This is a genomic window from Acinetobacter sp. ANC 5054 (assembly GCF_002135295.1).
GTDB lineage: Bacteria > Pseudomonadota > Gammaproteobacteria > Pseudomonadales > Moraxellaceae > Acinetobacter.
In genome coordinates this window covers 230,687-461,372 of record NZ_NEGG01000001.1, presented here as the reverse complement: position 1 = coordinate 461,372, position 230,686 = coordinate 230,687, and the positions used below count along the sequence as shown (strand labels likewise).

The window sequence follows — 230,686 nt, the reverse complement described above, 5'->3', positions numbered from 1 at the left end:
CTCGTTGGGATTGATAAAATCAGTCATTTTTCGCTTCCGCTCGCTGAATTCGGTGTTTTTCTAAGAAAAACGTATCGATAAGAAGCAAGATCGTACCCAGAGTAATGGCACTATCTGCAATATTGAATGCAGGGAAGTGACTGTTGTTGTAATACACGTGAATAAAATCGACCACATAGCCAAGGCTGACACGGTCGATCAAGTTACCAATTGCGCCACCCAAAATCAGGGCGATGGCAATCGGTAAAATTTTCACGTTTTTTGGCATACGCATGAGCCAAAATACAAAGATCACAGACACTAAACCTGCCAGTGAAGTAAAGAAGTAACGTTGCCATCCACCGGCATCGGACAAGAAACTAAAGGCTGCGCCATAGTTATGTAGTAATGTCCAATTTAAAAAGGGCAGTACAGGTACAGGGTCTGCATAGTTCAGATGTGTACTTGCAATCCATTTGGTCCATTGGTCGAGAATAATCGCGACAATGGATAAACCCACCCACACCAAATTGTGTGGGTAGAATTGGAATAAGCCCTTTTTTTCTTGTGGATTAGGCATATTTTCTCTCTTCGCCTTGACCTGTAGGAAGGTTAATAATACAACGAGAACAAAGACCTGGATGTTCGTGATGTGTATTTACATCAGGAAGCACATGCCAGCAACGTGCACATTTTTCACCATCTGCTGCCGATACTTTTACACGTAAACCGTCGAGGTCAGATGCTTCACCTTGAGCTTCATCAAAGGCATGCACGATCACTTGAGAAGTGATCAAGACGAAACGCAGTTCGTCACCTAAGGTATCCAATACAGCTTTCAACTCATCATTGGCCCAAAGTTCAACTTTGGCAGATAGGTTAGAACCCACCAATTTCGCATTACGTGCAGCTTCAATGTGCTTATTCACCGCAGATTTAACGGCGATTAAAGTTTGCCATTGTTCTTCAGAAATGATGTTCGCAGTTGATGCTACTGGAATGTCGTACCATTCAGCCGTGAATACATATTTCTCAGATTGTTCTGGGATCAGTGGCCAAGCTTCTTGCGCAGTGAAGGTCAAGATAGGTGCCATCCAACGCACAAAGGCTTGTACCAAGTGATACAACGCAGTTTGTGCAGAATGACGCGCTGCTGAGTCCGCTTTCGTGGTGTACTGACGGTCTTTGATGATGTCGAGGTAGAAACCACCCAAGTCGTTAATACAGAAGTTTGTCAAAGCGCTAGTGACAATGTGGAAGTTCATCTCTTCATAGGCTTGTTGAATAGTTTTCTGTACGTCAGCAGCACGTTGCAAGATGTATTGATCAAGCGCGATCAATTGATCCACTGGCAATGCATCTGTTGATGGTTTGAAGCCATTCAAGTTGGCCAGCAAGAAACGTAAAGTATTACGGATACGACGGTAACCATCAGATGCACGGCTAAAGATTTCTTTACCCGCAGTCATTTCATAACGGTAATCCGCAGAAGCAATCCAGAAACGTAGACCATCCGCACCCATGTCTTTAATGATGTCTTGTGGTGTGATCACGTTACCAATTGACTTCGACATTTTGCGGCCTTTTTCGTCTACAACGAAGCCATGCGTCAATAAACCTTTGTACGGTGCACGGTTGTTAATCGCCATAGACGTTAACAATGAAGACTGGAACCAACCACGGTGTTGGTCTGAACCTTCAAGGTACAAGTCTGCTGGATCTGTTAACTCTTCACGCTCACGAAGCACTGCGTAGTGTGTTGTTCCAGAGTCGAACCAAACGTCTAGCGTATCGCGAACAGCATTATATTGTTCCGCATCTGCACCGATGAACTCGCTTGCATCGCGGTTATACCAACCATCAATACCTTCTTGCTCGATCAGTTTAGCCACTTCTTCAATCAATTCAGGCGTACGTGGGTGCAATTCATTGGTATCTTTGTGTACAAAGAATGGAATTGGCACGCCCCAAGTACGTTGACGTGAAATACACCAGTCCGGACGACCTTCAATCATCGATTGGATACGGTTTTTACCCCAATCGGGTACGAAGCTGATGTCATTTTCAATCGCGTTCAATGCACCTTGACGTAAACCTTTCGCATCCATGCTGATGAACCATTGCGGTGTTGCACGGAAGATAATCGGTGTTTTATGGCGCCAGCAATGTGGATAGCTATGTTTAATCACCACATGTGCCCAAAGTTTGTTCGCTTCAGTTAAAGCCGCAATGATTTTTGGATTGGCTTTATAAATGTGCTCGCCCGCAAAAATCGGTGCAGTCGGTAAATACACACCGTTACCGCCGACTGGGTTATCCACTTTTAAGTTGTACTGTAAGCCAACTTTATAATCGTCCACACCATGGCCTGGCGCGGTATGTACTGCACCTGTACCACTGGTTGCAATGACGTGTTCACCTAAAATCACAGGGACTTGACGATCTGTAATCAGTGGATGTTGTAACTGTAGATTTTCAAGTTTTGCGCCGACAAAATCAGCCAATACGGTAAATGCTTCAAAACCGTAGCGTTCAGTTGCAGATTCAACCAAGTCTTTAGCTAAAATCAGGTTTTGTGCAACTTTGTTTTCGCCAGTCGCTTGAACCAATTGGTATTCAATCTCTGCATGCAGTGCAACCGCTTGGTTGGCAGGCAAAGTCCAAGGCGTTGTGGTCCAGATCACGATATCTGTTGAATCACTAACAGTGACACCTAAACGGGCAGATAAATCGGCAAGATCTACAACAGTAAAGCCGACATCAATCGCATCTGATTTTTTATCTTCATATTCAACTTCAGCTTCTGCAAGTGCAGAACCACAGTCCAAACACCAGTTCACTGGTTTTAGACCAGGTTCGATATGACCTGCTTTGGCAATTGCACCTAGCGAGCGCACGATGTCCGCTTCTTGTTTGAAGTTCATGGTCAGGTAAGGATGATCCCAATCACCAAACACACCCATACGTACGAAGTCTTTCTTTTGTAATTCGACTTGTGTGTAAGCATATTCACGACATGCTTTACGGAAAGTAGAGGCATCTACTTTCACGCCTACTTTGCCGACTTTTTCTTCAACTTTCAGCTCAATTGGAAGACCGTGACAGTCCCAACCCGGTACATACGGTGCATCAAAACCATCCATCACACGGCTTTTGATGATGATGTCTTTGAGGACTTTATTGACCGCATGACCTAAATGGATTTGACCATTGGCATACGGAGGGCCATCGTGAAGTACATATTTTTTCTTGCCAATACGCGATGCACGAATCTGCTGATAAATGTTGTCGGCATACCACTCTTCTAACCATTTCGCTTCACGTACTGCGAGATTTGCTTTCATCGCAAATTCAGTACCTGGGAGGTTTAGCGTGGCTTTATAATCCACTGCATTTTCAGGAGTTTGCTTATCGCTCATGCAAGTTATCTTCCAAATTTATCAGCCGATCGACTGACGCGTTTTACATTAAATAAATAGGGGATTAAAACGGAAAATGAGGGTTACTGTGTCGAAACTCAAGGAGTTTTTCTACATCATCATCAATTCCTGCTTTCAGTGCTTCAAGCGAAGGGTAGTCCTTTTCGCCATGTAAAAAGTTCAAGAACGTCACCCGCATTAACAGGCCATACAGATTAGCAGAAACATTTGGAAAATGTACTTCTAATCGCCACTCTGGATGGACCTGTTTAATGGCTGGACGTGTGCCCACATGACCTGCACCAAACAGCGCAGTAGGGGCATAACCGGCAATCCCGATTTTTTCAGAATGCTCGGACTTTACTTTATCTTGGAGGGAGGTGGTCTCGCAGACCACATCGACCGCATAAATACCGTTTAAACACGGTTTATGGCGGTTTAAACGCACATTAATGGTCGGGAAATTAATGGTACGACCAATTTGGTCGCCATATTGCACACGACCTGTGATGCTGTAGGGGCGGCCTAATAATTTTGCCGCCAGTGCCAAATCACCGGCTTGCAGGGTTTGACGAATACGGGTCGAACTGACGCGTTCGCCCTCAGATTCAATGGTCTTTAAATTGGTGACCTGAAAACCATAATTGGCTAAAAACTCACTATTGCCCTGACGGTTTTTACCAAAGTGGAAATCATCGCCAAGGACTAAGGCAGACGCATTGAGTTTTTCTTTTAAGATTTGCGCGAAATCTTCTGCACTCAAACTACGAAAAGCATTGTCAAATTTGGCAACGGCAATGTAGTCCACACCGAGTTCTGTTAAATATTCAACTTTTTCACGTAAGGATGAAATACGTGGAGGTGCTTCATACGCTTTAAAAAATTCAAGCGGTTGCGGCTCAAAAATCATCACCACAGTCTTAAGATTCTGCTGTGCTGCAACGGATTTGAGCTGCTGAATCATGGCTTGATGACCCAAATGCACACCGTCAAAATTACCGATGGTGACGGCAGTTTTGTCAGGTAGCGTATTCGACGCTAAAGCATTCAGGCGGAGCAGTTTCATGGGCGAATCAAATCGTTGAAAATGTTTAAGGGCTATATATTGCCATAATCTTCTGCGTTCGTCTTGTTGTTGTGTTTTTACTCAAGTTTTTTTATGCAGGGATGAATTTATTATCAATAAAAATGATTTTAAAAATAAATATTAATCAATTTTTCTTATTTATATTGTTGTTTAAACTCTAAGCATTCCATTTTGATGAGCATCATGCGATGAAAATGCCTTTTTATCAACTGCAGCACAAACAAGACCTGATTCGTCATTTTACCCCTAACTGGTTCACCGTGGTCATGGGTACCGGTGTGGTGGCACTGATTTTACCAGAATTGCCGTTTGGCGCAGTATGGATGTGGTCATTGGGCGCATCGCTTTGGCAAGTCAATGTGGCGGTTTTCATCTTATTTAGTGTGTTGTACATCTGCCGTTGGATTCTTTTTCCAAAGGAAGCTAAGCAAATTTTTCAGCATCCGGTGATGTGTTTATTTTTGGGTGCAATTCCAATGGCCTTGGCAACGCTGTTAAATGGCGCATTAAAATTTGGAAGTGACCTATACGGGGTAAGTTATCAAGCGGATATTCTGCGTTGGGTGGAATACTTGTGGTACGTCGATGTCGGGATGGCAGTGGCTATTGCATGGTTGGTGCCATTTTTCATGTTTAGTCGTCAGCAACATGCACTCGAGGGAATGACGGCGGTCTGGTTATTGCCTATTGTGGCTTGTGAAGTCGCGGCCAGTTCAGCTGCATTGTTATTGGTGCATTTACCCACAGATGCCCACGCCGTGAACATACTCTTGGGCAGTTATGTACTGTGGGGTATGTCTGTACTTCCAGCCTTTGCCATCTTGACGATTTTGTTGCTGCGCTTAGCTTTGCATCAACTACCGAGCAAAGATATGGCGATCAGCAGTTGGTTAGCGCTCGGCCCGATTGGGACAGGCGCATTGGCCCTATTGCTGCTCGGCGAACAAGCTCCTCGAATTTTAGGCGCTATCGATATGGCAAGTTTAGGAACTATTCTAGAACAGGGTGGGCTAGTCGTTGCATTGATCCTACTGGGTTTTGGACTCTGGTGGTTGGGCATTGCGATACTGACCACATTAAAACATTTACGTGATTTACCATTTAATTTGGGTTGGTGGGCGATGACTTTTCCTTTGGGCGTATTTACCCTCGCAGTCATGAAACTTGCTGCGCAAACGCAGTTAGAGAGCATTGCGATGTGTGGCAATGTGTTTGCATTGTTGCTGTGTGCACTTTGGTTCATGGTGATCAGTAAAACGCTACTAGGCTGTTACCGCGGCAGTTTATTTTTCTCTCCATGTTTAAAGGCATATCGAGAAACACTGAGAACTCAGCCATAAATGAGCAGCGACATGAAAATACACTTGGTTTACAGCAGGCTATTCAGGGTTTGCTGTGAATCATGGCAGCAAACAGAGCTAAGCAAACAAAGCTAAGCAAGCAAAGGTATGAAAAAAATTACTGTAGTTAAGAGATCAAGTTACGTTATTTTGCTATTCAAGTGATTTTGAGGCGTATAAAATTTGCGCGACATTTCGGCTCAAGCGTATGGGTTGAAAAAATGAAAACAAAAATGAAAAAAATAAGGACTGAATATGTGTGCTCAAACTGAATTTTGGGACAACGCCAAAGGACTATTAGAAGAATGGTATGTTGCCTGCACCTCTAAAGAACTGAAAAAGGATCACCCTTTTGCCGCAACGCTATATGGCAAAAAAATTGTGCTATTTCGTCAAAAGAATGGTCAAGCGGCAGCACTGCTGGATCAGTGTGTGCATCGCGGTGTGCCGTTGTCCAAAGGTAAGATGACCGATGGCTGTGTAACCTGTCCTTATCATGGTTGGTCTTATCAAGCCGATGGTCAGGTGGCACATATTCCAAGTATCAACGGTAAATTCTTTCCTGAAAAACCGCATCTATTTAAACAGCGTAGCTTTGATGTCTGTGAGCAAGATGGCGTGGTGTGGATTTATTTAGGGGAGAAGCCTGCTGCAGAGCGTCCAGCCATTTTTAAACTGCCCTTTTACGACCAAGCGGGTTGGGTCAGTTATTACATGGTGGGCAAATATGATGGTGAAATGGGCGCAGTTGCGCAAAATATTATGGATGTGACCCACACCATTTTTGTACATGACGGTTGGTTCCGCTCTGAATCGGGCAAAGCTGTCGATGCCACCATTGAAGTTGAACCACGTAAAGTGGTGGTGGAATATCAAGACCATGAAGCCGATGTGGGTATGATGCCATGGTTAACCAATCCGCATGGTGCAGAGCAGTTACATCGGGATAGTTTTATCGCACCGAATATCACCTTGGTGGAATATCATTGGGGCGAGCCCTCAGGCATGGTGTTCAATAGTTTAATTAGCCCAGTCGGCCCTTTTGAGTCACGGGTTTATACTTGTGTCAGTTATAAATTCCCCATCCCGAAGTTAGCAGCATTGGCCTTAAAGCCTGCAGTAAATGCCTATACGTGGATTGTGAATAACCAAGATATCAAAATCTTATCGGCACGCCGAGAAGGGGTAGAACAGATGCCCATGACCCATTCACATAGCGTGCGTGGCGATATGGCGCATATCGCCTTGGAAAAAATCTTAGAGGCGCTGCGCCATAATCAGCAATTAGCGCCGTCCTTTATCGGCAAGCGCCCGATGCAATTTCAGATTTAATCCTAGCACTGGCTTTCCTACCAAAATTAGCCTGAGCTGATGCTGTGAAATAGCTGGATTTAGCTTTGATTCACTTATTTCAATCGGCTTAACGCTAAATTTATGCTATATCAGTGCTGAAATTTTGAGGAGAGCACTGTGAGTCAGAATATTGCGTTGATGATGGCTTTGCCGAATGAGTCGAAAGGGCTGTTTGAGGCAGCGGGTATTGAAGTACATTACAGCGGGATTGGTAAGGTCAATGCTGCCTTTAAAGCCTATGATGTGATTCAAAAAACTGGCTGCACCACTTTGCTCAATTTAGGCACGGCAGGCAGTTCACATTTTGATGCACATGCCTTGGTTGAAGTCACCCAATTTGTACAACGTGATATGGATGTATCTCCGCTTGGCTTTAGCGTTGGCGTGACTCCTATGGACTTAGAGCATCCTGCTGAGATTGGCATTGAAGGAATGTTTAGCCATTTACCCAAAGGCATTTGTGGTACAGGCGACAGCTTTGAAACCGGCCTGCCGAAAGTACCATGCAATCTTGTGGATATGGAAGGCTACGCAATCGCAAAAGTGTGCAAGAAATTGGGCGTCCGCTGCGTTTCGGTGAAATATATCACCGATGGCGCGAATGAAACCGCTCATTTAGATTGGGAAGAAAATTTATTATTAGGTGCAAGGAAGTTATTAGAATTATATCAAACAGTAAAATAATAGCTTTAGGAAATCTCGGTCGGCGACCATAGAATGCTATGGTCGTATGCCAATGTGACCTACTTTTGTCCCATTATTTTTCAGGACGTGGGATCACACCATAAAGCATCATGTGTACCGTATGCTGGATAATACGTTGCTGCATGCTTCGGTTACGTAGGGTCTTACCTGTCACCATTTCCATTTGTGTTGCAAAATCGGCATAGTTTTGGGTAATCGCCCAGATGTTTAAAATCAACAATTCAGGGTCAATATCTTTCGAAATTTTACCTTGTTCTTGCCAGTTGCTAATCACTTTGGCTTTGCGTTTCACCAATTTTTTTAGCGGACCTTTTAAGATTTCAAGAATGTGTGGTGCGCCCTGAATGACTTCAAGTGCGAACAAACGAGAGGCTTTTGGCTGTGTACGAGACACTTCAATTTTCTGCAATAAATAGTTGGTAATTGCTTCTTCAGGCTCAAGTTCAGCTTCAAGCATTTGAAGAGGGGCAAGCCACTTTTGCAGGACCGTTGTCAGAACTTCAACATAAAGCGCTTCTTTATTTTCATAATAATAGAAAATATTCGATTTATGCATTTCTGCAATTTGGGCAATCTCATCCAAACTGGCACCGTTAAAGCCATATAAGGAAAAGACATCCAGTGCAGCATTCAGCAACTGGTGGCGTTTCTGGGTACTCTTTTTTTGTTCCATCAGCTCTATTAGAAAAGTGAAAAGGGAATATTGAATTGTACGGCAAATCATCAGATTTGTGCACAACGAACGTTCGTAATTTTATGAATCTTTATAGTTTATTTTGTTTTACCAGTCTTAAACTACGCTTAAAGCTATAAAATTTCAATAGCTCATTTTAAGACAAAAAAGACTTAAATGATTATTTTTATTCATGGATTTAAGGTTTTTAGTATATTTTTTGTGATAGGTTTATCAGATGGTCAATATTGGAATTTTTTTTAGATTTAAAATGAGCTAGTTAATTAACTCGTCTAATTTTTTATGAAAAATAGGATACATTGACCAAGGTCTATATGTATCCCCAAAATCATTTAGGTAGCCAGAACGGCATGTAGTACTTGTTGTTCAAGCTCAGTGAAAGCGATGCCTTTTTGACGCGGGCGAGGCAAGTCTACTTTGAACTCTTTGGCAATATGTCCTTTATCGAGCAAGATAATGCGATCCGCCAGTTGGACTGCCTCAGAAACATCATGTGTGACCAAAATGGCAGTGAAGCCTTGCTCTGACCAGAGTTTTTCAATCAAGTTCTGCATGTCTAAACGGGTCAAAGCATCGAGTGCACCCAAAGGTTCATCGAGTAGCAAAATCCGTGGTTTATGCGACAGTGCTCGTGCCAAGGCAGCACGTTGGCGTTGCCCACCTGAAAGCTGGGTCGGCCAAAGGTCCGCTTTTTCTTTTAAGCCAACTTTTTCCAGTAATTCAGTTGCATTGGCATGCTGATCTTTGGCTAACCCCAATTGCACATTTTTCTCAATGTTGCGCCATGGCAGTAGGCGAGGGTCTTGGAACATGACCCGAATATCATCTGTGGTGATACCTTCACGAATATGTCGAGCCGATTTAAATTTAATTTCGCCATAACTGGGCTGTTCCAAATCGGCAATCAAACGCAGTAGGGTACTTTTACCACAACCACTGCGACCGACAATCGCCAAAAATTCACCCGGTTGAATATGTAGGTCTAGGTCTTCAAGTACTTTTACATTGCCATAAAATTTGTGTAATTGTTCAATCAGAATTTCTGCACCCAATACTGCATGCGGGTTGATATCTTTGCCTATTTTATCATTTGAAACTTTTACGTCATCGGCATGACGGCTTATGCTTAAATCAGTCATCTTTCAAGCTCCTGAATTATTTCTGGTAACCCGCGTGCCAGCGCAGTAAATATTTTTCTAATGACACTGCCAACACATCGGCTAATTTGCCGAGCAGGGCATAAAGTAAGATCCCCACGAGGACGATATCCGTTTGTAAGAATTCACGTGCATTCATGGTCATGTAGCCAATGCCAGCTTGTGCAGAAATGGTTTCAGCAACAATCAATAGCACCCAAACCAAACCGAGCGAGAAACGTAAGCCAACTAAAATGGAGGGCATTGCACCCGGTAAAATAATTTCTTTATACAGCTGCCAACCGGTCAACCCATAACTTTTGCCCATCTCGATCAGCTGTGGATCCACTGAGCGAATACCGTGATAGGTATTGATGTAGATCGGGAAGAACACGCCAATTGCCACTAAGAAAAGTTTGGCAGATTCATCAATCCCGAACCATAAAATCACCAAAGGAATTAAGGCTAATGCAGGGATGTTTCGTATCATTTGCAAGGTGGTATCGAGTAGGGTAGATGCAGTTTTCGATGACCCATTGAGTAAACCTAAAAATAGGCCCAGTCCGCCCCCCACCAGTAAGCCCATCAGAGCACGTCCCGCGCTGATTTTGACATGCTTCCAGAGTTCACCGCTGACGAGTAAATCCCAAAATGCACTCACCACCGCAGTTGGAGCAGGAAGAATGCGACTTTCAAGCACACCGGTTATAGACGCAATTTGCCAAATCAAGATTAATACAATTGGAACCAGCCAAGGCAGCAAGCGCTGCCCAAGCTGCGTTCCACGTGAAACCTTTGGTATTTTAAAGGTTTCGACGGAAACAGTTTTAGACATTAGGCCGGCTCCTGAACTTTTTCAGTTTTCTTATTTTCATCTGGCGTGTAATTGTTTGCGACAATCTCACCAAATGGGCCAGTTAAATTCGGTTGAACCAGTTTTTGACGTGTTTCTAAAGGAAGGAGTGGAAACACCAATTCCGCAAAACGAATCGACTCTTCAAGATGTGGATAGCCTGAGAAAATAAAGGTACTAATACCAAGGTCAGCATATTCTTGAATACGTGCAGCCACGGTTTCAGGGTCGCCGACTAAGGCTGTACCTGCACCGCCACGCACAAGGCCGACACCCGCCCAAAGATTTGGGGATACTTCAAGCTTCGTCCTGTCGCCATTATGTAGTTCAGCCATACGACGCTGACCTACGGAGTCCATGGTTTTGAATTTCGCTTGCGCCGCTGCAATGGTCGCATCATCCACATATTGAATAAGCTCTTCTGCTGCTTTCCATGCCTCTTCATTGGTTTCACGTACAATCACATGTAAGCGGATACCGTAGTTCAGTTCACGACCTTTGGCTTTAGCTTTTTCACGAACAACTGCAATTTTTTCTTTCACTGCTGCTGGCGGTTCACCCCATGTTAAATACGTGTCAACTTGCTCTGTTGCCAATTCAATAGCGTCATCTGAAGAGCCGCCAAACCAAAGTGGTGGATAAGGCTTTTGTACAGGTGGATAAAGTAATTTTGCATCGTCAACACTGAGGCGTTCACCGTGAAATGTAAAGCTTTCCCCCGTATGTGAACGGCTTAAAATTTCACGCCAAATGGTGGTGTACTCTGCTGCGGTTTTGTAGCGAGTTTTATGGTCCTCATAGACCCCATCGCCTTTTAACTCTTGTTCATCACCGCCTGTTACCAAGTTCAACAAGATACGACCGCTAGATAATCGGTCAAAGGTTGCGGCCATACGTGCAGTCAAGGCAGGTGTGGTCACACCGGGACGTAAAGCCACCAGAAATTTTAGATTTTTGGTTGCATCAATGAGGCTTGCAGCGGTTAACCAAGGATCTTCACATGAGCGGCCAGTCGGAATCAGTACACCTTCATAGCCTAGATTATCCACCGCAACAGCAATCTGCTTCATATAGGCATGGTCAACCTGACGTGCACCTTTGCTTGTACCTAGGTAGCGACTGTCACCGTGTGTTGGGATAAACCAGAAAATTTTCATGTTCGTTTCCTTATATTCTTGATGGCTCGGATATCAATGTGATGAAGGTGTCCACACTTGCTGTTGGACTTGAATGGTGTTGGGAATGAGTTGAACGTGTTTAAACAGATCGGCAATTTGTTGCTGTGCTTGTACAACTTCAGGTGTTAGAGGCAAGACAGGCGACGGCTTTAAACGACGCCCAAAAGCTTGTGCTGCAATTGTGGGTGCGAGTCCTGTGCTTTGTTGATAGATTTTTTCTGCCTCAGGTTGATGGCCCACAATCCATTGGTCAGCAGCATTCACTGCGCTTAAAAATTTCTCGCCCGCATCTGGATAGGTCTGGATAACTTTAGGATTGGCGATATAAAACGAATAACTTTTTGGAAAATCACCTGATTCGATGAGGACTTTGGCATGACCATCAATCTGCGCAGCAGACAAGAACGGATCCCAAATGACCCAAGCATCAATGGATTTTTTATCGAAGGCCGCACGCGCATCGGCAGGTGGTAACCAAATCGGTTGAATATCAGTCCAAGTTAGACCCGCTTTTTGCAGGGTTTTAGCCAGCAGTTCGTGCGCACTTGAGCCTTTTTGTACCGCGACACGCTTGCCACGAAGTTCTTGAATGGTCTTAATACTGCTGTTTGCAGGTAGAACCACTGCTAATGAATCAGCTGGCACGACTTCATAGCCGAGGTAATTTAAGTCCTTATTGGCTGCTTGTGCAAAGATTGGCGGCGTATTGCCGACATAACCATAGTCAACTGCACCGACGGCCAATGCTTCTAACATTTGAGGGCCAGCGGGAAATTCTTTCCATTCGATTTTGGCATGAGGAAATTGCTGTTCAAATAACTTTTGATCACGTGCAACCAGTAAGTTTAAAGCGGATTTTTGAAAACCAATGGACACGGTTTTAACATCAGCACTCTTTTGAGTACTGGGTGCTTGTGCTGTTTCAGCATCGGGTTTTTGACATGCACTGAGACCTAGGCCCAGTGTGGTTAAACCAACAATTGAAAATGTTTTTAAAATGCGCATGGCAGTGCCCTTATGATTTTTTTCGGCTTATTGAATAATGGCCGATTCAATGTTTAATTTATTTGGAATCAATTTTTCGTTATAAAACGCATCAGCGACTTGCTGTTGTTCTTTGGCCACATCGGGTGTAATCAAAGTGACGTTGTCACCTAAGCGTGAAATTGATGTTTTTAAAACATCGAGCCCCAGCCCTGTTTTAGCTTCGAGCAATTTGGCTGCATCGTCTTGGTTTTTAGAGACCCACTGCGTGGTCAAATTCAATTCGTTCACGACGGCTTGCACCACTTTAGGGTGTGCTTGGGCAAACTTACGATCGGCCAAATAGAACTGATAGTTCTTCACCAAGTTCTCACCGTTAGCAAGCGTACGCGCATGAAGTTGATGTTCTGCCGCAGACAGGAAAGGATCCCAAATTACCCATGCATCTACAGCGCCTTTTTCAAAGGCAGCACGGGCATCGGCAGGGGGTAAATACACCACTTGAATATCGTTGAAGCTCAAATGATTGGCTTCAAGTAATTTCAAGAGTAAGTAATGCACATTGGAACCTTTGTTCAGTGCAACACGTTTACCTTTGAGGTCTTGAATGGTTTGAATGGCTGAATCTTTTTGTACGATTAACGCCTCTGCTTTAGGTACAGCAGGTTGATTGGCAATGTAAACCAAATCGGTTTTTGCTGCTTGAGCAAAGATCGGTGGTGCTTCACCTACTTCACCAAAAGACACGCTACCGACATTTAGCCCTTCAAGCAGTTGTGGACCAGCTGGGAACTCTACCCATTTCACATCTACACCTTGGTCTTTCAATGCAGCTTCCAATGAACCGCGTTCTTTTAAGATTGGCAGTAAACCGTATTTTTGAAAGCCAATATTTAAGGTGATATTTTCTGCTTCTTTTTTGCCACAACCAGAGAGCATCATTGCGCCAGCAACCGCTGAAGACAATACGAGTGTTTTGGCCCAGAGTTTTGCTTTTTGTGTGCTCATTGATGTGCTCCTTATGTGACAGTAAAGGTCAAACTGTTGATTGATGAACAGATACGCTAAAGACTTTTCTTTTTCGAAAAAAATAATAAAATTTAAATTTTAAATCAGGAAAAAAGATAAAGATAAAACAGCAAAACTTATGAAAAATAATGATTTAATGAAATATAGAATATGAAAATAAAGAGTTTTAAGTGTTTGAATTTATGATTGAATTTTTTATTATCAGAATAAAATATAAGGATTTTAGTGTACAGGGAAAGAGTAGCGCCTAAATTACGGCGCTATTTTAGATATAGATATGCAAAATTCAGATAAATCCTATAAAAAGTTAGCCTTCAAGTGACTTTTTGCAGACCAATGAATTACGTTGATAGTTATATAGTGCTTGTCGTGCATTGGGCAGATCATCGACACTCACTTGTTCAAAACCTTGTTCTAAGAACCAATGTGCGGTGCGTGTGGTTAAAATGAACAACTGTTCAATGCCCAAGGTACGCGCTTTTTCTTCAAGGTAATGTAGGATTTGGCTACCTCGATTGGATTTTCGATAGCTCGGATGAACTGCTACACAGGCAATCTCAGCAGAGCGCTTTTCATCCCCTGTCACAGGGATTGGATACAGTGCGGCACAGGCCAAAATGGTGCCGTCACGTTCAATCACGGCAAAATGTTCAATTTCATTTTCCAAACGTTCGCGAGAGCGATAGACCAAAATGCCTTCTTGTTCGAGTGGGCGGAGTAAACTGATTAAACCCACAACATCTTGAATATTGGCAGTACGCACATCTTCATAATGCGCATCGGTGATCATGGTGCCAGAACCATCACGAGTGAAAAGCTCTTCGACCAAAGCACCATCGTAGGCATACGAAATCAAATGAACGCGATGTACGCCTTGTAGTGAAGCCGTTTGGGCACCACGCAAATGCAGGGCAATATCTGGATTCGAGTCTTGGTATTTAAAAATATGTTGATCCAATTGATGCGGGGTAATTTCGCGCATCAATTGTCCATGTTCGTTATTTAAGCCATGTTGTTTGCCTAGGAAAATTAATTTATCTGCTTTTAAGCTAATCGCGGTTTTGGTCGCCACTTCTTCTGCCAATAAATTAAACACTTCACCAGTAGTGGAATAGCCCGTTGGCCCCAAGATGACGATGTTGTGACTGTCTAGATGGCGTTGAATGGCATCGATGTCGACCGAGCGAACTTCACCGGATAATTGAAAATCCACGCCATTTCGAATGCCATAAGGTTTTGCAGTGACTAGATTGCCCGAAACAACATCAATGCGTGCCCCATACATGGGAGAGTTGGCCAATCCCATAGATAACATGGCTTCAATTTGCAAACGAATGGAACCGACTGCATTCATTACTGCGGGCAATGCTTCACGTGTCGTGATACGACGGTGTTGATGAAATGGCGTTTGGATGTTGCTATTTTGCAGATTTAAACTAATTTGCGGACGAGCACCATGCACTAAAATTAAACGAATGCCAAGAGAGTGTAATAGAGCAACATCATGAATAATGTGTTGAAAGTTTTCATGTTGTAGGGCTTCACCGTCAAACATAATGACAAATGTTTTGTTACGGTGGGCATTGATATAAGGCGCAGAATGTCGGAACCAATGCACATATTGTAAGGTTGTGCTTGAAGAAGGTTCAGCGGAATTCGATTGCATGCCTATACTCGTTTAATCGCGGAGGATGTTCTGATTCTAAACAAAAAAATATCACTGCGGAAAACAAATATAAAAAAACACCTGAACGATGTTCAGGTGCTGGGAAAGGGACTTATTGAGACTGGGTTTAGATTAGCCGTTTTTAATTCGGATAATACGGTCAGTACGATCATTCACAAGGACATAGTCGCCATTAATTTTGTACCACTGTTGGTAACGACCTGTGTTAGGTAAACGGCGTGCTTCACGATCGCTGACTTTGTAACGACTTGAGTCGTAAGCACGTGGTAAAGATTGACCTACACGCCAATCACGGCTTGGGTTAACACGACGTGAGTCATTGCGGTCATAACGGTTGTTATTGTTCCAATTACTTGGACGATGGTTATTGTCCCAACGGTTGTCTTGGTAACGGTTATCCTGATGTTGATATGATGGGTGGTAGCGACGGTCATCTTGACGATGATCAGGGGCAGCCATCACTGCAGATGTTGCCATCAACGCTGAAATTGATAGAACCAAAGTCGATACGATTTTGTTCATGGGACACCTCTATACTTTTCTAATCTGTTTTGGATGATTCCAAATTAGCGAGAAAGTTCAGAGAAAGCGTGGGGGCAATATAGTTGAATTGTGAAATGTATGGAGGAAAATTGTAGATGTGTAAGTAGCTTGAAACCTACTGGGTGAAAGGCTTTGAGCTTAAGTGTTGAATTAACATCATAAAAAAAGCCCAGTAAAAAAACTGAGCTTTTAAATCTGTTCAAATTGAGTTCAATTTAACTTACATACCTAAAATTTTAAGAATGCTATTGCTGTCAGAGTTGACTAAAATATAGTCGTTATTAATCTTGTACCATTGCTGATTACGTGAAGGTTTCGGCAAATTGTGGTCTTTATAATCGACTTTGTAGCCATTACCACGATAATGTTGTGGCATCACATAGCCTGTTTGCCATTTGTGTTGTTGCAAACGTTTGACTCCGCGTTCTTCACGCATACGGCGTCGATCTTCAATATCGCCATCGTCCTGATTGCCACGGAAGTCACGATCTTTTTTCATATGACCATAAGCATTACCGCGTGGGCCATCAAAGCCACGTTCATCGTTATTGAAGTGAGGAGCCGCAGATAGCATGCTGCTAGTCATCAAAGCACTGAAAGAAAGAGCCAATATTGGCAAAATCTTTTTCATGTTCAACCCTCATTAGTTATTGATCTTCAATACAACTACTGTACGCATTAAATGCAGAGAAACTGTGAAGAAAGATGAATATTTTTTTAAATAAAACGAAGAGATTGCGAATATTATGCGACAAATTTGGACGCAAGAACAATCCTCTACATGCTATAGCCTAAAAAATCACACCGGCTGCTGTCAAATGAAAATGACGGTGTCTATTCAGAAAATGGACGAGCATTGAAAATAAATATGAAATAAACATACCCATCTGGTCGAGATGGGTAAAAACAAAAAAATTGGAATTAAAATAGGTATTGAAGCCAAGGTTAAGACGCTTCTTAATACCACTGCTCATTGAGCTGTTGCAATGAGTAAATGGCTTGTGCAACCGATTCAGCCTGAACAGCATCATCTAAGGCAAGAATTAAGTTTTCAGTGAGTTGTAAATGTTCAATACAACGGATCGTTTCAGTTTTACGAATGAGGTCTGTCATGTTTCATGTCCTTGTACCTGACGCTAGATGCAAGACATGTTAGGTGAGAATGATTAAACTGGAAAACCGAATATAATGATTAAAATAATTTAAAATTACGATTAACGTGGCGGGCGATATCAACAATATTTTTAACATTGTTCGGTTCAAATTAAAAAAATTGAGATAAATAAGGCGATTGAATTCGCCTTATTTTTTAGATTTACATCGCACTGATTGAGCTTTTAGTACGCATATTTTAGATCGGTGTAATCAGAAATTGATTTTTGAACATGCGCTTGAATAAATTCATTGACATCTTCTGGGGTCATGGCTTGACCTTGTTTGGTGATGACATGCTCAAAGGGTGCTTGTTCTTGTGCAGTAATGCGGTAAACAAAGTTGGTGATCACTTGATAAGCTGCTTCTTGTTTTTGAATGCAGGTTACGTAGAAATAAGCATGTTCAAAGTTTAAATCGGTGTGTGAGAAAATAAATTGTTCAAAGAGTTTGGCATTTTGTCCAACTTCGAGTGCTTGTAAATCATCGACAATGCTTGGATCGAATTTCATGCCATATTTTGCAGAAATTGGCTGACCTTCAACCAATAAGTTGACCATGCCGTCTTCTGTAGGCGTAACCGTAATATTGCTAAAATCTGACATGCGAGGGTCCACTGTATTTAAAAATTGCCCTCAAGTATCGGCAAATTTAGTAAAAACTCAAGTCAACTTTCGAGTATCACACAATGAAGTGGCGTCTTTCATCACAATTGATGCGCTTCAACGCATAAAAAAGGAAGCCGAAGCTTCCTTTAATTAAAATCCGTCAAAGGGATTAATCTTGAGCATCAATACTTTCACCGTTCAGATGTAAGCTGTCATTCCCCATCAAATAAAGATAGGCAGGCATGATGTTTTCAGGGGTAGGCAAGGTTTTTGGATCTTCATCTGGATAAGCTTTAGCTCGCATCGCAGTACGTGTTGCACCAGGGTTGATGCAATTAAAACGGATATTCGGATGCGCATTTTCTTTGGCAAAGAGTGTGCTGACGGCTTCAATCGCAATTTTGGACACCGAATAAGCACCCCAACGTTCACGCGCTTCACGTCCAACCCCTGAACTGGCAAAAACCACAGAAGCATGTTCAGATTTTTGCAGTAAAGGCATTAATTCTTGAGTCAAAACAAAGGGTGCACGTAGGTTAACCGCCATGACATCATCCCAAACATCGACAGGATAATGCGCAAGTTCGGTACGTTCACCTAAAATGCCGGCATTATGCAAAATGCCATCCAGTCGACCGAATTGCTTTTCAAGGGTATCGACCAGAAGTTCGTAATCACGAGGAGAAGCACTCGAAAGTTGTAGCGGTAAAATAGCTGGTTGAGGTGCACCTAAACCTTCAATTTCATCGTAAATCACTTCGAGCTTATTCAGTGTACGACCATGTAGAACGACAGTTGCCCCATGTAAGGCATAACTGATGGCAGCTGCACGGCCAATTCCATCGCCCGCACCTGTAATCAGGATAATTCGATCTTTGAGTAGATCGGGGCGAGGTTGATATTCTGAATATTTCATCTGCACCTCCTCGTTTTATTGTGTTGTTTCTATCGTTATAAAGTAGCTGAAGAACGCGTTTGGGGTTGAATGACTAAGTGTTGAAGCACCTGTTGTAATTCAGCAACAGTATTCACTATACAATTAGCTTGCCACGCTGTTAAGTCATCTTTGTGCTGTAACGGTAAATATCCGTAAGCAGCTAATATTGTGTACATGTCCGCATGACGACCCGCATCGATGTCACGTGGATGATCACCGACATAGATACAGTCTTCAGGTGCAATCTGAATTTGTTTGGCTGCCAAATACATTGGTTCAGGATCAGGCTTGGTCTTGCTGACATCTTCTGGGCAAACCAAAACCGCACAGCGCTCCGTTAAATTGAGCGCTTTGAGTAAAGCTTCACTCAGCCAACGAGGTTTATTGGTGACAATACCCCATGGAATTTGATGTTGTTCAAGTTCCGCCAAAAGCGGATACATGCCTTCAAACAGGTCTGTATCCACGGCAATATCTGCACCATACAGGTCTAAAAAGCGTTGACGATGCGCCAGAAAAACTGGGTCTGTAACGTCTAACTCAGGATAGACTAATTTCACCATAGCGCGTGCGCCTTCAGACACTTGGGTGCGAATGTCTTCAGCTGCGACCACTGCACAGCCTTTATCACGGCACATGTCTTGAATGATGCGAATAAAGTCGGCAGCAGTGTCAATTAAAGTACCATCAAGGTCAAACAATACGGCTTTCATTTATTTCGCTTCTTCTTTGACGGTGTGCACCATGTAATTCACATCGACATTTGGCGCAAGCCAATAACGCTTGGTGATTGGGTTGTAATGTAAGCCGGTCATGTCTTTGAGTTTAAGCTCGGCGCTACGAATATCGTGAGCCAACTCAGAAGGTTTAATAAATTTAGAATAATCGTGTGTGCCTTTCGCCAGCATACGTAAAATATATTCTGCGCCAATAATCGCAAATAAATAGGCTTTAGGATTGCGGTTAATAGTCGAGAAGAACACATGACCACCCGGCTTAACCAGTTTTTGACAGGCTAAAATAATCGATGCAGGATCGGGTACATGTTCGAGCATTTCCATACACGTCACGACGTCATATTGTCCAGCTTGTTCTTCTGCCAGTTGCTCTACAGGCACTTGGCGATATTCAATATTTTGCACATTTTCTTGTTCTGCATGTAGACGTGCAACATTCAACGGCGCTTCACCCATATCGATACCCAAAACTTGAGCACCACGGCGAGCCATGCTTTCTGCCAAAATACCGCCGCCACAACCGACATCTAACACTTTTTTGCCAGTGATGCCGCCAGCATGTTCATCAATCCAGTTTAAACGTAGGGGATTGATCATATGCAACGGGCGGAACTCAGAATGCTGATCCCACCATATGGCTGCGAAAGCTTCAAATTTGGCAATTTCTTGTGGATCAACATTCAATTGCGACATCGGTGTCACCTCAATCAAGTCTTTATAATTTAGAAAAAAGTTTAATGCGAGTTAGTGTAGCGTGTCTTGCAAAAAAAGCGATAAAAGCCGTAAAAAAGTTCACAGAATGAAAACGAAATCGACAGATTTGATTTATAGTGTTGCCATAAACTAATCATAATGATTTTGAGGACAATAAGTTCAATGAAAAAATTTCTTCTAGGCACGATTACAACGGCTATTTTGGCTTTTTCTGGCAGTGCGATGGCAACGCAGTTTGTCGCGGGGACTGATTACACGGTTATTCCAAAACCAATCAAAGTGGAACGTCCGGGTAAAATCGAAGTACGTGAATTCTTTTGGTATGGTTGCCCACACTGTTTCAAACTTGAACCACATATGCAGGCTTGGTTAAAACAGTTGCCTAAAGATGTTCGTTTTGTGCGTACACCAGCAGCGATGAACCCACTTTGGGAACAAGGTGCACGTGCTTACTATGCTTCTGAAGCTTTAGGTGTACGTCAACAAGCGCATTTACAATTATTCCATGACATTCATGCGGGTCAGAAAAATATTTTAGAACAAGGTGCATTTGCGAAGTTCTATACCCGTTATGGCGTACCTGAAGCGAAGTTTAACAGTACATTTAAGTCATTTGCTGTGTCATCTAAAATCGCTCAAGCGAAAAACTTAGCGGCTCAGTACCAATTAAGTGGTGTGCCAGCAATTACGGTGAATGGTAAATACATCGTACAAGGTGAAGATGCGCGTACCGTTGAAATCGTGAAGTTCCTTGTCGACAAAGAACGTAAAGCTAAATAAGATTGATATTGGAAAAGCCGCATTCATTTGCGGCTTTTTTTATGCCATTTTAAAATTCAATGGTGCTTAGATATTATCTCAAAATATCCCCAATTATGGTTCTGAGGACGTTTGATTGGCCAAAGAGCGATCCCAATGCAAAATACCTCGGAACATGAGCTGTACTTGAGTCTGTGCTTGACGACGAAATTGTTGCAACGCTTCATGTTGCTGTGGCGTAGTTGGTTGACGTTGTAGATCAATCCATTGCATGGCCCAGCTTAGGGTCAATTCAAACAGAATTTGTGCAAGAACCTTGAGGTCCTGCTCAGACTGAATATGTTGTGTCGCTTCGATCTTTGAAAGCGCTTGTGCGAGATCTGAACTGAGGAATTTGAATTCACGTGCAATCGCGTGACGCAGCGCTTGTGAACCACCCCAACGCTCTGCAATGAGGAACATCCAAGCTTCTGGAAAATCTTCAACAGCATGAAATAAATAATCAAGGCTGGTGCGGGTATGTATTTCGGTGGGCTGAAAATATTGCTGACTGAGTTGGTTGAGCACATTTTTGAGATAGAGGGACATTTGATCGACCAGCTCAAGGCCGAGCTCATCCATGTCTTGAAAATGTCGATAAAATGCCGCTGGCACTAAGCCCACATGGCGGGAAATTTCACGCAAACTTAAGCTACTAAACGAACGCCCTGTCGTACTCAGTGACAATGCGGCATCGAGTATGGCTTTTCGACTTTGTTGTTTGCGTTCTTCCCGTATCGACATGCAATTCTTCCTGAAATTTGCGAATGCTCAGTTTAGCAAATTTCCAATATTCACACGACGATAAAACGCAGCTGCACAAGCGCAACAGATGAAGGGATTTTGTAAATGCAGTACATGATCACCGAATCTTATGCTGCCTTCTGTTATAATACGTCGCAATCAATTTTGTCAGATTAAGGACTCATTATGCGTATCGACCAACGAGCATTAGATCAATTACGTGAAGTAAAAATTACCCGTAACTACACACGTTATGCGGAAGGTTCAGTATTGGTTGAATTTGGTCATACAAAAGTTCTTTGTACTGCAAGTGTTGACAACTCAGTACCTCGTTTCTTGAAAGGTAAGGGCCAAGGTTGGGTAACGGCTGAATATGGTATGTTGCCACGTTCTACACACACACGTAGTGATCGTGAAGCCGCTCGTGGTAAACAAAGTGGTCGTACACAAGAAATTCAACGTTTGATTGGTCGTAGCTTACGTGCCATGGTGGATTTGAAAAAACTCGGTGAAAACACCGTTAGCATCGACTGTGATGTGATCCAAGCCGATGGCGGTACACGTACAGCATCGATTACAGGCGCTGCGGTTGCTTTAATTGATGCCATGAATGTGTTGCTTGAAAATAAAAAAATCAAACAAGATCCACTAAAAGGCTTAGTAGCAGCAGTATCTGTAGGCATGTACCAAGACGAAGCTTTGCTTGATCTATGCTATGAAGAAGATTCAAACTGTCAAACAGACTTAAATGTAGTCATGACGCAAGCAGGTGAGTTCATTGAGCTACAAGGAACTGCCGAAGACAAACCATTTACGCGCGTACAATGTAACGAAATGCTTGAATTGGCTGAAAAAGGTATTCAAGAACTGATTAAAAAACAACAAGAAGCTTTAGGCTGGTAAGTTATTTACCGACACTTTGGTTATCGTTGTAAAAAACGCACCATTTGGTGCGTTTTTTCGTTTTGTATCGGATTTAAAGACTAAATTTTAATTCTTCTGCTTAAAAAATAAACGCAAAAAACCAAAATTTAAAAATTTGTGCTTCGCACAAGCCATAACCCATACATCTTAGCCATTAAAACGCATCGACAAATCAACCGCTTTAACATCTTTGGTGAGTACACCCATCGAAATATAATCCACACCAGTGGTTGCGACTTCGCGCAAATTAGCAAGGGTAATATTTCCCGATGCTTCAAGTTTACAGCGTCCAGCCACATGTTTAACCGCATCAATCATTTGCTGTTGGCTAAAGTTATCGAGCATGACAATGTCCGCACCAGCCTCTAAAGCTTGGTTGAGTTCATCCCAAGTTTCCACTTCCACTTCAACGGGTTTACCCGGTGCAATGGCATGTGCTTTGGCAATGGCTTGCTTAATCCCACCAGCAGCCATAATGTGGTTTTCTTTAATCAAAAAGGCATCAAACAAACCCAAACGGTGGTTTTGACCACCACCAACAGCGACTGCATACTTTTGAGCGATACGCAGACCCGGTAGGGTTTTACGGGTGTCTAGTAACTTGGTATTTAAACCTTCGAGTTGTTGCACATATTCAGCTGTTTTAGTGGCAACCGCAGATAATGTTTGCACAAAATTGAGCGCAGGGCGTTCAACCGTCAGTAAGCTACGTGCTGAACCTGCCAATTTAAAAAAAGCATCGCCAGCGGCAACACGCTCACCTTCATTTTTTAGCCAAGTGACCTGTACGGTTGGATCAAAGGTTTGAATGAGAGCATTGACCCAAGGTTGACCTGCCAGCACCATATCTTCACGGCTAATAATCGTTGCAGTGGCTTGTTCATCTTCTGGAGTTAAAAGGGCAGTGATATCGCCAGAACCAATATCTTCTTGTAGTGCTTGTTGAATATTGATTTGGATAGATTGTTCAAGCAAAGATTGCGATATGCTCATAAGAAATTCCGTATCTTTTTTAACCCGAGAAAATGTGCGCGCTATATTAGCATTGTTCATGAAAAATGAGCGATTTTTAACAGTAATCACAAACTAGATTTGAGAAATATCAATGAAAGTTTTAGCATGAAAGCCTTTAGGCTCTGATCTAAAATTCACGAGCAATGCAGACTCAGGATCACTTTATGTCACAGGCAACAACATTTCAGGTTCAGGATGGGCAGCTCATCGGTGCACGGCAAATCCCTTCACCGAATTTTAATCAACGCCCCGCAGACACCGAAATTCAGCTTGTGGTGATTCATAATATTAGTTTGCCACCTTCCCAATTTGGTGGTGGTTATATTGAAAAATTTTTTCAAAATCAATTAGATTGGTCAGTACATCCATATTTTCAAAGCATTGAAGGGATGGAAGTTTCTACGCATTTATTGATCTTGCGTACAGGTGAAGTGCTGCAATTTGTGAATTTTAATGATCGTGCTTGGCATGCAGGGCGCTCAACCTATTTAGCTCATAAAGAATGCAATGATTATTCGATTGGTATTGAACTAGAAGGCAGTGACGACCTCCCATTTGAACAAGCTCAATATGATGTATTGACGGAGGTTGTGGCATGTTTACAAGAAACTTATCCAAAAATTCAACAACATATTGCAGGACATTCTGATATTGCACCGGGTCGTAAAACGGATCCGGGCCCATTTTTTCAATGGACTGAATTTCGCCAACAGTTACGTGATTTTAAAAACAAATAAACAACACACTCTGCGTTCAATAAACCAATGAAATTTATGATCGAGTTTCATTACAATAGGCGCACTTTCAAAAGCGAGTAAAAGCGATGGCGCTTTGGCGTTCGACTGTCATTGTCAGTGCAATGACGATGCTGTCCCGAGTCTTGGGACTGGTACGGGATATTGTCCTGTTAAATGTATTTGGGGCAGGTAAAGACTTCGATACCTTTGTCGTGGCTTTTCGTATTCCTAACTTTTTTAGGCGATTGTTTGCAGAAGGGGCATTTTCACAGGCCTTTATTCCTGTTCTAACTGAATATAAAACCGGTCGAACCCATGCAGAAGTTCAGATTCTGATTAGCCGCGTGTTTGGTTGTTTAGGTCTGGTGATGACCAGCCTGACCTTCATTGCGATGGTGGCCGCACCTGCAATTATTTATATCTATGCACCGGGTTTCCATGACGACCCAGAGAAATTTGCATTGGCAACGGATATGTTCCGCCTGACCATTCCATATTTACTGTTTATGTCATTAACAGCATTTGCCAGCAGTATTCTCAATAGTTATGGTTCGTTCAGTACCCCAGCATTTTCACCGGTATTGCTCAATGTGGCGATGATTGCTGGCGCATGGTGGTTAACACCATATATGGCTGAACCGATTATGGCGTTGGGTTGGTCGGTGGTTGCGGCAGGCTTCTTACAATTGGCAATTCAAATTCCTGAATTGTGGCGCAAGAAATTATTGATTCCACCGAAAGTCGACTTCAAACATGAAGGTGTCGATCGCATCATGAAATTGATGTTGCCAGCATTGTTTGGTGTCTCAGTCACACAAATTAACTTACTACTCAACACTATTTGGGCGTCTTTCATGCAAGATGGTTCAGTATCGTGGTTATATAGTGCAGAACGGATGACCGAGTTACCATTGGGCTTAATTGGGGTGGCGATTGGTACCGTGATCTTACCGTCGCTGTCTGCACGTCATGCCGAGCAAGATCAAGACAAATTCCGCAAAATGATTGATTGGGCGGCTAAAGTGATTGTTTTGGTGGGTGTACCTGCCAGTATTGCGCTGTTTATGTTGTCAACACCGATTATTCAAACTTTGTTTGAGCGCGGACAATTTACTTTTGAAGATACTCAAATGACAGCTTTAGCCTTGCAATGTATGAGTGCAGGGGTCATTTCATTCATGTTGATTAAAGTCTTTGCACCAGGGTTCTATGCGCAGCAAGACACCAAGACTCCTGTACGGGTCGGCTTGATGTCCGTTGCAGCCAATGCGATTTTGAACGTAATTTTTATTGGGTTCTTCAAACTGATCGACTGGCATGCAGAGCACATGGCGTTGGCGTTGGCCTCATCAGGATCTGCTTTAGTAAATGCAGGCATGCTGTATTTCTATCTGCATAAACGTAATATTTTCCGCTTTGGGAGCCATTGGAAAAAATTGATCGTGCAATTTGCAATGGCCAATATTGCGATGATTGCCGCGCTGTGGTTTGGTCTGACGTGGTATAACGGTGATGTTTCTGCGTGGATGCGTGTGGCAGAACTGCTGGTACTCTGTGTCGTAGGTGTTGTCGCGTATGGGATCGCTTTGATTGCGACTGGATTTAGACCACGTCATTTAAAACCATAATTGTGTATAGATGGTTAAAATGTTCAGATTGAAATAAAAAAATAAGAGCCGTTAGGCTCTTATTTTTTTATCTGGCTAAACAGCATTGAATTTAGTTTGTGTGAAAACCGTTTTTAAGTTTAGAAAAACAATTGAAGGTCCTCATTTGATCTAAACTTTTCCTCGAGAGAGGAAGCCAACAATTGCGAGAATGACTGCAATAACCAAGAGAATAACGGCAAAGTCTTTGGATAAACCTGCAACACCACCGAAACCTAGCAGACTAGCAATCAATGCAATTACAGCGAAAATAATAGCCCAACGGAACATAGTTTTTCTCCAAGTGATTTTTATTCTGTGTATTCAGTATAGGAGTGCTACACCTAGGTCTATGTATTCTTTTGTTTATTAAATGTGCAATATTCGGTAACTTAAACTGAGAAAATTTACACAGGCTCAGCTAATATGCCTGCCAACCTTGTTTCGAGCTAGATTATGACAGACACCTTGCGCCCTCATTTCTGGAAAAAGTATGCATTAACCGAATTGACTCATCTTGAATGGGAGTCACTTTGTGATGGGTGTGGTTTGTGTTGTTTAATTAAACTTGAAGATGAAGATACACATGAAGTGGCTTACACCAAGGTGGCCTGTAAACTTTTAGACTGTGAAACAGCCAGTTGTTCTGATTATCCCAACCGTAAAGCAGCTGTGCCAGATTGTATTCGTTTAACGCCTGAACAAATCGACCAATTTCATTGGTTACCCCCGAGCTGTGCATATCGACGAATTTCAGAAGGCAAAGGTCTTCCGCGTTGGCATCATTTGTTGACGGGTAGCCGAGACAGTATTTTGGTTGCACGGAAGTCAGCTGCGGGGCGTTGTATCAGTGAGGAGTTGGTAAACCCGGATGATATTGAAGATTATATTGTGCGTTGGGTACGTTAATTTAGATCTAAAATTGCTAGATGTCAGTCTCAGCTTTAAAGCTGATCTTGTACCAGATCAATGAAATCTTGTTCAGAAATTACTTGAAAACCATGCTGCTTGAGCAAAGCAGCAGTAACCCCATGACCGTGAATTTTAGTGCGGGTAAACGTACCATCATAAATATAGTGTGTACCACAAGATGGGCTATTGTCCTTCAATACCACGACATCGACTTTATGCTGTTGTGCCAAAGCGAGCATGCGCTGAGCTCCAGCAATAAACTCGGCACTGACATCGACGCCTAAAACATCTTTGACTTGAGCGCTGCCAGTAAGTACGTCGGATGCTTGACCATTTTGAATTTCAGCAGGGAAGCGGGGGCAACTTAAGCCACCAAGCATTTCTGGGCAGGCGGTGACCACGTCATGGGTTTGCATTAATTGAAGAATCACATGCTGCATATTGGAGGTTGCATCATAGCGAACGGCTTGGCCTGCAAGGCAGGCACTGACTAAATATTTAAGCTGCATAGTTTCATGCTCCAAAAAGCTTAGCTATTCAACAGCTCCACGGCCTTGTCATAGCTCAACGGGCGATAGAAATAAAAGCCCTGTCCAATATGGCAGTCACATGCTTTTAGTGTATCGACTTGTTCTGAGTGTTCAATCCCTTCAACCAAAATATTCATGGAAACACTTGCACCTATTTGTGTAATCGCTTTGACAATCGCCAATGCCGAACTATCCGTATGCATTCGTTCCACAAAATTACGGTCTATTTTAATGCAATCGACAGGATAATTACTGAGTCGTGTGAGGGAAGAGTGCCCAGTTCCGAAGTCATCAAGTGAAATGCGTATTCCATTTTTTTTCAATAAATGTAGAGCGCGAATCACATAATTGGCACCGCGTTCAGACAAACTTTGTTCGGTAATTTCTAATTCGATGATCTCTGGCGAAATATGATATTCCTGCAAACGTTGTAGCATTTTTTCTGCATAATCATCACGTAAAAATTCAACTGGCGCTGCATTAATCGAAATCGGTAACGGTTGCAGTCCTTTGGCAATCCAGCGCTGAATATCCTGAAAAATTTTAATTTGCATGATTTCACTGATACGTGAAGCCAATTCATAATCTTGAAATGCTGCAAAAATTTGAGACGGTAGCTGTATTTGCTGATCTTCATCATACCAACGTAATAATGCTTCGAATCCTACCACTTTAGCGTCACTGAGACGTACTTTAGGCTGGTAATAAGGAACAATTTGGTCTGATTGAATAATACTGCGTGCAAGGGTTAATTGGCGGGTGGTATTTTCAAGAGTTTTTAACATGGTCGGGCTAAACATTCGCACCCCACCACGACCACTGTTTTTCAAATCATTTAAAGCAATATCTGCACATTTAAGTAAATTAGAGGTGCTTTGTGCATCACGTGGATAAGTGGAGCAACCAATACTCATACCAATATTGATATATTGTTCATTATAGAGAATTGGAAGATCCATTTGTTGATAGGCAATATGAGCTATTTCAAGCAACTCGTCTTCAGATGCTAACTGAGGAATGAGGATCGCAAATTCATCGCCCCCCAAACGTGAAACCACGATACCGGGCGGAAAGCATTGTTGAAAGCGTTGACCTAGACTATGTAGTAAATGATCTCCCGCAATATGTCCCAAGGTATCATTCACATGTTTAAAATAATCTAAATCAATCAGTAATAGACCCAATTGCTGCTGTTTATCTTGGGTCATTTTTAAATTATTTTTGAAGACTCGGCTAAATGCATGTCGATTTAAGAGCCCCGTTAAATCATCTTGTTCAATAATTTGCTGCAATTTAAATTCAGTTTTGCGTTGTAGGGTAATGTCACGCGAAACACATAAAATTTCTTTGGTTTGCCCATGCTGATCCAAAATTGGTGTTAATACATTGTCCCAATAGGCTGTCGGTTGATTCTCTAATTGGCTTTCACCCGAAAAACGTGAGGTTTTTCCTTGCACTGCTTCATTTAACGCAATTTGACCCGCAGCCCGCTCAGATTCCGGTATCAGCATTAACCAATCCATACCGAAATGCTTATCATCTGTGGGTATACCAAGTGCTAAACAGCCTGCTTGATTCATGTGGATGATTTGACCCTTAGGGCTGAGTAACTTTATACAATCCACACTGGCATCTAGCATAAAATTACGGCTTTCAACTTGATGTTGCAGCTGTTCAATGACCCCTAATTTAGGTTCCAGATCGATAAATTGCACCATGCATTGAGCAGCATCCAAGCTATCTTTGGTAAAAGTCACTTCTAAGCGTGTGCTGTGATAACACTGATCAGACTGCTTGAGACGAACCTGATATTGAAATGATTGCAGCAGTTGTTGTGATTGCTGCCACAGTGTTTGAAAATCTTCTCGTTCCTTTGGATGAATGAATGTCATCCAACATGCCATATCTGGCGGTAGATTCTCAATTTTAAAAAGTTGATAAAAGGCTTGGTTGGCATACACCTGTTGTTGTTTTAAATGCCAAATTGGTTGAGGAAATAGTTCTAAAAATTGCTGCATTTGCTGCAGTTCGTTGCTAGAGGTCTGTGCGTTATATTTTGAGAAAAAAGAATGACCATCGTCGCCTTGCTGAACTGGGGTACTTTGTAGTTGTTTACGTGATTGCTTCATACAATCTGTCCAATGGGTCAGGCAATTCGAAATTATAGATAGACCTGATCATACTGTAATTAGAATAATTTGGTATAAAAAGTCTTGTTACATTATAGTTAATATTCAACTTATCAAATTTACAACTGAGGCCGCTCTTTTAACAACCTTTCGTTGAATTGAAGGCATTAGAATTAAGCCAAGTGATTCGCTTAAAGCAGTGTTAGAATAACTTTGCCTTCCCCATTCGCCTGAAATGAAATAATAAAATGTCAGACAGTCATATTCCACTTCCCGAACGTCTTCGTCCACATGATTTATCTCAAATTATTGGGCAGGATCACCTCCTAGGTGAAGACGCACCCTTACGTCAGATGATTGATCAAGGTCACCTTCCTTCGATTATCTTTTGGGGTCCACCAGGCGTGGGGAAAACGACAATAGCCTTGTTATTGGCGCAAGCAGTAGACCGCCCATTTATCAGTCTTTCAGCCTTAAATACTGGGGTCAAAGAGCTGCGTGAAATCATTGCCGATGGTGGCGACTTGCTGACGCCTGTGGTCTTTATTGATGAAATACATCGTTTCAATAAATCACAACAAGATGCACTGCTGAATGCGGTGGAAAAAGGCAAAATTACTTTAATTGGGGCGACAACAGAAAACCCTTCCTTTGAAGTGAATAATGCGCTGCTGTCTCGTTGTCAGGTCTATACACTGAATGCCCTGAACAATGACGCCATTGAGACATTGCTCAATCAAGCGCTTCAGCAAGATGAGTTTTTAAAAGAGCGTTATATCCAAATTGAAGAATATGAGGCCCTGTTTCAATTTGCTGCGGGGGATGCACGCAAAGCCCTTAATTTATTAGATTTGATTGCCAGTACTTTTGAACCTGATCTGGAAAATCTCATCACCAATGCTATCGTTGTAAAAGTTGCACAGCAAAATATTGCCCGTTATGACAAGTCTGGTGAACAGCATTATGACTTAGTTTCGGCATTTATTAAGTCGATACGCGGTAGCGATCCTGATGCCGCACTCTACTGGATGGCACGAATGCTCAAAGGTGGGGAAGATCCAGTCTTTATTGCACGTCGTATGTTGATAGCAGCATCCGAAGATATAGGTAACTCTAATCCTAATGCATTGCTTTTGGCTGGCGAGTGCTTCCGTTCGGTACAAGCGGTAGGAATGCCCGAGTGCCGCATTATTTTGGGTCAATGCGCGGTTTATTTAGCAACCAGTGCGAAAAGTAACAGCACTTATTTGGCGATCAACAAAGCTTTAGAGTTGGCTGAGAAAACTTCGAACTTGCCAGTGCCTCTACATTTAAGGAATGCACCGACCAAAATGATGAAAGAACAGGGCTATGGTGTGGATTATCTCTATCCACACAATTATCCAGAGCATTTTGTCATGCAGGACTACTTACCGCCTGAGTTAAAAGGCACTAAATTGTATGAGTCGGCACGTAATAAGCGTGAGGTCGAAGGTGAGCGTTTGCAGCAGCGCCGCTGGATGCAGCAGCAACAGCAACAATAAGATTCAATGATTTTAATTTATATTTAATTTTTAAAACTAAAAAACCGAGCTAGTAAGCTCGGTTTTTTTGAATTCGTTGAACGAATTAGATATCAGAAAGGTCGATACCTAAACGTGCAGCAACTTCTTCATACGCTTCAACAACACCGCCTAAACCTTGACGGAAACGGTCTTTGTCGAGTTTTTTCTTAGTGTCTTTGTCCCATAGACGGCAACCGTCTGGGGAGAATTCATCACCAAGCACGATACGGTCGTGGAACACACCAAATTCAAGTTTGAAGTCAACAAGAAGCATGTTGCCAGCGTCGAACAAGCCTTTAAGAACTTCGTTCACTTTGTAAGTCAATTCTTTCATTTGAGCAAGCTGTTCAGCAGTTGCCCAACCTAAAGCAATCGCTTGAGACTCATTCACCATTGGGTCGCCTAACGCATCGTCTTTAAAGAACAATTCGAAAGTCGGTGGAGTAAGTTCTTTACCTTCTTCAACGCCTAAACGACGGCAAAGTGAACCTGCTGCATAGTTACGAATAACGCACTCTACAGGAACCATCGTTAATTTTTTAACAAGTACTTCAGTTGGAGAAAGTAATTTCTCGAAGTGAGTTTCGATGCCAGCCGCAGCCAATTTTTCCATGATGAAGGCGTTAAAACGGTTGTTCACCTTACCTTTACGATCCAGCTGTTCGATTTTTTCGCCGTTAAATGCAGAAGCATCGTCACGGAAAACTAGGATGAGGTGGTCTGAACTATCTGTTTCATAAACAGATTTCGCTTTACCAGTATAGAGCAAGGTTTGTTTTAACATGAGGGAACCTTTTTCGAGAAAAAATGCCTAGTACGACTAGGCTGGCCAATTTTGGTAAATCTGAGCTAACAGATCTGCAGCTTTTTCTTTGTCTGCAAAACTATTATCGGCATTAAACACAGCAATATTATTGCTTGAACCTACAGAAGAAAGTCTTAAAACATAGGTCTGTTGATCGACCTTAACGGTTACTTCGTAACGGTTTTTGCTCTGACCAACAATGGTATGGTTAAGGCTGCTGAGGGTAGCAAGTGTGTATTGCCAAATTGTAGCAGAATTTCCATCCACTTTGAGCAGTGGATTCTGATTTCCATCGACCAATAATTGAGGTCGAGCAATATTTGTACTGTCTGCTGAAGTTTCTGTAACTGAATCATTTTTTTCCTCGACTGGACGAGGAAGGGCATAACGATTGCCACGCTTGTTTTCGAGATTTGGCGCGTGCTCGATTGCAAGCGGGTCAACCGATGGAGCAGGATACAATGGTGTTGCAGGACGAACCATCGAACCTTCAGGATATTTCAACGGCTCCACAGTTGTGGTGTCTTTATAGTCCAGCGTGCCATTATTGAAGGCAAGTGAACTACAACCGGCCAAAGTAAATACTGAAAGTGCCAGGCTTAGTCCTAAACGTAATTGCATCATGTTTGCTCTTCTTTATTTGATAACGCCCGCAGTGATCAGTGCTTCACGAAGCGGAGTGCGATATTGTTCTGCAAGTGGTGTTAATGGTAAGCGAATACCTGTTTCAATGAGTTTCATTTCATGAAGTGCCCATTTCACAGGAATTGGATTTGATTCGCAAAATAAAATTTGATGTAAATTTGCAACAGCGGCATTTTGTTGTTCAGCTTTAGTTGCATCACCAGAGAGTGCTGTTGCACACATATCACTCATTTCTTTAGGCGCAACGTTTGCAGTCACTGAAATGTTGCCTTTTGCGCCAAGACCCATCAATTGATACGCAGTTGCGTCGTCACCTGAGTACACCACCATATCTTTGCCTTTTAGGCCTTCAATCAGTGCTTGACCGCGAGGAACATCACCTGTTGCATCTTTAATACCCACAATTTGTGGAATATTTGCAAGACGAATGACGGTGTCATTGTCCATATCGACACCAGTACGACCTGGAACATTGTAAAGAATTTGAGGTAAATCAACAGCTTCAGCAATGGCTTTGTAGTGTTGATATAGACCTTCTTGAGTTGGCTTGTTGTAATACGGTGTAACCAACAATGCTGCATCAGCACCGAGTTCTTTGGCTTCTTTGGTGAGCTCAATCGCTTCATGCGTTGAATTTGCACCCGTACCCGCAATAATTGGAATGCGTTTGTTGGCAACACGAATGATTTCTTTGATCACTTGTGTGTGTTCAGCCATGCTTAGGGTCGATGCTTCACCAGTTGTACCAACAGCGACAATACTGTTGGTGCCCTGTTTTATATGCCACTCAACCAGCTTCTCGAGGCTCTTCCAATCTACGCTGCCATCTTCAAACATTGGGGTGACGATTGCGACAATTGAACCTTGAATGGTCTGAGCTTGCTGAGTCATTTTGAAAAGCTATCCTATTTGTCCATCCGAAGAGAAGAAATTGAATTTTCTGGATGGTTTCGTATTTTGATTTGTAGCAACTTTCAATGGGATTTGCCCAAATTGAATAATGCTTACGCAAATTATGACTGATCAAACGCATAAGAACAATATGCTTTGGTCAAAGCCATAAAATTCTTTATACAAATCAAACTTAAAACAATCAAGTGTAAAATAGCGGTTTTTTTGCAGCTTAAAAATTATTCAGCACTTTAAATCAATCAGTTGAAATAAAATGTAGATAGGTACAGCAATTTGTCAAAGTTAAGCCCAATAAATGCACTCAAATGTAATAAATACTGCTAATCCGTGCTTTTTGATCAGAATTTAAGATTAAAAACCAATCACTAAAGATTTAAAAGCTATATCAATTTGATCGGGATTAATTGCAAATCATTGTTAAAAACTTGGCTAATAATCTTTTTTTTATCTAATAGAAATTAGGAGAATTTCCTAAAGGGTTGAAATCTTTTCTTGTTATACCTATTGAAATGCAAACTCAACATTTCAATGGTGATTAGACTTTAATTGGTTTTACGACTTTGTGAGTTAACTCTCAAAATATATTAGATCTTGCACGTATTTTGAATTCTGACTAAAAGGTTCAACTTATTGGTAGTTATATCCTCTATATGGCATCGGCGATGATTCAACTTTATTTGAACGCTGATGACAACAAGGATTCTCCAATGGAAAAGTCAGATAACAAGCACGCTATAGTTACGGTAGCAATCTGTTTCCTTATTGCCGTAATCGAAGGTCTGGATATTCAGGCTGCGGGCATTGCAGCAGCAGGGATTCGTGAATATTTTGGGCTAGATAGCTCTCAACTGGGGGTTTTTTTCAGTGCTGGTATTTTAGGCCTGTTACCCGGTGCTTTAGTGGGTGGTCGTGTTGCCGACCGTATTGGTCGTAAAAAAGTTTTAATTTGGTCAACAGGTATGTTTGCCATTTTTACCCTGTGTACTGTTTGGGTAAATAGCTTCCATAGTTTGTTGGCAGTGCGTTTCTTGGCAGGGGCAGGTCTTGGTGCTGCTATGCCAATTTTGATTACCTTAGCTTCTGAAGCGGTAACACCACAAAATCGTGGTCGTGCAGTTGGTCTGATGTATTGCGGTATGCCTGTTGGCGCAGCGATTCTTTCGTTAATTGCCTTAACGGATTTCGGTGGTAACTGGAAAAACATTTTCTATCTTGGTGGTTTATTACCGATTATTGTGATTCCACTGATGATTTTCTTTTTACCAGAATCACGTGAATTCCTTAAAGCCAAAGATCAAGCAGTTCAAACTGCGGGTGAAGCTCAGCAAGGTGCATTCAAAGATTTATTCAATACTGAAAATCGTCTGCGTACCTTGTCGATTTGGGTGAGCTACTTCTTTACCCTGATGGTGGTTTACATCATGTTGAGCTGGTTGCCTTCGTTATTCACTGAGCTTGGCTTTACGCGTAAAGACGGCGCTACCGCACAGTTCTACTTCATGGTTAGTGCAACGATTGGTACCATTATTTTGGGTATGTTAACTGACCGTTGGAAAAAAGCGTATGTGATTGTCTTAATGTACGGCGGTATTTTGGCGGGTCTATTTGCGCTTAATGGCGCAGGGTCATTGACACAAATGTACATGGCTTCTGCTTTGGTTGGTGCATTCGTAATTGGTTGTCAGGGGGTGTTATATGCCTTTGGTGGTATCGTTTACCCAACTCAGCTCCGTGGTACAGGGGTAGGTGTGGCATCTGCGGTAGGCCGTGTTGGCGCAATGCTTGGTCCAGCAATCGCGGGTCAATTATTGGCAGCAGGTTTTGGGGCAGCAGGTGTAATTTCTGCAGCAATCCCATGCATTATTATCTCTGCAATCTTTATGTTGTTCTTGGTACGTCGTATTCCATCTTAAGAGAACGCGCCATACCGGAAGCCCACCTTGCGTGGGCTTTTTTATTGCGTCAAATTAAGTCGCCATGTCAAAGCTGAAAGATTATATGGATTTGATTTTATGTCATTATTTATTTAGAAAATAAATCATAAAGAAAGTAAAGAGGTCTGATGTCATCTAAAAAGTTAGTCGCTCAATTTAAAGTTAAAGAACAAGAGTTCAGTTTAATATTTGCATCATGATGAATTCCTGTTGGAACTAAAGCAAATATTTAAAATCAATCGACAACAACCACAGCGCGATGCTTGGTTGGCTTTTGCAGATGAACCCACTTTTGATGATGTTGCAGAAAATATCAATGCCTTTGTAGTGATGCAGCAGACCCGAACACAGCTCCTTAAATATATTCAGCGTCAGCAACCGCGTTATTTTTATTTTCATGCCTCAACGCCTCGTAAAGCCAAGATTTATCCACGATTTGCCGAACGTTTAATTGAGCATTTGCCGAAGTATCGGTATTGTCAGGATGGACAGTCATTTTATTTTTATGCGTTGGAATGAATACTGGTCATTCAAATAAAATCATACATATCAGTTGAAACGCTTTAAAGCAAAGGAATGGATTTAGATTTATGCAGAAAAATACAGCTTTAATTGTGGTCGATGTACAAAATGGATTTACCCCAGGTGGGAATTTGGCCGTGGCCAATGCCGATCAAATTATTCCCGGGATTAATCAACTTGGAGCATATTTTTCAAATATTGTACTGACCCAAGATTGGCATCCTGCTGATCATATTTCTTTTGCGGAAAATCATCCTGACCACGCCGTGTATGACAGCATTCAACTGAGTTATGGGCCTCAAGTACTATGGCCTACGCACTGTGTGCAGGGCACGACAGATGCGGAGCTTCATCCAGAACTTAATTTACCCACGGCACAATTGGTGATTCGCAAAGGTTGTCATCAACAGATCGATAGCTATTCCGCTTTTATGGAAGCTGATCATCGTACATCGACAGGACTGGCGGGTTATTTGCGTGAGCGTGCTATAGATAAGGTATTTATTGTAGGGATTGCGACCGATTTTTGTGTGGCTTGGACTGCGATGGATGCACGAAAATTGGGCTTTGAAACGTATGTCATTGCGGATTTAACCAAAGGCATCGATTTACATGGCTCTTTACAGCAGGCATGGCAAGAAATGTTAGCCAGTGGGGTTAAACGCATCTATCTTAAAGACATTGTGCAGCAACATATACAGCAAAGCGCTTGAGTTGATAAGATACCGTCAAATACTTAATAAGGCACAGGCGCGTGCCTTTTTTGTTGCTGAAAATAAAAGAGATATAGCCTATGTCCGCTTTTTTGAAATTTACCCAATTTGTGCAAAAAACCTTTGCCATTTGGGTGGTGTTGTTTGCCGCCATTGCGATGGTCGTTCCTGACGTTTTTGTTTGGCTCAAGGCCTATATCCCGTGGATGCTCGGCATAATTATGCTTGGTATGGGCATGACCATGACTGTGGGCGATTTTAAAAGCGTACTGCAAAGCCCTAAAGCGGTAATGATTGGGGTTTTGGCACAGTTTATTGTGATGCCGGGTTTGGCTTTTGTACTGTGCAAACTCCTCCAGTTACCCACTGAAATTGCGATTGGGGTAATTTTGGTCGGTTGCTGCCCGGGTGGCACAGCATCGAACGTGATTACCTACATGGCAAAGGGCAATACTGCACTGTCTGTAGCGTGTACTTCGGTATCAACCTTGCTTGCGCCGATTTTGACTCCCGCAATTTTCTATTTGCTGGCAAGTCAATGGATTGAAATCAATGCCATGTCAATGTTGGTCTCAATTTTACAAGTGGTGTTGTTCCCAATTGTGGTCGGTTTGATCATTCGTGCTGTATTAAAAAAACAAGTCGAAGCCTACATCCAAGTGATGCCGTTGATTTCCGTGGTGGCGATTGTTGCAATTGTAGCGGCGATTATTGCGGGCAGTCGTACACAAATTTTGGAGTCAGGTTTACTGATTTTAGGCGTGGTTGCGCTGCATAATGGTCTAGGATATTTACTCGGCTTTTGGGCGAGTCGTTTGTTCAAATTGCCTTATGCAGACTGTAAAGCTGTATCGATTGAAGTGGGTATGCAAAACTCAGGATTGGGCGTAGCTTTAGCGGCGACACATTTTGCAGCGTCACCATTGACCGCTGTGCCAAGTGCAATATTCAGTTTATGGCACAACATTTCAGGGCCAGCGCTCGCGACCTATTGGGCCAGTCGGACCGAAGAACCGAATGAAGTCTCAGACAAATTGAAATAAACCATTCGATGTACATTAAAAAAGGAGAGCTTAAGTTCTCCTTTTTTAATGTGTACGCTATGAATATGTTTTTATAAATAAATTTGGAGCGTTGAAGTGGCTTTTTTGCATCAATTCTGCGATCTGTAACATAAGTGTCATATCCGCTGCCTAACATGCCGGCTAAACACTTTATATAGACTGTTTTAAGCAGCATTGAGAGGGTATGGAACATTTTCAGCATTCATCTGAAACGTATTTTAATCGTGAATTATCGCTTTTGGCCTTTCATCGACGGGTTTTGGCACAGGCCTTGGATGATCAATTGCCGTTATTAGAGCGGTTGAATTTCTTGATTATTTTTTCACGTAATCTAGATGAGTTTTTTGAAATTCGCATTGCTGGCCTGATGAAACAGCGTGATCTGAATGCAATTGCGCGTACTCCAGATGCAATACCGACTGAAGTGATTTTGGATGAATTGTCTGAGACCATCCATCAAACCGTACAACAGCAATATGAGGTACTGAATCATGCCATTCTTCCAGCCTTGCAGGCACAGGGCATTCGCTTCATTCAGTTCCAAGATATTTTAGCAAAGCATGAGTCTTGGATGAGTCAGTATTTTAGTAAAGAAGTACAGCCTGTACTGACTCCGATCAGCTTAGATCCATCACATCCATTCCCACGTCTGGTGAATAAAAGCTTAAATTTTATTGTCAGTCTAGAGGGGAAAGATGCATTTGGTCGGGCGATTGAAATGGCGATTGTTCCGGCACCGCGTTCCTTACCTCGGCTTATTCAAATGCCTGCTGACGTTGCAGGGAATACAGATACACAAATCTTTTTGACTGCGATTATTCAACAGCATATCAATGATTTGTTTCCGGGCATGAAAGCCAAAGGCTGTTATGCCTTTCGCGTGACACGTAATGCAGATTTGGTCTTGGCTGAAGATGTGGATGATTTGGCGGTGGCGTTGAAAGATGAATTGTCGTCACGACGGTTTGGTCGCGCTGTGCGCCTCGAAATTGAAGATGACTGCCCGCAAACGATTATTGATTATTTGCTGAATGAATTCGATTTAAGTACAAAGGAGCTGTATCGCATAGATGGTCCGATTAATTTATCGCGTTTAAGTACAAGCTTTAAACGTCCAGAATTAAAATATCCAATTTACACGCCAGTCATACCTAAAGTCTTGCGTAAGCAAACGGGGATATTTGACCTGCTCAAAGCGCAAGATGTGCTTTTGCACCATCCTTTCGATTCGTTTCAGCCTGTGATCAATTTGCTGCGTGAAGCGGCCAAAGACCCCAAAGTTTTGGCGATCAAACAAACGCTATACCGCAGTGGCCCTGACTCAGACATTGTTCAAGTGCTCGCTGAAGCGGCGCGTAATGGTAAGGAAGTCACCGCGGTCATTGAGCTACGTGCGCGTTTCGATGAAGAATCCAATATTACTGTGGCGAATATTCTGCAAGAAGCGGGTGCGGTCGTGGTTTATGGCATAGTCGGTTATAAAACCCATGCCAAAATGATTTTGATTGTGCGTCGTGAAAATAATAACTTGGTGCGCTATGCCCATTTAGGCACTGGAAACTACCATGCTGGCAATGCGCGGATGTATACCGACTATGGCTTAATGACCACGCAACCAGACATTTGTGAAGATGTGCATCGGATGTTCCAAGAGCTGACAGGCATGGGCAAAATGGCCAAGTTAAAAGCTCTATTGCACGCGCCGTTCACGTTGCATACAGAATTACTGAAACTGATTGATCAGGAAATTGAATGTGCTAAAGCTGGTCAATCTGCGCGTATTATCATTAAAGTCAACGCCTTGACTGAACCGCAACTGATCGCTGCTTTATATCGAGCATCTCAAGCAGGTGTGCAGGTCGATTTAATTGTGCGCTCAATTTGTTGTCTGATTCCACAGGTTGTGGAACTTTCGGAAAATATCCATGTACGTTCAGTGGTTGGGCGTTTCTTAGAACATACGCGTGTGTATTATTTTGAACAGGGTGGGGAAAAACGTTTGTACTGTGCCAGTGCCGATTGGATGGGACGTAATTTATTTTCAAGAGTGGAAACTTGTTTTCCAATTTTAGACCATCGGTTGAAAAAGCGAATTATTAAAGATGGTCTTTTGAACTATTTACAAGACAATCAAAATGCATGGGAATTACAATCTGATGGTCAATGGTTCAAAGTGAAATGTGCAGAAAATGAAGCAGCATATAGTGCACAGCGCTATTTGATCGAACAGAAAGTTTTGACCGTTTAAAAGATTAAAAAAAATCCCGCATCAAGCGGGATTTTTGATTCTACAGCTTAAGAGGCTTTAGATTGCTTTGACTTAAGAATTTCAGTCCGTAGGCTTTGCGCTAATTCAGCAGCATCGCTGTCCATGCCATTCATCATAAAGGCATGGCGTGTCAGCACATTGGTTGGGTTTGGTAAGCTCACCAATTGGAAATGGTCTGAAATTTCTTTCAAGAGCGCAGTCGGTACATGGATCGCGCTTTCTTTAGCCACCAACTGTTGTACCAAGCGATCAGCTGCTTGCACAGATGAAAGTTGCATAGCCTCAACCGAGCTTGAAATTGCACTACGGGTTTGTAAAACAAAACGTCTTTCTTCACGGTAGCGTTTGTATAATACATCCGACAATAGCTGAAACACTGCACTGATCATCGCCAAACAACGCAAAGCATCTGGAGTATCGGCAGTCATGCTGATCGTTGCACCATGTTCATCGAATTTATGTACAGTGGTAATGTCCGAACTGTTGAACTTGTAGTGTTGAATACAGAGTTCTGTGGTTTTGTTGAGGAAAATTTGGCACAGATTAAAATAAGGCAAAGAAACGGTTTTATTTACAGTATCGAGCAATTGTTTAGGATCATAAAACTGAATATTCAATGCTAAGCTGTTGCTATCAAGAACCACAGGTTTGATTTCTTTGTGTTTCGCTTTGGCTTGTGCATTTTGCTGAGCCTGTGCAATTGCTACTGCTGCATTATGTTTTTCTTGTTCTAAGGCTTGCGCTAGCGTTTGAATTTCATGTTTCAAGCGAGATTCACTGTTAATACGTGCCAAGTATTCAGTACGACTAGGTCGCGCGATCGCACGATAAGCTAACCACAATAAGCCATGTAAGAAGAATGAAACTAAAATAGCCGCCCACTGAGTACGTAAAATTTCACCAATACTTGGTTTGATTAAGGTAATTTCGACCGTGCCGACTTTCTTTTCATTTTGTAGAGCATCACGGACAAAAATTTCGCCTTCACGAGTCTTGGTCAACCCCCCAGTTGCCAATACTTGATTGTTGGCATTTAAAATGCGGATAGAAGCCACACTTGGGTTTGTTGAATAACGGTCAGCGAGTAAAGCCAGCGAAACCGTATTGGCGGGTTCAAGTTCAGATAAGCTGTCTGTGACCAACTGACTGGTCATAAGCTGTCCCTGACTGGCACGATTTTCGTTCAGTTGGTGGGTTGTTGCCAATACCAATAAAAAAGTATGTAAAGCAAAACAAACGATTAATAGGCTAGCAAATAGCCCTTGTCTAGGCGCATTCAACGTAAACTTCCAAGGCAATTCTATTCAATTTAGATTATGATTCTTACATTAGTTGTAGCTCAGACCCGAGTCAATTCATGCGAGAAATCATTCTTATATCATTTTTAGGACCTGACCAACCTAATCAATTTACACGATTAATGCAGGTTTTGTCCGCACATTCCTTACAGATTTTAGATGTTGGGCAAGCCGTCATCCATAACCAGCTGACCTTAGGTATTGTTGTTTCGTCGGAAGACCAGACTGCGACAGCATTAGCCATGAAGGAAATGTTGATTTTAGCACATGATATTGGCTTAACAGTGCGCTTTAAACCAATCTCTACAACAGAATATCAACAATGGGTAAATGAGGGAGGCCGCACGCGCTATATCGTTACGGCACTTGCTCCAGAATTACAAGCATCTCATTTACAGGCAGTTACAAATATTGTGTCTAGCCAAGGCTTCAATATTGAAACGGTGACCCGTTTATCGGGCCGTCCTGAGCTTGATGACGTGAGTGAAGCACCGAAGCGAGCATGTGTACAATTTGGTCTTAAAGGTCAGATGTTAGATGCAACGGCGATGCGTGCTGCTTGCTTACGTCTTTCGACTGAACTGGGTGTAGACGTAGCCGTACAAGAAGACAATGCTTACCGTCGTAACCGCCGTTTGGTTTGCTTCGATATGGACTCAACCTTGATTGAGCAAGAAGTGATTGATGAACTGGCAATTGAAGCTGGCGTTGGGGCACAAGTGGCTGAAATCACGGAACGTGCGATGCAAGGTGAACTTGATTTCCAACAAAGCTTCCGTGCACGCGTTGCTTTGCTAAAAGGGATGGATGCATCTGTATTACCAAAAATTGCTGAGCGCCTCACCGTGACTGAAGGGGCGGAACGCCTGATTTCGACTTTGAAATCACTGGGTTATCGTACGGCTATTTTGTCTGGCGGCTTCCAATATTTTGCTGAATATTTACAAGAGAAATTAGGCATCGATGAAGTGCATGCCAATGTCTTGGATGTGCAAGATGGCGTCGTAACGGGTGAAGTCAAAGGTCATATTGTTGATGGTGCACGTAAGGCCTTGTTACTGACTCAAATTTCCGAAGAAATGGGCATTTCACTGGAGCAAGCCATTGCGGTTGGTGATGGTGCAAATGATTTGCCAATGCTGTCTTTGGCTGGGCTAGGTGTGGCTTTCCGTGCTAAGCCATTGGTCCGTCAAAATGCCAATCAAGCCATTTCAAGTGTTGGTTTGGACGGTGTGCTTTACTTACTGGGTGTCCATGACAAAGATTTAAATCGTGCTTAATGCGATTGAATTCGATCTAAAAAACGCAGCAATCATGCTGCGTTTTTTTATGCCAAAAAATATAGGTTCCGATGAACGGTAAAAGAAAATTGTCGATAAAAACAACGATTAACAGCATTCGAAAAATTAATTTTTTTAGCCTAAATTGCACGATTTTTTTTGTAATGACACGCGAAACAAGGCAGCATCATTGTTCTAGAAATTATCTAAAAAGAAAAAATGTAATGACAAAATAATGTTGCGACAAGGTGTGTCGCATGGACAAAAAAGCAGACTTTTTTTATACGAAAAACTCAGCATAATGCTTGCAAGAGATTGAGATCGACCAAATCTATTTACTGAACAGACAGTAGTGCGGCAGGGTCAACATCCTGTAATACAAGAGATGTCACCTGTCGAATGACGGAGGTTTTTATGTTGACAGCGAATTTAGCAACAATCGTTGGCCTGAGCTTGGTATCGGCTGCTGTGATTGCTGTTTTCTTCTCGCCTTATCGTCGCTGGTTAAGTTTTATGCTGGCGGGGATGCTGGTGTGGGGACTCATTGAAGTGATTCGATTTGGTACACAAACCATGTTCGAATTATCGGTGGCGTATAGTTATTTAACAGCCTTGATGGCCGCAATGGTGGTGTTCACCCTAGTTCTTCTACGTGAAGATCGCCGTGCAGAGCGTGCCATGGCAAAGCGCCAGTGTATTGAACATACACCGGTGTATGATGAAGAGCAGCAGTGTTCTAGCCGCTAATATGTACTGAGATAACAACATCAAATGCGCCCACGGGCGCATTTTTTTATGAACGCATCAGTGTGATTTAAGATACAAAGGCTTACTTCTACAAACCGAAGTTATGGTAGGATGAAGCCAGTCAATTTTCCAACAATTACAATAGGCTTCGAGTCATGAAACTATCATCAATTCCTGTCGTAAAGCTTCCACTGGTTGATGTCAGCACGGATCCGCTGGACTTACTGGTTGCAGGTCTTGCACTGCGTATGAAACAGCTTGCACGTACCAGCCCTAAATTTATTGAATTGGTGCATGAACGTCAGTTTCGTATTCAAATTGGTACAGACCTCGGGGTTGCACGCCAAATTATTGTAAATAATGGTCAGATTGACACTGTTGCTGGTGATGCTGAAAAAGCGGATTTTATTTTGCAGTTTGCAGACAGTGAGCAGGGTGTAAAAACCTTAATGAAAGGTGACCCAACAGCATTTATGACGGGTATGCAAAACGGCAGCATTAAAATGGAAGGTGATTTTGGCTTATTGGTATGGTTTAACCAAGTTGCAAAATTGATTCCACCAAAATTACCAAAACCAGTGAAAGAAAAAATTAAACTCGCTCGTGCTTTTATTAAAGAAAAAACAGGTAAGTAAGTTTTATTCCTTATCCCCTTACTTTTTAAAGGAGGGGTTAGGGGAAGATTAAAAATGCCCTCGAAATAGAGGGCTTTTTTTGTGTCTAGCGTTTATTCGACTTCTAAATTAAAAGTCACTGGCCCATCATTGACCAAATGCACTTTCATGTCGGCTGCAAAAATACCCGTTTGCACATGTTCAAATTGGCTTTTGGCATAGTCGACCAATTGTTCATACAGCGCTTTGGCATCCGCAGGTGGCATGGCAGGGCCAAAATCAGGGCGTAATCCCTTTTGTGTTTGCGCCATTAAGGTGAATTGAGAAACCAACAGTAAGCCGCCCGCAGCTTGTTGAACATTCCAACCCATTTTGCCTTGTTCATCATCAAAGAAGCGATATTTCAAAATTTTATCGATCAGCTTTTTGCCTTTTTCTAAATTATCCTCTTTACCGAGCCCTAAGAACACCAAAATGCCATGGTCAATTTGACCTGTGGTTTGTCCATCGACAACAACTTTGGCTTCTAAAACGCGTTGTAACAAGGCTCGCATATGATTTCCGAACAGAGATTAAAAAAGACTGAGGGATTGTAGCAAATGCTAACTCGCCAGCATAAAACTGATTGATGGTTTTTTGTTCGTAAACATATGATTATAAAATGGATATTTTACATAAATCTAAAAATACGATTATATTTATAAATATAATCTGTTTTGACGTTTTAACTCTAATCTGTATTGTGGCCCGTGCAGGAAAGGTAAATGACAGAGAGATTAAGACGATGTTTAAGCGTTCTTTATTGGTTGCAATGTTAGCAACAGCAACGGTGGTGACTCAAGCAGCGCCATTAACCAAAGATAATGGTGCACCAGTAGGCGATAATCAAAACTCGATTACTGCGGGTCCAAACGGTTCAGTTTTACTTCAAGATGTACAGTTGGTTCAAAAGCTACAACGTTTTGGTCGTGAGCGTATTCCTGAGCGTGTGGTTCATGCGCGTGGTACAGGTGCTCATGGTGAATTCGTTGCGACGAAAGATTTATCCGACCTGACCATTGCTTCATTATTCAAAGCGGGTACAAAAACACCCGTTTTCTTACGTTTCTCAACTGTAATTCACGGGAAAGGCTCGCCAGAAACTTTACGTGACCCGCACGGCTTTGCAATCAAGTTCTATACGCAAGAAGGTAACTGGGACTTAGTGGGTAACCAAACCCCTGTATTCTTTATTCGTGATGCGATCAAATTCCCAGACTTTATCCATGCGATGAAGCCAAGCCCAATCAACAACGTTCAAGACGCAAATCGTGTATTTGACTTCTTGTCGAGCCAGCCTTGGGCAACCAACATGTTGACGTATGTCTATGGCAAGCAAGGTGTACCGACGAGCTACCGCGAACAAGATGGTTTCGGTGTCCATGCTTACAAGTTGTATAACGATAAAGGCGAATACAAATACGTTAAATTCAACTTCCGCTCTAAACAAGGCGTGAAAGGTCTGAACGTTAAAGAGGCAATGGAACAACAAGCTAAAGATTTCAACCATCTTACCAATGATCTTTATAACAACATCAACGCTGGTAAATTCCCGAAATGGGATCTTTATATCCAAGTATTGGATCCTAAAGATTTAAACAGCTTTGATTTTGATCCGCTTGATCCAACAAAAATTTGGCCGACTGATTTAGTGAAAGAAACCAAAGTAGGTACTTTAACGCTGAATCGTATGCCGAAGAACTTCTTTAATGAAACTGAACAAGTGGCATTAGCGCCAGGTAACTTGGTTCCAGGTATCGAGCCATCAGAAGACCGTTTACTTCAAGGCCGTATCTTCTCTTATTCAGATACGCAAATGTACCGTTTAGGCGCGAACCACCAGCAAATTCCTGTTAACCGTCCGCTTGTTGCTGTCAACAGCAACAACCAAGATGGCTACATGAATGTCAGCGAACGTAATTCTGACGTGAACTACGAGCCAAGCCGTAAAGAGCCTAAAGTGGCAACTGAGAAAGCACGTGCAGTTCAAACACCACTTTCAGGCACAGTTCAGCAAATCGGTACTAAAGAACAAAACTTCAAGCAAGCGGGTGAGCTTTACCGTTCATATACTGCCAAAGAAAAAGACGATTTAATCATGAACTTGACAGCTGACTTGGGCAATGTCAAAGATTCAGAAGCCAAGCACATCATGCTGTCTTATTTCTATAAAGCAGATGCAGACTACGGTATGCGTATGACCAAAGCTGTTAACGGCGATATCGCAATGGTGAAAGCCAAAGCAGCAAAACTTCAAGACTAATTTCGATCAGTCTATGCATTGGTGACTAGGGTCTCGCAATCACCTCCAAAAAGTCCTGTAGAACTCCAAACCTTTCCTGCACCCTAGGGGGAGTTTTACAGGCATTTAATATTTGACTATGGTTTTTAATTAATATTCGATTTCTGTTGGAGTTCATCATGAAAGCTATACAGCCTGCCATTTTAGTCAGTATTTTTGCGTTAGGTTCCGCATTCGCAAACGTAACTGCCGCGCAAGATATCTCCCCCGCTAAAAGTGCCGAACAGGTTCAGGTGAACTCACAACAGGAATTGATTGATCTATTTTTCGCTGCAGCCAAAACGGGCAATGACGACGTGATCAATGAATTTTTAAAACACGGCTTTCCCGTTGATGTGAGAAATGCCTCAGGATTTACCCCATTGATGATGGCGACCTATTATGGTCAACAATCCATTGTCACGACTTTGCTGGCGCATGGCGCTGACCGTTGTGCCCGTGACAATAAAGGCAATACGGCACTCATGGGGGCAATGTTTAAAATGGAATGGACGATTGCCAAGCAATTACGCAAAGTGGACTGTGATGCCAATACGCAACAGATTGGACAGAAGACTGCCGAACAGTTTGCACGTGAATTTGGGCAACTTGAAAAATACCAGCAGTTATTTAAGAAATAGCACAAATTATCTACGTTTTTAGGGCAGTGATGGGTACCAAAAGTCGATGAATTGGATAGATTTATAGTGAAATCAACCAAATCAATCGGCTTTTTTTCAATAAAGTATGCTTTAATGCAATAAGTTGATAAAAACTGAAAGTCTTTATGTCACCAATCATCCATTCCTTATTAGACACAGATCTCTATAAATTCACCATGTTACAAGTGGTGTTACACAAATTTCCGCAAACGCACAGTGTTTATCATTTTCGTTGTCGTAATTTAGATGATACGGTTTACCCGCTGGTCGAGATTTTGGATGATTTAAACACGCAACTCGACATGCTCTGTCAGCTGAAGTTTAAAGAAGATGAATTAAAATATTTACGTAGTCTGCGTTTTATCAAAAGTGACTTTGTCGATTATTTAGAATTATTTCAACTCAAACGCCGCTTTATTAATGCGGGGATTGATGATGAAGGTCGTTTGGATATTTGGGTAGAAGGCCCGATGGTTCAAGCGATGATGTTTGAAATTTTCGTGCTAGCGATTGTCAACGAACTGTATTTCCAGCAAATTCGTAGCCCAGAAGTTTTGCTTGAAGGTGAACGTCGCCTTCAACACAAAATTGCCTCGTTGAAACAGTATCAAACAGAACAAAATCCAAATGATCCGCCATTTTTAGTTTCAGATTTCGGCACACGTCGTCGTTATAGCTATGAATGGCAAAAGCATGTGATCACTGAGTTTTATCAAGCCGTACCAAATATTTTTCGCGGCACCAGTAATGTTTTAATTGCCAAAGATTTAAATATTATTCCGATTGGTACCATGGCCCACGAATTCCTCCAAGCCTTCCAAGCGTTGGATGTACGTTTACGTGATTTCCAAAAGGCTGCTTTGGAAACGTGGGTACAAGAATATCGTGGTGACCTTGGGATTGCCTTGACCGATGTGGTCGGTATGGATGCGTTCTTACGTGACTTTGACTTGTACTTTGCCAAACTGTTTGATGGTTTACGTCATGACAGTGGCGACCCGTATGAATGGGGTGATAAGGCTTATGCGCACTACAAGAAATTGAAAATTGACAGCAAAACTAAAATGCTGACTTTCAGTGATGGTCTGAATATCGAAAAAGCATGGTCATTGCATAACTATTTTAAAGATCGTTTCCAAGTGAGCTTTGGTATTGGTACAAACCTCACCAATGACATGGGGCAAACGGCACTGAATATTGTGTTGAAATTGGTTGAGTGTAATGGTCAATCGGTGGCTAAAATTTCTGATAGTCCCGGCAAAACCATGACAGATAACGATACCTTCTTGGCATACCTCCGTCAGGTCTTCGATATTCCAGAAGTTGCCGAATAAGTTCACGGCAAATAGCCGCTTAATAAATGAAGCCGAAGTCATCTTCGGCTTTTTTATATCTAAAAATTTGCTAAAGGAATGCAAAAATTCAGAATAATAGTAAAAATGACTTATGCTAAGATCAGTTTAAGCACGCAAATGACAACACGAATAACGATGACTGTATCTCCATTGAATTTAGGTCTGCTGATTGAGGCGGAAGAGTTAGTTCCACATTTGGGCAATGACAAATTACGTATAGTCGACCTCAGTCGTCGTTCGGTGTATGACCAGCTGCATATTCCTCATGCCTTACATGTACAGCCCAAACTCTTGGTCCGTCAAGAAGAACAGGCGATGGGGCTTTTGCCAGATCAAGCGGGTTTAGAACACCTGATTGCGTATTTAAATATTGGCCCTGAGCATCATGTCGTGGCCTATGATGATGAAGGCGGTGCATGGGCAGGGCGTTTAATTTGGAATCTGCATTGTCTAGGTTTTGAAAATACCAGTCTACTCAATGGCGGTATTCATGCATGGCTCGGCGCGGGCTTGCCAACATCTTCTGAAATTGACACATTCGAGCCAGTTGCACCCTTAGTCTCTGTGAATTTACAAGCCGCAGAGCAATATCAAACCAGCTATGACGATGTGCTCAATGCCATCCAGCAAGGCCAATTACAACTGTGGGATTGCCGTACGGAAGATGAATATACAGGGCTGCGTTTAGCAGCGCGACGCGGCGGTCACATACCGGGGGCACGACATTTCGAATGGAGTACTGCCCTAAACCGAGAAAATCATTTAAAATTGCATCCTTTAGAACGCACACAACAACGCTTAGAACAATTGGGATTCAATTTAAACGAACCTGTGGTGGTGTACTGTCAGTCACATCATCGCTCAGGCCTAGCTTATATACTGGGACGTTTACTCGGTTGGAACATTCAAGCCTATGATGGTGCGTGGAGCGAGTGGGGCAACCGACTCGATAGTCCTGTGATCACCGGAGAGTTGCCGTCTTGAGTCTTACATCTCAGTTAAAAAAACAAATTTTCATTCAAGCGCAGCGCGTAGTGCCTCAGCATAAACTTTCACGTATTGTGGGTAAATTGGCTGCCAGCGAACATCCTGTCGTGAAAAATGCGGTGATTTCTGCATTTAAAGCGCAGTATGGCATCGACATGTCGATTGCTGAACAAAGCAATGCGCTGAAGTTTAAATCCTTTAATGAATTTTTTACCCGTTCTTTAAAGGATGGTGTACGCCAAATTGATACGGATGCCAGTAGTATCGTTTCACCTGCAGATGGTGCGATTTCACAACTGGGTAAAATTGAAAATGGTGATGTTTTTCAGGCCAAAGGTCAGAAATTCACCGTTGAAAATCTAATCGCCGATCCACAATTGGCTGAACCTTTCAAAAATGGTCAGTTCGCAACCGTGTATCTATCGCCAAAAGATTATCACCGTGTGCACATGCCATTTGCAGGTACACTGACTGAAACTTTATATGTACCGGGTGAATTGTTCTCTGTGAACCAAACCACAGCCGAAAACATTCCAGGCTTGTTTGCACGTAATGAACGTATGGTCTGCTTGTTTGATACTGAAGTGGGTCGTATGGCAGTGGTCTTGGTCGGTGCAATGATTGTTGCGGGGATTGAAACCGTGGCTACAGGTAAAGTTAAACCTACAGGGCGTTTGGAACTCAATCAACACGATTTATTCTTAGAAAAGGGTGCAGAATTGGGCCGTTTCTACTTGGGTTCTACGGCTGTGGTGCTCTTTGAAGAAAATAAAATGCAGTGGGATGCGGCATTCAAAGCCAATTCAACTGTGGTGATGGGTGAAGCTTTAGGGCATACGCTTTAACAAAAATTCCTCTTCCTTTTATACAGGAGGGGCTAGGGGGAGGATTATCATATAAATCCCTCCCAAGCTTCCTTTGATAATGGGGGTGCTAAAAAAAGCGCCATTAAGGCGCTTTTTTTATATTCAATATTTAGCGTTTCACCACAATAGAGTCAATGCTGCTATGGCGTAAGGTTTGCTGTGCAATCACCGCAGCTTCTTGTGAATCATAAGGTCCAGAAACGACGCGGTACCACACTTTTCCATTTTCAGTGCTTTGAATCACATCGGCAGATAGACCGTTCAAAATAATCTCAGCACGACGGGCATCGGCTTGATCTGGGTCATCATAACTACGGACTTGCAAGATATAACTTGCTGCAGCAGGCGTTGCAGGTGACTCTTCCAATCCAGGTTCAGTGCTTTCAACTGGCTTTGGCTCAGGTGCATCAACAATCACCACCGCTTCTTTCGTGTTGTTTTCAGGCACGGCTTGTTCAGGAATTGGGGTCACTTGCTGTTGTGGCAGCAAATCATAAAAACGGTAGTCTTGATTGGTCTCTTCTTGATAGTGTTCAGAGGTAATTTGACCTTTCGGCTTTACGGGTTCCCATGGCTTCCAGAGCATCAGGGCAACCAAGAAACTCAACACGATTAAAATAATGACAAGGGTACCTAACCATGCAGGAATCAATGGTTTTTTAGGTTGATGAGACCGCTCAGATACACCGCGTTGCGTTTTTCCAAACACGAGGAAACCTCTTTAATTTTAATTGTGACGAACCACACTGGGTAGGCCCAGAAGTGTAATCTTAATTCTTATATATTACATGACTGTCATAAGTATTTTGTTTAATTTTCATAAATTCGGCAGATTGTGAATTGAGCAGTCATATCGCTGAATATAAACGAAATACAGGCTCATTTCGAGCCTGTATTTTTTCTAAGTATCGCTTAAACCTAAAATCGATTTACATGCTTTCTGGTGCGCTTACACCAAGGAGCTCAAGACCATTGCGCAGAACTTGCTGTACATTTACAGAAAGTAATAAACGCGCTTGAGTCAATTCAGCATCATCGCCTAAAACTTTATTTTCGTTGTACCAGCCGTGGAATAGTGCAGCAAGCTCTTTCAAGTAGTTACCCACTTGGTGTGGTTCGTAACTGTTCGCCGCACGAACGACAATTTCAGGATAAGCCGCAAGCTTCGCCAATACTTCAGTTTCAGCTTCAAGCTCAAGTTTCGCTGCAAATTGACGTGCTGCTTCAGCAGAGAATTGAACATTGGTTGCAGCTGCTTTTTCTAGCATACGGCAGATACGCGCATGCGCATATTGAATATAGTACACGGCATTGTCTTTGCTTTGTGACACGGCCAAGTCTAAGTCAAAATCAATGTGTTGTTCTGATTTACGCATAACGTAGTAGAAACGCGCAGCATCGTTGCCGACTTCTTTACGTAAGTCACGTAAAGTTACGAACTGACCTGAACGGGATGACATTTGCACCATCTCACCGCCACGCCATAAGCTCACGAACTGAACCAAAAGTACCGTTAATTTTTTAGAGTCATAGCCGAGCGCATCAATGGCTGCTTTTACACGTGCAATATAACCGTGGTGGTCAGAACCCCAAATATCCACGATATCGGTATAACCACGTTGCAGTTTATTTAAGTGATAAGCGATGTCTGAAGCGAAGTAAGTGGTTTGACCATTACGACGTTTCACCACACGGTCTTTTTCATCACCAAATTCAGTCGATTTAAACCAAATGTTGCCATCTTTTTCGTATAAGAAACCACGTTGATCGAGCATTTGTAGCGCTTCATCAATTTTTTCAGTCAAGGTTGCTTCACTGAACCATTGGTTGAAGGTTACACCAAACTCGCCGAGGTCATCTTTAATGTCATCCAGAATGGCTTTCAACGCTGCTTGATGGAATACACGATAACCCGCAGCTAAATGGTTTTGAGAATTATGAATCAAGCCATCAATGTGTTTTTCTTTATCACCAGATAGGACAACTTTATTGCCTTCTGCATCTGGTTCAGCGGCAAATTGCACATCTTCAGGCACATCTTTATAGATGTCGGCCACAGGACGGACATGGACATCGCCATCTTTGTCGATAATGCTTTGTGCGATTTCTTTAACGTAGTCGCCTTGGTATGCATTTTTAGGGAATACTAAGGTTTGACCTGTCAATTCTAAATAACGTAAGTAAGTCGACGTTGCCAAAATATCCATTTGGCGACCCGCATCGTTGACATAGTATTCACGGTCAACTTTTGCACCTGTTGCTTCCATTAGGTTAGCAACAGTCATGCCGTAAGCTGCACCACGACCATGACCTACGTGTAGGCTAGACGTTGGGTTTGCAGAAACAAATTCAACTTGTACGCGTTTTTCAGCGTTGGCTTGGGTACGACCGAATTGATCTTTCTGCGCTTGAATTTGGTCTAACACAGCAAAACGTTGGTCGGCATTTAAGAAGAAGTTAATAAAGCCTGGACCTGCAATTTCTGCTTTGCTGATATCTGCGACTTCTGGAAGATGTGCCAGAATTTTTTCGGCTAGATCACGCGGTTTCATACCTGCAGCTTTAGAAGCAATCATGGCAATGTTTGACGCAAAGTCACCGTGGCTTCGATCTTTAGTTCGCGTCAAATTGCTTGAGTTGTTCCAGTCAGATGGGAGTACACCTTCAGCTTGAAGGGATTGCACTGCATGGTCGAGCGCTGCTTGTATTGCCGTATTCATAATCAGTCGAAAAATAAATGTCGCAGAAAAACGGTAAATATAGCAAATTTCAGGCTCTTTAGGTGAACCCATTTGTTGTGAATAAAAAATATTCGATAAAAGTGTCATATTGCTTATATCGAAAAATAACGATATAAATGAATTTAGATTTTATTCGGATTCATTTGAGTACTCTGTATGTCGCAGCAAAGGGTTAAAATTTTTGGAAATATCCCTAAACTTCCAGCACGTTGGGCCTTGATTATTGTTCCCTTCATTTTGTCATGCCTCATGAGTGGGATTATTTCGTTTATTAATATGCTGCGTAATTTAGGTTGGTTTGAGGGATTTTTGGCATTGTGGTTTCACAACTGGATGATTTCTTGGGCGATCGCTTTCCCGATTGTGGTGACGCTCTTGCCATTTGTGCGCAGATTTACCGGCTTATTGGTGGATATGCACGACGTACAACCACCGAAAAAATAGTTCGAATAAGGCTTCATCTTAAATTAATGAATTTGAAAGGAAACCCATTCACACGATTGAAATAGTTGTTTGCCTTAGAGCTGATCTCGACAACTGACTGGTTTAGTCAGCAATTCGGCTTTATTGTTTTGAAAAGTATACAGTTTGGATGCATTAAAAATTTTAATGACTTTGGCTTGAGCTAAGGCCGTTTTAAAGCTTTGAAATTTTTGATGATTCGTCAGCTCAAATGGATTGCCATAATTTTTGTTGTCGAGCAAAATTTGTATTTGTCCCGCAGCACTGTCATGGGCTTTGAGAATTTCCTGATCATCTTTATTGGTCAAGCTAAAAGTTGGGCGCTGAGTAGCAATTTTACAGTTCAGCTTTAGACTTAAGCTAAAGTTATCATTGGACTTATTTTTTAGGGTCGAGGTGCCTTGTTGGTCATTTTCAATATAGACCCACTGATTTTTGGGCATATTGGCCAGTAGATTTTCAAGTTGCTGCTGGGTACTTTTACTAATATCGACCGTCCCTTTTTGATTCACTTCAGGCGCTTTTTCTTTACCTAGCATACCCATAACTTTGTCACTGACCGTGCTACTGGTTTTAGAGAGGGTTTGACAGCCTGTCAGGCCAGCAAAGGTGAAAATGAAACTAAGCGGTAAAATGTAGTGCAAAGACATAAGCTTTTATTGTTCTATTGAATTGTTGTGTGGGGGGGATATTAGCGGTTCTGCCCAAAAAGCTCAAATCTTGCAAAGTATTACATGCAAAACCGCGTGGTTAGTTAGTAATTAATGAAAATCTCGTGATGAGCGGTTTAGAGTAGCCATTCCACGCAAGCGCGAATAATCCCCAACGCAAGGCCAATAAAGCCACCGACCACCACACCGTTGACACGGATCATGTGTAAGTCGCCACCGACTTCATTTTCTATTTTATTGATCATTTCACGCGAGTCCCATTCATGAATGCGCTCACTAATAAAACGAATGACTTTTTCGCTGTATTGATCTGACAAGTTAATTGCAATGTCGCTCATTTTTTCATTCAGTAATTGGCGTACTGCAACATTAGACACGATATTTTCGCCCACTTGCTGAATCGCAACCCGTAAATTTTGTGCAATGCCTGAGTCAGGTTTTTCCAGATCGGAACGAATGGCATCGCAAAGAATCACGACAGCGCCACTGATAAAATTCAGCATTTGTGGACTGTCGAGCATGGCGTCTTTGGTGTTATTTAGACGTTGACTGGCGACACTGTGGTTATCAGCCAGTTGTTCCATGAGTTGCTGCGCCATTTCTTCAATTTTTCGGCGCCATGGATGCTCCTGATCGGCCAGCATCGATTCAACCCGATTTACGAGGGAGTCGATGGTGCGCTGTTGAACATCTATACCAATCCAACTCGCACCTTTTGCCAATTTCCATACGCCCAACTCTTTAAACAATTGACGCGATAAATCTCGTGTTTCCTCTGGATGTTGCAGCATCCAATCATGGGCTATATCGAGTCCACGTTGTAGCACATCTTGATGAAAGTCATTTTCCAATACCGCACGCAGCATTTCGCTGGCCAAATGATTGACTTGGGTGTTTTTGACCCATTGCACACTGTTGCTTTGAATAAACCGTCCAATTTGTTCCTGACCAACAAATTCAAAAATTTTCGGAACGGTTTGCTGAATGACTTGTGTCACTTGGGCATTATTGTTTGGATTGGCGAGCCATTTACCCACTGCGAGTGAAATATCGGTTTCGGCTAAACTTCTTTCTACCACTTGAGGTGATAGGAAATTTTCCTGCACGAAGCGGCCCATTGACTCTGCAATTCGAGCTTTGTTGCGTGGAATAATTTCGGTGTGATCGCGTAAAAATTTTGGAATTGGAAACTTACCAAAAGGGTTGCGAAACAGCACCGTAATGGCATACCAATCAGCCAAACCACCGACCACACCTGCTTCAGCCGAAAGCATCAAAATATGAATCAGCCAAATATAATCGGGTAGCAATTTGGCAACGATCATCAAAGCAATCCATGCCAGCACAGCCACCACCAAAGCGATGGTGGCGAAGCGCTTACTGCGTTGTAGGTTCGGCGAAACGGTGTGCTGAATTGGATCGGTCATAGATTAGCTTTACTCACACTTAGGATTTTGCTGGAGCAGTCTCGACTGGCAACGGATTGCCTTGGGTGTCTAGACCATATTTGGCACCGAGAGATTGCAAGATTAAGCGTGCATCAAAAGCATCTTGCGGTGCTAGCGCCCGAGTTTTATAACAGGTGATGCTATAAGACACTTGAGTTGGGTCTAAGGTCACGACTTGGGGCACATCGTAGAATGGGCCAGGCCAGAAACCAGGATGACGACGGTAATAGCCATATGGATACGGCATTGGGTCTGGATAAATTACGGCTTGGCGTGGTGGTTTTTGTGTACGGTTACTTGGGTCATCGATGACCTTAAAATATTGATAACCATTATGTAGCGTCGTTTGTGCCGCCTTAACCAAGGTGATTTCTTCGGCTGTACCATAGCTCATATTGGGACGAGCTTGGAAACTAATACGATAACTTTGGGCATTTAAAGGCGTTGCTGAGTAACGACCCAACTGCTCAAACGTTAAGGGTTTGGATGGTGTGGTTGCACATCCTGTGAAGCCCAGCGCTGCGGTGATTGCAGCGACAATGATCATTTTCTTCATGCTCATGCTCCTGATGATGGGTTAATGGCAAGGGGAGAAATACTGGTTTTTAGCCATTAATTAAAAACTTGAATTGGGTTGGGTTAAAAATTCCAATTCTTCTGTGGTTGATGTTCTACCCAAAACTTTGTTGCGATGTGGATAGCGCCCAAATCGATCGATAATGACTTTATGTTTCTTTTCAAATTCTAAATTAATCGGATTACCGAGCTGTTCAAATAATTCTAACCCGATTTGATGTATTTTAGCCGATTCACTGTGCATATAGGGCATATATAAAAAGGAACGTTGTACTGGGGCAAGATTTCGGTCTAAACCCTGAGCGACAGTTTCCTGCGCGAGTGCCAATGCCATGGCATCTTGAGCGAAGGCATGGGGTGAATCACGATATAAATTGCGGGAGAACTGATCTAAGACAATGATTTCAGCCAAACGCCTCTCAGCAGAGCTACGCCATGTCCATAGTTCCGATTGGCAAGCTTGTTGATGGAGTTCTTTAAACTTTTTTTCGATTAAAACATCAAAATTATTGCTTTTAGCGAACCAGTTTGGCTGCTGCTCAGGATTAAACCAAAAGTCGAGAATATCTTGATAATTCATAAGTTTTATACTTGATTTGCATTTATTTATTTATAAAATCACAATTTTCAAATGTCATAAACACTAAGTTTGTGATAAAAATTTGCCAAAATATAATCTTGATTTGCCTCAAAACAATTTCGAGGTTCAGATGCGCTCTAAAATTCGCGTTATACTGATATAAATGAATGATTTTATTTTAGTAGTTTCTTCCATTAAGCGAGATAGCAATGAGTCAACCTGAATCGACCTCTCAAGACATTTTACCGACGTGGGTGGATTCTTCGCTGATTCAAGGGATGTTGCGCGGTATTGAGCGTGAAAGTTTGCGTATGCAAAGCAATGGCTTTTTATCACAGGCCAATCATCCCGTGGCTTTGGGCGCGGCATTAACCCATCCACATATCACGACAGACTATTCAGAAGCTTTAATGGAGTTTATTACTCCACCAAAAGAAAGCATTCCTGAAGCATTAAATTATTTAAAAGATATTCATGCTGTTGCGCATACACATTTGGAACATGGTGAAAAACTATGGCCGCTGTCGATGCCGTGTATGTTGGATGAAGACGAAGAGAGCATTCGTTTAGCGCAATATGGCAGTTCTAACATCGGACGCTTTAAAACCTTATACCGTCGTGGTTTAGGTGTGCGCTATGGTCGTCGCATGCAGACCATTTCAGGGGTGCACTACAATCTATCTTTCCCAGATCATTTTTTTGAAGCCTTACAAGCACACGAAAGCAATGACAGCTTAAAAGCACTGTCTTTGCAGGACTATCGCAGCCATCGCTATTTTGGTCTGATTCGTAATTTTATTCGCTTAACCCCTTTGGTGATGTTCTTGGTGGGTGCAAGCCCGTCGGTATGCAAATGCTTTATGACGGGTCGTGATCATCAATTGCTGCCCTTACTCAAAGGAACACTGTTCCTACCTTATGCGACTGCGCTACGTATGGGTAATTTTGGCTATCAAAATTCGGCACAAAAACAGTTAGGTATTCACTACAACGACATCCAAGGCTATTTAGAAGGTTTACAAAAAGCAGTACACACGCCGTATGCACCTTTTAGTTACTTAGGTCTAAATGATGCACAAGGTGAGCCGATTCAAATTAATGATCATGTGCTGCAAATTGAAAATGAATACTACAGTTTAGTCCGTCCGAAACAAGTGCCGCAGGAAGGTGAAACACCGTCTGAAGCCTTGCAAAAACGTGGTGTAGGCTATGTTGAGTTACGTGCGGTTGATGTGAACCCGTATAGCCCAATCGGTATTAATGAAGATACTGCCGCATTACTGGAAGTGATTGCGTTGTATTGTTTATTAAAAGACAGCCCGGCATTGCTAGATGATGAGCAAAATGAAATTGAGCGAAATCAAGCTGAAGTGGTCAATCGTGGTCGTGCGCCGAATGCTAGCATTATGCAGCAAGGAACTGCGATTGCCATTGAACAGTGGTGTGGTGATCATGTGACCGCCATGCAACCTTTGGCCGAGCTCCTTGACCATGCTTACAATACAGATATTTACATTCAGGCCATGGCTGTGATGCAATCACGCGTCAATGAAGTGGATGAAACCTTGTCGGCAAAAATGATTGCCGATACCCTTGAACAAGGCGGCACATGGAGTTTTGGCAGTTATATCGCCCAACAACATGCGGACGTGTATGAACAACATCAATTAAGCCCAGAAACGACTGCTTATTTTGCCGAAGCCGCAGCCTTGTCTTTAGACAAGCAAGCTCAGCTTGAACAAGAGACCAGCATCAGTTTTGAAGAATATTTGAAAAATTTTAGATAAAAATTAAGAGGATTTACCATGAAATGGAGTTTCCGCTTCGTGAGTGGTTTGTTGTTTTTAGCCAGCGTGATGGGTATGTCATTCGCGCTATTTTTAGAGCATGTTCAGGGTTTAAGCCCTTGTCCATTGTGTGTATTCCAGCGCATCGGTTTGATTGGTTTGGGCATCATTTCATTGATTGCACTCCTTCATAATCCGAAGTCGAATGTGGGTAAACGCATTTATGCTTTATTGGGGAGCATCTCGATTTTATGGTCGGCAGGTGTGGCTGCACGTCATATCTGGCTGCAAAATCTACCACCAGACAAAGTCCCAAGTTGTGGTCCCGGTCTAGATTATTGGGTAGAAACTTTGCCCATGAAATCAGTATTTGAACAAGTACTGACAGGTTCAGGTGAATGTGCCAAAGTCGACTGGACCTTCTTAGGGCAATCTTTACCTGTATGGTCTTTTGTGTTTTTTGCGTTATTAACGTTAATCAGTCTATGGCAGTTATTTAGAAAATATCAAACAGCACCAGTAAAACGCTTACGTGATAAATACTAATTAAACAAATATAAAAAAGCCCTCTGTTGAGGGCTTTTTTATTGCTAAGGATGTGCTTTAAGTGAGAGCAATACCTTCCATACTGTCTAAATCCAACATGAACTCGTACATATGTTCATGCACTTTGTCTTCACTATTTGGATAGAACCAATGCACAATTTGTTCAGCCACTTGTGGGTGATGCTGAATTTCAAAATGGTTTAAACCATAAAAAATGGCTTTATGTGAGTCAGGCACTTTTAACTGATAGCGGGCATTGGGATGTTCACCCAAAGCACTTTTTACGCTGACCAAATAATCGCCAATTACGTGCAGTGTTTTATTACGACGATGCTCGTATTCAATCGTACCTGCGACTAAGTAGGTATTAATATGTGAAGGAATCGGTGCAGGTTTACGGTTGTCATCCACTAAACCGATACGTACATCATTATGTTCCCAATCATCATCGCGTACACTGCCATAACGTAAATCTAAAATACCGTTACTGCGAATATTGACGATGTGTCCCACGATTTTGACCAAAGGGAAACGCCCCAATCGATCTTGTAAATTAAAACCAAAACGTTCAAGGGCAGCGCCATGATGTGGTGAGCCTAAGCAGACCAAATTTTCAACTTGGTGAATCCACTGGTACATGTTTTGTTTGCCATAGAAAATGGCGCTACGAGAGACCAAGCCACCCATACTGTGACCGATCAGGTCGATACTGGTGATGCCAGGATTACGACGGACTAAATCTTCTAGGGTGTTGGCTAGACTGCGCCCATTGGTTGAAATACGACGACCCGTGTTGTAGTTAAGGTAGAGCATGGTGTTGTGATCGCGCTGTGACAGCAATTTTTCACCAATGCCACCATATTTTGAGGTTGACCACGATAAATGGCTCATACATAAGCCATGTACCAATAGGGTAATTCGACCGGTAAGTTCGCCTTTTTGCACTGCACCATAGTGGTCATAGACCACCATCGGTAGCGCCATTGGATTATGATATTTCAGTAAATAATCGCCCAGTACACCATTCAATGCACCAACCAAAACGTGTAGTGATGGGGTCAACGGTTTTTCATGTAAGCGTGGGAATTTTTCAATAATGCTTCGCAAAACAGGTGCAAGCAGGTAGTTCCCATAATTGAAAAAGCTGTTGTAAGAAAACTCATAAAGTCGAGCAATCGTCGGCTGTTTGTGAAAAGCGCTAGAGCCTTGTTCACTCATGCCAAAAATACTCATGAGGATTTCGCGTTGAATGTTTTTGATTAAGTCATGCACCACATCGCTAAAACGCATCGTGACCAACTGTGCTAGTCCTTCCAAAACATCGGCTTGGCTTGGCGGTGTACGGTCCCATTTGCAGTAGGTTTCATGCAACGGTGTTAAACTCGGCATTGTCTTCCTATCCTTACATTCAGACCCAATTCCTAAATTTTATTTTTCGCTGGAACGGGCGGTGTTTCATTGTTTATTTTATAAAAAATTCATGAACCACACTTACAATACATAGATCGGGCATTGAGGTGAAAGTTTTTTGTCCGACAATTTTACTAAAAGTTAAATTAATAAAATGTGTGATGGATGCTTCACATTTATAACTGATTTTAGCTGAAATAAAGACATGGTTAGGAATTAAAGCATGAATATTATTTATTTACATGGGTTTCAAAGCAGCGAAAATTCAATCAAAGGTCAATTACTCAAGCAATATACAGCAGGATATTCTAACATTTCGGTGCATTTACCCAATTTAAATAAACCGCCCCAACAGGTGATGGCAGAAATGTCTGCTTTAATTGAATCCTTAAATAAAGTGGTCTTGGTGGGGAGCAGTTTAGGGGGATTCTATGCCACACAATTGATGGCACAGTATCAGTTGCCAACAGTACTCATTAACCCTGCCATTCGACCATGGCAATTGTTCCGTGACTTATTTCAACACGTCCGTTTGCCTTATCAAGTCACAAAGACGTGGCGTTTAGATGATGCGCAATTGGATGATATGCAAAGCTTGGCCGTGCAGCAGATTCCACATCCCAAACTTCTATTGGTGTTGTTGCAGCAAGGTGATGAAACCTTGGACTATCGAGAAGCACAACAATTTTATAGCGCAGAAGAAGCCGGTATGGCACTGGTGATGACGGATGTTGGCGGGAGTCATGGCATGGATGATTTTGCAGAAAAAATACCAATGGTCTTGCAGTTTTTAGCCGATGCTGTCAAAAATATGCAGTCGCTAAGCAGCAATTACCAAAAAAACAGCGAAATAGGTAGTTGCGACATCATTTGACGTTTTAAACGATTAAGAAAATAGCGGCTGATGGCTAGAGATATGCATTTTAAGAAAAAAGCATATACTGTAGCGCTTGAAGAAAATGTTTTAACCAAGAAAGCAGGGAATTTTGCAACGTGACGCAATATACGGCTCAATCACTTGAAGTTTTATCTGGCCTCGATCCAGTACGTCGCCGTCCGGGGATGTATACAGACACCACACGTCCGAACCATTTGGCGCAGGAAGTGATTGATAACTCCGTCGATGAAGCACTTGCAGGTCATGCCAATAAAATTACCGTGACCGTATATAAAGATGGCTCTTTGTCTGTAGAAGATAATGGTCGCGGTATGCCGGTCGATATTCACCCTGAATATGGTCAAAGCGGTATTGAAATCATTCTGACCAAACTCCATGCCGGCGGTAAATTCAGTACCGACAACTATCAGTTCTCGGGTGGTTTACACGGTGTGGGTATCTCAGTCGTGAACGCATTGTCTGACCGTGTAGAAGTGGAAGTTCAGCGTCAGGGCAACTTGTATAAAATGGCCTTTGAGCACGGTGCACCCGTTGCACCACTGGAAGTGCTGGAAGGTAAATGTGCCAAACGTGCAACAGGAACCACGGTGCATTTTTGGCCTGAAGCCAAATATTTTGACTCACCTAAATTTGCCCTCAAAGCCTTAAAACATAATTTAAAAGCCAAGGCTGTTTTGGCGGCTGGCTTGCAGATTATTTATATCGATCAAATCAACAATGAAAAGATCGAATGGCAGTTTGAAAATGGTCTTGTCGACTATTTGATGGATGAATTGCAAGACCGTGACATCGTGCCTGTACCTGCTTTTGTAGCCACAGGTGAAGCTGAGCGTGCCAGCGCTGAATTTGCGATTTGTTGGAACGTTGAAGGCGGTGAACAGATCCAAGAAAGTTATGTGAACTTAATTCCAACTGCGCAAGGTGGTACACACGTGAACGGTTTACGTTCAGGCGTGACTGATGCAATTCGTGAATTCTGTGAATTACGTAATTTGTTGCCACGGAACATGAAGTTGTCTGCTGAAGATGTCTGGGATGGCGTGAACTTTATTTTGTCACTTAAATTCCAAGAACCACAGTTTTCAGGGCAAACCAAAGAACGCCTCTCAAGCCGTGAAGCATCGGGCGTGGTACTGAACATTGCCAAAGATGCGTTTGCCTTGTGGCTCAACCAGAACTCTGACATTGCGATGCAACTGGCGGAAATGGTGATTGCCAAAGCGGGTCGTCGTTTAAAAGCAGCAAAAAAAGTCGAGCGTAAAAAAATCGTCTCAGGCCCTGCATTGCCGGGTAAGTTAGCTGACTGCGTAGGGCACACTTTAGAAGAGTCTGAACTGTTTATTGTGGAAGGTGACTCTGCGGGCGGTTCAGCCAAACAAGCGCGTGATAAGAACTTCCAAGCGATCATGCCGATTCGCGGTAAGATTTTAAACACGTGGGAAGTCTCTTCAGACGAAGTTTTAGCATCGCAGGAAGTCCATGACATTGCGATTGCGATTGGCGTGGATCCGGGGAGTGATGACTTATCTGAACTGCGTTATGGCAAAATTTGTATTTTGGCCGATGCGGATTCGGACGGTCTACATATTGCGACCTTGCTCTGTGCGCTGTTTGTTAGACATTTCCCAACTCTAGTGGAAGAAGGTCATCTGTTCGTTGCAATGCCACCGCTTTATCGTATTGATGACAACAAAGATGTGCATTACGCGCTGGATGACGATGAATTGGAAAGCATTTTGAAAAAATGCAAAACCAAAAATCCGCAAATTACCCGATTCAAAGGTTTGGGTGAGATGAACGCAAGTCAATTGCGTGAAACCACGATGGATCCAAATACTCGTCGCTTGGTACAGCTTGATTTGGATGATATGCATTTTACTGCTGGTTTATTGGATAAACTCCTTGCGAAAAAACGCTCTTCTGACCGTAAACATTGGTTGGAACAAAAAGGTAATTTGGCGGATTTGGCGGTTTAATCGACCTTCAGTGATCTGCTCGATATTGAAGCCCGCACATGCGGGCTTTTTTATGTCCTATCTAAAAATGAACAAAAACTGTGCATAAACCTTGAAGTGCTGTGCACTTAATTCGTACAGCAAGAACAAAAATAATGGCAATTTTCGAATGGTGACTTGTTCAACACAGTCAGGATAGACGGATAAAGATGAAAATTATTATGTAGCCAATATGTTTTTATAATTGTTTATATCATCATGTTTTTTATAAATAAATTTAAATAATCTCTTTTGCTTTGAGCATGTTGCTCCATCGATGTGGCACAGAAATTGAATTGTAGGCAATAACAATACTAAACACCTGCATATCAAAAGTGCACCAAGACCCTTGGAGAAATGACTATGTTGCAACACAAAAAAATGCCTAAAAAATTACTTGCAGCAGCAATAATGGGGACGCTGGTTTTATCGGGATGTTCGAAGCCTGCGGAAAAAACAGCAGAAACCCAGACTGAAGCCAAAGCACCAGCAAGCAGCGGCGATACCATTAAGGTTGGTATCTTACATTCACTGTCTGGCACCATGGCGATTTCAGAAACTTCGCTGAAAGATACGGCCTTGATGACCATTAATGAGATCAATGCCAATGGCGGGGTACTTGGAAAAAAACTTGAACCTGTGGTGGTCGATCCTGCATCAGATTGGCCATTATTTGCGGAAAAAACCCGTCAGCTGATTACCCAAGACAAAGTCGCAGTGATTTTTGGTTGTTGGACGTCAGTATCGCGGAAATCCGTTCTGCCTGTCGTCGAAGAGTTGAATGGCTTACTGTTTTATCCAGTGCAATACGAGGGTCAGGAACAATCTAAAAATATTTTCTATACTGGCGCTGCGCCAAATCAGCAGGCGCTTCCTGCGGTGGAATATTTAATGAGTGAGGAAGGCGGTAAAGCAGAGCGCTTCGTCTTACTTGGTACGGACTATGTCTATCCACGTACCACCAATAAAATTCTTCGTGCTTTCTTAAAGTCGAAAGGCGTTGCCGATGCCGACATCATGGAAGAATACACACCGTTTGGTCATAGTAACTATCAAACTATTGTTGGCAATGTGAAGAAATTTGCAGCAGGCAAAAAGACTGCTGTGATCTCGACCATTAACGGTGATTCAAATGTGCCGTTCTATCGTGAATTAGGCAACCAAGGGATTAAAGCTGCGGATATTCCAGTCATGGCATTCTCCGTCGGTGAAGAAGAACTACGCGGTATTGATACCAAGCCATTGGTTGGACATTTGGCATCTTGGAACTATTTCATGTCGGTGAAAAATCCAGTGAATACTGAATTTACCAATAAAATGAAGCAGTATGCCGTGGAATATAAACTGCCAAATGCCGATAAATTTGTGACCAATGACCCAATGGAAGCGACTTATGTCGGTATCCATATGTGGAAACAAGCGGTTGAAAAAGCTGGTACGACTGATGTCGATAAAGTACGTGAGGCAATGGCGGGTCAAGAGTTTAAAGCCCCATCAGGCTATACCTTACAAATGGATGCAACCAACCATCATTTACATAAACCGGTGATGATTGGTCAGATCCGTGCCGACGGTCAGTTTGATGTGGTACACAAAACACCGAAAACCATTGCTGCGGAGCCTTGGAGCCCATACATCCCGAAATAATCGTACCTAATGATGTCCGCTGCATAGGCGGACATCCAAACGATGGAGTTGCCTGTACAAGGCTGGTCATAACTCATTAGGGATCTCAATAACATGAATAAAATCCGCTATTTTTCACTTCTTTTTATATTGCTCAGTTCTTTCATTACTTTGCAAAGTCTACATGCCAACAGCACGACTGAAGCATCAATCACCACCGAAACGATGGCCCAAGACAATGCTATTCAACAATTTGTCCGCGGTGATTTTGCTCAGCGTCGAAGCTTATTAAATGCATGGCCTGCGAGCATTGAACAGCTCGATCAACTTGCAGGGTATGTGGAACAAGACCAACTGTATAGTGATAGCTCAAGTCAAACCTATATTTTGCAGGCTGAAGATCAACTGCTGAGTTATCCAGACTTAACTGAAGTCAAAGACTGGCCAGCAGATCTGTCTCAAGTGACTTTGGTGAATACCTTACAGAAGGCACTGAGCTTTGCTCAAGCCAAACAAAAACTAAAATCCGATGATCTTGCGCAGCGTTTAGATGCCATAGATATTTTAGAAAATAACTTGGCTGAATTGGATGTTGCAAGCATTAATCAGCTGTATTTGAATGAAAAAAATAACAAGGTCAAAGCGCGTTTAGCACAATTAAAAGCCCGTTTGGATTATCAAAGTTCAGAAATTTTAGAAAAAATTAATGCTGTAAAAGTCCTGCAAGCATCTGACCGACCAGATGTCTTGGCGATGGTTGAACAAGAATTACAACAGCCGAATATACACCCCGAATTAAAAGCTGCGCTGGTTGAGGCCAAAAGCAAGATTAAAACACGGATCCAAGCCAGTGAATGGACAGGGCATGTATTTTCAGGACTCAGCACAGCAAGCATTTTGTTACTGGCAGCCCTAGGACTCGCAATTACTTATGGTTTACTCGGTGTCATTAATATGGCACATGGCGAACTGATTATGATAGGTGCTTATACGACTTATGTGGTGCAAAGCCTATTTAAAAGCTACCTCAGTAGTTATGTCGATTGGTACCTGATTGCTGCCATTCCTGCGGCGTTCTTGGTCAGTGCCTTGATTGGGATGTTGATTGAACGCACGGTGATTCGCCCTTTATATGGGCGTCAGTTAGAGACCTTATTGGCAACCTTTGGGGTGAGCTTAATTCTGATGCAAGTCGTACGCATGGTGTTCGGTGCTCAAAATGTCGAGGTGTCAAATATTTCATGGCTCTCAGGCGGGATCGCTTTAACACCAAGTTTGATGCTGCCATACAACCGTATTGCCATCATTGGCTTCACTGTTGCAGTACTGCTATTGCTGATTTATCTCCTCAATAAAACCCGCTTTGGGCTGTTTGTTCGGGCGGTAACGCAAAACCGTCAAATGGCGCAAGCCGTCGGTATTCGCTCAGGTCGTGTCGATATGCTAGCGTTTGGATTGGGTTCTGGACTGGCAGGCCTTGCAGGATGTGCCTTAGCGCAGGTTGGAAACGTAGGTCCAGATTTGGGTCAAAATTACATTATCGATGCTTTCTTGGTGGTTGTGGTTGGCGGCGTGGGTCAAGTGTGGGGCGCTGTATTGGCTGCTTTAGGCCTAGGCATCAGCGGTACAGTGCTCGAAATTGGCATGGGTGCGGTATTGGCCAAAATTATTCTACTGGTTCTTGTGATTTTGTTTATTCAAAAACGTCCACAAGGTTTGTTTGCTATCAAAGGCCGATTTGTGGAGTAAGCGCATGAAAATCACTTCATTATTATCCGATAAACCTTATAGCGGTGTGGCGATTGCCGTGTGTTTTGCCATTCTATTGATCTTACCGTGGTTGCATGTTTTACCTGCCGATTCAGCCCTGCATTTGTCTGCTTATTGGGTGACCTTAATTGGCAAAATTATGTGTTTGGCCTTGGTTGCTTTGGCACTGGATTTGGTCTGGGGCTATGCCGGCATTTTGAGTCTTGGACATGGTCTATATTTCGCTTTGGGCGGTTATGCGTTTGGTATGTACTTGATGCGAGAAGCCGCAGGCGATGGCTTACCTGATTTTATGCGCTTCCTAAGCTGGACCGAATTACCATGGTATTGGGTCGGTACAAATCATTTTTTATGGGCACTGGCTTTGGTCGTTTTGGTCCCTGGACTCATCGCCTTTATATTCGGTTTCTTTGCCTTCCGCTCCAAAATTAAAGGTGTTTACTTTTCTATTATTACCCAAGCCATGACTTTTGCCGCAGCTTTATTGTTCTTCCGCAATGAAACGGGGTTTGGCGGCAACAATGGTTTTACGGGGTTTAAAACCATTTTAGGTCTGGATATTACTTCTGCACCTATGCGTGCCAGCTTATGTTTCCTGACCGCATTAATGTTATTGCTGTGCTTTATAGGACTGCGTCATCTCATGAATAAGCCTTATGGGCGGGTGTTGGGGGCAATTCGTGATAGTGAGAATCGTCTGCAATATTTAGGTTATCGCACACTATGGTACAAGTTGTCGGCATGGGTGTTATCTGCGGTGATTGCGGGTATCGCAGGTGCGTTATATGTGCCACAGGTCGGAATTATCAATCCAAGTGAAATGAACCCTGTGAACTCGATTGAAATGGCGGTGTGGGTCGCAGCAGGTGGGCGAGGCACCTTAATCGGTCCAATACTCGGTGCTGGTCTGATTAATGGTATGAAAACCTATTTCACCGTGGCGTATCCAGAGGCATGGTTACTGATCTTAGGGGCATTATTTATTGTGGTGACGATTTTTCTGCCAAAAGGTGTGATTGGGCTGTTAGAGCGTTTTAAAAAGGAGCGTAGCGAATGAGTGATGTAATTCAAGCGCATGGCGGACATGCTGCTGAAGGCTATGGTCGTCCCAAAGTGTCAGGTGCAGATTTTACCCATGGTGTAGCGCTGTATTTAGAAAACGTCAGTGTATGGTTCGACGCTTTTCGTGCCCTCAATCATTTATCGCTCTATATTAATGAAGGTGAGCTACGTTGCATCATTGGACCCAATGGGGCAGGTAAAACCACTTTAATGGATGTGATTACAGGCAAAACACGTCCTACAGAAGGCAGTGCATTTTTTGGACAAACTTATGATTTGGAGAAAATGAGTACGGAACAAATTGCTGAGGCAGGCATAGGTCGAAAATTTCAGAAGCCAACGGTGTTTGAAAACTTCACGGTGATGGAAAATTTACTGCTTGCAGCACCCAAAGATAAGCGCGTGAAAAAAAGCCTCTTTAGCAAACTTGATCCAGATGCACAAAATGCCTTAGATGAATCATTGGCACAAATTCGCTTACAGGAACTAGTAAATAAACCGGCTGGACTTCTTTCACATGGGCAAAAACAGTGGTTGGAAATTGGCATGTTACTGATGCAACGTCCCAAACTCATCTTATTGGATGAGCCAGTTGCTGGCATGACTGATGCTGAAACAGAACGCACGGCGGAACTATGTTTAGAACTGAAAAAGAACCATACCCTCGTGGTGGTGGAACATGACATGAGTTTTATTGACACCATCAGTGAAAAAGTCACAGTTTTAGCACAAGGAGCAATTTTGGCAGAAGGCACTTTGGCTGAGGTACAGGCCAATGAAGATGTGATTGAAAAGTATTTAGGACGTTAGGGAGTAGACCATGTTAGAAGTCAAAAACGTCAATCAATATTATGGTGGGAGTCATATCTTGCGGGATGTGTCATTGAGTGCGCCTGTTGGAGAATGCTCTGTAGTGTTGGGGCGTAATGGCGTCGGTAAAACCACGCTATTAAAATGTTTAATGGGCATATTGCCAATTAAATCGGGTCAGATCTTATTGGATGGACAGGATATTTCCAAACTCAGTCCAGAACAGCGTGTCCACGCGGGTTTGGCCTATGTACCACAAGGTCGCGATATTTTTTCAACCTTAACAGTAGAGGAAAACATCCTCATCGGGATGGCAAAATTTAAAGGTGTTAAAACCCGTAAAGTGCCTGAACATCTGTATGAAATTTTTCCTGTATTAGATGAAATGCAGCATCGGCGAGGGGGTGATTTATCGGGAGGTCAGCAGCAACAACTGGCTATTGCACGGGCGCTGGCATCTGAGCCAAGAGTATTGATTTTAGATGAACCGACTGAAGGCATTCAGCCTTCAATTATTAAAGACATTGGCCGGGTCATTCGAAAACTTGCAGCTGGTGGAGACATGTCGATCGTCTTGGTTGAGCAATTTTATGACTTTGCCGAAGAGCTTGCCGACGGTTATACCGTCATGGCGCGTGGACAAGTTGTCGCGCAAGGGATCGGCAATGAAATGCCAGCAAAGGGGATTCGTGAGTTAGTGGCGATTTAGTATTTCTCCTTTCGGTTGATTTAAAAATTGGCAGAAAAAAATGCCACTTTGATCTAAAGTGGCATTCGCAGAATGTCCTTTTTTTATGCAGCGTTGCTGCACGCTTCAATTAAATTTTTTTGGAAAGGCTTGAATCAAGCGAAATTTTAAGGATTAAAAATACAAATCATCTGCATATTTTTTACTCAAATTGGATTAATCTAAAGTTAAGTCATAACAAGAAGATAAGAATATGGACGCAATTTTATTTTTAGTAAAACCTAATGATTTAGAGACATTAATATTAGAAGCGGAAACGCCACAAGATGTGCTCGAATCTCCATTTATGCAACACTCGCTGTTCTTGGGTGAAACATGGGAAGTACTCAATCAATTACTCAATCCACAAGGGCAGTCAAAGACGTCGTTGACTTATGCTATTGAAACTGAACATCCACTTTCAGATCGACGTCCGGGACTCAGTTTGGCAGTACATTACAATACGGTGGTTCGGGTCGATGAAATTCAGCATGTTTTAGCGAACTTAAGTGTTGATGAAATTAAAAAACGCTATCTATTGTCCATTGCGGACACAACACCTGAAAATGAGTTGAAGCTTGCCGAACTCAAATTGATTTATCTACAGCTACAAAGTTTTTACCGCGATGCCGCTCGACAAAATTTAACGGTTTTGAGTGTGATTAAAGATGGTATTCGATTGGAAAAACTATTTTAAATAATGAGTTGAAAATAGCTATTACAAGTTCAATTGCATTAGCACCAAATCGCGCCATTCGCCAAATTTTTGCCCCACCTCAGGCATATAACCGGTTTGCTGAAAACCAAACTTTTCATGAAGTGCGATGGAGGCGGTATTGCCATGATCAATACCTGCAATCATGACATGTACTTGCTGTGTTTTCGCATGTTGAATTAAATGATCGAGTAATGCCGACCCATAGCCTTTTCGTGCATAGCGAGGATCAATATATACCGAATGTTCCACCGTATGGCGGTAACCCGCAAAATTGCGAAAAGCAGCATAATCGGCATAACCCGCAACTTGCTCAGTATTATGACCCACATCGACGATGACAAAAAATGGATAGTTTTGTGCATTCAACTCATCTAGCTTTTGTTGAAAGTATTCAAGCGGAAAAGCCTGATGATTCCATGTGACAAAACCATGCAAAACTTCATGATTATAAATCGCCATAATGTTTGGCAGATCAGTAGATGTGGCAGGGCGAATGTAGAATGGCATGGTGCTCATCAATCGATAAAACGCATTTGATTGTCTACCGATCGCCATAAAAAAAGCAAGACCATGGTCTTGCTTTTCTTGATATAAACGCTTGGCTTAGAAGTGGTATTTCACTAAAGCACTTACGTCATTTTGATTGATACCAGATTTGTTACCAAATTTATTATTCCAAACGGAATGCTCAATACCTACGTATAGACGAGTATCTGGAGAAAAGTGTTTACCAACATTCCATTTGTACTGAGTTGTCCAGTTTAATTCGCTTGCGTGGTCTGATTCAGCAGTTGACCAGTCTAGGAAGCCATCAACAAGGAAATCTTCAGCACCAACGTTAAATGGAATACCATAGGCAAATGTCATTTGATAATCATCTTTTGACACTTTTTTATCGTTGTCAGCTTTATAGAAGTTTAATTGTGCATATTTGAAATATGGGATCTCGAGATCGAAACCAATACCATAAAGGTAGTTATTGAAATCTGCACCAGGATAGTTACCGCTGTTACCTTCCCAAGTACCAGCAATTAAAACGTCTTTAATTGGACCTACAGCAAGTTTCTGACCTGAAACTGCACCAAGACTTATACGTGGTGAAACTTCGAAATATGTGGTATTGCCATCTACATCGTTATTTGCACGGTCAGCAAATGCAAAGAAATCACCATATTTAAGGCCAGCGCCATATTCAAAAGTAACGGTACTTTGATCGATTTTTTCATCACCATTGGCAAATGGTGATTTGTAATTTTCACCATAAAGACCAGTAATACTGAAGTCTTGCCAAACAGGCGCAGCTTGTGTAAATGCAGCAGCAGAAGCCAATGCGCATGTAGCAACTAATCGTGTAAGTTTCATTAAAAATATATCCCCCCAAGAAGCACTGAAAGCATACAGATTCTTAAGCAAAAATAAAGCCAAATTTTACTCAGTGGCAAAAAAAGTTTGTAAATTAAGGTTGTTGATTAGATTATAAAAAATGAATATTCGTCATTATTTAATTGCACTTAAAACAGATAAACTTAAGATTTAATTGCTAAAACAATATACATAAAGTGGCAAAAACATGACCAAAGCCAATAAAAAATGCGCATAAAAGAAAAGAAAGTCTTATTTTAAATATGGATTTAAAAAAAATATCAAAATAGCACTTGCAAAATTTTAACTTAAGACCGATATTCGAAGTATAAGGACACGGATCTGCAGACTCTTAAGTGTTCATCATTCAATGTGGAGGACAATGTTCCAAACGAAATTGAAGATGGTCATTGCTGTGATTTAAACAGCAAGTGTAACGTGCCAAGATAATAAGTTTTGCACAAATATTTATAGCTAATACAGATAGATATGAGGATGATATTATGAACATTGAAATCCGTACAGACAAAAACATTACAAATAGTGATCGATTAATTACTTACGTTCGTGCAGAACTTAATGAAGAATTTCAGCGCCATAGTGAACGCATTACCCACTTTTCGGTGCATTTAAGTGATGAAAATGGGGATAAGGGCGGTAGCGATGACATCAAATGTATGATCGAAGCACGTCCAGCAGGGTTAAAACCTGTAGTCGTGAACCATCGCGGTCATAATGTAGATACTGCAATTCATGGTGCGATCGAACGACTTAAACGTAGTCTAGAACATTTATTTGAAAAGAAAGAAAATCCGCGAGCAACTCAACCAGCTTTTGCTGAAGCGGACGATCTGGGCGACGAATAAGTCGCAAACAAAAAAAGCCCCCGAAAGGGGCTTTTTTTATGACTTTTATTTTTTGTGTTTTGTTTTTACATGAAATTCAAACAAACAGCGCTTTATTCGGCATAATAGATCAAAATAAATTGAAGTGAGCTTCCCAAATGTTAACAGCACAACAACAGCTTTTTGTGCAGGCTTTAGAAGAACAGGATCTTGCACAGGTGCAACGCCTGTTAGCAGATGGTCTCAATCCGAATTTTGTCGATTTTGAAAAAGGTCCTGCGATTTCTGTTTGGTCAGATGGTCTATTTAAATGGTGGGAAATGGTGTGCGAAGCTTATGAAGCGGGCCAACCAATGAATCAAGAGCAAAAACAACAACAACTTCAAGTTCATATGGATATTTTAGAAGCTTTAATACAGGCGAAAACCAATGTGCACTTATGGGATGCAGAGGAAGTTTATGGTCCATTATGGGATGCTGCAAGTGCAGCCTGTGTGCCAGCCGTACAGCGCTTATTAGATGAAAAAGTGAATCCGAATATGATCGATAGCGATGGTCTCAGTATCTTGTCATCAATTAGTGAATTATTTTTTGACTGTGATTTTGATGCAATTAATTGGTCTGAAGCCTTAGACGAAGAAAAACAAACCTTAGATCTTTTGCGTAGCCATGGCGCAAAAATGACAAAAGAATTAGCTTAATTGAGAGAATCAACATGACTGTATTTAAAGTTTTAAGTATTGCCACACTTTCTGGTTTGAGCCTATCTGCAATGGCCGCAGATTTTTCATTTGATCGTCCGGGTGCAGGTATGGGCACAGGTATTACGCCTGTAGGTCGCTTGGCTTGGGAGCAAAGTTTGCCGAATGCCAGTTATGCTGAAAGCCGCGATGAAAATGGCGAGAAAGTCAAAACCACCACTTTAAATGCAGACATGTTATTTCGTACGGGCTTAGCTCAAGATTTAGAATTGCAATTGGGCTGGCAAGGACCTGCATGGACGAAAACGAAAGTTGCAGGAAAATCGGTCGAAGATGATGGTTTAGGCGATGTTAGCATTGGTTTGAAAAAAGCCATTGATTTGCATGACGACAAATTGTCGATGGCAATTCTAGCTGAAGCTGTCATTGCAACGGGTGATGCTGGTTTTAGTAATGAAGATGATATTTATAGCTTAAGTTCTGCCGTGGCATATAAGTTCAGCGACACTATAAATACATCCATTACCATGCGTTATGAAGTACAAGACAGCGATTGGGCAGTCACTGCAATTCCAGGTATGGAATATCAAATTGCAGGTAATTTATCGGGCTTTTCTGAGTTGGCATATCGCAAAGCGGAAAGTACAGAGCAGCAGGTTTCCTTGGCTTCAGGTTTGATTTATGCAGTGTCAGATCGTATGCAATTCGATGCCAGTGTCGGTCTAGAGCTGACAGGTGCTCATAAAAACTATCAATCAGGTTTAGGTGTCGCTTACTTATTTTAATACTTCATTTTAAGTGGTTTGTAGACAATAACTGAGGGTGATTCAGCTGAATGAAACAATGGATTTATGTGGCGGCAGCAGGGATGTTGTCGTTCAGTATGGGCCTTTCAGCACAGGAGACATTACTGTCTGCCGAAGAAGCCTTTCCGTTTAGCGCTGTTTCAAATAATGCAGAACAAGCAGAATTGAGTTGGAATATTCCAGCACATTACTATTTGTATCAACATAAAATTGAAGTGAAACAGGGTAATCAGCCGCTTCAGTTGGATTTACCGCCTGCGGAAGATTTGAAAGACGATAACTATGGCCATACCCAAGTGTATTACCAGCAGTTGAGCTTCAATATTCCTACCCAGAAAATGCAAACCTATCAGGTGAGTTGGCAAGGCTGTGCCAAAGATCGCGTCTGTTATCCACCACAGAAAATAGAATTTCAGACCGATGAAAATGGTCTGGTAACTCAGCAAAACCTTGCGAATCATTCGAAGCGTTTACTCGATTTAGCCGCTGACAATTCAACTGTAACTCCAACAGCCGATTTAACACTCGATCAGCAGCGTGCTGAAAATGCTGAATTAAAATCTACAGCTACATTTACTGCAAGCGACCAAATGTGGTCTGAAAAATTAGCTCAAAGCTCGATTTTTTATGGGTTATTGCTATTTTTCGGTTTGGGTTTTTTATTGGCCTTTACCCCATGCTCATTACCGATGTTGCCTATTTTGACTTCGTTGATTGTCCGTGACAGTCGTGGGTTAAAGGCATGGATGATTGCGCTGACCTTTGTGACCAGTATGGCGATGGTCTATGCCGTTCTTGGACTGGTTGCATCATCTGCGGGTTTAAGTTTTCAGCGTTGGCTACAACAGCCTTCAACACTCATTGCGTTTAGTCTCTTGTTCGTGGTTTTTGCCTTAAACCTGTTTGGTTTGTTTGAGCTAAAGTTGCCTCGCAGCTTGGTCAATCGTTTAGACCAAGCACAATCTATGCAAAAAGGTGGGAGCTTGGTTGGCGCGGGCGTCATGGGCATGATTTCAGCTTTATTGGTGGGTCCTTGTATGACCGCGCCTTTGGCGGGTGCATTGCTGTTTATCTCCCAAACCCATAGCCAATGGCAAGGTGCATTGTTGTTGTTCACTTTAGGTTTTGGTATGGGAACACCACTCCTTTTGGCAAGTGTTTTGGGTGCTCGTGTATTGCCAAAAGCGGGTCTGTGGATGAACCAAATTAAGGTACTATTCGCCTTTATTATGTTGGCATTGGCGCTTTATTTTATTCGCCCGTTAATCAGTGAAGCATGGTTGCAATGGTTATCGTTAGGACTGGGTATCATTTTTAGTGCTTATGTTCTGTGGCGTATTTTATGGCGCAGCACGCAGTTAAAATGGTTATATATATTAGTGCTGTGTCTGGCCGTGCCTTATATTGTCTATAGTCAATTTCAACACAGTCAGCGTTTTTTTGTCGCACAAAATTCCGCTGAAGCCAATTGGCATGTGGCGCATACAGCTAACGAATTTCAGCAATTGTTAAAGCAAATTCCACAAGGTCAAGCTGCAATTATTGATGTCTATGCAGATTGGTGTGTGGCCTGTCAGCCAATTGAACATAAAGTTTTAAAATCGGCTAAAGTACAACAAGCACTGGCGCCATATTATTTGATTAAACTGGATTTAAGCCAGTATGACGACACGCATCAGGCACTGTTAAATCAATGGGATATTTTAGGGCCACCGACTTATTTATTCCTGAATCCTTCACATCAAGAAATCCGTGGTCTACGTTTAACGGGTGCATTTACTGAAGCAGAGCTGTTACAACAAATCGAAAAATTTAAAGCGGCTGAGTAGGAGATGAAACATGATGGAACTTTATATCGCCAATAAAAACTATTCTTCATGGTCGATGCGTCCTTGGTTAGTCCTAGAGGCATTTCAACTGCCATTCCAAGAGCATATCATTCCTTTTTCTGAAGACCCCACAGGCGGACAGTTTAAACAGACGCTTAAAGTCTTGCATGACAATGCTAAAGTGCCTGTTTTAACTGATGGAGAGGTTTTGATTTGGGATTCATTAGCGATTTGTGAATACCTTGCAGAACAATATCCAGAACATGCTCTTTGGCCTAAACATGTTGCTCAGCGTGCATGGGCACGCAGTATTTGCGCTGAAATGCACAGTAGCTTTACAACATTGCGCAGTTTATGCAGCATGAATATTCAAGCTGATTTCAGTGCGCAGGGCAAAATGCTTTGGGAGGCGCATGCGGAACTGCGCGATGAGGTTGCACGTATTGAATACATTTGGGCACAGCGTTCTCAGCTTTCGGCATTTCTCTGTGGGGAATTTAGTATTGCCGATGCGTTTTATGCACCTGTAGTCATGCGTCTAAAGAGCTTTCAATTGCCAGTGAGTGCTAATGCACAGCATTATATGCAGCAGGTACTGCAACATCCTGCGGTGATGCAGTGGATTGAAGCTGCGCAAAAAGAGCAGCCTTTAGCAAGAATGGAACAATATTCACGTTAATGATGTGATACATCTAGTCTTATTTGGAACACACTAAATTAAATGGCTAAAACTATCCTGAGGGGTATAAGCCATAACCATATTTCGACCACCTGCCTTTGCTGCATATAGCGCTTGATCGGCATGGGTCAACAGTTGTTGCGGACGTAATTCAGGGGTCGAAATAGCGATACCAAAACTGGCTGTCACTTGGAAGGCTTGCCCATCTTCACTGAAAATTTGCAATTCTTCGATGGTTTTGCGACAGCGCTCAGCCACATGTATGGCTTGTTCTAGATTTGAATTTTTTAGCACCAAAATAAATTCTTCCCCACCATAACGCCCGACAATATCACTGCCGCGTAAATGTTGATTGAGCACATTACTGACTAGAATCAAAGCTTCGTCACCTTTATTGTGCCCATATTGATCATTAATCCGTTTGAAATGATCTAAATCGAGTAAGACCAAGGCATAACTTTCGGATGAAGGGTTGTCAAGCTGTTCTAAGCAATGATTAATACTACGGCGGTTAAACAAACTGGTGAGTGGGTCAATTTGGCTCAATTTCTGAATTAGGCGTTCCCGATGCCGCCATTGACTGAGTAAAGTTTCAAATAAAGCTAAACAGGTCAATAAGATCGGGATAATGAAAAAAATCATCGAAAATAGCCAAAAGCTATTTTGATAGCCAGATGCATCTGCCAGAAAAATCGGTGCATACGGTATGGTGCCTTTTAAGCTCAAGTACATACACATCGATAAAAAAATCGTTGCTGGAATCAGCATGCTATAGACAATTTTTCGGGTAAACAGCACTAAACCGACAGTGATTAAACTGACGTATGCGATCATGGTTGCAGGGCTGAGGACCCCAACGAGATAACCATCTCGGCACAATGAAATGACAAATAAACCAACAGATAAATAGGGCAGGAGCAGTTGTACCGTGGGCTGATCTTTCCACGCATAGCAGGGCCAAATTAATAGAATCATCAAGGCAAAAAATATGATATTGACCCACAGTTGTGATTCAACAATGGGAAGATTGACCCACTGCCATAATTCTGGCGTGATCAAAATATACCATTTCCAAATAATCCACAGCAGATGAATGGCCGAGCCAAGGATGAGCATCAGCATACATTTTTTCAGGATACTCCAGTTCATCACAACTTCGTCTTCCAGTAAGTACTGGCTGACGCTATTGCGAAGCATCAGGTCACGTATGTTTGAAATCCACTTCATCCTGCATTATGGCCTTGTTTGAGTTATCAATTTTTTTCTTAAAGTTTATATAGATATCATTTTAATTACCTTAACACGAAAAATGTTGATTGATAACGACACTGAACTGACAAGTTATTTTGTACCGATGGCATCTCGGGCGTTGCTGATTGTTCTATAAATAAAACATAGTGTCATAGAGATAGGGATTATTCTATTTATGTCATTTGGTTAAACTAGGCTCAAGTTAAAAACATAAGCATTAGGTTCTGAAATGAAAATTCTCCACATCGATTCAAGCATCATGGGCGACGCATCTGTATCACGTCAATTGAGTGCGGATATCGTCAAGCATTTAAAACAAAAGCACGGTGCAGAAGCACAGGTTCAGCATCTTGATTTGGCTGTCGAACAAATTCCACATTTGAACAGTGAAATTTTGATGGGACAAAATGCGGAGCAATCTGCGCTGGGTGAGCAATTGTTGCAACAATATTTAGATGCGGATGTGGTTGTCGTGGGCGCTGCAATGTATAACTTTGGCTTGCCATCCACTTTAAAAGCGTGGATTGACCGTATTAGTGTTGCAGGTCGTACCTTCAAATATACAGAGCAAGGTCCTGTGGGCTTAGCAGGTGACAAAAAAGTCTATATCGCAAGTAGCCGTGGTGGTGTTTATGGTGACAACAGCCCAGTAGACTATCAAGAAGGCTTTTTGAAAACCGTGTTCAATTTTACAGGGGTCAATGATGTCGAAATTATTCGTGCAGAAGGCGTGAATATGGGTGCGGAAATGAAACAACAAGCAATGTCTGCAGCTCAAGCGAAAATTCAAGCGATCTAATTGGGTCTCTGCATTTGAGTTGATGAGTGATTTCAATGTTCCTCATTTTGAGGTCAGCAAGCGCTGACCTCTTTTTTTATCTTTATTTTTTCTATTTCAATCGTTCATGTCTTAACGATTATGTTCGATCTAAGCGGTGTGCAAAGTCCGCTAAATCTGCCAACGCACGTTGCCCCTCTTCAAACCACGCACTAAACATTTGGAAGTTATGCCACATGCCAGTGTAGAGTTTAAATTCTACCTCGATGCCAGCCTCTTCTGCTTTGGCTTTGAAGCGCTGAGCATCATCTAATAAAATTTCTTTAGAACCGACTTGGATATGAATTGGGGGTAATCCCGTTAATTCAGCAAAAAAAGGCGAAACTTCTGGGTCTGCACGGTCGACTGAACGTGGAACATAATAATCAATGCCTGTTTCTAAGGCTTCAATGCTTAGAAGGGCATCATGCTTACAGTTATAGCGTAAAGACTCGCTGGTCAGGGTTAAATCTAAAAAGGGTGACATCAATACCAAGCCACTGACTTGTGGTAATTGTTCTTTTTGAATTTTTAAAGCCAGTGCCAGTGCTAAATTCGCGCCACATGAGTCGCCCGATAAAATAATGTCTTTGGCTTGCATGCCTTGATCTAATAGCTCGACATACACATTAAATAATGCATCTAAAGCTTCTGGATATTGTGCTTCAGGTGAAAGAGGATAATCTAAATGGATGACCTGCATTTGCGTGCGTGCCGCGACTTGTGTCATGAATGCTCGATGGGTATTCATTGAACCTAAAAAAAATGCGCCGCCATGAATGTGAAAAATCAGCTGGGTCGATTCTTGTTGGGGCTTAATTTCTTCGGCATTTAAGCCTGCTAAATGAATGGGGCGGACGTGTACATCACGGTTTTTAGGAAACACACGGCACATTTGTTCTAGTGCAAAACGTAAGGTTTCTGGAGGTAAATTAAATTGGCTCGGCGCACGAATCGTGGTCTTTAAAATACGTTCTGTAATGAGTTGTTTTGTGAGTGGTGATAACTTCATTTTCCGTCCATCTTTTTATGTTTTTGGAATCGTGTGAGTATATTTACCAACACGGTTTACAAGGTTACACTAAACGGTCACATACAAAAATTGATAATTTGTTGTGACTTTAAGATACTAATCTCGTCTATACCAGACCAGGGAAACATACAAAAATGAAAAAAATTGCATTAGCATTAGGATTGATGAGTTTAGCTGTATTTGCAAATGCAGCAGACCCGCTAAATGGCACAACTTGGAAAACCATTGATGACAAAACCAAGCAGCCAAAAGCGATTGTAAAATTCACCGAGCAAAAAAATGGCACACTTACTGCCAGCATTCAGCAAATTTTGACCAAGGGTGAAGAAAATGCCTGCAGCAAATGTGAAGGTCCGTACCATAACAAATCATTAAAAGGTTTACGTATTGTTAGTGGTCTTAAAAACGCTGGTGGTACGAGCTATGACGAAGGTTCGATTCTTGACCCTCAATCTGGCAAAACTTACAAGTTAAAAGGTCAATTGGCTGATGGCGGTAAAAAATTAGAGCTTCGCGGCTTTATTGGTATTTCTGCCTTGGGTCGTAACCAAACGTGGATTCGTGCAAACTAATTTGTATTGATCCTAAGAAAGCCTGACATCGTCAGGCTTTTTTTATGGAAAATTTTCATCTCAAAAAATTGAAATGAAATCTTATTCAAACTTATTTCAAGGCACGATAAGCAGCTTCATCAAAACCCACCAATAGGTCAGCGCCTGTGTCTAAAACTGGACGTTTAATCATGCTGCTATGCGTGGTTAGCGTTTCAATCAGTTTAGCCTCACTTGATAGAGCATCTTGCTGTTCTGCTTCGCTGAGTTTTTTCCATGTGGTGCCTTTTTTATTCAGAATTAATTCTGCACCTTTGGCATCTAGCCATTTTTTAACTGTTTCTGCATCAATGCCTTGTTTTTTATAGTCATGAAATTCATAAGACAAGCCGAGCTCAGTTAACAAATCAAAGGCTTTCTTCATCGAATTACAATTTTTGATGCCATAAATTTTAAGCATGTAAACGCGTCCTAAATAAAAAGAATAGATATGAAAAAGTTTTAATATCACATTAAGATTGCTATAAAGATTAACCAAAAATCGCGGAGTGCACTATGGGACATTGCTATTTTTTATTTGATTAATCAGGATGAATACGTCATCACTTGGCAATAAATCCGTCACTAAATTGACATGAACGGCTTTTAAACTAAGGCTTAAGAAAAAAGTAAAAAAATTGAATCAACAAAATTTCATATGAAAAATTAAACTGCACTGCAACAACAGATTAAAAATAAAATGAGAAGAATAAGTAGTGCAGATAAAAAAATAAAATGGGTGGCTTAGAGAAGAGAAAACCCGCATTTAATCATCCTGATCATGCGGGTCTCAGTACAACGTCCATTGTCACATCCATGAAAACAAGCTAAATCATTTAGTCTGTTTTTATACTTCCTTCGGCGTCCAATCCTTTTGTGTCATCCTGACATGTCCCTGTGCCGTGCGACCATAATGCCTTTCTATGATTGTGAGATAAATCTACTATAACGGAAGAACTTGTAAGAAATTGACATTAATTCAGTAAACAAATGTTTACTGAATTACTTGGTCTTTTAAAGTTGATAATCAATAATTACGGGTGCATGGTCGCTAAACCATTCATCTTTAAATACCCATGCGTTGACTGTACGTGCTTTCCAATCTGGTGAACAAGCTTGATAGTCAATCCGCCAACCGACGTTCTTCGCACGTGCTTGACCACGGTTTGACCACCATGAGTAAAGCTCAGCTTCTTTACGCACTTCACGGAAGGTATCGATATACCCCAATTCATCATAAATATGATCAAGCCATGCCCGTTCATGGGGTAGACAGCCCGAGGCTTTTTGGTTACCTGACCAGTTTTTAATATCAATGCGTTTATGCACGATGTTGTAGTCACCGCAGACAATCACGGATTTATTTTCAGCTCGCCATTGTTTTAAGATTTGCTTGTATTCGTTTAAGAATAAATCTTTACGGGCTTGGGCTTCATCGCCAGACGAACCAGAGGGTAAGTACAATGAACAAATATGTGCAGTTTGACCCAGTCCTAAATCAAATTCAGCTGAAATAAAGCGACCTTGGGTATCTGCAAGCTCAAAGCCTAAACCGTCTTTGACTGAAACAAAGGGCAAGCGACTATAAATCGCAGTACCTGCATAGCCAGGACGTTCTGCAGGGAAGAGGTGAGTGAACCAGCCTTCGGGTTTAAATTTATCGGTCCATTGCTCATGGGTAATGCGGCTTTCTTGCATACAAATGACATCTGCATCGGATTGTGCAATCCAATCAAAGATGCCTTTCTTTTCTGCCGACCGTAGACCATTCACATTAATTGAAACGACACGCAGAATTTTTTGATCACTTGGATAGCTACTCTTTGGTATCATGCTCAGGTTTAACCTCAAACTTAAAAAAATGGAGCACCTCATGACAGCGCAAGCGGCATTTAATCCACAAGCTTTTATCGAACTGGCATTATCACGTGGTGTGCTTAAATTTGGTGAGTTTACTTTAAAATCGGGTCGTGTGAGTCCTTATTTTTTTAATGCAGGTCTACTCAATGACGGTGAAGCGCTTTCACTCTTGGCTTCAGGCTATGCTGCGAAACTAACCGAATGCGATAATGTGGAAGTTGTTTTTGGCCCTGCTTATAAAGGTATTCCATTTGTTGCTGCAACAGCTGTGGCATTGTCACAAAACCATGGCGTAAGCGTGCCATGGGGCTTTAACCGTAAAGAAGCCAAAGATCACGGTGAAGGCGGTGTACTTGTCGGTGCTTCAGTTGAAGGTAAAAAAGTCTGGATTATTGATGACGTGATTACTGCGGGTACTGCAATCCGTGAAGTGGTGACTATTCTGAAAAATGCAGGCGCGCAAATTGCGGGTGTGTTGGTGGCACTTGACCGTCAAGAAAAAGGCCAAGGCGAACTTTCTGCCATTCAAGAAGTGCAAAAAGAATTAGAAATTCCAGTACATGCTTTAATTACCATGAAAGATTTAATGACTTTCTTAGATGCGAAAGGTGAAACAGAAGCTTTGGCAAAAATGGAAGCGTATCGTGTGAAATACGGTATCTAATGATTAATTTAAAGCATTGATTTTTAATAAGGCTCTATTCAATATAGGGCTTTATTTTTATCTATTAGAAAAATAATGAAGCACTGGTTATATAGCATCCTACCAACAATAATTATTATTGTCTTGATTGTGCAGTTGGATTCATTCTTAGGGCTCTTACATTTCTGGGCTTTAGTTCTTTTAGTAATTGTTGTTTTTGCTAGTTATTACGTTCCGTATAAGTTAATTGAAGGGGAAGATCGCTCAAGTTTTTACGCATTCATGTGCTGCATTTTTGTGTTGTACTGCGCTTTTAAGTTAGATCAACATCATCGGTCAGGTTTAAAAAATGAGATACAAGAGATTTGTGGTCTTGTCGCAAATCGTATGGATGATGATTTACCTCGTGTATTATGGCGAAAAAGTCCTCATCTTTATCAATTTGATCTTTTGGCAGCTGAGCAAGGCATTATTCATTTTAGAAAAAAAAGTCATGCACCACGAAATGGCGAAGCTGTCTGTGTGCAATATGTCGATGGCAAGCGCTCATGGTTATATGCGGAGCACGTTATTTTTCGCATTCAATGAGGTGTTAAGAAAGCTATATGATAAACATGGAAGCTTCCCGTGAAAAATAGGGCAATTAAGAGAGATACATTTTAGATGTTTAAAACGGGAGGCGAATGCTTCCTTTTTTATGCAATCTGAAAAGTGAACTGTGTCTATAAACAATATAAGAAAGTTCTAGAAAATCGCGATTTGTTGCTATTTTAATGAATATAAACACATTAAAATATAATCGTATCTATATGATATTATTTGATTTATTTTTATATTTATCTATCATTTAAAGTGTATCAATCTAGTGTGTGAGTGATTGAATTCTTAATTGTATGTGATGGATAACAGGTGAAATGCTGTATCAAATTTATTTTTGAGTTTTCATGTTTGAATGTTCTCCCTGCTGTAAATCTATTACGGCTTATTCGTTATGCAGTCTGTCAACGTAACTAAGGAATACAGTTCAGTAATCTGAAAAGGAATATGACATCAGTGAAAATGACGGTGTCTCATGATGATTTATTTTCAGTGCCAAACTCGTGCAATACATTGCCAAATTTAAAAAGAATCAGGAAGCCATTAATGAAACAACTTTTCAAATTAGCACTCGTCTTAAGTGTAACAGGACTCGTTGCATGTGGGGGCGGCGGCGGTGGAGATGGGGGAGTAACAGAAGATGCTGGCAATAATAATACTGCTCCTGAGGCACCTCCAACGAGTTCACAGCGTATTGCTAAGGCATTGGCAACGGGTGATGTGTCTGGTTTACAAACTTCAGATATGAGTTCGTTATTGGATCAAGCCATTGCTGAAGCGAATGCTCAAAATAATTACATTAATGGTGTACTGAGCTCCATTTACGGCAAAAATATTGATCCCAACTTAAATATTGGTACTGGAACCAGTACTGAAATTGGTGTTCAGTCTGGTACAACCGCGATTCCATTCATTGTTTCCAATAGTGGTCGTGGTATGGCGGCTTTAACCAGTTTAGGGAATGGTCGTGGTATGGCATATGGTGCCGACGTACTGAACTGGATGGCGAATGACAGTAAAGAAACGCAGCACTATCCACTGTTTTTACGCGGTTTTAAATGGTTGGTTACTGGCTCTGCGACAGGGACTTTGCCGAGCACGGTGAAATATGTCACGGCGGGCTATACCGCTGCAACAGTGAGTAAATTTATCGCCCGTGCTGGTTCTACAGGGCAAGCGATTGAATGTGATGTAACGGATAGTAGTAATACTTGCTGGAAACAGGCTGACTTAATTGTCTTTGGTGGCGGTGTTAAGGCGAGTAATGAATTAGCTGGTTTAGTTCGCAAATATTTGGCGGCAGGTAAAGCCGTAATGTATCTGCAACCGGGCTGGACTGAAGCTGCAGGTGGTAGGCAAGTCGTGACTGCTATGGGTATGACTATGGGGGGCTATCCGGGCAACTACTATGCGGCTGAAAATAATGTCAAAGTTGAAGGGAAGACAGGGGCGCAAGCGCTAGAATACTTGCTGACAACAGGTGTTAAGTTTGAGAGCTTAAAAACCTCATTAAACTTACTCAAACAAGATAATCCAGCAGTCAACTTAAATATTGATACATCACCTGTTGTACCATTTTCAACAGTGTTGAACGAACTTTCTACGCTGAATTCAGTCAATGTCGATATCTTTGCTGGAGAGCGTTCATACCTACTGTACCGTTTATTGGTGTTATGGGCTGATATGCAGCGACCATCGACGGTATATGGTTCAATTAGTCGTAGCAATCCATCAAGTTTCCTAAAAGCCTATGCTAGTGATGCATTTCAATGGTATGCGCGTGATTCTGCAACTGCAACGGCTACGGGCCAAGGCGACTACATGCCTGCCTCTGCACAGTTAATGAGCCCAAGCAGCGTAGCAGAAAGTATTGAAGTGACAATTCCACAAACGGGCGGTGTGACCTTGATTGGTCGCGGTGCACTTCCAGGCAAAGCAGTTGAAATTGAAGTGTTAGATGCTGCAGGTACCGGTAGTTTGGGCATTCAAACCAGTTTATTGCGTACATGGGGTAATCCGCTGACGGAAGGCTCAGATAGTTATGCACGACCACTGCGTCCACAATCGTTTACGGTCAAATTGCAAAGCGGTGTAAACCATTTTGTATCACCAAACGGTGGTCCGCTTATGCTGAATTATAGTGGCGCGACAGCAGATACGGTGGTGAAGCTCCGTATTAAAGGTACTGTGAAATATTCACACTTTGATTATACACAGCAGACCAGTAGTAGTGACATTTCAGATGCAGCGGCAGCACTGACTGCGGGTACGTATGGCTGGCAAACTACCAAAGTTACTGGCGGTGAAATTCAGCAAGTCATGAAATACGCCAAAAGTGCGATCGGCTCTACAGCGCCGGAAGTGTATGCCAATACCTATATTCGTGACGGTCTGTTTATGAGTAACCATATTGCCAATGGTTATAATGACGCAGGCATGACAACAACAGTGTCTTCGCTATGTAATGCCTTTGGTTGGACTTGTGACGGCAGTGTACATAAAGAACCTGTGGTACAGCATTTTGTTGGGTGGATTGCGACCTGTGGCTTCTTATGCTCTGGCAACCCAATTGATGGCTCAGCAGGGGTCGGCTTAGGCTGGGGCTATGCGCATGAAATGGGACATAACACGGTGCAGCGCATTATGCGAATCAAGCCGAATGGTACCGATGGTTGCGTGGTTGAATGTGACAATAACATTCTCGCGAGTGCGACTGCGCTACGTGTATTGGAAACATTAGGAATTGTGGCAGACAATGGGCACCCGATGGACTATGTGGGCACGTATAGCGATATTATTACAGCGCGCCAGCTCGGCTTAAGTGATGCTGCGTATTTGACAGAAATGCAAAATCGTATTTGGTCAAACATGGACTACCAAAACAAAATGCGGACTTTGCATTTCCAATTGGGCTTCCAATTTGCCAAATATCGCACGGGATTGAGCCAACCGACGGTAACCTCGACTTTAGACTATCTTGCTTTGTTAACTAAAGGTGATCGTTTGGTGAATAAGACCTTTACGGCGGCAAGTGCGTCTCATTATGCAATGGGCCGTTATACAGTAGAAACAGCGAAAACCATCTCAAACCATGATTTACTATATGTCTTAAGTTCAAAAATTATTGGCAAAGATATGCGTAATATCTTCTGGATGTATGGTATTCCGTTAAGTAATGATGCCTTAAATTCAGTTTCGGATCTGGGTTTAGCAATTGCGCCATATAGTTTCTATGCATTGCCAAAAGGAAATCATAACCAGTTGAAATTAGGAAAATGGATTGATTTAAGCAATAACTCGACACCAGCTTGGCCATATTAAAAATAATGTCAATTTGATTAAAAAAGGAAGCTTTGGCTCACTGCTGTCCCACAATTTTCACAAGAAGAACCTCAATTGAGGTTCTTCTTGTTTTCGCCATTTTTTATTAGGTATAAAGAGTGATCTTAATAGTTTTCTTTCAAATAAATTCACCTGAATAATCCTCAGCAAATGCTGAACACGGCATCCTTCCTGTGCTAGATGTTTCGCAAAACTTATCAATAAATACGCAATTAAGGCGATCCATATTTGGTTGTGTATTACATTACTGCTTCGGCCAAGAAATGACTTGAGTTTTAAATTCTGCTTAATGGCTTTAAAGAATAACTCAATCTTCCAGCGATATTTATAAATCGCAGCAATCGTGGATGCTGCTAAATGAAAGTTATTACTCTGAAATTCAAATGTCCTTTTCTTGTCGCGATTCGAGATTAGATACAATGTCTCTCAAGCTTTGACGGCATGATCATTGAGACATCAATTTTGCAATAAATTGATCCCATCTTGTTGCAGATCTTAATTTTTGTCCTTGATGATGTTGTTTCGCAAGGCGTTCAAAATCTTGTCTTAAAATTGGCTTGAGTAATTGGTGGAATACAATATTCTGATGTGACAAAGCCTGAGTCCTTAGCGTTAATATGTTTGTTCGCACTTATATTTTAACGATTTTAGACTCAGGCTTTTTTTATTTAAACCAAACTATGGGGCAGCAGTGAGCAGGAGCTTCCTTTTTTATTTGTCTTTGAAGATATTAGTGGTTAGTTAAGCTAAACACTATCGTGGAATGTTGATCAAATGTTATACGTGGAACAGTATGAATTTGCTAAAAGGCTCGTATCCTACAGAATAGGTGCTTTATGTTGTTCTAATTTATTGAAATTAAATAATTTCGTATAACGTGTATTATGTTAATTTTAGAAAAATTAAGAAATGGCTTCTAAAAATTGATTGATATAAACACTAACCTCTTTAGCATGTTCTTCAGCCAAATTATGCTTACCATTACTAATAATGTTTAAAGTAGAACCTTTTAATTTAGTGTTTAAATATGTTCCTACGGCTACTGGGCTAATAGGATCAGCATCTCCCCAAATTAGTAAAGTTGGAATATTAATTTTTTCCAAATAGTCATCGTAATTTACATTTGTTGTCATAAACCATTCAGGATATCGTGGATACTGTTCTTGGTATTCAGTTCTCCAGTCTTGGACGTTGAATGGAGTTAAATCGATTCCTCCTGATGTTGCTATTAAAACAAGACCTTTGATTAGACTAGAATCGGTAAATGCTTTATTAACAGCAAAAATGCCTCCCATTGATTGGGCAATTAGAATAGATTCTGAATTAATTTTTCCTGTAACGTATTCTTCTAAATCATTAAAATTCTTTAAACTAATATCCTCCGCAATATTTCCAAAACCAGGATACCCAATAATTTGTTTTTCATATTTTTCTGGTAAAAACTCAATCAAAGGTTTCCAAAAATCAAGGTTTCCAGATGCACCTGGTAAAAATACTATTTTTTCCATCTTTTCATAATCTTAAAAATTTTAATTGCTAAAACACTATCTTGTATAACTTTATTCGTCTAGATAAGTTTTTGATGCATTTAACATAAGGCGATTATATGAAATTCTATTGTAAGCCCAAAATAGAAATGTCCGCTTTTAGAATATATACTTTTCCAATTTTCTTAGAGGACGGTTTGATATGTTGGTGTCTATATCGGATAAAGAACCTAACATCTGGATTTTATAAATTCTAATAATTCTTTAAAAAGTTTATGCCATTCATCCGTTGGCTCTTCTACAAGAGGATGCCAGAAAAAATTAAACACTAACCCACCATCATCATTACAAAAATGTGTCCAATTTTCCTTTAATGGTTCTGTTGTATCGCACACAAATACATGCCAATTAGGTCCTGATTCAGATGGATAATGTAAACCGAAATATGAATGAATACTTGTAGATGAAATTCCTGACTCTTCATAAAGTTCTCGTATAGCTGCATCCTCTAGCTTTTCATTAGCCTCAACAGTACCTTTTACAATTTGAATGCCTGCAATAGGATGTCTAAAAACTAATATTTCAATATTTTGACCTACATGTCTAAATATGACAGGTACTACTTTTTCTATTACGGTCATACTTAAAGTATTTATAGAGAATGATCTAGTTATACTATCAGTTAACATAAAACCTTTTATAAAAAATGCTCTTCATCACATTTCTTACACTCCAACATCACACCTAATTTTTCTTTCCGTCCTTGCTCAGTCATCACCCAAGGACGGTTCTGCCACGGTGGATTATGCCGCACATGCTGCCCATGACCACAGGCCAAATCAGCGACCCAATGCTGCTCTTCATCTAAGTGAAAACCAATAATCGCTTGCTGCATATACATTCCCTTTTGGATATTTATAAAAAAGATAAAAGGGCATATAGCCCTTTTATCAATCATGTCACAACCCTTAAGGTCTAGAACAGTCAGGGCTAGAACAGTCAGGGCTAGAACCATAACAATTGCCTGACTTCATTTCATAAATCGTCGAATGGCTGGGGGTGCCGCACATCTTGTGGAATAAACAAAGTCACCGAATGTACACCATACAACTCCGCAGGAATGGTCATATCTTTTAATACCATATAAGTACTTTAAAGATGCATTTAGTCATGCGTCAAGATTCGAACGTGTGACAGTAGTGCAAACCTTTCGACACAGCATCTCTATGCTCGCTGCCCTAACCAAAGGTACAATAAATGACGTTTGGTGATGGACGTTCTTGTGATGAACTTAGTTGCGTATCTCTGATGATATTACCTATGTTGGTGTGTCCATTTTGAGCAATCACAACTGCTTGAATATCAAGTTGTTAAATGGACTGTGAAAGTTGGTTCATGTCTGTCGCACTATTAGACTGCTACAATTCTATTTTTCCCCCCATGTTTGGCTTTATACAGAGCGAGATCAGCACGTTTAATCGTATCTTCGTATGTGCAATCTTCTGGCATTATGGTTGTCACACCTATGCTCACAGTGATATGCACGTTATCTACAGAAAACGGACTTAATTCATTTCTGGCATGCTCATGTATCCGTTTAGCAAACTGAATAGCCTGTTCACGCCCGGTATTGGGCAAGACGACCACAAATTCATCCCCACCTAAGCGGCAGGCACAATCTGTCTTGCGCAGTGTGAAACGAAGAATGTCTGCGACTGCTCGGATGGCCTCATCACCCACGTGATGCCCCTTGCTGTCGTTGATTTTTTTGAGGTTATCAAGATCAAACATCAAGATGGAGGTCTGCATTGAATGCCTTCGGTATGACTCATAATGTAATGCTAAGTCATGCTCTAATTTTCTTCGGTTGAAAAGACCTGTTAACTGATCAGTATGGCTGAGTTCTTTCAGCTTAATTTCCAAGTTGTGTCGTTCTGAAATATTACTGGCGACCCAAAGCACAACATCTTCTTCATCTACAGAAAAACTTAGGGCTTGGATGCGCACTTCAAACCAAATCGGCGCTTCAGGACCATAATCGGGTAGACCTTTCACATCCCTATTGCTTAATTCGTACTCTTCGATGAGTAGATTTCCTGACGCCAGTGCTTGGTCAATGAGTTGCATAAACAAGTTGGCTTTATCTGGCTTGATAACATCTGAAATATACGAACCAACTAGACCGGAACCATCGTGGTAATAGCGATTATCGCGACCACCAAATATGGCAACATATTTTCCACTTCGAGATAAGATAAAAGCAGGGTCTGGCAAAGCATCAAGAATGATAGCCATCTGCTCAATATTGATCATTAATTAATTCTATTTCTTGATTTACAATAAGTAACACAATAGCTAAAAAAAAGAAAAAGCACGTATTTTTTCGCCAAAATAGCGATGGGCGAGATGGAGGGTGAGATTAAAATATGCATAAACTGTTTGGCGATTAATAATACACATCTGCCCAAATGATGTTATTGCAATATATTTTCTCTACTGAACATAAGGCTGATTATGTAAGTTTATTTAATTATTTCCCTCAACACACGAATCTATACATACACATGCAAAATCAGAATAAACAAAAGAATAATCTCCGTTATACTCCTAAGCAGATTAGTTTTAAAAGAGCAAAGACATGCGTGTACTTGTGGTGATGGATCCCATCGAAAATGTTAACCTAAAAAAAGATACCTCAATGGCGATGCTCTGGGCAGCAGCACGCCGTGGCCATGAATTGGGCTATGCATTACAGCAGGATTTATACATCGAACATGGCAAAGCATTTGGCTTAATCGCGCCTTTAAAAGTCTTTGAAGATTACAACCATTACTATGAATTGGGCGATCAGAAAAAAGAATCGATTGCTGATTATGATGTGGTGTTGATGCGTAAAGATCCTCCATTCGACATGAATTTTGTCTATACCACCTATATTTTGGAACAGGCAGAACGAGAAGGTGCATGGATCATCAACAAACCGCAAAGCCTGCGCGACTGCAACGAAAAGTTATTTGCGACGCAATTCCCAGAACTGCAAGTGCCGACGTTAGTGACTTCACAACAAAGCCTGATTCGTGAATTCCTTAAAGAACATGGTGATATTATTGTTAAACCGCTGGATGGTATGGGCGGCATGGGCATTTTCCGTCTCTATCAAGATGGCGTAAATATTGGTTCAACTATTGAAATCCTGACCAATAACGGCACGCTGCCAATTATGGCGCAGCGCTATATTCCAGAAATTGTCGATGGCGATAAACGCATCTTGATGATCAATGGTGAGCCTGTGCCATATTGCTTGGCACGTATTCCACAAAATGGTGAAGTGCGCGGCAACTTGGCAGCGGGCGGTTTAGGTGAGGCGCGTCTATTGACTGAAAATGACAAAGCGATTGCTGCCAAAGTCGGGCCATTTTTACGTGAAAAAGGCTTAGTCTTTGTTGGTCTGGATGTGATTGGCAACTACGTAACAGAAATCAACGTGACCAGTCCAACTTGCGTGCGTGAAATTGATGCGCAATTTGGTACATCGATTGCCGATGATTTATTTGATGTGCTTGAAGCAGGCTTAAAAGCTTAAGCTTTAAATTTCAGAAAAGAGTCCATAGGGGCTCTTTTTTTGTTTCTGGGTATGGACTTGGCGATTTGATTGAACAATTCTGTAAGTAAATGCAAATAAAGCATAAATTTCTCTGAATTTTTTGGAATTCTCATAGATTAATAATAAAACTAGTTTAAACTTTTAAAATATGTAGAAAAAAACAATCATACGCCTGTTGAAAAAAAGTAAATTGCCTTTCACGGTTATGCGTTTGTGATTACAATTGTTTGCTTAAAATTGAATTTCATTAGCCAAATTTTAGATTGAAGAATTAGACAGTGACCGAAGCAACGCAAATAAAGCCGAAAAATGTCATGATGATGGCTGCCGGAACCGGTGGTCATGTCTTTCCAGCACTCGCTGTGGCTAAAGAGCTACAACATCAGGGTTGTACAGTTTCGTGGTTAGCAACACCAACAGGCATGGAAAATCGCCTGTTAAAAAATCATAATATTCCAATTTATCAAATTGATATTCAAGGTGTGCGCGGCAATGGTGTCGTGCGTAAGTTGATGGCACCTTTTAAAATTTTAAAAGCAACGCTCAGTGCAATGCGTTATATGAAACAGTTGAAGGTCGATGCGGTCGCTGGCTTTGGCGGTTATGTGGCAGGGCCGGGTGGTTTGGCAGCACGTGCTTTAGGTATTCCTGTGATTATTCATGAGCAAAATGCTGTTGCTGGTTTCACCAATACACAGTTGTCACGCATTGCCAAAACGGTATGTGAAGCATTTCCCAACACCTTCCCAGCGCAATCCAAAGTGGTGGCGACGGGTAATCCCGTGCGTAAGGAAATCACCGAAATTTTAAATCCTTCTTGGCGTTACCAAGAGCGTGAGAAATCGGGTCAGCCGTTACGTATTTTGATTGTGGGTGGTTCATTGGGGGCGCGTGCTTTAAATGAATGTGTTCCTGCGGCATTGAAGCAACTTGAGTTACCTTTAAGTGTTTATCACCAATGTGGTCAAAATAATACTGAAACCACATTGGCTCGATATGCCGATGCACCTGAAACACTCAAGGTTGAAGTATCTCCATTTATCGAAGATATGGCAGAGGCTTATTCTTCAGCGGATTTAATTATTTGCCGTGCAGGGGCCTTAACGGTCACCGAAATTGCAACTGCAGGTGTGGCAGCTGTATTTGTGCCACTTCCATCTGCTGTGGATGACCACCAAACAGCAAATGCGCGTTTCTTGGCCGATATCAATGCCGCAAAAATTTGTCCGCAAGCGGATATGACCGCAGAAAGTTTAACAGCGTTGTTGCAGCCGCTAATGAACCGTCGATTACTTATGGAAATGGCGGTTAAGGCGCGACAACAGGCACAACCCGATGCTACCCAGCACGTGGTTCGTTTAATTCAAGATTTGTAAAATTCGAGTAATCTATGTCTCCATCAACGCCTGCTGATCAAGCGAAAAAGCTTATTAAAGTGCCAGAAATGCGCCGTATTAAACATATCCATTTTATTGGGATTGGTGGTGCGGGCATGTGTGGTATTGCCGAAGTTTTGAAAAACCAAGGTTATAAAGTTTCAGGCTCAGATATCAAAGCCTCTAAAACTACAGCACAGCTTGAAGAAAATGGCATTCAGGTCTATATCGGTCACGCTGCTGAAAATATTCATGGTGCGAATGTTATTGTCGTATCGACGGCTATTGATGCTGAAAACCCAGAGATTAAAGCTGCGATTGAAACCCGTACACCGGTTGTGCGTCGTGCTGAAATGTTGGGTGAGTTGATGCGTTACCGTCACGGTATTGCCGTTGCAGGTACACACGGTAAAACGACGACTACCAGTTTGGTGACGTGTATGTTGGCGGAAGAAAATCTAGATCCGACCTATGTCATCGGTGGTTTGTTGAACCGTACAGGTGTCAATGCGGCACTGGGTGCAAGCCGTTATATCGTCGCTGAAGCAGACGAATCTGATGCGTCATTCCTACATTTACAGCCGATGGCAACGATTGTGACCAACATTGATGCGGATCACATGGACACCTATGGCGGTAGCTTCGACGTATTGAAAGATACTTTTGTACAGTTCCTACAAAAACTTCCGTTCTATGGTTTGGCCGTGGTGTGTGGTGATGATGCCAACATTCGTGAAATCATGCCACGTATTGGTCGTCCATTGATTACCTATGGTTTCAATGAAGACAACGATATTCGTGCTGTAGATATTGAACAAGAAGGCATGCAATCGCACTTTACCGTTTTACGTAAAGATCGTGAGCCGCTACGTTTAACCATCAACTTGCCGGGTCTACACAATATTTTAAATGCCTTGGCGGCAATTGGCATTGCAACGGACGAAGGCGTATCTGACGCTGCTATCGCACGTGCGCTTGAAAGCTTCAGTGGCGTTGGTCGTCGTTTCCAAGTTCAAGGTGAATTTGAACTCGAAGGTGGCGTAGTGAAATTGGTGGATGACTATGGTCACCATCCAAAAGAAGTGGAAGCAACCATTAAAGCTGCACGTGCCAGCCATCCTGACCGCCGTTTAGTGATGATGTTCCAGCCCCACCGTTTCAGTCGTACCCGTGACTGCTTTGATGACTTTGTCGATGTATTGTCGCAAGTCGATCAATTGCTGTTGCTAGAAGTGTATCCTGCGGGGGAAAAACCGATTGTTGGTGCCGATAGTCGTGCATTGGCGCGTAGTATTCGCTTACGTGGTGACGTTGAACCGATTTTGATTGACCCTGTTGAAGGTAATCTCCAAGCTGCGATGAAAAAAGTGTTACAAGCGAATGACTTGTTATTAACACAAGGCGCAGGTAATGTTGGAGCAATTTCAATCGAACTTGCTCAAAATCATCTCTATGTAAAATAATCATTTTGAGTGATTGAAAAATTTATTTAGACAGTAGAAAAAGTTTAAGGATATAAACGTGTCAAATGCTTCAAAATTCGGCAAAGTTGCCGTGTTATTAGGTGGTAAATCTGCCGAACGTGAGGTTTCTCTCGATAGTGGTAAAGCTGTACTTGAAGCATTGGTGCGTTCGGGTGTAAATGCCGAAGCTTTCGATCCGCAACAACGCAGTGTGACTGAGTTAGTGGGCTATGACCGTGCATTTATCGTATTGCATGGTCGTGGTGGTGAAGACGGTCAAATTCAGGGCACTTTGGAATGGTTAAACCTTCCATATACTGGTACAGGTGTGCAAGGCTCTGCGATTGGTATGGACAAGATTAAAACCAAACAAGTTTGGCAAGGTTCTGAACTCCCAACTGCGCCTTATCGTATTGTGAGCAAAGATTCTGATTTGCAAGAAATTGTAGATAGCATTGGTCTGCCATTTATTATCAAACCTGTGCATGAAGGCTCAAGCATTGGGATGAGCAAAGTTGAGAAAATTGAAGACTTTGCTGAAGCGATTGCCAAAGCGACTCAGCATGATGCTGTAGTGATGGCAGAAAAATGGATTACAGGTCGTGAATTTACCATTGTGATTTTAAATGGTCAGGCATTGCCAGTCATTCGTCTTGAGCCACCCGCAGATGTTGCTTTTTACGATTATGAAGCCAAATATAACCGTAACGACGTGCAGTATGGTATCCCATGTGGTTTGACTGAAGATGAAGAAAAGCGCCTTCAAGCTTTAAGCTTACGTGCATTCCAAGCCGTAGGTGCAAGCGGTTGGGGTCGTATTGATGCAATGCAAGATGAGCAGGGTAATTTCTGGTTACTTGAAGTCAATACAGTTCCGGGTATGACCAGTCATTCATTAGTGCCTAAAGCTGCAAACGCAATCGGTTATAGTTTTGATGAACTCTGTGTAGCAATTTTGGAACAAACCTTGACTGGTGCGGCACACTAAATTATGGCTCAACTTCCTGCGTCAATGCGCCGTAAACGCGCAGCAACGACATCGATACATGACAAACCACCAACGCGTAAGGAAAAACTTAGCAATGTGGGTGGTTGGTTATTGCTGCTCATTGCGTGTGTAGTCTTGGTCGCAGGATTGTTTGGACTGTATAAAGTCATGACCGATGCCCGTGTGGCAGAGCTTGATGTGGTGGGCGCACGTTCAGCGCAAGAAAAGCAACAAGTCATGCGCTATGTTTCACCGATGGTGACACAAAACTATTTCACCTCAGATTTACGTGTCATTCGTGATCGTACCTTAGAAATCTCTTGGGTTGATCGTGTGGTGGTATCACGTGCTTGGCCCAATGCGATTCGTGTGCGCGTGATGCCACGTCAAGCGATTGCACGTTGGGGAACAGGTCGTTTATTGAGTGACAGTGGTGATGTATTCTCTGAATTGACACCGCAGAACCATCAGAACTTGCCGTTATTGCATGGTCCGATCAGTCAATCAAAAATGATGATGCGTCGATATAATGAAATCAACCAATTGTTTTTGCCAGCTGGTATCCGTTTAAAAGAACTTTATTTAACGGAGCGCATGACTTGGTTTATGCAGTTTGATTCAGGTTTACGCGTGATTGTGGATCAAGATCAAACCATGAGTAAGTTGCAGCGTTTGAGTTATCTTGCACATAGCGATTTAAAATCTGTTTGGCCAAGGATTTCTGCCATCGATTTGCGTTATAGAAATGGTTTGGCGATTCAATGGAAAAATTCCGTGCCAGCAAAAACAGTAAATGGTCAGTTTGTTGTAACCAGTGATGACATAGGCATTGCGAATGCGGCACAGGTGAAGCCATAATTCGGCTTTATAAATACAGGCTTTAAGCCATAAATTAAACAAACATGTGAATGGTAGTAGTAAATAATGAATGAAGCTGTTCCCTCGGTTGTTGCGATTGACATTGGGACACACAAAGTTTCAGTTTTGATTGGTAAGGTACACGCGCCAGACAATATCCAAGTGGTAGGGATGGCGACCGCTCGTAACCGCGGCATGAATAAAGGGAAAATTGTCAGTCTCGATAAGGTTGTTACCGCAATTAAAAATGCAGTGCAGGAAGCGGAAGATATGGCGGAGTGTCGTGTACATTCTGCATGGATTTCTATTCCGAGTGCTGAATTAAAAAGTTTTTATGCCTCTGGTCGTACACCAATTGAAAACAATGACCATGCAATTTCTACCAATGAAGTGGTACGTGCATTAGAACTGGCTAAAGCCAGCCATTTAACTTCAGATCACTATTTGGTGAGTGCTGTGCCATTGGGTTTTGAACTGGATGATGAGCCTGAGTGGGTGTTGAACCCGATTCGTATGTCAGCACGTAGCATGACTGGGCATTATCATTTAATGATGTTGCCGATCAGCACAATGCAGAATCTAGACCGCGCATTAAAAGGTGCCAATATTGGTGTTGAGCGCATGGTCATTTCATCACTTGCAACGGCAGAAGCCAGTTTGCTAAAAGATGAAAAGGAATATGGTGTGTGCTTAGTCGATATTGGTGCAGGCACGACCAATATCGCTGTGTATTTAGACGGCCGCTTAGCAATGACGCATACCTTGCAACGTGGTGGTGAACATGTCACTCGTGATATTGCCGCGGTATTGCAAACCACAACGGAAGAAGCAGAACGCATTAAAATGCTCTATGGTTGTGTTGACCTGAAAGTGGTCAAACCTGAAAGCATGATTCAGTTCCAAGGCATTGATGGTCCACAAACCATTAGCCGTATTGAACTCACTGAAATTATCATTGCACGTTATGAAGAAATATTACATCAGGTGCGTGATGAGTTGGTTGAGCATGGTGCAATTCATGGTTTATATCATGGTGTGGTACTTACGGGTGATGCGTGCCAAATTGAAGGTATGGTAACCATTGCACGTCGCATTTTGGGTGTGTCTGCGCATTTGGGCAACCCACCAATGCAAGTGCATGCTGAAGAACAACAGCAAGCAGCGTTACGTCGCTCACAATATGCGACAGCCGCTGGTCTGTTAATTTTTAGTCAAAGCGAAACACAAGATACGATTGTTGAGCCTGAAGATACCGAAAAACTTTCGGTGGTGAATCGGGTAAAACGCGCATGGACTGGCTTTAATGACACGTTGAAGTCGATCTTTTAAGTTGAAATATTTGGGAATATTGTTGGGAAGTTGTACGGATTATTGCTTGTACTTGACAAGCTGGAACTTGGACAGCATTCTAAAAAACAATTTTTATTAAGATCAAGGCAGTATACGGGCTGAAGTGTCTGCCAATTATGTATTAGGAATTTTTTAGGCATGGCCTCATTTGAATTTTTAGAAGATGATCAAAGCGACAGCAACGGTCAAGCCCGTTTCACAGTATTCGGTGTGGGTGGTGCAGGCGGTAACGCAGTGCAACACATGTTGGAATCAGATATTGAAGGTGTAAAGTTTGTTTGTGCTAATACAGATAAACAAGCACTTGATCGCATGAATGCGCAATTCAAAATCCAACTCGGTGAGCAAAGCACACGTGGTCTGGGTGCAGGTGCAAATCCACAAGTGGGTCAAACTGCTGCTGAAGAAAGTCGTGAATTGATTCGCCAACACCTTGAAGGTACGGACATGGTGTTCGTAACTGCAGGTATGGGTGGTGGTACTGGTACGGGTGCTGCACCTGTAGTTGCTGAAATTGCCAAAGAAATGGGCATTTTAACTGTGGGTGTGGTGACGACACCGTTTAACTTTGAAGGTAAACGCCGTCAACAATCTGCGGAAAAAGGCATTGAAGCACTTGAGCAACATGTTGATTCTTTAATCATTATTCCAAACCAACGCTTATTAAAAGTATTCCGCGATATTTCAATGAAAGATGCCTATAAAAAGGCAGATGATGTATTGTTAAATGCCGTGCGTAGTATCTTTGATCTTGTGGTTCGTCCAGGTCATATCAACCTTGACTTCGCCGATTTGAAAACTGCAATGAGTACCCGTGGTTATGCCATGATGGGTGCAGGTTCAGGTCGTGGTGAGAACCGCGCGCGTCAAGCCGCTGAACAAGCGATTCGTAGTCCATTACTCGACAACGTAACCATCATGAATGCCAAAGGTATTTTGATTAACGTAACGGGTGGCGATGACGTTACTTTTGGTGAAATTGAAGAAATTACTGACGTTGTGAATCAAATCGTCGACTTAGACGAAGGCCAAGTATTCTACGGAACTGTATTTGATCCAGATGCACGTGATGAAATCAGCGTCACTGTGATTGCGACAGGCTTAACGCGTAACTCTGCGGATTCAGCAGAACCAGTGAAACGTCCAGTTGCGCCAGCGACACGTACAGCTGCTTCAGTACAAGCACCTGTAGATGAAGATGATGTGCCAGCAATTCAACGTCAAAATCATGAAGCGACCGCGACTGTAAGTGCTGCGTCTTCAGCATCGAATTCAAGACCTACGCCAATGAGTATTCAAGATTACTTGAAAAATCAGCAGCGTAAATAAAAAATAAATTCAATGGCTTAGCCATTATTTATTAACAAAAGGTAGCCTTGCAGCTACCTTTTTGTTTTTTATCAATGGCTAAATATGCTAACGTATAGCGGTTTTGTGAATTGATGAAAGAAAACGCATGTTGAAACAACGGACCCTGAAACGCATCGTGAAAGCGAGTGGCATCGGACTACATAGTGGGCAAAAAGTGATGATTAACTTTGTGCCGCATCATGCCGATGGGGGAATTGTGTTTCGTCGTATGGATTTGAATCCACCTGTGGATATTCCTGCAGATGCGATGTTAATTCAAGAAGCGTTCATGTGTTCAAATTTGGTTCAAGAAAATGCCAAAGTCGGCACTATTGAACATATTATGAGTGCTATTGCGGGTTTAGGCATCGATAACTTAATTGTTGAAGTGTCTGCATCGGAAGTGCCTATTATGGACGGTAGTGCTGGTCCATTCATCTATCTATTGATGCAAGGTGAATTGGTTGAACAAGATGCACCGAAAAAATTTATTAAAATTTTAAAACCTGTTGAAGCGTTGATTGATGATAAACGTGCTGTTTTTCATCCACATGACGGCTTTCAGTTAAACTTTACTATCGATTTTGATCATCCCGCATTTAAAAAAGAGTTCCAATCGGCAACGATTGATTTCTCGACTGAAACTTTTGTCTATGAAGTGAGCGAAGCCCGTACATTTGGTTTTATGAAGGACTTGGATTATTTAAAAGCCAATAATTTAGCCTTAGGTGCGAGCCTCGATAATGCTGTCGGTTTGGATGATACTGGCGTAGTGAATGAAGAGGGTTTGCGCTTCTCAGATGAGTTTGTTCGTCACAAAATATTAGATGCTGTGGGTGACTTATATTTACTTGGACATCAAATTATTGCGAAATATGATGCATATAAATCGGGTCATGCGCTGAATAATCAGTTATTACGCAATGTTAAAATCGATCCAGATAGCTACGAAATTGTAACATTTGATGACATAAATGAGTGCCCAATTCGTTATGTGAGTGTGACATAAGTCATTGTCTTATAATGTTGGTGTTATAATATAACAATAATTAATGCTAAATTTGTCACATTTTTAAATGCTGAATTTCCTTGTTACAACTGGGCGGTTACTTTTTATTGCTTGCCAAACGCAGCATAGCTTGGCTAAGCTTAGGGTCGCTCACAAAGTCAGCAGCATTACGGAGTAAATCCTGAGTTTCTGTACTGAGGGTTCTTGAAATTTTTTCAGGGGAATGGGGTGTTGGAGACGGAGTTCTCAGGCGTACTTGAATCTTGTGTAAATCCTTGAATTCTGATAGTTGTGACAATTGTGCAATATATTGTTTCTGTAGATAAGCCAGCTGACTGATTAGCGCTTGGTTTTCTCCAGTCACCATGAGCACACCATTTAAATAACAAACGACTTGCCATTGCTCTGGTTGGGGTAGTACAGGTTGAACAAGTTTCGTGAGTTTCTGCCAAGCAGAAACTTGAGTTGAAAGAAACGAGAAGTTTCCTGTTTTTCTGTGTTTTCTTGTTGGTTGAAAGACGTTGACGGGTTCGGACATACATATTTCCTACATGTTTATGTCTTAATCTTATGCGCTCCTTTTATCTGATATCAAGGACGAAATCACACAAGGAAATTAAGTAAGAACAGTTTATAGAGGTTTTTTATGCATTTACGACGTGTTTTGTTGGCTTTTTCTTTGGCAGCTTCGGCCGCTTCAGTCGCTTTCGCAGATTTAGTAGAATTAAATCAAGCAGATTCATCTTCAGATCGTATTGAACAACTGACTCGTACTTTGGCTCAAGGTGCTTATTCAGAAAGTAATGATATTGATATTCCTGCTGAAACAAAATTGAATGTTCAAATTCGTGAAAAATCAGTTGAATTGAACAATGCCACAATTGCCAAAAAATACGGTTCTAGTGCAGTTTCTAAAAACTACTCAACAGGTAGTTATTCAAATAATTCCAGCAACCCATATTCTTGGTTAATCGCGCACCCGTTACCTGATATGAAACGCGTAAGCTCAAACTACGGTGGCAGAACAATGGGTGGTCGAGCTGAAAACCATTCTGGTTTAGACCTATCTGCAGCAAGTGGTACACCTATTTATGCAACTGGCCCAGGTATCGTGACCAAATCAGGTTGGGGTACAGGTTATGGTCAATATGTTGAAATTAATCACGGCAATGGTTACTTGACGCGTTATGCACATGCATCACGTTTAGTTGCACGTGTCGGTGACCGCGTAGAAGCAGGCGAGCATATTGCCAATGTTGGATGTACTGGTCGCTGTACTGGCCCACATTTACACTATGAAGTAGTAAAAGATGGTCAACGTAAAAATCCATCAACTTATTTAGCAATGTTGCCTTAATACAATTTTGGTGTGAATGGATTCACACCTCAGTATTTAGACAAACAATCAACAATACCTAAAGCCATGGTCTGAACCTCTACAGACTGTGGCTTTTTGTTTTATTGCTCTTGAATATAAAATTATCACTAAAAAAAATAATATCTGTATGAAAAAACGCCTATATTGACCAAAATTTGTAATAAAGTGTAATTAATAATCACTAAGTATTTAGTAAATAAATAATTAGGCAAAGTCGTATTCATCTGTAGCGATAACTGAGCGCTGCTAAAATATGGTACTAATAGATGCATATATTTAGCACATAGGATAGGTGAAGTATGGCGTTTTATGGCGATACAGATGCGCAGGAAACCCAAGAATGGCAGGACGCATTTGACTCAGTTTTACAGCATATGGGGACTGACCGCGCTGCATTTTTGCTTGAAAAACTCTACCAACAAGCGATTGCGAAGCACGTTCCCATTCAGCGACTAAATACCCCTTACTTAAATACGATCTCAGTAGACGAACAACCTGCAATGCCGGGTGATTCTGATATGGAGCGCCGTATTCGTGCGCTGATTCGTTGGAATGCGTTAGCGATGGTGCTTCGTGCCAACAAAACTGGTGATGACTTAGGTGGTCACTTGGCGAGTTTTGCATCTTCTGCAACTTTATATGACGTGGGTTTTAACCACTTCTTCCGTGCCAATAGCGATAGCTTTGGCGGTGACATGATTTACTATCAAGGTCACTGTGCACCGGGCATTTATGCACGTTCATTCCTTGAAGGTCGCTTAACTGAAGAACATTTAAATAATTTTCGTCGTGAAGTCGGTGGCAAAGGCTTGCCTTCATACCCGCATCCATATTTGATGCCGGACTATTGGCAGTTCCCAACAGTTTCGATGGGTCTTGGTCCGATCATGTCGATCTATCAAGCACACATTCAAAAATATTTGATGAACCGTGGCTTAATTAAAGAAGAAAACCGTAAAGTCTGGGCATATCTTGGCGATGGTGAAATGGATGAGCCTGAAAGTACAGGTGCAATTTCACTTGCAGGTCGTGAAAAGCTCGATAACTTGATTTGGGTGGTGAACTGTAATTTACAGCGTCTGGATGGTCCTGTCCGTGGTAACGGTAAAATTATTCAAGAACTTGAGTCGCTTTTCCGTGGTGCAGGCTGGCGTGTAATTAAAGTGGTTTGGGGTCGTCACTGGGACCCTTTACTGGCAAAAGATCAATCTGGCGCACTTAAGGCTGTTATGGAAGAAGCCGTAGACGGTGATTTCCAGCGCTATCAAGTGAAAGGTGGTGCTTATACGCGTGCACACTTCTTTGGTAAATATCCTGAAGCTGAAGAATTAGTTCGCAATCTCAGCGATGAAGATATTGATAACCTAAACCGTGGTGGTCATGACCCATTCAAAGTGTATGCCGCTTATGCAGAAGCTATGAAAGAAACGGGGCAGCCAACGGTTATCTTGGCGAAAACAGTCAAAGGTTATGGTTTGTCTGAAGAAATTGAAGCGGTCAACAAGACGCATCAAATCAAGAAAATGCAGCTTGAATCTTTGAAATATGTACGTAACCGTTTCAACTTGCCATTCACTGATGAACAGCTCGAAGAAGTGCCATTCTACCGTCCAAGCGAAAATTCACCTGAATTGAAATATATGAAGGCACGTCGTGAGGCATTAGGGGGTTATCTGCCTGCACGTCGTAAAGAAAGTGAAGTTTTGGCGATTCCAGAATTGTCTGTGTTTGATGCAGTGCTCAAAGGTAGTGCGGGTAAAGAACAATCGACGACGATGTTGATGGTGCGCTTGATTTCTTCATTATTGAAAGAAAAAGCCATTAAAGACCGTGTGGTACCAATCGTTCCAGATGAAGCACGTACTTTTGGTTTAGAAGGCATGTTCCGTCAGTTGGGTATCTATGCGGCCCATGGTCAGAAATATACCCCAGAAGACCAAGAACAGCTGATGCATTACCGTGAGGCCAAAGATGGTCACATGTTACAAGAAGGGATTAACGAAGCGGGCGCGATGAGTGCGTGGGCTGCGTTAGGTACAAGTTATTCAACCAATAACTTACCAATGATTCCAATGTACATGTACTACTCAATGTTTGGTTTCCAACGTATTGGTGATATTGCGTGGGCAGCAGGTGATGCGCAGGCGCAAGGTTTCTTATTAGGTGCTACCGCAGGCCGTACGACATTGAACGGTGAAGGCTTACAGCACCAAGATGGTCATTCACATATTCTTGCTAATACCATTCCAAACTGTGTGTCTTATGATCCATGTTTTGGTTATGAGCTTGCGGTGATCGTACATGATGGCTTACGTCGTATGTATGTGAACCAAGAACGTGTGTTCTATTACTTAACTGTGATGAATGAGAACTACGAACATCCTGCAATTCCTGAAGGTGCTGAAGAAGGCATTAAACGTGGTATGTATCTCTTCGAAGAAGATGAGAAAGCGACAGTTCAGCTCATGGGCTCAGGTGTGATTCTGCGCGAAGTGATTAAAGCGGCGAAAATCTTACGTGATGAATATCAAATCCATTCCAATGTGTGGAGTGTGACGAGCTTCAATGAGCTTGCACGTGATGGTATGGCATGTGAAGAATATAACCGCTTGCATCCACTAGCTGAAGATAGCAAAGAGGCGTGGGTATCTCAGTTACTCCGTGAAAAAGACGGTATCGTGGTTTCTGCAACGGATCATATGCGTGCGTATAGCGAACAAATTCGTGCTTATCTTCCAGACAATCGTCCGTTTGTTGCATTAGGTACAGATGGCTATGGTCGTTCAGATACACGTGGTAACTTGCGTAGCTACTTCGGTGTAGACGCGGCTCACATTGTGGTTGCGACACTGAAAAAACTGGCAGATGAAGGCGAAGTTGATGCGCGCTTGGTGAAAGATGCGATCTCTAGCTTTGAGTTAGATACAGACCGTCCAGTTGCATGGGCACCGCAAGAAACGCCAGAACTTCACGCTGTTGCTGACTACAAAGAGGAGAACTAATCATGCAAATTACGACTCCTGATATTGGTGTAGATAAAGCAACGGTTGCTGAAATTTTGGTAAAAGTCGGCGATACCATTAGCGTCGATGACAGCATTGTGTTGTTAGAGTCAGATAAAGCCTCTGTTGAAGTGCCAAGCACAGCAGCAGGGGTGGTGAAAAGCATTTTAGTCAACCTTGGTGATAGCGTTGCTGAAGGTGCTGTATTGGTTGAACTTGAATCAGCAGGTGCGTCTGCTGCGGCAGTACCAGCTTCTGAACCAAAAGCAGAAACACAGTCAGCTCCTGAGCCAGTTGCAGCACCTAAAGCTGAAGCAGCACCACAAGCGCAAGCTGCGACGACCTCGCAACTGATTGAGGTACAAGTTCCAGATATTGGTGTGGAAAAAGCCACTGTGAGCGAAATCTTGGTTGCTGTGGGTGATGAAATTGATGTAGATCAAAGCATCATCGTGGTGGAATCTGATAAAGCGACAGTGGAAGTACCAAGTACCGTTTCAGGTCGTGTTGAATCGATCACCATTAGTACGGGTGATGTGGTTAAAGAAGGTGTAGTGATTCTTACTGTGAAAACAGCAAGTTCTACGGCTGCTGTTGAAACGGCTCCAGCACCGGAAGCAGCGCAAGCTGCTGCACCACAAACTGCCGAAGCTGTCACTTCTGCGCCAACTGCAACTGCATCAGGTCCTGTTGAAATAGCGGTTCCTGATTTGGGTGTAGACAAAGCAGCCGTTGCTGAGATTTTAGTGCAAGTCGGTGATACGGTTGAAAAAGACCAAAGCATCATTGTTGTAGAATCTGATAAAGCAACGGTTGAAGTTCCAAGCAGTACGGCAGGTAAAATCACAGCAATTCATGTGCAATTAGGTCAAAGCGTCTCTGAAGGCGTGGCACTGGTGACAATTGAAGCTGAAGGACAAGCTGCGCCAGCACCTGTTGCGAAAGCAGCAGCACCTGCGGTTCCAACAGTTGCGCCTACAACCGCGAAAGCCGAACCGAAAGTTGCAGCAGCACCTGCCGCGACGCAAGGCGCTGATAAGCTGACCAAAGAACAAAATGCTGCAAATGCCAAAGTATATGCAGGTCCTGCCGTACGTAAGTTAGCGCGTGAGCTGGGTGTCATTTTGGCAGAAGTGAAAGCGTCTGGCCCACATGAACGCTTGATGAAAGAAGACTTGTTTGCTTATGTGAAAACACGTTTGACGACACCGCAAGCGGCTCCTGTTGCTACTGCGGCTGTTGCATCGGGTTTACCAAAACTACCAAGTTTCGATGCCTTTGGTGGTGTGGAAGAAAAAGTATTGACGCGTTTACAACAAGTGTCGATTCCTCAGTTGTCTTTAAACAACTTTATTCCACAAGTGACACAGTTTGATTTGGCGGATATTACTGAGCTTGAAGCTTGGCGTAACGATCTTAAAGGCAACTTTAAGAAAGAAGGCATTAGCCTAACCATCATGGCGTTTATCATTAAAGCAGTTGCGCACTTGCTGAAAGAAGAACGCGATTTTGCAGGGCATTTGGCCGATGATGGTAAATCAGTATTGCTGCGTAATGAAATTCACATGGGTATTGCAGTTGCGACACCAGATGGTTTAACCGTACCTGTACTGCGTAATCCAGACCAAAAATCGATTAAGCAAATTGCTGTTGAATTGGGTGAATTGGGTCAAAAAGCACGTGATAAGAAATTATCACCGAAAGACCTACAAGGTGCCAACTTCACGATTTCAAGCTTAGGTGCGATTGGCGGTACGGCATTTACACCATTAGTGAATTGGCCTCAAGTTGCAATCTTGGGTATTTCACCTGCCACCCTGCAACCGGTATGGAATGGTGAAGGCTTTGAGCCACGCTTAATGTTGCCATTGTCTTTGTCTTATGACCATCGTGTGATTAATGGTGCAGATGCAGCACGTTTCAGTAACAAATTAACCAAGTTATTGAAAGATATTCGAAGCTTATTGATCTAATTCGTTGGATCGAAAATAAAAAACCTGCTTCGGCAGGTTTTTTTATGTCGCATGGAGACTTAACCAATGCGGTAGCTCCAATGGTGATGGGTACAGTTTTAATGCTGAATCAGGATTTAGGTTAAAAACCTGCGGAAGTTGATGCTTTGGATGCACACTATGCCAAACACGTTGCCGTAGATGTTCAAAATGTTGGAAGTCTTTTAAAAATAGGCCCCAAAACTTTTCAAAATGCGCCAGTTCTTGCGGTTGTTGGTGTTGATAAGCATGGGTTTGTCCCTGCTGTGCTTGAAAATCATAGCCCATAAGCCAAATACGCTGCGGTTGAAATAGATGTGCAAGAGAAAAGGCTTGAAGGCCGCAATTATTGCCATAAACATAGTGTAGAGAATGAAATAACTCAGCCTGAGTGTCGATTCGCACGGTTTTGAGGCTGAGAACTTCATGTTCAGGATAAGGACGGTTGTGACCTAAGCCACATCCACTAATAATGTCACCCTGAAAGGATGCTTTGAGCGTAGCTTGATACTGTAACCACCATGCATAGTCTGAATGATGGGCAATCTGAGCCTGAGGGAGTTGAAGAAAACTTTGATTGCAGCAAATGATAAGCAGCTTTTTTGAGGGGTGAATGGTCGTTAAGTCAAAACTGAGTTGAGACGGACCACCTGCAATGATCAATACATCCTGCACGTGCATATAGTGTTGAATAAATTCTTGAAATTTTTGATTATTGTTTTGCATATGAAATTGAGTCATCGAAAATTAAAATTGCGAAAACATGCATTCCTCGCTAGAATAGCATTACTTCATTGGGGAGTAGCCGCTTTTTACGCAAAGTAAAAAGGTGATGGTCAACATATTTGCTCTAAAACGAGCATGGTCATCATAGCAAAGAACCAAATGAGCTTTCCTAAGCTTTCTTTTGTTGGCAAGACCTTTGATTTATCACTCTGCACATTGGCTAGCAGGAGGGATAGGTCATCGGTATATGTTATTGCTAGCCAGAGAAATGCACCATGTTAACCGCTTTCTTCATTTCCCTTGCTGTCGTTGCCTTATCTGAAATGGGTGACAAGACACAATTACTTGCCTTACTTCTCGCTGCACGTTTTCGTAAACCTGTTCCAATTCTGATCGCTATTTTTCTTGCCACTGTGGTTAACCACGGGGTTTCTGCCATTCTGGGTCAATGGATTACCACTGTACTGAGTCCGACCATCTTATTATGGATTGTCTCTTTAGGCTTTATTGCGATGGCTGCGTGGATGTTAATTCCAGATGAATTGGATGATGAATCTGAAAGCATTAATAAATGGCAAAAATATGGCGTTTTCGGTGCGACCTTTGTGTTGTTCTTCTTGGCTGAAATTGGGGACAAAACCCAAATTGCAACTGTGGCTTTAGCTGCACGTTTTGACAGCATTGGTTGGGTCACTTTAGGTACAACGCTAGGTATTATGCTGGTCAATGCGCCTGCAGTATTTATTGGTAATAAATTGGCAGAAAAATTGCCGATTTCACTGATTCATAAAATTGGCGCCATCGTTTTCTTAATTATTGGTGTTGCGGCATTGGTTCAGCACTATTTCTTCTAAACATTAAAACAAGTTAAAACCTGAGCAAAATGCTCAGGTTTTTTTGCTTAAAAATGTGACCCAATTAACTGATATTTCAGATAATATTGATCTGTTTTTTATTGTAAGTTTCTCTAAATAAATATATGTTATTCACTTATAGAATATGTATTTTTTGATAAAAAAATTTGGGGAATGGGCATGGCTTTTGAACGTACAACATCACAGGTACTTTATGATGATGGCAATCATAAATGTATTAGTTTTACCAGTCTGGTAAAAGGCGAGGGCGTTCAGGCGAATCAGTTCTTAATCATTGATAATGAGCGCGCTGCGGTACTTGATCCGGGTGGTGACTTGACCTACGTTCCTTTGACGATGGAATTGAACAAATATACCCGTTTGACCAACCTTGATTTTGTGATGGCATCGCATCAAGACCCTGACATTATTACTTCTATGCCCCGTTGGTTGGTTTATACCGATGCAAAAGTCGTGGCATCAAAACTTTGGGCGCGTTTCTTACCACACCTAAACTCAGCCTTTATGAGTGACCGAATGAAAGGCAATTGGTTGGATCGTTTGATCGAACTACCTGATCATGGTCAAGTGATTAAGCTGGGTAATAGTTCCCTTGTTGCTGTTCCAGCGCACTTCTTACACTCTGTGGGTAACTTTCAATTTTATGATCCAATTGCCAAAATTTTATTTTCTGGTGATATGGGCGCATCGATGGTGGATGATGCCTCAAAACCATTAGAAAACTTTGCAGCGCATATTCCAAAGATGAAAGGTTTCCATCAACGTTATATGTGTTCAAATAAAGTCATTCGCTTGTGGGTCAACATGGTACGTACCATGGATGTGGAAATGATCGTGCCACAGCATGGCACACCTTTTATTGGTAAAGAACAAATTAACCAATTCCTAGACTGGATCGAAACCTTACAATGTGGTATCGATTTAATGGATGAAACGGTTTTTACCTGCCCTGAATAATGACCTGAAAATTCAGAAAAAATAATTGAGTGTGCAGACAACATTTTTAAGATTTTTCGTCCATAAAATAAGCTTTTAGATGGCGAGAATAGATAAAAATGTTGTCTCAAATACCAATACAGGACGCATGTTTAACATGTGCTGCGTATTGTGCCCATTATCGCGTTTCTTTTTATTGGGCAGAAGGGTTGAATATGCAAGAGTATACTAAACCAGTTAAGGCTGTGTATTCGTGTATGGCGGGAACCAATCCAACCCAGTCTCATTGTATCGCTTTGGGTGGGGAAATTGGACAAGCATTCAGTTGTATAATATACGAGGAACATAGTTCAACGTATAAGGATGTTCAGATTGCGGATGAGCAATATAATAAAGCTCGTCTAGCATACAAAATGATTCCATTTTTTACCATTCCACTGCATGACGCTGAGAATGATGAAGATTTTGATCAAGTCAGTTGAGTCTTCGATTCAAGATCAAATTCCCTGAAATTCATTCAATAAAATCTTCTGATTCTGCCTTTTATGTAACTAGATGCTGAGGAATATCCAATGCATTATTGGTGAAAACAGTGCATTCAACGACTAATTTTGAAAACTCAGCATAGAATTGCTGGAATAAAAATGAAAAATGAACAGAAATTTGTATATAATGGCTCACGGAAATTACCAGCGAGACTGTTATGTTGACCATCGTTCAAGAAGCCCTAACCTTTGATGATGTCTTATTACTCCCTGCCTATTCTACTGTTCTCCCAAAAGATGTCTCTCTAAAGACACGTTTCACACGTGGCATCAATCTGAATATCCCTCTTGTTTCTGCCGCAATGGACACCGTGACTGAATCACGTATGGCGATTGCAATGGCGCAAAATGGCGGTATCGGTATCCTGCACAAAAACATGGATATTGCTGCACAAGCTGCAGAAGTTCGCCGCGTGAAAAAATTTGAAGCAGGTATGGTGAAAGACCCGATTACCGTTACTCCAGAAACAACCGTACGTGAGCTGATTGCTTTAACTCAAGCAAACAACATCAGCGGTGTACCTGTGGTGAAAGACGGTCAAGTGGTGGGTATTGTTACTGGTCGTGACACTCGCTTTGAAACCAATCTTGAACAACCTGTTAGCAATATCATGACAGGTCAAGATCGTTTGGTGACTGTTCGTGAAAACGAATCAAAAGAAAAAATCCAAGCATTGTTGCAAAAGCACCGTATTGAAAAAGTGCTTGTCGTAAATGACAACAATGAATTGAAAGGTTTAATTACCGTTACTGATTTCCGTAAAGCTGAAAATTATCCAAACAGCTGTAAAGATGACCTCGGTCGTTTACGTGTTGGTGCTGCTGTCGGTACAGGTGCTGAAACACCAAGCCGTGTTGAAGCATTGGTCGAAGCGGGTGTAGATGCGATTGTGGTTGATACTGCGCATGGTCACTCTGCGGGTGTAATCGAACGTGTACGTTGGGTAAAAGCCAACTATCCGCAAGTTCAAGTGATTGGCGGTAACATCGCAACTGGTGATGCTGCTCTTGCATTATTAGATGCGGGTGCAGATGCAGTGAAAGTTGGTATTGGTCCTGGTTCAATCTGTACAACACGTATTGTTGCAGGTATCGGTATGCCACAGATTTCTGCAATTGATGCAGTTGCGAATGCGCTGAAAGATCAAATTCCATTGATTGCAGACGGCGGTATCCGCTTCTCTGGTGATATGGCGAAAGCAATTGGCGCAGGTGCAAGTACCATTATGGTCGGTTCATTAATGGCTGGTACTGAAGAAGCACCGGGCGAAGTTGAATTCTTCCAAGGTCGTTACTACAAAGCTTATCGTGGTATGGGTTCATTGGGTGCGATGGCAGGTGCAACAGGTTCTGCTGACCGTTATTTCCAAGACTCTAAAGCAGGCGCTGAAAAACTGGTACCAGAAGGTATTGAAGGTCGCGTACCGTACAAAGGCCCAATGGGTAACATCGTGCATCAAATGATGGGCGGTTTACGTTCATCTATGGGTTATACCGGTTCTGCAGTCATTGACGATTTACGTAAAAATGCGCAATTTGTGAAAATTACTTCAGCGGGTATGTCTGAATCGCATGTACATGATGTGACCATTACTAAAGAAGCACCGAACTACCGTGTTGGTTGATATTTAGTAGTGTTTAGCCGAAATCGCCGTCATTTATATGACGGCTTTTTTGTTTTTGGTGTAAAGTGTTTGCATTAAAAAGTGATGATTAAGATCACCATTAAGAAGTGAGTACAAGATGAGTTATTTTGGTACAGATGGCATTCGTGGCAAGTTCGGTGAACTCCCAATTACCCCTGAATTTGCATTAAAACTAGGATTTGCTGCAGGTAAAGTATTAAAACAAAACAGTAAAAAAGCGAAGCCCATTGTTGTACTGGGTAAAGATACCCGTTTATCAGGCTATATTTTAGAGTCAGCATTACAAGCGGGTTTAAACGCGGCGGGTGTTTATGTCCATTTGCTTGGCCCATTACCGACTCCAGCAATTGCCCATTTAACTCGTGCACTGCATGCAAGCTTAGGCATCGTGATCTCGGCTTCACATAACCCATATTTTGATAATGGCATTAAATTCTTCTCGAGCGAAGGTAAAAAACTGCCTGATGAAATTCAAGAAGCCATTAATAAAGAACTTGAAAATGACTTGGTGATTGAAGACCCTGCAAACTTAGGTAAAAGTGTGCGTGTGAAAGATGCCAATGGTCGTTATATTGAATTCTGTAAATCAACCTTCCCATACCATTTTGACTTAACTGGTTTAAAAATTGTGGTGGACTGTGCCAATGGTGCTGCCTATAGCGTGGGTCCATCGGTGTATCGTGAACTCGGTGCAAAAGTGATTGCACTATATAACGAACCTGATGGTCTAAATATCAATAAAGATTGTGGTTCGACACATCCAGAACAATTACAAAAAGCGGTTGTTGAGCATCAGGCAGACTTAGGCATTGCCTTCGATGGTGATGCTGACCGTGTCATTATGGTGGATAAAAATGGTCAGCAAATTACTGGTGACCATATCCTGTATATCTTAGCGACTCAAGCCAATCAAAAACCTGCGGGTATTGTGGGCACTGTCATGAGCAATATGGCACTCGAAATCGCTTTAGATAAAGCACAAGTCCCGTTACTTCGTGCCAAAGTCGGCGACCGTTATGTGCTACAAGGTCTGGAAGAGAAGGGCTGGGTGACAGGTGGTGAGCCATCAGGTCATATTTTGACATTAGACAAGAGTACAACGGGTGATGCGATTATTGCATCACTACAAGTATTAACTGTGATGGTTGAGCAAGGTAAAGCCCTACACGAATTGGTAGAAGGATTTGAACTCCTGCCAAACGTTTTAGTCAACGTTCGTCTTGCCGCTATGTTCGACCCGTATGCAGTGTCTGCACTAGTCGCTGAGTTTGAAAAAGCGGAAACGCAGCTTAAGGGTCGTGGCCGTATTTTGATTCGTAAATCAGGGACTGAGCCTGTGATTCGTGTCATGGTTGAAGGTGATAATCTTGAGGAAGTGACTGCGTTGGCAAATCATTTGGCTGATGCGGTACGTGCTAACGCGGCATAATGCATTGAGGATAGTTGCATGAATGATGTGATTAAAGACTTAAGTGAACTTCGTTTAAATTACCAAAAAGGTGAGTTACATGAAGAGCAAGTCAATGCCGATCCACATGAGCAGTTTTTATTATGGTTTAACCATGCCTTAGCAGCGCAATTGCATGAACCCTATGCCATGTCTTTGGCGACGGCAAATGCACAAGGTCGTCCGCACGTGCGGACGGTGTTGCTGCGCGGTGCGACTCATTCAGGTTATGATTTCTACAGCAACTACGACAGTCAGAAAGGCAATGATCTGCTGGAAAATCCTTATGCAGAATTGTTGTTTTATTGGCAGGAACAAGAGCGTCAGATTCGCGTTTCAGGTCGCGTGGTGAAAATCGCTGAAGAGGAATCGACGGATTATTATCACAAGCGTCCACGTGACAGCCAAATTGCTGCCCATATCAGTACGCCACAAAGCGGTGTGATTGCCAGTCGTGAAGAGTTGCAACAGCGCTTTCAAAATTTGCATGATCAAGTGGAAGGCAAGGCAACACTTGCTAAGCCTGAATTTTGGGGTGGCTACCGACTTGAGCCAGACTATTATGAGTTTTGGCAAGGTCGTCCAAACCGTTTGCATGATCGCTTGTGTTACGAAAAGCAAGATGAGCAGTGGATTTTGCAGCGATTGATGCCATAAATGCCCACTCTTTTAATTCAACAAAGACCCTTACTTACACGCCCTGAAGACATTCAGGGCGTTGCCCCTTTTATTGCGGATTTATTGGCGCGTCGAGGTGTGAGTTCTGCGCAAGAACTTGAGCTGAAACTGAAGCATTTACATGCTCCGAATCTAAAAGGCTTAGTGCAAGCGATTCAGTTAATTGATCAAATGATTGATCTACAGAAAAAAATCGTGATCGTCGGGGACTATGATGCTGATGGTGCGACCAGTACGGCATTGATGGTGCTGGCCCTGCGTGATATGGGTGCCGATGTTGAGTATTTGGTGCCAGATCGCTTTAAATACGGTTATGGTTTAACGCCAGCGATTGCCGATTTGGCTTTTGTCAGTTTTACCCCAGATCTACTGATTACGGTAGACAATGGCATCTCTAGCCACACAGGGGTGGAGCAGGCGCAGGCACATGGTATGCAGGTGATTATTACCGATCACCATTTAACCACCAAAGATACGCCAAAAGCAGAAGCTGTGGTCAATCCCAACCAGTTGGGATGTGAGTTTCCAAGCAAAGCTTTAGCGGGCGTTGGAGTCGCATTTTATGTGTTGGCAAACTTGGCCAGTTATCGTAAAAAGCATGGAAAATCTACGGCAAACTTATCGCAATATTTAGATTTGGTGGCTTTGGGCACCTATGCGGACGTCGCGAGTTTAGATTTAAATAACCGTATTTTAATTGATGCCGGTCTGAAACGCATACAACAGTCGCAGTGTCGTCCCGGCATCAGCGCATTATTGGATATTGCAGGTCGAGACCCCGCTCAGTTAAAAGCACAAGATCTTGGTTTCGTTGTTGGTCCACGTTTGAATGCGGCTGGACGCATGGAAACTATGGACATTGGCATTGAATGCTTAATTGCATCTGACCTCAGTACAGCTTATCCATTGGCTCAGCAGCTGAATCAACTGAATGTCGAAAGACGTCAAGTTGAGGGGCAAATCAAACAAGAAGCCTTAGCAGAATTGGAACATATTCAGCTCGATCAAGATGATTTACCTGCTGCATTGATTATGTTTGAACAACATTGGCATCAGGGTGTGATCGGGATTGTAGCAGGACGCTTGAAAGAACAGTTTCATCGTCCTGCCATTGTTTTTGCTGCTGATGAAGATGGCTTACATATCAAAGGTTCAGCGCGTTCAATCGAAGGTATACATATTCGAGATTGCATTGAAGCTGTAGCAGAACAACATCCTCACTTGGTAAGCCACTTCGGTGGACATGCCGCTGCGGCGGGTTTGACCATCCAAAAGCAACATTTTGCTGAATTTAAAAAGGCATTTGAAGCTTTAATTTCGGCACAAGATGAAGCTTTATTTCAAGCGACCATTTGGACCGATGGTGAGCTTCCAGATGCAGCATTTACGGTCGATACAGTAGACCTTTTGCAAAATTTAAGCCCATGGGGACAGAAATTTCCTGCTCCAGTCTTTGAAGGTATGTTTAAAATTGTCGATTACCGCTTTTTAAAAGATGTTCACCTCAAGCTGAAGTTAGCGTTAGAAAATGGTCAAATGGTCGAAGCCATAGTCTTTAATGCTGCTGAAAAATATGAATTTAATCCAATGCAAGATCATGTTCGTTTGGTTTTTGAATTGGATAAAAATGAATTTAGAGGAAATGTCAGCTTACAGTTACGTGTTTTACATTTAGTGCAATAAATTATCCTGATAAAAAAACCGCTCTATGGAGCGGTTTTCATTTTTTTAAATTTTAAAATCGTGCTGTAGTACTTAAACCATAACTGTCTTGATCTTTGCTATCGCTATAATTAAGCGAAAAGGCCAGTGAAGGGCTTATAAACTTTTGAATTTTATAATTCATGATTGTCGATACATTTCGATTGGAAGAATCTGAAAAGAATGCACCAATTTTTAATGTCGGGCTGAGATAGACATCCGCATTTAAGTTATAAAGATTCTCTTCTGCAAAATAACTTTTAGCTTCAAAATTAGCGCCAATCGAACCAAAATTTGCCACATATTTACTACGTAGCATGAGGGCAGTATCTTCAGTAATACCCAGTGCATCGTGATAAGTACTACTGAAACCTTGGTTTAACGCTTTTTGGGGGTCTAAATGTTTATTGGTCAGACCGACGGTGACCAATAAATTTTTTAATGGTTTCATACCTGCTTCAAAGGCATAACCTGTATTATTTTTTGATTGATCAATACGTTCTTGCGTATTTTTGGCGATGACATCATCGACATTTATCATTCGCGCCATGCGGGCTGACATAGGCGAATATTCACCTTCAGATTCTTCATCAACCTCTTCAGTACCTGTATAGGTGCGAGTGCCTTTTAAGGTCTCTTCATAATGACTGACACTTGCGGCCAAATAAAATGCTGTCGATGGAATAAAGTATTCTGCAGATAACCCGATGATACCAATTTTTGTGTCGAGACTGGTCAGATAATTATTCAAGTTTTTCTCAAGATCTCCCTGGCCATAGCTATAGTGCAAACCGATATTACTGGCATTGTTTAAAAATGCAGATTCAGCCAGTGGTCCAAATTTATTAATGACAGCATTGGGGAAAAATTGCCCATTTACATTGACTGTATCGAGTTCTGAAAATTGTTGTAATGCCGCATTTTCATACTGCACATTCATTTCAGCCTGATAGGCAAAGCACGGCAAACTGCAACAGCTGCCGAGTGTAATGAAAATAATTTGTTGCAAGAGTGGATTTTTATACATGATATTGAGACTAGACTTTATTTTTATTGCTGCGAATTGTATGAAAAAAACGCTGTGGGTCAAGGTTGTCTATCGGGGAGTTTATAAATAAAAATAGATTTAAATAATTATTTTATAAGATTTTAACGTGATCATTCCCATTGTTTTTATAAAATCAGTGATGAACTGAGGTCGAGATAAGCATAAAAAAACCGCTCCAAAGAGCGGTCTTTTTTATCTTCTTATTGAGGATTAGAAGCGATATTTCGCAGCTACGCCAAATGAGTTGTAGTCATTGTTGCCCACTTCACCGAAGCCAACACGACCTTCAAGGCTCACTTGTTGGTTAAAGAATTTACGAGCGTTGATACCAACTTCACTACGATCAGTAACGTCATTGTTGTAGTAGTCAGCACCTACACTGAATGTCTTATCAATGAAGTAGTCAGCAGCTAGATTGAATTCATCTAGATCACCAAATGCTGCACCAGCTTCAAGGTTAATATCTTTACCATTGCTTAGTGTAGTGACATATTTTGCACGAAGTGTTGGATCTACACCGTCGTCATCGTCATTGTCCCAACCTTTTAGACCGGCAGCAACTAAGAAGCCAGGTGCAGGAAGGTAACCCACTTCAGCTGCATAATAAGTTGTATCGTTGTCGATTTTACCCAATGGAGTATCATATTCAACATTATTACGGCTTAGATCACCAGACACATAAAAATCTGAGTTCGGTACGAAGTATTCGATACCTACGCCATAAGTATTGTCGTCAACATCGCCACGGTCAGCAAATGTTGCATGTGCATTCACATTACTTGCACGATTTAAGAAAGCAGCTTCTGCAAGAGGAGCGTTACGAGTTTGAACGGGGTTGAAGTAATAAGTACCGTTTACACCAAATTCACTGCCAGAGCTTCCATTATCTGGGTCGATGTAACCAGCTGAAGCGCCAACTTCTGCTTGGTAAGCGTGTGCTGTCCCTGTAATAGCAAGTGCAGAAAGAAGTGCTGAAGCAATTGCGAGTTTTTTCATGGAAACTACCCCTCTAAATTGTTTGGCTAAATTTAATACATTTTTTGTTACAACTTTTAGTCTAGAGATATTTTGAATATGGTCAACCACTGCAAAGTTACAGAACTGTGTATTCAGTAATATTGTGTAATTTTTATAATTTAAGATATTGAAATATAATAATAATTATATAATGTTTAGTTTTATTAAAACTGTGTGAATTTTATGAATTTTTGAAAATTTGCTTAAAATTTCATCTATTTTTTAAAAATTATTACAAGAAAAATGAAAAAAGCACTGTGCTAGCACAGTGCTTTTAATCTTTTAAGTCGTGTAAAAACTGCTCAAAAAATTAGAAACGGAACGTTGCATTGATGTTGAATGCTTGAACGTCATCACCAAAACCAACTTGACCGCCGATTGCTAGGTTCGGGTTAAGGAAGTATTTTGAACGAATAGCAAAGTAATCAGTGTCTGTATCACCATCATCTTCGATGTTGTAAGATGCACCCACGCTAAATGCTTGATCGAAGTAGTAGTCTGCACCAATTGTAACAGAGTCTAAATCACCAAAAGCACCATCTGCTTCAAGGTTGATGTATTGACCATTATTTAAAGGTGCAACATATTTTGCTTTTACAGCAAAACGGTTATCGTCATCACCATCTTCAATTTTAACGCCGTCAACACCAGCAGCTAAAAGTAAATTAGAAACAGGTAAGAAACCAACCAATGCACGGTAAGTTGTTACATCATAGTCATCTTTATAAGAACCTGACCAACTTGGGAATTTAAAATTTTCTTGGTATTTAACTCGTGAAGTACCAATTTCACCATTTACATAAAATTGTTGATAGTAGTATTCGATACCAGCCGAAATTGAATGTGTATCTTGTTCATCTTTGCCTGTACCAAATTCTGAAATCGACTCATCAAATGCAATATAATCAACGCTTTCTTTACGATTAAAAGCATATTGAGCATAGACGTTGCTGTTGTGTCCAAGGAATGCAGCTTCATTTAACGGACCATTACCAGTTTGTACTGACTCAAAGTACAAGGTGCCTTTTACATCAACAGAATGATCTGAATCTGTATAGTCATCATCCCAATCAGTATATGTATAGCCACCATCAATTTGCGCATCATAAGCAAAAGTTGATGAAGTGATAACAGCTAATCCTAGTGCAAGTAATGTTTTATTCATAAAACCCTCGAAACATTATTGTTGTAAATAAAATGTAATAAATATTAAAGCGAGCGTATTGTTCATATTATGTACATTAAAGTCAATGATTTAGATTGCCGAATTCTTGCTGAAATTGGCTAAAAGCTCTGTGATATAATAGGCGGCTATTTAAGCCAAATTTTTTGATTGAGAGTAATTCACGTGGAAATTAATCCGTATCTATTACAGCTAAAAGACTTAAACGACCGTGGTCAAACTTTACGGGGGTATCTTTGACTACGATCTGAAAAAAGAGCGTTTAGAAGAAGTTCTACGTGAGTTAGAAGATCCTGCAATTTGGAATGATCAAAGCCGTGCTCAAGCCATGGCCAAAGAAAAGGGTGAGCTTGAAAACGTCATTAATGTCTTAGAAGGTCTGTCAACTCAGCTTGAAGATGCACAAGCGATGCTTGATCTTGCAGTTGAAGCAGAAGAAGAAAGTTTATTAGCGGATGTACAAGAAGAATTAACATCTGCTGAAGCCGAACTTGCGAAATTAGAATTCCGTCGTATGTTCAGCAACCCGATGGATCCAAACCCTTGCTATGTGGAAATCCAAGCAGGTTCGGGTGGTACAGAAGCACAAGACTGGGCGTCTATGTTGCTTCGTATGTACTTGCGTTGGATTGAACGTCACGGTTTTAAAGCGGAAGTGATGGAAGAGTCTGATGGTGATGTGGCAGGGATTAAATCTGCAACGATCCGTGTCGAAGGTGAATATGCTTATGGTTGGTTACGTACTGAATCTGGCGTACACCGTTTAGTTCGTAAGTCGCCGTTTGACTCGGGTAACCGTCGTCATACTTCTTTCTCAGCAGTATTCGTTTCGCCTGAAATTGATGACAATATTGAAATTGAGATCAATCCAGCAGATGTACGTACCGATACTTACCGTGCGTCAGGTGCAGGTGGTCAGCATATTAACAAAACCGATTCTGCGGTACGTTTAACCCACGCTCCAACAGGGATTGTGGTGGCATGTCAGAACCAACGTTCACAGCACGCCAACCGTGACCATGCATGGAAACAGTTACGTGCAAAATTGTATGAACTTGAAATGCAAAAACGTAATGATGCAGCGCAAGCGTTGGAAGACACCAAGTCTGATATCGGTTGGGGTAGCCAAATTCGTTCATACGTTTTAGATGACTCACGTATCAAAGACTTACGTACTAGTGTGGAAAGTTCAAACACCGGTGCGGTGCTTGATGGTGATCTTGATAAATTTATTGAAGCCAGCCTAAAACAAGGTTTGTAATTTAAATTTACATAGAAAACAAAGTTCTATCTGTTTTTGATTAATATATCTAAAATAATCGATATAAAAATCGAAAAAATACGATATAGTGTATTCAAGATGCTGAATAGAACTTTGTTGTCCAAATTTTTATTTAATTAAACCCGTTTAAATTATGGATATTGATTTAATTTTTAAAGCACTTGCCAATCCGACTCGACGTCAAATCTTGGAATGGTTGAAAACACCAGAACAGTTTTTGTCAGAAGAACAATGTGGCGGCTTTAATCGTGGTGTATGCGCTGGCAATATCGAAAAACTCGGTAATGTTTCGCAGTCTACGATGTCTAATCATTTGTCTGTGTTGCAACAGGCGGGCTTAATTCAAGCCGAGAAATATGGTCAATGGTCGTATTTCTCACGCAATGAAGAACTCATTCAGCAATATATCGATTATCTGCAAAACTCCCTTTAAATCGCATTTAGCATTTGAAGTGTGGGGGCGAGACATATATGGCTGAATTCAATACTCCTCTTATTTTGGGTGATTTACACCTGAAAAATCGCGTGATCATGGCGCCTTTAACACGTAGCCGTGCAACGGATGACCGTGTGCCGACAGCAATGATGGCTGAGTACTATGCACAACGTGCCAGTAGCGGTCTGATTATTTCAGAAGCAACGGTGATCTCTGAAGAAGCCAATGGCTACCGCAATACGCCAGGACTTTTCACGGATGCGCAAGTTGAAGGTTGGAAAGTTGTTACTCAAGCGGTACATGAACAACAAGGTTTAATTGTTGCTCAGTTGTGGCATGTGGGCCGTGTTTCTGACCCAGAATTACTCGGTGGTCAAACGCCTGTTTCAGCCAGTGCCGTACAGCAAGCTGGGCATGTGAGTTTGTTACGTCCAAAACGTGGCTATGTGGTGCCGCGACCGCTCGAAATTACTGAAATCAAAAGCATCGTTGAACAATTTAAACAAGCTGCGATTCGCGCTAAAGAAGCAGGGTTTGATGGTGTCGAATTACATGCGGCAAATGGTTATTTGATTGATCAGTTCCTACAGACCAAGACCAATTTACGTGATGATGAATACGGTGGTACGGTTGAAAACCGTGCGCGTCTATTGCTTGAAGTTATTGATGTACTGATTGAAGTTTGGGGCGCAGGTCGTGTCGGTGTGCATTTGGCACCACGTGGTGATGAGCATGACATGGGTGATGATGCTCCACGTGAAACTTTTGGTTATGCCTTAGAGCAACTGGGTCAACGAAATATTGCGTTTTTCTTTACCCGAGAATATCTTGCGGATGACAGCATCAGCAACTATATGAAAGAACGTTCAAATGGTGTGCCGTATATTGCCAATATGCGTTTAAGTCGTGAAGATGCGATGCAACTACTAGCTTCTGGTCAAGCAGATGCCGTGTCATTTGGTAAGGCTTATATCGCTAATCCAGATTTATATGAGCGTTTGATGGTCAATGCGCCGCTGAATGAATTGGTGCTAGAAAATATGATCGGCACCGATGTGGCGGAAGGCTATATTGATTATCCAAGCATGCAAAATAAATGTGCTGCGGATCGTTCTCAAAATTAATCGACTGGTGAATACGCATTATCCATTAACATGTGGGTAATGCTCTGCTATATTCTGCCCATTCAAATTAACTTCGAGCATTTTGTTTGGCTACTCCTTTTTGGTATAACGCAGCGCTTTTCATCATTAAGCCTTTGTATCGGTCACGCATTAAAAAGCGTGCGGACAATGATGCGCAATATCAGCAAGAATGCCTCGAGCGTTTTGGGCCGTTTCAGCCAGTAAAAAATACGCAGGCGATTTGGTTTCATGTGGTATCTGTGGGTGAAACCAATGCCGCGCAGCCCTTGATCGAACATTATCTTAAAGCCGGTCATCCAGTTTTGGTCACCAATACCACCAAAACAGGGCAAGCCCGTGCGAAATCTCTATTTTTAAAAGCACCGTATGAATCGCTATTTCAGGCGGTGTATTTACCTGCAGATCAAAAGACCTTAGTCCGTGCCTTTATTGAAAAATATCAACCGAAAATGTTGGCTTTGGTCGAAACAGAACTGTGGCCGAATCTGATTGATCAAGCGAAGCAGTTGAATATTCCGCGTTTATTACTTAATGCGCGATTATCTGAAAAATCTGCCAAAGGTTATGGCAAAGTTTCAAGTTTAACCGTTCCGATGTTGCAGGGTTTGAATCAAGTGCTTGCACAAGATCAAGCAACCTTGTCGCGCTTTATTGATTTAGGGGCAAATTCTCAAAGCAGTCAGGTTGTGGGCAGTATTAAGTTTGATATTCATGCGCCTGAATCTTTTATTGCCCAAGCTGCGAAGCTTAAAGATGATTGGTCGCTCATGGGGCGTAAAATCATCACGATTGCTAGTACGCATGCCCCTGAAGAACAGAAATTACTGAGCGCATTAAAGCCTTATTTGCAGCAGCATCCTGAAGTGTTGTGTATTGTTGTTCCGCGTCATCCTGAACGTTTTGACGAGGTCTTTGCCGAAATCCAAAAACTGAATTTACAGACCCAGCGTCGTAGTCTCGCTCAAACCATTCAAGCCGATACGCAAGTGTATTTGGCAGATAGTATGGGTGAGTTGTGGTTGTGGTTGGCTTTGAGTCAGGCGTGTTTTGTCGGTGGTTCGCTGAATGAACCGGGTGGTGGGCATAATATTTTAGAGCCAATTGCGCTGAATGTGCCGACGGTTTTAGGTAAGAATTATTTTAATTTCCAAAGCATTGTGGATGAGTTTGTTGCGGCAAATGCAGTTGTTGTAGCAGAGGATTTTGAGCAAGCAGCAGTTGCTTTGATGTCTTTGATTCAGGATGTGGGTTCTGCGCAGGCGTTGAATGCAGCAGCACAAGTGATTATGCGAAAGAATACTGGATCTCTGCAAAAACATATTCAAGTGATTGATCAGTATTTATAATTTTTAGGTTATTTAGGTGTACTTTGCGGCGTCTTAACTTTATAAATTAAAGGTTCGGAGCTCTGCTTTTACTTTTGTTTCGGCAAAAGTAACAAAACCATTTGTCATCCACAAAACTCGTCCGCTGTCTGCTTTAAGTTAAATCATCGCAGAAACATTTTTAAATTTTTGCGTCCTGCCTCGAACAGTTGTGGATGATATTTACGCGTATCCTGTTTTTGTACTTTCAGCATCTTCTTTGATTTGGTTTCTATGAACATCGTCCTGCTTGACCCGCGACAAACACAATCTGAACTTTGGCGTATTACAGCCAAACGGCAAATTGAGCATTTAAAAACCCATGTCGATGTGCAAGTGGGGGATACCTTAAAAGTAGGGATTCGGGAAGGAAAGCGCTATTTAACCCAAATTGTCAGCATCAGTGATCAGTGCATTGAATTAAAGCCACTTCACGAAAAAAGCGTTCCAGCGAAGCATTCTGTGACCTTAATCGTTGCTATGCCCAGACCCAAAGTGTTACGTCGTTTGATTATGGATGCCGTGACTTTAGGTGTAGAAAAGATCATTTTGTTACACAGTTATCGAGTGGATAAAAGCTATTGGCAAACGCCATTTTTGCAACAATTAGATCAATATGTGACGCTGGGTTTAGAGCAAGCAGGCGATACGATTGCGCCACAAATTGAGTTGTATAAGCGCTTTAAACCCTTTGTAGAAGATGTACTGCCGAAGATGATCAGCGCGGAATGTCCAGCCTATGTGGCACATCCTTATGCAGCGCAGACGATGCCAGCAGGAATTACACATGGTTGTACGATTTTGATTGGGCCAGAGGGCGGTTTTATTCCCTATGAAATTGATTTACTCATAAAAAACGGCTGCCAAGCAGTGAGTCTGGGCAACCGTATTATTCGTACAGAAACAGTCATTCCATACGTGCTTGGGCGATTATTTAGCTGCTGATGCTTCCGCTTGATCGCCACGGTACACTTTCACTTCCTGTACAGGATATGGAATTGAAATACCGTTTTGGTTGAAGGCTTGAATCACATGTTCTTGCACTTCACTAATGGAGTTTGCTGTAGTGGTCTCAGTCGTATCAACCCACCAACGCACATTTAAGTTCACAGAGAAATCTGCCAAAGCATTTACATTTACCGTGAAGCCTGGTTGGCTCAAAATGGTTGGGTCTTTGTCTAAGATTGCCATGACAATGTTTTTGGCTTGTTGAATGTCATCTTCATAACCAATACCGACCACAAATTCGCAGCGACGACGTTGATATGCCGTATTTACCGTAACCGCACTGGTATAGACCGTTGCGTTAGGAATCACGATACGGCGACCATCTGGTGAGCGTAGGAAGGTTGCACGAATTTGAATGTCTTCAACCGTACCTTCCATGCCTGACACGATAATGTCATCGCCAATTTTGAACGGTTCGCCCAATAAAATCAGAATACCGGATAATAAGTTTTGGAAAATATCTTTGAACGCAAAACCGATCGCCACCGAACCAATCCCCAATGCACTCATGAGCTGACCGGGGGTGAAGCCTGGAATCGCAATGACCATGGCAATCAGGAAACCAATGAAAAGAATGGCTGAACTACCGACACGGTTCAGCACCAAAACTAAGTTTTGTTTGGTATAAGAGCGGTCGGCTAAAGCTTTACGAACAAAGAATTTAAAAAATTTCGACAGTAGATAAAAAACCGTAAAAACGATAAGTGCAATACAGATATAAGGCACACGTTCCCAAAAAGCATCGACAAATTTGTCGATGGTTGAGTAGGCATCATTATATTTTGCTGTATGTTCAAGCACAGTTTGTGCGGTTTTTTCAGTTGCCTCTTGTATGAGGGTCGTGGTGCCTTGAGTCACATCACTTAAGGCATTGTCTTGTTCAGCCACAAGTTTTCCAATATTTAAAATATTTGTGTATTTTGCCCGATTTTAAGTTCGAAAATAAGCCTTTCTTACAGGTCAATGAACAGATGTATCAAAATTCAGACAGGCATCCTGTTGAATTAAATTGTCCATTAAAAATAATCTGTACTTTGCTGAAGGATTTCGGTTGGCGTTTCCAATTCACCTGTACCCATCATGTAGGACGTGATACTGCCAGTGGCAAAAATAGATAACAATGACAAGAGAATCATTAACCAAGCCAGAATTTTTTCCCAAACGGCAGCAGGTCGAGGTGCACCATAGCGATTATTATTGGGATCACCTGAAGCTAGGAGTAAATACACGATAAAAAATAGATTGATGATTGGGAAGAGCAGCCAAAGCATCCACCAACCAGCTTTATTTAAATCGTGCAATCGGCGAACCACGAAAACACAGTAAAAATAAATATAGAGCACCACAATCGCTAAATAGGCTAAACCCGAAAACCCAGTCAAAATCCCTATAAATTGGTCATTCAATGCCAAAGTGTTGAAGTTAAAAATCCCAACAGCCAAGCTCAAACCAATCAGTGCAAGACAGGCAATGATATTTAAAAAACCATACCAACCAATCATGCTTAGTCGACCAAAACGCCCGTCTGGGGTTAGGGGATTGTCAACCACGGGTGTCGGGTTCCGAGAGAAGAAAGAGGATGAGTTATTTGTATTCATGGCGTTGACCAAAATAAACGATTCAATTGTGTGAAACGTTCAACAATTTAGGAGGAGAGAGTCTTCAGTATAGAGTTAATTGAACTGATCAGATACTCAATGCAAACATGTTTTTGTTGAAATTTTAAGCATGAATGTGGTTTAAATGAAATATAAGAATACGACCAAAGCAGGATTGTCGCGATTAAAAAATAATCGTCATATTGCTTTATGCAGCACATATATAAGTAAAAACGTGGCATGGCATCTCGAGATGAGATGAATCGGATCAAGGAAAATACAATATGAAAGAGATCTATCCAGTACCTGAAAGTTTTAAAAAAACTGCACGCATCAATGAGGCTGAGTACTTTGAGCGTTATCAAAAATCCATTGAACAACCTGATGAGTTTTGGGCAGAACAGGCACAAAAACTTGATTGGATTACCCCATTTACCCAAGTTAAAAATACCAGTTTCAACACAGACGATTTTAAAATAGAGTGGTTTGCCGATGGTGAACTGAACGTCAGCGCCAACTGTTTGGATCGACATTTAAAAGAACATCCGCATAAACCCGCCATTATTTGGGAAGGTGATCATCCGTCACGGCACAAAATTATTTCCTTTGAAGAATTGCATGATGAGACCTGTCGTTTTGCCAATGTATTGAAGAAAAATGGCGTAGGCAAAGGCGATCGTGTGGTGCTGTATATGCCGATGGTGCCTGAAGCTGCGATTGCTATGCTGGCGTGTACGCGGATTGGCGCAGTGCACTGTGTGGTCTTTGGTGGTTTCTCTCCAGACTCGTTGGCCAGTCGTATTGAAGACAGTCAGGCGAAAATGGTCATTACCGCCGATTGCGGTATGCGTGGTGGCAAGCCCATTCCGTTAAAAGAAAATGTTGATATCGCTTTGCAGATAGCAGGAACATCTTCCGTTCAGCATGTGATGGTGGTGCACCGTACAGGTAATCCGATTGAAATGAAGCCTGAGCGTGATCTGTGGTATCACATGGAAATCATGTCGGTCAATGACATTTGCCCACCTGAACCAATGAATGCGGAAGATCCGTTATTTATTTTGTATACTTCGGGTTCAACAGGCAAGCCCAAAGGAGTGCTGCACACCACAGGCGGCTATTTAACCTATGTGAATTGTAGCTTCCGTGAAGTTTTTGACTTAAAACAAGACGATGTATTTTGGTGTACGGCCGATGTCGGTTGGATTACGGGACACTCCTATGTGCTGTATGGACCACTCTCGAATGGCACCACGACGGTGATGTTTGAAGGTGTACCGCAGTATCCGAGTTGGGCACGGACAGGACATATTGTCGATAAACATAACGTCACCATTTTATATACTGCGCCGACTGCGATTCGCGCCATGATGCGTGAGGGCGATGCGTTTGTGCGTGAAAGTGATCGGAGTAGTTTACGCCTGCTTGGTTCAGTAGGTGAGCCGATTAATCCTGAAGCGTGGAACTGGTACTACACTGTTGTTGGTGAGAGCCGTTGTCCGATTGTGGACACTTGGTGGCAAACCGAGACTGGTGGTTTCATGATTACCCCATTGCCGGGTGCAACCGATTTGAAGCCGGGTTCGGCAACGCGTCCATTCTTTGGTGTTCAGCCAGCCATTGTCGATGCAGAAGGCAAAGAGCTTGAGGGTGCAGTAGAAGGAAACTTGGTCATTAAAGATTCTTGGCCGGGGCAAATGCGCACCATTTGGGGTGACCCTGAGCGTTTTATTGAAGCCTATTTCTCAACTTATCCGGGCACATATTTTACAGGTGATGGTGCACGGCGAGACGAGTCAGGTTATTACTGGATCACTGGTCGTGTGGATGATGTGCTGAATGTTTCGGGGCATCGTTTAGGCACGGCAGAAATTGAAAGTGCCTTGGTGGCTCATGATGCGGTAGCTGAATCTGCGGTGGTGGGTATGCCACATGATATTAAAGGACAAGGGATTTGTGCTTTCGTGACTTTGCAAGCAGATACAGCAGAAACTGATGAGTTACGGGATGAACTAGTGGCATGGGTGCGTAAAGTCTTGGGCCCCGTGGCGACGCCAGATGCTTTATATTGGGCGCCTGCATTACCCAAAACCCGTTCAGGGAAAATCATGCGTCGAATCTTAAGGAAAATTGCGGCGAATGAGTTGGATAGTTTGGGCGATACCTCCACCTTGGCCGAGCCACAAGTGGTTGAAAACTTGATTGCAACGGTTTATCCAAAGACTTAAGTTTAATTTGAGACTAAGCTTAAAAATGGCGTCTAAACTTAGATGCCATTTTTTTATGGCTAAAGGAAACGAAGTCTTTATTTCCATTGTTTAAAGAGAATGATTTGATTGAGCAAGCTGTAGCTTTTACAGATATAGCATTTGTAGATATAGACTGCAGGCATTCAGCTAAGTCACAGGCTCAAGCTTTGCTAAGCTAAATGGCAATGAGAATAACCAGACAGACCTATGAATGCTTCAGCCCAACGGACTCAAACACCGATTGAAATTGCCCAGCAACTTGCCCAAGCGTTTGCCAAGACAGCCGCCGAACGTGATAAACAAGGGGGCAACCCCAAAGCCCAGCGAGATTTAATTCGCCAAAGTGGTCTATTGAGCTTGTCCATCCCTCAGCAATATGGCGGGCAAGGTGCAGATTGGCAGACGATTTTTAAGACCATTCAAACCATTGCCCAAGTGGATAGTTCCTTGGCACATGTTTATGGCTTTCATCATTTATTGATTGCAACCGTACAGTTGTTTGCGCAGCCAGAGCAATATGCGCCGTGGTTTAGCCAAACAGCGCAAAATCATCTGTTTTGGGGCAATACTCTAAATCCACTGGACCGTCGCACTACAGCGACGCAACTGTCTGAACATGAATACATTTTTCATGGCGATAAAAGTTTTTGTTCAGGCTCGATAGATTCCGACATTTTGCTGTGTTCAGGCTTTAATGAGGCAGAAAAATTACTGATTGGAGTGATACCGACTGCACGTGAAGGGGTGAGCTTTTTAGGCGATTGGAACAATATGGGGCAACGCCAAACCGACAGTGGCAGTAGCCATTTTGAGCAGGTAAAAATTTCCAAAGATGAACTGTTGTTGAACCCTGGGCCACTCAGTACACCCTATTCAAGTTTAAGACCTTTGATTGCGCAGTTGATCTTTGTACATTTATTTTTAGGTGTGGCTGAAGGTGCATTTGAAACTGCGAAGCAGACGGTGCAATCGCAAAAAGCGTGGTCTAAATCTTTGGCTGAACAAGCGGTGCATGATCCCTTTACCCAAAAGCATTTTGCTGAGTTTTATGTCCAACTGGAAAGTGTGCGATTACTGGCGGAAAAAGCAATTCAACATTTGCAATGGGCATGGCAGATTGGTGAGTCTTTAACGGCAGCACAGCGCGGCGAAGTATCGTTGGCGATTGCCACAGCGAAAATTGCCGCGACCAATACCTCGCTGTATATCACGCAAAATATATTCCAAGTCATGGGTGCACGGGCAACCACGGCTCAACTGAATTTAGATCGTTTCTGGCGCAATGTACGCACGCAAACTTTGCATGATCCTGTCGATTATAAATATCAGGAAATCGGTGAATGGGTGCTGACAGGAAAAGTACCTGATCCGAGTTTTTATTCTTAACAGTGCCTAAGACTAAAAAAGCCTCCAATCGGAGGCTTTAGACTGCCTAACGCTGATGAATATTTTCCAGCGTATCCACCAAGGTACGTGTGGTCTGGTCAATTTCATAATTCACATTATCGCCTACTTGAATATCTTTCCAAGTGGTCAGTCGCAGGGTTTCAGGAATCAGATCAATTGAAATTTCTGAAGTCGTGCGGTCAACACGATTGACCGTCAAGCTACAGCCATTCAGCCCTATAAAGCCTTTAAGGAAGAAGTATTTGATGTTGCCTTCAGGGATTTGAATATCCAAATGCAGGGTTTCACCATTTTTACTGAGGTTTTTCACCACAGCAGTGCCTTCAATATGCCCATAAAGATTATGACCACCATTTTCTGCACCGACTTTGGCAGAGCGTTCCACATTCACATCATCACTAGCGTTTAGGCTGCTGAGTGTCGTCAGGCTGAGCGTTAAATCAGACACATCAAAATGCACTTGATTAGCGGCAAGGTCAATCTGCGTTGCCGTTAAGCACACGCCATTAATCGCGACACTGGCACCGATAAATACATCGTGAAAAAAATTATGATGATTGGAAATGACCAAAGTGCTGAAGCCTTGACCTTGACGGACGTCCAATACTTTTTCTAAACCTTGCACGATGCCTGTATACATGAATGGTCTCTGATGACTATTAATTTTTCATCTATTGTAGGGTGAAATCAGCCACTCGGCTATCTCAGAATCGCTTGAATGATGTCTTGATATTTTTCGAGCTGCAAATGCACAATCACCTCATTAAAGTGCTTTAAAGATCTCAATCGCTCGTAGGCGAGAGGATTTTAAATCGACGATGGGCAAGGGATAATTCAATTCTATCTCCTGCTTTTTTGCATAAGGCTGATGGATGTGCTTCGCATCTAAATGGGCAAGTTCAGGAAGCCATTGCCTTAAATAATCACCTTGGGGATCAAACTTTTGTGATTGACTGATTGGATTGAAAATTCGGAAATAGGGTACTGCATCTGTGCCTGTCGAGGCACACCATTGCCAACCACCATTGTTGGCCGCCAAGTCACCATCAATCAAATGTTGCATAAACCACTGCTCACCCAAACGCCAATCCAGCAGTAAATTTTTGCTGAGGAACATCGCACAAATCATGCGTACGCGGTTGTGCATCCAACCTGTTGCTAACAGTTGGCGCATACCTGCATCGACAATCGGAATTCCTGTCAGACCTTGCTGCCAAGCATGTAAATCCTCTGGGGCATCACGCCATTGAATGCGCGCCGTTTTGAGTTGGAAGGGTTGATGCTGAGATAGACGTGGGTGATCAAACAAAATATGCTGATAAAACTCACGCCACAGAAGTTCATCCAACCATGTTTGTTGTCCACGACCTTCGATATGAAAATGACCCTGTTGGCTGCGAAAGAGTGCATGCAGACATTGGCGAATGGACAAAATACCGATATTTAAATAAGCACCAATTTTACTGGTGCCATGCATAGCAGGAACATCGCGATCTTCGGCATAATGACTTAATCCCGCTTCGATAAATGTATCTAAAAGAGCGAAGGCTTGGGCCTCACCGATAGGCCAAAGTTCAATCTGCTGTATCGAAAGTCCCTGAGGACAAAAAGGCTGGAGCTCTAATTGCGTTTGCCACAGCGGATGTGCCGTTAGAGCTTGTTGAGCCTCGAAGGTGGGATAGCAGCGGGGTAGACTTAAGCTTAAATGTTCATAACATTTTTTCTTAAACGCACCAAACACTTGATAGGGTTGTCCCGATTGATTTCGAATGCTGCCGAGTGGAAACAATGTGCGGTCATGATAATAGTTGACTTGAATATTGGCTTGTTCAAGTAACTGCCGTACTTCAGCATCGCGTTGTCGTTCGTTGTAGTCACATTCGATATTTGCATGTAACGCAGTGATTTTAAGCTGTTGTGCAATGTTCTGAAGATCAGCCGCTATCTCCTGCCACAGTCCAATATGCCGTATGATCAATGGAATATTGAGCTGTTGCAGTTGCTGTTGAAGCTGCGCCAGTTGTCTGAGATAAAAGTCAATTTTTATCGGTGCATCATCATGCAATTGCCATTGCTTTGGCGAGATAAACACCACCGCAATGGTCGGGCCAGCCTGCGTGGCGTGCCAGAGTGCTGTATGGTCGTGCAGTCTTAAATCTTGTCGAAACCAAATCAGTTGCATGCTTTTATCCAGATGTCACAGCGCTTTCAGTTAGTTGCATCCTTAGAGTATATAAATACCCGAATGTCTCGAAAAGCCACAGCGTAATATTTATTGAGCATTGAAGTTGATTCTTAGATAAAAGCCAACAATGAGTATGGCGTTGTCGGTTTTGGCTTACATTGAACGAGGGCATCGACGCTAGGCAAGCTTTGGAAATGACCCTAAGATGAACACATACAGGAACAGGATGTTCCGGAACAGAAAACAACAATAAAGACGTTCAGCATCAGGATTGTGAAGTGCGACAGGAGTCATACTTAAATGCCTATACTGAAAAAGCCCGACAGGAGGTCGGGCTTTTTCTTTTTCAGTGCTTGTAAAAACCACCATCACTTTTCTGCTTAAATTTTAGTGCCATAAAAAATCCTCCAAGCCGAGCCTTGGAGGAGGAAAGTGGAGTTACCCGTTTGTCATTATTGTGCTGATGACGAGCACTTGTACAAAAAAGCAGTTAAGCTGATTTTGCTGACACAACGTGTTGCTGTTGTGCTTCAAGTTTACGAACCAGTGGTAACACCTTTGCGCCAAAGTATTCAACTTCTTCAATAAAATGTAAGAAGCCAGAAAGGACTAAATCGACACCGACACTTTTGAGCTCGACAATACGTTCAGCAATTTGTTGTGGCGTGCCAATCAAGTTGGTTTTAAAACCATCGTTATATTGAACCAAATCTTCAAAGGTCGATTTTGCCCAGTTGCCTTCACCCTCTTTCGTTGCGGCACCTGCTTCACGGGTCGCATCACCAAAGGCATTAACCGCTTGAATATTGGCTTTGGCAATGATTTCTTGCAGTACCGCTTGTGCTTCTTCTTCAGTGTCACGTGCAATCACAAAGGCATTGACGCCAATTTTGACCTGATGGTTATTGGCCTTGGCTTTTGCACGAATATCATCGATTTGTTTTTTCAGCTCTTCAGGGCGATTGCCATTGGTAAAGTACCAATCTGAAACCCGTGATGCCATATCACGTGCAGCATGCGAACTGCCGCCTTGGAAGATTTCAATATGCGGTTTTTGAACGGGCTTTGGCGACAGGGTATAGTCTTTAAATTGATAGTATTTACCCTCAAAATTAAAGTTATTTTCAGTCCATACGCCTTTTAGACTGCGAATGAATTCTTCTGAACGGGCATAGCGTTGATCGTGTTCAGGCCATTCTTCACCAATCGCATCAAATTCACCGCGGAACCAACCACTGACCACATTAATGGCGATACGGCCATGCGTCAGATGGTCAATGGTCGCCAATTGTTTGGCCGCTAAAGCGGGTTTCCACGGGCCGGGTAAAATCGCTGCAATCACTTTGAGCTTTTCTGTTTTTGCCAAAATACCGTGACTAAAACTGACCGATTCATGCTGATTTTCTGCGTTATAGCCTGCGGTAAAACGAATTTGGGTCAACGCATATTCAAAGCCGCTTCGTTCCGCCGCTTGTGCCAAACGGACGTTATAGTCATAACTCCAGTCCGTGCGCTGTTCGATATCGCTGACTACGAGGCCACCGCTGACGTTTGGGACCCAATATGCAAATCGAATATTTTGATGTTGTTCTGACATGTTGCAAATCCTCTGAATATGATTGCACTGGGCGACTAAGCCACCTGCGTTTTCGGCTTTTTGCTGTGTAGGCGTGCTTCTGCGGCATCTAAGCTTGGGACAGCAGCAGATGGCAGTACGTCTTCTTGTTCAATTTGTTTATTGATGCCTAAGTTCTGGTTGGCTTGCTGTGATTTTGCCGCAATGACTTCAGCACGCAGACCTTTGGCAGGAGCCCACTCTAAAATGGGTAATGCACGTGCGACAGCCAAGGTGATGCGGTCACGCAATAATTCACTGTGAATGGTGTATTCAGGTGTGAAGTCTTTATCGGTTGCGTAGACGCCAATCGGCAGGGTTTGCGCTTGGAAGAAGCTGAACAATGGACGTAATTGATGTTCAAGCACTAAGGCATGACGTTCACTACCACCAGATGCGGCAAGAAGTACAGGCACATCGACCAGCGCAGTTTGTTCTACAAAGTCAAAGAAATGTTTGAAGAGACCCGTGAAAGATGCACGGTAAACCGGTGTGCCAACAATCAGTGCATCTGCCGCTTCAACTGCTGCCAAGTCATCTTGTACACGCTGTGGCAGTTGGTTGCGGTAAATGGCGCCGCCCAGTAGATGACCAATTTCACTGAATTTAATGAAATGCACATTGATTGGGGTGGCATCGCCTAGCTCATCAATAATGGCTTGAACTAATGCTTCCGTTTTCGATGGATGATTTAAACCGCCAGAGACAGCAACAATATTTAGGGGTTTTTGGATATTTAAATTCGACATTTTTTTAAACCTAAAAGGGTGGTTTCTCGGAATGCTTTTTATTAATGCCGATGGGTGGGACGCTGTAAAATAAGCAAATGCAGTAAAGTTATCTGATTTTTAGATATGTTGAATAATCCAATGATTTGAACGCTTTATATTTTTTAAGATATTGAAAATTCGGCATATATTGGATTTTGATAAGCATTTTTATGCGCTGAATAAAATTTATATGAAAATGTGATTAGATTTAAAGATTTATTGAAAATGGCAAAAAAACGGTGTTTTAAGTCAAAAATCTACATTTTCCATGCAAAAAAATAACTTCTTGCATATCCTTCACATAGGATGTGTGGTTAGAATAGGGTCATTGTGCACAAGATCTTTCATGTTGCTTATGAATATTTTAATCGTTGATGATCACCCGCTGTTTCGTCATGCTTTAATTCAGGCGGTTCGTTACAGTTTGCCACAGGCGCAAATTCATGAGACTGCTGCAGTCAATGAGTGCTACGAAAGACTTGAAAATGGTCCTGAACCTGATTTGGTTTTACTGGATTTAAACTTGCCGGGCGCTTCAGGCTTCTCTGCATTGGTGCATATTCGTGCACAATATCCATCGATTCCGATTATTGTGGTTTCGGCGCATGAAGAAGCGTCGATTATCCAACGTGCCATTGCGCATGGTGCGATGGGCTATATTCCAAAATCAGCACATCCAAGCCATATCGGTGAAGCAATTCGCCAAGTGCTTGAAGGTGAAATTTGGTTGCCACCAAACTTACCTGCCAATATGAACTTCGACCCACGTGCCGCTGATGAAACAGCATTGGCAGAGCGTATCCAGTCATTAACACCGCAGCAATTCCGTGTGTTGATGATGGTGGCAGAAGGTTTATTGAATAAACAAATTGCTTATGAACTCGATGTTTCGGAAGCGACTATTAAAGCCCATGTTACGGCAATTTTCCGTAAACTCGGCGTGCAAAACCGTACGCAAGCGGTATTGGCAATCAATGCATTGAATATTGATGAGAAGAAAATCTAAAACGCTCACCTAAAAAAAAGACCTCCATATGGAGGTCTTTTTTTTACTCAATTGAGATCAGGCAATATAGTCTTGTTTTGGCGTTAAATCGGTGCAGAACAGTGGGTTAAGTGCACACTGCAATTCATCGATTTGCTCATCCGTCACATAACCGCGTGATTTTAAGTAAGCTGCAACTTGGTCGTCACATAGGCTCAAGAAAGCAGCATCGTACACGCCTAAATCTACAAATAAAGCCGCGGTTTCGAGGCTATTAAAGCGGTCAAGATAGACATCATTGTCATACATTAAGAAAATATGATCTTGATTTGAATTGGCGTGCACATTGAGGCGCTCTGCCAGTTCAAAAGGCGAGGTTTTAATAAAGAGCAGGTCAGACAATTCATCAAACTGAGTTTTATCCAATTGGTCTTGGTCAGATTTGACTTTACCTAACCACGCTTTAAACACCAGTACCGCACCACCACGAAGTAACATACTCCAGATTTGGTGGCGGGTTTCTTCACTTAAACATTTTGATTCAGCTTCAAGATTTTGCAGCAGGATTTCTTCTTGTTCTGCAAGACGCTCAAATAGCCCTAAACCTTGTGGTTTATAGCCATTCGGTGCAAATACATCAAAGTTCAATTCATCAAAAACCTGTAGTGCAAGGGGAACGGCACTGCGATATAAGGTTTCCAATGCTTCTACTTGCACATCGTGTAGATTGCTATATTTGAATAATTTACGCCAATGAATTTCTGGCAAAATGGCGTTGACACCGTATTGACGATGAAATTGTAGATTTTGATCAAAATCATGCGGCATTGCTTTTGAGATATTCACAATAAAAACTCCTAATTGAAGGAAAGATCAGCTTCTCAAAAGGAGTGCGATTTGCGCATTGAAGAGATTAGAAACTGATCAATTTCTAATAATTATTTTTAGATCGAAGTGGGTGAATTAAATATACGACTAAAGTTCTAATTTTTGATTTGATGGTAAATAAATTATTATAAATCAATACAATTAACAATTGTAACTAAGTGTACAAGTGTTCACTTATGTAGCCGATATTTTTTGCCATAGGCAAGTTGAATTTGATTATTTTGGACAATAAATACTGGATTTTTAAGTGGGTATTTGACTGATTTTGCCTGTCCGCAAAAATCTTTTGCCATTTGCGTAAATTTACTTTGCTGTCAGGTAAAAAAATACCCATTTCATGTGACTGAAATGGGCGATTTTTCACATAAGAGCTAACGGTGTGAGCACTTACTGATTAGAGATTTTCAAACCGGATAACCATGAGCGTAGCGAAGCTGGCTTCAAAGGTTTTTTCAGTAAGACGATATTCAGCTCTTTCAAACGTTGTGGCAGTTCAGGATCAGAGTCCGCAGTGATCAATGCCACAGGCACATTTTCCTGACGGTTATCTAAAATAAAGTCCAAGCCAATCTTGTTGTTATTCAAATGCTGATCGACCAACCAGACTTGAATATTTTCTTGCTGAATCAATTCCAAAGCTTGTTCTGGTTCGGTGGCTTTGAAGACTTGATAGCCCCATTTGGTCAGCAAGGTCGACATGCCTTCCAAAATGGTTTCGTCATTGTCTAAGCACAAAATTTTATAGGCTTTGGTCTTTAACGGAACGGCCTGTGTCGGGGCGGCCACCACTTTTGGTGCAGCCACCACGGGAACTTCAATCATGAAACAAGAGCCATGGCCAAGCTCAGAATACACATACACAGGGTAATCCAGCAGGCTGGTCATGCGTTGTACGATGGCTAAACCTAAGCCCAAGCCTTGCTCGCCCCAAGGTGAGGTATGGCCGCAACGTTCAAATTCTTGGAATAATTTAATCCGTTGTTCTTCTGCAATGCCCGGCCCAGTATCCCAAACACCAATACGAATATGACCCGGACGAGCGGAACGTAAGACCCCAACCACCACGCGACCACGTGCAGTATAACGCAGCGCATTACTGACAAAGTTTTGAATAATACGGCGAATCCATTGTGGATCGGTGTCAATCCAAAACTGAGCATCATGTACGCTGAGTTTAATATTACGCTGTGCAGCGATGGATTTAAATTGTAGCTCTAGGTCACTGAGCAGGTCGTGCAATGGATAAGGCTGACGCTTCGGTTGAATGGTTCCACCTTCCAAACGGGCAATATCCAGTAGGGCAGAGAGCATACTTTCTGCACCATGTAGTGCACGGTCAAGTTGTTGTAAGGTTTTACGATCCTCATCATTTTGCACACTTTGTTCCAATGCGGTACTGAACAAACGTGCAGCATGCATGGGTTGCAACAAATCGTGACTCGCCGCTGCAATAAATCGGCTTTTCGACATATTGGCTTTATCGGCTGCTTCACGTGCCAATTGTTGCTCTGACAATGCATCGGCCAACTGTTGGGTACGATCTTGAACACGACCTTCAAGTAAGGCTTCATTTTCACGGAAGGCGGTAATGTCGGCAAAAGTCGTCACGAAGCCACCGCCTTCAATTGGATTACCACGCATTTGAATCACGCGACCATCTTTACGGATACGTTCAAACTCATGGGCGCTACCGACTTGCATCCAGTGCATGCGCTTACGCACATGTTCCTCGACTGAACCGGGACCACATTCACCACGTTCTGCGTTATAACGAATCAAATCAGAAATAGGGCAGCCGACATAGACAATGTCTTTTGGATAATCAAACAGTTTTAAATATTGATTATTCCATGCCACTAAACACATATTTTCATCAACCACTGACACCCCTTGGGTCATATGGTCAATCATGGTCATGATCAGGTTTTGATTAAAACGTTGCCACTGCGAGGCTTGATCAAGAATGTTTGCGACCTGACCCAGAGCTAACCCATTATTGACCATGGCTGTGGTGAGTAAGGTACGTGCCGATGCAGCACCGATCGTTCCTGCTAAATATTGTTCGGTAAAACGCCACCACATGCCGTTGGCACTGCTATTTTCATTCAGCACCACATTATTTTGTGCACAGAATTGGCTAAAAGCACGCATGGTTGGGCCTTCACCCGTAATCCTTTTTGCCAGCGTAATTAAGTCACCGACTTTGAGACGGGCTACATCATGGTGGATGTAGCTGATGTCATTATTTGAACTTTGTGCAGGAAGCGGTTTAGTTTCGTAATAAAAGAAACTCTCGGCCTGAATTTGCTCGGCTACGCTTGGGCGGAACACGCGAGAAATCCAGATATACAAGGTAATGTTGAGACCTAATGCCCACACTACACCATGAGTCAGTGGATCAAAAGATTCAAAACCAAGTAGGGCTTCTGGACGCAACCAGCTTAGCCCCAATGGTCCTTGAGCTAAAAGCTGTTCCGTAAATGATTTAAATTGTTCAGGTAGGCTACGTAATACAGTCGGTAAGAGTAGGGTATATGCCCACATGCCAAAACCGACCAAGAGACCTGCATAGACCCCTTGCTTACTTCCTCCACGCCAATATAAGCCACCAATCAGTGCAGGTGAGAATTGAGCAACGGCACTGAATGCAAGTAGACCAAATACGGATAATTGGTCAATATCATTGAAGAAATGGAAGAATAAAAAGCCCAGTAGCATTACCGCCAAAATACAGACGCGTCGGGTGAATCTCAGCACTAATGGTAGGCGCTTGTCGTGGCGCGACAATAAGCGTGTACGCCAAAGGGCAGGCATGATCAAGTCATTACTGAGCATGATTGATAGCGCAACTGAAGACACTAAGAGCATGCCAGTCGATGCAGAGAAACCACCCAAAAAGGCCAACAAAGTTAGCCAATCTTTGTTATAGCTCAGCGGTAATGACAGTACCGCAACATCGGGAATTGCTAAATATGCAGGTGCTGCATGAAGTGCCCAACTGGCAATCGGAATAATCGCAATGATGGTTAAAATCAGATAAATGGCAAACCAGCGTCGGGCACCACGAATATGTTTTTCATCGCGCAGCTCAACCACAGCAACGTGGAATTGGCGGGGAAGACAGATAATTGCCAATGCGGCCAATAAAGTCTGAATCCAGAAGCTTTCAGGAACACCAAGCAGTTGCACGTTTTTAAAGGTAACACTGATATCTTGGCTAATTTGGGCGATGTTGGATGGTGATTCAAAGACAAAGAAAAATGCGACCGCCAATAGGGCAAACAATTTTACGAAAGACTCAAATGCTACAGCGAGCATCAGACCGCCATGCTGCTCAGTATTGGCGATTTGCCGTGTACCAAACATCATGGCCAATATCGCTAAAATACCCGTTAAAAACAGGACACTATTGGTGGTACCTGTCAAACCTGCGCTCGGTTCTAAAATGACCGAAGCACTGAGCGCAATGGCACGTAGCTGCAAGGCTAAATAAGGAATGATGGCAATCACGGCAAGGATGGTTACTAAAGACGCCAGCGGTCCGCTTTTACCATAACGTGCAGCCACAAAGTCGGCAATCGAGGAAATTGCATGATGTTGACGTACACGTCCGAGACGACGCCAAATGTCATAACCTAAAGCGACGAACAGCAAAGGACCTAAATAAATTGGTAGAAAAATAATGCCTTCACGTACTGCAGCACCTGTTGCACCATAGAAAGTCCAAGATGAACAATACACACCTAAGGTTAAGCTAAATAACAACATTCTGCCGCGTGTACTGAGCCGACTCGCATGCTTTTCACCAAAAAATGCACACACAAAAAGTAATGCAATGTAGAGGGCCAGTACCCCGACGATAAGCCAACTATTCATAGAGCCTGCAGCATATTAATTCACGTCCATGATACCGCATCCTTCGCTTTAGGATGTTGATTGCTCAAAATTTAACGACCAAAGTCTAAATTACAAACTATAGGGAAGATTGGTAAGTTTAGCTGCGAAATAATTCAAATTACAAAATTTGCGCCAAGGTTCGGCGTGAGGAGAACATTATGGATGAGAGACAGGTAGAACAAATTCTACAAAATCCAAAATTTAAGGAAATGGTGAGCCGTAAAAGTAAGCTGAGCTGGACTTTAACAATCATCATGTTGGTCGTTTACGTTGGTTTTATGCTACTTGTGGGCTACAACAAAGAGTTTTTAATGCAATCCGTGAGTGGTGGTGTAACTACAATTGGAATGCCATTAGGTCTGAGCATTATCGTATTGTCATTCCTACTGTGTGGTGTGTACTCGTATATTGCAAACAACAAGTTGGATGCATTGAACGAAGAAGCAATGCGTGAAGTAGAAGCAATTACTCAAGAAAAAGGACTGCACTAAGATGAAATGGAATTCATTGAAAGCAACAGCAATGGCTGCACCCGCTTTGCTCATGTCAAGCATGGCAATGGCTGGTCCAGACTTAGGTGAAGCGCAGCAACAAGCAACCAACTGGCATGCGATTATTATGTTCGCAATTTTTGTTGGTTTTACCTTGTTAATTACCAAATGGGCTGCGAAGCAAACTACTAACACTGCTGATTTCTATACAGCGGGTGGTGGTATTTCTGGTTTTCAAAATGGTCTAGCGATTGCCGGTGACTACATGTCAGCAGCATCGTTCTTGGGTATTTCCGCACTGGTATTCAGTTCAGGTTTTGACGGTCTACTGTATTCATTGGGCTTCATGGTAGGTTGGCCAATCGTATTGTTCTTAGTCGCTGAACGTCTACGTAACTTGGGTAAATTCAACTTGTCAGACGTGGTTTCATTCCGTTTGGCTGAAAAACCTGTACGTACTCTAGCAGCAGTAAGTTCACTTGTAGTTGTTGCATTCTACCTAATCGCACAGATGGTGGGTGCAGGTCAGTTGATCAAACTTCTATTCGGTTTGAACTACAACATCGCAGTTGTGATTGTTGGTCTTCTGATGATGGCTTACGTAATCTTCGGTGGTATGTTGGCGACAACTTGGGTACAGATCATTAAAGCAGTAATGCTGTTGTCTGGTGCGACTTTCATGGCTTTCATGGTAATGAAAGGCGTTGGTTTCAGCTTCTCTGAAATGTTCTCACAATCAATTGCAGTATATTCTAAAGTACATGAAATTTCTTTAGCTGAAGCAACGAACATTATGGGTCCAGGTAAACTTGCAGCGAACCCGATTGATGCAATTTCTCTTGGTCTTGCATTGATGTTTGGTACAGCAGGTCTTCCACACATTTTAATGCGTTTCTTCACTGTAAAAGATGCAAAAGAAGCACGTAAATCAGTAGTTGTTGCTACAGGTTTCATTGGTTACTTCTACCTATTAACGTTCATCATCGGTTTTGGTGCGATCCTTTATGTATCGAACAACCCACAATTCCTTGATGTAGCGAAAATGGCGGTAACTGGCAAGTTAGAACTTGTTGGTGGTAACAACATGGCTGCGGTTCACTTGTCTGATGCATTGGGCGGTGACTTGTTCATGGGCTTCATTTCAGCAGTGGCTTTCGCAACAATTCTTGCAGTTGTAGCGGGTCTGACGCTGTCTGGCGCTTCAGCAATTTCTCATGACTTGTATGCAAACGTATTCAAGAAAGGTCAAACTACACCTGAATCTGAACTACGTATGTCTAAAATTGCAACTTTAGGTCTTGCGATCTTTGCAATGATTTTAGGTATCTTGTTCGAGAAACAAAACGTTGCGTTCATGGTTGGTTTAGCGTTCTCTGTAGCTGCATGTGCAAACTTCCCAGTACTTGTATTGTCTATGTTCTGGAAAGGTTTAACCACTCGCGGTGCAGTGATTGGTGGTCTGGTTGGTCTATTAACTGCAGTTGTACTGATTGTATTGTCTAAAGCAGTTTGGGTAGATACATTCGCAATCGCTGAAACGCCAATTAACCCATTCAATGGTCCAGCAATCTTTGCAATGCCATTGGCGTTCATCTGCTGCTGGTTGTTCTCTGTGACTGATAACTCAGCACAAGCGCAAGCAGAGCGTAAAGCATTTGATGCACAGTATGTACGTTCACAAACAGGTATTGGTATCTCTGGTGCTTCAGATCACTAATCTGAAACATTAAAAAAAGCCCCGACATTGATCGGGGCTTTTTTATTGCTGAATCGTTTTAATCGCTTGTCGGCATCTCTTTAATGGATACATTATTTACGGGTAAACGTTTCCCCATTAATGGTCATTTTCCAATGACCCTGATTATCTTGATAAGGTGCACGATCAATATGGAATTGACGGCTTAGATCATCTTGTCCAATCGTAAAACTCTGATCGCCAAAACTACTCACACGAGCTTTGATATCGGATTGCGCGCTGCCACTAAAGGTTTCATTAGCGATACTTTTTTCAGTGTGTTCTATGTGTTGGTAGGTGACATCTCCAGAAGGGCGGATGACTAATTCGCTGTGTTCATTTTGCCAAGTCCCGAGATAATCTTCATGGCCTTTGAGCAGTGGGCTGTTTTGCGTACATGCGGAAATAATCAATGCACAAAGTGGCGCTAAAAATAAATGTTTATTCATCATGAAATCACCCTATTCGGAGATTGTTATTTTTAATGTGCGCTTTCCTTATGTAAATTACAGCACGCTTTCATTCTCTATTTGTAATGGGGGTTGCCCCGTCAAGGATACTGAATTTGAGGTTGATTGGTGAGTAAACTGAATTTAGCAACCTACAATTTTTTGCAGCAGCAAGGTGATGCTTCGTGATAATTTAAGCTGGCAGTCATGCGAAACGTGCTGTTGATTCAAGCCTAACCTTAACCGTATTGAAAATAAAAATAGATAGAGACTAGATCACGATGCAAGTATGGAAAGATTTCTGGAAAGGTTTTCGACTATTGCCTTCAGCTTGGTTGTTACTCACCCAATTATTGATTTTGGTGCTGACTGCATTTACACGAGATATTCCTTCATTTCGTGCATTACTTTGGGTGTTAGGGGTATTGGTATTACTGATTATTGCCAAAGTCATTCGACAAACCCCGACCTTTACTATTTTAGGGCTAAGTTTTGTTGCCTGTGCAGTGCTTTTTTCCACATTGATTATGTTTGGAGTCCAAGATCCAAATATTCAAATGATTGCGCATAGTTTTGAGGCCTGTGCTTATTTTTGTGCGGCTTATGGATTATTACGCTATATGTTTGCAGATCGTTATTTAACCAAAGATGAACTGTTTGCTGCGGGTGCGGTATTTACCCTCATTGCATGGGGATTTGCATTTCTCTATAGCGTTTGCCAATTGATGTATCCGCAAAGTTTTAGTAATCCTAACCAATCAGGTCTTCAGTCTTGGCTTGATTTACTGTTTTTAAGTTTTAGTTTGCAGTCTGCAACGGGGCTTTCCGATCTGATGCCGATGAGTGCGCCTGCGCGCGTATTGGCAATGCTTCAAATGTTTTGTGGAGTGATGTATTTGGCTTTAATCGTGTCACGTTTAATTGCTTTGCAATATATTGCGCATTTGCCAGAACGGCATGAACCTAAAGATAAATAAGTGCATGACATCAAAAGCATGAAAACTAAATATTAAAAAAGGACGCAATTGCGTCCTTTTCTGTATTCAGTATTTAATATGAATTAGAAACGGAATTTAGCGTTTACGCCAACAGTTTGAGTATCAAGCGCAACTTCTTCAGCATTAGCATTTACATAGCTAGCACCAACTGCAACAGCAGGAGTGATGAAGTAGTTTACATTCGCGCCCCAAGCTGAGTCTGGAGTACCGGCAAAGCTAGATGCTGCATAAGAAGCACCAACGCTTAATTTAGGTGTTACGAAAAGATCAGTTTTGAATTGGTAAGCAGTGTCATCACCATAGATGATGCCAGACTCAAAACCAATTGCCATGTTAGTGTCGTCGATTGCGCCAACATATTTAGCACGTGCAGTGATTGCGTCTTGGTCTTGACCAATAGTTGCAGCTTCAGCAGCAGCTTTAGCAACACCGTTACCCATTACATTGAATGCGTCTACAGCAGCTTGGTCAGCAACGCTAGTGTAACCTACAGCAACTAAGAAGTTTTGAGTTGGAAGCGCACCAACTTCTAATGCATAACGATCACCATTGTTATCAGTGTTGTTTGCATTTTTGCTGTCAAGAATAGTGTGGCTGTAAGACGCGCTAGCATATACAGGAACAACTTTAGTTGGAACATAAGCTTCAGCTTTAGCACCAAAGTTGTGAGCAATTACGTCAGTACCGTTTGAACCAACTTCGCCGTAGTTATAAGCAACAGAAACGTTTGAAGCTTGGTTTAAGAACGCAGCTTCAGCTAAAGGACCCTTTGTAGAGTCAACGTTTTTAAGGTAGTAAGTACCTTGAACACCACCAATGAAATCTTTGTCGTTTGCAGTTGTGTCGATGTATTCTGCTTGGCCTTGAACTTCAAATTGGTAAGCTTGAGCACCGGTCATGGCTAATAATAAAGCAGTGGCTAAACCGAGTTTTTTCATGATTTTCTACCAGTTGTTACAAATGGATTAAACGTTGAGCATTGTATTGTAACAAGATATTAAGTCAATGATCTTAAAGGTTATTACTTAAGCTTCAACCCAAAGCTTTATTTCATAATAGAAAATTCAGTTTTTACTCTAACTAATAAGTCATTGGAAAAAAATCATTGAGAACAATTAAATAAGTTTTCTAAAACTGAGAATAAATGAAATAAGGTTGAAAAAATACAGCACTTTTCAATCGATAAAAATAATTGATTATTTGTTTTTAATCTATAATAACACTTATTAGGTGATCTAAATTTTAGTGCTTTTCATGCTGTTTTAGCACTATAAACAATAAATTTATGCTGAATAGTTAAGCAGATATTGATTAAATGATTATTTAATGAGCTTTATACTAAAAAGAATGTCAAATTTTTCACTTTTAGTTTTTAAAAATGTGATCTATTTAAACTCTTAGTAAATTACTTGGCTTTACATCAGGTTTTATTTGATTCATAATTTGCCAATCGAGTCATCACACGCTTTTAAAGTGTGACTTTGACCTTGATTCTCCATAATTTTGTTTTTTTATTCGCCCAGCTTTCCCCAAGGTTGGGCTTTTTTTTGCCCTGATTAAAAATAAATAAGAATGTGAAAAATAAAATAAATTAATAGTGCGCTATTTTGGTGCTTTATTTCGGTGTTTTAACGATCGAAAGCTTTTTAATAGACAAAAAAAATCCTGATTTTTATGCAAAATCAGGATTTTTTAGCCAAAATCTTCGGGAAACTAGATAATTCTGCTGAGGAAAAAATCTAGTGTGCCCTAATGCGGTGCATTGTGCACTAAATTGTAGCGCTTGTAAATATTCTCAACATAGATATTTCAAAAAATCCTAAATTTTTATCGATGCGAGAATCCATAAGAGATATATCTATATATAAAGAATAAAAATGTGACAGATTCATCACTTTTGTATAAGATTTAAGCTCAAATATGTTCATTATAAAATTTAATAGATTATTGATATTAAAACTAAGAAATACAGCTTTTACTTTTTAAAGCAAATTTCTGTTTGGGTACGCAACTGGGGCATAAATAAGTGGAAACATTACGCACTGAACATATAAGTAAGCGACTTCAAATCGCGATGCTAATTATTGTGATGTCCATTATGTTTATTAGCGTCCCGATGATCATTGGTAGTTATCGACAATTTGTGAAAAGCGCAGAAGCGTTAAAAGAAATTCAAATGTTGAAAATGGTTGCGGAGTTAACCAACCAAATTTCACGTGAACGTGCGCCTGCGAATAGTGCCATGTCTAGTCAAGGGCAGCAGCAACAAGTCAAAATTCAAGAACTGCGGGAATATCGTCAAGGTGTGGATCAGCAGTATCAAAATACGCTTAAAGCACTCACGCATGCGGGTTTTAATTCAGTCGCAGAGCAACTCGAAGCTAATCTTTTGCCGCATTTGCATCAAGGGCGTCTGACGGTGGATCTATATTGCTTTACCAAATGAGCAGCGTGAGGCTGAGAAATTAGATCATGCCATTTTGACTATGTTTGCTGCATGGGATCAAAGTTATATTGCATTGCAAAAACTGGTGAAGTTTTCACATGGTAAAGATACTGCTGTCTCAAATTATTACACCTTGATTTTATTGCTTGCAGAATTGCGTGATCAGGCAGGTCGAGTTGCATCAAATATCATGGCTGCTGTTTCCTTTCAGCAAGCGATTCCTGAAACTAATTTAGCGCGGACCTTACAAACTCAGCGACAAACACGTTATTTGTGGGAGTTGGTCAATGTTGTACAGTCAGAACAAGATAAAACCAATGAATTTAAGCAGTTGCATCATGCTGTAAGAACAGAGTTTTTGGATAAAGGTTTACCGATCGTTACGAATTTGGTTGAGCAAAGTACTCAGCATCGTCGCTATAGCATGGATGGTACGCAGCTGACCGATGCAATGGTGGACAAATTTAGTACCGTGGTGAAATTACAGAACTTTATTTTAGATTACAGCCTAGATGTAGCGGCAGAAGAAAAAAAACAAGCACGTAATCAGCTGATCTTTACTTTATTTTTATCTGTATTGTCACTGCTTACAGCAGTGATGACCATGTTCTATGCAAAAAAATGGGTTTTTGAACCATTAATTCGTGCTCGACATCAATTATTTAAATTGGCGCGCCATCGTCAAGCTGATCAGCATCTAACGACCAACAATGCACAAGATTATTTAAGTTTATTTGATGCGATACAACGTATTGAAAATATGTTACAGCAACGTGATGCCTTAGAATTTCAACTTAAACATATTGCAAATACCGATTCGTTAACTGGCGTTGCCAATCGTTTTGCTTTAGATGAATACATTAAATTTCGCAATAATCACAGTACCCGTTTTAAGCAAACCTGTTTGATTATTATTGATATTGATCATTTTAAACAAGTGAATGATCGCTATGGACATATTGTTGGTGATGTGGTGATTCAGCATGTCGCAAATCAGTTAAGACAACATATTCGATCCTCTGACTTGGTAGTGCGTTATGGTGGTGATGAGTTTTTGGTGTTAATTGAAGGCATTGATTTACTTAAAGCACAGCAGATTGCAGAAAAAATTAGGATTGACATTCAGCATGCAGGTTTAAGTATTCATGATGATTTTCCTGAGTTGATGGTCACAGTGAGTATTGGTATTGCAGTAGGCGCTGGAAATTGGATTGGCTTATTAGAGCGCGCAGATCAAGCCTTATTTAGAGCCAAAGCCGCAGGACGTGACCAAGTTTCAGCTTAGTCACATCAATTCGCTCAGGTATTCTTAGGTGATGGATTTAGTCTTCATCTTGATAGCGTTTGGCGCAGCTTTGTCCTGTAAAACTTTCACCTGTTTCTTTCCAGCATTTTGCGCTGGTAATTTTGCCTAAGTTGTATTGTAAGACGGCTTCAGGTTTCCCATCGTCATACCATATTTTATAGCTATTGTGGCGCACGCCATCACGATAATAGCCGTGGCGTTCCAGTTTCCCATTTTCAAACCACATTTTCAGGTCGCTGATTAATTTATTGTTTTGAAAAACTGCGGATGTCCAAGGTTTTCCATCTTTATACCAACGTTGGCGTAGACCATTTTCAACACCATTTTTATATTTCATGGAGAGGGCAATTTGACCATTGGGGTGCCATATTTTGTAATCACCCTCAGATTCGCCATCGATAATCGTGTTTTCTTGTTGTTTTAATCCATTTGGAAACCAGAATTGTAGTTTTCCTTGATAGCTGCCATCTCGATATTCGATTCGACTGCGTGGTTTGCCATTTGGGTAATAGCTTTCAAATACGCCTGAGCCAATTAGGTCATCTGGGAAATGCACCAAGTTCTCACATTCACCATTTTTAATTTTATGTGGACTGAGGAAAATAGTGGTGAGGGCATTGCCATTTGCATAGGTATATTGGTTTTCAAAAACACCTTTTTGTTTGCTTGGTGTGCTGAGTGCAATGCATTGGGGTTTGTTTTTCCAAGGGCTAAGATCTGGGTCTTCTTCTGACACGAAGACCACCATGTATTCATTCAGATAGCCATCGGCAAAGCTATAGATTGAGCATAATAAGAGGCAGGAACCTAAGATCAATTTTTTCATTGTTGGTATGCTTTTATATTTGAAAAAGTTAAAAATATTTGTTGTTGAATCGACGTTAAGCGTCATCATAAGGATTTTTTGTTTAAAAATAAACAGTTGATGAATTGAGTTTGCGATATATGTAGAACTCTTGAAAAGTACACAATTCAATTTTGAACTTCATCTTATACTTGAACTTTAAACACCATAAAAATAGTGCAATGAAAAAATTATCTCTAGCTTTGATTACTGTCTTAAGTTTGACAGCATGTACAGCCAATGAAGGCATGTTGGATTCATCTCAACACTTAAAACAAGCCGCTCCAATCTATTTAGCAAATGCACGTGTGGACGAGATTCAGTCCTTATTTAATCAAGCACAGACACAAGCGGTATTTGTCACATTTGATGGTCAGCGCTTGAACTATTTTGGTAATGATTTAAAGCGCGCCCAAACCGAGTACATTCCTGCATCTACCTTTAAAATGTTAAATGCTTTAATTGGCTTGCAGCATCAGAAAGCGACAGCCACTGAAGTTTTTAAGTGGAAGGGTGAAAAACGTGCTTTCCCATCATGGGAAAAAGACCTGACATTGGGCGAGGCGATGCAGGCCTCCGCTGTACCTGTTTATCAGGAACTGGCAAGGCGAATAGGCTTGGCGTTAATGCAACAGGAAGTCAAACGCGTAGGTTTTGGCAATACCAATATAGGCACACAGGTGGATAATTTTTGGTTGGTTGGGCCGTTGAAGATTACGCCTGAACAAGAAGTCCAATTTGCCTATCAGCTCGCAACAGAAAAATTGCCATTTGATGTCGCGGTGCAAAAGCAAGTCAAAGACATGCTTTATATTGAAAGCCGTGGCGATGCAAAGTTATATGCCAAAAGTGGTTGGGGTATGGATGTTGAGCCTCAAGTTGGTTGGTATACCGGTTGGGTGGATGATGGTCATGGCAAGATCACGGCGTTTAGTTTGAATATGCAGATGGCAGCGGGGGATGATGTAGGAGAAAGAAAACAGCTGACTTTGGATGTGTTGGATAAGTTAGGTGTGTTTTATTATTTGCGCTAATTTTTTGAATTTTGAATTTTGAATTTTGAATTTTGAATTTTGAATTTTGAATTGGCACGTCCTCGCTTTGCATTAGGTTTTAGCTTCCATTGCGTAGGATTTATCTTACTTTTGAAAGCACAAAAGTAAGCAAAATGCTTTTGTTTGCCTGAGGGCACTTCCGTGTGCCCCAGTCAAACGGGCGGACATCCATGTCGCTCGTCATGTGATTGAATTTCAGTTTTGATCTTTAGTTTTTTCAATTAAATAGTTAATGAAATTGGTACATGCTACGAGCATGAATTTGGCATCGATATAATTCAAATTAGATTCTTCTAGCATTGCGTGACGGATACCATCTCCATCTGAAGAGTAGCCGTACAGTTGGCTCAAACTGCTTTTAAGGGCAGGGTGTAATCCAAATTTATTTTCAATTATTTTTAGCGCTTGTCCTAGAGTTGCTTTTTTATCACTTATGATGATCTTGCAAATAGATTCAACAGCACAAATTGATTCTTTAATTGAATTTCTATAATCAGGGTTTTGACGATCGGACATAAGCGATAGCGCTTGTTTTAAGTGTTGTTGAACACCTGAATATGGATTTGAGTTTTGTAGTGCTTCTTCGATGGATTGGATTTCATGTTCTGATGTAATAGGTGTAATGCTTTTATTAATTAAGCGATATATGGATGCATGTTTTTCTAAAACTTTATTAATTTCATCTTCAAAAGATTGATAGCTATTTCTAATATCAGGAAAGGTATCGGATAAAATTTCAAGTAAATCATAAATTTCATTTGTTTTAGCCTGAAGCATATATTTTTTTAGTTTTTTAATAGCCTTATTTATATCAGTAGGTATTTGATCAATTGGTTCTATTAAGGCTTCGATATAGAAAGATATAAAGAAACTCTTTAATCCAGTGATTGTAGTAGGGAAGTCAGATAAGAGTGGATCACGATAGAGGGAAAAAACTAGTCCATAAGACATATTCCAAATATCTAAATTAAACTCTAGATTTGTATCTAAATTATCATTTAATGGAATTAAAACTTTATGACCTTCTTTCTCTGAAAACCGCATTATTACTCCAAATAAAAAACGGTGAATGAACCACCGTTTTAGCATAAATCTATGTATTTATAATCCTCCCCAGCCATTCTTTTTCACAGGAGGGAGTTTCCCCCTCTTTAAAAAGAGGGGGAAACTCCACTGAATTAATAATGGAATACTCCCTCCTTTATTAAAGGAGGGTTGGGGAGGATTCAATTACTTCAACATCGGCTTCAAGAACTTCGCTGTATGCGAAACTTTATTCTTCGCAACAACTTCAGGTGTACCTTCGGCAATAATCATACCGCCGCCTGCACCACCTTCAGGGCCTAAGTCCACAATCCAATCCGCGGTTTTAATCACATCCAAATTATGCTCAATCACCACAATGGTATTTCCCTTGTTGCGAAGCTCATGCAGGATGTCGAGTAACTTAGCAATGTCATGGAAGTGCAGACCTGTGGTCGGTTCATCAAGCACATACAAGGTTTTACCTGTATCGCGTTTCGCCAACTCACGTGCCAATTTCACACGCTGTGCTTCACCACCCGAAAGTGTTGTTGCAGACTGACCTAAACGGATATAACCCAAGCCGACTTGATTCAAGGTTTCTAAACGACGGTGAATCACAGGAATTGCGTCAAAGAAATGCATCGCATCTTCTACGGTCATTTCCAACACATCAGAAATGTTGCGACCTTTATACCCGACCTCTAAGGTTTCGCGGTTGTAGCGCTTGCCGTGGCAGGCATCACAAGGTACATACATATCAGGCAGGAAGTGCATTGCAACTTTGATCATGCCATCACCTTCACAGGCTTCACAGCGACCGCCTTTCACGTTAAATGAGAAACGACCTGCTGCATAACCACGAGCTTTAGCTTCAGGCGTTTGCGCAAACAGTTCGCGAATTGGGGTAAACAAACCTGTGTAAGTTGCAGGGTTAGAACGCGGTGTACGTCCAATCGGGCTTTGGTCAATATCCACGACTTTATCAAGGAATTGTAAGCCATCAATTGAGTCAAATTTTTCAGCAGTGAGTGTAGTTGCACCATTCAACTGAGTTGCTGCAAGTGGTAACAAAGTACGATTAATCAGCGTCGATTTACCTGAACCTGACACACCCGTCACGCAGGTCATCACACCTAAAGGAATAGTCAAATCGACATTTTTCAGGTTATGACCCGCAGCGCCCATTAACTTAATTTGCTCTTCAGGTTTAGGGGGTTGAATACGCTGTTTAGGCACTTCAATTTTTAATTTACCTGAAAGATATTGACCCGTGAGTGAATCTTTATTGGCAAGGATTTCTTCATAAGTCCCCTCGGCAATCACATGACCACCGTGTACACCTGCACCCGGCCCGATATCAATAATATGATCCGCTGCACGAATCGCATCTTCATCATGTTCAACAACTAAAACGGTATTGCCGAGGTCACGTAAGCGGACTAAAGTTTCAAGCAGGCGGTCATTATCACGTTGATGTAAACCAATCGAAGGTTCATCCAGTACGTACATCACACCCATCAAGCCTGCACCAATTTGCGATGCCAAACGGATACGCTGTGCTTCACCACCAGACAGGGTTTCAGCAGAACGCGATAGGCTTAAATAGTTCAAACCGACAGACACTAAGAAATGTAGGCGCTCACGAATTTCTTTGAAAATTTTATCGGCAATTTCGCCTTTGGCGCCACTCAAGTTGAGGTCTTGATAATAGTTTTCAGCATCACCAATCGACATTTTAGTGATCTGCGCGATGGTTTTATCTTTAACTCGAACATGGCGTGAAATTTCATTCAGACGTGAGCCACCACAAGCATCGCAGGCCGCATTGGATAAATACTGCGCTAGATCTTCACGCACATAGTTCGATTCGGTTTCACGGTAGCGACGTTCTAAATGCGGCAAAATCCCTTCAAAGGCTTGTACCCGTTTGTGCGAGCGACCACGTTCATCAATATAACTGAGATCAACTTTTTCCTTGCCTGTACCGTAAAGGAATTTCTTTTTGGTCTCGGCATCCAGTTCATTCCACGGGGTTTCCAAAGAATAGCCAAAATGATCGGCGACTTTTTGGATCATGCTGTAGTAATACGGACGTTGACGGTCCCAACCTCGAATCGCACCTTGGCTAATCGATACATCTGGACTTGGAATGAGTTTTTCAGCACTAAAATGGCTACGTGTCCCTAAACCATCACAGACAGGGCAGGCACCGAATGGATTGTTGAAGGAAAATAGACGTGGTTCAAGTTCCCCAACTGCACGTTCACATTCAGGGCAAGAGTGCTTGGCAGAAAATACGCGATCTTCTTGTTCGCCTTTCATCCACGACAAAATGGCAATATCGCCACCCATACGCAGTGCAGTTTCAAAACTTTCTGCAATACGGTTACCGAGGTCGTCACGGACTTTAAAACGGTCAACCACCACTTCGATGGTGTGCTTTTTCTTTTTGTCGAGTTCAGGCGGTGTATCAATATCAATCACTTCACCATCGACACGTGCACGGACAAAACCTTGGCCTTGTAATTGTTCAAATAAGTTGGTGTATTCGCCTTTACGGTCTCGCACCACAGGGGCAAGCAACATCAGTGCTGTGCCTTCTTCTAAGCCTTTGACTGCATCGACCATTTCTGAAACAGTTTGCGCGACCATTGGGAGGTCATGTTCAGGGCAATAGGGCGTACCTACACGTGCATAGAGCAGACGTAAATAGTCGTAAATTTCGGTGATGGTACCAACAGTCGAACGTGGGTTGTGACTGGTTGATTTCTGTTCAATCGCAATCGCAGGGCTTAAGCCCTCAATTGAATCGACTTCAGGTTTTTCCATTTGAGAGAGGAACTGACGTGCATAGGCAGACAGTGACTCGACATAACGACGCTGACCTTCCGCATACAAAGTATCAAAGGCCAAAGAGGACTTACCTGAACCGGAAAGCCCCGTAATTACCACAAACTTGTCGCGTGGAATATCGAGTGACACATTTTTTAAGTTATGGGTACGTGCGCCTCGAATACGGATATGACTTTGGCTCATGCAAGGGTCCTGAAAAGGGTGATCGAAAACTTGTATATGATAGCGCATGAAAATTGTTCAAGTGTAAATTAAACCTAGATTTATGCGTGGCTTTGTGAGAAAAATGGCCGAATCAAAATTTGACTGATCACGTAAATGCCAGTTTGCATGAGATGATCGGCAGGATAGGACAGGACAATGAACGGTTATTTTCACAAAATGCACATACTGGGCATGGCGACTTTAATGGCAACGACGCTTATATTGAGTGCCTGCGGAAAACATGCAGATGTAAAAGCGCAGAAATATGACAGCTTAGAAGAAGCGACCACGGCCTTAAATGCCGAAAGTGAAAAAATAGATGTATATATTGCTGAATTAGGGCAGGCTCAAACCGAAGCAGAAAAGAAAAAAATTGCCTGTGATAAAATTCCAAAGCAATACGATTTAATGCTGGCGATTGTCGATGCCAATCAACATCTGATTGCTCAAGATGAACAGAAAATTCAGGCCCAATTTAAACACTTGGCGCTAGAGCAAAAAGCACGATTTACTGGCAGTTTATGGTGTAAATAAGACAAATAATCCAAATTAAACAGGGTGGAGTCACTGTCTGAATAAAAGCAGCTTCATTGCAATTTTTATTCTCTTTGAATGAAAGCTTAAATCCATCAAATAGTTGCACCCATGCAGCGTGCAGTCGTTAAACTAGTGCATCCTCATGATTATTCTAAGAAGCTGATGCTGTCATTATTTCTAAAAAGCTTGATGGGTGCTGCTGTGGTTGTGCTAATTGCACTACTTTCTAAAAGCAAAGCATTTTACATTGCAGGTTTAGTACCTTTATTTCCCACTTTTGCATTGATTGCCCATGTCATTGTAGCGAATGATCAAGGGGCAGCCGCACTACAAAAAACCGCATTGTTTGGACTGTGTTCTTTAATTCCGTATTTTATTTATTTGTTGATGGTTTATCTGTTGGCGACCCGGTTGAGTCTGGTTGCCTGTTTAAGTGTAGCGACCGTAAGTTGGGTGATTGCCGCGGGTGTATTGATTTATGCTTGGCAAAGTTTTCACGCTTAAATGATGTTCAGTGTTGTGATTAGTTATTGATTAATAAAATAGAAGAATAATTAGATAATATTCATTTTTTCCAATGGTTTATTAGATTTAAGTGTGGTGTTTATCATAGATGAAATCTCTATAATGGCTAAAAAATGATTTGATAAAAAATAAAAGAGCACAGTATGTGGGTTAAAATTTTAGTTGGTATTTTGGGGCTTTGTTTAGGCGTTATGGCTTGGGCGGATGACACAAAAATCCTCGCCTTTGAGCAGTTTATTGCGCCAGAAGCAGGGCAAAGTTATAGCGCAAAAGCCTCTGCCATCGCACCCAATGCGCAAATGTGGTCGGTGGTCTATATGGTGTTACAGACCAATCAAGTTCCTGACGATACGGTATTGGATTTTAAGGTCGTACCACAGGGCATTTTATTCAAAAATAATCCAGCCAAAAAAATTGAAGAATATGGTTTTGAAGGAATTCGATTAGCCCAAAAGAAAGAATTTTCATTTTCACAGTATGCAGACTTTGCAGCATTAATTCAGGATCAGACGGGCAAAAAAATACAGGATGCTTCAGTCTTTGATGTCAGTCGTGCCCATGTGTATGCCCGAGTTGAAGATTGGGTGCCTGAATATAATTCACCATCGGCACAGCTGAGTATTGAACTGGGGCAAATGCATGAAATGGATGTGAAAGCTTTGTATATCCTGTTTGGGGAAGGTGAAAAGCCTAAAGACCTTGCCGCGATTGCTCAGCTTGATCCATTGGTGAAATCACAATTTCAATCCGAAGCCACCCAAGATCGTCATCGGGTACGTAGTGAAATGCGTGAAGCCAAATTTGCCATCTTTTTAGTGATGATTGGCGTTGGCATTTTCTTAGGCTGGTATCGTTTTAAACGCTAATCCTGCGTAAAACTCATGTTCAGTCAGCACAACGGTCTGAATGCCAAGACCGTTGTCGTGTTTTTTAAATATTTTAAATCGGCCAAGTGCGTTGTTGGTAAGCACTGTCCCAAAATAACCATTCGAGTTTAGCTGCATGCGTATAGGCGGCATGCATTTTTGCCAAAGTGTCTGCATCACATCGCGCTGCGACTTTGTCGATGGTTGCAATCACATTGCGTACAGCCGTGTTAAATTCCTCACCTGCATAGGTGTCAATCCAAGCTTGATATGGATTATTTGGCACAGATTGGCTGACAATCGCTTTACCCACTTCAGCATAAATCCAGAAGCAAGGCAGTAACGCAGCCAGTACCACAGGATAGCTTTCAGACCATGCGGTTGCCGTTAAATATGAAGTGTAATGATGACAGGCAAGAGTCAGTGGTGTGGTTTCAAACTGATCTTTGCTGATACCAAAACTTTGCATAAATCCATTATGTAAGCTGCGTTCGACCACAATGGCAATTTTCGCAGCCTCAGAAAATTGAATCACATCATCAGCATCAAAGGCTTTTGCTGCACATACTGCCAATGTCCGACCATAGGCCAACAAATAATGAGCATCTTGGATGACATAATGACTGAATGCGTCGCGGCTTAATGTGCCTTGTGCTAATTCTTGGTTAAAAGGTAAATTTAAAATCTGTTGATATAATTCAGCATTGTGCTGCCAAACTTTTTCTGAGAACTGCATGAGACTTTCCTGCACATAAAAATAATAATGTCAGTACATCATCCAATGATGACCTTTAAAGTATTCATCTTAAAGTGTTTATCGAAAATGTAACGAATAATTTGTGGTTTCATCATGGAAACACGTCATAATTGCGCCATTAAACTCATCTCTAAAATCAGTATTGTGCTGGTTTTTTATTCATATTGAATTAACAGGTCGATCTATCATGATGAAACATTTTGGTTTCTCAATCATTTTTACGATCGTGTGTCTGGCGATTGCAGCATATTGGGGCTTGAACCATGGCCCAAATGCAGGCGTACAAGCCATGCTCACAGCGCTGACCATTACTGCGATTTTAGCGGTCATGGAAGTGTCTTTGTCTTTTGATAATGCGGTTGTAAATGCATCCGTTCTTCGCGGCTGGGATCATTTTTGGAAAATGATCTTCCTAACTGTCGGGATCGTGATTGCTGTATTTGGTATGCGTCTCATCTTCCCGATTGTGATTGTGGCGGTTACTGCAGACATGGGGGCAATGGAAGTTGTCCAATTGGCATTAAATGATCCAATACAGTATTCAGCGAAGTTGATGGCACATCATGCAGAAATTGCAGCTTTTGGTGGTGCTTTCTTGTTGTTGGTATTCCTGAACTTCTTCCTCGATGAAGGTAAAGATACCCATTGGTTCCGTTGGTTAGAACGTCGTTTGGCCAATCTTGCAAACGTTCCTGCAATGTCCGTATTTATTGCCCTAATTGCTTTATTGGTTATGGCGGCAAATGTTGCTGAAGAAACACGCCTTGCTGTCGTGATGGCGGGTATTTGGGGTATCGTGGTTTATATCGGCGTTCAAGTGCTGAGTCACTTGTTGGGCGGCGAACCTGAAGTAGACGAAGACGGAAATGCGGTTGGACATGATGCCAATGGTGTACCTACAGGCGTGATTAAAGCGGGCTTTGGTGGTTTCCTTTATCTAGAAGTACTAGACGCGTCATTTAGTTTTGATGGTGTCATTGGTGCTTTTGCGATTACTTCGGATGTCGTGATCATCATGCTGGGTCTGGCTATTGGTGCAATGTTCGTGCGTTCAATGACCATTTACTTGGTCGATAAAGGCACTTTGGATGCTTATATCTTCCTCGAACATGGTGCGCACTATGCGATTGGTGCTTTGGCCTTCATTATGTTGGCGAGCGGTACGGGCCTACATGTGCCAGAAGTGGTTACAGGTCTTATTGGTGTGGCATTTATTGTGTGGGCGGTTATTGCATCCATTCAATATAAAAAGCATCAGGAAAAACTGGGTCACGAGTAACGCTATTTGCACTTCAGTTTCTAAAAAGCGCAGCATTGGCTGCGCTTTTTATTTGCCCGATGATGATGAACGTGAATTTAAATAAAAATCCTGCTGTGTTGCATGCTGAATGTCCTATAATCCCTGTCCATGATTAATGAATTTTTAACCAGCTATGATGAATGCTCTTGAACGACGCTCGACCTTTGCATTGAGCAGTATTTTTGCCTTGCGCATGCTGGGTCTGTTCATGATTATTCCCGTATTTTCTGTGGCAGGGCAGCAGTATGCAGGGGCAACACCTGCGTTGATTGGCTTGGCTGTCGGGATTTACGGACTGACTCAAGCCATCTTGCAAATACCATTTAGCTTGATTGCGGACCGCTATAGCCGAAAACCCTTGGTGGTTTTTGGCCTGCTGCTGTTTGCTTTGGGTGGTGCGATTGCTGCCATGTCAGACACCATCTATGGCGTGATTATTGGCCGTGCGATTGCCGGCGGCGGCGCAGTTTCTGCCGTGGTGATGGCACTTTTGGCTGACGTGACGCGTGAAGAACAGCGCACCAAAGCCATGGCAATGATGGGCATGAGTATCGGTCTTTCCTTCGTCATAGCATTTAGTTTAGGCCCTTGGCTGACAGGTCTGGTGGGAATCTCAGGATTATTTTGGGTGACAACGTTTATGGGACTTGCTGCAATTTCGATGCTGCTTTTAGTGCCGAAAGTCACCCGTCATCATAAAAATTTCCAACAAGGCTATCTGACTCAGCTCAAACAAGTGCTGAAAATGGGCGATTTAAATCGTCTACATGTGTCAGTTTTTTCATTGCATTTATTGCTGACTGCCATGTTTATTTATGTGCCTTCACAGTTGATCGAATCAGCTCATATTCCGCTACATTCACATGGTTTTGTGTATTTGCCATTGTTGGTGATTAGTTTGTTCTTTGCTTTCCCAAGCATTATTTTGGCGGAAAAATATCGCAAAATGCGCGGTATTTTCCTGACCGCAATCGGTGGGATCATTCTGGGTTTAGGTATTCTAATTTTTGGTTTTCAATCAAAATATATTTTGATTACAGGCTTAGGTTTATTCTTTATTGCCTTTAATGTGATGGAAGCATTATTGCCGTCATGGCTGTCTAAAGCTGCCCCAATTCAGTCTAAAGCCACGGCCATGGGTGTGAATGCCAGCAGTCAGTTTCTGGGCGCATTTTTTGGTGGTATGATTGGCGGGCAACTTCTCCTTTTAAATAATACTGCGATGGGATGGGGCATCTTGACGGTTTTGGCCGTGATTTGGCTCTTGATCAGTTTTGGATTGGCTCAGCCGCGTTATCTATCATCGATGGTCTTCAGCTTGCCGAATGATCAACAAACGGATGAATGGACTTCTCAGCTTTTGGCAATTCGTGGTATTGAAGAAGTTGTGGTGATGTCTGACCAGCAAGTGGCTTATGTAAAAGTGGATAAGCAGCAGATGGATGAATCTGCGCGACAACATTTAACGCACTTGTTAGGGAAAGAGGTAGCCATTTAAGCATAACTCTTATAAAGTAAATAATAGCAACAAATAGGAAGAATACGTCTGATGCGTGGTGTAAATAAGGTCATTTTAGTTGGTACTTTAGGTCGTGACCCTGAAACAAAAACTTTCCCAAATGGTGGTTCTCTCACTCAGTTCTCAATTGCAACAAGCGATTCATGGACTGATAAAAATACAGGTGAGCGTAAAGAGCAAACTGAATGGCACCGTATCGTGCTACATAATCGTTTAGGTGAAATTGCACAGCAATATTTGCGCAAAGGTTCTAAAGTGTATATCGAAGGTTCACTTCGTACACGTCAATGGACAGACCAAAGCGGTCAAGAGCGCTACACAACTGAAATTCGTGGCGAACAAATGCAGATGCTTGACAACAATCGCCAACAAGGTGAGCAAGGTCAAGGTGGTGATTTTAATCAACCACGTTTTAACAATCAGCAAGGTGGCAATAACCAAGGCGGTTATAACAATAACCAGTCTGGCGGTTACGGCAATCAGGGCGGTAATAATCAAGGTGGTTATGGCAATAATCAACCTGCTCAAGGCAATAGTTATGGCAACAACAACCCAGGTGGTTTTGCGCCGAAACAACAGCCTGCGCCGACACCAGCACCTGCAGATTTAGATGATGACTTACCGTTTTAAATTGTACAATACTTAATTATTGTATTTATTAAAGAGAAAGAGCTTGATTTATATCAAGTTCTTTTTTTTATTTCTTTGAAAAATATTGTATTTTTGTTTAATAACTTTATATAATACAAATATTGTATTTACTAGGTTGTTAAGTACTTGAGCTTACATCGTAAAAACTATATTGCAGAAGGTGGAGAAAGATTTGGATTATTAATAAATAGTCTTGGTCTTCCTGATTTTTGGACTACTTTATTTTTAACTACGAATGTTCGTTCCGAAAAGCATACAACACAAAAAGCGTATCTCAATCATTTGGCTCATATCTATATCTGGGAAATGAGCATTGGTGAGAGAATCTCTGAACGTATTATTAGAGCTGCTAGTCAAAAAAATATGTCTTCACAAGTTCTTTTCTTTAGTGACTTGGAAATTCAGAAATTAAGAGATCATTGTAAATTAACTACAAAAGAAGCACGAAGAAATTTGAGAAAAAAAACAGAGCATCGAAGTAATGATCAAAATTTAAAAATTATATTTCCTATTAGAAAAATACCAGCAGCTACAGTGGAGAAAGAACACGCGATAAATAGAATAACAATATTTGCTAATTTCTTTGAATTTGTGGCCATTAATATTTTGAGAAATAAACCTTCTTTTTATAATTATCTAGATATCATTGAAAATACAAAGGCTCAAATATTAAAACAAAAAGAAAGATATGGTGGTTCGAAGACTAGAAGTTCCGACCCTAATAAGAAGGCCCCTCACCCTGATATTTTCAAACATGTTATGGAAATAGCAGAACCCTCGAATATTTATAATCCTTATACAAAATCTGTAAGGCAAAGAAATTATTTACTTCTATGGATGCTTTATGAAACTGGTATGAGAGCAGGAGAGGTTCTGCAATTAAAAGTTTCAGATATTGATTTTGCAAGAAATGTAGTTCAGATCCAATCACGGCATGATGATCCAGAAGATAAATTTAGAACTGATGAACCGAATGCTAAAACTTTAGAAAGAGATTTGCCTATAAATCAGGATTTAAGCGATCAGCTTCGTAAGTATGTTTTAGAAGAACGTCGTTTTATCCCAAATGCTCATACTCACAAATTCTTATTTATATCTTATAAGGGGGTTAGTAAAGGACATCCTCTCTCTTTAACTCAGTTTTCAAGAATTGTTGAAAAAATTTCTGGAAATGAAGAATTAGCTGATTTCATTAAGAAGAATGGGTTCGTGGTTAAAAAGAGAGTAACTAGGCATGGCTTTAGACATGATTTCAATAATCGATTTTCAAATAATATTGATGAACACAATCATAAAGCATCTCAGGATGGCCGTATTGATGAGGTGATTTCTGAGAAAAAAGAAATTCAGCAAAGAATGTATATCAATGGTCATAAAAGTGAACATTCTGCCCAAGTTTATAATCTTCGTCATACAAAAGAACAAGCAGAAAAGTTATTGAAGCGTGAGCTTGAAAAAATGGATTCCTATATTAAGAAGGGGCAAGAAAAATGATGCCAGAACTTAGTTTTTCTCAAACAGAACAGACATATTCGACGAGATACTCCAAGGCAGGATATGCATTTAATTTGAATGAGGATGTATGGATTTTAGATAAAAATAGAACTATTAATTGGAGACTAGTCAATCAAGAGATTGATAAAGTAGTTTATGAAGGCTTTAAATTAACAATCGCAAGGCTTGCAGAAGAGGTATCTTCTCACCATACATTCAATTGTTGGAATTATACAAAAACATATTTGTTATCTTCTGATATGTATCAAGAAGGATTGATTACATCAAAATTGATTTTGAGTCTCAAAGCAACTTTAAATCAAGAGAATGAGTACAAACTTGGAACAATTCGAGCATTATTAAGATGCTGGTTAGAGTGGGACTTTAAGGGGTTGGAAAAGGGACTGGAAAATACTTTAGATCGTCTAATTCTAAGCGGCAATATCAAGGGAAAAGCAGTTTTACAAAATTGTCCTTATACAGGTCCATATACTTTAACGGAACAACAATTCTTATTAGTGTGGGCTGGAAATGCTTTTAATATAGGAAAACTCACTTTAGAAGAGTTTGCATGGTTTTATACCATATATGCTACAGCTCGTAGACCTACACAAATCTTAGCATTAAGAATATGTGATTTAACTATTCAAAATAGTTTAGATGGAATGAAGTACGAGTTAAACATCCCACGCGCAAAACAACGAGGAGGTATATTCAGAGGAGAAATGCGCAGTTTAAGCATTACTGAAGATATGTATTTAATTTTAATGAATTTAATTAATGAGGTAAAAATAAAAGTTAAAAGATATTTACCCGAAATTGAATCAGAAGATTTAAATCAAATCCCTATTTTCTTGAATAATAAGAATTTAAATAGTGTTAATTCAGTTGAGGATCTTAGAGACAAGTTAAAAACTATTCCTGATTTTTTGCATGGGGGTGCCAGTAAACATAACTCTCTAAGTAATAGTGTGTCGAAAAAATGTGAAGCTATTTCTGAACGGACTGGAGAATATATTCATTTTACTCCAATAAGATGCAGAAGAACGCGAGCGACTAATTTGGTACGCCATGGTATCACTGGTGTCCAATTGGCTTATCTAATGGACCATTCAGATACACAACAATTAAAAGTTTACACTGCATATACTGCTGAATTAGCTGCCCGTATCTTTGACAAAATGAAAGATGCTATGGCCTTTTTAGCAGCTCAATTTGAAGGAAGATTAATAGAAAATGAAAATGAGGCTTTAAGAGGAAATGACCCTAGTAGTAGGGTTTATAAATCTAATAATGAGCACATTGGTAACTGTGGTGGCTCTCCTTCTTGTCAAGCTGGAATTAAAGCATGTTTATTGTGCAATAAATTCCAACCACTTTTACATGCACCTTGGGATGAGCTGTTTTTAGAGTTATTAGAAGAGATGGAACAGCGAGAGAAAGATGGAGCCAGTGAATTGATTTTAAGGTCATTTGACCTACAGTTGGCCCATGTGAAAGCCATTTTAGATGCATGTGATAAGCGAATTACAATGGAAGAAATAGCATGAGTAATTTTGTTCAATTTGTACCAAAACATGCATTAGATTGTCAGAAAAATTTAAATGATTTCATTTTACGTGCTAAGAATGAGTTAAGTATCTATGAAGATCAAGGAGGATTTGCAAGTTCAAATTGGAAACATAGATTAGCTAATGGCAGATCACAGTCAATGGAGTTCACTGGTTTGGCTCCTAAAGGGAAAAAAACTGGTACACCTATGCAACAGCCTTTCCTTGATTTCGCAAAAGCTTATGTACGCGATAATCAGACCTGGAAAGCGACTAACCCTGGCAACATGATGATGGTATTAAAAGCTAGTCATGATGCTTTGATTCAAATTTACTTGAAAGCTGATGTTCTGTTAATTGATGGGATTGTTGTAAGAAAGATATCGGAATTAATTTATGAGCGTAGTTCTGAAGCTTCAAGATACCGTTATGGTCAAATGCTAGAAGCTTTTCTAGAGGATTTAAAAAAATTTAAAATTAATATTACTATCCCTACGTGGAAAAATTCGTGGAAAAGACCGGGTAACAAAGCACAAGGGACTTCTAAGGAAGATAGAGAATGGCAAGAAGAACGTTTGCTCAGCTCTTTTGAGATAGGTGCTTTAGCAGATGCATTTAGATTAGCAAAAACTCCTTATCAAAAATTTTATTCAGCACAATCTGCGTTGCTTTTGGCAGCCCCTAGCCGAGGAGGCGAACTTGGTTTTCTTACAGTAGATTGTTTATCAAGTGAAGAACTAAGTGAAATAGAAAAGAAAAATACAGGTCTTGATCAATTATGGAATATAGCATGGAAGGCTGAAAAGGGAGGAGGATTAATTAAGAAGCCTATTCACCCTTATATTGTTCCAACAATTCAATTAGCAATTGAAAGGCTCAAAGAAATAGGAGAGCCTGCTCGAAAAGCTACTCAATGGGCTATAGAGCATCCTGATGAATTCTATCGTCATGAAGAATGCATTACTTCTCCTGATCATGGAGAAGATGAACCTTTGACTATTGAACAGTTTGCAGGAGCAATGTGTATACAAAGCCTTCCTTCGGATACTAAAGCATGGCGATTGACTGATACTGAAGTATTCGCTCAGGTATTTACACAAAAATGGATTCATAAGCTAATAAAAGGAAAAAAATGTATAACTTATAGAGATTTAGCTAAGTATACAATCGATAAATATAAAGAGAAATTTACAAATTGGCCATTTATACCTGAAACTGGTAAACCTGTATCTGAATTGCTATGCCTAGTACGTGAAAATGAATTTCATGCGGTATTTGCACCTAAATTATACAGTTTTGAGTGCCCCAATCTAAATTTATTAAATGATGCCCTAGGTGCTATCCATGAAAGAATATCAGGTAAAGATTCGCTTTTTAGCCAATTAGGTTTAGTTAATGAAGATGGGACAAATTTAGTAATCACTTCCCATCAAATACGTGTATGGCTCTCTACAGAAGCTGAACGTGGAGAAATGAACTCATTAGATCTTGCAATGTATGCTGGTCGAAGCCGTGTTGAAGATAACCTAGCATATGATTTGAGAACACTTGAGGAAAAAACAGAAGAATCAAGAAAATTACTAACTAAGTTAGGATTAGAAAGTTTAGACGGTACGAAATCTTTAACAGCGGTGAAATTAAACGTACCTGTAACGTTTAAGATGTTAGGTCATAAAGATCGTGTAGGTACTGTTCAGGTGTCTGGTTATGGATATTGTGAACATGATTGGACAATGACTCCTTGTACAAAGGCAGGCGAATGTATTAGTTGTAAAGAACATGCATGTGTGAAAGGCCTTCCAAAAAATCTTGAAAAACTCAAGGAACTAGAGGTTGTTTATCAAGATGAACTGAATAGAGCAGCCGCTGCAACCAATGACGGATTTGCTGGGGCAAATTCATGGTTAATCTATCATGGAAAAAAATTAGCAATCATTAAGACCTTAATAAAATATTTAGAAAATGATCAATTACCTGATGGTTTAATATTACGTATTCCTGAAGAGTTAGATATCAGTTTGACCAAAATAGCTTTAGGGGAGCAAAAACTAGTGAATGCAGTTAATGAAAAAAATCCAATTTCTGCACAAATAATCAAGGAGTCAAGTACTTCGTTTTTGGCTTTATTAACAGGTGAATTATGAAACCCAAGCTGATTGATGTAAATGAAATGAAAATTATCGAGTCCATTTTAAATAAATGGTCTGGAAAGTTAACTTGGGATAATTTTGCAATATCGGTCGCTAGTGCATTGAATAGACCTTCAATTTCAAAATTTACTTTAATGAGCTATGAGCCTGTAAAGCAGGCTTTTAATTTTCGAAAGAAAACATTAAGAGAAGCAAAATCGAAGACTATTACATCGGCGAATGATGTAACTATTGATATGTTGATTAAAGAAAACGAAGATCTAAGAAACCAAATAAAACACTTAGAGGAATTGCTGAAAGATCGAGAAAACGTGTGGGTTGAGCAATATAGAAGATGGCAATACAACTTATCTCAAATGCCAAATGTAGATTTAGCCACTTTAGATCTTCCATTGGTGAAAAAATAAACTCCATCAATACCTAATATTATGAATTTTAAAGTATATTGAATTTTTAAACATATTGTTATTATTGCTTTATTTAGTTTAAATAGAATAAAGGGTAACTTATGTCTTATCAATTGAGCGACTTAATAGAAGATAGTCGCCTTCAAAGATTATTCTTATTTAAAAGCAAACCTTGCGCTTTACAACTGTGGATACTACAAATAAAAAAAGATGATCTTGTGGAGAACAGAATAGTATACGGGCGTTTGGTTCCATACAGCTTTTTTAATAACACTTGGTCCTTTAGTGACAAGGATACTTCTCAAAGTGTCGAGAATTTTCGTGCTAGTGTTACTCAATTAAACTTATTAATTGAGAGTTCAAAGTGTCGAGAACTTCTGACAAAATTATGTGATGGTCATTCAATTAATAATATTAGTACAGCATTAAACTTAAAAATTTCAGATAATTTAAGTAAACGATTTGGTAATACTATTCTTATAAAAATGAACTCAGTTTTTAGACCTACTATCTATTTACTGAATCGAGATGCATCTATTCAGAATTCTTTACTTAGCCCTCATGGTGGTGCTGGTGCGTTGAGTGCTGCAATAAGCTGCGATGATAAGCGATCTATATTCTTTTTTTGTGGAAATTATAGTGTTGGTCTTACTTCTCTCGTCTTAAAAAGACTTAAAGAAGATACAGGCATGGACTTTGGAGACACTGATATAAATAGATTGGGTGAATTGGAGTTATTGGTATTTCCAACACTGGATGATAACGAAAAAAATTTACTTTCTGTAGAAAGAACTAAGTATGAAGGGTTAAGTATTAAGTTTACGTCCATTCAAGTGCCAGCCTTTAATAGATTTCAATTTAATTTAGCGTGTGAGAATAATAATCAAGTATTTTCTTCAAAAATTGGTGTGGCTCAATCTATAGGTGATGGAATATTCGAATATAATTTTGATATAGATGAAAAATTATTCAAAATTACAGACGCTACAAAAATTGATGTTTTTGGATTTAAAGAGAATAATTTAACCGAAGGATATTTGTGTTGCAGTTGGAGGATTACTTACATTAAGGAAGTTAATTTTCGAATGCATGTGATTGGTAATCAATCAAAAACTTTAAAGTTTGATTGGCTTGAAAAAACTGTTAATTCAAATATGGGTAACCGTGTAGAGGCTGCTCTAACTCTAGAACATAGTGGGAATATTTCAGAAAATCGAATTATAGGAGATAGGATTGATCCATGGACTGAAGAAAATCGTACTTTGAGATCGATATTTCATAAGTTAAATCCTCCTAAATCAAGTGGGAAATTCTTCATTCGCTCAGATAATGGCGAAGGAAAGTTACTATTCGTTGAATGGTTTAAAGAGCTATTAGTAAAATATCCAAATAACCATATTGCTATTTTCGACCCATACTTTGAAGATGTTGGGTTAAATTTACTAATGCTTAGTGCATCGTCAAATGCTGAATATTCAATTTTTCGAAGCCTACCTAAACCTCGAGATTCAAGTGCTACTAATCATCAAAAGACTGATAACTTTGTAAAAATAGGGGTTGATAAATTACTAATCAACTGTGAGCAAAATAGGAAATTATTACAGAGGAAAAAAATTAAAATCTATGGATTAAAAGCAGGCTATTTGCATGATAGATATATATTGATAATAGGAGATCATGGACTACCTATTGAGGGTTATCATTTATCTAATTCCTTTCAGAAGGCGACAGAAGATTATCCACTATTAGTCACTCCTATTCCAATAGATGTACTTTACAAAATAAACCAATATACTTTTGATCTCATAAAAAGCTTAAAAAATTCTTCATCTCTTAAAAATAATAATAGTTCTATTTCTATAATATTTGATTCAAATAATATTTCTATAAAAAATAAAATATACGAACCTTTAGAATTTTTGAATAATGAATTGTCTGGAAAAATATTAAGTGTATGGCTACAGAAGCCTGTGTTAAAAGGTTTATTTGGAGATAATTTAATAAAAAAAATGAATGAATTGGGTGTGATACAAAATGCATCACTCCATGACTTACCAGATGAAGGATTATTTCTTTGTTTAAATCAAATTGATGGTGAACTTGTTGATTTTATGGAGGCATGGAAAGTTATAGGAGAGATATTAGCCCGTACAACAACTGGTGATTCTAATTTAGAAAAGTTGAAGACTGAAAGTAAGTTTTTATTATTCCTTTCAAAATTTTTGTCAAATTCATTTCAAAGAAATCATCTTAATGATGATAACGAAGTTTCAGTAATTGACCCAACTTACTTTAGAAAAACACTAGTAGAGTTAACTCAAAGTTCAATATGGGTACGAAATTTTTTCCAATCAACAAAGTATAGTGCTTTAACTTGGGCCGAATTTTATACAATCAAATATCTATGGCAATACGAACCGAAGTTACTCATTGATATAGCAGAGAGAGAGCTAGTCACAGATTTTAATTCAACTAAGATAATTGAATTATCTTTGCTTGGTCAGATAGTTAGTGAAATTTCATTAAATCTTGAATTTAATTCTATTTCAAATGAACAATTACAGATATTACTTGCGAGCAAAATTGCGTTTTTAAGGTGGTTGGGTTGGAATGCTTTGGAACAGAGTATAATTTCATCCTCCGATCTTGCTAAAATTAATAAATGTTTAGCGAATTTTGAATATGCTGAAAAAATTCAGTTTATTGCATGGATTCTTAATAGAAATCATGAGAACACTGATTCTGCTGATACTTATAAAAATATATTGGATGTGTTATGGATTGTACTTCCAGAGCATATTGCTTATGAAAATTTAGAAACTTTTATTGATGCTGCAAGAGGCCACATGCATAAGCTTACGTGGAGTGGTCTGTGGCTATTTAGGGATATTATTCAGCCATTATTGGATAATAAGCGTATTGGTTTTGATGATGCTTGTAAGATTTGGCTTAAAGATTTTATCGAAATATTAGAGTTGAAAGAGCCTAATAGACCATTAATTTTTTCTTCAGAAAGAGAAGGAAATCTAATCAATATTAGTGCATATTTATGGGCAAATAGTGGCTTTTCATTCCAGTTATCTTCATTGAATGATGTTAAAGATATTTTTGAGAATCAAAGAAGAATCGTTCAACGACCACTTGCTAGTACTTCTAATTGGTCTCGTTGGAATGATGCCCTTAAAATTTCGATGTGGATTTCAGTATTTACTAAATTATGTAGATATTATCTAAATCAAAAGAATAGTGAAAAACATGAACAACTTGATAATTTATTGGAACTTTCAAATGGGCTTGTCGCCATTCGTCCCTTAGAAGATTGGTATAGTGAGAGTGACTTAATAAATTTTGTTGAGTGGAGTGAAAATTTATTAAGTAATCAGGAGTTAACCTTCAATTCGGCTGAATAATTTTTTATCTCCTAACCTCTAGAGAGAGGTTAAGATGCAATTTAAAGCTGTACTATATGCATTGAGATCAGTTAATGCCTCAATGCATTTATTTTTTTCAACATTAATTCTAATAGCTGAATTGGGAAATTTCTTTTCTAATAAAGAAAAGCTTTTTAATTGTTTTTCTAGTATTGAGATTTTCTTTTGAGTTTCTTCTTTAGAGTGACTCATTTGTATAAAATCCAAAGATACCTCCGTAATTTCACGTAATTGATCAAGCTTATTGGTTTCTGAAAACGTTGAAAAACGAGGGTTAACTAAATTGGTTTCTTTAGTTAAATAACCATCTTCCACTAATTTTCTAAGTAACCGATACATGCGTTGTCGATTGAAGCGATTGCGTTCTTTTTTACTAAGTTTTAAGTGTTTCCAAAACTCATTAGCTGTCCATTGCTCAATCTTTTTACTGTTAAAAAGTGGTGGAAAAATTTCAAACATAGGCATATTGCTTATAGACATAACAATCACAGCATAAAATAATAAAAGAGGATTATAGTCCGTGGATATATAGTCCTCAAATAGTGATAGTTCTGTTTTTTGATCAATTGAATTGAAATGTCAGAACTTAGTATCGCTTTTGGACAATTAGTTCGGAAACATAGAAAAGAGAAAAATATTTCACAGGAAAAGTTAGCTCTGCTTTGTAATATCGATCGTAGCTATATGGGGCGTATTGAGCGTGGAGAAGTAAATATAACACTCGAAAAACTCTATGATTTAGCGAAAGCTCTTGAAGTAAATTTACATGAATTACTTCCTATGAGTTTCGATTAAACAATGTAGAAGATTTAACGAATAAGTTTTTGAGCATATAAGCAGATGGTATAAAAATTAATTTTTTGAAAAAAGCTCTTTACTTATGTTTTTGGTGCAGTTAAATTTCATACATAAATTATTGTTGGCTAAAAATGCCAAGGAAAGATAACTAAAAAAAACCTACCTAAATTTGAGCTTGTGCACAATTGCATTGGCCCATAACTATATAACCAAGTTTTAAATTTAATAAAAGTTGCAAATCTAGAAAATTATAGATTTTATTTTTTACGTCTATCTTTTATGGATTTGTTTTTCAATCTGTTTTTTTATAGGGCGTATTTTTATGTTTTTTTCGTATATCCATATTTTAATTAATCTAATTTCAAGTGCTTACCATTTTATTGATTTAATTCTTAATATTTATTTTTTTATTGAATTGATTTTCAATATCTACGTTTTATGGATTTAATTTTTTATGTCTTTAATTATTAAAACCCAAGCAAATGGGCTTCATCACCACGAAACTAAAGCGATTTCCAAAATCCGAGAAGCATTTAGTGCTGAAGATGAAATGCGAAAAAATAGTCCTTGGTATGGTTATGCAGGCTATACCTTAGTTGATTCGATTTCAAAAAAAGAGGGAGAGTTTGATTTAATTTTAGTGACTAACAGTGTCCTCATAATTATTGAATTGAAAGACTGGAATGGTAAATCAATTAAGTCTGCCAATGGTAATTGGTACATGGATGAGCGTGATATGGGGGTATCACCTGTTTCATTGACACGACAAAAACAATTTATCCTTGTCAGTAAGTTAAAGGGACTCAAAGATAAATTTAAGGGTAATCCAGGCTTTGTTCCAAGGGTATATTTCTTTGTTGTAATGTGTGGCAAGGTGAATTTTTCAAATTTACCTGATGATGAACAAAAGCATGTCATTAGCCTTGATAAATTCTTAAAGTTCGCCAATAAAAGTTCATTTAATAAAGAATTTAAGCCACACCCAGATGCTCAACACCTTTATAAAGATTTCGACCTCATTGATAAAATCTTTATACAGAAAAGTGCGCCACCTAAAAGAATCATTGTTCAAAAATATAAACAAGATGAAGAGCTTCTAAGTCATCCTCAAAAGTTATATACCGAATACGAAGCTACCTCGACTATTTCACGCTCTGACAAGGCAATCATAAGACAATGGATGTTCTCAAATTTTCACCAATTGAGTATTCAATCTCCTAAAATGAGAGCAGAGTTGTTAAACCATGAGCGAGTTATTAGTGCTGAATTTAAGCAAAGTACTCATTTGTACAATACGGCACTAGTTCCATTAATCATGCCAGAAGAAGATCAAATCACTCAGCAGTACAATGAATTGGTTGAGTATCGTCAAAGTCATCTTAGGTTTAATGATTTTATTACGACAATCTGTCCAAATTTGAATGAAGAAGATAAGTTAAATCTAATTCAGATTTTACTCAGCAAGTTTTCTGAAATGCATAATCTTGGTATCTCACATGGAGATATTAATTCGCATTGTATTTGGATATCACCTCAAAAAGATGTAGCCATTTCACATTTTTTGACATCGGATTCAAAAAATATAACTAATAATATTCGTGATTTCCAGCCTGATTTAGTCTTTATTGCAGATGGGCAAAAATCAAAAATTGCCAATGTACAAGCATTTAAAAAAGACGCTTATATGTTAGCGGTTATCGCATGGCATTTGTGGTTAAATATTCGTTTAACCCCAAAAGCTCTCAATAATATATGTGTGAATAGCGACCATTGGTTAGCGGATTTAGTGAGAAAGGCTATAAATCTTGAAATCGAAGATGCTGTCCAATTTCTAAGAGAGTTCAATACAAAACGGCCTGTTCAAGCAGTAGAATTTATAGCGAATATTTCATGTTTAAATGAATATATTACGTCAGAAAAGCTGAATAGATTATATCCGGAAGATGATGAAATTTATGAAGATGATGAGAGAGACATTATCTTATATCGTTCAGGTGACTTATGTGTCAAAGAATGGTCTGATGTCCATGTAAATGAATTTTCATCTAGCGATATTTTAAAATATCAGCACTTTTTTGAACGTATTAAAGAAGCTAACTCCCAAAACTTATTCTATTTACCAAGCATAGAAAGATTTGGTATTTCATCAAAATCAAGATCTTTATTTCTAGTTAACAAGTTGGTTGAAGGTATAACTGTTGACCAAATTGAAACTACGAAAGAATCAAGATTATTTTTGGCAGCTAATTTGATTGAGGCCATCATCCATCTACACAAGTTAGGTTTGCCAATCGGAAGAATTGACCATCAAAGTGTTTTATTCAATTTGGATGATAATAGTTTTATTTTTAATGACATCATTGATATTAAGGAATATCTAGATTACGAAAGTGCGTATTATCCATCCTATATTGATAATCCTACAAATGAACAGTGTCAAAATTATGCAATTATGAGACTGGTGTGTGAAATTCTTGGATTTGAAATAGGAAATGATAGTTTAGAATTCAAATGGGTTAGCGATGCTGTAAATATAGAACTTAAAGAATCAGAATATCCTTTAGGCGATCTAAACCGGTTATTAGAAAGTATTGAAACTGAACAAATTCATGGTGATACTCCAACGCTTCGCATTCCTGTACCTGATAAATTTCCGGAGCTTAAAATTTTTGCAGATAATAAACGTGTCTATGTAACATTAGAAAAGGGACGTAATGCAAATGATGTTGTTGTTAAGATGCAAGGTATTGGGGGTTCAATACAGTTTATTCTAGATCCAAATACTAAGACTATACGCTTTGTAACGGGAGTGCGTGAATCAGATGTTGTTCCACATTACGTCATAGATCAGGCTATGCTTGAAATAAATGTGGCTCTTGATATTAGACATTCCGTAGGTAGACCTGAATATGCTGAACTATCAGAATTTCTTTTTAAAATTGATGAGTTTTCAACAGCTATTAATGATGTCCTTCAAGAGCAAGCTAATGATCAAGATGAAAGTGTTGATGTAAGTAACAATTTGGAGTTATCTGAAGACTACAAGGCAGATCAACAATTATTTACACAAGAAAATCAACTTCCAGTAGAACATTCATCAAAATCTAGAGATGACAACTTAAGCGATGATATTCAGAAACTAGCTGCTCTAAATATTGATACTAAGAAGCTATGGAAGGCAATTTTAGAGACTGAGACTGAGGCATTACCATATATCGTCTTGTCACAACCATTACATTTGGTTGATAGTAAAATTTACATTGCAAGATATGAAGATGACAATGATGTATTAGATAAGTTTCCTAAAGATTCACTTATAAGCCTAATTTACAAGACTATTGATTTTAATGGAGAAGATAGAGAGTTTCGAGTAGGTGATATTGATATTCAGAACTCACTTGCAGGTGAATTAAGAGTTAAAGGTGTTAAACACGCCGATAAAATTAAGGTTGGTGAAGTTCTATATTTAAGAACAAAAGCTGATAAATCTTCATTCTTGAAAAGAAAAAATGCTTTAGAGCAAATTCTAAGAAGACAATCAGATATTCCAAACTTGGTAGAATATTTCGAGCCTAATTCAGAGATTAGACCGACTCACTATGATATTACAGTCACTGATAAGGACTTCGAGAGATATGATCAACATAATGAGCAAGGTGAGGTTATTGTCAGTCTGAACAATCTTCAACGCGAGGCTTTTCGAAAATTAATAAACTACGGGCCTGTTTCAATTCTACAAGGTCCTCCAGGAACAGGTAAAACTGAATTTATTGCAGCATTTGTTCACTTTCTTTTTGAAAAACAAAACGTCAATAATGTATTGATGGTCAGTCAATCACATGAAGCTGTTAATACTGCTGCTGAACGCATAAGAAAACACTCGCACCGACTAAATACGCCTTTAGAGATTGTACGTTTCAGTAACAGAGAGAATGCAGTATCGAATAATCTAAAAGATGTATTTTCTGATTCGATCATATCGACACATCGCAATCTATTCTTAACGGAAATGGAAGATCGAGTTCTTTCTTTGAGTCAGTCGATAGGTGTTGACAGAGATTATTTGGCATGTGCTTTGTTTTTAAAAGTACATTTGTTTGGCCACTTATCTAGAATGTGGATATCAACAGAATCAGAAGATAATCAATTAATCTCCAAGGCTGAATGGAATAACCTGTCAACGAAGCTTATCGAAAGACTTAAGGATTATTCAAAGGAATTGCATACTTCATTATTAGGATGGAATAGTCGTCAGATCTCAGATCGAGAAAATCAAATATGGGAGATGCTGGACGAGACTTTTGAGGTTCAGGGTAAGGCTGCAAATAACGCTAAAGCCCTGGTGCAAATTGCTTTCGACTATGATCAACTGATTGATAGTCCAAATGCTAATTACGAAACATACCTTTCTAAAACTAGACAATTTATCTGCGGTACCTGTGTAGGTATAGGACATCACTCTATTGATATTGCGAACCAATCATTCGATTGGGTCATTATTGATGAGTCAGCGAGGTCAATTTCTTCAGAATTGGCTATTGCGATGCAATCTGCTAAACGCATTTTATTAGTTGGAGATCATAAACAATTACCTCCATTATATTCACCTGAACATGCTAAAGCCCTTGGTCGAAAGTTAGGATTTACAAAAAACCGTATTGAAGCGAACTTAAAAAGTGATTTTGAACGATTATTTAATTCGCCATATGGTAAGGCTGTACAGGGTAAGTTATTAGTTCAATATCGTATGGCTCCAGCAATTGGAGAAATGGTTTCTGCGTGTTTCTATGATAAGGAATTAGTAACAGGCGTTATTGAGCCTCTAGGTAAGCCTTACCAAGAGAAAATGGTTCGAGTCGTACCAAATATATACCAGCATTGTTCGGTTCAAGAATTACGTTCTACTGTCACATGGGTCGATACGTCTGAAAAATTTAGTGATGGTGTTGGAACAACCTTCTTTAACAAGCATGAAGCTCGTAAGATTATTGGTTTGTTAGAAAAAATTCATGCAGATGAGGAGTTACTAAAAGAGTTAAAAGAACGATCTAAGCCTAATGAGCCTCCGATTGGCATTATATGTATGTATGGTGAACAAAAGCGTTATTTACGCAAGCAGTTCAATTCGAAAGCTTGGAATGAAGATTTTAGATCATTAGTAAAAATTGATACTGTCGATAGTTATCAGGGGAAAGAGAATAGAATCATCATTCTGTCTGTAACCCGAAATAGCCCAGATAACAAAATTGGATTCATGAACATGCCAAACCGAATTAATGTTGCATTATCTAGGGCAATGGATCGTTTAGTTATTTTTGGTGCTTCACGTTTATGGAGTATGCCAAAACATCAAGAATCACCGCTTGGTGAAGTGCTTAACTATATTAAGGAGTATTCAAGCGATAGGACACGTTACCAATATATTGCTGATAGAAAAAATGAATTCAAACTAAACGCAAATATCAAAACAAAGACAAGTCGAGGTATCAGTCATGAGTAATTACAGCATCCCATATCATGATGTTGATATTTTGATTCCGGCACAGAAGTTTGAAATAAAATTCAGTTATACATCAAGCCAAATGCCAAAATTTATTGATTCAATGATTATGCGTTTACTGCGTATCAGCCCAATGTCGGTCAAAAACATTGCAAACTTTTTGGGTATGAATCAAAGAGAGTCACGGATAGTTTTAGATCAACTGATTACAAATAACGAGATTGAGCTTAAACAAGATGGGTTATTTCATTTGACGAACAAATCAATGAAATACTTTACAACTGTGGATTCTATACCTAAGGTTGCTTCGATCTTGGAACATACACATGGTCTAGTTTATGAGCTTACTAATTTTAATTACATAGCTCAGAATCCTGATACTAATATGTACGGCTTAAAACTAATCGCTTCAAGCGAACATGCAGCAAATAGTGAAAGTATTGTTCGAGATAGATTTCAGAAGCAATTTTATCAACTCATTGAAGATGACATTATCACCCTAAAAAAAATGGATGGTAGACCAGCCATCTACAAAATGGGAACTGTAAAGAAGGTTAGGGAATGCACTGTACGTAAGTCGCTAGACCTTAATATAGATGCTCAAGCGGATCCACAACCTATAAAAGTTTTGGACTCTATTATGAGCGATGAGCTTAAAGATAAGACTTATCAAGCATTAGGGCAGAGTAAGAAAGGGAATAATATTCGAGATATCGTGAAGAACCTTGAGGGCTTTGAACAATTAAATTTGCACCAATATTTTAAAGATGGTCGTTTTTTGGCACCAGTCGCATTATTTGATAGCTTAAATCCTATAGAGAACAAAGCAAATGAAGGAAATCACTTGTTTATTGGACCTTGTTATAGCCAAGGTAATTCAAAGCTGATATTGAATAAGATCAAAGATGTTCTTGCGAAGAATCGTCCTGTAAAGAATATTTATTGGTTAGCTCCAGATGATGCATTTTGGGGTAAATCTCTTAGATTCAATACATTTGTCGGTGCTTTAGGGCAACTTAAAAATAAACAAAACGATGAAATACAGCTAAAGTGTTTCTTATCGATGTCAGATGAGCGAGATCGTGTTTCCGTACAAAATTACCGAAAGATTATTGGAAAAGATCATCAAAAATATTTTTACGGTATTAAAGAAGGTTTGCTTGATGGTAATTTTGAATTAATTGTAGTTGAAAACGAATTTGCTGTGATAATTCTACATGTGTTGGATTCGGAAGCAGATTACTTAACCTCATTCCCAATCGGTTCAATTAGTTACGATAGTACTCTGGTCAGTAGTTTGGTTAGTTTATTTGATGCATGGCAACGACCAACAGATGAAAATGGAATTAGCTTTGGTCCAATGTTTAAGAAAAATGGTTAATGGGTGAAGAGTTACATCATTCTTGTCTTTATTCAGATCTTTATTTTTTAAAGAAGAGCTAGTTATTACTAGCTCTTTTTATTGTATTTATAGGTGAATTTAAGAGAAAAAAGTATAAAAATTAAATTTTTAAATTAAAAGTTTGATTTTTAATTATATAAGTTTTTGAATTTTATTAAAAATAATATTTATTTTATGTTTATTGTATAGTTAACCATTTTGAGACACTCTAAAGATATGGTTTTGTAAAGTTTATAAAATTATTCTTTAGATATAGTTAGTTAAAAGAAAGTTTGCAGATATTAGAAATAATTCTGTAAACTTTTTTATTATTTTACAGTTCAATAGTTTTATTTGATTATCAGTAACTATATGACAATATTTGTGACTTCTACCAGTGCCCCCATGGGTTCCAAGTAGTGCAACCCGATAATAAAATACAAATTACTGTTAAAAGATATAAATTATATTTATTCATTACATTCTCCTAGTACTTAATTTTTTATTAAAATATCAATTAAATTTTACAAATTTTGATAAATATAATTTAAACGTATAGTTAGAAATTAATAACACTATCAATATTTAATATTCGAGAGAAATGCCAATGAAAACAATTATTAAACTAGCTTTAATGACTTCAATGTTTATAGGTACTGGTTGCTCCCACACAAACAATAATTCTAAGGGATTTAGTCCAATGGTTGATTTAAAAAACGCTAAAAGTTTTTGTGCTGGCAGATATACCATCCAATTGCCAAACAATGCCGTTCAGTTTGGTGGTGGTGATAAATACAACTCATTCCTAATCACGAGTAAAACTGGATCATCCGTTGCTGATTTAAATGCTGAATATGCATCAGTAAAAAGGTACTTTTCTGGTAAAGTTTCTACAATTATTTTGGACACAGAATTAAAAAAAGTTGGGTCTAAGTCAGTACGTATTTTCTCTGGGATACCGGGAACTATCGAAGGTGCTCCTTTACAGCTTAAATTTTGGGTCTTAGATCGGAATACATTGTTCAAGTTTGAAATCCCATACATGCCAGAGAAGAAAGATCTAGTTTTTGATGAAATGAATAAGATCATTGCGAATATCAGTGCTCGCAACAACGATACAGTTCCTTCTGAGAAAGGTGTTTGTATCTTAAATGGATTTATTAAAGATTCTGATTCACAGTTCCGAAGAAGTACACATACGATTGCATTCAGTATGAGCGATATGCCATCTGTGAAAACGAGTATGCAAGTCGATGCTGTTGCTCATCAATTGCCAGATTTAATTACTCGCACAGAAAGCAATCTAAAACGTGATGGGATTCTTCATTTAACGTACACATCATTCAAAACAATCAGAAAAGGTACAAAAAACCAAACTAGCGGTGATCAACTCAGTGGATTGGAGTGGATAAGCAAAGCTCCAATGAAAGGCAGAAATGGGATTATTGCAACTTGGGAACATGCTGGAACAGCTCAGAAGATTAATGATCCTGCTGTACTGTTTGATTTTGATACTGGATACGATGGTAATAATGTTAAGACTTCAGACCTTTCAGAAAAAGAAGCCCTAAAAATATATGAATCAATTCTTGAAACAATAAAAAAATTCTAGGAATAATTATGACGATTGAAAAAACTCCTATTGATAGTACTGGGGATTGCTTCAAGTCTGTTGTGACTCCAAGCACTAATAAAACTATTTGTAATGCCGTTATTGGGCCTAAATTGGTTGTACCTATTATTTTTATACCGGGCTTCATAGGCTCAAATGATTGAATCAATGGAATCTAAGAAAGTATGGTTCCCTGCAACCGAAAGTTATTGTCGTGCATGGCTTTCAGGCAAAGTCAAAACCAATCCTTCAGACTACAAACTGCAGTTTGCGTAAGCGGCATGGCTGACATTGAGTATTGATATAACTGGTTCTACTGATTCCATTCAATAGTCTTTATCGATGGAACGTTAAATCTTGATATAAATAATAAATCTAAAAATCCGATAGTTTTTATAAAAAAGTTCGGTTTTACCTATACTGATGTTTTTCGTATTCTAGCTTCACAGATAAGCAATCCCCGAAATGAGTTAGAGGAATATCACATGAGTTTAATCAATACTGAAGTAAAACCATTTAACGCAACTGCATACCAAAACGGTCAATTCATTGAAATCTCTGAAAAAGATATGATGGGTAAATGGTCTGTTGTGTTCTTCTATCCTGCGGATTTTACTTTTGTATGTCCAACAGAATTAGGCGATCTTGCTGATCATTATGCTGAATTCCAAAAAATGGGCGTTGAAATCTATTCAGTATCGACTGATACACACTTCACGCACAAAGCTTGGCATGATTCTTCTGAAGAAATTAAGAAAATCGAATACCCAATGGTTGGCGATCCAACGTGGACGTTAGCGAAAAACTTCGAAGTACTGATTGAAGCAGATGGTCTTGCTGACCGTGGTACTTTCGTGATCGACCCTGAAGGTAAAATCCAAATCGTTGAAATTAATGCTGGGGGCATTGGCCGTGACGCATCTGAACTCATGCGTAAAGTTAAAGCAGCACAGTATGTACATACGCATCCAGGTGAAGTGTGTCCTGCAAAATGGAAAGAAGGTGAAGCGACACTTGCGCCATCGATTGACCTTGTCGGTAAAATCTAATTTGTAAGGTAAGCTCTTGCAAATAAGCAAAAGCCAGAACTGAGTTCTGGCTTTTTTATTGCGTGAGTGAATGGATTTTAAATTAAATAGCCATCGTGTTCAGGGCCGTATTCACGGATGCCTGCCACCAAAAATTCAATTAATTGTTCCATGACCAAGCGCTGTCCTTTACGTGAGGCATAGACCAATTGCACTGTCCCGACATTGGAGCACCATTCAGGGAAAAGATGAATTAAGCGACCTGCTTCGATGTCATCCTTCACGGTTAAATAGGGTAAATCTGCAATCCCTAACCCATCCATAACGGCATAATAGGCCCCAGATAAATCATTGCTTTTCACACGCGGTTGTAGCGGAATCTCGATCTGTTCTTGCTGTTCAATATGGTGTAACAGCCATTGATAGCGGGTTTTATGCGTACCTAACACAATACTTGGAAATTCAGATAATTCCGTAATATGTTGCAGGACACGATCTTGCAAAAGCTCAGGGCTAATCACCAGACAATGTACGGTCTTAATCACGTCACGCACGATGATGCTGGAATCTTCATTTTCAGCGAAATTGGTACGTATCGCCAGATCAATATCATCATGCAGCACATCCACACGGCGACTGGTCAATTCCAATTCAACTTGCACTTTGGGGTGGTTTTTAAGAAATTGATTCAGCAAAGGGCGAATCTGATATTCCATCATGACTGGTGGACAACTGATTTTCACCAAGCCTTCAGGTTCATGTTTTTGTTTGAGTAAAACGCTATGTGCACTTTCCACTTGTTGAATGACTTTGGTACATTCCTCATACAGTTCCTGTCCTAAGGTCGTAACTTTAAAATGACGGGTGGAACGCTGAATGAGCGTGACATTATATTTGGCTTCGAGGTCTAAAATACGTCGGCTAAGTTTGGATTTGGTGATGTTCGATGCTTCGCTGGCCGCACTGAATCCGCCATGCTTTACCACCAAATAAAAGTAGTAATAGTCATCAAATGAATGCATGAATTACCTTATACAGTGAAAATTTATTTAAATTCAAATCATCATACGTCAATTTATGCATGAGGTAAAAAAAGCGATCCGAAGATCGCTTTTTTATTGGTAAATAAATTATTTTGCTGTGTTTTTTACATAGCTTGTGATCAAGTTTTTGTAATCTGGAATGTGTGCACCGAACAAAGTACCTAAACCGTCAACGTCGTTGCGCCAATCGCGGTGTAATTCACCTGCAGCAGCAAACCAAGTCATCAGCTGTGCGCCTGCTTGTGACATACGGTCCCATGCAGCGTCACGTGTCATTTGATTAAATGTACCAGACGCATCGGTAATCACGAATACATCAAAGTCTTCAGCAAGTGCTGAAAGTGTCGGGAAAGCCACACATACTTCAGTGACTACACCGGCAATGATGAGTTGTTTTTTACCTGTTGCTTTCACGGCTTGAACAAAGTCGTCGTTGTCCCAAGCATTGATTTGGCCAGGGCGTGCAATGAAAGGCGAATCTGGGAACATATCCACAAGTTCAGGTACGAGCGGGCCATTGGGACCGTCTTCAAAGCTTGTCGTTAAAATCGTTGGAAGCTTGAAATATTGAGCTAATGCTGCGAGTGCTAAAACATTATTTTTAAATTTATCTGGATCAATATCGCGGACTAATGACAATAGACCAGTTTGATGGTCAACAAGTAGCACCGCAGCATTATCTTTGTCTAAACGTACGTAAGGCTTGCCCATTTTATTTTCCTCATTCAGGTGTTCTATTCATCGATCCACACAACGGGGTGGTGATGTGTACCCATTTAGAATAGGCCCAAACAAAGAGTCTGAAAACAACACTAACGAGATGCTTTATCTTAAAAATAGGATAAAAATTTATTTGATTGTCATAAATCTATTTTTTATTTTGAATTTTATTTTAAATTAGTTTGATTTTAAGATTTATTGTTGCAAATTTGAGATAGAGAATGCCATTTCATTTCTAGTACATCATAGTGTTAAAGCCTAAAATAGCCACATGTTCATCCAAACGCATGAATAGAGGAGCTAAAGATGAAAAAAGTCATTGGTGTATATCGTAATCAGCAAATGAACTGGGTGGGTGATGGTTTTCCAGTGAAAAGCTTATTTTCTTATGACCGTTTAGGTCAGGCGATTAGCCCATTTTTGCTTCTTGATTATGCCGCACCTTATCCCTTCGATCCAACCACTGCACAACATGGTGTAGGCTCGCATCCACATCGTGGCTTTGAAACGGTGACATTGGCCTATAGCGGCGAAGTGACCCACAAAGATTCAGCAGGTGGTGGTGGTACGATTCAGACCGGTGATGTGCAATGGATGACTGCGGGTGCAGGCGTGGTGCATGAAGAATTTCATTCGCCTGAATTTGCCCATGCGGGTGGCGTGTTTGAAATGGTGCAATTGTGGGTGAATTTACCTGCAAAAGACAAAATGACAGCGCCACACTATCAAGCCATTAGCCGTAGCGACATTCCACGGATTGAAATGGATGAAGGCGCAGGTCATATCCGTGTGATTGCGGGTGAAATGGGTGGTCATCATGGGCCAGCGCAAACGTTCAGTTCTATTAATGTCTGGGATGGTGAGCTGAAAGCCGAATACGAAACCACTTTACATGTGCCTGAAGGGCATAACACCATCTTGGTGGTTTTATCGGGTGAAGTGATCGTGAACGGGACCAATAAAGTGTTGGATAGTTCGATGGTAATGTTTGCCAAAGAAGATATCGCGATTCAGCTACAAGCGTTGCAAGACAGCAAGTTTTTGTTGCTGAGCGGTGTGCCTTTAAATGAACCGATTCAAGGTTATGGTCCATTTGTGATGAATACCAAAGATGAAATCATTCAAGCCTTTGATGATTTTAATGCTGGAAAATTTGGTGAAATTGCTGTGAATTCTAAAGTTTAAGCAAAATGACCACTTTAAATAGTCGAAAAAAAAGCCTCTGAATCATCAGAGGCTTTTTATATTGCGCTGTTTCATTTCTTTTAATCATGATTTATTTATCATTCTTAGTTTTATATTTTGTGATGTGGTTATCACTTTATTATGGCGCGAATCTTAGCGATAAAAGTGCAATAAGTAAACCATTTGTTATAATAATGGTTAATTTAATTGATTGGTTTTATAAGAAATTATTAAAATAAATAGAAATTGTTTTAAAAAACCAATATTTATGTATGGTAAATAAAAGTGCGATTATTTGTTAAATTACGCCAAAATGCACTGTACGCAAATCCATACAAAAAATACGAATCTGGTATTTTTTAATAGCTATTTTTGACTTGTGATCGGTCATACTTTTATTCGAATTTTATAAATGGAATAGAAAATTGGATATTGCAGTCATCGGTAGCGGCATGGCTGGGCTGGCTACCGCAAGAATTCTTAAAGATGCAGGGCATAAAATTACAATTTTCGAAGCTCTGCCTGGTCGTGGTATGGATAGTCATAGCACTGAGTTTGAAGGTGGTTTAATTGACGCGCCTTTACGTGTAATGAATCCGCATTTATGGAAAAACACTCTAAGTTTAGCGACACACTTAGGGATTAAAACCTTTCCAGTGCGTACTTACATGGCATGTAGCTGGCTGTTTGAAGATCGTACTGAAACATGGCTCACGACGACACGAAGCCGAATTGGTAATTTTCCGATTATTAATAACCGTAAAGGTTTACAGCAATATGGCTGGCGTTTAGTCAAAGGGATGTTGCAACTCAAAACAGCAATTACGAAATTTTTTAAATCTAAAAATCAAGATATCACCTTAGCTGAATTTATTAATCAGAATGAGATTGAAGAAGTGTTTTTGCACGGTGCAGTCATGCCGGTGCTCTATACGATCTGTACCTGTAATCCGAAAACGATTGGTGAATGGCCAGCAAAACCGTTGTTGATTTTCTTACGCCAATTGACCAATGGTGATGCTCTGCTACGTTTGCAAGGTGGGACGCCGGCATTGGTCGATAAATTAATTGAAGGCATCGACATTCAAAGTGGTGCGGCTATTACTAAAATTCGTGAGCAAGACGATAAAGTGATTGTGGAAAATGCGTCAGGTAGTCATCAAGAATTTGACCGTGTCGTTGTCGCAACACCAACGACTAAAACTGAAGCGTTTTTGGATCCAACACAATTTGCCGATGATATTGAACTATTAAAGAAATTTAAGTTCGAACAAGGTGAGTTGGTGATTCATACGGATCAAACTGTAATGCCACCGAAACGTAAAGATTGGTCAGTACTCAGTTATATGATGGACCGTAAATTTACTCGTCAGCAATTTACAGTGTGGTTGAACTCGATTGAACCAAGTTTGGTCGGTAAAACACCTGTGTTCCAAACGTGGCGTCCAGTGACTGACATTGACCCGAAAAAAGTGATTTCTTCAGTGACGTTGACTCGTGCAGTGGTGGATTCACATACCGTTGCATTGAACAAAGAGTTGCAACAGCGTCATAGAGCCGCAGATCGTAAAGTATTTTTCTGCGGTTCGTGGTCATGTGATGGTTTGCCAATTTTAGAGTCGGCAGTGACTTCTGCCATGCATATTGCAGAAATCTTTGGTGCGCCATTGCCATTTGTTGGTTTAAAACCTAATGTTGAGGTTGCCCCACAACTCGGTTACTAAAATGAAATGGCTTCAAGCAATTCAGCAATATTTTCCTAGCCATAAATATGCGATTAACAGTCGAATACTGGGAGATGACGCAGAACTTGCTTGGAGCAATTTGGGCTATTGGGAGGATGCAACGTCCTCCTATCCCCAAGCCTGTCAAAATCTCGCATTTCATCTCGCACAATCCATCCACTTAACATCTCAAGATCGTCTGCTTGACATAGGTTGTGGGCAGGGTGCAAGCCTAATTTTTTGGCTGGAAAACTTTCAAATTCAAAACTTATCCGCAGTCGAATTACAGCAAAATTGTGTGGAAAAAATCCAAAAAAATTTAAATTCAAACCTAAAAATTCACCAAGATTCTTTTTTGAATTTAAAAAATATTTATCCACAAAACAGTATGGATGCCGTACTTTGTGTGGATGCAGCTTATCATAGTGATTTGAATTCATTAATTTTATCAGTTTTTGATATTTTGAATTCAAAAGGACGTTTCGCTTTTCATTATTTAATGCTGTCAGAAGATTTTTTGAATTTAAATTCAATTCAACAGCTCAAATATCAAAGTCTACTCAAAGCCGCAGATGTGAATGTAAAACATTTAAATTCAAAATCTGATTTACAGACTCAAATTGAAAATACAGGGTTTGATGTACTGAGTATTGAAGATTTGAGTGAAGCTGTTTTTCATGGTTTTGCGCGTTATGTACAGCAGCAAAAAACGCGCGCAACAGGGCTTACACTGGATCATTTAAAGATTCAGATGACAGCTAAATTATGTGAAAAATTATATACAGATGGGTTGATTCGCTATGTGCAAATCAGTGTCAGCAAGCCTTAAAAAATACAGGCCCTAGAAACATCAAAGCCTCACTAAAAAGCGAGGCTAAGAAATGGTGCCGGCACACGGATTCGAACTGTGGACCTACTGATTACAAGTCAGTTGCTCTACCAACTGAGCTATGCCGGCGTTGTGGAATGCATTTTACAGATTTTTTACTTAGGCGCAAGCCAAAAAACATGCAAATCGTGCTTTATTTATACGTTTGAAAGTCTGAATTGAATATTTATGCTGCTCATGATTCAAGAATAAATTTTGAAAATAACATTTTTATAAAATCGCCCATTTAATATGGGCGATGGAAAGGTATTCATTTAAGGCGTGTAAGAAAAATAAGCGGTATTATTTGGTTCTTAAAATTTGATCGAGATCCTGTGCACATTCCTCTAAGGTATAGGCCATATCAAGTTGCATTTGGGGGCGGAGCTCATTGGCAAGTTTGCGCCATTCGTCAATCAGACGCTGTGCTTTTTGAATTTTATGTTTGTTAATGTCTTTGGCAAGGGTTGGAGTATAACCACCACGTTTGGCGTTCTTGATCTGCTTAACATAGTTCTGGCTGTTATTCATGTCATCTCCCGAATAGCAGTGATTTATGTGAAAGGTCGTTTATTGTGTTTTTGGTTGATCAAGTTTTAGCGTAAATTCGTTGCGTTTCAATTCAATGATGTTGAGAAAAATAAATAGATGTTTGCACGCCCCTCTCATGTGAATAATTCATTTTTAGCATAGGCTTAAGTAATTGTCTTTAGACTATAAATTCTGTATTTGTAAATATTCGTGTCTAAATCAAGCGGAATGATTGGCTTAAAAAATCAAGCCCGGCGTGTTTCGAGGCAACCTTAAAGTGAATTTAAATCACAAAATGAACAGTTGTAGAAACCTTAGCTCAGATTTTTATTCTAAAAAATAAGTATGAATGTATTAGATAAAAGCATTAATACAAAATAAAAAAGGTTTAAATCTTTAAGATTTAAACCTTTTTTTGTCTGCATGGATGTGCAGTTTAAATTCTGGCGAAAGAGGGAGTCATATTGTTAATTTAAGTAATTAAAATTAAACATTATTTAATAATAAATATTTTATTTTACCCCTAACTATACCCCCGTCTTAATTCGGGTACCACGGTACTGTGGAAGTACTGCCTTTACTCTAGCATAAAATAATTGGATAGCTATCAGATTCTAGTTTCACTTCATAAAGTTCACTTGGTTCGCCTTATATTTTTTTAATTACTGCCAAGCAGTCAGTAACCTGTTTTGACTCTCACTGAGTTAAGGATATTTTTACCTTAAAAAGCCTCGAGCAATGTTTAAAATAATTGGACAGTTGTACTCAATCCTTTTGATTTGATAACTACTTTGAGATTTTGAATAATAACAATAAATATGATGATTTTTAATTTATGGAATATGATTATTGTGATAAAAAGTACCGATTAACATTTTAATAATAATTCTATAATTGTTGTATATAGAGGGTTTCAGTGAACATAAGTCTTAATTTACCTAAAATTTTAAAAAATGAACTGTATGATTTGCTTAGGGTTCGATATAGAAAGACTTATGACGAAGCCAAGCAAGAGGGAGTGAACCAGAATATTTTCATTTTCAGGGAATCAATAGACGTCATTCAGCTTTATGATCAGTGGCTGTTAAATATCAAGAATGATGAGGTGATGAGTAAAAGAAGATTTGAAAAAATGGACTTTAAGAGCAGAGAAAATTTCTTAAAAAATGTTGGTTCTTTGCAATATACGTCTGGACTATTGCCTGAATGGCATGGGTTGGAGATACCCGCATTTAGAAAATTTGTACAATATTTGGGGGAGACTGAAGTTCAAGGTGGATTGGAACAAAAGACAAATGTTGTCATAAACTTTAATCAGATTTTTCAAAAAAAGAAATTTTGTGTAAACAGCTCTGGGGATTTTAGTTCCATTCCACGTGAACATTTGGCACAGGTCTATTTTGAAATATCTGAACATTTAAAACCAAAAATAAAAACTGATGAAATGGTTAAAGAAACCTTTGCTTTGCCAGATGAAGAGGAGAGTTATTTTCAGTATTTTAATGATATGTTAGATCGAAATGGGCAAATATATATCATGTGCTTGGACATTAAGCTATTTGCACTTTCCCATAATGGTTCAGACAGCTACACGGACTTATTCAAAGTACTTAAAGATAAAATCGATGCTATACGCCAGTTGATTGATGAAATTGAAAATTTACAAAGTTACTTATTAAAATTAGAACCGATGCAAGAAGCTGGTCTAAATTTACATTGTATATTGATGTTTAATTGTAAACATTCGAATTTCTCAGAAGATGGGGTTATTGCTCAGTTAGATAAAAAAATGAAAAATAAAGCTGGTCTGTCTGCTGAAAGTTACACCATGAAAAATTGGAATAATCATCTCCGTACTTATCATAATAGCGCTGCCGTGGGTTTAATTAAAAAAGGCAATCGACCATCACGTTTTAATTGTTGGTACTGGGTTTACAGCTATTTTTTTTCTGTAGATCAAGTCATAAGCCTGAACATAGACGGTTACGACCGCAATGAATATATGCTTAAGGCACTCTCAAATCAGTCTTTAATGCCTCAAGAGGCATTACTGCAAAAGGATATAAAAAAACAGATCACATTTGATGAGCTTTTAGCACTTTCTAAGCTTAACAAAAACTATGATTGCCAGCACCTCCCTCAAATAACCCAAAATTATCTCGATAAAGTTAAATTGATGGATTTACCCTGTGTTCTGTTTCCTGTCAGTCACAAGGACAAAATTCCACGCAACAGCTTACTTTATTTGATTGAGCTTTTTTGTGAGACATTGAAAACGGTTCCACCAAAACTATTCAACATAGTAGCAACTTCAGCCATCGCTAATAAGAATTGTTCTCCTAAATTTTATAGCGATAGCCTGACGCGTTTAGGGCGTATTTGGTCTGGTCTTTTCAAACACTTAAATGGTGTGGATTTTCCTTTCTTTCAAATAGGAGCCTCTGATTTTGAGTCGCAAAATAGAACTGATTTCAGTAACTTCATTTCTTCTAAGGAGGGCGAGTTATTGAGTCTGAATGATCAGCCAATAAGCCCTGAAACAATTCAAAAGTATGAAGAGATATTAAGAAGTTTTAAAGCAATTCTGCATGTGAATAATTATAACAGGCAACTTAAAGAGTTAGATAAGTCATTTGAAACGTTGTCAGAATATGCTGATTACCTTTTAGAAAGGGATGTGCTTGTTCATCGATTGCATCTTAAATTTGGTCGTCTGCATGGCGGTAATTTTAGCAAAAAAGAGCAATCAGCAATTGTGACAGAATTCCTTCGTGTAGGACGTTCAACTCAACCTTTACGATGGTTGAGGGGGTATATCCTGCGTTGGGATGAAAAAGTATTCGAGATTGGGAAAGAAAAAGCGTTGTATGCAGACCTAACCTTGATTTTTAATTATGACTCAAAATTACAGTCTGTTGATATATACGGAAGTTTATATTCATTTTTGGAAAAGTTTATAAACCTGCGTAATGAAAAATATCGAAATTCAGAGGACTCATCTCATAGTGGTTCTCTTGCTTTTATAAAAGCAGAATTTGCTTACCTTCTAGAACACCATGCTATTTTGAATAGTGTGATCGAACTTTCGTCAAGACCCTTAAAAATTGAGACTACAGACAAAATGATTAGAGCGGCTTTCAAAGAAAAGTACTTGCCATACATTTGTTACAAGAGTTTATTTCATCCAATTCAAGGTTGGGTACGCAATGAAAAAAGGCTGACACCAGGGCAGAAACCTAAAACACAACAAGAGTTATCCTAGGTTAAAGGTATTGAATCAGCATCGCATTTTTCTTAAAAAAATGGTCTAGTAAGGGTGACTTTAGCTTGGTTGATTTATGACATATTTCTAGTATTTACAGGCTATTGTTATGCTACTAAGCAGGATTGTATAGGTAATTCTCACCGTGCTGTACAACCTGCTTAGTTGGTATCTTATATTATTAATTCATCCTAGACTCTTGATTTATAAGATACTGACTACGAACAGACTTCAATTAATCACTGTAACCTTTCTTTCATGATGTGATTGCTCATATACCTTTTCTGATAACTCTGTACGGGAAAGTATGAGAGTGCTCCGAAAAGATTTACAAGCCTCTTAAAAAAATACAGAGATAACTCATGACATGGTTAAAAACACTTTTTAGGAGTAACCATGTCATCCACTTCATCACTTCATCATCTTTTTGAACCAGCTCTCTTGATTAGAGTTGAGAATTTCATCATTGATATCATGATGTACGGCTTTGAAGAATCATTTAAACCTGTCTTGAAGGCGCTATTAGAGCAGTTCGAACATATCTATGATGTGGATCATCACTATAGTGATTACAACGCTGTTTTTGTGGAGTTGAAGCTAGAAATAGATTCAATGCGTTATGACCCTTTCTGTAACCCTAATGCAGATGATTATGATTTTGTGCTTCAGCTTAAACTAGAACAGTTGAAGGAATTTGAAAAACAAATCAAGGATCGTAAGAGTCAAGTTCAGAATGAACTACATCAATTTTCTCTACAAGAAAAAAACAACACAGATAGCTTAGAAGATTATGTTGGTAAGCTTTTCCATCATTACTCTAAGTTATTGATAGTGAGAGTAGATCTTGCGTACAAAAATGATTCAAAGGGTCAGATTAATATAGAGCAATTCTATAAGCACTTTGAAAAGATGCGGAATCGTTTATCGAATAAAGATACCTGTTTTCAACATCTGCATGGCTATGCTTGGGCGTTGGAACAATCAACGGAAAATAATGGTGGGTATCATGCCCATTTGCTACTTATTTATGATGGTACTAAAGTTCAGAAAGGCTCTTATTATGCGCAGTGTATAGGGGATAAATGGCAAGAGATTACTCAAGGCCATGGTTGCTATTTTAACCCCCATAGCAAGGAGTATATTCATAAGTTACGTATGGCCGGCTGTGAAATTGGTCTTGGGATAGTATCAAGGGATAGAGTTGGTGATTGGGAGCGTTTACTCTCGGTGATCAATTACTTGACCTTGCCTGAAAAAGACTCACAGCGACTTCGAGTGAAAGTCATAAAAGATATGCAAACCTTTGGGCATGGGGAGTTTGAAAATACCAAGCGTAGGGGATTAAAAATAACTTAAGTCAAAATTCTTGACTTATATATTACTGGTCAAAAGGCTATTTTTTTGTATTTTGAGGAACTGGGGTGGAAATACTTGCTCCAATTCCTAAAATCAGCAGATGGTTGTTGTTTGTAAAAGAATTTCTTGTAAGATTTATTGAGTTTAATGAAGATAATTTGTACGACAAAATATGTCGTTAATTATTCGTACGATCTTCTTTTTCTAGTTTGATTAATTGATAATCATATGACTTTAAAACTCATAAATAGGGGAATTTTAAGTGGGTATTTTTGAAACTTTACAAGGCGTTATTAACGATAAGATGTTTAATGGCTCTTCGGCAAAAGAAAGCTCTATTGAGGATGTACTTAATAATATTAAAGCTCAAGTAGATTTGTGGGAAAATACAGAAGTCAAAATAGCTGTTACAGGTCAAAGTGGATCAGGTAAATCCTCTTTAATCAATGCAATCGCAGGATCGAAAATCGCTCCTGTAGGCTTTGTTGAAACAACAATGGAGCCAAAAGAATATAAGACAGAGAATGGAATTATTTTAGTTGATTTGCCAGGTTGTGGTACAGCTAACTTTCCTTTTGAATCTTACGTCAATGACATGAAATTATCTGAATTTGATGCCATTATTTTAGTAACAGCAAACCGTTTTTATGAAGCTGATATTAAGCTTTTTAATTACGTTACAAATGAACTTAAAAAGCCTATTTTTTTAGTACGTACAAAGATGGATGATGCTGTACGAGATGGCGCTGAAGATAATGACCTTTCTAGAGATGAAGTTATAGAAATGGTATTAAATGATATGATTCATAACACGGATGTTTCTGATATCTCTAAAATTTATTTAGTGTCATCTAAGCCTAAACAGATTGCACATTTTGATACTGCTCGATTAATAAAAGACATTTCTGAAAATTTACCCAATATAAAAAAGGGAAAATTTATTAGTGAGTCCGCAGCATATAGCGAGGATGCTATTAAAGCGAAGCGAGAAACGATAACAGAAGTTGCTAAAAGATATGCATATCTATCGGCTGCGAATGGCTTAAACCCAGTGTTGGGCGTCAATGTTGCATTTGATGTCGGTCTTTTGGTTAAGTTAACTCAAACAGTTCTAAAAAGTTATGGCCTAGTTGATTCAAGTATTGCTGACTATATTAAAAAAAGTGAAGAGAGCGGTAAACTTCATGGAACGATTCAGGGAATTAGTAAATGGTTAGCTCAATATGCTACGGAGGCTGGAATTAAACAGATCTTGCCTAAATTGGCTGTAGCACAGGCTTCTAAAAGTTTTAGTTCATGGGTGCCTTTAGTGGGGCAAGCGATTGCTGCAGGGATTGGTTATAAAATGACGAGTTATTATGCTGAAAAGTTAATTAATGAATCTGAAGAAAAAGCTATCCTTGCTCTTAAGCTTTATATTGGTGAACAATATTAAAAAGAACGATTTTATTCCGTTCAACTACCTAAGATTAATAGCTATATCTTAATTAAAGCCATTCTGGGGTGCTCAACTCTAGAATGGCTTTTTATGCTTAGTAGCGTTTTAATCTTATTATTTAAATAATTATCTAAAATTTTGAGAGTAGGGCTTCAAGTTAGAAATGGAATGGCATAGTCACGTAAGTGACTTATAAAAATATAGACATACAAAGCAAACCGTATTCATAACTATCTGAATTGACTTCAATCCCCCTCACCATTATTCTTAGCATGCTGGCCTACATTGCCAGTCGGTTTTAGCAGACCGATCCATCTAGCGTATCAGGTACTTATATTCTTCCTGAGTATGAGTCTTGTGCGAAACCTTCTCGTCCCCCTTTGCGGTAGAACGGGAGGGGGACGCGTTCGCGCGTGCTGATACTAGATGATCAGTCTGCTAACCCCCTTCTGTTCTGCCACCATAATCAAATAGCAGTGATTCGGTAGAACTTCTAATACATCTAGGAGTCCATCATGGTTATTCAAAACATCCCCTTACTGTACTGAAATCTATTTCAAACAGCTGACTTTTCACTAAGCAGTTGATGGGATTTATTTGTCTCATTTTATTCATATCTGCATATCTTCCTGCAAAGGGAAGCATGCGTTGCTGTGTCTTAAATTTTGATTTCAATACAGAACTATACCAGAGGGGAGCTTTATGAAAATTCAAACATTCAGCCTGCTTGCTGCACTGCTTTTACCTGTTTTATCCGCCTGTTCATCTGCGGATGCGAAAGACCGTAAAGCCTATATCGAACAATGCATGTATCCCAACGCCGCCATTAAGACGGCAGTTGAAAGTGAAGAATCCTGCACTTGCCGTTATGACAGCATTCGCGAGCAATTTGGCAAGCCATTCTTCACAGTCCCGATTACAAGTGATGAAGATCAACGCCGTCTGGACTTTGCCAGAGGCTATACCGTGGGTAAATGCAGAGGCTAGGAACATGTTCAACAATAAATTACTTCTGGTAGCAGCAATAGCATTGCTTGCAGGCTGTACCTCCAAACAAGAAAAGGCCTGTCAGGAAGAAGCGGATGTTGCTGAAACTGTGATGCAGGCTCGATTGAACTATGGCGGCTTTGCCGAAGCGACTTATATGCTCGCAGGTGATAACGATGAGCTGAGAGAACAGCTCAGGCCGATCATTCATGATGCCTTTGAATATGGTCGGGGCGGTACAGCAACTTATGAGAAAACCAAACAAGTCTTCCGAGATAAATATTATCAGCAGTGTATGGAAAGGCCAGCACCTTGACATGAATGCCTGAACATACAGGCGATGAGGGTAAAATGAAAAAAATGATGATGCTGGCAGCCTTTGCCATGTTAACAGTCGGCTGTGAAAAGAAACCAGAAGCCGTACAAGCGCAGCATACCGCAGTTAAAACACAAGAAGTCAAAGCAAGGGCACAAGCCGATCAACTGACTGAAAAAGAAATACAGGATCTGGAGTCCTTGGAAAAATCACCGAATGAAGAGACTGCCAGTCTGGCAGGCTATTATCTCAGCAACTTAGAAGTGACGCCAGTACAGGAAATGCGCGAGTTTATCGCCAAAGGCTGGGATGAATGGGAAACACTGAACCGGCAGGAAGCTGAAAATGCAGATCAAGCCGAATCTGCTCAAGGTGATGCATCCATGCAGTACCGCATCGAAATCAAGAATCAGGTCTTTGGTGGGAAGCATGTGGTTGAAACGGCTTATCTGCATTTAATTTCATTGTCCGACAGCATTACTCTCGATCGGGTGGTGGTGAACCGCGGCAACTGTAAAGCAGATTATCGTGACGGCGCCAACCCAATTCTATACGGCCAATCAGTGCGCTTCTTCTTGAATTGTGATCCGCGCAATGTCCGTGAGGTGGTTGCGGTATTGAAGGATGGGCGTGAAATTGTGATGTCACCGCAATAAACTGAGGGCTGTATTTATTCTACATACACACCATGTACTGTACAGTTGAGTCATTGAGCGTATTGAAAGAAATTTCACTTATATAACATAAAGATGAATCAATACATTGAATGCGTTTATTGAGTCTATTACACAAGGCTCGATCAGCATATTCATCAGACCAATCTTAATCAGGCTGCTGGACTTCATTCCAATCAAGGGATGGGGTTCAGCAGCCTTTTTGTTTATAAGGACAAAACTCATGGCACATCAAATTGAACAAATGGCCTATGTCGGTGACACCCCTTGGCATGGCTTAGGCAATCAGCTTAGCCCAAACCAGCCTATAGAAATTTGGGCGCAGCAGGCGGGCATGGACTGGCGCATTGAATCCTCCAATGTCAGTTACATGGCGCAGAATGAACGCGGGCAAAGCATCATCATGCCTTTCGAGGAACAGCGGGTCTTATACCGTTCTGACACGCATGCGCCTCTATCCGTGGTCAGCCAGCGCTTTCAGGAAGTCCAGCCCCGTGAAATTCTGGAATTCTACCGTGACCTGACGGAGCAATCTGGCTTTGAATTGGAAACGGCAGGTGTACTGAAAGGCGGCAAGAAGTTCTGGGCTTTAGCCAGAACAGGGCAAAGCGCAGCACTCAAAGGCAAGGATGTCAGCAATGGCTATATGCTGCTGGCAACCGCTTGTGACGGCACGCTGGCGACCACGGCGCAATTTACTTCTATCCGTGTGGTGTGCAACAACACTTTAGCCATTGCCCTGAAAGGTCAGAACAGCAGTGCGGGTGTAGTCAAAGTTCCGCACAGCACCCGCTTTGATGCAGACAAGGTCAAGCAGCAGCTGGGCATCTCTGTGCGTGCATGGGATGAGCACATGTATGAAATGAAACAGCTGGCGCAGCGCAAAGTCACTCAGCAGGAAGCCGCGGCCTATTTCGATGCGGTGTTTAACAACAGCAGCATGAGCATGGCTGATCCAGAGGACAATATTATCCAATTCTACCGTGATGTAGCGGCTCAGGCCGCGCAAGCCAATGCGAAGGAAAAAGCTGAACCGAATGCCAAATCCATGAATAAGACGATGCAGATGTTTAATGGTCAGGGGAGAGGTGCAACGTTGTCCTCATCCAAAGACACCGCCTATGGCTTGCTGTGCGCGATTACCGAATTCACAGACCATGAACGCCGCGCCATGAGTCAGGATCACCGTTTGGATTCTGCATGGTTCGGTGCAGGCGCTGGACTCAAGCAGCGGGGGCTGGAACAGGCCCTGCGTATGATTGCCTGATCTTAATCACGCCCCAAAAGTTACTTCACCACACACCTTGAATACGTCACAGCCGCATCTGCAGATGCGGCTTTTTTATGCCCGAAATTTAACAAAATCAAAATAGGAAAATCAACATGAACTCAGCAATGACCATTTCTCAAAACCAAACGCAGCACACCCGCATACCGAAGCTATTTATGGCAAAACGCTTTGTTGATACCCGAAAACTCAGTCAGGCCGAATGGCTGGAAGTAAGGCGTCAGGGCATCGGCAGCAGTGACTGCGCCGCAGCCTGTGGCCTTAATCCTTACATGTCGATGCTGGAACTGTGGATGATCAAGACTGGACGGATTAGACAATCCATCGACGATGAAAGCGAAGGCCATGCGCCTTTGTACTGGGGTAAACAGCTTGAACCCTTGGTCGCTGAATACTACAGCATGCATACCAACCGAAAAGTCCGCCGCGTGAATGCCGTGCTGCAGCATCCTGATCCAGACAAGCATTTCATGCTGGCGAATCTGGATTATTCAGTGGTCGGCAGTGAAGACGTTCAGGTGCTGGAATGCAAAACTGCAGGGGAGCATGGCGCCAAGCTGTGGCGGGATGGCGTACCGCTGTATGTCTTGTGCCAAGTCCAGCATCAATTGGCGGTGACAGGCAAGAAGGCCGCGCATATCTGTGTGCTAATCTGCGGGCATGAAACCCGAATTTTTAAAGTGACTCGTTCTGAATCAGTCATTCAGCATATTGTGAATGCAGAACGTTACTTTTGGGAATGTGTGGAAAAGGATACACCGCCGGATGCAGATGCAAGCGCATCGGCAGCCAAGGCTTTACAGCAGCTGTATCCTGAACATGTGCCATTGAGCACCGCAGACTTATCTGAGGATGAGCAGGCCAACCAGCAGTTTGAACAGCTGATTCAGGCGCGCAATCACATTGAAAAGCATCAGGAGCAGTTTGATCAGCTGAAGCACCAGCTGCAGGCCAAGATGCAGCAGGCTGAACGCGCGACCTTTAAAGTAGGCTCAGTGACGTGGAAAAAGTCTAAAGACTCGATCGGCTTAGATACCAAGGCGTTGCTGAAATTACACCCTGAATACCTCAGCCAATTCCCGCAAAGCAAACAGGGTTCACGGCGCTTTAATATCTATACCGATTAGCCTAAGCATTCTATTCAACAATGCCCCAAACATCCCATGCCTGAGAGCATGGGATTTTTTATGCCCATTTCATTTTTAAGCCAACACAGCAACTCATTTAAACAGAAGAGGAAATTACCATGATTAAAGGTTTAGCAATTACACCGCCGATTCTAGGGCGCATCAGTATCGGCAAGGTGATTGAAAAGAGCGGAAAGCGTCTGCCTGAAAAGGATGATCAATTTACCATTACCAGCCAAATCCAAAACAAAGATGGATGGATCAAGCATCCATTGGATGAACAGCTTAGAGCTAAAGCATCCAATCAAAAACTCAGAACCATTCCGGTTCGGATGATCTTCAATGATCCTGAGCTGAATCTGCGGGCAGAATACAGCTTATTTGACCGTCAGACAGGCAGGCCTGTCTGTGTGGGTAATGGCGAAACCTGTCAGCGACTCACCAATCAAGGTGTTGAGCAGCATCCTTGTCCATCACCTGATCTGTGCTCAATGGCGCAAGGCGGCAATTGCAAGCCTTATGGGCGATTGCATGTCAATTTAGATGAATCAGATGAACTCGGCACCTTCATCTTTAGAACCACAGGCTTTAATAGTATTCGCACTTTGGCGGCACGACTAAGTTATTACTACTCAGCATCGAATGGCTTGCTGTCATGTCTGCCACTGCAACTCACGCTGAGAGGCAAGTCCACCACACAAAGTTATCGAACGCCTGTCTATTACGTGGATTTAACGCTCAGGGATGGCGTTAATCTCCAACAAGCCATTCAAGTGGCAAAGGACATTGATCAGCAAAGCAAGGCTGCAGGGTTTAATCAAAGCTCACTTGATCAAGCAGCATGGCAGGGTTATGACAATGCAAGATTTGAAGTGAATAGCGAGGAAGGATTGGATTTAGTCGAGGAGTTTTATATGGATGAGACTGTTAAGTCTGAGCTAATACAGCCTGAGTCGAAAACCAAGGTAAAGCCTAAGCTCCATCAGGCAAAAAATTTTATACAGGAGATTCAGCAGGGCTTACAGCAGAATGTACGGGCTGTGAATTAGATGGGAGTGGATGAAATTGGGCTCAGTAAAATTTTATTGGACTGACCTATTATCTGAGCGAATACACGCTCGCATCAATGATCAGGAGTAAACATCATGAATGCGTTCACAGGTCAAACTTTTGTAATGAATCAAATTATTAATATCAATGAGGTAATTGAGTTTACAAGTATTAGTCGAGCAAAAATTTATGAAATGATAAAAGTGGATTCAAAGTATTACGATTCTACATTTCCACGACCGGTACGTTTAAGTGAATCTCGTATTGGTTGGGTGGCTTGGGAAGTACATCAATGGATTGAGGATAAGATACAAAGTCGTGAATAAAAAATGGGAGCTTAGGCTCCCTTATTTTTAAATAGATAATCACACTTGAATTACCACATGAGGTTGAGTCCTTTTCCCCCCTATCTATTTCTTTGGCTCTAAAGAACATAACAGCATAATGAATAAACGACCAATAATGTTAGCAAGACATGTACTGACATTATTTTTTTTTATTTCTAGAAAACCCATCTTCATTTCAGGCACAATCCATCTAATTTAAAAATGCTATAGCTTTCAAGCTTTGGAAATTGTTGGTATGTCGAATAATAACTTTTCTCAGGTTGCAGCCTTCATTTGGTCGGTTGCAGATTTACTTCGTGGTGATTTTAGACAATCGCAATATGGACGTGTCATTTTGCCGTTCACCTTGTTGCGTCGCCTAGAGTGTGTCCTTGCAGAAAGTAAAACTGCGGTGGTGGCAGAGCATGAAAGAATTCAGCCACTGAACTTACCTGAAGAAGCGCAAGAAAAGTTCTTATTACGTGTCACCAATGATTTGGCATTCTTTAATACTTCGCCTATGGATTTAGGCAAGATGGGTCAAACTGATATTAAAGCCAATTTAAAAACTTATGTGCAAAGTTTTTCTAAAGATGCACGTGAGATTTTTGATCATTTCAATTTTGATGAATTTGTCGGTTTACTCGATGATGCCAACTTGCTTTATAAAGTCGTCAAGATGTTTGCCACAACTGATCTCAGTCCTGACGCTATTTCTAACCATGAAATGGGCTTAGTTTTTGAAGAGTTGATCCGTCGTTTTGCTGAAAGCTCGAATGATACTGCAGGTGAACACTTTACCCCACGTGACATTGTACGCTTAACTACATCACTGGTATTTATGGAAGATGATGAAGCTTTAAGTAAGGATGGCATCATTCGTACCATATATGATCCAACGGCTGGTACGGGTGGGTTTTTATCGTCAGGGATGGAATATGTACTTGAGCTAAATCCGAATGCGGTAATGCGCGCTTTTGGTCAGGAGCTAAACCCTGAGTCTTATGCCATCTGTAAAGCAGACATGCTAATTAAAGGTCAGGATGTTAGCCGAATTAAACTCGGAAATACTTTATCCAATGACCAACTCTCACAGGATAAATTTGATTACATGCTGTCCAATCCACCTTTTGGGGTGGACTGGAAAAAGATTGAAAAAGATATTAAAGATGAACATCAGGTCAAAGGCTTTGATGGGCGGTTTGGTGCAGGCTTGCCACGTGTGTCTGATGGTTCGTTATTGTTTTTGATGCATTTGATTAGCAAGATGCGTCAGCCTGATGCTGAGCATCAACAAGGAAGTCGTATCGGTATCATTTTGAACGGTTCACCGCTCTTTACGGGTAGTGCAGGCAGTGGTGAAAGTGAAATCCGTCGTTATATTTTAGAAGCTGATTTACTAGAAGCAATTATCGCTTTACCAAATGACATGTTCTATAACACAGGGATTGCCACCTATATTTGGGTACTCAGTAATAAGAAAGATGCTGAGCGTAAAGGAAAAGTACAGCTCATTGATGGCAGTCATTTGTACAGCAAGATGCGTAAGTCTCTCGGCTCTAAGCGGAATGAGATGAGCGAAGATGATATCAAGACCATTATCCGCAGTTTTGGTGACTTCGAAGTGGTGGAAGCACGTACACTGGATAAATCCGCAGATGTAAAATCTAACCGTGGTCGCCAGCCTACGAGGCCAAAAGCTGAAACCGCTAAAACCTTTGCCAGTAAAATCTTTAACAGTTATGAGTTTGGTTACCGCCGTGTGACCATTGAACGTCCATTACGGTTATCTGCACAAATTACCGATGATGCTGTTGCATCTTTACGTTTTGCACCCAAGCCATTTAATGCTGTGATGCAAAGCATTTATGCGCAGTTTGCTACAACATGGACAGATGCACCCACAGATCAAAGCTATGGTGATTTATCCGAAGTTACGCTGGAAGTTCGTGCTTTAGTTAAAGCAGAATATCCAGAGTTAAAAGAAAAAGATATTAAAGATATTTTAGACAGCAAAATTTGGTTATTCCAAAAAGAACTCATGCAAAAGGCTCAGGCTCTACAAACGCATATTGGCACAGCGCAAAGTGATGACTTTAATCGTTTTGATGAAACCTTAAAGCAAGCCTTTAAAGCGACTGATATTAAGTTAGACACTAAAGAGAAAAAACAATTCTTAGATGCGATTACGTGGAAAAACTCTGAAGCAGAGCCAGTCATCAGTAAAGTCGTAAAAGGTGCTGAAAATCCTCTTTATGGTCAGTTTACTTACAACGGTAAAGTGGTTGAATTTGTACAAGATGGTGATTTACGTGATGCGGAAAATATTGCGCTTAATCCAAACGTAGATACCACAGATTTAATTGAGTCTTACTTTAAACGTGAAGTTCAGCCGCATGTGCCGGATGCTTGGATCAATGCCGATAAGCGTGATGATAAAGATGGTGAAATTGGTATTGTCGGTTATGAGATTCCGTTTAATCGTCATTTCTACGTGTATGAACCACCACGTGATTTAAAAGAGATTGATGCAGATTTAGATGCGGTCAGCAGTGAGATTATGAAGCTTCTTCAAGAGGTGCATTCATAATGGTGACTTATAAAGAATTTAGTTATAGCGATTATTTTAAAACAGAATTGCCTACTCATTGGCAAGAAAAGCGTTTAGGCTTTTTATCCATGCAAACAAAAAATGCTTTTGTAGATGGTCCTTTTGGTTCTGATTTGAAATCAGATGATTATCTTGATGAGGGTGTACCTTTAATCCAATTAAATAATATTCGAGATGGAAAGCATATTTTAAGGAATATGAAGTTTATATCTGACAATAAAAAAAAGGATTTGGTTAGACATTTAGCATTGCCTCAAGACATCGTGATAGCAAAGATGGCAGACCCAGTGGCGAGGGCGGCTGTTGTATCAGATGAGTTTAAAGAATATGTAATTGTTGCAGACTGTGTAAAATTAACCCCCAACTTAAAGTTAGTAGACTTAAATTTTTTAATTTGGGCTATTAATTCTGATTGTGTTCGTGAAAATGCTGAGCTTGTTTCAACTGGTACAACACGTATACGAATAAATCTTGGAGAATTAAAAAAGCTTAAAGTACCTTATCCTTCGTTGTCGGAACAGATTCAAATTCGTACTTTCCTTGACTACGAAACAGCACAAATTGACACCTTAATTGCCAAACAAGAAAAGCTGATCGAACTACTTAAAGAAAAGCGTCAAGCGGTGATTAGTCATGCCGTGACCAAAGGTTTAAATCCTAATGTTCCGATGAAGGATTCTGGGGTGGAATGGTTAGGACAAGTGCCTGAGCATTGGCAAACCCCTTGCACTAAATATTTACTAGAAATACCTATCACTGATGGACCTCACGAAACACCACAATTTGTTGATGAGGGCATTCCTTTTATTTCAGCAGAGGCAATTCATAAAGGTAAAATCAATTTTGATAAAAAACGTGGGTATATAAAGCCTGAATTAAATGATATTTATAGTAAAAAATACTCTCCTAAATTAGAAGATATTTACATGGTCAAATCAGGTGCTACCACAGGTAAAGTGGCAATGGTTGAAACGGAAGAGAAATTTAATATTTGGTCTCCTTTAGCTGTATTTAGATGTAATAAAATTAAAATTTTGCCTAAATTTTTACTTGCGGTTTTTAACTCAAATCATTTTTATGATGCTTTAGTTCTAAATTGGAGTTATGGAACTCAGCAAAATATTGGTATGGGAGTTTTATCTAATATAGAGATTCCTTGTCCACCAATTAACGAACAACAAGAAATAATTCAACATATTGATAATGAATTGAAAGTATTTAAAAATCTTGAGAATAAAGCTAATCATGCCATCCAACTGATGCAAGAGCGCCGTACAGCCCTTATTTCATCTGTGGTCACAGGAAAAATTGACGTACGAAATTGGCAAAATCCAATTAACAATAATGAAGCTAAAACGGAGTTTAGCGCATGAGTTTAGATGCTACTCGGGAAAATATCTTCCAAAACGATATTATCGGGCAACTACAAAACAGCGGTTGGGTATTGGGTACAGCTAAACACTATGACCGTGAAAATGCGCTGTATAGTGCAGACGTATTAAGCTTTGTACAAAATACTCAACCGGAAGAATGGAAAAAGTTTTGCCAAAACTATCCCGTAGATTCCGAACAAAAATTTATAGATGCCTTGGTGGTACAGCTTAAAAAAGCTGACATCAATGCCACAGATCAAGCATCACGTAGTTACGGGACATTGGGCGTGTTACGTCATGGACTCAAAATTCGTAATGCACGTTTTAAATTATGCCAGTTTAAACCTGAGCATAATCTCAATGCCGATACCTTAGCACGTTATGAGCAGAACATTTGCCGTGTTGTACCTGAGTTAGTCTATAGCCCATACGCAACAAAAACAGAATTAGAAAGTACAGGCAAGCAAGCCAAAAAATGGCGCATTGATCTGGTACTGTTTATTAATGGCTTACCTGTTTCTACACTGGAGCTTAAATCTGAATTTAAGCAGACTGTACAAAACGCCATTACTCAATATAAAAAGACACGCTTACCCAAAGACCCTGATACCAATAAGCCTGAACCCTTACTGACCTTTAAACGTGGTGCATTGGTGCATTTTGCCGTGAGTCAGTATGAAGTCTATATGACCACACACTTGGCAGGCGACAGCACCTTTTTCTTGCCCTTTAATAAAGGGACGCATGACGGCGGTGCAGGCAATGATGCACCTGAAGATCAGACCCGCTATGCCACTGAGTATTTGTGGAATGAAGTTTTAACGCCTGACAATTTGCTGAATATTCTCGGACGTTTTGTTCATTTGAATATTGAAGACAAAGAAGATGCGGAAGGGCGTAAATACAAAAAAGAAAGCCTGATCTTTCCACGTTACCATCAGTGGGATGTAGTGACTAAACTGGTTCAAGATGCCAAAGAGAATGGCACAGGGCATAAATACTTGATCCAGCACAGTGCTGGTTCAGGTAAATCCAATTCGATTGCATGGACAGCACATCAGCTTTCTACCTTGTACGATGAACATGGCAATAAACAGTTTGATTCTGTGATTGTGGTGACGGATCGAACTATTTTAGATGCGCAGCTACAAGACACGATTTATCAGTTTGAACATGCCGATGGCGTGGTAGGACGAATTAACAATAAAGAAGGTGATGGCTCTAAGTCAGAAAAACTGGCAACCTCATTAGAAAAATCTCAACCGATTATTATTGTCACCATTCAAACCTTTCCATTTGTACTCAAAGCCATTGAAAACAGTACCGCATTAAAAGAAAGACGTTATGCCGTCATTGCCGACGAAGCACATTCATCACAAAGTGGTTCTACAGCACGACAACTCAAAGAAGTCTTGATGACTGATAGCAGTGATGAAGATGTCATGCTGTCTTCAGAAGATATTTTAGATGCAACCTTGGCAGCACGCCGTGCCAATCCAAATGTCAGCTATTACGCCTTTACTGCTACACCTAAACCTAAAACCTTAGAATTATTTGGATGTTGCCCAAATCCTTTATTGCCACCGTCAGAGCAGAATAAACCTGAAGCCTATCACGTCTATTCCATGCGTCAGGCGATTGAGGAAGGCTTTATTTTAGATGTTCTGAAGAACTATACCAATTACAAAGTGGTGTATAAGCTGACGCAAAAACTGGCAAGCAAAGATCAGGAAGTGGATGCAAAAAAAGCCAAGGTCAAGGTCAATCAATGGGTACGTTTACATGACCACAATATTTCACAAAAAGTAAAAGTGATCATTGAGCATTTTAAAAAGAATGTGATGGGCTTATTGGGTGGTCAAGCCAAAGCCATGGTGGTGACCAGTTCACGTAAAGAAGCTGTGCGCTATAAACTGGCCTTTGATAAATATGTCACCGAACAAGGTTATCAGTCGATTCAAGCCATGGTGGCATTCTCGGGTGAAGTTGAGTTTAACGATTCAGATCCAAACAGCAGTGCCTTGGTCGGGAAGAAATTTACTGAACACAACATGAACCCGAATTTAAAAGGGCGTGAAATGCGTAAGGCATTTGACAGTGATGACTATCAGGTGATGTTGGTCGCCAACAAGTTCCAGACGGGTTTTGACCAGCCTAAACTCTGTGCCATGTACGTGGATAAAAAACTCGGTGGGGTAGAGTGTGTACAAACCTTGTCTCGTTTAAATCGGACGTATCCGGGTAAAGCAGAGTCAGGTACTTTTGTACTGGATTTCTTTAATGAACCGGATGAAATTTTAGAGGCGTTCCAACCCTATTATCAGACCGCTGAACTAGCAGATGTTACTGATCCTGATAAGGTCTTTGAGTTGTTTAATAAGCTCAAAAGCAATGGTATCTTTTTGTGGTCGGAAGTTGAGCAATTTGCCACGGCATTCTTTAGCCGTAATAAATCCAATGCAGTACTGGCAAATATCTGTAAGCCTGCCATTGAGCGTTGGCAGCAGCGCTATAACATGGCAATTGCTGCATATAGTAAAACCAAAGACATGCTGGAACGCTGTAAACAAACAGGTGATGCAGTCTTGATTGGGAATGCAGAAAAGGATTTCGTTGAAGCCCAAAAAGCCAAAGTTGAACTTGAAATCTTTAAAAAGGATTTAGGCACTTTCACTCGCTTTTATGAGTTCATGTCACAAATCGTGGATTATGATGATAAAGAGCTGGAGAAGCTAAGTCTGTTTGCGCGTAACCTGAGACCGATGCTACGTGAAAATAACATCTTAGATGATGAAATTGATTTAAGTAATATCGAGATGAGTCACTATCGCTTGTCTAAACTGCGTCAGATTGATATTGAGTTACAAGCCAATAGTACCGAGCATCAGCTAGAGCCAAGTAATGATGTCGGCAGTGCGACTGCTAAGGATAAAAAGGAAGATTTTTTATCTAGCATTATTCATCGTTTAAATGAAGTTTTTGTGACGGATAAGCTGACCGATCAAGACATGGTTAATTATGCGAATACCATTGCAGACAAGGTTTATGAGAATAATGGGGTAATGTCACAGATTGCCAACAACACACGTGAGCAAGCGATGCTGGGTGATTTCCCTCGTGCTATTGATGATGCCATTCTAGGCAGTCATGAAGCGCATAGAGAGCAAATGATGCAACTGCTTTCAGATCCATCTAAGGCACATATTTTTGGTCATTTGATTTTTGATATGTTGGCGAATCGTGGGCAGATGCCACTACGTTAGGAAATTAGAGCGTGCGGTATTTAAAAGGTGAATAATTTTAGAGAGGGAGAGGGGGGAAAGAAAATGCAAATTGATGCCCAAGTAAAAAGTATTTCAGATATTAATCAGTTCTTTATTGTTCCAGATTATCAAAGAGAATATGTCTGGAAAGTTAATGATCAAGTAAAACAATTCATCACAGACATAGATAATGCCTTTGAAACTTCAAGTAATGATTCGAGCTACTATTTAGGGTCAGTTATTATTGTTAAAAAAAATGATAATTATGATGTCATTGATGGTCAGCAACGTCTTACTACAATTGTATTAACTCTATGTGCATTAAAAGATTTTTTAGAGAGTATTACTCGTACTGAATCTGCTGAAAACTTCTATACTGCGATTAAATCATGGTTGTCGACTTTTAATATGAAAACGGCATCTCATCAAAACCGTGTAGAGTTGCAATACGAAGAAAGCCAAAATTATGTAGGCTATCTTATTCATAAAAAAGAATACAAAGGTAAGGTTACGCCATCTATTCAAAAAATGCAGGCAGCCTACGATGCGATGTATGAGTATGTTGGAAGTTTGAATAATGAAGGACAAGAGCATCTAGTTGATTTTATTACTTTCTTCTTCAATAAAATTGTCTTAGTTTTTATTGTTTCTGCAGATCTTCATGGTGCATTAAAAATATTTGAAACCAGTAATCAGCGTGGCGCAAGTCTAGATGCTATGGATTTGGTTAAAAATCTGATTTTTAGTGAAGCTAATGAAAAAGATTTTCCTGATATTAAGTCTAAATGGAAAACGATTGTTGGAAATATTCATGCCTGTAAAGAAGGAGAGAATCCATTACGTTTTCTACGCTATTTTTTAATGGCGCGTTATTATAATAATGGCATTTTACGTGAGGAAGATATCTATAAATGGATTATTTCTGAAGGTGAGCCATTAATCAACTATAAAAAGAAACCAATAGAATTTGTGAATGCATTATTAAGTGCTTCAGAACGTTATTCAAAACTAGTTAACGCGACAAGTTTAGCTGACCATCATCAAACATATCATGCTGTAATTAACATTGGCTATATCAATAAATATATGTCTAGACAGCACTTATTGCTATTGTTGGCATTAGATGTTAACTGTGAAGATGAAGTAATTAATTATCTGGCGAAACAGTTAGAAACTTTATTTTTCGTGAACAATACTTTAGGTATACAAGCTAAATATAATGAGAATAATTTTAGTATTTGGGTGCAATATTTCCGTGGTTTAAAAACTATTGAACAAGTAAAAGTTGCTGTGGAAAAAACCATTGCAAAATATATTACTAAAAAGGCAGCCGAATTTAAACAAACTTTCTTAATGAAACGTCATGATGCTTTTAATCCGTTATATCGTTTACGTTATATTTTAGGTACTTTAGAAAATAAAGCAGCTGAACTTTGTAATATGCCACTGAAAGATCATGGATTTATCCAAAGTCTTCAAGTCGAACATATTTTACCTCAGACGCCTAAGGCAGATGTAATTCCTGAAGCATATGGAGCTGACTATTTAGAATATTCTAGTCAGGTTTACATGTTAGGTAACGTGACATTATTAGAAAGTCAGATTAATCAGGCAGTTAATAATTTTAATGACCTAAGTGCAGATTGGTTTAAGCAAAAGCAATCTGAATATAAAAATTCAGCACTAGTACTGAGCAAAATGCTAGATGATGAATTTAGTATTGGTAAAAATACCTCAACGAATCAATTTATCCATGATTATAACTATGCTTTTAATGAATGGAAAAAGGAACAGATTCACCAGCGTCAGCAAGTTTTACTGAATTTAGCTCTTTTGTCTTGGACAATTAATGGACAAAGAATAGACCAATATAAATTTACTGATGAAGAAGAGCAACCTACAAACATAGATCAAGTTGCTGCAGAGGTATTATAAGGAAACTATAGGTCAAGGCGATATTAGGTAATTCTAACTAGCTCAACATATTGTTTAATTATTTATTAAAATAATATCTAAATTTTATTTCAGCAGCAACTTCGGTGGCCGCTGAAATAAACAAACCTACCATAGAAACTTTTAAAAATTTTAAGTAGAAAAAATATTATATCTGCAAAATAGCCATATAAAATGAACTTAAAAATTGAGTTTATTACATAGACTTTTACATCATTTGCCGCTTAGGGAAAGGCACAATTTTATTTCTTAAACTATCAATAAAATCTGACCATTCCTGCATCATCTTTACTCGATATTCTAAATGTTGTGCGTGGTTATACGCTTGAGAAACAGCATTTCCAACTCTATGTGCCAACTGAATTTCAATTGCATCATGCATATAGCCTTTTTCATGCAGGGTTGTTGAAGCAAGCCCACGGAAGCCATGACCTGTCATCTTGCCGTTATAGCCCATTGTGCGAATTACGCAGAGCAAAGCGTTGCTGCTCATAGGTTTGGCTGTGCTGTGATTGTAGAACACGTATTGCTTATTGCCTGTAAGTGGGCGTAATCCTTCAATCAGCTCAAGAGCCTGTTTAGATAGTGGAACAATATGAGGTTGAGCCATTTTCATTTTATTTGCTGGAATTCTCCATAAATGATTATCAAAATCAATCTCATTCCACTCCATCATTCTCAGCTCAGCAGTACGCACAAAAGTTAAAGTCATTAATTGAATGGCGGTCTTGATCATTGGATTACCGTGATAGCGGTCCATACGCTCAAGGAAGGGCGGAAACTCAGAAATATCTAAGCGTGCCATATGCTTTGTTTTACGCGGTTTTAAAGCCTCTCCTAAGTGCGGTGTAGGGTCATTCTCAATTAGACCTTTACGGATAGCAAAACGAAAAATACGACCAGTGAGAGGAATAGACCGTTTAGCCATTTCTAGTGCGCCGCGAGCTTCGATTTTTTTTGCGCATGCAAGCACATCTTTTCCCTTGATTTGATCAATTGGCATATTGCCTAAAGTAGGGAATAGGTCTTTTTCAAATACGGATAGGTCGCGTAAATACGTGGTTTCTTTAATGACAGGTTTGCGGTCTTCCATCCATTCCATTGCAAGCGCTTTAAAAAGCGTATTTTCATTGGCTTGCAATTTTTTTTGCTTCTTAGCTTCATTGGGATTGATTCCATCTTTAAGCTTGAAGCGTGCTTCATCTCTCGCACGACGAGCCTGTGCAAGGGTAGTCTCAGGGTATGTACCAATACTGAAGATATTCTCTTTTCCATTCAAACGAAATTTCATTCGCCAATGCATTCCTCCAGAAGGAGTGACCTCTAGATACATGCCTTTTTCATCAGAGTATTTAGTTTTCTTTTCTAAAGGTTTTATTTTTCTGACTTGAGCATCTGTAAGCATGGCAATAATTCCACAGAATTGGGGGTATAATTTTAGGGGTAAAATATTATACCCCCAGTTATACCCTCAATTACATCAAGCTTGCAATAGATCAAGTAGATTGTATAAGATGTAAAAAAAGCTTAAACCCTTTAGGTTTAAGCTTTTTAAGACCTCATGAATCATCATGAGAGTAAAATATGGCGGTGAAAGAGGGATTCGAACCCTCGATACGCTATAAACGTATACACACTTTCCAGGCGTGCTCCTTCAGCCACTCGGACACTTCACCTTTTGCGCGGTGGATGATAGCGAAAAAAAATTATTCTGCCAAGAGAAACAATAGATTTAGAGAAAAACTTCCTGACCGATGCTATGATTCGCCAAAATACTGTCTAAAAATTGAAGACAAAATATGCAAAGTACTGCACAAAAAGCCGCATTGCCTGCCATTACATTGGCAGCTTTGGGCGTAGTATTCGGTGACATTGGAACCAGTCCATTATATGCACTACGCCAATGTTTCCTCACAGCACACTTGGCGATTACTGAAGCCACAGTGATGGGTATTCTGTCGCTGATTTTCTGGTGCATTATGCTGACGATTAGCTTTAAGTACGTCAGTGTGATCATGCGTGCAGATAACAACGGTGAGGGCGGTATTATGTCGCTCTTGGCTTTGAATTTGCGAACCACACGTATTGCAGAAAATAAGAAAATATATTTGATTGCACTCGGCTTCGTGGGGGCATCGCTGTTTTTTGGCGACGGTATTATTACCCCTGCAATTTCGGTCCTGTCAGCAATTGAAGGCTTAAGTATTGCTACACCGGTATTCAACCAATGGCTTGAACCCTTATCGATTGGTATTTTGGCCGGGCTATTTTTAGTCCAACGCCATGGTACGGGCACGATGGGTAAATTCTTTGGTCCATTAACGTTGACTTGGTTTTTATCCATTGGTGCTTTGGGGATATGGAGTATTTCACAGACACCATTCGTCTTAACCATGATTAGTCCACATTGGGCCTTTAATTTTGTGGTACATCAGCCTTATGTGGCATTTTTGACGATGGGTGCGGTGATCTTGACCATGACGGGTGGTGAGGCAATCTATGCGGATATGGGGCATTTTGGTCGCTTACCGATACGCTTGGCTTGGTTTTTCGTGGTCATGCCATGTTTGCTGCTGAATTATGCAGGGCAGGGCGCACTGTTATTGCGTGAGCCAGAAGCCTTGGCAAATCCGTTCTATATGTTGATCCCAGAATGGGCGCTCTATCCAATGATTGCATTGGCAACAGCCGCAGCCGTGATTGCCTCTCAAGCGGTGATCACTGGGGTGTTCTCAATGGTCAATCAGGCCATTCAATTGCGCTATTTGCCACGCCTATCGGTGAAACATACGTCGGATGTTGAACGTGGTCAGATTTATTTGCCATTTATTAACTGGGCATTGTTTATTTCGGTGCTCATCTTAATTTTATTATTTGAAAATAGTGCCAATCTTGCCAGCGCATATGGCGTGGCAGTTACCATGACCATGCTCTGCGGTACGATTTTAATTTCTTTCTTAGCATACGGTTTTTGGCGCTGGCCGGTATGGAAGGTGGCACTGTTTGCCGTACCATTTTTACTCATTGACTTGATATTTGTGGCATCAACATCGTTAAAAATTGTGGCAGGGGGCTGGGTGCCAATCTTAATTGGTGCGGTGTTATTTACCATCCTGATGACATGGAAAGATGGACGTGCGCTAGTCTTGAATCGACTTAGCCGAGATGCCTTACCAATTGACTTGTTCATCCGCAGCGTAAGCATGGGGAGCGAAACGAAATTTGTACCGGGTGATGCGGTATTTTTAACAGGAACACCTGAAATTGTGCCGCATGCGATGCTGCATAATATCAAGCACAATAAAGTGCTGCATGAGCGTAATGTGATGGTTACGGTCAATACGCGAGATGTGCCATTTGTACCGGCAAGTGAGCGTCTTATTGTGGAAAAATTGGATGAGCGTTTCTATAAAGTGACGATGTTCTACGGTTTTAAAGATCAGCCGAATATTCCAGCAGCTTTAGAGCAAGCTTATAACGAACTCGGTTTTGAATTTGACTTGATGCAAATTAGCTTCTTTATTTCTCGTGATCGAATTATTCATACTTTGGGCGAGGGCATGGCGCCGTGGCGTGAGAAGTTATTTATTTCGATGCAACGTAACACCAGTCCAGTCAGTGATTTCTATCAAATTCCAACCAACCGTGTTGTGGAGTTAGGTAGTCAAATCGAAATTTAATTCGATTTTTTCTCAAAATAAAAAAAGCCAGGTCAATCCTGGCTTTTTTATTTCTTTCCTATATCTAGGTTTGGTCTTTTGTCGTGTTGAGTTGAGCGATTCATCGCATGACTTTTTCTGGGAGGAATTGCGCGAGCAAAGTCATGCATATGAATATCTCAATATCCTAAGCACGTCTTAATTGATGGTTGCATCCGCAGATGCTTCAGGTACAGCTTGAATCGCATCATCCGCTACAGGTGCTTCTGGAGCTGCTTGAATGGCTTCGTCTGCGTTTGGTGCTTCAGGGTTGGCTTGCATTGGTGCATCTGCAACACCCGCATTTGGTGCTTCAGGCGCAGCCATGAATGCATCTTGCTGTGGTTGAGCTGTTTCAGGCAATGCTGCCGCAGCTTGTTCATCGCCATTGACTGGTGTTTCAGCAGAAGATGCAATAATCGGAGCTGCGCTACTGTCTTGTACGGGTGCGATCGCTGCACTTTCTTGCTGTACTTCGACTGGTTCAGTGACAGGCGCTTGTGGTGCGGCCGCTAGATTTTGTTGTTCGGCAGGCAATGCATTTTCAGCTTCAGCTGCAGCAAGCTCTGCACTTGGTTGTTCGACCGCAGGTGCATTTGGGTCAATTTGAGCGGTTTCAACTTGAGCTGGATCTAATGCTTGCTCATTTGATGTTGCACTGATTTCTGTACCAGTACCTTCAGCCAGCTTAATTTGACCGCTAGATACGAGTTCTTCAATTGAACCGGGTTGACCATTCACTGTGGTCACAATTTTGACTTTAGATAGGCTTTCTAATGTATCTCCGGGTTGAATGGGAGGCTCTGCAAATGCTGCTGCACTCATTAACCCTGAAATTAAACCTAAACCTAAAATTTTAGAATGCATAACGACTCCGTATATTTTTATCGCAATATTTCGTATTTTTACCTTGTCATAATTCTTTGGCACAATTCAATCAAACATACGGAACTGTTTCAGGATCGCTTATAAAGGCCTGTACAACTGCGACATAAAGTTACATCGACTGTTGTTTTGTTAAGCAATATTTGTATGTTTGTTAAGCAAATTAAAAAAGAAAAGTGTACTAAAATTCCTACCCTTGATAAGCTGCGGAAAAATAGCCCTTTTTAATGGTCAACGTTGTAAATCATGGCAAAAAAGAAACGCAATTCAGCAAATCCTTTATCTCAGTTATTGGGTCAAAATGGCATTAAAGTGCTATTGGGCTTAGTGGCCACGGGGAGTTTTGCCATTGCTTTCGGGCAGGAAAAAATTCAGCAACTGGTATCGATGACAACAAGCTCGAATAGTGCCTGTCTCGACCAATTTTACCGTTCAGTTCCACCTTATTTGGTTAAAGAGAGCTTGCATAAAAACAGCTTTCCACTCTGTTTTAATGGCTTTAACCTGATGTATTCAGGTGTGTCGAAGACCCCGCTTTGGGTCGCTGAATCGCTCACGCCGGCACGTTTAAGTCAAAAGATTCCACGTGAAGATAACTTCCACGAAGAAACACGTGTGCCATCTGAGTTTCGTGCCTTGCTATCTGACTATAAATCGACGGGCTATGACCGTGGACATATGGCACCGAATGCCGATATGCCCAACAAAGCTGCACAGCTAGATAGCTTTTCATTGGCGAATATGGTGCCGCAAGCCCCGAAAAATAATCAACAAGTGTGGCGCGAACTGGAAGAAGCAACGCGTGCGCTGGTGACCAAACAAAAGCAAAATGTCTATGTGGTCACTGGCCCTATTTATAGTGCAAAAAAATTAAAAACGGTCGGTAGCAATAAGGTCATTGTGCCAACAGCAACCTATAAAGCGCTGTACTTGCCAAAAAAGGGCGTTGCAGGTGTTTATTATGCTGACAATACGCTAAAAAATACTGCACCTACCGTCAAGATTATGAGCATTTGTGCTTTGGAAGAGCTCACAGGGATCAATATTTTTCCTGAGTTAACCGAAGACCAAAAACGAAATACCTATCGCTTGCCATTAAAAGCCACTGATGTAAAACAAAACAGTGAAATTGCCTATTTACATTGGGATGCAGAAAGCCAATGTGCAGCAGATGTTGCCGAAGATCAAATTCAGGCATTACAAAAGCAGTTTAAATCGAATGGTGGGTCGAGTACGAATAGTTCAAGCACTGAGACACATTCAACTTCATCCGGCAATAGCACCGATCAAGATGCACTTGTGAAGCAATTGATTGAGGAAATTTTGCAGTACATATTGCAAATTCTTAAGTAATTCAAGCGACTTAAACTGGAAAAAATGAAGAGCACGGCAGGTTGATCTCTTGCCGTATGTCAATTTTTCACGTATTTGTATAGCTCGAAGACGATAACAAGAAAGGAAAAGTCGATGTTTAAGCCTTATGAAAATGGCACAGAATCACATGCAATTCATGATCTAACCTTAGAAAATGGTGAAGATCGCATTAACCTGTATGGCAATTTACAACTGACCAAGGACCAAGCGGGTTTGGCTGCGGCAAAAGCCTTACAGGCCTTTTTAAATGATGTGGTGCAAAGTTTAGAAGCAGAAACAGATTTACCTGAACAGATAGAGCAGGGCAGTGATGATAGTGAAGTCGAAAATCCATTTTTATAAGTACAAGTATATTGCTTAAAAAATGTTCCACATGGAACAAAAAAGCTCACCGAAGTGAGCTTTTTTTATCATACCTATCAAATCCTATGCTTCTTTCGCCATGATTTTGTAAATCACTGCGCCAATGACTGCACCAATAATTGGGGCAACCCAGAATAACCAGACTTGAGATAATGCAGCTGTTTCTGCAAAGAATGCGACACCCATACTACGTGCAGGGTTCACTGAAGTATTGGTCACTGGAATACTGATTAAATGGATCAGGGTCAACGCCAAACCTATGGCAATTGGAGCGAATCCAGCAGGCGCACGCTTGTCTGTCGCACCCATAATCACAATCAGGAACATCGCGGTCAGGACAATTTCAATGATCAATGCTGACATCATCGAATATTTACCTGGAGACAATTCGCCAAAACCATTGGTTGCAAAGCCACCGACACCCGTAAAGCCGGCTTGGCCTTGTACAATGATGTAGAGAATGAATGCAGCCAATGTTGCACCGATCAGCTGTGAAATAATGTAAGGAGCAAGTTCTTTGGCTTCAAAGCGACCACCTGCCCATAAGCCAATACTCACCGCTGGGTTAAAATGTCCACCTGAGATATGCCCCAGTGCATACGCGCCTGTAAGGACGGTTAAACCGAAAGCTAGAGCAACACCTGCAAAGCCAATACCTAATTCAGGGAATGCCGCAGCCAAGACGGCACTACCACAGCCACCAAAGACTAACCAAAACGTACCGATTAACTCTGCTAAATATTTATTCATGCATGACTCCAGTTGTTTTTTTTCATTGTGCATAAAGTGTCATCATTCAATTCAAATTCACTTGAATGTGCTCATTGATCTTATTTGTATTTGATCTGATGAATTTGACTATAGATTAAACAGATTTTGTGACAAATCACAATCTGAAATCAAAAAATGCTCAAATTGATTGCATTTGAGCAATATGCATTTGTCGTGATTGTTGTGGCGTGATGTTGCGCCATTGCTTGAAGGCCCGTTGAAAGGCACTTTGTTCTGAATAGCCCAGTAACAGCGCAATCTCTTGCAGGCTTAAATGCGGATCTCTTAAGAACTCTTCCGCCATCATGCAACGGACTTCTTGCATACGCTGTTGATAGGTGGTCCCTTGTTGTTGTAAGTGCCGTTGTAACTGACGGACCGAGAGATTGAGTTGGGTAGCAATATGTTCAATTTGAAATAAATTTTTCTGTAAGCCCATTAAAATGGCTTGCTGTAGGCGTTGGTCTATTTGGGTGGTATTCGGCAGTTTTTCCAATAATGATTGGGCTTGCTGCATTAACAACTTTTGTAAGGTTTGATCACCTTGTGAAAAAGGGCGGGATAATTCTTGAATCGGTACAATGACTTTGGATTTTTCCTGCGAAAAACGCACTTTACAGCGGAAATACTGTTCATATTGCGCGACATTTTTCGGTGCTGGATTATGAAAATGCACTTCATGCAAATTGATATCTTCAAAGCGCATAAACAGTTTGAGAAATTGCAACATTATGGCAATCGCAATTTCATCGGTCAGCTGATTCGCCATATTCATGGGCAAATCTTTCCAGCCGATCGAAAAAAAATCATTTTGCATTTCAATCAGTAAGGGGCTGCCATCAAAGATTAATCGGTGAAAGTCATGATAACGCATTAACGCTTCACCTAAGTTTTCACATGATAAGGCGATGTAGGCAATAATCCCAATATGCTTGGGTTGGACATGTTCAGCAATCTCTAAACCCAGTGCAGGTTTTTGTAATTGTTGATCTAAATCCATTAATAAATCACGCCAAACCACATAGTCAAAACGTTCTAAGTTTTGAACTTTATTCAGTTTTTCGGAAATATTTAAACCTTCACTTTGGTGATAAGCGTAGAGTAAATGTCCCAGTCCACCATAGACCGAGCCAGTGTAATCTTTGAGCTGCTGCATCTTGTTCTAATTCTTGGGTATTGTCGTGTTTTGTCAATAATATTAAAAAAAAAGGTCAATATCTAGCCTTTTTCGTTCTTTATAGTTTGAGGAAGAAAAGGAGGTATGACATATGTGGAAAGGTTTTATTGCAGGTCTCGTGGTCGCAAATGGATTCGAATGGCTCGCACATAAATATGTATTACATGGCACACATCGCACAGGTCAGCCACGCTTTAGCCCCGTGCCTGACAGCATGAAGTCACACTGGGAACATCACAGAGAAGTGCGAAAGACGGACTTCCATGATCATGGTTATGTTGAAGGTATTCAAAACTGGCGAACCAAGAATGAGATCTTGTCGTTGGTCGCAGTCGCAGGCGTATTTGTACCGCTGTTTTATCCCATTTCTAAAGGGATGAGTTTGTCGGTACTGTACTGTGCGGGAAATTATTATTATACGCACCGTCGGGCACATCTCGAACCTGCATGGGCAATGAAGAAAATTCCGTGGCACTATGACCATCATATGAATTCCAATCAAGATGCCAATTGGTGCGTGACCAAGCCTTGGTTTGATTATATTTTAGGGACACGGGTGATTTCATCTGCGGACCTACAAGAGCAAAACCCTTTAGGAATTGCATTACCCGCACCTATTTCAAAGTCATTGTCACAACTGGTCAATCGTTACTTTCCTGCAAAATGGGTAGGCAAAGAAATGAAGCAGGTTGCTCAGGTTGAAACGGTATAGGGTCTGGGAATGTGACTCAGCTTTGTGAAACACATCAAATAGTGATGATTGGCTTGTCGCAATTTGTCAATAAATTATGAATAAACTGTCAATAAATAACCAACGAAAACACTTATATTTAAATCATCAAAAGACTTGTACACGACGAGTTGGATGATGAAGTTGCTATGTATATTTTTTTCAATGAATACCAAGTGCTGTAGTTATTTCTTGGTTTATAGGGAGTCCTTGAGGCTCCTTTTTTTTATCTAAATTTTGTGGGCTCAGTCTAGGATGACGATTTTTGCTGAACTGCTGTGAACCCAGTGCTTTTTGATAGCGTCTTTTACGATATTGATCTCGCCCAAAGAGATAGGCTTACAGATAAGCGCAAATCATCAGCATGAACACCATGCCTTGTGTTTGCAACTTGATGTTGAATGCTTAAGCCAATAGGCCAAAATTAAAAAAAGAGCGCCGAAGCGCTCTTTTAAATTAATTTTGAATGCAGCTGTCAATTACAGACGCATTTCAATACCTTGATCTGCGAGGTATTTTTTCGCTTCAGGAATGGTGTGTTGACCAAAGTGGAAAATAGAGGCTGCAAGCACCGCATCTGCGCCACCTTTTAAAATACCATCGGCCAAATGTTGGAGATTACCGACACCACCAGAAGCAATGGTTGGGATGGTCACACGGTCATTGATATTACGCATCAGTTCAATGTCATAACCGGCTTTGGTTCCATCGGCATCCATCGAGGTGATAAGTAATTCACCTGCACCGAAGTCCGCCATTTTTACTGCCCATTCGATGGCATCGATGCCGGTTTCTTTACGACCACCGTGGGTGAAAATTTCCCATTTATTATCGCCGGTTTTTTTCGCATCAATAGCAACCACAATACACTGTGCGCCAAAACGCTGAGAGGCTTCTTGTACAAATTCAGGGTTATAGATGGCAGCAGAGTTAATCGAAACTTTGTCCGCACCAGCATTTAATAACAGGCGGATATCTTCTACTTTACGCACGCCACCACCGACTGTTAATGGCACAAATACAGACTCAGCCATACGCTCTACCGTACGGTAAGTGGTATCACGACCATTTGAGGTTGCGGTAATGTCTAAGAAGGTAATTTCGTCCGCACCTTGTTCGTTATAACGGCGTGCAACTTCAACTGGATCGCCTGCATCACGAATATCAAGAAATTGAACACCTTTCACTACACGACCGTTGTCCACGTCGAGGCAAGGAATAATACGTTTAGCAAGCATAATTTTTTCCAAAAATAACAGCCGATTATGAAACTTCGCGACTTAGATGCTACACCTTAGTAGTCGGAGCGGTTATTCTATCAAAAATATGTAAGTTTTTTCGCAGGTTTTCTATGTCGGTTTATACCACTTTGACTTTAAAGGAAGTTCAGGATTTTGCAGCACCTTATGGACTGGAGGTGATTGACCTGATTCCGATTCAAGGCGGTATTCAAAATACCAACTATTTTATTGTTTGCGAAAATGGCACGCAGTATGTATTAACCGTTTTTGAAGAGATGGACGAGCAAGGTGCAGGGGAATTGGTGCCTGTACTCGAACACTTGGGGCAGGCTGGTCTAGCTGTGCCTGTACCGCTGAATCATTCAGGCAAAGCGATCCATAGCTTAAAGGATAAACCTGCTCAGATTGCGCCACGCATGCAAGGTCAACATCCGATGCCAGCGAATTTAGCACAAGCAGAGGCGATTGCTGTTGCCCAAGCGAAAATGCATGTGGCTTTACAAGACTTCCCTTTGGAACGTGCAGAATATCGTGATCATGCTTATTGGTTACAAGTTTCACGCGATATTCGTCCAACATTAAATGAAGCAGATACCATGCTGCTTAATAATCTATTGGGCTTATATGACATCTTAACAGCGATGTATCCAGACCGTCCTAGCGGTTTTATTCATTCTGATCTGTTCCGTGACAATACTCTATTTGAAGGCGATCAACTCAATGGCATTTTAGACTTTTATGAGTTAAACAACGACGAACTTTTGTTTGATATTGCTATTACTTTAAATGACTTTTGTACTGAATATCCGGATGTACATTTGAATGAAGACAAAGCCATTGCCTTTTTAAATGCCTATGAAAGCGTGCGCCCATTAACCGCAGATGAAAAATCATGCCTAGAGTTATATTTGGCGATGGCGGCGGGTCGTTTCTGGATGATGCGTTTACAGGTGGCACAGAAAAATGCTGCAGAAGGTCGTACAGGTGATGATATTTTGCAGAAAAACCCTGCTGAAATGCGTAATATGCTGATTGAACGATTAAAATTCGTCACTGCATAAATTTTAAAAACAACGAGAGGGAAAAGCATGCGTGATCAAGGACGCTTAGTAGAATGGTTTGATGATAAGGGCTACGGCTTCATTCAACCGAACGATAGCACCAAAGATCGCGTATTTTTGCACATTAAAGACTTTTCCCGTCCCGGCCCACGACCAATCGTGGGCTGCGCGTTGGATTATGCTGTGATCTTAGACGAACGCGGACGCTTTCGTGCGCAGCAAGTCCACTATTTGAAGGCGTCACAAACTCAACCGAGTCGTCGCCCGGTGAAAAAAAATATTGTACAGATGCCGCATAAAGCTCAGCCGATGCAAATCGTGTGTATTGTTTTTATCCTTGCCCTAGTAGGCTTGTCTGTGGCGGGTTTACTGAGTGGCATGGTGCTGTTGTTTATCAGCATTATGAATGTCTTGAGCTATTGGTTCTATGCCCAAGACAAAGAAGCGGCGCAGCTTGGTAACCGTCGGGTGCCAGAAAATACGCTGCACATTTTAGCTTTTCTCGGTGGCTGGCCAGCGGCATGGTTGGCGCAACAACGCCTACGCCATAAAACACAAAAACAACCCTTTCGAAAGATATATTTCTGTACCATAGTCTTTAACATATTACTGATTTTATGGCTGATTTCGCCGTTCAATTTTTTAAAGATTTAGTGATAAATTTTCAGTCAACATCATCGTGACGGGGAGTGCAATGAACGATTCAATTGATAAAGATCCAAACCGCTTACTCACCATAATTTTGTATGTACTTTATATTGTGGCGATTTTTTCCGCTGGATTATTGGCGATTTTGGCTTTAATCATTAACTATGTAAAACGTAGTGATGTGCGTGGTTCCATTTTTGAAAGCCATTTTACATGGCAAATCCGCACGTTTTGGTGGTATCTGATTTGGAACGTCATCGCTTTTGTTCCCTTTATTTTTTTATTTTTTACTGGAAATAATCCCAATGCCTTTGCAAGTGTAGCTTTTGGGGCAAGTGCATTCTGTGTTGCTGTGATTGGTTTGTCTTGGCTGTGGATTGTCTATCGTGCCATTAAAGGTCTGATTCGTGTCAATGATAATCGACCGATGTATGATGAATAAGAAAAAGCAGCCGAGGCTGCTTTTTTAATGTCTACATTTTTTGCTAGGCGTAATTAATCACTAGGCACGGTTTTTTTCTTTAACCACTTCGGTCGCCACTCACTCACGATCACCCCCATCACTACGCATAATCCACCGATCAGCGCGAGCGGAGATAAACGCTCGCCCGCGATACGACCAATCATGGCCGCCCATACAGGTTCACCTGCATAAATGATGGCAGCTTGTGAGGGATCAACCATGCGCTGCGCCCAGTTCATGACCAGTTGAATTACAGCGCTGGCTAAACCCAATCCGCACAACACTGCAATCAATTGCCATTCAAATACAGGCAAGGTTGTTTCACCGAGTAAGGGTGCAAAGCAGAAACAAAACAACGATGCAAAGGCCAGTTGCAAGACTGTCACACGGCGTAAATTCACTCGTGGTGCAAAATAACTGATCAGAATAATTTCAAAGGCAATGGCAATGGAACCGAGTAGGGTAATGATTTGACCAAAATTCAACTGTATTGCACCGAAGCCATTCCCTGTTAAAAAAACCAATCCCACAAAAGCCAAGCTGACTCCGAACCATGTCATCAAATGCGGCTTATGTTTAAAGCACAGCCACATAAAGAAAGGCACCAAGGGTACATATAGCGCGGTTAAAAACGCGGATTCACTGCTGCTGATACTTTGCAGGCCCACGGTTTGTGTGGCATAGCCAGTCGCAATTACGGCGCCAATCGCTGCACCTGCGATTAAATCTTGTTTGGAAAAATGCCGCAGGTACTTCAGCGACAACAAACTAACGGCAAGAGTGGCTGCGGCAAAGCGTAAACCGACAAATAAGACTGGACTACTAAAATTGAGTCCGTATTGCACGGTAATGAAACTGGCGCCCCAAAGCATGGTGATGAGGATTAAGGCGAGTTGAGGTGTTTTACTTTTGAGTGTGGGGACGGATTGGGGCATGTACAGCAGGAAGTTTGGGAGAGATTGCAATATTAGCATTTTAATAAGTCGAGCTGCTGAACTGAGACGATGTAGGGCTGTTAGCAGATCTGTTTATTACTAGATGAAACATAAAAATATTTGAGCAGTCTTTGTATGCTCGAATTATTCAATAACGTATAATCTTTGCACATTAAAAGATGATTATAAGAATAGCTTCAAGAGGTTAGTAATGGATGATTTAGCTTAGTATTTTCAATATTTTTCTATTTTTGGCCTTGGAATACACGTACTGATTGCTGTTTGTTTTGCAATTCATGCCATTCGCAATGGGCAGCCATTTTTTTGGTTGTGGATTTTATTTGTTTTCCCATTTTTAGGCAGTGTAGCGTATTTCATTGCGGTGTATTTGCCTCAATCACGCATGTCGCATCAAGCCAATATACTAAGTAAAAAAGCGCTGCATGTTTTGCAACCCAATCGTGCCATCAATCAAGCCAAAATACAGTATGAAAATATCCCGAGCATTGATAATGCGGTGAGATACGCAGAGTATCTCACTCAGGCAGGTAAAACAGCAGAGGCTATTGATATCTTAAAGCAGAAGTACAGTAGTTTGGTTGAAAATGATACGGCTTATCTTGAACAGCTTGCGACAGCTTATTTGCAAGATCAACAAGCACAGAATGCTTTAACTATCACCGATAAAATCACAGCAATAGATCCGAACTATAAAATTGAACAAATTGCCTTAATTCGAGCTTTGGCACATCATCAGCTCAATCAACAAGAAAGTGCGCAGAAAAATTTTATCCTTGCGACAAAATCTCAAGATATCGACAAATTATCTGAATATGCGTTCTGGGCAATACAAACCGATAATGCGGAGTTGGCTCATCAGATTCGTGTAGATTTGCAAAAGAAATGGAATATCGGCACAGCGTATTCACGTCAATTGCATAAACCTATTTTCAAGCAAATTGATAAAGCTTTAAAAGAGATGAAGAAAAAAGCAGCATAAAAAAAGAGGCCAGTTCGGCCTCTTTTTTTATCGCATCAATTACAAGCTTTGTTGATCAAGCAGCAATTGCGCTTCACGAAGGCTTAAAGTGCCTTCATAAATTGCACGACCAGTAATCGCACCTAAAATGCCCGGTTGACCTTTTAAGTTACGTACGTCGTCAAGATTGGTGACACCGCCAGAAGCGATGACTGGTAAACCTGAATACTGAGCAAGGTTAACCGTTTGCTCAACGTTTACCCCTTGCATCATGCCATCACGCGCAATGTCAGTATAGACAATGCTCGATACGCCAGCATCTGCAAAGCGTTTTGCTAAATCAGTGGCTTTGACATCAGTGACATTTGCCCAACCATCTGTTGCTACCATGCCATTCATGGCATCGATACCGACAATGATGTGACCTGCAAATTTTTTGCACGCTTCTTCAACAAACTCAGGGTTTTGAACGGCTTTGGTCCCGATAATCACAAATGTAACGCCAGCATCTAAATAATGCTCGATGGTTTCAAGTGAACGGATACCGCCACCAATTTGAATTGGCAATTCAGGCTGTGCTTTAGCAATGGCTTCAACCACAGGTTTATGAATCGGTGTACCAGCGAAAGCACCGTTTAAGTCCACCAAATGTAAGCGACGCGCGCCTTCATTTACCCAATGCTGTGCAGTTGCCACTGGATCGTCAGAAAATACGGTATCGTCTTCCATACGACCTTGTTTTAAACGGACACATTTGCCATCTTTCAGGTCAATTGCAGGGATGATCAGCATGCTTTCGCTCCTTGCTCAATCAAATTAAGAATAAATTTGTTCCCAATCTTAACAAATAAACCGCTATTCACTAAATGTTAAAACTAAAAAATGCACAGTTTTAAATGTCAAAGGCATTATGAATTTGCTGGGTGTAGGCGAATCCCTTTAGTTTTTATTCGGTCTAATCCGTAATTTCAAGGATGTGTTGGGAATGGTTTTAGGTAAAAGACCACGTTGCAGTAATTCTTCAAATACCAAGACAGGTGCATAGGCGTCAGCGGCTGCATAACGAATTTGATCAGGTGATAAGCGCTTATGCGACCAATTTGAGGTGCTGACACTTCTTGATTTGGGAAAATTGACTTGAAATAAAAGCGCCATGGCATTTTTTAAGCCCACGGGCTGGGTCAAACCAAAAGAAGAAAAGCATTTTGCCAGTTCTAATACGCTACCCAGTTCAATGCCGTGTTTACGAAAAAGATGCGCATCATTTTTGAGTCCAAAACCAACTTTGATTTGTTCACGATTGCTTAAAATGGGCGTTAAAAATGACCAAGTCTCCGCATTCATTTGAAACAGCCAAGCTTGCTCTGCCGTTGAAAGTTGAATGAGGTGTGGGCCAGTGGCAATTTCACCTTTGCGAAACGTCGGCTTAGATTCGGTATCAAAACCTAATATTGCAGCGCTACTTAATACGGGTTCCCAGTGCAGGCATTGCTCAAGCTTATAAATGACATGGATATGCTCAGCACTTAAATTTTGAAACAGTGGAAAGCTTTTAATCTGTTCTTTTGTCGGCAAAATTTGTGTCAAAAGGGCATCAGTCATTGGGATTCAATTTTTAGGCAGGTCGTTGCAGCCTAGAGATTTTGCATGAAAATTGCAAATACGGTATTGGGTGAGGGTATAAACTCATTTGAAGATATATATGCTATCGCATGCTGCTATGGCATGTAACATGAAAGGATTTAGAAAATATAACGTGCGGCAAAGAGTAGATTGACCAAGATCAATAATAAGAGACCGAAAAAGAGAAAGGCCAACACCACTTCCCATGTTTTTGATGCACGTGGTTCACCATATTTATTACTTGTTTCGGAGCTGGGTATCAACATCAAGGCAAGGAACATGAGGATATTCAAAAGTGGAATAAGCTCTAATAGTGCAAACCAACCTGACACATTAAAATCATGTAAGCGACGTACAGAAAAGATCAGCGCTGGAATTAATATGATGATGTTGATGATAAATAAAACAACTTGCGTTGTTGGGGATTCAGCATTTTCTATGATTGCATTGAAGGTATTTGGCATCATGATCAAAAGCATGAGCATCAAAATTGTCATCATTAAGCCGTAAAACACATTCCAACCTACAAAAGACATGCGGTTAAATCGACCGTCGCGATTCCATCCAGAATCAATCTGCGTTGTATTATTCATATTTAAACTTCTCAAAATTATCGTTATATCAATCGTTATTTCTCATTTAAGGTTGTATGACAAATGGCATTCATTACAACCTGATGTTCATGCCAAACCTTCGACATAAAAATCGCGCGTATTATAAAGTGCTTGCATAAAAAAAAGCCCACCGAAGTGAGCTTTTTAATAAAACAATGCGTTGGGCTTTAGATATCCCATTCCACAAAGTTTTTCAGTAACTGTAGGCCTGCAGTATGACTTTTTTCTGGATGGAATTGCGTTGCAAACAAGTTTTCTTTATGAATCGTAGTACAGAACTCCAAACCGTAGTCACATGTTGCAGCGACAATGCTTGGATCTTTTGGTTCAACATAGAAGCTATGCACAAAGTAGAAACGCGCATCTTGCTCAATGTTTTTCCACATCGGGTGGCTTGGATCTGCCTGATGCACTTGATTCCAACCCATGTGGGGGACTTTTAAACCGTCTACATCAGGGAAACGCTTTACGACACCTTCAAAAATACCCAGTGCATCTGCACCGCCATTTTCTTCTGAATGTTGCATTAATGCTTGCATGCCAACACAAATAGCCAAAACAGGTTTGTTAAATGCAGCATTGCGAACGACTTCATCAATACCTGCTTCATGCATGCCTTGCATGCAGTCACGCATTGCACCTACACCCGGAAATACAATTTTATCTGCCTGAGCAATCAACTTTGGATCATTGGTCACATCAACCGTTGCACCGACATGTTCGAGGGCTTTAGCAGCTGAGTGAAGATTTCCCATGCCATAGTCAAGAAGGGCAATACGGGTCATTACAATGTTCCTTTGGTTGAAGCGACAGTATTTTCTGCACGTGGATCAACTTCACATGCCATACGTAGGGCACGTGCAAAGGCTTTAAATACGCTTTCAATTTGGTGATGGCTGTTTTTACCTTTGAGGTTGTCGATGTGTAGCGTCATTAACGCATGGTTCACAAAACCTTGGAAAAATTCAGAGAATAGATCCACATCAAATGTACCAATGCGGGCACGAGTAAAAGGAATATCCATCCAAAGACCCGGACGACCAGATAAATCCACCACGACACGGCTCAATGCTTCATCTAACGGTGCATAGAAGTGACCATAGCGTTTTAGGCCTTTTTTATTGCCAAGTGCTTGTGCAAACGCCTGTCCGAGTGTAATCCCGCAATCTTCTACGGTATGATGGTCGTCAATTTCAAGATCGCCATCACAGTGGATATCAATATCAAACAGACCATGTCGCTTGATTTGATCAATCATATGATCTAAAAATGGAACACCAGTGTTTAAAGTGCCTTGACCAGTACCATCAAGATTCACACGAACTCGGATTTTGGTTTCGTTGGTGTTTCTTACCACTTCACTGATACGATCTGTCATAGACACGTTCCTCAAATACGTCAAAATGATTGATGTAAAAATATTTTCGCCGTGACGAAGTCACCGCATATTAGATTGCTCAGGAGGGTTTATCAATGCCTATTACCGTACATGCCTATACTTCTTTAGAAAATGATGAAGTGCGCAGCCAGCTTGAGCGACTGTATGACACGAGCCCAGAATTTAGCGACGGTTCAGATGCCATTGAACAACTAGAGCAAAACCTTGCTCAGTATACCTTAGTTTATACCGCAGAATTTAATACAAAATTGATTGGCGCCATTTGGTGTAGCGGCCAAGGGGAAAGTAAAACTTTGGAATATATCGTAGTGCATCCAGCTAACCGTGGCCGTGGTGTTGCAGAACGTCTAGTGAGTGAAGCGACACGTATGGAAGAAGAAAAAGGTGTAAAAACCTTCGAGCCGGGTTGTGGTGCAATTCACCGTTGTTTAGCGCACATTGGAAAAATTCCTGCTGCTGAATAAGCTTGTATAAGATTTTAGGCAGCTTTCATGCTGCCTTTTTTATGCCGGGCAATGTTGGAAAATGCTTAATTTATTGAGTTTGCAGCAAAAATAAGCAATTAATGTGAAATATCGCTTTAAAAGTATACATTTAAACAAAAAAGCGTAAGTCCCACTTGACGTCATACAGCTTAAATTGTTTAATACGCCCCATCGGCGTGATAGCTCAGTAGGTAGAGCAACGGATTGAAAATCCGTGTGTCCCCAGTTCGATCCTGGGTCTCGCCACCATATTCAAAACTGATTATTCAGTTTATCAATCCCTGATCCCATCAGGGATTTTTTTTGTCTAAAAAATATGCATGCAAAAAATATTTTGATAAATATGATTGACTAATCATTCGAGATACGGCTTAATACACGGCATCGGCGTGATAGCTCAGTAGGTAGAGCAACGGATTGAAAATCCGTGTGTCCCCAGTTCGATCCTGGGTCTCGCCACCATATTCAAAAAAACCTCAAACAATGTTTGAGGTTTTTTTTCGTCTGATGTTTTGTTATGTTGATAAATTAAGCTATTTAACTGCTACAATTGTTGTCATATCATTTGCCCATTGGGTAAAAACAAAGTATTAAAAACAAAGGGTAAACTTATGAACATGACAAAAATATTATTGCCTTTAACTGTTGCTGTGAGTGCACTTCTTAGCGCATGTGGAGGTGGAGGTAGCAGCAGTTTTAATTCCTCTTATGAAAAAGAATTTACTTATGGTTCGCAAACATACATTTGCCGCAGTGAAAAAGCAGCCAATGCCTGTGGCAGTGCGAGTCGAGATTGTTCAGCATGCGATGTAAAAACGCCATCTACTAATGTGATTACAACTGTCTGTACTCAGCCAGTCGCAAATACACATAAAGTGACAACAAGTGGTTGTGTATTAAAGCTAACTAATGATATTCAGACAGGAATCTGTACGTCAGAAGGGTTACGAATATTGTCTGGTAGTAATCTAACAAAAGAACAAGTGAAAAATGGAGCATTATTTACAAACGGAAGTTTGCAAATCACGATTGGTAATAACGTGACTGAAACGATAACGTGTAATTAATGACTATGAAATTCATTGTGCCAATACTGATTGGCCTTGTTTGTTTTGGATTGGGCTATCTTATAGCCCCATCCAATAAAGCATCTGATCCTATAGTTCTCGAAAGTGATAACAAGCATACGAGCAATAGCTTTATTCAAAATTTTCAGCAGAATGTACCTGTGCAAGCTGAAAATAATATCGAATTACAACAACAATTAAAAAATCAAATCACTCAGGTCAATGCAATCATTGATCAGGCGACACCACAACAGATGGAACAATATTTACAGCAAGCATTTCCTGACTATGATTTATCGAGCATAAAAAATAAACGTGAATTTGCGAAACACCTTGTTAGTGAATATGTTGATGCAAAAAATAATCCGAATGAGCCGATGAGTGGGCGAGCCACTGTTATGGCACAGCAAGAATATGCAGTTGAAAATGTATTACCTCGAGATATTTATGCTGGACAACAGTTGTTTGCTCACTTTGATACATTAGGGAAAACACCGAATAATGAACAGGTTTTTGTGCGGTGGAGTGATCGTTCTACGGGCGAAGTACTATTTTTTATGCCTCAACGGATCAGTGCTCATCGTGAACAGAACTGGGTGAGTTTCAGTCCGCATACGGGCTGGAAACCGGGGCATTATGACGTGAAGTATTATCAAATGAATGATCAACTTCAGCCGATTGCGCAAACCAGTTTTTATATTCAAAACGTCATTCAGTAAATTCTGATAGTCCAAATTTTAAAGCTTATTCTCTGACCTAAGTTGTAGTTTCAGGTAGCACAAACTACATTAGACTGAGTAAAAATAAGCAACGAACATTCAAAATGAAAGATCTATTTTCTGAAGGAAGCGCGCTGTATCAGCAAGCACGTCCAGACTATTCGGCTGAATTGGTCGATGCCGTTTTACAACATGTGGTGACACGTGAGCAAGCTTGGGATTGTGGTGCGGGTTCGGGTCAATTTACCAAGCGCTTGGCACCCTATTTTCAGCACATTTTAGCCACTGATTTAAGTGCAGAGCAGTTGGCACAAGCACCTGCTTTAGACAATGTCCATTATGAAAAGGCCAGTGCGGAACATTGTCCACTTGCAGATCATTCAGTAGATTTAATTACAGTGGCACAGGCAATTCATTGGTTTGATTTTGATGCCTTTTATGCAGAAGTACGTCGAGTACTAAAACCTGAAGGGATTTTAGCAATCGTTGGTTATGGGCTGATCCAAGCCAAAGATGCCGAATTAAATCATCTCATTGGTGCACTGTATTTTGGCACCTTAAAAGGCTATTGGGACGCAGAGCGTCATTATGTGGATGAAGAATACCGCAGCATTCCATTTCCGTTTCAGGAATTGACGGTGCCTTCGATGACCCTTGACTATGCATGGACTTCTGCGCAAATTTTGAATTATTTAAGTACGTGGTCGGGTCTAAAACATTATCAAAAGCAGCATCCTGAACGAGACCCATTAGCAGATTTAGCGGCATATTTTCAGCAGCATAAGCAAGAGCATTTTGATCTGTATTTCCCGGTGTTGCTCAGAATTGGGCGTTGAACTTTGCATCTAAATTCAAATGAAATTCAGATGCTTTCCTGCCGAATGCTGTATAAGATTGGCGCGTTAAAGCCTAAGATCATAAATATACATAGGGCTGAGTTCCATGCCGTTTATCGGGCGTAACAGAAGAAGAGTGCTTAAATGTTGTACAATAAAGGCACTTCAAGGATGCTTTTTGTGCATTTTTCTCTGTTTGAATGTCCGGAATTAAACATGATGACTCTCCCTCAATCTGTTTCCGCTCTTGTCTTTATTAGCTCTGTCTTAACTATTTCTTCTGCCTTCGCAGCGACCAAAAAGAAAGAAAGCACAGAGCCAGCCATCCAAATGCCTGCTCTCACTGTCATGGCAGACCGTGAAATGCGTGCAGAAACTGGTATTGTTGAATATCAAGAGCAAGTCGATAGCCGTAAAGCCCTACAACAACGGGTGATGAAGATCGAACGCGATACTCAAAATAAAGGTGTAGACGCAACCATTGTTTCAAATTTGGATGTGTTACCTAGCGCTGCGATGCCTGATATGTCCAATCTTTCACCTTTAATGCAGCAGCATGTTTTAGATATTGCGGCAGGCTTACAATCTTCTGATCCGCGCAATGGTTTATATATTATGTTGCAACCCTTTGGGATCGACCGTAATGCAACCAATGTGCAAATTAGCCGTGAACAAATCAACATCGGCATAATTGACCGTCAGTTGAATACTAATCCAAATATTTCACCTTGATTGTTTTCGCTGCAATTAAACACCATCAGGAAATTCATGCTTTATGCATGAATTTCCTTTTTTATATGCAAGCTATATTTAAGTGACATGACTTAAATCTTGAAATTGTCTATTTAATCGCCATCTTTCTTGTTTTTGGTTATGATGAGTAAAAGGGGATTCGGAGCGAGCGATGCCACGTATCTTTGTTATTTTAGGCTGCGCCACGGTGCTAGTCTTTGGTTGGATGTTTTACCAGTATTCTGTGCAGCAAAAAGAAGTCGCACAACTTGAAACCTATCAAACCGTTTTAATGGAAAAAACCGAGAAAATTTTTCAGCAGGCACAGCATTGGGATAAACCTATTCAGGTTGATGTCACTGATGCGCGTTTAACGGGTGATTATAAGGTGATGTCTGACTTTATATTGAGTCAGATGATACAACGTGCTGAATCACGCAATCAATATGTGCGGGATTTAAAAGCTTTAAACTGGGACAAATTTCTCGATATAGATCGTTTGCTTGCAGACAAGAAAAATCAGTATCAAGAAACCAAGCAAATGCTGCAACAAGTGCATGCCGTAGTCGATGCCTATGAGCAAAAAGCCACACAGCAAGAAGAAAATGCATTAGAACAGGCCAAACATTTACCTGTTAAAAATGTTTTTCGTCAGCAAATTGCACAAAGTTTACGTGAGAGTCGAGACAGTGATGAATCACATGCTTTATTTGAATTGGAAAAACAAAGTTTAGCCAAGGCTGATGAAATATTTAAAGTGATTCAAGACAATAAATGGGAAAAGAAAAATAACCTATTTATGTTCTATGAAGATGCGCCATTAAAACAGTTTAATCAGTTATATAAAGAGATATTGCAGCTGAATACCCACATGGATGAGATTCGTCAAAAGAATCGCTCTGAGTTGAAACAAAAACTTTAAAAAACTGTCATAAGACTTTCAACTTGGCGGACTAAATTAAAGTGAAGCAAGCTTTTGCATCATTGACAGAGGTCAGCCAACATGCGAACGATTCAGATTTTTGCCGATATACAACAGGTCTACAGCGATTTTTTAAATAATGGTCAATATCCGCGTTTAGAGAGTTTAAATAACTGGGGTAAGAACCGATTTTTCTTTAGTCAGCATTTTCGAATGATTGAAGATTGGTATATGACTGAACAAATTGTGATTGAGTTTAACCAGCAATTTTACAGTTTGGACACGGGCAGTGCACCAGACTTTATGGATGAAGAAAAATATATGACGTGGCTACGTGAGCAGTTATCGATTATATAAATTCAGCAGTATGAACAAAAAAAAGTGCCTACTATGAGGCACTTTTTGACAGATTTATCGAAGATTAAACCTATTTATTTACAGCTTAAGCTGATTTTTTGAACCAAGAGAAAAAGCCTTTTTTCTCAGCTTTAGCAGCTTCAGCTTTTTGCTTCGCACATTTTTTAGCGCAGTCTTTTTTCACTTCAGCTTTTACAACTTCAGTTTTTTCAGCAACAGCTTCTTTAGCGTCAGTTGCTTTTTCTACAACCGCTTCTTTTGCTTCTACAGTTTTAGCTACAGTAGCATCTTTAGCCGCTACAGTTTTTGCTACAGCAGCGTCTTTAGTTGCAACAGTTGCATCTTTTACCACTTCAGTTTTTTCAACAACCGCTGCTTTTGCAGCTACAGCTTTAGCAGTTGTTGTTTCTTTGATTGTTAAAGCTTTTGTTTCAGTTGCTTTTTCTGCATTCACTGCTTTAGCGACAACAGCTGCTTTGGTTGTTTCAGCAGCATTTACAGTCGCAGTTTTTGCTTGAGCAACTTGTGCTTTTGCAACATCAGCAACAGTAACAGGTTTTTGTTCAACTGCAGTTGCAGCCATAGCAGAAGAAGTCGCAGCAACTAAAGCGATTGCTAAAGTAGTTTTGATTGTGTTCATAGTCATCACTCTATAAAACTTAGTTAAAATAAGGCATTGTAAATTTTATGCCTTATCAATAAGAGATAGGTTACAACGCACAGGTTGACGGCTTCGTATGTGTGAATATTCCACTAATGTTACAAACAAATAACATGGTGTTACGGACAAAAACAAAGATCAACAGGCTGTATTCGCATCTTTGGTGCAAGACCCTGTAAAAATTAGATTTAAAAAGCAGGCTAAAACCGATATGGTTAAGTTAGAACGCTTCGAATACATCACATAACTCCATCTAAAAAGATCAGTACAACAGCACACGGGATAGATCAAATGCAGCAGCTTATTTGTTATAAAGAACTTCCAGTATGGTCACAGCAAACAATCCCGCAAGGCTTTAAAAATCAGCACAATACCAAAGCGGAGACATGGGCAAAACTGACTGTACTACAGGGTGAAGTTAACTTTGCTATGTTGGATGAGTCTGGAAATGTCTTGTCTGAGCATGTGTTTAGCGTTGACCAGCAACCACCATTTATTGAGCCACAGGCGTGGCACAAAATTGTTTCTGCCAGTGATGATGTCCAATGTCAGCTCAAATTCTATTGCACACCACAGGATTATTTTTATAAGAAGTACCAACTCAGCCCAACGCATTCTGAAATTCTTGAGGCAATACAGTATTTACAAGGCGGATTGGCTTTAGATGTGGGCTGTGGTCAGGGACGTAACAGCCTGTATTTAAATCAGCAGGGCTATCAGGTCGATGCTTGGGATGTAAATCCACGTAGTTTGCAAAAGTTACAAGAGATTATTAGCGCAGAGGGCATAGAGCATATTGATGTACAGCAACGTGACCTTAATGCAGACCCAAGCATTACAGGCAAATATGACTTTATTTGCTGTACCGTGGTCATGATGTTTTTAGAAGCTCAAACGGTGAAACCGCTCATTCAGCAGATGCAGCAAGCCACAAATATCAATGGCTATAACCTGATAGTCTGTGCAATGGATACGCCTGATCTTCCTGCACAGCCTGACTTTCCCTTTGCCTTTAAAGCAGGGGAGTTAAATGCTTTGTACGAGGGCTGGAATATTGTGAAATACAATGAAAATGTCGGGGAGTTGCATCGGGTAGATGCTGATGGAAATCGGATTAAGCAGCATTTTGCGACCTTGTTGGCGCAGAAAATTTAAGTCTAGAATTTTAGGATGTTGAGTTGAAGGGATGGGCATAACTCAACACTTGCTTTACTCAATACCGGAAAAATTGGATCCATTTTTTGAGCTAGTTAAGCAGCATTTATATTTAGATAGAGTAATAAAATGTGCCCAAATAAGTAATTAAGGCTGATAAATAATGCCTAAAGCTTTTAAAGGCAATTGAATGACGTCAATCGTGAGTGTTAACGGTAACAGTGGTAATTCTGCTAATTTTTCCTGCCCTGACATTTTCACATAACCACTTTGGTTTTCATAATACTGGATACGGACTTTATATGGATGGCTTAAGGGCTTTAAATCTGCAGCATTCTCAACTTTTGGGTAAACCGTACCTGCAATTTCTAAGTCAAAGAGGTGACCCTGTTGTTCTACCTTTGAACAATCACATGGTGCTACGCCATATTTTTTAAATAATGCACTTTCTGTAGGACTTAGTGTTCCATTGGGAGGTGCATAGTAAAATTTAAAGCTTCCGCTAAATTTAGTACTGGTAGGGCTTGGGGAGTTAAAGTCAAGTTCTCGATGGAGACGTATGTATTGTGGATTAAGTTGGCTAATCAGTTGAATAAAATCAGCACCACCTTTATTGATCAGATAGCTGTATTTATTGCCTGCTACTACAATGCTATCGATTGGTTCATTCGGAATTGCTTTTGCAGGTTTGCCAAATGCGATCACATCGTCTTCAAGGATCGTTTTCCATACATATTTTGTTTCGTATTTTTGAAACAAATCACGGGAGTGTTCACCGATTTGATCATTTGTAACGCAAGCTGTGAGGAAAATAAAACTGCTCAAACAACTCATCTTTAAAAGGCAGTTAAACGGTTTATTTATCATTGTTTTACATAATTAAATTATATTTAAGGTCTTACCATAATTCAAAAAGCTCTGAAAATCGAGGATTAAAGTATTAACTTTTAAATGTGCTAAGACGTTTTATATCGTTTGTTTAGCATAGTGTTTCTAAAAAAATTTAAAC

Annotated in this window: 203 protein-coding genes, 4 tRNA genes, 2 pseudogenes and 1 riboswitch (1 of these 210 only partly in view); of the genes and pseudogenes, 125 read left to right on the top strand and 84 right to left on the bottom strand. The window is 40.8% G+C overall.

The window, feature by feature from the left end; translation table 11 throughout:
• The 4 genes from B9T33_RS02185 to ribF form a co-directional block, all read right to left on the bottom strand.
• A protein-coding gene (locus tag B9T33_RS02185; protein WP_086177302.1) for an FKBP-type peptidyl-prolyl cis-trans isomerase crosses the window boundary here: on the bottom strand, positions 1-27 show its 5' end (the start). It extends 456 nt beyond the left edge of the window; 27 of the gene's 483 nt are visible here — the first part of the coding sequence; it begins with the start codon at positions 25-27; its stop codon lies off the left edge, out of view.
• Entirely contained in the window at positions 20-559 is a 540-nt protein-coding gene (gene lspA, locus B9T33_RS02180; RefSeq protein WP_086177301.1) for a signal peptidase II, read from the bottom strand. Before lspA ends, B9T33_RS02185 begins: the two co-directional genes overlap by 8 nt.
• Positions 552-3,398, bottom strand: coding sequence for an isoleucine--tRNA ligase (gene ileS / locus B9T33_RS02175; protein WP_086177300.1), 2,847 nt, complete (start codon positions 3,396-3,398; stop codon positions 552-554). The genes lspA and ileS overlap by 8 nt, the downstream gene beginning before the upstream one ends.
• 64 nt (positions 3,399-3,462) lie before the next feature.
• Positions 3,463-4,464 (bottom strand): bifunctional riboflavin kinase/FAD synthetase, encoded by a 1,002-nt coding sequence (ribF, locus tag B9T33_RS02170; RefSeq protein ID WP_086177299.1) that lies wholly within the window; start codon positions 4,462-4,464, stop codon positions 3,463-3,465.
• Positions 4,465-4,673: 209 nt separating this feature from the next.
• On the opposite strand from ribF, the gene B9T33_RS02165 reads away from it, so the two are divergent.
• The 3 genes from B9T33_RS02165 to B9T33_RS02155 all read left to right on the top strand — a co-directional run bounded on the left by B9T33_RS02165 (position 4,674) and on the right by B9T33_RS02155 (position 7,862).
• Positions 4,674-5,825, top strand: a complete 1,152-nt coding sequence (locus B9T33_RS02165) for a TDT family transporter (RefSeq protein ID WP_086177298.1) — start codon at positions 4,674-4,676, stop codon at positions 5,823-5,825.
• Between the two features lie 255 nt (positions 5,826-6,080).
• Positions 6,081-7,157, top strand: coding sequence for a Rieske 2Fe-2S domain-containing protein (locus B9T33_RS02160; protein ID WP_086177297.1), 1,077 nt, complete (start codon positions 6,081-6,083; stop codon positions 7,155-7,157).
• 138 nt (positions 7,158-7,295) lie between these two features.
• Positions 7,296-7,862 carry a 5'-nucleosidase gene (locus tag B9T33_RS02155; protein ID WP_228145762.1) on the top strand — a complete coding sequence of 189 codons (567 nt, stop codon included), beginning with the start codon at positions 7,296-7,298 and terminating at the stop codon, positions 7,860-7,862.
• 73 nt (positions 7,863-7,935) lie between these two features.
• Here the strand turns inward: B9T33_RS02155 and B9T33_RS02150 are convergent, their stop codons facing one another.
• The 14 genes from B9T33_RS02150 to ubiG all read right to left on the bottom strand — a co-directional run bounded on the left by B9T33_RS02150 (position 7,936) and on the right by ubiG (position 20,114).
• Complete coding sequence (locus B9T33_RS02150; protein ID WP_171263554.1) at positions 7,936-8,565, bottom strand: TetR family transcriptional regulator C-terminal domain-containing protein; 630 nt, start codon at positions 8,563-8,565, stop codon at positions 7,936-7,938.
• Positions 8,566-8,909: 344 nt separating this feature from the next.
• Positions 8,910-9,716, bottom strand: a complete 807-nt coding sequence (locus B9T33_RS02145; RefSeq protein ID WP_086177295.1) for an ABC transporter ATP-binding protein — start codon at positions 9,714-9,716, stop codon at positions 8,910-8,912.
• A gap of 16 nt (positions 9,717-9,732) precedes the next feature.
• Positions 9,733-10,548 (bottom strand): aliphatic sulfonate ABC transporter permease SsuC, encoded by an 816-nt coding sequence (gene ssuC, locus B9T33_RS02140; RefSeq protein WP_086177294.1) that lies wholly within the window; start codon positions 10,546-10,548, stop codon positions 9,733-9,735.
• Positions 10,548-11,723, bottom strand: coding sequence for an FMNH2-dependent alkanesulfonate monooxygenase (gene ssuD, locus B9T33_RS02135; RefSeq protein WP_086177293.1), 1,176 nt, complete (start codon positions 11,721-11,723; stop codon positions 10,548-10,550). The genes ssuC and ssuD overlap by 1 nt, the downstream gene beginning before the upstream one ends.
• Before the next feature lie 33 nt (positions 11,724-11,756).
• Entirely contained in the window at positions 11,757-12,749 is a 993-nt protein-coding gene (locus B9T33_RS02130) for an aliphatic sulfonate ABC transporter substrate-binding protein (RefSeq protein ID WP_086177292.1), read from the bottom strand.
• Between the two features lie 27 nt (positions 12,750-12,776).
• Positions 12,777-13,736, bottom strand: a complete 960-nt coding sequence (locus B9T33_RS02125; protein WP_086177291.1) for a sulfonate ABC transporter substrate-binding protein — start codon at positions 13,734-13,736, stop codon at positions 12,777-12,779.
• A 328-nt stretch (positions 13,737-14,064) separates the two neighbouring features.
• Positions 14,065-15,423 carry an amino-acid N-acetyltransferase gene (argA, locus tag B9T33_RS02120; RefSeq protein WP_086177290.1) on the bottom strand — a complete coding sequence of 453 codons (1,359 nt, stop codon included), beginning with the start codon at positions 15,421-15,423 and terminating at the stop codon, positions 14,065-14,067.
• Positions 15,424-15,555: 132 nt separating this feature from the next.
• Entirely contained in the window at positions 15,556-15,966 is a 411-nt protein-coding gene (locus tag B9T33_RS02115; protein WP_086177289.1) for an RcnB family protein, read from the bottom strand.
• A gap of 241 nt (positions 15,967-16,207) precedes the next feature.
• Positions 16,208-16,618: an RcnB family protein gene (locus B9T33_RS02110; protein WP_086177288.1), complete on the bottom strand. Its 411-nt coding sequence runs from the start codon at positions 16,616-16,618 to the stop codon at positions 16,208-16,210.
• A gap of 326 nt (positions 16,619-16,944) precedes the next feature.
• Complete coding sequence (locus B9T33_RS16430) at positions 16,945-17,100, bottom strand: hypothetical protein (RefSeq protein ID WP_171263545.1); 156 nt, start codon at positions 17,098-17,100, stop codon at positions 16,945-16,947.
• A gap of 224 nt (positions 17,101-17,324) precedes the next feature.
• Positions 17,325-17,744 carry a hypothetical protein gene (locus B9T33_RS02105; RefSeq protein WP_086177287.1) on the bottom strand — a complete coding sequence of 140 codons (420 nt, stop codon included), beginning with the start codon at positions 17,742-17,744 and terminating at the stop codon, positions 17,325-17,327.
• 172 nt (positions 17,745-17,916) lie between these two features.
• On the bottom strand, positions 17,917-18,663 hold the full coding sequence (locus tag B9T33_RS02100; protein WP_086177286.1) for a YciK family oxidoreductase: 747 nt from the start codon (positions 18,661-18,663) through the stop codon (positions 17,917-17,919).
• A gap of 35 nt (positions 18,664-18,698) precedes the next feature.
• Positions 18,699-19,397, bottom strand: coding sequence for an HAD family hydrolase (locus tag B9T33_RS02095; protein WP_086177285.1), 699 nt, complete (start codon positions 19,395-19,397; stop codon positions 18,699-18,701).
• On the bottom strand, positions 19,398-20,114 hold the full coding sequence (gene ubiG / locus B9T33_RS02090; protein WP_086177284.1) for a bifunctional 2-polyprenyl-6-hydroxyphenol methylase/3-demethylubiquinol 3-O-methyltransferase UbiG: 717 nt from the start codon (positions 20,112-20,114) through the stop codon (positions 19,398-19,400).
• Positions 20,115-20,297: 183 nt separating this feature from the next.
• Between ubiG and B9T33_RS02085 the strand changes: the two genes are divergently transcribed.
• Positions 20,298-20,915 carry a thiol:disulfide interchange protein DsbA/DsbL gene (locus tag B9T33_RS02085; protein ID WP_086177283.1) on the top strand — a complete coding sequence of 206 codons (618 nt, stop codon included), beginning with the start codon at positions 20,298-20,300 and terminating at the stop codon, positions 20,913-20,915.
• Between the two features lie 93 nt (positions 20,916-21,008).
• Here B9T33_RS02085 and B9T33_RS02080 read toward each other — a convergent pair whose 3' ends face one another.
• The gene (locus B9T33_RS02080; protein ID WP_086177282.1) at positions 21,009-21,677 is read right to left on the bottom strand and encodes a TetR family transcriptional regulator; all 669 of its coding nucleotides are present in this window, start codon (positions 21,675-21,677) and stop codon (positions 21,009-21,011) included.
• A gap of 186 nt (positions 21,678-21,863) precedes the next feature.
• Between B9T33_RS02080 and rph the strand changes: the two genes are divergently transcribed.
• Positions 21,864-22,580: a ribonuclease PH gene (gene rph / locus B9T33_RS02075; RefSeq protein ID WP_086177281.1), complete on the top strand. Its 717-nt coding sequence runs from the start codon at positions 21,864-21,866 to the stop codon at positions 22,578-22,580.
• Between the two features lie 168 nt (positions 22,581-22,748).
• Here the strand turns inward: rph and nadC are convergent, their stop codons facing one another.
• Positions 22,749-23,594: a carboxylating nicotinate-nucleotide diphosphorylase gene (nadC, locus tag B9T33_RS02070; protein ID WP_086177280.1), complete on the bottom strand. Its 846-nt coding sequence runs from the start codon at positions 23,592-23,594 to the stop codon at positions 22,749-22,751.
• 185 nt (positions 23,595-23,779) lie between these two features.
• Here nadC and ampD point away from each other — a divergent pair, with 185 nt between their 5' ends.
• Together ampD and murJ are read left to right on the top strand one after the other, a co-directional pair.
• Positions 23,780-24,352, top strand: a complete 573-nt coding sequence (ampD, locus tag B9T33_RS02065) for a 1,6-anhydro-N-acetylmuramyl-L-alanine amidase AmpD (RefSeq protein ID WP_086177279.1) — start codon at positions 23,780-23,782, stop codon at positions 24,350-24,352.
• Between the two features lie 86 nt (positions 24,353-24,438).
• Entirely contained in the window at positions 24,439-25,980 is a 1,542-nt protein-coding gene (murJ, locus tag B9T33_RS02060; RefSeq protein WP_086177278.1) for a murein biosynthesis integral membrane protein MurJ, read from the top strand.
• 150 nt (positions 25,981-26,130) lie between these two features.
• On the opposite strand, the gene B9T33_RS02055 is transcribed toward murJ, so the two are convergent.
• A complete protein-coding gene (locus tag B9T33_RS02055; protein WP_005006601.1) occupies positions 26,131-26,289 on the bottom strand; it encodes a DUF1328 domain-containing protein in 159 nt (52 codons plus the stop codon).
• Between the two features lie 165 nt (positions 26,290-26,454).
• Here B9T33_RS02055 and B9T33_RS02050 point away from each other — a divergent pair, with 165 nt between their 5' ends.
• Positions 26,455-26,907: a YcgN family cysteine cluster protein gene (locus B9T33_RS02050; protein ID WP_086177277.1), complete on the top strand. Its 453-nt coding sequence runs from the start codon at positions 26,455-26,457 to the stop codon at positions 26,905-26,907.
• 35 nt (positions 26,908-26,942) lie between these two features.
• Here the strand turns inward: B9T33_RS02050 and B9T33_RS02045 are convergent, their stop codons facing one another.
• Positions 26,943-27,419, bottom strand: coding sequence for a DUF523 domain-containing protein (locus tag B9T33_RS02045; RefSeq protein WP_086177276.1), 477 nt, complete (start codon positions 27,417-27,419; stop codon positions 26,943-26,945).
• 20 nt (positions 27,420-27,439) lie between these two features.
• Positions 27,440-29,569, bottom strand: a complete 2,130-nt coding sequence (locus B9T33_RS02040) for an EAL domain-containing protein (protein ID WP_143223986.1) — start codon at positions 29,567-29,569, stop codon at positions 27,440-27,442.
• A gap of 248 nt (positions 29,570-29,817) precedes the next feature.
• Between B9T33_RS02040 and B9T33_RS02035 the strand changes: the two genes are divergently transcribed.
• Positions 29,818-31,092 (top strand): replication-associated recombination protein A, encoded by a 1,275-nt coding sequence (locus B9T33_RS02035; RefSeq protein WP_086177275.1) that lies wholly within the window; start codon positions 29,818-29,820, stop codon positions 31,090-31,092.
• 85 nt (positions 31,093-31,177) lie between these two features.
• Here the strand turns inward: B9T33_RS02035 and purC are convergent, their stop codons facing one another.
• The 3 genes from purC to dapA are packed head-to-tail and all read right to left on the bottom strand — an operon-like array spanning position 31,178 to position 33,454.
• The gene (gene purC, locus B9T33_RS02030; RefSeq protein WP_078190626.1) at positions 31,178-31,897 is read right to left on the bottom strand and encodes a phosphoribosylaminoimidazolesuccinocarboxamide synthase; all 720 of its coding nucleotides are present in this window, start codon (positions 31,895-31,897) and stop codon (positions 31,178-31,180) included.
• A gap of 36 nt (positions 31,898-31,933) precedes the next feature.
• Positions 31,934-32,539 carry a lipoprotein-34 precursor (NlpB) gene (locus B9T33_RS02025; RefSeq protein WP_086177274.1) on the bottom strand — a complete coding sequence of 202 codons (606 nt, stop codon included), beginning with the start codon at positions 32,537-32,539 and terminating at the stop codon, positions 31,934-31,936.
• Between the two features lie 15 nt (positions 32,540-32,554).
• On the bottom strand, positions 32,555-33,454 hold the full coding sequence (gene dapA, locus B9T33_RS02020; RefSeq protein WP_086177273.1) for a 4-hydroxy-tetrahydrodipicolinate synthase: 900 nt from the start codon (positions 33,452-33,454) through the stop codon (positions 32,555-32,557).
• Between the two features lie 728 nt (positions 33,455-34,182).
• Between dapA and mhpT the strand changes: the two genes are divergently transcribed.
• From mhpT to ppk1, 5 genes are all read left to right on the top strand, one after another.
• The gene (gene mhpT, locus B9T33_RS02015; RefSeq protein ID WP_086177335.1) at positions 34,183-35,388 is read left to right on the top strand and encodes a 3-(3-hydroxy-phenyl)propionate transporter MhpT; all 1,206 of its coding nucleotides are present in this window, start codon (positions 34,183-34,185) and stop codon (positions 35,386-35,388) included.
• A 231-nt stretch (positions 35,389-35,619) separates the two neighbouring features.
• A complete protein-coding gene (locus B9T33_RS02010) occupies positions 35,620-35,928 on the top strand; it encodes a hypothetical protein (protein WP_228145761.1) in 309 nt (102 codons plus the stop codon).
• A 71-nt stretch (positions 35,929-35,999) separates the two neighbouring features.
• Positions 36,000-36,644 carry a bifunctional nicotinamidase/pyrazinamidase gene (gene pncA / locus B9T33_RS02005; RefSeq protein ID WP_086177272.1) on the top strand — a complete coding sequence of 215 codons (645 nt, stop codon included), beginning with the start codon at positions 36,000-36,002 and terminating at the stop codon, positions 36,642-36,644.
• 80 nt (positions 36,645-36,724) lie between these two features.
• Entirely contained in the window at positions 36,725-37,687 is a 963-nt protein-coding gene (locus B9T33_RS02000; protein ID WP_086177271.1) for a bile acid:sodium symporter family protein, read from the top strand.
• A gap of 205 nt (positions 37,688-37,892) precedes the next feature.
• Positions 37,893-39,956 carry a polyphosphate kinase 1 gene (gene ppk1 / locus B9T33_RS01995; protein WP_086177270.1) on the top strand — a complete coding sequence of 688 codons (2,064 nt, stop codon included), beginning with the start codon at positions 37,893-37,895 and terminating at the stop codon, positions 39,954-39,956.
• 47 nt (positions 39,957-40,003) lie between these two features.
• Here ppk1 and B9T33_RS01990 read toward each other — a convergent pair whose 3' ends face one another.
• Positions 40,004-41,257, bottom strand: a complete 1,254-nt coding sequence (locus B9T33_RS01990; protein WP_086177269.1) for a hypothetical protein — start codon at positions 41,255-41,257, stop codon at positions 40,004-40,006.
• Between the two features lie 77 nt (positions 41,258-41,334).
• Between B9T33_RS01990 and serB the strand changes: the two genes are divergently transcribed.
• The 3 genes from serB to B9T33_RS01975 all read left to right on the top strand — a co-directional run bounded on the left by serB (position 41,335) and on the right by B9T33_RS01975 (position 43,937).
• The gene (gene serB, locus B9T33_RS01985; RefSeq protein WP_086177268.1) at positions 41,335-42,555 is read left to right on the top strand and encodes a phosphoserine phosphatase SerB; all 1,221 of its coding nucleotides are present in this window, start codon (positions 41,335-41,337) and stop codon (positions 42,553-42,555) included.
• 414 nt (positions 42,556-42,969) lie between these two features.
• Positions 42,970-43,302 (top strand): AciT family ciprofloxacin tolerance protein, encoded by a 333-nt coding sequence (aciT, locus tag B9T33_RS01980; RefSeq protein WP_086177267.1) that lies wholly within the window; start codon positions 42,970-42,972, stop codon positions 43,300-43,302.
• Between the two features lie 155 nt (positions 43,303-43,457).
• Positions 43,458-43,937 carry an SCP2 sterol-binding domain-containing protein gene (locus B9T33_RS01975; RefSeq protein WP_086177266.1) on the top strand — a complete coding sequence of 160 codons (480 nt, stop codon included), beginning with the start codon at positions 43,458-43,460 and terminating at the stop codon, positions 43,935-43,937.
• A gap of 92 nt (positions 43,938-44,029) precedes the next feature.
• On the opposite strand, the gene dtd is transcribed toward B9T33_RS01975, so the two are convergent.
• The gene (gene dtd, locus B9T33_RS01970; protein ID WP_086177265.1) at positions 44,030-44,470 is read right to left on the bottom strand and encodes a D-aminoacyl-tRNA deacylase; all 441 of its coding nucleotides are present in this window, start codon (positions 44,468-44,470) and stop codon (positions 44,030-44,032) included.
• Between the two features lie 230 nt (positions 44,471-44,700).
• Between dtd and B9T33_RS01965 the strand changes: the two genes are divergently transcribed.
• The 5 genes from B9T33_RS01965 to asd all read left to right on the top strand — a co-directional run bounded on the left by B9T33_RS01965 (position 44,701) and on the right by asd (position 50,085).
• Entirely contained in the window at positions 44,701-46,218 is a 1,518-nt protein-coding gene (locus tag B9T33_RS01965; protein ID WP_086177264.1) for a catalase, read from the top strand.
• 158 nt (positions 46,219-46,376) lie between these two features.
• Positions 46,377-46,877: an ankyrin repeat domain-containing protein gene (locus B9T33_RS01960; protein WP_086177263.1), complete on the top strand. Its 501-nt coding sequence runs from the start codon at positions 46,377-46,379 to the stop codon at positions 46,875-46,877.
• A gap of 146 nt (positions 46,878-47,023) precedes the next feature.
• Positions 47,024-48,232, top strand: a complete 1,209-nt coding sequence (pncB, locus tag B9T33_RS01955; protein ID WP_086177262.1) for a nicotinate phosphoribosyltransferase — start codon at positions 47,024-47,026, stop codon at positions 48,230-48,232.
• A 156-nt stretch (positions 48,233-48,388) separates the two neighbouring features.
• A complete protein-coding gene (locus tag B9T33_RS01950; protein ID WP_086177334.1) occupies positions 48,389-49,237 on the top strand; it encodes a sulfurtransferase in 849 nt (282 codons plus the stop codon).
• Complete coding sequence (gene asd, locus B9T33_RS01945) at positions 49,234-50,085, top strand: archaetidylserine decarboxylase (protein WP_086177261.1); 852 nt, start codon at positions 49,234-49,236, stop codon at positions 50,083-50,085. The genes B9T33_RS01950 and asd overlap by 4 nt, the downstream gene beginning before the upstream one ends.
• Before the next feature lie 130 nt (positions 50,086-50,215).
• On the opposite strand, the gene B9T33_RS01940 is transcribed toward asd, so the two are convergent.
• Positions 50,216-50,815, bottom strand: a complete 600-nt coding sequence (locus B9T33_RS01940; protein ID WP_086177260.1) for an SPOR domain-containing protein — start codon at positions 50,813-50,815, stop codon at positions 50,216-50,218.
• 220 nt (positions 50,816-51,035) lie between these two features.
• On the bottom strand, positions 51,036-52,826 hold the full coding sequence (gene argS, locus B9T33_RS01935) for an arginine--tRNA ligase (RefSeq protein WP_086177333.1): 1,791 nt from the start codon (positions 52,824-52,826) through the stop codon (positions 51,036-51,038).
• 177 nt (positions 52,827-53,003) lie between these two features.
• Between argS and B9T33_RS01930 the strand changes: the two genes are divergently transcribed.
• Positions 53,004-53,291 (top strand): DUF2798 domain-containing protein, encoded by a 288-nt coding sequence (locus B9T33_RS01930; RefSeq protein WP_086177259.1) that lies wholly within the window; start codon positions 53,004-53,006, stop codon positions 53,289-53,291.
• Positions 53,292-53,365: 74 nt separating this feature from the next.
• Here the strand turns inward: B9T33_RS01930 and B9T33_RS01925 are convergent, their stop codons facing one another.
• From B9T33_RS01925 to B9T33_RS01910, 4 genes are all read right to left on the bottom strand, one after another.
• On the bottom strand, positions 53,366-53,959 hold the full coding sequence (locus B9T33_RS01925; RefSeq protein ID WP_086177258.1) for a hypothetical protein: 594 nt from the start codon (positions 53,957-53,959) through the stop codon (positions 53,366-53,368).
• Between the two features lie 137 nt (positions 53,960-54,096).
• A complete protein-coding gene (locus B9T33_RS01920; RefSeq protein ID WP_086177257.1) occupies positions 54,097-55,407 on the bottom strand; it encodes a DUF445 domain-containing protein in 1,311 nt (436 codons plus the stop codon).
• 19 nt (positions 55,408-55,426) lie between these two features.
• On the bottom strand, positions 55,427-55,984 hold the full coding sequence (locus B9T33_RS01915; protein ID WP_086177256.1) for a CC0125/CC1285 family lipoprotein: 558 nt from the start codon (positions 55,982-55,984) through the stop codon (positions 55,427-55,429).
• Between the two features lie 60 nt (positions 55,985-56,044).
• Entirely contained in the window at positions 56,045-56,584 is a 540-nt protein-coding gene (locus tag B9T33_RS01910) for a DUF924 family protein (protein ID WP_086177255.1), read from the bottom strand.
• Between the two features lie 209 nt (positions 56,585-56,793).
• On the opposite strand from B9T33_RS01910, the gene gshA reads away from it, so the two are divergent.
• A complete protein-coding gene (gshA, locus tag B9T33_RS01905; protein ID WP_086177254.1) occupies positions 56,794-58,371 on the top strand; it encodes a glutamate--cysteine ligase in 1,578 nt (525 codons plus the stop codon).
• A gap of 18 nt (positions 58,372-58,389) precedes the next feature.
• Positions 58,390-58,917 (top strand): disulfide bond formation protein B, encoded by a 528-nt coding sequence (locus tag B9T33_RS01900; RefSeq protein ID WP_086177253.1) that lies wholly within the window; start codon positions 58,390-58,392, stop codon positions 58,915-58,917.
• A 57-nt stretch (positions 58,918-58,974) separates the two neighbouring features.
• Here B9T33_RS01900 and B9T33_RS01895 read toward each other — a convergent pair whose 3' ends face one another.
• Positions 58,975-60,306: an alpha/beta hydrolase gene (locus B9T33_RS01895; protein WP_086177252.1), complete on the bottom strand. Its 1,332-nt coding sequence runs from the start codon at positions 60,304-60,306 to the stop codon at positions 58,975-58,977.
• A 244-nt stretch (positions 60,307-60,550) separates the two neighbouring features.
• Between B9T33_RS01895 and B9T33_RS01890 the strand changes: the two genes are divergently transcribed.
• From B9T33_RS01890 to B9T33_RS01855, 8 genes are all read left to right on the top strand, one after another.
• Positions 60,551-61,201, top strand: coding sequence for a YqiA/YcfP family alpha/beta fold hydrolase (locus B9T33_RS01890; RefSeq protein WP_086177251.1), 651 nt, complete (start codon positions 60,551-60,553; stop codon positions 61,199-61,201).
• Positions 61,202-61,320: 119 nt separating this feature from the next.
• The gene (gene parE / locus B9T33_RS01885; RefSeq protein ID WP_086177250.1) at positions 61,321-63,201 is read left to right on the top strand and encodes a DNA topoisomerase IV subunit B; all 1,881 of its coding nucleotides are present in this window, start codon (positions 61,321-61,323) and stop codon (positions 63,199-63,201) included.
• A gap of 399 nt (positions 63,202-63,600) precedes the next feature.
• Positions 63,601-64,866 carry an urea ABC transporter substrate-binding protein gene (gene urtA / locus B9T33_RS01880; RefSeq protein WP_416202576.1) on the top strand — a complete coding sequence of 422 codons (1,266 nt, stop codon included), beginning with the start codon at positions 63,601-63,603 and terminating at the stop codon, positions 64,864-64,866.
• A 204-nt stretch (positions 64,867-65,070) separates the two neighbouring features.
• Positions 65,071-66,594 carry an urea ABC transporter permease subunit UrtB gene (urtB, locus tag B9T33_RS01875; protein ID WP_228145765.1) on the top strand — a complete coding sequence of 508 codons (1,524 nt, stop codon included), beginning with the start codon at positions 65,071-65,073 and terminating at the stop codon, positions 66,592-66,594.
• Between the two features lie 4 nt (positions 66,595-66,598).
• Entirely contained in the window at positions 66,599-67,672 is a 1,074-nt protein-coding gene (urtC, locus tag B9T33_RS01870) for an urea ABC transporter permease subunit UrtC (RefSeq protein ID WP_086177247.1), read from the top strand.
• Complete coding sequence (gene urtD, locus B9T33_RS01865) at positions 67,669-68,487, top strand: urea ABC transporter ATP-binding protein UrtD (protein WP_086177246.1); 819 nt, start codon at positions 67,669-67,671, stop codon at positions 68,485-68,487. Before urtC ends, urtD begins: the two co-directional genes overlap by 4 nt.
• Before the next feature lie 10 nt (positions 68,488-68,497).
• Positions 68,498-69,196, top strand: coding sequence for an urea ABC transporter ATP-binding subunit UrtE (urtE, locus tag B9T33_RS01860; RefSeq protein WP_086177245.1), 699 nt, complete (start codon positions 68,498-68,500; stop codon positions 69,194-69,196).
• 232 nt (positions 69,197-69,428) lie between these two features.
• The gene (locus B9T33_RS01855) at positions 69,429-69,911 is read left to right on the top strand and encodes a DUF1877 family protein (RefSeq protein ID WP_086177244.1); all 483 of its coding nucleotides are present in this window, start codon (positions 69,429-69,431) and stop codon (positions 69,909-69,911) included.
• A gap of 21 nt (positions 69,912-69,932) precedes the next feature.
• On the opposite strand, the gene B9T33_RS01850 is transcribed toward B9T33_RS01855, so the two are convergent.
• Together B9T33_RS01850 and B9T33_RS01845 are read right to left on the bottom strand one after the other, a co-directional pair.
• Complete coding sequence (locus B9T33_RS01850; RefSeq protein ID WP_086177243.1) at positions 69,933-70,439, bottom strand: GNAT family N-acetyltransferase; 507 nt, start codon at positions 70,437-70,439, stop codon at positions 69,933-69,935.
• 96 nt (positions 70,440-70,535) lie between these two features.
• Entirely contained in the window at positions 70,536-71,294 is a 759-nt protein-coding gene (locus tag B9T33_RS01845) for an outer membrane protein OmpK (RefSeq protein WP_086177242.1), read from the bottom strand.
• A gap of 503 nt (positions 71,295-71,797) precedes the next feature.
• Here B9T33_RS01845 and B9T33_RS01840 point away from each other — a divergent pair.
• The 5 genes from B9T33_RS01840 to B9T33_RS01820 all read left to right on the top strand — a co-directional run bounded on the left by B9T33_RS01840 (position 71,798) and on the right by B9T33_RS01820 (position 76,154).
• Positions 71,798-72,160: an HPF/RaiA family ribosome-associated protein gene (locus tag B9T33_RS01840; protein WP_086177241.1), complete on the top strand. Its 363-nt coding sequence runs from the start codon at positions 71,798-71,800 to the stop codon at positions 72,158-72,160.
• A 137-nt stretch (positions 72,161-72,297) separates the two neighbouring features.
• Positions 72,298-72,840 (top strand): ankyrin repeat domain-containing protein, encoded by a 543-nt coding sequence (locus B9T33_RS01835; protein ID WP_086177240.1) that lies wholly within the window; start codon positions 72,298-72,300, stop codon positions 72,838-72,840.
• 14 nt (positions 72,841-72,854) lie between these two features.
• Positions 72,855-73,625, top strand: coding sequence for a transporter (locus B9T33_RS01830; protein ID WP_086177239.1), 771 nt, complete (start codon positions 72,855-72,857; stop codon positions 73,623-73,625).
• An 83-nt stretch (positions 73,626-73,708) separates the two neighbouring features.
• Entirely contained in the window at positions 73,709-75,475 is a 1,767-nt protein-coding gene (gene dsbD / locus B9T33_RS01825) for a protein-disulfide reductase DsbD (protein WP_416202575.1), read from the top strand.
• 10 nt (positions 75,476-75,485) lie between these two features.
• Positions 75,486-76,154: a glutathione S-transferase family protein gene (locus B9T33_RS01820; RefSeq protein ID WP_086177237.1), complete on the top strand. Its 669-nt coding sequence runs from the start codon at positions 75,486-75,488 to the stop codon at positions 76,152-76,154.
• Between the two features lie 33 nt (positions 76,155-76,187).
• Here the strand turns inward: B9T33_RS01820 and B9T33_RS01815 are convergent, their stop codons facing one another.
• Entirely contained in the window at positions 76,188-77,381 is a 1,194-nt protein-coding gene (locus B9T33_RS01815) for a GGDEF domain-containing protein (RefSeq protein ID WP_086177236.1), read from the bottom strand.
• Positions 77,382-77,634: 253 nt separating this feature from the next.
• On the opposite strand from B9T33_RS01815, the gene B9T33_RS01810 reads away from it, so the two are divergent.
• Positions 77,635-78,204, top strand: a complete 570-nt coding sequence (locus B9T33_RS01810) for an FMN-dependent NADH-azoreductase (protein WP_086177235.1) — start codon at positions 77,635-77,637, stop codon at positions 78,202-78,204.
• Positions 78,205-78,322: 118 nt separating this feature from the next.
• Here B9T33_RS01810 and B9T33_RS01805 read toward each other — a convergent pair whose 3' ends face one another.
• Entirely contained in the window at positions 78,323-79,234 is a 912-nt protein-coding gene (locus B9T33_RS01805) for an alpha/beta hydrolase (protein WP_086177234.1), read from the bottom strand.
• Between the two features lie 155 nt (positions 79,235-79,389).
• Between B9T33_RS01805 and B9T33_RS01800 the strand changes: the two genes are divergently transcribed.
• The gene (locus B9T33_RS01800; protein ID WP_086177233.1) at positions 79,390-79,827 is read left to right on the top strand and encodes a DUF2147 domain-containing protein; all 438 of its coding nucleotides are present in this window, start codon (positions 79,390-79,392) and stop codon (positions 79,825-79,827) included.
• Between the two features lie 91 nt (positions 79,828-79,918).
• Here the strand turns inward: B9T33_RS01800 and B9T33_RS01795 are convergent, their stop codons facing one another.
• Complete coding sequence (locus B9T33_RS01795) at positions 79,919-80,266, bottom strand: Spx/MgsR family RNA polymerase-binding regulatory protein (RefSeq protein WP_086177232.1); 348 nt, start codon at positions 80,264-80,266, stop codon at positions 79,919-79,921.
• Between the two features lie 593 nt (positions 80,267-80,859).
• Complete coding sequence (locus B9T33_RS01790) at positions 80,860-81,678, bottom strand: exodeoxyribonuclease III (RefSeq protein WP_086177231.1); 819 nt, start codon at positions 81,676-81,678, stop codon at positions 80,860-80,862.
• Positions 81,679-81,718: 40 nt separating this feature from the next.
• Here B9T33_RS01790 and pyrE point away from each other — a divergent pair, with 40 nt between their 5' ends.
• The 3 genes from pyrE (at position 81,719) to B9T33_RS01775 (ending at position 86,266) form a co-directional block, all read left to right on the top strand.
• The gene (gene pyrE / locus B9T33_RS01785) at positions 81,719-82,369 is read left to right on the top strand and encodes an orotate phosphoribosyltransferase (protein ID WP_086177230.1); all 651 of its coding nucleotides are present in this window, start codon (positions 81,719-81,721) and stop codon (positions 82,367-82,369) included.
• A 75-nt stretch (positions 82,370-82,444) separates the two neighbouring features.
• Entirely contained in the window at positions 82,445-82,936 is a 492-nt protein-coding gene (locus B9T33_RS01780; RefSeq protein ID WP_086177229.1) for a hypothetical protein, read from the top strand.
• A gap of 555 nt (positions 82,937-83,491) precedes the next feature.
• Positions 83,492-86,266: an ImpA family metalloprotease gene (locus B9T33_RS01775; protein WP_086177228.1), complete on the top strand. Its 2,775-nt coding sequence runs from the start codon at positions 83,492-83,494 to the stop codon at positions 86,264-86,266.
• Positions 86,267-86,323: 57 nt separating this feature from the next.
• On the opposite strand, the pseudogene B9T33_RS01770 reads toward B9T33_RS01775, so the two are convergent.
• The 5 genes and pseudogenes from B9T33_RS01770 to B9T33_RS01750 form a co-directional block, all read right to left on the bottom strand.
• Positions 86,324-86,882: pseudogene (locus tag B9T33_RS01770) on the bottom strand (DUF4372 domain-containing protein).
• A 307-nt stretch (positions 86,883-87,189) separates the two neighbouring features.
• Positions 87,190-87,795, bottom strand: a complete 606-nt coding sequence (locus B9T33_RS01765) for an alpha/beta fold hydrolase (RefSeq protein WP_086177227.1) — start codon at positions 87,793-87,795, stop codon at positions 87,190-87,192.
• A 209-nt stretch (positions 87,796-88,004) separates the two neighbouring features.
• The gene (locus tag B9T33_RS01760; protein WP_086177332.1) at positions 88,005-88,415 is read right to left on the bottom strand and encodes an NUDIX hydrolase; all 411 of its coding nucleotides are present in this window, start codon (positions 88,413-88,415) and stop codon (positions 88,005-88,007) included.
• A gap of 56 nt (positions 88,416-88,471) precedes the next feature.
• Positions 88,472-88,669 (bottom strand): DUF3565 domain-containing protein, encoded by a 198-nt coding sequence (locus B9T33_RS01755; protein ID WP_086177226.1) that lies wholly within the window; start codon positions 88,667-88,669, stop codon positions 88,472-88,474.
• Positions 88,670-89,184: 515 nt separating this feature from the next.
• Positions 89,185-90,087, bottom strand: coding sequence for a GGDEF domain-containing protein (locus B9T33_RS01750; RefSeq protein WP_086177225.1), 903 nt, complete (start codon positions 90,085-90,087; stop codon positions 89,185-89,187).
• Positions 90,088-90,412: 325 nt separating this feature from the next.
• Here B9T33_RS01750 and gshB point away from each other — a divergent pair, with 325 nt between their 5' ends.
• The 8 genes from gshB to lpxC all read left to right on the top strand — a co-directional run bounded on the left by gshB (position 90,413) and on the right by lpxC (position 99,772).
• The gene (gshB, locus tag B9T33_RS01745) at positions 90,413-91,357 is read left to right on the top strand and encodes a glutathione synthase (RefSeq protein ID WP_086177224.1); all 945 of its coding nucleotides are present in this window, start codon (positions 90,413-90,415) and stop codon (positions 91,355-91,357) included.
• A gap of 299 nt (positions 91,358-91,656) precedes the next feature.
• A complete protein-coding gene (gene murG, locus B9T33_RS01740) occupies positions 91,657-92,754 on the top strand; it encodes an undecaprenyldiphospho-muramoylpentapeptide beta-N-acetylglucosaminyltransferase (RefSeq protein ID WP_086177223.1) in 1,098 nt (365 codons plus the stop codon).
• 14 nt (positions 92,755-92,768) lie between these two features.
• Positions 92,769-94,217 (top strand): UDP-N-acetylmuramate--L-alanine ligase, encoded by a 1,449-nt coding sequence (murC, locus tag B9T33_RS01735; protein WP_086177222.1) that lies wholly within the window; start codon positions 92,769-92,771, stop codon positions 94,215-94,217.
• 58 nt (positions 94,218-94,275) lie between these two features.
• Entirely contained in the window at positions 94,276-95,205 is a 930-nt protein-coding gene (locus B9T33_RS01730; protein ID WP_086177221.1) for a D-alanine--D-alanine ligase, read from the top strand.
• Between the two features lie 3 nt (positions 95,206-95,208).
• On the top strand, positions 95,209-96,063 hold the full coding sequence (locus tag B9T33_RS01725) for a cell division protein FtsQ/DivIB (RefSeq protein ID WP_086177220.1): 855 nt from the start codon (positions 95,209-95,211) through the stop codon (positions 96,061-96,063).
• A gap of 66 nt (positions 96,064-96,129) precedes the next feature.
• Positions 96,130-97,392, top strand: coding sequence for a cell division protein FtsA (gene ftsA / locus B9T33_RS01720; RefSeq protein WP_086177219.1), 1,263 nt, complete (start codon positions 96,130-96,132; stop codon positions 97,390-97,392).
• A 159-nt stretch (positions 97,393-97,551) separates the two neighbouring features.
• On the top strand, positions 97,552-98,742 hold the full coding sequence (gene ftsZ / locus B9T33_RS01715; protein WP_086177218.1) for a cell division protein FtsZ: 1,191 nt from the start codon (positions 97,552-97,554) through the stop codon (positions 98,740-98,742).
• Between the two features lie 127 nt (positions 98,743-98,869).
• Positions 98,870-99,772: a UDP-3-O-acyl-N-acetylglucosamine deacetylase gene (lpxC, locus tag B9T33_RS01710; protein ID WP_086177217.1), complete on the top strand. Its 903-nt coding sequence runs from the start codon at positions 98,870-98,872 to the stop codon at positions 99,770-99,772.
• Between the two features lie 97 nt (positions 99,773-99,869).
• Here the strand turns inward: lpxC and B9T33_RS01705 are convergent, their stop codons facing one another.
• A complete protein-coding gene (locus B9T33_RS01705; protein WP_086177216.1) occupies positions 99,870-100,310 on the bottom strand; it encodes a DciA family protein in 441 nt (146 codons plus the stop codon).
• A gap of 108 nt (positions 100,311-100,418) precedes the next feature.
• On the opposite strand from B9T33_RS01705, the gene B9T33_RS01700 reads away from it, so the two are divergent.
• The 3 genes from B9T33_RS01700 (at position 100,419) to B9T33_RS01690 (ending at position 106,125) form a co-directional block, all read left to right on the top strand.
• Positions 100,419-101,129, top strand: coding sequence for a M23 family metallopeptidase (locus tag B9T33_RS01700; RefSeq protein ID WP_086177215.1), 711 nt, complete (start codon positions 100,419-100,421; stop codon positions 101,127-101,129).
• Positions 101,130-101,449: 320 nt separating this feature from the next.
• Positions 101,450-104,152, top strand: a complete 2,703-nt coding sequence (aceE, locus tag B9T33_RS01695; RefSeq protein ID WP_086177214.1) for a pyruvate dehydrogenase (acetyl-transferring), homodimeric type — start codon at positions 101,450-101,452, stop codon at positions 104,150-104,152.
• A gap of 2 nt (positions 104,153-104,154) precedes the next feature.
• Entirely contained in the window at positions 104,155-106,125 is a 1,971-nt protein-coding gene (locus B9T33_RS01690) for a 2-oxo acid dehydrogenase subunit E2 (RefSeq protein WP_086177213.1), read from the top strand.
• Between the two features lie 42 nt (positions 106,126-106,167).
• Here B9T33_RS01690 and B9T33_RS01685 read toward each other — a convergent pair whose 3' ends face one another.
• Positions 106,168-106,869, bottom strand: a complete 702-nt coding sequence (locus B9T33_RS01685; protein WP_143223985.1) for a methyltransferase type 11 — start codon at positions 106,867-106,869, stop codon at positions 106,168-106,170.
• A 58-nt stretch (positions 106,870-106,927) separates the two neighbouring features.
• Positions 106,928-107,091: riboswitch (yybP-ykoY riboswitch) on the top strand.
• 53 nt (positions 107,092-107,144) lie between these two features.
• Here B9T33_RS01685 and B9T33_RS01675 point away from each other — a divergent pair.
• The 7 genes from B9T33_RS01675 (at position 107,145) to recJ (ending at position 114,679) form a co-directional block, all read left to right on the top strand.
• Positions 107,145-107,723, top strand: a complete 579-nt coding sequence (locus B9T33_RS01675) for a TMEM165/GDT1 family protein (protein WP_086177211.1) — start codon at positions 107,145-107,147, stop codon at positions 107,721-107,723.
• 180 nt (positions 107,724-107,903) lie between these two features.
• On the top strand, positions 107,904-108,701 hold the full coding sequence (locus B9T33_RS01670; protein ID WP_086177210.1) for an MBL fold metallo-hydrolase: 798 nt from the start codon (positions 107,904-107,906) through the stop codon (positions 108,699-108,701).
• Between the two features lie 98 nt (positions 108,702-108,799).
• Positions 108,800-109,162 (top strand): YkgJ family cysteine cluster protein, encoded by a 363-nt coding sequence (locus tag B9T33_RS01665; RefSeq protein ID WP_086177209.1) that lies wholly within the window; start codon positions 108,800-108,802, stop codon positions 109,160-109,162.
• Between the two features lie 221 nt (positions 109,163-109,383).
• The gene (gene guaB / locus B9T33_RS01660; RefSeq protein ID WP_086177208.1) at positions 109,384-110,850 is read left to right on the top strand and encodes an IMP dehydrogenase; all 1,467 of its coding nucleotides are present in this window, start codon (positions 109,384-109,386) and stop codon (positions 110,848-110,850) included.
• 118 nt (positions 110,851-110,968) lie between these two features.
• Positions 110,969-112,300: a phosphoglucosamine mutase gene (gene glmM, locus B9T33_RS01655; protein WP_086177207.1), complete on the top strand. Its 1,332-nt coding sequence runs from the start codon at positions 110,969-110,971 to the stop codon at positions 112,298-112,300.
• 18 nt (positions 112,301-112,318) lie between these two features.
• On the top strand, positions 112,319-112,975 hold the full coding sequence (gene pdxH / locus B9T33_RS01650) for a pyridoxamine 5'-phosphate oxidase (RefSeq protein WP_086177206.1): 657 nt from the start codon (positions 112,319-112,321) through the stop codon (positions 112,973-112,975).
• On the top strand, positions 112,976-114,679 hold the full coding sequence (gene recJ, locus B9T33_RS01645; RefSeq protein ID WP_086177205.1) for a single-stranded-DNA-specific exonuclease RecJ: 1,704 nt from the start codon (positions 112,976-112,978) through the stop codon (positions 114,677-114,679).
• Positions 114,680-114,731: 52 nt separating this feature from the next.
• Here recJ and B9T33_RS01640 read toward each other — a convergent pair whose 3' ends face one another.
• The 3 genes from B9T33_RS01640 to B9T33_RS01630 all read right to left on the bottom strand — a co-directional run bounded on the left by B9T33_RS01640 (position 114,732) and on the right by B9T33_RS01630 (position 117,927).
• On the bottom strand, positions 114,732-115,724 hold the full coding sequence (locus B9T33_RS01640; protein ID WP_086177204.1) for a hypothetical protein: 993 nt from the start codon (positions 115,722-115,724) through the stop codon (positions 114,732-114,734).
• Positions 115,725-115,955: 231 nt separating this feature from the next.
• Positions 115,956-116,741: a putative porin gene (locus B9T33_RS01635; protein ID WP_086177203.1), complete on the bottom strand. Its 786-nt coding sequence runs from the start codon at positions 116,739-116,741 to the stop codon at positions 115,956-115,958.
• A 331-nt stretch (positions 116,742-117,072) separates the two neighbouring features.
• Positions 117,073-117,927, bottom strand: a complete 855-nt coding sequence (locus tag B9T33_RS01630) for a putative porin (RefSeq protein WP_086177202.1) — start codon at positions 117,925-117,927, stop codon at positions 117,073-117,075.
• A 183-nt stretch (positions 117,928-118,110) separates the two neighbouring features.
• Here B9T33_RS01630 and prfB point away from each other — a divergent pair.
• From prfB to B9T33_RS01605, 5 genes are all read left to right on the top strand, one after another.
• Positions 118,111-119,206 (top strand): peptide chain release factor 2 gene (gene prfB / locus B9T33_RS01625; protein ID WP_143223984.1). Its coding sequence is split into 2 segments (ribosomal slippage): positions 118,111-118,182 and positions 118,184-119,206, totalling 1,095 coding nucleotides; the frame shifts between segments, so codons are not numbered across the junction.
• Between the two features lie 154 nt (positions 119,207-119,360).
• The gene (locus B9T33_RS01620; RefSeq protein ID WP_078190555.1) at positions 119,361-119,660 is read left to right on the top strand and encodes an ArsR/SmtB family transcription factor; all 300 of its coding nucleotides are present in this window, start codon (positions 119,361-119,363) and stop codon (positions 119,658-119,660) included.
• A gap of 38 nt (positions 119,661-119,698) precedes the next feature.
• Positions 119,699-120,787, top strand: coding sequence for an alkene reductase (locus B9T33_RS01615; RefSeq protein WP_086177200.1), 1,089 nt, complete (start codon positions 119,699-119,701; stop codon positions 120,785-120,787).
• Between the two features lie 86 nt (positions 120,788-120,873).
• Positions 120,874-122,154 (top strand): 3-deoxy-D-manno-octulosonic acid transferase, encoded by a 1,281-nt coding sequence (locus B9T33_RS01610; protein WP_086177199.1) that lies wholly within the window; start codon positions 120,874-120,876, stop codon positions 122,152-122,154.
• 252 nt (positions 122,155-122,406) lie between these two features.
• On the top strand, positions 122,407-123,117 hold the full coding sequence (locus B9T33_RS01605; RefSeq protein WP_086177198.1) for a 16S rRNA (uracil(1498)-N(3))-methyltransferase: 711 nt from the start codon (positions 122,407-122,409) through the stop codon (positions 123,115-123,117).
• On the opposite strand, the gene B9T33_RS01600 is transcribed toward B9T33_RS01605, so the two are convergent.
• Together B9T33_RS01600 and B9T33_RS01595 are read right to left on the bottom strand one after the other, a co-directional pair.
• Positions 123,103-124,068: a mechanosensitive ion channel family protein gene (locus B9T33_RS01600; RefSeq protein WP_086177197.1), complete on the bottom strand. Its 966-nt coding sequence runs from the start codon at positions 124,066-124,068 to the stop codon at positions 123,103-123,105. The genes B9T33_RS01605 and B9T33_RS01600 overlap by 15 nt on opposite strands.
• A gap of 128 nt (positions 124,069-124,196) precedes the next feature.
• Complete coding sequence (locus B9T33_RS01595) at positions 124,197-124,778, bottom strand: DUF805 domain-containing protein (protein WP_086177196.1); 582 nt, start codon at positions 124,776-124,778, stop codon at positions 124,197-124,199.
• Between the two features lie 284 nt (positions 124,779-125,062).
• Between B9T33_RS01595 and acs the strand changes: the two genes are divergently transcribed.
• Complete coding sequence (gene acs / locus B9T33_RS01590) at positions 125,063-127,006, top strand: acetate--CoA ligase (protein WP_086177195.1); 1,944 nt, start codon at positions 125,063-125,065, stop codon at positions 127,004-127,006.
• Between the two features lie 228 nt (positions 127,007-127,234).
• The gene (locus tag B9T33_RS01585; protein ID WP_086177194.1) at positions 127,235-128,413 is read left to right on the top strand and encodes an acyl-CoA dehydrogenase family protein; all 1,179 of its coding nucleotides are present in this window, start codon (positions 127,235-127,237) and stop codon (positions 128,411-128,413) included.
• A gap of 46 nt (positions 128,414-128,459) precedes the next feature.
• Here B9T33_RS01585 and B9T33_RS01580 read toward each other — a convergent pair whose 3' ends face one another.
• The 4 genes from B9T33_RS01580 to msuE all read right to left on the bottom strand — a co-directional run bounded on the left by B9T33_RS01580 (position 128,460) and on the right by msuE (position 132,983).
• The gene (locus B9T33_RS01580) at positions 128,460-129,074 is read right to left on the bottom strand and encodes a riboflavin synthase subunit alpha (protein ID WP_086177193.1); all 615 of its coding nucleotides are present in this window, start codon (positions 129,072-129,074) and stop codon (positions 128,460-128,462) included.
• A gap of 123 nt (positions 129,075-129,197) precedes the next feature.
• Entirely contained in the window at positions 129,198-130,616 is a 1,419-nt protein-coding gene (locus B9T33_RS01575; RefSeq protein ID WP_086177192.1) for a cryptochrome/photolyase family protein, read from the bottom strand.
• 493 nt (positions 130,617-131,109) lie between these two features.
• Entirely contained in the window at positions 131,110-132,216 is a 1,107-nt protein-coding gene (sfnG, locus tag B9T33_RS01570) for a dimethylsulfone monooxygenase SfnG (RefSeq protein WP_086177191.1), read from the bottom strand.
• A gap of 35 nt (positions 132,217-132,251) precedes the next feature.
• Positions 132,252-132,983, bottom strand: coding sequence for an FMN reductase (gene msuE, locus B9T33_RS01565; RefSeq protein ID WP_086177190.1), 732 nt, complete (start codon positions 132,981-132,983; stop codon positions 132,252-132,254).
• Between the two features lie 376 nt (positions 132,984-133,359).
• Between msuE and B9T33_RS01560 the strand changes: the two genes are divergently transcribed.
• Positions 133,360-134,010, top strand: a complete 651-nt coding sequence (locus tag B9T33_RS01560; protein WP_086177331.1) for a response regulator — start codon at positions 133,360-133,362, stop codon at positions 134,008-134,010.
• 57 nt (positions 134,011-134,067) lie between these two features.
• Here B9T33_RS01560 and B9T33_RS01555 read toward each other — a convergent pair whose 3' ends face one another.
• A complete protein-coding gene (locus B9T33_RS01555; protein ID WP_086177330.1) occupies positions 134,068-134,817 on the bottom strand; it encodes a hypothetical protein in 750 nt (249 codons plus the stop codon).
• Between the two features lie 447 nt (positions 134,818-135,264).
• On the bottom strand, positions 135,265-138,753 hold the full coding sequence (locus tag B9T33_RS01550) for a PAS domain-containing hybrid sensor histidine kinase/response regulator (protein ID WP_086177189.1): 3,489 nt from the start codon (positions 138,751-138,753) through the stop codon (positions 135,265-135,267).
• Positions 138,754-138,932: 179 nt separating this feature from the next.
• Here B9T33_RS01550 and B9T33_RS01545 point away from each other — a divergent pair, with 179 nt between their 5' ends.
• Together B9T33_RS01545 and B9T33_RS01540 are read left to right on the top strand one after the other, a co-directional pair.
• Positions 138,933-139,265 (top strand): DUF485 domain-containing protein, encoded by a 333-nt coding sequence (locus B9T33_RS01545; RefSeq protein ID WP_078190540.1) that lies wholly within the window; start codon positions 138,933-138,935, stop codon positions 139,263-139,265.
• 1 nt (position 139,266) lies between these two features.
• On the top strand, positions 139,267-140,982 hold the full coding sequence (locus tag B9T33_RS01540; protein ID WP_086177188.1) for a cation acetate symporter: 1,716 nt from the start codon (positions 139,267-139,269) through the stop codon (positions 140,980-140,982).
• Between the two features lie 92 nt (positions 140,983-141,074).
• On the opposite strand, the gene B9T33_RS01535 is transcribed toward B9T33_RS01540, so the two are convergent.
• On the bottom strand, positions 141,075-141,452 hold the full coding sequence (locus B9T33_RS01535) for a hypothetical protein (RefSeq protein WP_086177187.1): 378 nt from the start codon (positions 141,450-141,452) through the stop codon (positions 141,075-141,077).
• 278 nt (positions 141,453-141,730) lie between these two features.
• Here B9T33_RS01535 and B9T33_RS01530 point away from each other — a divergent pair, with 278 nt between their 5' ends.
• Positions 141,731-142,426: an ion channel gene (locus tag B9T33_RS01530; protein WP_086177186.1), complete on the top strand. Its 696-nt coding sequence runs from the start codon at positions 141,731-141,733 to the stop codon at positions 142,424-142,426.
• 83 nt (positions 142,427-142,509) lie between these two features.
• Here B9T33_RS01530 and omp33-36 read toward each other — a convergent pair whose 3' ends face one another.
• Complete coding sequence (gene omp33-36, locus B9T33_RS01525; protein ID WP_086177185.1) at positions 142,510-143,385, bottom strand: porin Omp33-36; 876 nt, start codon at positions 143,383-143,385, stop codon at positions 142,510-142,512.
• Positions 143,386-144,473: 1,088 nt separating this feature from the next.
• Between omp33-36 and B9T33_RS01520 the strand changes: the two are divergent.
• Positions 144,474-146,178: pseudogene (locus B9T33_RS01520) on the top strand (GGDEF domain-containing protein).
• A gap of 37 nt (positions 146,179-146,215) precedes the next feature.
• Here B9T33_RS01520 and B9T33_RS01515 read toward each other — a convergent pair.
• Positions 146,216-147,025 carry a toxin-antitoxin system YwqK family antitoxin gene (locus tag B9T33_RS01515; protein WP_171263544.1) on the bottom strand — a complete coding sequence of 270 codons (810 nt, stop codon included), beginning with the start codon at positions 147,023-147,025 and terminating at the stop codon, positions 146,216-146,218.
• Positions 147,026-147,225: 200 nt separating this feature from the next.
• Between B9T33_RS01515 and blaOXA the strand changes: the two genes are divergently transcribed.
• On the top strand, positions 147,226-148,077 hold the full coding sequence (gene blaOXA / locus B9T33_RS01510) for a class D beta-lactamase (RefSeq protein ID WP_086177183.1): 852 nt from the start codon (positions 147,226-147,228) through the stop codon (positions 148,075-148,077).
• Positions 148,078-148,293: 216 nt separating this feature from the next.
• On the opposite strand, the gene B9T33_RS01505 is transcribed toward blaOXA, so the two are convergent.
• Both B9T33_RS01505 and uvrA read right to left on the bottom strand, forming a co-directional pair.
• Positions 148,294-149,142 (bottom strand): AbiJ-NTD4 domain-containing protein, encoded by an 849-nt coding sequence (locus B9T33_RS01505; RefSeq protein WP_086177182.1) that lies wholly within the window; start codon positions 149,140-149,142, stop codon positions 148,294-148,296.
• Between the two features lie 186 nt (positions 149,143-149,328).
• On the bottom strand, positions 149,329-152,160 hold the full coding sequence (gene uvrA / locus B9T33_RS01500; RefSeq protein ID WP_086177181.1) for an excinuclease ABC subunit UvrA: 2,832 nt from the start codon (positions 152,158-152,160) through the stop codon (positions 149,329-149,331).
• A gap of 177 nt (positions 152,161-152,337) precedes the next feature.
• Between uvrA and B9T33_RS01495 the strand changes: the two genes are divergently transcribed.
• From B9T33_RS01495 to B9T33_RS01485, 3 genes are all read left to right on the top strand, one after another.
• Positions 152,338-152,715, top strand: a complete 378-nt coding sequence (locus B9T33_RS01495; RefSeq protein WP_228145760.1) for a hypothetical protein — start codon at positions 152,338-152,340, stop codon at positions 152,713-152,715.
• A gap of 165 nt (positions 152,716-152,880) precedes the next feature.
• A complete protein-coding gene (locus B9T33_RS01490; protein ID WP_086177328.1) occupies positions 152,881-153,222 on the top strand; it encodes a GlpM family protein in 342 nt (113 codons plus the stop codon).
• Positions 153,223-153,386: 164 nt separating this feature from the next.
• Positions 153,387-154,109, top strand: a complete 723-nt coding sequence (locus B9T33_RS01485; protein ID WP_086177180.1) for a hypothetical protein — start codon at positions 153,387-153,389, stop codon at positions 154,107-154,109.
• 73 nt (positions 154,110-154,182) lie between these two features.
• Here the strand turns inward: B9T33_RS01485 and tenA are convergent, their stop codons facing one another.
• Complete coding sequence (gene tenA, locus B9T33_RS01480; RefSeq protein ID WP_086177179.1) at positions 154,183-154,845, bottom strand: thiaminase II; 663 nt, start codon at positions 154,843-154,845, stop codon at positions 154,183-154,185.
• Positions 154,846-155,053: 208 nt separating this feature from the next.
• On the opposite strand from tenA, the gene B9T33_RS01475 reads away from it, so the two are divergent.
• The 8 genes from B9T33_RS01475 to B9T33_RS01440 all read left to right on the top strand — a co-directional run bounded on the left by B9T33_RS01475 (position 155,054) and on the right by B9T33_RS01440 (position 167,347).
• Complete coding sequence (locus tag B9T33_RS01475) at positions 155,054-156,145, top strand: DUF475 domain-containing protein (protein ID WP_086177178.1); 1,092 nt, start codon at positions 155,054-155,056, stop codon at positions 156,143-156,145.
• A gap of 154 nt (positions 156,146-156,299) precedes the next feature.
• Positions 156,300-157,664 (top strand): MFS transporter, encoded by a 1,365-nt coding sequence (locus B9T33_RS01470; RefSeq protein WP_086177177.1) that lies wholly within the window; start codon positions 156,300-156,302, stop codon positions 157,662-157,664.
• A 51-nt stretch (positions 157,665-157,715) separates the two neighbouring features.
• The gene (ssb, locus tag B9T33_RS01465) at positions 157,716-158,315 is read left to right on the top strand and encodes a single-stranded DNA-binding protein (RefSeq protein ID WP_086177176.1); all 600 of its coding nucleotides are present in this window, start codon (positions 157,716-157,718) and stop codon (positions 158,313-158,315) included.
• 147 nt (positions 158,316-158,462) lie between these two features.
• Positions 158,463-159,830 carry a tyrosine-type recombinase/integrase gene (locus B9T33_RS01460; protein ID WP_086177175.1) on the top strand — a complete coding sequence of 456 codons (1,368 nt, stop codon included), beginning with the start codon at positions 158,463-158,465 and terminating at the stop codon, positions 159,828-159,830.
• A complete protein-coding gene (locus B9T33_RS01455; RefSeq protein WP_228145759.1) occupies positions 159,827-161,380 on the top strand; it encodes a site-specific integrase in 1,554 nt (517 codons plus the stop codon). Before B9T33_RS01460 ends, B9T33_RS01455 begins: the two co-directional genes overlap by 4 nt.
• Entirely contained in the window at positions 161,377-163,524 is a 2,148-nt protein-coding gene (locus B9T33_RS01450) for a hypothetical protein (protein ID WP_228145758.1), read from the top strand. The genes B9T33_RS01455 and B9T33_RS01450 overlap by 4 nt, the downstream gene beginning before the upstream one ends.
• Entirely contained in the window at positions 163,521-163,937 is a 417-nt protein-coding gene (locus tag B9T33_RS01445) for a hypothetical protein (protein ID WP_086177174.1), read from the top strand. Before B9T33_RS01450 ends, B9T33_RS01445 begins: the two co-directional genes overlap by 4 nt.
• 101 nt (positions 163,938-164,038) lie before the next feature.
• Positions 164,039-167,347 (top strand): VPA1262 family protein, encoded by a 3,309-nt coding sequence (locus B9T33_RS01440; RefSeq protein ID WP_086177173.1) that lies wholly within the window; start codon positions 164,039-164,041, stop codon positions 167,345-167,347.
• 18 nt (positions 167,348-167,365) lie between these two features.
• Here the strand turns inward: B9T33_RS01440 and B9T33_RS01435 are convergent, their stop codons facing one another.
• Positions 167,366-167,827: a hypothetical protein gene (locus B9T33_RS01435; RefSeq protein ID WP_228145757.1), complete on the bottom strand. Its 462-nt coding sequence runs from the start codon at positions 167,825-167,827 to the stop codon at positions 167,366-167,368.
• 117 nt (positions 167,828-167,944) lie between these two features.
• Here B9T33_RS01435 and B9T33_RS01430 point away from each other — a divergent pair, with 117 nt between their 5' ends.
• The 5 genes from B9T33_RS01430 to ahpC all read left to right on the top strand — a co-directional run bounded on the left by B9T33_RS01430 (position 167,945) and on the right by ahpC (position 177,708).
• Entirely contained in the window at positions 167,945-168,163 is a 219-nt protein-coding gene (locus tag B9T33_RS01430; protein WP_086177171.1) for a helix-turn-helix domain-containing protein, read from the top strand.
• A 457-nt stretch (positions 168,164-168,620) separates the two neighbouring features.
• Positions 168,621-173,666, top strand: a complete 5,046-nt coding sequence (locus tag B9T33_RS01425; RefSeq protein ID WP_086177170.1) for an AAA domain-containing protein — start codon at positions 168,621-168,623, stop codon at positions 173,664-173,666.
• A complete protein-coding gene (locus B9T33_RS01420) occupies positions 173,659-175,047 on the top strand; it encodes a hypothetical protein (RefSeq protein WP_086177169.1) in 1,389 nt (462 codons plus the stop codon). Before B9T33_RS01425 ends, B9T33_RS01420 begins: the two co-directional genes overlap by 8 nt.
• 607 nt (positions 175,048-175,654) lie before the next feature.
• On the top strand, positions 175,655-176,659 hold the full coding sequence (locus tag B9T33_RS01415) for a T6SS immunity protein Tli4 family protein (protein ID WP_143223983.1): 1,005 nt from the start codon (positions 175,655-175,657) through the stop codon (positions 176,657-176,659).
• A 485-nt stretch (positions 176,660-177,144) separates the two neighbouring features.
• The gene (gene ahpC / locus B9T33_RS01410) at positions 177,145-177,708 is read left to right on the top strand and encodes an alkyl hydroperoxide reductase subunit C (protein WP_086177167.1); all 564 of its coding nucleotides are present in this window, start codon (positions 177,145-177,147) and stop codon (positions 177,706-177,708) included.
• Between the two features lie 77 nt (positions 177,709-177,785).
• On the opposite strand, the gene B9T33_RS01405 is transcribed toward ahpC, so the two are convergent.
• Both B9T33_RS01405 and ycaC read right to left on the bottom strand, forming a co-directional pair.
• Positions 177,786-178,709: a LysR substrate-binding domain-containing protein gene (locus tag B9T33_RS01405; protein WP_086177166.1), complete on the bottom strand. Its 924-nt coding sequence runs from the start codon at positions 178,707-178,709 to the stop codon at positions 177,786-177,788.
• A 108-nt stretch (positions 178,710-178,817) separates the two neighbouring features.
• A complete protein-coding gene (gene ycaC, locus B9T33_RS01400) occupies positions 178,818-179,441 on the bottom strand; it encodes an isochorismate family cysteine hydrolase YcaC (protein WP_086177165.1) in 624 nt (207 codons plus the stop codon).
• Positions 179,442-179,756: 315 nt separating this feature from the next.
• Between ycaC and B9T33_RS01395 the strand changes: the two genes are divergently transcribed.
• The 3 genes from B9T33_RS01395 (at position 179,757) to B9T33_RS01385 (ending at position 183,188) form a co-directional block, all read left to right on the top strand.
• Positions 179,757-180,635, top strand: coding sequence for a pirin family protein (locus B9T33_RS01395; protein WP_086177164.1), 879 nt, complete (start codon positions 179,757-179,759; stop codon positions 180,633-180,635).
• Between the two features lie 425 nt (positions 180,636-181,060).
• On the top strand, positions 181,061-182,359 hold the full coding sequence (locus tag B9T33_RS01390; RefSeq protein WP_143223982.1) for an FAD-dependent oxidoreductase: 1,299 nt from the start codon (positions 181,061-181,063) through the stop codon (positions 182,357-182,359).
• Position 182,360: 1 nt separating this feature from the next.
• On the top strand, positions 182,361-183,188 hold the full coding sequence (locus B9T33_RS01385) for an SAM-dependent methyltransferase (RefSeq protein ID WP_086177163.1): 828 nt from the start codon (positions 182,361-182,363) through the stop codon (positions 183,186-183,188).
• A 53-nt stretch (positions 183,189-183,241) separates the two neighbouring features.
• Here B9T33_RS01385 and B9T33_RS01380 read toward each other — a convergent pair.
• A tRNA-Thr gene (locus tag B9T33_RS01380) sits at positions 183,242-183,317 on the bottom strand.
• A gap of 213 nt (positions 183,318-183,530) precedes the next feature.
• The gene (locus B9T33_RS01375) at positions 183,531-183,758 is read right to left on the bottom strand and encodes a hypothetical protein (RefSeq protein WP_086177162.1); all 228 of its coding nucleotides are present in this window, start codon (positions 183,756-183,758) and stop codon (positions 183,531-183,533) included.
• A 916-nt stretch (positions 183,759-184,674) separates the two neighbouring features.
• Here B9T33_RS01375 and B9T33_RS01370 point away from each other — a divergent pair.
• The 14 genes from B9T33_RS01370 (at position 184,675) to B9T33_RS01305 (ending at position 204,764) form a co-directional block, all read left to right on the top strand.
• On the top strand, positions 184,675-187,020 hold the full coding sequence (locus B9T33_RS01370) for a hypothetical protein (RefSeq protein WP_086177161.1): 2,346 nt from the start codon (positions 184,675-184,677) through the stop codon (positions 187,018-187,020).
• A 396-nt stretch (positions 187,021-187,416) separates the two neighbouring features.
• On the top strand, positions 187,417-188,376 hold the full coding sequence (locus B9T33_RS01365) for a YagK/YfjJ domain-containing protein (protein WP_086177160.1): 960 nt from the start codon (positions 187,417-187,419) through the stop codon (positions 188,374-188,376).
• Between the two features lie 262 nt (positions 188,377-188,638).
• A complete protein-coding gene (locus tag B9T33_RS01360; protein ID WP_086177159.1) occupies positions 188,639-189,811 on the top strand; it encodes a GTPase in 1,173 nt (390 codons plus the stop codon).
• Positions 189,812-190,516: 705 nt separating this feature from the next.
• Positions 190,517-190,801, top strand: a complete 285-nt coding sequence (locus tag B9T33_RS01355) for a hypothetical protein (protein ID WP_086177158.1) — start codon at positions 190,517-190,519, stop codon at positions 190,799-190,801.
• A gap of 4 nt (positions 190,802-190,805) precedes the next feature.
• On the top strand, positions 190,806-191,117 hold the full coding sequence (locus B9T33_RS01350; RefSeq protein WP_086177157.1) for a hypothetical protein: 312 nt from the start codon (positions 190,806-190,808) through the stop codon (positions 191,115-191,117).
• 35 nt (positions 191,118-191,152) lie between these two features.
• Positions 191,153-191,773 carry a hypothetical protein gene (locus B9T33_RS01345; protein ID WP_086177324.1) on the top strand — a complete coding sequence of 207 codons (621 nt, stop codon included), beginning with the start codon at positions 191,153-191,155 and terminating at the stop codon, positions 191,771-191,773.
• 241 nt (positions 191,774-192,014) lie between these two features.
• Complete coding sequence (locus B9T33_RS01340) at positions 192,015-193,058, top strand: DUF932 domain-containing protein (RefSeq protein ID WP_086177156.1); 1,044 nt, start codon at positions 192,015-192,017, stop codon at positions 193,056-193,058.
• 116 nt (positions 193,059-193,174) lie between these two features.
• The gene (locus B9T33_RS01335; RefSeq protein WP_086177155.1) at positions 193,175-194,206 is read left to right on the top strand and encodes a YqaJ viral recombinase family protein; all 1,032 of its coding nucleotides are present in this window, start codon (positions 193,175-193,177) and stop codon (positions 194,204-194,206) included.
• Positions 194,207-194,325: 119 nt separating this feature from the next.
• Positions 194,326-195,255, top strand: a complete 930-nt coding sequence (locus B9T33_RS01330) for a hydrolase or metal-binding protein (RefSeq protein WP_086177154.1) — start codon at positions 194,326-194,328, stop codon at positions 195,253-195,255.
• Positions 195,256-195,351: 96 nt separating this feature from the next.
• The gene (locus B9T33_RS01325) at positions 195,352-195,582 is read left to right on the top strand and encodes a helix-turn-helix transcriptional regulator (protein WP_086177153.1); all 231 of its coding nucleotides are present in this window, start codon (positions 195,352-195,354) and stop codon (positions 195,580-195,582) included.
• A gap of 256 nt (positions 195,583-195,838) precedes the next feature.
• Positions 195,839-198,172: a type I restriction-modification system subunit M gene (locus tag B9T33_RS01320; RefSeq protein ID WP_086177152.1), complete on the top strand. Its 2,334-nt coding sequence runs from the start codon at positions 195,839-195,841 to the stop codon at positions 198,170-198,172.
• Positions 198,172-199,566, top strand: coding sequence for a restriction endonuclease subunit S (locus B9T33_RS01315; protein WP_086177151.1), 1,395 nt, complete (start codon positions 198,172-198,174; stop codon positions 199,564-199,566). The genes B9T33_RS01320 and B9T33_RS01315 overlap by 1 nt, the downstream gene beginning before the upstream one ends.
• Positions 199,563-202,829: a type I restriction endonuclease subunit R gene (locus tag B9T33_RS01310; protein ID WP_086177150.1), complete on the top strand. Its 3,267-nt coding sequence runs from the start codon at positions 199,563-199,565 to the stop codon at positions 202,827-202,829. Before B9T33_RS01315 ends, B9T33_RS01310 begins: the two co-directional genes overlap by 4 nt.
• Before the next feature lie 63 nt (positions 202,830-202,892).
• The gene (locus B9T33_RS01305; RefSeq protein ID WP_086177149.1) at positions 202,893-204,764 is read left to right on the top strand and encodes a DUF262 domain-containing protein; all 1,872 of its coding nucleotides are present in this window, start codon (positions 202,893-202,895) and stop codon (positions 204,762-204,764) included.
• A gap of 226 nt (positions 204,765-204,990) precedes the next feature.
• Here B9T33_RS01305 and B9T33_RS01300 read toward each other — a convergent pair whose 3' ends face one another.
• Positions 204,991-206,187: a tyrosine-type recombinase/integrase gene (locus tag B9T33_RS01300; RefSeq protein ID WP_086177148.1), complete on the bottom strand. Its 1,197-nt coding sequence runs from the start codon at positions 206,185-206,187 to the stop codon at positions 204,991-204,993.
• Between the two features lie 180 nt (positions 206,188-206,367).
• A tRNA-Ser gene (locus B9T33_RS01295) sits at positions 206,368-206,458 on the bottom strand.
• A 123-nt stretch (positions 206,459-206,581) separates the two neighbouring features.
• On the opposite strand from B9T33_RS01295, the gene B9T33_RS01290 reads away from it, so the two are divergent.
• Positions 206,582-208,462, top strand: a complete 1,881-nt coding sequence (locus tag B9T33_RS01290) for a potassium transporter Kup (RefSeq protein WP_086177147.1) — start codon at positions 206,582-206,584, stop codon at positions 208,460-208,462.
• Between the two features lie 177 nt (positions 208,463-208,639).
• Here the strand turns inward: B9T33_RS01290 and B9T33_RS01285 are convergent, their stop codons facing one another.
• Positions 208,640-209,347 carry a hypothetical protein gene (locus B9T33_RS01285; protein WP_086177146.1) on the bottom strand — a complete coding sequence of 236 codons (708 nt, stop codon included), beginning with the start codon at positions 209,345-209,347 and terminating at the stop codon, positions 208,640-208,642.
• Between the two features lie 264 nt (positions 209,348-209,611).
• Between B9T33_RS01285 and B9T33_RS01280 the strand changes: the two genes are divergently transcribed.
• Positions 209,612-210,718 carry a DNA/RNA non-specific endonuclease gene (locus tag B9T33_RS01280; RefSeq protein ID WP_086177145.1) on the top strand — a complete coding sequence of 369 codons (1,107 nt, stop codon included), beginning with the start codon at positions 209,612-209,614 and terminating at the stop codon, positions 210,716-210,718.
• A 114-nt stretch (positions 210,719-210,832) separates the two neighbouring features.
• Complete coding sequence (locus B9T33_RS01275; protein WP_086177144.1) at positions 210,833-211,081, top strand: hypothetical protein; 249 nt, start codon at positions 210,833-210,835, stop codon at positions 211,079-211,081.
• A gap of 84 nt (positions 211,082-211,165) precedes the next feature.
• Here B9T33_RS01275 and aqpZ read toward each other — a convergent pair whose 3' ends face one another.
• Both aqpZ and B9T33_RS01265 read right to left on the bottom strand, forming a co-directional pair.
• Positions 211,166-211,852 (bottom strand): aquaporin Z, encoded by a 687-nt coding sequence (aqpZ, locus tag B9T33_RS01270; protein WP_086177143.1) that lies wholly within the window; start codon positions 211,850-211,852, stop codon positions 211,166-211,168.
• Positions 211,853-212,012: 160 nt separating this feature from the next.
• On the bottom strand, positions 212,013-213,029 hold the full coding sequence (locus B9T33_RS01265) for an AraC family transcriptional regulator (protein WP_086177142.1): 1,017 nt from the start codon (positions 213,027-213,029) through the stop codon (positions 212,013-212,015).
• 112 nt (positions 213,030-213,141) lie between these two features.
• Between B9T33_RS01265 and B9T33_RS01260 the strand changes: the two genes are divergently transcribed.
• Positions 213,142-213,762, top strand: coding sequence for a hypothetical protein (locus tag B9T33_RS01260; protein ID WP_086177141.1), 621 nt, complete (start codon positions 213,142-213,144; stop codon positions 213,760-213,762).
• Positions 213,763-214,259: 497 nt separating this feature from the next.
• On the opposite strand, the gene hisF is transcribed toward B9T33_RS01260, so the two are convergent.
• Positions 214,260-215,021 (bottom strand): imidazole glycerol phosphate synthase subunit HisF, encoded by a 762-nt coding sequence (gene hisF, locus B9T33_RS01255; protein WP_416202574.1) that lies wholly within the window; start codon positions 215,019-215,021, stop codon positions 214,260-214,262.
• Positions 215,022-215,131: 110 nt separating this feature from the next.
• Here hisF and B9T33_RS01250 point away from each other — a divergent pair, with 110 nt between their 5' ends.
• Genes B9T33_RS01250 through B9T33_RS01240 form a run of 3 tightly spaced genes read left to right on the top strand, consistent with a single transcriptional unit; the run spans position 215,132 to position 217,172 of the window.
• Positions 215,132-216,082, top strand: a complete 951-nt coding sequence (locus B9T33_RS01250; protein WP_086177139.1) for a homoserine kinase — start codon at positions 215,132-215,134, stop codon at positions 216,080-216,082.
• A gap of 27 nt (positions 216,083-216,109) precedes the next feature.
• Positions 216,110-216,736 (top strand): DUF1294 domain-containing protein, encoded by a 627-nt coding sequence (locus B9T33_RS01245; RefSeq protein ID WP_086177138.1) that lies wholly within the window; start codon positions 216,110-216,112, stop codon positions 216,734-216,736.
• 40 nt (positions 216,737-216,776) lie between these two features.
• Positions 216,777-217,172: a DUF4870 family protein gene (locus B9T33_RS01240; protein WP_086177137.1), complete on the top strand. Its 396-nt coding sequence runs from the start codon at positions 216,777-216,779 to the stop codon at positions 217,170-217,172.
• A gap of 53 nt (positions 217,173-217,225) precedes the next feature.
• Here the strand turns inward: B9T33_RS01240 and B9T33_RS01235 are convergent, their stop codons facing one another.
• Positions 217,226-218,128, bottom strand: a complete 903-nt coding sequence (locus tag B9T33_RS01235) for a DMT family transporter (protein WP_086177136.1) — start codon at positions 218,126-218,128, stop codon at positions 217,226-217,228.
• 328 nt (positions 218,129-218,456) lie between these two features.
• Here B9T33_RS01235 and B9T33_RS01230 point away from each other — a divergent pair, with 328 nt between their 5' ends.
• A complete protein-coding gene (locus B9T33_RS01230; RefSeq protein ID WP_228145755.1) occupies positions 218,457-219,128 on the top strand; it encodes a hypothetical protein in 672 nt (223 codons plus the stop codon).
• Positions 219,129-219,167: 39 nt separating this feature from the next.
• Here B9T33_RS01230 and hisA read toward each other — a convergent pair whose 3' ends face one another.
• The 5 genes from hisA to hisB form a co-directional block, all read right to left on the bottom strand.
• Positions 219,168-219,899 carry a 1-(5-phosphoribosyl)-5-[(5-phosphoribosylamino)methylideneamino]imidazole-4-carboxamide isomerase gene (hisA, locus tag B9T33_RS01225; protein ID WP_086177135.1) on the bottom strand — a complete coding sequence of 244 codons (732 nt, stop codon included), beginning with the start codon at positions 219,897-219,899 and terminating at the stop codon, positions 219,168-219,170.
• Between the two features lie 147 nt (positions 219,900-220,046).
• Positions 220,047-220,709, bottom strand: a complete 663-nt coding sequence (locus B9T33_RS01220; protein ID WP_086177134.1) for a 3'-5' exonuclease — start codon at positions 220,707-220,709, stop codon at positions 220,047-220,049.
• A gap of 140 nt (positions 220,710-220,849) precedes the next feature.
• Entirely contained in the window at positions 220,850-221,323 is a 474-nt protein-coding gene (locus B9T33_RS01215; RefSeq protein WP_086177133.1) for a DUF805 domain-containing protein, read from the bottom strand.
• A gap of 188 nt (positions 221,324-221,511) precedes the next feature.
• Positions 221,512-222,129 (bottom strand): imidazole glycerol phosphate synthase subunit HisH, encoded by a 618-nt coding sequence (gene hisH, locus B9T33_RS01210; protein ID WP_086177132.1) that lies wholly within the window; start codon positions 222,127-222,129, stop codon positions 221,512-221,514.
• Positions 222,129-222,722, bottom strand: coding sequence for an imidazoleglycerol-phosphate dehydratase HisB (gene hisB / locus B9T33_RS01205; RefSeq protein ID WP_086177131.1), 594 nt, complete (start codon positions 222,720-222,722; stop codon positions 222,129-222,131). The genes hisH and hisB overlap by 1 nt, the downstream gene beginning before the upstream one ends.
• Positions 222,723-222,817: 95 nt before the next feature.
• On the opposite strand from hisB, the gene B9T33_RS01200 reads away from it, so the two are divergent.
• The 9 genes from B9T33_RS01200 to B9T33_RS01160 all read left to right on the top strand — a co-directional run bounded on the left by B9T33_RS01200 (position 222,818) and on the right by B9T33_RS01160 (position 227,861).
• Positions 222,818-223,207, top strand: coding sequence for a GNAT family N-acetyltransferase (locus tag B9T33_RS01200; protein WP_086177130.1), 390 nt, complete (start codon positions 222,818-222,820; stop codon positions 223,205-223,207).
• Positions 223,208-223,401: 194 nt separating this feature from the next.
• Positions 223,402-223,477, top strand: a tRNA-Phe gene (locus B9T33_RS01195).
• Positions 223,478-223,614: 137 nt separating this feature from the next.
• Positions 223,615-223,690, top strand: a tRNA-Phe gene (locus B9T33_RS01190).
• 149 nt (positions 223,691-223,839) lie between these two features.
• Complete coding sequence (locus B9T33_RS01185) at positions 223,840-224,295, top strand: hypothetical protein (protein WP_086177129.1); 456 nt, start codon at positions 223,840-223,842, stop codon at positions 224,293-224,295.
• Positions 224,295-225,014 (top strand): hypothetical protein, encoded by a 720-nt coding sequence (locus tag B9T33_RS01180; protein ID WP_086177128.1) that lies wholly within the window; start codon positions 224,295-224,297, stop codon positions 225,012-225,014. Before B9T33_RS01185 ends, B9T33_RS01180 begins: the two co-directional genes overlap by 1 nt.
• Positions 225,015-225,118: 104 nt before the next feature.
• The gene (locus tag B9T33_RS01175) at positions 225,119-225,850 is read left to right on the top strand and encodes a class I SAM-dependent methyltransferase (protein WP_086177127.1); all 732 of its coding nucleotides are present in this window, start codon (positions 225,119-225,121) and stop codon (positions 225,848-225,850) included.
• A 216-nt stretch (positions 225,851-226,066) separates the two neighbouring features.
• Positions 226,067-226,582 carry a hypothetical protein gene (locus tag B9T33_RS01170; RefSeq protein WP_228145754.1) on the top strand — a complete coding sequence of 172 codons (516 nt, stop codon included), beginning with the start codon at positions 226,067-226,069 and terminating at the stop codon, positions 226,580-226,582.
• Positions 226,583-226,754: 172 nt separating this feature from the next.
• Positions 226,755-227,504, top strand: coding sequence for a hypothetical protein (locus B9T33_RS01165; RefSeq protein ID WP_086177126.1), 750 nt, complete (start codon positions 226,755-226,757; stop codon positions 227,502-227,504).
• An 81-nt stretch (positions 227,505-227,585) separates the two neighbouring features.
• The gene (locus tag B9T33_RS01160; protein WP_086177125.1) at positions 227,586-227,861 is read left to right on the top strand and encodes a hypothetical protein; all 276 of its coding nucleotides are present in this window, start codon (positions 227,586-227,588) and stop codon (positions 227,859-227,861) included.
• Between the two features lie 85 nt (positions 227,862-227,946).
• On the opposite strand, the gene B9T33_RS01155 is transcribed toward B9T33_RS01160, so the two are convergent.
• Complete coding sequence (locus B9T33_RS01155) at positions 227,947-228,501, bottom strand: hypothetical protein (RefSeq protein WP_086177124.1); 555 nt, start codon at positions 228,499-228,501, stop codon at positions 227,947-227,949.
• A 312-nt stretch (positions 228,502-228,813) separates the two neighbouring features.
• Here B9T33_RS01155 and tehB point away from each other — a divergent pair, with 312 nt between their 5' ends.
• The gene (gene tehB, locus B9T33_RS01150) at positions 228,814-229,677 is read left to right on the top strand and encodes an SAM-dependent methyltransferase TehB (RefSeq protein WP_086177123.1); all 864 of its coding nucleotides are present in this window, start codon (positions 228,814-228,816) and stop codon (positions 229,675-229,677) included.
• Positions 229,678-229,824: 147 nt separating this feature from the next.
• On the opposite strand, the gene B9T33_RS01145 is transcribed toward tehB, so the two are convergent.
• The gene (locus B9T33_RS01145) at positions 229,825-230,544 is read right to left on the bottom strand and encodes a hypothetical protein (protein ID WP_086177122.1); all 720 of its coding nucleotides are present in this window, start codon (positions 230,542-230,544) and stop codon (positions 229,825-229,827) included.
• Positions 230,545-230,686: the final 142 nt, after the last annotated feature.

Coding starts and splice junctions, on each gene's coding strand:
- B9T33_RS01850 (WP_086177243.1), bottom strand. CDS start 70,439: ATGCCATTCTACATTCGCCCTGCCACATCTACTGATCTGCCAAACATT.
- B9T33_RS01790 (WP_086177231.1), bottom strand. CDS start 81,678: ATGATACCAAAGAGTAGCTATCCAAGTGATCAAAAAATTCTGCGTGTC.
- B9T33_RS01765 (WP_086177227.1), bottom strand. CDS start 87,795: ATGGAAAAAATAGTATTTTTACCAGGTGCATCTGGAAACCTTGATTTT.
- B9T33_RS02055 (WP_005006601.1), bottom strand. CDS start 26,289: ATGTTCCGTTGGGCTATTATTTTCGCTGTAATTGCATTGATTGCTAGT.
- B9T33_RS01685 (WP_143223985.1), bottom strand. CDS start 106,869: ATGCAAAACAATAATCAAAAATTTCAAGAATTTATTCAACACTATATG.
- B9T33_RS01365 (WP_086177160.1), top strand. CDS start 187,417: ATGTCATCCACTTCATCACTTCATCATCTTTTTGAACCAGCTCTCTTG.
- B9T33_RS01320 (WP_086177152.1), top strand. CDS start 195,839: ATGTCGAATAATAACTTTTCTCAGGTTGCAGCCTTCATTTGGTCGGTT.
- B9T33_RS01615 (WP_086177200.1), top strand. CDS start 119,699: ATGGCTGAATTCAATACTCCTCTTATTTTGGGTGATTTACACCTGAAA.
- B9T33_RS02050 (WP_086177277.1), top strand. CDS start 26,455: ATGACAGACACCTTGCGCCCTCATTTCTGGAAAAAGTATGCATTAACC.
- B9T33_RS01960 (WP_086177263.1), top strand. CDS start 46,377: ATGAAAGCTATACAGCCTGCCATTTTAGTCAGTATTTTTGCGTTAGGT.
- B9T33_RS01290 (WP_086177147.1), top strand. CDS start 206,582: ATGCAAAGTACTGCACAAAAAGCCGCATTGCCTGCCATTACATTGGCA.
- ssuD (WP_086177293.1), bottom strand. CDS start 11,723: ATGAAAATTTTCTGGTTTATCCCAACACACGGTGACAGTCGCTACCTA.
- B9T33_RS01505 (WP_086177182.1), bottom strand. CDS start 149,142: ATGCGGTTTTCAGAGAAAGAAGGTCATAAAGTTTTAATTCCATTAAAT.
- aceE (WP_086177214.1), top strand. CDS start 101,450: ATGGCGTTTTATGGCGATACAGATGCGCAGGAAACCCAAGAATGGCAG.
- gshB (WP_086177224.1), top strand. CDS start 90,413: ATGCGTGTACTTGTGGTGATGGATCCCATCGAAAATGTTAACCTAAAA.
- B9T33_RS02115 (WP_086177289.1), bottom strand. CDS start 15,966: ATGAACAAAATCGTATCGACTTTGGTTCTATCAATTTCAGCGTTGATG.
- B9T33_RS02100 (WP_086177286.1), bottom strand. CDS start 18,663: ATGAAATATTCAGAATATCAACCTCGCCCCGATCTACTCAAAGATCGA.
- B9T33_RS01950 (WP_086177334.1), top strand. CDS start 48,389: ATGACTGTATCTCCATTGAATTTAGGTCTGCTGATTGAGGCGGAAGAG.
- ssuC (WP_086177294.1), bottom strand. CDS start 10,548: ATGTCTAAAACTGTTTCCGTCGAAACCTTTAAAATACCAAAGGTTTCA.
- B9T33_RS01425 (WP_086177170.1), top strand. CDS start 168,621: ATGTCTTTAATTATTAAAACCCAAGCAAATGGGCTTCATCACCACGAA.
- B9T33_RS01670 (WP_086177210.1), top strand. CDS start 107,904: ATGGCTTTTGAACGTACAACATCACAGGTACTTTATGATGATGGCAAT.
- ppk1 (WP_086177270.1), top strand. CDS start 37,893: ATGGAACATTTTCAGCATTCATCTGAAACGTATTTTAATCGTGAATTA.
- B9T33_RS01920 (WP_086177257.1), bottom strand. CDS start 55,407: ATGACCGATCCAATTCAGCACACCGTTTCGCCGAACCTACAACGCAGT.
- B9T33_RS01200 (WP_086177130.1), top strand. CDS start 222,818: ATGCCTATTACCGTACATGCCTATACTTCTTTAGAAAATGATGAAGTG.
- ribF (WP_086177299.1), bottom strand. CDS start 4,464: ATGAAACTGCTCCGCCTGAATGCTTTAGCGTCGAATACGCTACCTGAC.
- mhpT (WP_086177335.1), top strand. CDS start 34,183: ATGGAAAAGTCAGATAACAAGCACGCTATAGTTACGGTAGCAATCTGT.
- B9T33_RS01815 (WP_086177236.1), bottom strand. CDS start 77,381: ATGAAGTGGATTTCAAACATACGTGACCTGATGCTTCGCAATAGCGTC.
- B9T33_RS02025 (WP_086177274.1), bottom strand. CDS start 32,539: ATGCAATTACGTTTAGGACTAAGCCTGGCACTTTCAGTATTTACTTTG.
- B9T33_RS01975 (WP_086177266.1), top strand. CDS start 43,458: ATGAAACTATCATCAATTCCTGTCGTAAAGCTTCCACTGGTTGATGTC.
- B9T33_RS01420 (WP_086177169.1), top strand. CDS start 173,659: ATGAGTAATTACAGCATCCCATATCATGATGTTGATATTTTGATTCCG.
- ampD (WP_086177279.1), top strand. CDS start 23,780: ATGTCACAGGCAACAACATTTCAGGTTCAGGATGGGCAGCTCATCGGT.
- B9T33_RS01675 (WP_086177211.1), top strand. CDS start 107,145: ATGTTAACCGCTTTCTTCATTTCCCTTGCTGTCGTTGCCTTATCTGAA.
- ftsZ (WP_086177218.1), top strand. CDS start 97,552: ATGGCCTCATTTGAATTTTTAGAAGATGATCAAAGCGACAGCAACGGT.
- dapA (WP_086177273.1), bottom strand. CDS start 33,454: ATGACTCAGCAAGCTCAGACCATTCAAGGTTCAATTGTCGCAATCGTC.
- ftsA (WP_086177219.1), top strand. CDS start 96,130: ATGAATGAAGCTGTTCCCTCGGTTGTTGCGATTGACATTGGGACACAC.
- B9T33_RS01795 (WP_086177232.1), bottom strand. CDS start 80,266: ATGCTTAAAATTTATGGCATCAAAAATTGTAATTCGATGAAGAAAGCC.
- B9T33_RS01285 (WP_086177146.1), bottom strand. CDS start 209,347: ATGCATTCTAAAATTTTAGGTTTAGGTTTAATTTCAGGGTTAATGAGT.
- murJ (WP_086177278.1), top strand. CDS start 24,439: ATGGCGCTTTGGCGTTCGACTGTCATTGTCAGTGCAATGACGATGCTG.
- B9T33_RS01890 (WP_086177251.1), top strand. CDS start 60,551: ATGAATATTATTTATTTACATGGGTTTCAAAGCAGCGAAAATTCAATC.
- B9T33_RS01580 (WP_086177193.1), bottom strand. CDS start 129,074: ATGTATACAGGCATCGTGCAAGGTTTAGAAAAAGTATTGGACGTCCGT.
- ubiG (WP_086177284.1), bottom strand. CDS start 20,114: ATGTCGCAATTGAATGTTGATCCACAAGAAATTGCCAAATTTGAAGCT.
- B9T33_RS01535 (WP_086177187.1), bottom strand. CDS start 141,452: ATGATGAATAAACATTTATTTTTAGCGCCACTTTGTGCATTGATTATT.
- B9T33_RS01910 (WP_086177255.1), bottom strand. CDS start 56,584: ATGAATTATCAAGATATTCTCGACTTTTGGTTTAATCCTGAGCAGCAG.
- B9T33_RS01845 (WP_086177242.1), bottom strand. CDS start 71,294: ATGAAACTTACACGATTAGTTGCTACATGCGCATTGGCTTCTGCTGCT.
- B9T33_RS01375 (WP_086177162.1), bottom strand. CDS start 183,758: ATGAATAACAGCCAGAACTATGTTAAGCAGATCAAGAACGCCAAACGT.
- acs (WP_086177195.1), top strand. CDS start 125,063: ATGAAAGAGATCTATCCAGTACCTGAAAGTTTTAAAAAAACTGCACGC.
- B9T33_RS01700 (WP_086177215.1), top strand. CDS start 100,419: ATGCATTTACGACGTGTTTTGTTGGCTTTTTCTTTGGCAGCTTCGGCC.
- B9T33_RS01595 (WP_086177196.1), bottom strand. CDS start 124,778: ATGAATACAAATAACTCATCCTCTTTCTTCTCTCGGAACCCGACACCC.
- purC (WP_078190626.1), bottom strand. CDS start 31,897: ATGTTAAAACAAACCTTGCTCTATACTGGTAAAGCGAAATCTGTTTAT.
- pncA (WP_086177272.1), top strand. CDS start 36,000: ATGCAGAAAAATACAGCTTTAATTGTGGTCGATGTACAAAATGGATTT.
- urtE (WP_086177245.1), top strand. CDS start 68,498: ATGTTAGAAGTCAAAAACGTCAATCAATATTATGGTGGGAGTCATATC.
- B9T33_RS01810 (WP_086177235.1), top strand. CDS start 77,635: ATGAAAATTCTCCACATCGATTCAAGCATCATGGGCGACGCATCTGTA.
- B9T33_RS01385 (WP_086177163.1), top strand. CDS start 182,361: ATGAAATGGCTTCAAGCAATTCAGCAATATTTTCCTAGCCATAAATAT.
- B9T33_RS01180 (WP_086177128.1), top strand. CDS start 224,295: ATGACTATGAAATTCATTGTGCCAATACTGATTGGCCTTGTTTGTTTT.
- uvrA (WP_086177181.1), bottom strand. CDS start 152,160: ATGAGCCAAAGTCATATCCGTATTCGAGGCGCACGTACCCATAACTTA.
- B9T33_RS01705 (WP_086177216.1), bottom strand. CDS start 100,310: ATGTCCGAACCCGTCAACGTCTTTCAACCAACAAGAAAACACAGAAAA.
- B9T33_RS01220 (WP_086177134.1), bottom strand. CDS start 220,709: ATGACTGATGCCCTTTTGACACAAATTTTGCCGACAAAAGAACAGATT.
- urtA (WP_416202576.1), top strand. CDS start 63,601: ATGCCTAAAAAATTACTTGCAGCAGCAATAATGGGGACGCTGGTTTTA.
- B9T33_RS01800 (WP_086177233.1), top strand. CDS start 79,390: ATGAAAAAAATTGCATTAGCATTAGGATTGATGAGTTTAGCTGTATTT.
- B9T33_RS01330 (WP_086177154.1), top strand. CDS start 194,326: ATGATTAAAGGTTTAGCAATTACACCGCCGATTCTAGGGCGCATCAGT.
- urtD (WP_086177246.1), top strand. CDS start 67,669: ATGAGTGATGTAATTCAAGCGCATGGCGGACATGCTGCTGAAGGCTAT.
- B9T33_RS02035 (WP_086177275.1), top strand. CDS start 29,818: ATGTCAGACAGTCATATTCCACTTCCCGAACGTCTTCGTCCACATGAT.
- B9T33_RS01545 (WP_078190540.1), top strand. CDS start 138,933: ATGGATGAGAGACAGGTAGAACAAATTCTACAAAATCCAAAATTTAAG.
- lpxC (WP_086177217.1), top strand. CDS start 98,870: ATGTTGAAACAACGGACCCTGAAACGCATCGTGAAAGCGAGTGGCATC.
- B9T33_RS01470 (WP_086177177.1), top strand. CDS start 156,300: ATGATGAATGCTCTTGAACGACGCTCGACCTTTGCATTGAGCAGTATT.
- B9T33_RS01275 (WP_086177144.1), top strand. CDS start 210,833: ATGTTTAAGCCTTATGAAAATGGCACAGAATCACATGCAATTCATGAT.
- B9T33_RS01775 (WP_086177228.1), top strand. CDS start 83,492: ATGAAACAACTTTTCAAATTAGCACTCGTCTTAAGTGTAACAGGACTC.
- ycaC (WP_086177165.1), bottom strand. CDS start 179,441: ATGGGCAAGCCTTACGTACGTTTAGACAAAGATAATGCTGCGGTGCTA.
- hisB (WP_086177131.1), bottom strand. CDS start 222,722: ATGACAGATCGTATCAGTGAAGTGGTAAGAAACACCAACGAAACCAAA.
- B9T33_RS01405 (WP_086177166.1), bottom strand. CDS start 178,709: ATGCATTCATTTGATGACTATTACTACTTTTATTTGGTGGTAAAGCAT.
- B9T33_RS01235 (WP_086177136.1), bottom strand. CDS start 218,128: ATGCCCCAATCCGTCCCCACACTCAAAAGTAAAACACCTCAACTCGCC.
- B9T33_RS02080 (WP_086177282.1), bottom strand. CDS start 21,677: ATGTCGATACGGGAAGAACGCAAACAACAAAGTCGAAAAGCCATACTC.
- B9T33_RS01185 (WP_086177129.1), top strand. CDS start 223,840: ATGAACATGACAAAAATATTATTGCCTTTAACTGTTGCTGTGAGTGCA.
- B9T33_RS01170 (WP_228145754.1), top strand. CDS start 226,067: ATGATGACTCTCCCTCAATCTGTTTCCGCTCTTGTCTTTATTAGCTCT.
- B9T33_RS01750 (WP_086177225.1), bottom strand. CDS start 90,087: ATGATCAATATTGAGCAGATGGCTATCATTCTTGATGCTTTGCCAGAC.
- B9T33_RS01530 (WP_086177186.1), top strand. CDS start 141,731: ATGCAAGTATGGAAAGATTTCTGGAAAGGTTTTCGACTATTGCCTTCA.
- B9T33_RS01160 (WP_086177125.1), top strand. CDS start 227,586: ATGCGAACGATTCAGATTTTTGCCGATATACAACAGGTCTACAGCGAT.
- nadC (WP_086177280.1), bottom strand. CDS start 23,594: ATGAGCATATCGCAATCTTTGCTTGAACAATCTATCCAAATCAATATT.
- B9T33_RS02095 (WP_086177285.1), bottom strand. CDS start 19,397: ATGAAAGCCGTATTGTTTGACCTTGATGGTACTTTAATTGACACTGCT.
- B9T33_RS01490 (WP_086177328.1), top strand. CDS start 152,881: ATGCTGTCATTATTTCTAAAAAGCTTGATGGGTGCTGCTGTGGTTGTG.
- B9T33_RS02000 (WP_086177271.1), top strand. CDS start 36,725: ATGTCCGCTTTTTTGAAATTTACCCAATTTGTGCAAAAAACCTTTGCC.
- tehB (WP_086177123.1), top strand. CDS start 228,814: ATGCAGCAGCTTATTTGTTATAAAGAACTTCCAGTATGGTCACAGCAA.
- B9T33_RS01315 (WP_086177151.1), top strand. CDS start 198,172: ATGGTGACTTATAAAGAATTTAGTTATAGCGATTATTTTAAAACAGAA.
- B9T33_RS01830 (WP_086177239.1), top strand. CDS start 72,855: ATGACTGTATTTAAAGTTTTAAGTATTGCCACACTTTCTGGTTTGAGC.
- lspA (WP_086177301.1), bottom strand. CDS start 559: ATGCCTAATCCACAAGAAAAAAAGGGCTTATTCCAATTCTACCCACAC.
- B9T33_RS01805 (WP_086177234.1), bottom strand. CDS start 79,234: ATGAAGTTATCACCACTCACAAAACAACTCATTACAGAACGTATTTTA.
- B9T33_RS01485 (WP_086177180.1), top strand. CDS start 153,387: ATGTGGGTTAAAATTTTAGTTGGTATTTTGGGGCTTTGTTTAGGCGTT.
- msuE (WP_086177190.1), bottom strand. CDS start 132,983: ATGTCGAATTTAAATATCCAAAAACCCCTAAATATTGTTGCTGTCTCT.
- argA (WP_086177290.1), bottom strand. CDS start 15,423: ATGCAATCGAATTCCGCTGAACCTTCTTCAAGCACAACCTTACAATAT.
- B9T33_RS01585 (WP_086177194.1), top strand. CDS start 127,235: ATGAATGCTTCAGCCCAACGGACTCAAACACCGATTGAAATTGCCCAG.
- B9T33_RS02125 (WP_086177291.1), bottom strand. CDS start 13,736: ATGAGCACACAAAAAGCAAAACTCTGGGCCAAAACACTCGTATTGTCT.
- recJ (WP_086177205.1), top strand. CDS start 112,976: ATGCCCACTCTTTTAATTCAACAAAGACCCTTACTTACACGCCCTGAA.
- B9T33_RS01755 (WP_086177226.1), bottom strand. CDS start 88,669: ATGCAGCAAGCGATTATTGGTTTTCACTTAGATGAAGAGCAGCATTGG.
- hisH (WP_086177132.1), bottom strand. CDS start 222,129: ATGACCCGTATTGCCCTTCTTGACTATGGCATGGGAAATCTTCACTCA.
- B9T33_RS01450 (WP_228145758.1), top strand. CDS start 161,377: ATGAGTAATTTTGTTCAATTTGTACCAAAACATGCATTAGATTGTCAG.
- B9T33_RS01175 (WP_086177127.1), top strand. CDS start 225,119: ATGAAAGATCTATTTTCTGAAGGAAGCGCGCTGTATCAGCAAGCACGT.
- B9T33_RS01915 (WP_086177256.1), bottom strand. CDS start 55,984: ATGAAGAAAATGATCATTGTCGCTGCAATCACCGCAGCGCTGGGCTTC.
- argS (WP_086177333.1), bottom strand. CDS start 52,826: ATGAATACGGCAATACAAGCAGCGCTCGACCATGCAGTGCAATCCCTT.
- B9T33_RS01840 (WP_086177241.1), top strand. CDS start 71,798: ATGAACATTGAAATCCGTACAGACAAAAACATTACAAATAGTGATCGA.
- B9T33_RS01900 (WP_086177253.1), top strand. CDS start 58,390: ATGAAATGGAGTTTCCGCTTCGTGAGTGGTTTGTTGTTTTTAGCCAGC.
- B9T33_RS01640 (WP_086177204.1), bottom strand. CDS start 115,724: ATGTATAAAAATCCACTCTTGCAACAAATTATTTTCATTACACTCGGC.
- ahpC (WP_086177167.1), top strand. CDS start 177,145: ATGAGTTTAATCAATACTGAAGTAAAACCATTTAACGCAACTGCATAC.
- B9T33_RS01690 (WP_086177213.1), top strand. CDS start 104,155: ATGCAAATTACGACTCCTGATATTGGTGTAGATAAAGCAACGGTTGCT.
- B9T33_RS01930 (WP_086177259.1), top strand. CDS start 53,004: ATGTCGCAGCAAAGGGTTAAAATTTTTGGAAATATCCCTAAACTTCCA.
- B9T33_RS01855 (WP_086177244.1), top strand. CDS start 69,429: ATGGACGCAATTTTATTTTTAGTAAAACCTAATGATTTAGAGACATTA.
- B9T33_RS01925 (WP_086177258.1), bottom strand. CDS start 53,959: ATGTCTTTGCACTACATTTTACCGCTTAGTTTCATTTTCACCTTTGCT.
- B9T33_RS01165 (WP_086177126.1), top strand. CDS start 226,755: ATGCCACGTATCTTTGTTATTTTAGGCTGCGCCACGGTGCTAGTCTTT.
- pncB (WP_086177262.1), top strand. CDS start 47,024: ATGTCACCAATCATCCATTCCTTATTAGACACAGATCTCTATAAATTC.
- ssb (WP_086177176.1), top strand. CDS start 157,716: ATGCGTGGTGTAAATAAGGTCATTTTAGTTGGTACTTTAGGTCGTGAC.
- B9T33_RS01835 (WP_086177240.1), top strand. CDS start 72,298: ATGTTAACAGCACAACAACAGCTTTTTGTGCAGGCTTTAGAAGAACAG.
- B9T33_RS01325 (WP_086177153.1), top strand. CDS start 195,352: ATGAATGCGTTCACAGGTCAAACTTTTGTAATGAATCAAATTATTAAT.
- sfnG (WP_086177191.1), bottom strand. CDS start 132,216: ATGTCAGAACAACATCAAAATATTCGATTTGCATATTGGGTCCCAAAC.
- B9T33_RS01340 (WP_086177156.1), top strand. CDS start 192,015: ATGGCACATCAAATTGAACAAATGGCCTATGTCGGTGACACCCCTTGG.
- B9T33_RS01895 (WP_086177252.1), bottom strand. CDS start 60,306: ATGCCGAGTTTAACACCGTTGCATGAAACCTACTGCAAATGGGACCGT.
- B9T33_RS01965 (WP_086177264.1), top strand. CDS start 44,701: ATGTTTAAGCGTTCTTTATTGGTTGCAATGTTAGCAACAGCAACGGTG.
- B9T33_RS01620 (WP_078190555.1), top strand. CDS start 119,361: ATGGATATTGATTTAATTTTTAAAGCACTTGCCAATCCGACTCGACGT.
- B9T33_RS01280 (WP_086177145.1), top strand. CDS start 209,612: ATGGCAAAAAAGAAACGCAATTCAGCAAATCCTTTATCTCAGTTATTG.
- B9T33_RS01495 (WP_228145760.1), top strand. CDS start 152,338: ATGAACGGTTATTTTCACAAAATGCACATACTGGGCATGGCGACTTTA.
- B9T33_RS01215 (WP_086177133.1), bottom strand. CDS start 221,323: ATGAATAATACAACGCAGATTGATTCTGGATGGAATCGCGACGGTCGA.
- B9T33_RS02130 (WP_086177292.1), bottom strand. CDS start 12,749: ATGCGCATTTTAAAAACATTTTCAATTGTTGGTTTAACCACACTGGGC.
- B9T33_RS02160 (WP_086177297.1), top strand. CDS start 6,081: ATGTGTGCTCAAACTGAATTTTGGGACAACGCCAAAGGACTATTAGAA.
- blaOXA (WP_086177183.1), top strand. CDS start 147,226: ATGAAAAAATTATCTCTAGCTTTGATTACTGTCTTAAGTTTGACAGCA.
- B9T33_RS02085 (WP_086177283.1), top strand. CDS start 20,298: ATGAAAAAATTTCTTCTAGGCACGATTACAACGGCTATTTTGGCTTTT.
- serB (WP_086177268.1), top strand. CDS start 41,335: ATGCGAGAAATCATTCTTATATCATTTTTAGGACCTGACCAACCTAAT.
- murC (WP_086177222.1), top strand. CDS start 92,769: ATGTCTCCATCAACGCCTGCTGATCAAGCGAAAAAGCTTATTAAAGTG.
- guaB (WP_086177208.1), top strand. CDS start 109,384: ATGTTGACCATCGTTCAAGAAGCCCTAACCTTTGATGATGTCTTATTA.
- B9T33_RS01555 (WP_086177330.1), bottom strand. CDS start 134,817: ATGCCGCATGATTTTGATCAAAATCTACAATTTCATCGTCAATACGGT.
- B9T33_RS01440 (WP_086177173.1), top strand. CDS start 164,039: ATGTCTTATCAATTGAGCGACTTAATAGAAGATAGTCGCCTTCAAAGA.
- glmM (WP_086177207.1), top strand. CDS start 110,969: ATGAGTTATTTTGGTACAGATGGCATTCGTGGCAAGTTCGGTGAACTC.
- B9T33_RS01335 (WP_086177155.1), top strand. CDS start 193,175: ATGAACTCAGCAATGACCATTTCTCAAAACCAAACGCAGCACACCCGC.
- B9T33_RS01515 (WP_171263544.1), bottom strand. CDS start 147,025: ATGAAAAAATTGATCTTAGGTTCCTGCCTCTTATTATGCTCAATCTAT.
- pdxH (WP_086177206.1), top strand. CDS start 112,319: ATGAATGATGTGATTAAAGACTTAAGTGAACTTCGTTTAAATTACCAA.
- B9T33_RS01355 (WP_086177158.1), top strand. CDS start 190,517: ATGAAAATTCAAACATTCAGCCTGCTTGCTGCACTGCTTTTACCTGTT.
- B9T33_RS01820 (WP_086177237.1), top strand. CDS start 75,486: ATGATGGAACTTTATATCGCCAATAAAAACTATTCTTCATGGTCGATG.
- B9T33_RS01665 (WP_086177209.1), top strand. CDS start 108,800: ATGTTGTCTCAAATACCAATACAGGACGCATGTTTAACATGTGCTGCG.
- aqpZ (WP_086177143.1), bottom strand. CDS start 211,852: ATGAATAAATATTTAGCAGAGTTAATCGGTACGTTTTGGTTAGTCTTT.
- B9T33_RS01540 (WP_086177188.1), top strand. CDS start 139,267: ATGAAATGGAATTCATTGAAAGCAACAGCAATGGCTGCACCCGCTTTG.
- B9T33_RS01430 (WP_086177171.1), top strand. CDS start 167,945: ATGTCAGAACTTAGTATCGCTTTTGGACAATTAGTTCGGAAACATAGA.
- B9T33_RS01145 (WP_086177122.1), bottom strand. CDS start 230,544: ATGATAAATAAACCGTTTAACTGCCTTTTAAAGATGAGTTGTTTGAGC.
- B9T33_RS02105 (WP_086177287.1), bottom strand. CDS start 17,744: ATGTCAGATTTTAGCAATATTACGGTTACGCCTACAGAAGACGGCATG.
- B9T33_RS02040 (WP_143223986.1), bottom strand. CDS start 29,569: ATGAAGCAATCACGTAAACAACTACAAAGTACCCCAGTTCAGCAAGGC.
- B9T33_RS01605 (WP_086177198.1), top strand. CDS start 122,407: ATGAACATCGTCCTGCTTGACCCGCGACAAACACAATCTGAACTTTGG.
- B9T33_RS01780 (WP_086177229.1), top strand. CDS start 82,445: ATGAAGCACTGGTTATATAGCATCCTACCAACAATAATTATTATTGTC.
- B9T33_RS01350 (WP_086177157.1), top strand. CDS start 190,806: ATGTTCAACAATAAATTACTTCTGGTAGCAGCAATAGCATTGCTTGCA.
- B9T33_RS01305 (WP_086177149.1), top strand. CDS start 202,893: ATGCAAATTGATGCCCAAGTAAAAAGTATTTCAGATATTAATCAGTTC.
- dsbD (WP_416202575.1), top strand. CDS start 73,709: ATGTTGTCGTTCAGTATGGGCCTTTCAGCACAGGAGACATTACTGTCT.
- B9T33_RS01155 (WP_086177124.1), bottom strand. CDS start 228,501: ATGAACACAATCAAAACTACTTTAGCAATCGCTTTAGTTGCTGCGACT.
- B9T33_RS01455 (WP_228145759.1), top strand. CDS start 159,827: ATGATGCCAGAACTTAGTTTTTCTCAAACAGAACAGACATATTCGACG.
- B9T33_RS01245 (WP_086177138.1), top strand. CDS start 216,110: ATGCGTGATCAAGGACGCTTAGTAGAATGGTTTGATGATAAGGGCTAC.
- B9T33_RS01575 (WP_086177192.1), bottom strand. CDS start 130,616: ATGCAACTGATTTGGTTTCGACAAGATTTAAGACTGCACGACCATACA.
- gshA (WP_086177254.1), top strand. CDS start 56,794: ATGAGTCAACCTGAATCGACCTCTCAAGACATTTTACCGACGTGGGTG.
- B9T33_RS02110 (WP_086177288.1), bottom strand. CDS start 16,618: ATGAAAAAGATTTTGCCAATATTGGCTCTTTCTTTCAGTGCTTTGATG.
- B9T33_RS01265 (WP_086177142.1), bottom strand. CDS start 213,029: ATGCAGCAGCTCAAAGATTACACTGGCTCGGTCTATGGTGGACTGGGA.
- tenA (WP_086177179.1), bottom strand. CDS start 154,845: ATGCAGTTCTCAGAAAAAGTTTGGCAGCACAATGCTGAATTATATCAA.
- B9T33_RS01630 (WP_086177202.1), bottom strand. CDS start 117,927: ATGAATAAAACATTACTTGCACTAGGATTAGCTGTTATCACTTCATCA.
- aciT (WP_086177267.1), top strand. CDS start 42,970: ATGTTGACAGCGAATTTAGCAACAATCGTTGGCCTGAGCTTGGTATCG.
- B9T33_RS01560 (WP_086177331.1), top strand. CDS start 133,360: ATGAATATTTTAATCGTTGATGATCACCCGCTGTTTCGTCATGCTTTA.
- B9T33_RS01435 (WP_228145757.1), bottom strand. CDS start 167,827: ATGTTTGAAATTTTTCCACCACTTTTTAACAGTAAAAAGATTGAGCAA.
- rph (WP_086177281.1), top strand. CDS start 21,864: ATGCGTATCGACCAACGAGCATTAGATCAATTACGTGAAGTAAAAATT.
- B9T33_RS01260 (WP_086177141.1), top strand. CDS start 213,142: ATGTGGAAAGGTTTTATTGCAGGTCTCGTGGTCGCAAATGGATTCGAA.
- omp33-36 (WP_086177185.1), bottom strand. CDS start 143,385: ATGAAAAAACTCGGTTTAGCCACTGCTTTATTATTAGCCATGACCGGT.
- urtC (WP_086177247.1), top strand. CDS start 66,599: ATGAAAATCACTTCATTATTATCCGATAAACCTTATAGCGGTGTGGCG.
- B9T33_RS01635 (WP_086177203.1), bottom strand. CDS start 116,741: ATGAAAAAACTCGCAATTGCTTCAGCACTTCTTTCTGCACTTGCTATT.
- B9T33_RS01345 (WP_086177324.1), top strand. CDS start 191,153: ATGAAAAAAATGATGATGCTGGCAGCCTTTGCCATGTTAACAGTCGGC.
- urtB (WP_228145765.1), top strand. CDS start 65,071: ATGGCCCAAGACAATGCTATTCAACAATTTGTCCGCGGTGATTTTGCT.
- B9T33_RS01445 (WP_086177174.1), top strand. CDS start 163,521: ATGAAACCCAAGCTGATTGATGTAAATGAAATGAAAATTATCGAGTCC.
- ileS (WP_086177300.1), bottom strand. CDS start 3,398: ATGAGCGATAAGCAAACTCCTGAAAATGCAGTGGATTATAAAGCCACG.
- B9T33_RS01760 (WP_086177332.1), bottom strand. CDS start 88,415: ATGACCGTAATAGAAAAAGTAGTACCTGTCATATTTAGACATGTAGGT.
- hisA (WP_086177135.1), bottom strand. CDS start 219,899: ATGCTGATCATCCCTGCAATTGACCTGAAAGATGGCAAATGTGTCCGT.
- B9T33_RS02145 (WP_086177295.1), bottom strand. CDS start 9,716: ATGACTGATTTAAGCATAAGCCGTCATGCCGATGACGTAAAAGTTTCA.
- B9T33_RS01250 (WP_086177139.1), top strand. CDS start 215,132: ATGTCGGTTTATACCACTTTGACTTTAAAGGAAGTTCAGGATTTTGCA.
- B9T33_RS02045 (WP_086177276.1), bottom strand. CDS start 27,419: ATGCAGCTTAAATATTTAGTCAGTGCCTGCCTTGCAGGCCAAGCCGTT.
- B9T33_RS02165 (WP_086177298.1), top strand. CDS start 4,674: ATGAAAATGCCTTTTTATCAACTGCAGCACAAACAAGACCTGATTCGT.
- B9T33_RS01240 (WP_086177137.1), top strand. CDS start 216,777: ATGAACGATTCAATTGATAAAGATCCAAACCGCTTACTCACCATAATT.
- pyrE (WP_086177230.1), top strand. CDS start 81,719: ATGACAGCGCAAGCGGCATTTAATCCACAAGCTTTTATCGAACTGGCA.
- B9T33_RS01415 (WP_143223983.1), top strand. CDS start 175,655: ATGAAAACAATTATTAAACTAGCTTTAATGACTTCAATGTTTATAGGT.
- B9T33_RS01550 (WP_086177189.1), bottom strand. CDS start 138,753: ATGAATAGTTGGCTTATCGTCGGGGTACTGGCCCTCTACATTGCATTA.
- B9T33_RS01725 (WP_086177220.1), top strand. CDS start 95,209: ATGGCTCAACTTCCTGCGTCAATGCGCCGTAAACGCGCAGCAACGACA.
- B9T33_RS01310 (WP_086177150.1), top strand. CDS start 199,563: ATGAGTTTAGATGCTACTCGGGAAAATATCTTCCAAAACGATATTATC.
- dtd (WP_086177265.1), bottom strand. CDS start 44,470: ATGCGAGCCTTGTTACAACGCGTTTTAGAAGCCAAAGTTGTTGTCGAT.
- B9T33_RS16430 (WP_171263545.1), bottom strand. CDS start 17,100: ATGACAGACCTCATTCGTAAAACTGAAACGATCCGTTGTATTGAACAT.
- B9T33_RS01300 (WP_086177148.1), bottom strand. CDS start 206,187: ATGCTTACAGATGCTCAAGTCAGAAAAATAAAACCTTTAGAAAAGAAA.
- B9T33_RS01475 (WP_086177178.1), top strand. CDS start 155,054: ATGATGAAACATTTTGGTTTCTCAATCATTTTTACGATCGTGTGTCTG.
- B9T33_RS01395 (WP_086177164.1), top strand. CDS start 179,757: ATGAAAAAAGTCATTGGTGTATATCGTAATCAGCAAATGAACTGGGTG.